The organism is Rhodococcus sp. 06-462-5 (assembly GCF_002258315.1).
In the GTDB taxonomy this organism is placed as follows: Bacteria; Actinomycetota; Actinomycetes; order Mycobacteriales; family Mycobacteriaceae; genus Rhodococcoides.
Window position 1 is genome coordinate 1 of sequence record NZ_NOYD01000061.1, and the last position, 172,765, is coordinate 172,765.

172 protein-coding genes, 1 tRNA gene and 2 pseudogenes are annotated in these 172,765 nt (G+C 64.0%); 83 read left to right on the forward strand and 92 right to left on the reverse strand.

Annotated features, from left to right (window positions below; translation table 11 throughout):
* On the reverse strand, positions 1 to 237 hold a 237-nt coding region (locus tag CH251_RS26265), incomplete at its 3' end, for a carboxyl transferase domain-containing protein (protein WP_306436851.1).
* Between the two features lie 42 nt (positions 238 to 279).
* Complete coding sequence (locus CH251_RS26270) at positions 280 to 1,422, reverse strand: acyl-CoA dehydrogenase family protein (RefSeq protein WP_094615672.1); 1,143 nt, start codon at positions 1,420 to 1,422, stop codon at positions 280 to 282.
* A gap of 95 nt (positions 1,423 to 1,517) precedes the next feature.
* Here CH251_RS26270 and CH251_RS26275 point away from each other — a divergent pair, with 95 nt between their 5' ends.
* From CH251_RS26275 to CH251_RS26300, 6 genes are all read left to right on the forward strand, one after another.
* Complete coding sequence (locus CH251_RS26275; protein WP_230596325.1) at positions 1,518 to 2,099, forward strand: TetR/AcrR family transcriptional regulator; 582 nt, start codon at positions 1,518 to 1,520, stop codon at positions 2,097 to 2,099.
* A gap of 81 nt (positions 2,100 to 2,180) precedes the next feature.
* On the forward strand, positions 2,181 to 3,200 hold the full coding sequence (locus CH251_RS26280; RefSeq protein ID WP_094615673.1) for an LLM class flavin-dependent oxidoreductase: 1,020 nt from the start codon (positions 2,181 to 2,183) through the stop codon (positions 3,198 to 3,200).
* Between the two features lie 85 nt (positions 3,201 to 3,285).
* Positions 3,286 to 4,092, forward strand: coding sequence for a transglutaminase family protein (locus CH251_RS26285; protein ID WP_094615674.1), 807 nt, complete (start codon positions 3,286 to 3,288; stop codon positions 4,090 to 4,092).
* Positions 4,093 to 4,208: 116 nt separating this feature from the next.
* The gene (locus CH251_RS26290; RefSeq protein ID WP_008718579.1) at positions 4,209 to 4,379 is read left to right on the forward strand and encodes a CsbD family protein; all 171 of its coding nucleotides are present in this window, start codon (positions 4,209 to 4,211) and stop codon (positions 4,377 to 4,379) included.
* A 90-nt stretch (positions 4,380 to 4,469) separates the two neighbouring features.
* Positions 4,470 to 4,730 (forward strand): lipopolysaccharide assembly protein LapA domain-containing protein, encoded by a 261-nt coding sequence (locus tag CH251_RS26295; RefSeq protein WP_094615797.1) that lies wholly within the window; start codon positions 4,470 to 4,472, stop codon positions 4,728 to 4,730.
* Positions 4,727 to 4,954, forward strand: a complete 228-nt coding sequence (locus tag CH251_RS26300; RefSeq protein ID WP_094615675.1) for a hypothetical protein — start codon at positions 4,727 to 4,729, stop codon at positions 4,952 to 4,954. The genes CH251_RS26295 and CH251_RS26300 overlap by 4 nt, the downstream gene beginning before the upstream one ends.
* Positions 4,955 to 5,004: 50 nt before the next feature.
* Here CH251_RS26300 and CH251_RS26305 read toward each other — a convergent pair whose 3' ends face one another.
* The 3 genes from CH251_RS26305 to CH251_RS26315 form a co-directional block, all read right to left on the reverse strand.
* Complete coding sequence (locus CH251_RS26305) at positions 5,005 to 5,310, reverse strand: hypothetical protein (RefSeq protein ID WP_094615676.1); 306 nt, start codon at positions 5,308 to 5,310, stop codon at positions 5,005 to 5,007.
* Positions 5,311 to 5,428: 118 nt separating this feature from the next.
* Positions 5,429 to 6,220: a bifunctional hydroxymethylpyrimidine kinase/phosphomethylpyrimidine kinase gene (thiD, locus tag CH251_RS26310; protein ID WP_094615677.1), complete on the reverse strand. Its 792-nt coding sequence runs from the start codon at positions 6,218 to 6,220 to the stop codon at positions 5,429 to 5,431.
* A gap of 65 nt (positions 6,221 to 6,285) precedes the next feature.
* Entirely contained in the window at positions 6,286 to 7,020 is a 735-nt protein-coding gene (locus tag CH251_RS26315; RefSeq protein WP_256979319.1) for a GAF and ANTAR domain-containing protein, read from the reverse strand.
* Between the two features lie 241 nt (positions 7,021 to 7,261).
* Here CH251_RS26315 and CH251_RS26320 point away from each other — a divergent pair, with 241 nt between their 5' ends.
* The 7 genes from CH251_RS26320 (at position 7,262) to CH251_RS26350 (ending at position 13,290) form a co-directional block, all read left to right on the forward strand.
* Positions 7,262 to 7,699, forward strand: coding sequence for an SRPBCC family protein (locus tag CH251_RS26320; RefSeq protein WP_094615678.1), 438 nt, complete (start codon positions 7,262 to 7,264; stop codon positions 7,697 to 7,699).
* Complete coding sequence (locus CH251_RS26325; RefSeq protein ID WP_373454992.1) at positions 7,696 to 9,015, forward strand: APC family permease; 1,320 nt, start codon at positions 7,696 to 7,698, stop codon at positions 9,013 to 9,015. Before CH251_RS26320 ends, CH251_RS26325 begins: the two co-directional genes overlap by 4 nt.
* Positions 9,012 to 10,604, forward strand: coding sequence for an NAD(P)/FAD-dependent oxidoreductase (locus CH251_RS26330; protein WP_094615679.1), 1,593 nt, complete (start codon positions 9,012 to 9,014; stop codon positions 10,602 to 10,604). Before CH251_RS26325 ends, CH251_RS26330 begins: the two co-directional genes overlap by 4 nt.
* Positions 10,605 to 10,759: 155 nt before the next feature.
* A complete protein-coding gene (locus CH251_RS26335; protein ID WP_094615680.1) occupies positions 10,760 to 11,116 on the forward strand; it encodes a hypothetical protein in 357 nt (118 codons plus the stop codon).
* Between the two features lie 31 nt (positions 11,117 to 11,147).
* On the forward strand, positions 11,148 to 11,537 hold the full coding sequence (locus CH251_RS26340) for an STAS domain-containing protein (RefSeq protein ID WP_094615681.1): 390 nt from the start codon (positions 11,148 to 11,150) through the stop codon (positions 11,535 to 11,537).
* 28 nt (positions 11,538 to 11,565) lie between these two features.
* Positions 11,566 to 12,015 (forward strand): ATP-binding protein, encoded by a 450-nt coding sequence (locus CH251_RS26345; RefSeq protein WP_094615682.1) that lies wholly within the window; start codon positions 11,566 to 11,568, stop codon positions 12,013 to 12,015.
* A gap of 15 nt (positions 12,016 to 12,030) precedes the next feature.
* Positions 12,031 to 13,290, forward strand: a complete 1,260-nt coding sequence (locus CH251_RS26350; protein WP_094615683.1) for a PP2C family protein-serine/threonine phosphatase — start codon at positions 12,031 to 12,033, stop codon at positions 13,288 to 13,290.
* 22 nt (positions 13,291 to 13,312) lie between these two features.
* Here CH251_RS26350 and CH251_RS26355 read toward each other — a convergent pair whose 3' ends face one another.
* The gene (locus tag CH251_RS26355; RefSeq protein WP_094615684.1) at positions 13,313 to 14,554 is read right to left on the reverse strand and encodes a TetR family transcriptional regulator; all 1,242 of its coding nucleotides are present in this window, start codon (positions 14,552 to 14,554) and stop codon (positions 13,313 to 13,315) included.
* A 204-nt stretch (positions 14,555 to 14,758) separates the two neighbouring features.
* Here CH251_RS26355 and CH251_RS27295 point away from each other — a divergent pair, with 204 nt between their 5' ends.
* The 3 genes from CH251_RS27295 (at position 14,759) to CH251_RS26370 (ending at position 17,711) form a co-directional block, all read left to right on the forward strand.
* Positions 14,759 to 15,160, forward strand: coding sequence for a LuxR C-terminal-related transcriptional regulator (locus CH251_RS27295; protein WP_143537918.1), 402 nt, complete (start codon positions 14,759 to 14,761; stop codon positions 15,158 to 15,160).
* 77 nt (positions 15,161 to 15,237) lie between these two features.
* A complete protein-coding gene (locus tag CH251_RS26365) occupies positions 15,238 to 16,953 on the forward strand; it encodes a hypothetical protein (RefSeq protein ID WP_094615800.1) in 1,716 nt (571 codons plus the stop codon).
* A complete protein-coding gene (locus CH251_RS26370) occupies positions 16,950 to 17,711 on the forward strand; it encodes an alpha/beta fold hydrolase (protein ID WP_094615685.1) in 762 nt (253 codons plus the stop codon). Before CH251_RS26365 ends, CH251_RS26370 begins: the two co-directional genes overlap by 4 nt.
* 8 nt (positions 17,712 to 17,719) lie before the next feature.
* Here CH251_RS26370 and CH251_RS26375 read toward each other — a convergent pair whose 3' ends face one another.
* Both CH251_RS26375 and CH251_RS26380 read right to left on the reverse strand, forming a co-directional pair.
* On the reverse strand, positions 17,720 to 18,649 hold the full coding sequence (locus CH251_RS26375; protein WP_094615801.1) for an MBL fold metallo-hydrolase: 930 nt from the start codon (positions 18,647 to 18,649) through the stop codon (positions 17,720 to 17,722).
* A gap of 2 nt (positions 18,650 to 18,651) precedes the next feature.
* Entirely contained in the window at positions 18,652 to 20,316 is a 1,665-nt protein-coding gene (locus CH251_RS26380) for an FAD-binding dehydrogenase (protein WP_094615686.1), read from the reverse strand.
* A gap of 130 nt (positions 20,317 to 20,446) precedes the next feature.
* Between CH251_RS26380 and CH251_RS26385 the strand changes: the two genes are divergently transcribed.
* Positions 20,447 to 21,649 (forward strand): helix-turn-helix domain-containing protein, encoded by a 1,203-nt coding sequence (locus tag CH251_RS26385; RefSeq protein WP_094615687.1) that lies wholly within the window; start codon positions 20,447 to 20,449, stop codon positions 21,647 to 21,649.
* A 110-nt stretch (positions 21,650 to 21,759) separates the two neighbouring features.
* Here CH251_RS26385 and CH251_RS26390 read toward each other — a convergent pair whose 3' ends face one another.
* Positions 21,760 to 22,659, reverse strand: a complete 900-nt coding sequence (locus tag CH251_RS26390) for a 3-hydroxyacyl-CoA dehydrogenase (protein ID WP_094615802.1) — start codon at positions 22,657 to 22,659, stop codon at positions 21,760 to 21,762.
* A 238-nt stretch (positions 22,660 to 22,897) separates the two neighbouring features.
* Here CH251_RS26390 and CH251_RS26395 point away from each other — a divergent pair, with 238 nt between their 5' ends.
* On the forward strand, positions 22,898 to 23,263 hold the full coding sequence (locus tag CH251_RS26395; RefSeq protein WP_094615688.1) for a DUF1330 domain-containing protein: 366 nt from the start codon (positions 22,898 to 22,900) through the stop codon (positions 23,261 to 23,263).
* Between the two features lie 58 nt (positions 23,264 to 23,321).
* Here the strand turns inward: CH251_RS26395 and CH251_RS26400 are convergent, their stop codons facing one another.
* Positions 23,322 to 24,146: a dienelactone hydrolase family protein gene (locus CH251_RS26400; RefSeq protein WP_094615689.1), complete on the reverse strand. Its 825-nt coding sequence runs from the start codon at positions 24,144 to 24,146 to the stop codon at positions 23,322 to 23,324.
* A gap of 103 nt (positions 24,147 to 24,249) precedes the next feature.
* The gene (locus CH251_RS26405; RefSeq protein WP_094615690.1) at positions 24,250 to 24,585 is read right to left on the reverse strand and encodes a DUF2834 domain-containing protein; all 336 of its coding nucleotides are present in this window, start codon (positions 24,583 to 24,585) and stop codon (positions 24,250 to 24,252) included.
* Here CH251_RS26405 and CH251_RS26410 point away from each other — a divergent pair.
* Positions 24,584 to 25,510: an SGNH/GDSL hydrolase family protein gene (locus CH251_RS26410; protein WP_256979321.1), complete on the forward strand. Its 927-nt coding sequence runs from the start codon at positions 24,584 to 24,586 to the stop codon at positions 25,508 to 25,510. The genes CH251_RS26405 and CH251_RS26410 overlap by 2 nt on opposite strands.
* Positions 25,511 to 25,512: 2 nt before the next feature.
* Here CH251_RS26410 and CH251_RS26415 read toward each other — a convergent pair whose 3' ends face one another.
* Genes CH251_RS26415 through CH251_RS26430 form a run of 4 tightly spaced genes read right to left on the reverse strand, consistent with a single transcriptional unit; the run spans position 25,513 to position 29,653 of the window.
* The gene (locus CH251_RS26415; RefSeq protein ID WP_094615691.1) at positions 25,513 to 25,902 is read right to left on the reverse strand and encodes a glyoxalase/bleomycin resistance/extradiol dioxygenase family protein; all 390 of its coding nucleotides are present in this window, start codon (positions 25,900 to 25,902) and stop codon (positions 25,513 to 25,515) included.
* A complete protein-coding gene (locus CH251_RS26420) occupies positions 25,899 to 26,693 on the reverse strand; it encodes a MerR family transcriptional regulator (RefSeq protein ID WP_094615692.1) in 795 nt (264 codons plus the stop codon). The genes CH251_RS26415 and CH251_RS26420 overlap by 4 nt, the downstream gene beginning before the upstream one ends.
* A 54-nt stretch (positions 26,694 to 26,747) precedes the next feature.
* Positions 26,748 to 28,040 (reverse strand): MFS transporter, encoded by a 1,293-nt coding sequence (locus CH251_RS26425; protein WP_094615693.1) that lies wholly within the window; start codon positions 28,038 to 28,040, stop codon positions 26,748 to 26,750.
* A complete protein-coding gene (locus tag CH251_RS26430; RefSeq protein WP_094615694.1) occupies positions 28,037 to 29,653 on the reverse strand; it encodes a class I adenylate-forming enzyme family protein in 1,617 nt (538 codons plus the stop codon). The genes CH251_RS26425 and CH251_RS26430 overlap by 4 nt, the downstream gene beginning before the upstream one ends.
* Before the next feature lie 152 nt (positions 29,654 to 29,805).
* Here CH251_RS26430 and CH251_RS26435 point away from each other — a divergent pair, with 152 nt between their 5' ends.
* The 3 genes from CH251_RS26435 (at position 29,806) to CH251_RS26445 (ending at position 32,748) form a co-directional block, all read left to right on the forward strand.
* Positions 29,806 to 30,423 (forward strand): TetR/AcrR family transcriptional regulator, encoded by a 618-nt coding sequence (locus CH251_RS26435; protein ID WP_094615695.1) that lies wholly within the window; start codon positions 29,806 to 29,808, stop codon positions 30,421 to 30,423.
* A 91-nt stretch (positions 30,424 to 30,514) separates the two neighbouring features.
* Entirely contained in the window at positions 30,515 to 31,726 is a 1,212-nt protein-coding gene (locus tag CH251_RS26440; protein ID WP_094615696.1) for an acyl-CoA dehydrogenase family protein, read from the forward strand.
* Positions 31,723 to 32,748: a phosphotransferase family protein gene (locus tag CH251_RS26445; protein WP_094615697.1), complete on the forward strand. Its 1,026-nt coding sequence runs from the start codon at positions 31,723 to 31,725 to the stop codon at positions 32,746 to 32,748. The genes CH251_RS26440 and CH251_RS26445 overlap by 4 nt, the downstream gene beginning before the upstream one ends.
* 14 nt (positions 32,749 to 32,762) lie before the next feature.
* Here the strand turns inward: CH251_RS26445 and CH251_RS26450 are convergent, their stop codons facing one another.
* Positions 32,763 to 33,695 carry an arabinofuranosidase gene (locus CH251_RS26450; protein ID WP_094615698.1) on the reverse strand — a complete coding sequence of 311 codons (933 nt, stop codon included), beginning with the start codon at positions 33,693 to 33,695 and terminating at the stop codon, positions 32,763 to 32,765.
* 112 nt (positions 33,696 to 33,807) lie between these two features.
* Positions 33,808 to 35,415 (reverse strand): bifunctional diguanylate cyclase/phosphodiesterase, encoded by a 1,608-nt coding sequence (locus CH251_RS26455; protein ID WP_094615699.1) that lies wholly within the window; start codon positions 35,413 to 35,415, stop codon positions 33,808 to 33,810.
* Positions 35,416 to 35,606: 191 nt separating this feature from the next.
* On the opposite strand from CH251_RS26455, the gene CH251_RS26460 reads away from it, so the two are divergent.
* On the forward strand, positions 35,607 to 36,764 hold the full coding sequence (locus CH251_RS26460; RefSeq protein ID WP_094615700.1) for a beta-ketoacyl synthase N-terminal-like domain-containing protein: 1,158 nt from the start codon (positions 35,607 to 35,609) through the stop codon (positions 36,762 to 36,764).
* 93 nt (positions 36,765 to 36,857) lie between these two features.
* Here CH251_RS26460 and CH251_RS26465 read toward each other — a convergent pair whose 3' ends face one another.
* The 3 genes from CH251_RS26465 to fdhA form a co-directional block, all read right to left on the reverse strand.
* A complete protein-coding gene (locus CH251_RS26465) occupies positions 36,858 to 37,481 on the reverse strand; it encodes a luciferase family protein (RefSeq protein WP_094615701.1) in 624 nt (207 codons plus the stop codon).
* Positions 37,482 to 37,503: 22 nt separating this feature from the next.
* Complete coding sequence (locus CH251_RS26470) at positions 37,504 to 37,707, reverse strand: zinc-ribbon domain-containing protein (protein WP_094615804.1); 204 nt, start codon at positions 37,705 to 37,707, stop codon at positions 37,504 to 37,506.
* A 96-nt stretch (positions 37,708 to 37,803) separates the two neighbouring features.
* Positions 37,804 to 39,021, reverse strand: a complete 1,218-nt coding sequence (gene fdhA / locus CH251_RS26475) for a formaldehyde dehydrogenase, glutathione-independent (protein ID WP_094615702.1) — start codon at positions 39,019 to 39,021, stop codon at positions 37,804 to 37,806.
* Between the two features lie 274 nt (positions 39,022 to 39,295).
* Between fdhA and araB the strand changes: the two genes are divergently transcribed.
* The 3 genes from araB to araA are packed head-to-tail and all read left to right on the forward strand — an operon-like array spanning position 39,296 to position 43,165.
* On the forward strand, positions 39,296 to 40,969 hold the full coding sequence (gene araB, locus CH251_RS26480) for a ribulokinase (RefSeq protein ID WP_094615703.1): 1,674 nt from the start codon (positions 39,296 to 39,298) through the stop codon (positions 40,967 to 40,969).
* A complete protein-coding gene (locus tag CH251_RS26485) occupies positions 40,966 to 41,643 on the forward strand; it encodes an L-ribulose-5-phosphate 4-epimerase (RefSeq protein WP_094615704.1) in 678 nt (225 codons plus the stop codon). The genes araB and CH251_RS26485 overlap by 4 nt, the downstream gene beginning before the upstream one ends.
* 37 nt (positions 41,644 to 41,680) lie before the next feature.
* A complete protein-coding gene (araA, locus tag CH251_RS26490; protein WP_094615705.1) occupies positions 41,681 to 43,165 on the forward strand; it encodes an L-arabinose isomerase in 1,485 nt (494 codons plus the stop codon).
* A gap of 9 nt (positions 43,166 to 43,174) precedes the next feature.
* On the opposite strand, the gene CH251_RS26495 is transcribed toward araA, so the two are convergent.
* The 5 genes from CH251_RS26495 to CH251_RS26515 all read right to left on the reverse strand — a co-directional run bounded on the left by CH251_RS26495 (position 43,175) and on the right by CH251_RS26515 (position 48,453).
* Positions 43,175 to 44,113, reverse strand: a complete 939-nt coding sequence (locus tag CH251_RS26495; RefSeq protein WP_094615805.1) for a TAXI family TRAP transporter solute-binding subunit — start codon at positions 44,111 to 44,113, stop codon at positions 43,175 to 43,177.
* 25 nt (positions 44,114 to 44,138) lie between these two features.
* A complete protein-coding gene (locus CH251_RS26500) occupies positions 44,139 to 45,503 on the reverse strand; it encodes an MFS transporter (RefSeq protein WP_094615806.1) in 1,365 nt (454 codons plus the stop codon).
* A gap of 125 nt (positions 45,504 to 45,628) precedes the next feature.
* Positions 45,629 to 47,029, reverse strand: a complete 1,401-nt coding sequence (locus tag CH251_RS26505) for a HAMP domain-containing sensor histidine kinase (protein ID WP_256979322.1) — start codon at positions 47,027 to 47,029, stop codon at positions 45,629 to 45,631.
* 1 nt (position 47,030) lies between these two features.
* The gene (locus CH251_RS26510; protein ID WP_094615706.1) at positions 47,031 to 47,690 is read right to left on the reverse strand and encodes a response regulator transcription factor; all 660 of its coding nucleotides are present in this window, start codon (positions 47,688 to 47,690) and stop codon (positions 47,031 to 47,033) included.
* Positions 47,650 to 48,453 (reverse strand): hypothetical protein, encoded by an 804-nt coding sequence (locus CH251_RS26515; RefSeq protein WP_143544995.1) that lies wholly within the window; start codon positions 48,451 to 48,453, stop codon positions 47,650 to 47,652. The genes CH251_RS26510 and CH251_RS26515 overlap by 41 nt, the downstream gene beginning before the upstream one ends.
* Before the next feature lie 117 nt (positions 48,454 to 48,570).
* On the opposite strand from CH251_RS26515, the gene CH251_RS27680 reads away from it, so the two are divergent.
* The gene (locus CH251_RS27680; protein WP_179273635.1) at positions 48,571 to 48,726 is read left to right on the forward strand and encodes a hypothetical protein; all 156 of its coding nucleotides are present in this window, start codon (positions 48,571 to 48,573) and stop codon (positions 48,724 to 48,726) included.
* A gap of 69 nt (positions 48,727 to 48,795) precedes the next feature.
* Here CH251_RS27680 and CH251_RS26520 read toward each other — a convergent pair whose 3' ends face one another.
* Positions 48,796 to 50,010: a hypothetical protein gene (locus CH251_RS26520; protein ID WP_143537920.1), complete on the reverse strand. Its 1,215-nt coding sequence runs from the start codon at positions 50,008 to 50,010 to the stop codon at positions 48,796 to 48,798.
* Between the two features lie 146 nt (positions 50,011 to 50,156).
* Between CH251_RS26520 and CH251_RS26525 the strand changes: the two genes are divergently transcribed.
* Positions 50,157 to 50,834, forward strand: coding sequence for a hypothetical protein (locus tag CH251_RS26525; RefSeq protein ID WP_094615709.1), 678 nt, complete (start codon positions 50,157 to 50,159; stop codon positions 50,832 to 50,834).
* Positions 50,835 to 51,023: 189 nt separating this feature from the next.
* Here CH251_RS26525 and CH251_RS26530 read toward each other — a convergent pair whose 3' ends face one another.
* Positions 51,024 to 51,431 (reverse strand): DoxX family protein, encoded by a 408-nt coding sequence (locus CH251_RS26530; RefSeq protein ID WP_032394829.1) that lies wholly within the window; start codon positions 51,429 to 51,431, stop codon positions 51,024 to 51,026.
* A 91-nt stretch (positions 51,432 to 51,522) separates the two neighbouring features.
* Between CH251_RS26530 and CH251_RS26535 the strand changes: the two genes are divergently transcribed.
* From CH251_RS26535 to CH251_RS26560, 6 genes are all read left to right on the forward strand, one after another.
* On the forward strand, positions 51,523 to 52,815 hold the full coding sequence (locus CH251_RS26535; protein ID WP_094615711.1) for a competence/damage-inducible protein A: 1,293 nt from the start codon (positions 51,523 to 51,525) through the stop codon (positions 52,813 to 52,815).
* 69 nt (positions 52,816 to 52,884) lie between these two features.
* A complete protein-coding gene (locus tag CH251_RS26540) occupies positions 52,885 to 55,461 on the forward strand; it encodes an AMP-binding protein (RefSeq protein ID WP_094615808.1) in 2,577 nt (858 codons plus the stop codon).
* A 72-nt stretch (positions 55,462 to 55,533) separates the two neighbouring features.
* Complete coding sequence (locus tag CH251_RS26545) at positions 55,534 to 56,580, forward strand: NAD(P)-dependent alcohol dehydrogenase (protein ID WP_094615809.1); 1,047 nt, start codon at positions 55,534 to 55,536, stop codon at positions 56,578 to 56,580.
* A 156-nt stretch (positions 56,581 to 56,736) separates the two neighbouring features.
* Positions 56,737 to 57,609 carry a helix-turn-helix transcriptional regulator gene (locus tag CH251_RS26550; RefSeq protein WP_094615712.1) on the forward strand — a complete coding sequence of 291 codons (873 nt, stop codon included), beginning with the start codon at positions 56,737 to 56,739 and terminating at the stop codon, positions 57,607 to 57,609.
* A gap of 52 nt (positions 57,610 to 57,661) precedes the next feature.
* Positions 57,662 to 58,261, forward strand: a complete 600-nt coding sequence (locus tag CH251_RS26555) for a sulfite oxidase-like oxidoreductase (RefSeq protein ID WP_094615713.1) — start codon at positions 57,662 to 57,664, stop codon at positions 58,259 to 58,261.
* Positions 58,262 to 58,268: 7 nt separating this feature from the next.
* A complete protein-coding gene (locus CH251_RS26560; protein ID WP_373454996.1) occupies positions 58,269 to 59,015 on the forward strand; it encodes a ferredoxin reductase in 747 nt (248 codons plus the stop codon).
* An 11-nt stretch (positions 59,016 to 59,026) separates the two neighbouring features.
* Here the strand turns inward: CH251_RS26560 and CH251_RS26565 are convergent, their stop codons facing one another.
* Both CH251_RS26565 and CH251_RS26570 read right to left on the reverse strand, forming a co-directional pair.
* Positions 59,027 to 60,409 (reverse strand): alpha/beta hydrolase, encoded by a 1,383-nt coding sequence (locus tag CH251_RS26565; RefSeq protein WP_094615715.1) that lies wholly within the window; start codon positions 60,407 to 60,409, stop codon positions 59,027 to 59,029.
* Between the two features lie 28 nt (positions 60,410 to 60,437).
* Positions 60,438 to 61,088, reverse strand: a complete 651-nt coding sequence (locus CH251_RS26570; RefSeq protein WP_306436828.1) for a nucleoside deaminase — start codon at positions 61,086 to 61,088, stop codon at positions 60,438 to 60,440.
* Between the two features lie 18 nt (positions 61,089 to 61,106).
* On the opposite strand from CH251_RS26570, the gene CH251_RS26575 reads away from it, so the two are divergent.
* Genes CH251_RS26575 through CH251_RS26585 form a run of 3 tightly spaced genes read left to right on the forward strand, consistent with a single transcriptional unit; the run spans position 61,107 to position 63,328 of the window.
* Positions 61,107 to 61,475, forward strand: coding sequence for a YciI family protein (locus CH251_RS26575; protein ID WP_094615716.1), 369 nt, complete (start codon positions 61,107 to 61,109; stop codon positions 61,473 to 61,475).
* A gap of 7 nt (positions 61,476 to 61,482) precedes the next feature.
* The gene (locus CH251_RS26580; protein ID WP_094615717.1) at positions 61,483 to 62,700 is read left to right on the forward strand and encodes an RNA polymerase sigma factor; all 1,218 of its coding nucleotides are present in this window, start codon (positions 61,483 to 61,485) and stop codon (positions 62,698 to 62,700) included.
* A gap of 52 nt (positions 62,701 to 62,752) precedes the next feature.
* Positions 62,753 to 63,328: a GNAT family N-acetyltransferase gene (locus CH251_RS26585; protein ID WP_094615718.1), complete on the forward strand. Its 576-nt coding sequence runs from the start codon at positions 62,753 to 62,755 to the stop codon at positions 63,326 to 63,328.
* 3 nt (positions 63,329 to 63,331) lie between these two features.
* On the opposite strand, the gene CH251_RS26590 is transcribed toward CH251_RS26585, so the two are convergent.
* From CH251_RS26590 to CH251_RS26610, 5 genes are all read right to left on the reverse strand, one after another.
* A complete protein-coding gene (locus CH251_RS26590; protein WP_256979323.1) occupies positions 63,332 to 64,492 on the reverse strand; it encodes an alpha-hydroxy acid oxidase in 1,161 nt (386 codons plus the stop codon).
* Positions 64,493 to 64,598: 106 nt separating this feature from the next.
* The gene (locus CH251_RS26595; RefSeq protein ID WP_256979324.1) at positions 64,599 to 65,429 is read right to left on the reverse strand and encodes an ABC transporter ATP-binding protein; all 831 of its coding nucleotides are present in this window, start codon (positions 65,427 to 65,429) and stop codon (positions 64,599 to 64,601) included.
* Complete coding sequence (locus tag CH251_RS26600; protein WP_143537921.1) at positions 65,390 to 66,163, reverse strand: ABC transporter permease; 774 nt, start codon at positions 66,161 to 66,163, stop codon at positions 65,390 to 65,392. The genes CH251_RS26595 and CH251_RS26600 overlap by 40 nt, the downstream gene beginning before the upstream one ends.
* Complete coding sequence (locus CH251_RS26605; RefSeq protein ID WP_094615720.1) at positions 66,160 to 66,972, reverse strand: ABC transporter permease; 813 nt, start codon at positions 66,970 to 66,972, stop codon at positions 66,160 to 66,162. The genes CH251_RS26600 and CH251_RS26605 overlap by 4 nt, the downstream gene beginning before the upstream one ends.
* Positions 66,969 to 67,961, reverse strand: a complete 993-nt coding sequence (locus CH251_RS26610) for an ABC transporter substrate-binding protein (RefSeq protein ID WP_094615721.1) — start codon at positions 67,959 to 67,961, stop codon at positions 66,969 to 66,971. Before CH251_RS26610 ends, CH251_RS26605 begins: the two co-directional genes overlap by 4 nt.
* Positions 67,962 to 68,125: 164 nt before the next feature.
* On the opposite strand from CH251_RS26610, the gene CH251_RS26615 reads away from it, so the two are divergent.
* Entirely contained in the window at positions 68,126 to 68,992 is an 867-nt protein-coding gene (locus CH251_RS26615; protein WP_094615722.1) for an alpha/beta fold hydrolase, read from the forward strand.
* Here CH251_RS26615 and CH251_RS26620 read toward each other — a convergent pair.
* Complete coding sequence (locus tag CH251_RS26620; protein ID WP_094615723.1) at positions 68,979 to 69,395, reverse strand: MerR family transcriptional regulator; 417 nt, start codon at positions 69,393 to 69,395, stop codon at positions 68,979 to 68,981. The genes CH251_RS26615 and CH251_RS26620 overlap by 14 nt on opposite strands.
* A gap of 128 nt (positions 69,396 to 69,523) precedes the next feature.
* Here CH251_RS26620 and CH251_RS26625 point away from each other — a divergent pair, with 128 nt between their 5' ends.
* Positions 69,524 to 70,249: an SDR family oxidoreductase gene (locus tag CH251_RS26625; RefSeq protein ID WP_094615724.1), complete on the forward strand. Its 726-nt coding sequence runs from the start codon at positions 69,524 to 69,526 to the stop codon at positions 70,247 to 70,249.
* Between the two features lie 151 nt (positions 70,250 to 70,400).
* Here the strand turns inward: CH251_RS26625 and CH251_RS26630 are convergent, their stop codons facing one another.
* The 5 genes from CH251_RS26630 to CH251_RS26650 are packed head-to-tail and all read right to left on the reverse strand — an operon-like array spanning position 70,401 to position 78,792.
* On the reverse strand, positions 70,401 to 71,120 hold the full coding sequence (locus CH251_RS26630) for a TetR/AcrR family transcriptional regulator (RefSeq protein ID WP_045196172.1): 720 nt from the start codon (positions 71,118 to 71,120) through the stop codon (positions 70,401 to 70,403).
* Between the two features lie 25 nt (positions 71,121 to 71,145).
* Complete coding sequence (locus CH251_RS26635) at positions 71,146 to 72,675, reverse strand: FAD-dependent monooxygenase (protein ID WP_094615725.1); 1,530 nt, start codon at positions 72,673 to 72,675, stop codon at positions 71,146 to 71,148.
* Positions 72,672 to 74,351, reverse strand: coding sequence for a (2,3-dihydroxybenzoyl)adenylate synthase (locus CH251_RS26640; protein WP_094615726.1), 1,680 nt, complete (start codon positions 74,349 to 74,351; stop codon positions 72,672 to 72,674). Before CH251_RS26640 ends, CH251_RS26635 begins: the two co-directional genes overlap by 4 nt.
* Positions 74,348 to 76,669 (reverse strand): hydantoinase B/oxoprolinase family protein, encoded by a 2,322-nt coding sequence (locus tag CH251_RS26645; protein WP_094615727.1) that lies wholly within the window; start codon positions 76,667 to 76,669, stop codon positions 74,348 to 74,350. The genes CH251_RS26640 and CH251_RS26645 overlap by 4 nt, the downstream gene beginning before the upstream one ends.
* A 20-nt stretch (positions 76,670 to 76,689) precedes the next feature.
* Positions 76,690 to 78,792, reverse strand: a complete 2,103-nt coding sequence (locus CH251_RS26650; protein WP_094615728.1) for a hydantoinase/oxoprolinase family protein — start codon at positions 78,790 to 78,792, stop codon at positions 76,690 to 76,692.
* 252 nt (positions 78,793 to 79,044) lie between these two features.
* On the opposite strand from CH251_RS26650, the gene CH251_RS26655 reads away from it, so the two are divergent.
* Genes CH251_RS26655 through CH251_RS26675 form a run of 5 tightly spaced genes read left to right on the forward strand, consistent with a single transcriptional unit; the run spans position 79,045 to position 83,264 of the window.
* Positions 79,045 to 79,797 carry a maleate cis-trans isomerase gene (locus tag CH251_RS26655; protein ID WP_094615729.1) on the forward strand — a complete coding sequence of 251 codons (753 nt, stop codon included), beginning with the start codon at positions 79,045 to 79,047 and terminating at the stop codon, positions 79,795 to 79,797.
* 28 nt (positions 79,798 to 79,825) lie between these two features.
* The gene (locus tag CH251_RS26660; RefSeq protein WP_037192410.1) at positions 79,826 to 80,461 is read left to right on the forward strand and encodes a VOC family protein; all 636 of its coding nucleotides are present in this window, start codon (positions 79,826 to 79,828) and stop codon (positions 80,459 to 80,461) included.
* Positions 80,458 to 80,703, forward strand: a complete 246-nt coding sequence (locus CH251_RS26665) for a hypothetical protein (protein ID WP_094615730.1) — start codon at positions 80,458 to 80,460, stop codon at positions 80,701 to 80,703. Before CH251_RS26660 ends, CH251_RS26665 begins: the two co-directional genes overlap by 4 nt.
* Positions 80,700 to 81,929, forward strand: coding sequence for an alpha/beta hydrolase (locus tag CH251_RS26670; RefSeq protein WP_094615731.1), 1,230 nt, complete (start codon positions 80,700 to 80,702; stop codon positions 81,927 to 81,929). The genes CH251_RS26665 and CH251_RS26670 overlap by 4 nt, the downstream gene beginning before the upstream one ends.
* 45 nt (positions 81,930 to 81,974) lie before the next feature.
* Complete coding sequence (locus tag CH251_RS26675; protein WP_256979325.1) at positions 81,975 to 83,264, forward strand: MFS transporter; 1,290 nt, start codon at positions 81,975 to 81,977, stop codon at positions 83,262 to 83,264.
* An 18-nt stretch (positions 83,265 to 83,282) separates the two neighbouring features.
* Here the strand turns inward: CH251_RS26675 and CH251_RS26680 are convergent, their stop codons facing one another.
* The 3 genes from CH251_RS26680 to CH251_RS26690 all read right to left on the reverse strand — a co-directional run bounded on the left by CH251_RS26680 (position 83,283) and on the right by CH251_RS26690 (position 86,307).
* Complete coding sequence (locus tag CH251_RS26680) at positions 83,283 to 84,074, reverse strand: enoyl-CoA hydratase-related protein (RefSeq protein ID WP_094615733.1); 792 nt, start codon at positions 84,072 to 84,074, stop codon at positions 83,283 to 83,285.
* An 84-nt stretch (positions 84,075 to 84,158) separates the two neighbouring features.
* Positions 84,159 to 84,758 carry a TetR/AcrR family transcriptional regulator gene (locus CH251_RS26685; RefSeq protein ID WP_094615734.1) on the reverse strand — a complete coding sequence of 200 codons (600 nt, stop codon included), beginning with the start codon at positions 84,756 to 84,758 and terminating at the stop codon, positions 84,159 to 84,161.
* Between the two features lie 40 nt (positions 84,759 to 84,798).
* Positions 84,799 to 86,307, reverse strand: coding sequence for an acetyl-CoA acetyltransferase (locus CH251_RS26690; protein ID WP_094615735.1), 1,509 nt, complete (start codon positions 86,305 to 86,307; stop codon positions 84,799 to 84,801).
* 340 nt (positions 86,308 to 86,647) lie between these two features.
* On the opposite strand from CH251_RS26690, the gene CH251_RS26695 reads away from it, so the two are divergent.
* The 4 genes from CH251_RS26695 to CH251_RS26710 all read left to right on the forward strand — a co-directional run bounded on the left by CH251_RS26695 (position 86,648) and on the right by CH251_RS26710 (position 91,419).
* Positions 86,648 to 87,688 carry an ABC transporter substrate-binding protein gene (locus CH251_RS26695; protein WP_373454993.1) on the forward strand — a complete coding sequence of 347 codons (1,041 nt, stop codon included), beginning with the start codon at positions 86,648 to 86,650 and terminating at the stop codon, positions 87,686 to 87,688.
* Between the two features lie 85 nt (positions 87,689 to 87,773).
* Positions 87,774 to 88,934, forward strand: coding sequence for an ABC transporter ATP-binding protein (locus CH251_RS26700; protein WP_094615736.1), 1,161 nt, complete (start codon positions 87,774 to 87,776; stop codon positions 88,932 to 88,934).
* The gene (locus tag CH251_RS26705) at positions 88,934 to 90,658 is read left to right on the forward strand and encodes an iron ABC transporter permease (RefSeq protein ID WP_094615737.1); all 1,725 of its coding nucleotides are present in this window, start codon (positions 88,934 to 88,936) and stop codon (positions 90,656 to 90,658) included. Before CH251_RS26700 ends, CH251_RS26705 begins: the two co-directional genes overlap by 1 nt.
* A complete protein-coding gene (locus tag CH251_RS26710; RefSeq protein ID WP_094615738.1) occupies positions 90,655 to 91,419 on the forward strand; it encodes an SDR family NAD(P)-dependent oxidoreductase in 765 nt (254 codons plus the stop codon). The genes CH251_RS26705 and CH251_RS26710 overlap by 4 nt, the downstream gene beginning before the upstream one ends.
* Before the next feature lie 31 nt (positions 91,420 to 91,450).
* Here the strand turns inward: CH251_RS26710 and CH251_RS26715 are convergent, their stop codons facing one another.
* The 14 genes from CH251_RS26715 to CH251_RS26780 form a co-directional block, all read right to left on the reverse strand.
* Positions 91,451 to 92,467 (reverse strand): MBL fold metallo-hydrolase, encoded by a 1,017-nt coding sequence (locus CH251_RS26715; RefSeq protein ID WP_094615739.1) that lies wholly within the window; start codon positions 92,465 to 92,467, stop codon positions 91,451 to 91,453.
* Complete coding sequence (locus tag CH251_RS26720; protein WP_032386456.1) at positions 92,464 to 92,799, reverse strand: EthD family reductase; 336 nt, start codon at positions 92,797 to 92,799, stop codon at positions 92,464 to 92,466. Before CH251_RS26720 ends, CH251_RS26715 begins: the two co-directional genes overlap by 4 nt.
* Before the next feature lie 69 nt (positions 92,800 to 92,868).
* Positions 92,869 to 93,492 (reverse strand): TetR/AcrR family transcriptional regulator, encoded by a 624-nt coding sequence (locus tag CH251_RS26725; protein WP_094615740.1) that lies wholly within the window; start codon positions 93,490 to 93,492, stop codon positions 92,869 to 92,871.
* A 42-nt stretch (positions 93,493 to 93,534) separates the two neighbouring features.
* Positions 93,535 to 95,052 (reverse strand): class I adenylate-forming enzyme family protein, encoded by a 1,518-nt coding sequence (locus CH251_RS26730; RefSeq protein WP_094615741.1) that lies wholly within the window; start codon positions 95,050 to 95,052, stop codon positions 93,535 to 93,537.
* Entirely contained in the window at positions 95,049 to 96,140 is a 1,092-nt protein-coding gene (locus CH251_RS26735; RefSeq protein WP_256979326.1) for an alcohol dehydrogenase catalytic domain-containing protein, read from the reverse strand. Before CH251_RS26735 ends, CH251_RS26730 begins: the two co-directional genes overlap by 4 nt.
* Complete coding sequence (locus CH251_RS26740) at positions 96,125 to 96,883, reverse strand: SDR family NAD(P)-dependent oxidoreductase (protein ID WP_094615742.1); 759 nt, start codon at positions 96,881 to 96,883, stop codon at positions 96,125 to 96,127. The genes CH251_RS26735 and CH251_RS26740 overlap by 16 nt, the downstream gene beginning before the upstream one ends.
* A 43-nt stretch (positions 96,884 to 96,926) precedes the next feature.
* On the reverse strand, positions 96,927 to 97,685 hold the full coding sequence (locus tag CH251_RS26745; protein ID WP_094615743.1) for an SDR family NAD(P)-dependent oxidoreductase: 759 nt from the start codon (positions 97,683 to 97,685) through the stop codon (positions 96,927 to 96,929).
* Complete coding sequence (locus CH251_RS26750) at positions 97,682 to 98,884, reverse strand: acyl-CoA dehydrogenase family protein (protein WP_094615744.1); 1,203 nt, start codon at positions 98,882 to 98,884, stop codon at positions 97,682 to 97,684. The genes CH251_RS26745 and CH251_RS26750 overlap by 4 nt, the downstream gene beginning before the upstream one ends.
* A 30-nt stretch (positions 98,885 to 98,914) precedes the next feature.
* Positions 98,915 to 99,874, reverse strand: coding sequence for a phosphotransferase family protein (locus CH251_RS26755; RefSeq protein ID WP_094615745.1), 960 nt, complete (start codon positions 99,872 to 99,874; stop codon positions 98,915 to 98,917).
* Positions 99,871 to 101,079 (reverse strand): acyl-CoA dehydrogenase family protein, encoded by a 1,209-nt coding sequence (locus CH251_RS26760; protein WP_256979327.1) that lies wholly within the window; start codon positions 101,077 to 101,079, stop codon positions 99,871 to 99,873. The genes CH251_RS26755 and CH251_RS26760 overlap by 4 nt, the downstream gene beginning before the upstream one ends.
* Positions 101,080 to 101,104: 25 nt before the next feature.
* Complete coding sequence (locus CH251_RS26765; RefSeq protein WP_094615746.1) at positions 101,105 to 102,256, reverse strand: thiolase family protein; 1,152 nt, start codon at positions 102,254 to 102,256, stop codon at positions 101,105 to 101,107.
* On the reverse strand, positions 102,253 to 102,642 hold the full coding sequence (locus CH251_RS26770) for a Zn-ribbon domain-containing OB-fold protein (RefSeq protein ID WP_032394862.1): 390 nt from the start codon (positions 102,640 to 102,642) through the stop codon (positions 102,253 to 102,255). The genes CH251_RS26765 and CH251_RS26770 overlap by 4 nt, the downstream gene beginning before the upstream one ends.
* Positions 102,643 to 102,690: 48 nt before the next feature.
* A complete protein-coding gene (locus CH251_RS26775) occupies positions 102,691 to 103,479 on the reverse strand; it encodes an enoyl-CoA hydratase/isomerase family protein (RefSeq protein ID WP_032394863.1) in 789 nt (262 codons plus the stop codon).
* A gap of 102 nt (positions 103,480 to 103,581) precedes the next feature.
* Complete coding sequence (locus tag CH251_RS26780) at positions 103,582 to 104,715, reverse strand: acyl-CoA dehydrogenase family protein (protein WP_094615747.1); 1,134 nt, start codon at positions 104,713 to 104,715, stop codon at positions 103,582 to 103,584.
* 91 nt (positions 104,716 to 104,806) lie between these two features.
* On the opposite strand from CH251_RS26780, the gene CH251_RS26785 reads away from it, so the two are divergent.
* From CH251_RS26785 to CH251_RS26810, 6 genes are read left to right on the forward strand one after another with little or no spacing between them, the layout of a single operon-like run.
* Positions 104,807 to 105,178, forward strand: coding sequence for a nuclear transport factor 2 family protein (locus tag CH251_RS26785; protein WP_094615748.1), 372 nt, complete (start codon positions 104,807 to 104,809; stop codon positions 105,176 to 105,178).
* Positions 105,175 to 105,552 (forward strand): hypothetical protein, encoded by a 378-nt coding sequence (locus CH251_RS26790; RefSeq protein WP_094615749.1) that lies wholly within the window; start codon positions 105,175 to 105,177, stop codon positions 105,550 to 105,552. The genes CH251_RS26785 and CH251_RS26790 overlap by 4 nt, the downstream gene beginning before the upstream one ends.
* A gap of 39 nt (positions 105,553 to 105,591) precedes the next feature.
* Entirely contained in the window at positions 105,592 to 106,803 is a 1,212-nt protein-coding gene (locus CH251_RS26795; protein WP_094615750.1) for an acetyl-CoA C-acetyltransferase, read from the forward strand.
* 36 nt (positions 106,804 to 106,839) lie between these two features.
* On the forward strand, positions 106,840 to 109,032 hold the full coding sequence (locus tag CH251_RS26800) for a 3-hydroxyacyl-CoA dehydrogenase NAD-binding domain-containing protein (RefSeq protein WP_094615815.1): 2,193 nt from the start codon (positions 106,840 to 106,842) through the stop codon (positions 109,030 to 109,032).
* 16 nt (positions 109,033 to 109,048) lie between these two features.
* A complete protein-coding gene (locus CH251_RS26805; protein WP_256979328.1) occupies positions 109,049 to 110,089 on the forward strand; it encodes an ABC transporter substrate-binding protein in 1,041 nt (346 codons plus the stop codon).
* Between the two features lie 32 nt (positions 110,090 to 110,121).
* Positions 110,122 to 111,141, forward strand: coding sequence for an NADP-dependent oxidoreductase (locus CH251_RS26810; RefSeq protein WP_094615751.1), 1,020 nt, complete (start codon positions 110,122 to 110,124; stop codon positions 111,139 to 111,141).
* A 33-nt stretch (positions 111,142 to 111,174) separates the two neighbouring features.
* Here CH251_RS26810 and CH251_RS26815 read toward each other — a convergent pair whose 3' ends face one another.
* Positions 111,175 to 112,539 (reverse strand): DUF1254 domain-containing protein, encoded by a 1,365-nt coding sequence (locus CH251_RS26815; RefSeq protein WP_094615752.1) that lies wholly within the window; start codon positions 112,537 to 112,539, stop codon positions 111,175 to 111,177.
* 108 nt (positions 112,540 to 112,647) lie between these two features.
* Here CH251_RS26815 and CH251_RS26820 point away from each other — a divergent pair, with 108 nt between their 5' ends.
* Positions 112,648 to 113,694 (forward strand): ABC transporter substrate-binding protein, encoded by a 1,047-nt coding sequence (locus CH251_RS26820; protein WP_256979329.1) that lies wholly within the window; start codon positions 112,648 to 112,650, stop codon positions 113,692 to 113,694.
* Positions 113,695 to 113,761: 67 nt separating this feature from the next.
* Here the strand turns inward: CH251_RS26820 and CH251_RS26825 are convergent, their stop codons facing one another.
* Together CH251_RS26825 and CH251_RS26830 are read right to left on the reverse strand one after the other, a co-directional pair.
* On the reverse strand, positions 113,762 to 114,151 hold the full coding sequence (locus CH251_RS26825) for a DUF202 domain-containing protein (protein ID WP_094615753.1): 390 nt from the start codon (positions 114,149 to 114,151) through the stop codon (positions 113,762 to 113,764).
* On the reverse strand, positions 114,148 to 114,477 hold the full coding sequence (locus tag CH251_RS26830) for a YidH family protein (RefSeq protein WP_256979330.1): 330 nt from the start codon (positions 114,475 to 114,477) through the stop codon (positions 114,148 to 114,150). The genes CH251_RS26825 and CH251_RS26830 overlap by 4 nt, the downstream gene beginning before the upstream one ends.
* A gap of 155 nt (positions 114,478 to 114,632) precedes the next feature.
* Between CH251_RS26830 and CH251_RS26835 the strand changes: the two genes are divergently transcribed.
* Entirely contained in the window at positions 114,633 to 115,943 is a 1,311-nt protein-coding gene (locus CH251_RS26835) for a DUF1214 domain-containing protein (RefSeq protein WP_094615755.1), read from the forward strand.
* 242 nt (positions 115,944 to 116,185) lie between these two features.
* Positions 116,186 to 117,292, forward strand: a complete 1,107-nt coding sequence (locus CH251_RS26840; RefSeq protein WP_373454994.1) for an epoxide hydrolase family protein — start codon at positions 116,186 to 116,188, stop codon at positions 117,290 to 117,292.
* Positions 117,293 to 117,348: 56 nt separating this feature from the next.
* Here the strand turns inward: CH251_RS26840 and CH251_RS26845 are convergent, their stop codons facing one another.
* The 5 genes from CH251_RS26845 to CH251_RS26865 all read right to left on the reverse strand — a co-directional run bounded on the left by CH251_RS26845 (position 117,349) and on the right by CH251_RS26865 (position 121,923).
* Positions 117,349 to 118,200, reverse strand: a complete 852-nt coding sequence (locus tag CH251_RS26845) for a MerR family transcriptional regulator (protein WP_094615756.1) — start codon at positions 118,198 to 118,200, stop codon at positions 117,349 to 117,351.
* A 228-nt stretch (positions 118,201 to 118,428) separates the two neighbouring features.
* Complete coding sequence (locus tag CH251_RS26850) at positions 118,429 to 119,553, reverse strand: GGDEF domain-containing protein (protein ID WP_143544996.1); 1,125 nt, start codon at positions 119,551 to 119,553, stop codon at positions 118,429 to 118,431.
* On the reverse strand, positions 119,546 to 120,091 hold the full coding sequence (locus tag CH251_RS28340; protein WP_094615758.1) for a hypothetical protein: 546 nt from the start codon (positions 120,089 to 120,091) through the stop codon (positions 119,546 to 119,548). Before CH251_RS28340 ends, CH251_RS26850 begins: the two co-directional genes overlap by 8 nt.
* 42 nt (positions 120,092 to 120,133) lie before the next feature.
* Positions 120,134 to 121,084 carry an alpha/beta hydrolase gene (locus CH251_RS26860; protein ID WP_094615759.1) on the reverse strand — a complete coding sequence of 317 codons (951 nt, stop codon included), beginning with the start codon at positions 121,082 to 121,084 and terminating at the stop codon, positions 120,134 to 120,136.
* A 41-nt stretch (positions 121,085 to 121,125) separates the two neighbouring features.
* Positions 121,126 to 121,923: an SDR family oxidoreductase gene (locus CH251_RS26865; protein WP_094615760.1), complete on the reverse strand. Its 798-nt coding sequence runs from the start codon at positions 121,921 to 121,923 to the stop codon at positions 121,126 to 121,128.
* A 77-nt stretch (positions 121,924 to 122,000) separates the two neighbouring features.
* Between CH251_RS26865 and CH251_RS26870 the strand changes: the two genes are divergently transcribed.
* Both CH251_RS26870 and CH251_RS26875 read left to right on the forward strand, forming a co-directional pair.
* Positions 122,001 to 122,564, forward strand: coding sequence for a TetR/AcrR family transcriptional regulator (locus CH251_RS26870; RefSeq protein ID WP_256979331.1), 564 nt, complete (start codon positions 122,001 to 122,003; stop codon positions 122,562 to 122,564).
* Positions 122,561 to 123,874, forward strand: coding sequence for a lipase family protein (locus CH251_RS26875; protein ID WP_094615761.1), 1,314 nt, complete (start codon positions 122,561 to 122,563; stop codon positions 123,872 to 123,874). The genes CH251_RS26870 and CH251_RS26875 overlap by 4 nt, the downstream gene beginning before the upstream one ends.
* Positions 123,875 to 123,909: 35 nt before the next feature.
* Here the strand turns inward: CH251_RS26875 and uvrA are convergent, their stop codons facing one another.
* On the reverse strand, positions 123,910 to 126,363 hold the full coding sequence (uvrA, locus tag CH251_RS26880) for an excinuclease ABC subunit UvrA (protein ID WP_094615762.1): 2,454 nt from the start codon (positions 126,361 to 126,363) through the stop codon (positions 123,910 to 123,912).
* Positions 126,364 to 126,541: 178 nt separating this feature from the next.
* Between uvrA and CH251_RS26885 the strand changes: the two genes are divergently transcribed.
* The 3 genes from CH251_RS26885 to CH251_RS26895 all read left to right on the forward strand — a co-directional run bounded on the left by CH251_RS26885 (position 126,542) and on the right by CH251_RS26895 (position 129,213).
* Positions 126,542 to 126,820 carry a hypothetical protein gene (locus CH251_RS26885; protein WP_094615763.1) on the forward strand — a complete coding sequence of 93 codons (279 nt, stop codon included), beginning with the start codon at positions 126,542 to 126,544 and terminating at the stop codon, positions 126,818 to 126,820.
* A gap of 585 nt (positions 126,821 to 127,405) precedes the next feature.
* A complete protein-coding gene (locus CH251_RS26890) occupies positions 127,406 to 128,032 on the forward strand; it encodes a hypothetical protein (RefSeq protein ID WP_094615764.1) in 627 nt (208 codons plus the stop codon).
* Positions 128,029 to 129,213, forward strand: coding sequence for a PrsW family intramembrane metalloprotease (locus tag CH251_RS26895; RefSeq protein WP_094615765.1), 1,185 nt, complete (start codon positions 128,029 to 128,031; stop codon positions 129,211 to 129,213). Before CH251_RS26890 ends, CH251_RS26895 begins: the two co-directional genes overlap by 4 nt.
* Positions 129,214 to 129,248: 35 nt before the next feature.
* Here the strand turns inward: CH251_RS26895 and CH251_RS26900 are convergent, their stop codons facing one another.
* Entirely contained in the window at positions 129,249 to 130,742 is a 1,494-nt protein-coding gene (locus CH251_RS26900) for an MFS transporter (protein ID WP_094615766.1), read from the reverse strand.
* 296 nt (positions 130,743 to 131,038) lie between these two features.
* Here CH251_RS26900 and CH251_RS26905 point away from each other — a divergent pair, with 296 nt between their 5' ends.
* The 3 genes from CH251_RS26905 to CH251_RS27685 all read left to right on the forward strand — a co-directional run bounded on the left by CH251_RS26905 (position 131,039) and on the right by CH251_RS27685 (position 133,591).
* Positions 131,039 to 131,896, forward strand: a complete 858-nt coding sequence (locus CH251_RS26905; protein ID WP_256979332.1) for an alpha/beta fold hydrolase — start codon at positions 131,039 to 131,041, stop codon at positions 131,894 to 131,896.
* A 248-nt stretch (positions 131,897 to 132,144) separates the two neighbouring features.
* Positions 132,145 to 133,326, forward strand: a complete 1,182-nt coding sequence (locus CH251_RS26910) for a lipase family protein (RefSeq protein ID WP_094615767.1) — start codon at positions 132,145 to 132,147, stop codon at positions 133,324 to 133,326.
* 64 nt (positions 133,327 to 133,390) lie between these two features.
* Positions 133,391 to 133,591: a hypothetical protein gene (locus CH251_RS27685; protein WP_094615768.1), complete on the forward strand. Its 201-nt coding sequence runs from the start codon at positions 133,391 to 133,393 to the stop codon at positions 133,589 to 133,591.
* 138 nt (positions 133,592 to 133,729) lie between these two features.
* Here CH251_RS27685 and CH251_RS26920 read toward each other — a convergent pair whose 3' ends face one another.
* From CH251_RS26920 to CH251_RS26935, 4 genes are all read right to left on the reverse strand, one after another.
* On the reverse strand, positions 133,730 to 135,334 hold the full coding sequence (locus tag CH251_RS26920) for a carboxylesterase/lipase family protein (RefSeq protein ID WP_094615769.1): 1,605 nt from the start codon (positions 135,332 to 135,334) through the stop codon (positions 133,730 to 133,732).
* On the reverse strand, positions 135,331 to 135,921 hold the full coding sequence (locus tag CH251_RS26925) for a TetR/AcrR family transcriptional regulator (RefSeq protein ID WP_094615770.1): 591 nt from the start codon (positions 135,919 to 135,921) through the stop codon (positions 135,331 to 135,333). The genes CH251_RS26920 and CH251_RS26925 overlap by 4 nt, the downstream gene beginning before the upstream one ends.
* 103 nt (positions 135,922 to 136,024) lie before the next feature.
* Entirely contained in the window at positions 136,025 to 136,618 is a 594-nt protein-coding gene (locus tag CH251_RS26930) for a dihydrofolate reductase family protein (protein WP_094615771.1), read from the reverse strand.
* Positions 136,619 to 136,817: 199 nt separating this feature from the next.
* The gene (locus tag CH251_RS26935; RefSeq protein WP_373454995.1) at positions 136,818 to 137,369 is read right to left on the reverse strand and encodes a dihydrofolate reductase family protein; all 552 of its coding nucleotides are present in this window, start codon (positions 137,367 to 137,369) and stop codon (positions 136,818 to 136,820) included.
* A 136-nt stretch (positions 137,370 to 137,505) separates the two neighbouring features.
* On the opposite strand from CH251_RS26935, the gene CH251_RS28195 reads away from it, so the two are divergent.
* Both CH251_RS28195 and CH251_RS26945 read left to right on the forward strand, forming a co-directional pair.
* Positions 137,506 to 138,333: a VOC family protein gene (locus CH251_RS28195; protein ID WP_306436829.1), complete on the forward strand. Its 828-nt coding sequence runs from the start codon at positions 137,506 to 137,508 to the stop codon at positions 138,331 to 138,333.
* A 17-nt stretch (positions 138,334 to 138,350) separates the two neighbouring features.
* Positions 138,351 to 138,761, forward strand: coding sequence for a hypothetical protein (locus tag CH251_RS26945; protein ID WP_143537923.1), 411 nt, complete (start codon positions 138,351 to 138,353; stop codon positions 138,759 to 138,761).
* Positions 138,762 to 139,377: 616 nt separating this feature from the next.
* Here the strand turns inward: CH251_RS26945 and CH251_RS26955 are convergent.
* The 4 genes from CH251_RS26955 to CH251_RS26970 form a co-directional block, all read right to left on the reverse strand.
* On the reverse strand, positions 139,378 to 139,710 hold the full coding sequence (locus CH251_RS26955; RefSeq protein ID WP_179273637.1) for a YciI family protein: 333 nt from the start codon (positions 139,708 to 139,710) through the stop codon (positions 139,378 to 139,380).
* Positions 139,711 to 139,968: 258 nt separating this feature from the next.
* Positions 139,969 to 140,625 carry an SRPBCC family protein gene (locus tag CH251_RS26960; protein WP_094615775.1) on the reverse strand — a complete coding sequence of 219 codons (657 nt, stop codon included), beginning with the start codon at positions 140,623 to 140,625 and terminating at the stop codon, positions 139,969 to 139,971.
* Positions 140,626 to 140,658: 33 nt separating this feature from the next.
* A complete protein-coding gene (locus tag CH251_RS26965) occupies positions 140,659 to 141,024 on the reverse strand; it encodes a helix-turn-helix transcriptional regulator (protein WP_094615776.1) in 366 nt (121 codons plus the stop codon).
* Between the two features lie 946 nt (positions 141,025 to 141,970).
* The gene (locus CH251_RS26970) at positions 141,971 to 142,666 is read right to left on the reverse strand and encodes a GntR family transcriptional regulator (protein ID WP_094615777.1); all 696 of its coding nucleotides are present in this window, start codon (positions 142,664 to 142,666) and stop codon (positions 141,971 to 141,973) included.
* Between the two features lie 203 nt (positions 142,667 to 142,869).
* Between CH251_RS26970 and CH251_RS26975 the strand changes: the two genes are divergently transcribed.
* The 3 genes from CH251_RS26975 to CH251_RS26985 all read left to right on the forward strand — a co-directional run bounded on the left by CH251_RS26975 (position 142,870) and on the right by CH251_RS26985 (position 146,715).
* Positions 142,870 to 144,033 carry a mandelate racemase/muconate lactonizing enzyme family protein gene (locus CH251_RS26975; RefSeq protein WP_094615778.1) on the forward strand — a complete coding sequence of 388 codons (1,164 nt, stop codon included), beginning with the start codon at positions 142,870 to 142,872 and terminating at the stop codon, positions 144,031 to 144,033.
* Positions 144,034 to 144,217: 184 nt separating this feature from the next.
* Positions 144,218 to 145,612 carry a cation:dicarboxylate symporter family transporter gene (locus tag CH251_RS26980; RefSeq protein ID WP_082322424.1) on the forward strand — a complete coding sequence of 465 codons (1,395 nt, stop codon included), beginning with the start codon at positions 144,218 to 144,220 and terminating at the stop codon, positions 145,610 to 145,612.
* A gap of 122 nt (positions 145,613 to 145,734) precedes the next feature.
* On the forward strand, positions 145,735 to 146,715 hold the full coding sequence (locus CH251_RS26985; RefSeq protein WP_094615779.1) for a phosphoglycerate dehydrogenase: 981 nt from the start codon (positions 145,735 to 145,737) through the stop codon (positions 146,713 to 146,715).
* Here the strand turns inward: CH251_RS26985 and CH251_RS26990 are convergent.
* The 7 genes from CH251_RS26990 to CH251_RS27025 all read right to left on the reverse strand — a co-directional run bounded on the left by CH251_RS26990 (position 146,712) and on the right by CH251_RS27025 (position 151,393).
* The gene (locus CH251_RS26990; RefSeq protein ID WP_094615780.1) at positions 146,712 to 146,978 is read right to left on the reverse strand and encodes a fumarylacetoacetate hydrolase family protein; all 267 of its coding nucleotides are present in this window, start codon (positions 146,976 to 146,978) and stop codon (positions 146,712 to 146,714) included. The two genes, CH251_RS26985 and CH251_RS26990, sit on opposite strands and share 4 nt — an antisense overlap.
* Positions 146,975 to 147,268: a fumarylacetoacetate hydrolase family protein gene (locus CH251_RS26995; protein WP_143537924.1), complete on the reverse strand. Its 294-nt coding sequence runs from the start codon at positions 147,266 to 147,268 to the stop codon at positions 146,975 to 146,977. The genes CH251_RS26990 and CH251_RS26995 overlap by 4 nt, the downstream gene beginning before the upstream one ends.
* A gap of 204 nt (positions 147,269 to 147,472) precedes the next feature.
* Entirely contained in the window at positions 147,473 to 148,591 is a 1,119-nt protein-coding gene (locus CH251_RS27000) for a tartrate dehydrogenase (protein WP_094615782.1), read from the reverse strand.
* A 539-nt stretch (positions 148,592 to 149,130) separates the two neighbouring features.
* Entirely contained in the window at positions 149,131 to 149,460 is a 330-nt protein-coding gene (locus CH251_RS27010) for an aldo/keto reductase (RefSeq protein WP_094615783.1), read from the reverse strand.
* Positions 149,457 to 150,050 (reverse strand): helix-turn-helix domain-containing protein, encoded by a 594-nt coding sequence (locus tag CH251_RS27015; RefSeq protein WP_218828330.1) that lies wholly within the window; start codon positions 150,048 to 150,050, stop codon positions 149,457 to 149,459. The genes CH251_RS27010 and CH251_RS27015 overlap by 4 nt, the downstream gene beginning before the upstream one ends.
* 3 nt (positions 150,051 to 150,053) lie before the next feature.
* A complete protein-coding gene (locus CH251_RS27020; protein ID WP_032394893.1) occupies positions 150,054 to 150,557 on the reverse strand; it encodes a PaaI family thioesterase in 504 nt (167 codons plus the stop codon).
* Positions 150,558 to 150,676: 119 nt separating this feature from the next.
* Complete coding sequence (locus CH251_RS27025; protein ID WP_082322425.1) at positions 150,677 to 151,393, reverse strand: TetR/AcrR family transcriptional regulator; 717 nt, start codon at positions 151,391 to 151,393, stop codon at positions 150,677 to 150,679.
* 78 nt (positions 151,394 to 151,471) lie between these two features.
* Here CH251_RS27025 and CH251_RS27030 point away from each other — a divergent pair, with 78 nt between their 5' ends.
* The 3 genes from CH251_RS27030 to CH251_RS27040 all read left to right on the forward strand — a co-directional run bounded on the left by CH251_RS27030 (position 151,472) and on the right by CH251_RS27040 (position 155,389).
* Positions 151,472 to 153,049 (forward strand): MFS transporter, encoded by a 1,578-nt coding sequence (locus CH251_RS27030; RefSeq protein ID WP_032394894.1) that lies wholly within the window; start codon positions 151,472 to 151,474, stop codon positions 153,047 to 153,049.
* Positions 153,050 to 153,446: 397 nt separating this feature from the next.
* Entirely contained in the window at positions 153,447 to 154,316 is an 870-nt protein-coding gene (locus tag CH251_RS27035) for a siderophore-interacting protein (RefSeq protein ID WP_256979333.1), read from the forward strand.
* A 32-nt stretch (positions 154,317 to 154,348) separates the two neighbouring features.
* Positions 154,349 to 155,389 (forward strand): ABC transporter substrate-binding protein, encoded by a 1,041-nt coding sequence (locus tag CH251_RS27040; RefSeq protein ID WP_094615785.1) that lies wholly within the window; start codon positions 154,349 to 154,351, stop codon positions 155,387 to 155,389.
* Positions 155,390 to 155,744: 355 nt separating this feature from the next.
* Here CH251_RS27040 and CH251_RS27045 read toward each other — a convergent pair whose 3' ends face one another.
* Complete coding sequence (locus CH251_RS27045) at positions 155,745 to 156,041, reverse strand: putative quinol monooxygenase (RefSeq protein ID WP_371828363.1); 297 nt, start codon at positions 156,039 to 156,041, stop codon at positions 155,745 to 155,747.
* Positions 156,042 to 156,162: 121 nt separating this feature from the next.
* Positions 156,163 to 156,765: a TetR/AcrR family transcriptional regulator gene (locus CH251_RS27050; protein WP_094615786.1), complete on the reverse strand. Its 603-nt coding sequence runs from the start codon at positions 156,763 to 156,765 to the stop codon at positions 156,163 to 156,165.
* A 153-nt stretch (positions 156,766 to 156,918) separates the two neighbouring features.
* On the opposite strand from CH251_RS27050, the gene CH251_RS27055 reads away from it, so the two are divergent.
* From CH251_RS27055 to CH251_RS27070, 4 genes are all read left to right on the forward strand, one after another.
* Positions 156,919 to 157,938 carry an NADP-dependent oxidoreductase gene (locus CH251_RS27055; protein ID WP_094615787.1) on the forward strand — a complete coding sequence of 340 codons (1,020 nt, stop codon included), beginning with the start codon at positions 156,919 to 156,921 and terminating at the stop codon, positions 157,936 to 157,938.
* Positions 157,935 to 158,792 carry an alpha/beta fold hydrolase gene (locus tag CH251_RS27060; protein WP_094615788.1) on the forward strand — a complete coding sequence of 286 codons (858 nt, stop codon included), beginning with the start codon at positions 157,935 to 157,937 and terminating at the stop codon, positions 158,790 to 158,792. Before CH251_RS27055 ends, CH251_RS27060 begins: the two co-directional genes overlap by 4 nt.
* Before the next feature lie 345 nt (positions 158,793 to 159,137).
* Entirely contained in the window at positions 159,138 to 159,365 is a 228-nt protein-coding gene (locus tag CH251_RS27305) for a hypothetical protein (RefSeq protein ID WP_143537925.1), read from the forward strand.
* Between the two features lie 149 nt (positions 159,366 to 159,514).
* A complete protein-coding gene (locus CH251_RS27070; protein ID WP_094615790.1) occupies positions 159,515 to 160,606 on the forward strand; it encodes a hypothetical protein in 1,092 nt (363 codons plus the stop codon).
* 239 nt (positions 160,607 to 160,845) lie between these two features.
* Here CH251_RS27070 and CH251_RS28115 read toward each other — a convergent pair.
* Positions 160,846 to 161,142: pseudogene (locus tag CH251_RS28115) on the reverse strand (putative quinol monooxygenase).
* 648 nt (positions 161,143 to 161,790) lie between these two features.
* On the opposite strand from CH251_RS28115, the gene CH251_RS27080 reads away from it, so the two are divergent.
* The 3 genes and pseudogenes from CH251_RS27080 (at position 161,791) to CH251_RS27090 (ending at position 162,897) form a co-directional block, all read left to right on the forward strand.
* Entirely contained in the window at positions 161,791 to 162,192 is a 402-nt protein-coding gene (locus tag CH251_RS27080; protein WP_037176253.1) for a heme-binding protein, read from the forward strand.
* A gap of 226 nt (positions 162,193 to 162,418) precedes the next feature.
* A pseudogene (locus tag CH251_RS27085) lies at positions 162,419 to 162,604 on the forward strand (acetyl-CoA C-acyltransferase); the annotation flags it as partial.
* A complete protein-coding gene (locus CH251_RS27090; RefSeq protein WP_094615791.1) occupies positions 162,601 to 162,897 on the forward strand; it encodes a CoA transferase in 297 nt (98 codons plus the stop codon). The pseudogene CH251_RS27085 and the gene CH251_RS27090, both read left to right, overlap by 4 nt.
* Before the next feature lie 208 nt (positions 162,898 to 163,105).
* Here CH251_RS27090 and CH251_RS27095 read toward each other — a convergent pair.
* The 7 genes from CH251_RS27095 to CH251_RS27125 all read right to left on the reverse strand — a co-directional run bounded on the left by CH251_RS27095 (position 163,106) and on the right by CH251_RS27125 (position 169,107).
* Positions 163,106 to 163,182, reverse strand: a tRNA-Leu gene (locus tag CH251_RS27095).
* A gap of 44 nt (positions 163,183 to 163,226) precedes the next feature.
* Positions 163,227 to 164,678 carry a short-chain fatty acid transporter gene (locus CH251_RS27100; RefSeq protein WP_094615792.1) on the reverse strand — a complete coding sequence of 484 codons (1,452 nt, stop codon included), beginning with the start codon at positions 164,676 to 164,678 and terminating at the stop codon, positions 163,227 to 163,229.
* Between the two features lie 116 nt (positions 164,679 to 164,794).
* The gene (locus CH251_RS27105) at positions 164,795 to 165,739 is read right to left on the reverse strand and encodes a Ppx/GppA phosphatase family protein (RefSeq protein WP_094615793.1); all 945 of its coding nucleotides are present in this window, start codon (positions 165,737 to 165,739) and stop codon (positions 164,795 to 164,797) included.
* On the reverse strand, positions 165,736 to 166,266 hold the full coding sequence (locus tag CH251_RS27110) for a DUF501 domain-containing protein (RefSeq protein WP_094615794.1): 531 nt from the start codon (positions 166,264 to 166,266) through the stop codon (positions 165,736 to 165,738). Before CH251_RS27110 ends, CH251_RS27105 begins: the two co-directional genes overlap by 4 nt.
* Positions 166,263 to 166,817 carry a septum formation initiator family protein gene (locus CH251_RS27115; protein WP_256979334.1) on the reverse strand — a complete coding sequence of 185 codons (555 nt, stop codon included), beginning with the start codon at positions 166,815 to 166,817 and terminating at the stop codon, positions 166,263 to 166,265. The genes CH251_RS27110 and CH251_RS27115 overlap by 4 nt, the downstream gene beginning before the upstream one ends.
* A 192-nt stretch (positions 166,818 to 167,009) precedes the next feature.
* Entirely contained in the window at positions 167,010 to 168,296 is a 1,287-nt protein-coding gene (gene eno / locus CH251_RS27120; RefSeq protein ID WP_037192069.1) for a phosphopyruvate hydratase, read from the reverse strand.
* An 88-nt stretch (positions 168,297 to 168,384) separates the two neighbouring features.
* A complete protein-coding gene (locus CH251_RS27125; RefSeq protein ID WP_094615823.1) occupies positions 168,385 to 169,107 on the reverse strand; it encodes a lytic transglycosylase domain-containing protein in 723 nt (240 codons plus the stop codon).
* 228 nt (positions 169,108 to 169,335) lie between these two features.
* On the opposite strand from CH251_RS27125, the gene efeU reads away from it, so the two are divergent.
* The 3 genes from efeU to efeB are packed head-to-tail and all read left to right on the forward strand — an operon-like array spanning position 169,336 to position 172,554.
* Complete coding sequence (efeU, locus tag CH251_RS27130; RefSeq protein WP_094615824.1) at positions 169,336 to 170,169, forward strand: iron uptake transporter permease EfeU; 834 nt, start codon at positions 169,336 to 169,338, stop codon at positions 170,167 to 170,169.
* Between the two features lie 14 nt (positions 170,170 to 170,183).
* Positions 170,184 to 171,323: an iron uptake system protein EfeO gene (gene efeO, locus CH251_RS27135; RefSeq protein ID WP_094615795.1), complete on the forward strand. Its 1,140-nt coding sequence runs from the start codon at positions 170,184 to 170,186 to the stop codon at positions 171,321 to 171,323.
* Positions 171,304 to 172,554: an iron uptake transporter deferrochelatase/peroxidase subunit gene (gene efeB / locus CH251_RS27140; RefSeq protein WP_094615796.1), complete on the forward strand. Its 1,251-nt coding sequence runs from the start codon at positions 171,304 to 171,306 to the stop codon at positions 172,552 to 172,554. The genes efeO and efeB overlap by 20 nt, the downstream gene beginning before the upstream one ends.
* The last annotated feature ends 211 nt before the right edge of the window (positions 172,555 to 172,765 follow it).

Below are 172,765 nucleotides of genomic sequence, written 5' to 3' on the forward strand. Positions count from 1 at the left end.
GGGCCGGTTCTCGCCCAGTCCGAAGTTCTGGGAGCGGTGGCGGGCGAGGGCGTCGAGTTCGACGAACGAGCCCTCGTCGAGCAGGGCGGTGATCCGCTCACGGGCGGTCAGCTTGCCTTTGGCGTGGACCTTGTCCACCGCTGCCTCACCGGACGGAATCTCCGCAACCGCGAGACGTTTACGAAGATCGGCCAATTTACCCGCAGTGGTATGGATATCGGGTTCGGTTGTCGTCATGCAGAGGTCCCCTACGTTGTGTGGAATGGCAAACGGAGATCGTCAGTTCGTGGCAAGCGAGCGCGCGATCACCAGACGCTGAATCTGGTTGGTGCCCTCGAAGATCTGGGTGATCTTGGCGTCGCGCATGTATCGCTCGACGCGGAAGTCGCGGGTGTACCCGTAGCCACCGAACACCTGTACCGCATCGGTGGTCACCTTCATGGCAGCATCGGTGGCGATAAGCTTGGCCACGGAAGCGTTGCGCGAGTACGGAAGTCCGGCGTCACGCCGACGGGCAGCATCGAGGTAGGTGGCGCGGGCAGAGTCCACCGCCGCCGCCATGTCCGCCAGCACGAAACCCAGGCCCTGGTGGTCGATGATCTTCTTGCCGAACGCCGTACGCTCCTGCGCGTACTTCACCGCGTCGTCGAGGGCCGCCTGCGCGATTCCCACTGCTACAGCGGCAATTCCGAGGCGTCCGGCATCGAGTGCACTGAAGGCGATCTGCAGTCCCTGCCCCTCCGCACCGATTCGCCACTCGGTGGGTACGTGGACGTTGTCGTAGTGCGCCGAGGTCGTCGGGATCGCGTGCAGACCCATCTTCTCCTCGGGCCTGCCGAAGCTCAGGCCGTCGGTTCCGTCCGGAACGAGGAAGCACGAGATACCTTTCGACCCTTCGCCTGTCCGGGCGAACAGGTTGTAGAAGTCGGCCACTCCGCCGTGCGTGATCCACGCCTTCGAACCGTTCACCGTGTAGCCACCCTCGGTCGGGGTGGCCTTGCAGCTCAGTGCGGCAGCGTCCGAGCCGGCCTGCGCCTCGGACAGTGAGTAGGCGCCGATCTGCGCCCCACCGAGCATGTCGGGGAGTTTGTCGGCTTTCTGCTGATCGGTACCGAACGCCATCACGGGATAGCAAGCGAGACCGTGCACGCTCACTGCGACTGCAACCGCCGCCCAGCGCGACGCCAGTTCTTCGAGGACCTGGAGGTAGACCTCGTACGGTTGGCCTCCACCTCCCCATTCCTCCGCGTACGGCAGGCTCAGCAGCCCTGCCTCACCCAGGGTGGCGAACACGCTGTCGGGGTACGCCTCACGCCGTTCGTGGTCGTCGACGATCGGGTCGAGCACCTTGTCTGCCACGTCGCGGGTCAGTGCGATGAGGTCGCGCGCTTCGGCAGTGGGCAACAGACGATCGACGGGCACGTGAAAAACCTCCGGGAAGCTCGGACCAGTACTGCCGAATGATCCGCAGTACTGATGCAGAGTACTGCACAAGGCGATGCAGTACCATCCCTGATGTGAACGCACCCGTGACCTCGCATGCCACGGCGCGCCGTTCCGAGCTCTTCGACCAGCTCGTGAGCCTGTTTCTGGCAGAGGGCTTCGCACACCTGACGCTCGACACCATCGCGGCCCGCCTCCGCTGCTCCAAGTCCACGCTGTACACGCTGGCGTCGAGCAAGGATCAGCTGGTCGGTGGTGCCACCGTGCACTACTTCAAGTCCATGACCACGCAGGTCGAAAGCGCGGTCGCCGAGGTCGACGGCACCCGCAATCGCATCACGACGTATCTGACTGCAGTGGGAGCAGCTCTGGAATCGGCGTCCGAGCAGTTCATGACCGACCTGGCATCCCTCGAGGCGGCCCGCTCGGTGTACGAACGCAACACCGCGATCGCTGCGCGCCGCGTCCAGGAGTTGATCAGCGAGGGCGTGGCCAGTGGCGAAGTGCGCGACGTGCACGCGGCCTTCGTCGGCGACGTCGCGTCCTCGGTCATGGTTCGTATTCAGACTCGCGAGGTGTTCCGATTGACCGGACTGAGCGACGGCGACGCCTACCTGGAGCTGGCGAAGCTCTTGACCGCCGGCATCGGCGCATAGCTCCGACGCCGGGAATGGATTCACCCCGACACACGCTGAAGTACAGTGAATGTAGTTGATCCTTCAACGAAAGAGCGCGTGATGAAGAAGATCGGATTCCTGTCCTTCGGACACTGGTCACCGTCCCCACAGTCGCAGACGAGGTCCGCGTCGGACGTGCTGCTGCAGTCCATCGACCTGGCGGTCGCCGCCGAAGAACTGGGTGCCGACGGCGCGTACTACCGCGTCCATCACTTCGCCAACCAACTCGCGTCGCCGTTCCCCCTGCTCGCTGCCGTCGGTGCCAAGACGAGCACCATCGAGATCGGCACCGGCGTCATCGACATGCGCTACGAGAATCCGTTCTACATGGCCGAGGACTCGGGTTCCGCCGATCTCATCTCGGGCGGGCGGCTGCAGCTCGGGGTCAGCCGAGGATCGCCCGAACAGGTCATCGAGGGCTACCGCCACTTCGGCTACACACCGGCCGAGGGCTCCGATCACGCCGACATGGCCCGTGAACACACCCGCATCTACCTCGATCTTCTCGAAGGCAAGGGTTTCGCACAGCCCAATCCGCGGCCGATGTTTCCCAATCCGCCCGGACTCCTGCGTCTAGAACCGCATTCCCCCGGCCTACGGCAGCGCATCTGGTGGGGTGCAGGCACCCGCGAAACCGCCGAGTGGACCGCGCGACAAGGCATGAACCTGATGAGTTCGACGCTGTTGAGCGAAGACACCGGAGTGCCGTTCCATCAACTGCAGGCCGAGCAGATCGAACGGTTCCACAAGACATGGAGCGACGCCGGACACGACTTCGCGCCGCGAACTTCGGTGAGCCGCAGCATCTTTCCGATCGTCAACGATCTCGACCGCGCCTACTTCGGCCGAGAGGGCAGCGGCGACGATCAGGTCGGCTACATCGACGGTGGAAAAGCCCGATTCGGCAAGACGTACGCAGGCGAGCCCGATCGACTGATCGAGGAACTCGCTGCGGACGAAGCTATCGCAGCCGCCGATACGCTGCTGCTCACCGTCCCCAACCAGTTGGGCGTCGACTACTGCGCCCACGTCCTCGACACTGTGTTGCGCGACGTCGCCCCGGCACTGGGGTGGCGCTGAACACTCGCACAGTGAGATTGGATTGATTTCGGCGGATACGGGTACTGGCAGCACGTTCACCCACCACCACCTGCCAGGAGTTTCCGTGCTCAAACGCGACGTATCCGCGCGCCTCGATGTAGACATCACCGCAGCCACCACGCTCGAATTCCAGATCGCGATCGCGCCACACCCGGGCACGACGGTCACCGAATCACTGTCCTTCGTTCTCGACGGCACCCCCATCGAGGCGAAGGAAGTGAGTGGGCCGCACGGCAACCGAATTCACGTCATGCCCGCCGATGTGGGCAATCTGCAGGTCTCGTACGACGCCACCATTCTCGGTAACACCACCCCGGCGCCGGTCACCGACTACGACATGTCGCTCTACCTCCGGCCCAGCCGGTACGCCGAGGCCGACAAGTTCTACGGTTTCGCCGCAACCGAGTTCGGCGACTACGCGGACTCCGAGGAACTGCTGGCCAAGATCTCCGCGTGGGTCGGCGCTCGCCTGAGCTACGTTCCAGGAAGCAGTGATCCGATCGACGGAGCTGTCGACACGCTGCTCGCCGGACAGGGCGTCTGCCGGGACTACTCACATCTCGTGGTGGCCATGTTGCGTGCGGTCAACGTTCCGGCCCGTCTGGTGGCGGTGTACGCACCCGGCTGCGATCCGATGGACTTCCACGCTGTCGCCGAGGCGTTCGTGGGTGGCCAGTGGCGCGTTGTCGATGCCACCTGCCTGGCCCCGCGCTCGACGCTGGTGCGGATCTCGGTCGGTCGCGACGCCGCCGACACCGCATTCCTGGACAACCACAAGGGTGCCATCACGCTGAACAGTTCCGTGGTCACCGCAGTGGTCGACGGCGAGCTCCCGCAGGACGACATCACCGAGCTCGTCTCCCTCACCTGATCCTTCGGCCCGAAGCCATAGTGATGTGAGCTGCATCACAGCGGCGTTTGTTTTCGACGACGAAAACCGACTAAGTATCCGTTACCAACATTCACAGCCACCTGAAAGGGACTCACATGAGCTTCATCGACAAGGCCAAGAACGCAGCAGAAGACGCCATCGGCAAGGCCAAAGAAGTTGTGGGCGACGCGACCGACAACAAGGACCTCGAGGCCGAGGGCAAGAAGGACCAGGGTTCGGCAGGCGTGAAGAAGGTCGGCGAGAACATCAAGGACACCTTCAAGTAACCCCCAACTCATCGAGTGCCGCCGATCTCGATGATCGGCGGCACTCGCCTTTCACCCCACCTATTTCTCACCAGAGAACGGATTCCCATCATGACCGCATCGACCGACACCACCAAAACCACCAAGCGGCGCGGCGGATTCGCCTCCAAGTTCGCCCTCCTCATCACGCTCGTCCTCGTCGCAGCACTGGTGATCTTCGTGCTGCAGAACACGATTCACACCAACATCAACTTCCTCGGCTGGAACTTCGAGCTCGCTCAGGGTGTGTCCCTGCTCGGTGCCGCTGTCGTCGGTGCCGTCATCGCGCTCGCCGCAACGGCCGCACTGAAGGTTCGACGCGCAGTCCGATGATCCCCCTGCTAGCGCGCAAGTACCTGTATCGCTATCTCATCGTCGCGATCGGGCTTCCCATCCTCGCTCGGGTGTTGGCCTCCGCCGGTAGGAGCCTCGAAAAGCGAACAGGGAAAGACAATGTCGTGTCCAAGGGCTTGAAGTCGGCCGGCCGATTCGCGCAACGGCGTGCCGAGAAGTCGCAGGGCAAGAAGGATCGCAGCTCCCAGCAGCCGATCCGCTAGGCCGGTCGACGAATGTGTCGACCGGCTGTGCCCGGCCTACCCGGCGACGATCAATGTCCCGCCGGGTCGGTCAGCGATTTGCCTTCCTGAGCCTTGACGCGTTTGCGTTCCAGTAGAACCAGAGCAATTCCGGCCACGAGTAGAACCGGCGCGGCGATCGCGCCGATCCACACCCAACCGGTGAACCCGTAACCCGCGGCAGTCAGGGTGAGCCCGAGACTCACCAATGCCATTCCGATGCAGATGTATCCGGGCCAGTTTCGCGTGTCGACGATCGCCTCACCCGCGTGGCCGCGGGTCGTCCGATCGTCGTCACGTGCACCGGCGTCGGAATCGCTCGTGTTCTCGTGCGCCATGCGGACCTCTCGAGATGATGTGCGACGGCCACTGACCGCAAGCCGGTCCTGAGGAGCGGTCGCCGCCTGCACTTCGCTCTTCCCGGAACCCGCCGACCACAAACATCCGGCTGTCGGATCAGTCGTGCCAACTCACTGCAGCGAACGGAGCGTGGCTCGTCAATCGGCCGACGATGCCTGCGTGTGCGAAATTCTTGGCGGTGGCGACTGCGTCGAGAACATCCGTGCCTTTCGCGAGCTCAGCGGTGATGGCCGCGGCGAACACGCATCCGGCACCCGATACCCGTTCTTCGCCCACCTTGGGGGCGCGCAGCACGGTCAGTTCGGAACCGTCCCAGACGACGTCGACGGCCTCGTCGCCGGGCAACCCCGCACCACCCTTGACCACCACGTAGCGCGGTCCGAGTTCGGCAATTCGCTTGGCCGCCTCGCCCAGATCGTCGACGGTGGTGATGGCGTCCATTCCGGACAATGTCTGTGCCTCGAACAGATTGGGGGTGACCACGGTGGCCAGCGGAAGAATGTCGCGCCGAAGAGCATTGTCGGTGTCGAGCGCCGCGCCCGGCTCCTGACCCTTGCAGATCAACACAGGATCGACCACCACGTGCCGCCACGGCTGCAGACGCAGTGAGCTCGCCACGGTCTCGACGGTAGCGGGTGTGCCGAGCATGCCGATCTTGACGACGTCGAGATCGTGTGCGGCAGTGGCAACTTCGATCTGATCGGCGATGACCGAGCTGTCGATGGGAACGAAGCGGTGGCCCCAGCCGGACTTCGGATCGAACGAGACGATGCACGTGATGGTGCCGACTCCGTAGACCCCGAGCCGCTCGAATGTCTTGAGGTCTGCCTGCAGACCGGCTCCACCGGTGGCTTCCGAACCTGCGATCACGTACGCGATTGTCGACATGACCTCAGTATGACAAGTACCGTTCGGCCCGAAATCAGGTGGTCGCGCAGCTGGTGGGGCGAACGTCAGCTCGGCAGATCGGGTTTGGTCGGGTGTTCACGGCTGATCAGCTGCGCCGCCAACGTCGATACCGGCACGTTCATTTCCTGCGACAGTGCACCGAGCATGTCGAACGCTCGGATGGCGTCGACGTCGAAGCGCTCCATGATGATCCCCTTGGCCTGACCGATTCGATCTCGCGAGGCCAGAGCGCTGCGAAACTGCTCACCACGCCGAGCGCTCGACAGCGCGATCGCCGCGTGTGTGGCCAGGTTCAGTGCCGAGTCCTCGGTGTCCGGGTCGAACCGGCCGGTGCCCTCGGCGAGCAGATTGAGCGCGCCGAGTTCCTGCCCGTCGGTGTAGAGCTGGATGGACAGAACCGAGCGAACCGGAGTCTGTTCGACGACCGCGCGAGTCAGACGTGGCCACCGATCCTCGGATTCGACGTCCTCGATCCGTACCGTCTGATGAGTCCAGATGGCCTCGAAACACGGGCCCTGTCCATGCTCGTGCTGCAATGCATCGAACGTACGCGGAGCATCGCCGGTGGAGGCCGTCGATTCCAGATACTCCGGTCGTCGACCCTTGCTCGTTCGCCGGACCAGAGTGACCCCCGCGTGGTCCACCCCGTCGAGCAATCGCACGGCGGCCGCCGTGACCTCCTCGAGCACCTGCTGCTGCGTCAGCGAACCGTGGACCACGGTTCCATGTGCAGTGAGAGCCATCTGCGAGATTCGTTCGTAGATGTCGACCTGTTCCACGTCTTCATCCTTTCGACCGCATCCGTCCGGTTCGTACCTTCTCACACCGGTGCGATGGTGCGCAGTCCCTGCGACCGGCCCTGCCATCGGTTGAGGTGGACCGTTTCGGGGCATACGGCAGTGTCGGATCGTTCTACCGTGCGGTCGCAGCACCCAGAGTGCCCCACTTCCAGTCCCGGAGTGTCGGCGAGCGCGGATCACGTGCTCACACAAAACGACAAGAGATTCCGGAGGCCGAATCGTGCCCACGAGTAGAGACACCACAGCCAGCTGTGAGGACGTCTGGAACGTTCTCGCGAACGGATGGACGTACGCCACCTGGGTGGTCGGTGCGTCCCGAATCCGCGCAGTCGACAACACCTGGCCTGCCGCCGGTGCCCAGATCCACCATTCGGTGGGTGCCTGGCCCGCCGTCCTGAGTGACATCACGCGTTCGGTGGGAATTCACGTCGACCGTGAGATTCGACTGGAGGCGCGTGCGTTGCCGTTCGGCAAGGCGTCGATCACGGTGCGACTGCACCCGATTGCCACCGGTTGCCGCATCGAGATCATCGAGCACGCGATCACTGCGCCGTTCGCCCTGGTGCCGAATCGGATACAGCATCTGTTGGCGCATCCACGCAACGCCGAGGCGCTCCGCCGGCTCGCCCTGCTAGCAGAACGGTCCACAGCTCCGTGAGCAAGTCCCCACTGCGACAGGCAGTCTCGGGAAAGATGCTGTTCGTCTTCATTCTCGGCGATGTGCTCGGTGCCGGAATCTACGCTCTCGTCGGCGAGATAGCGGGCGAGGTCGGCGGAGCGATCTGGCTGCCCATGCTCGTCGCCCTGCTGATGGCACTGCTCACCGCTGCGTCGTACGCAGAACTCGTCACCAAGTACCCACGAGCAGGCGGCGCAGCCGTGTTCGCGCAGCGGGCATACGGGCGTCCGCTCGTGTCGTTTCTGGTGGGATTCTCGATGCTCGCCGCAGGTGTCACCAGCGCTGCAGGCCTGGCGCTCGCCTTCTCGGGCGACTACCTGGGCGTGTTCCTCGACGTGCCCGCCGTCCCTGCCGCGGTGGTGTTCCTGCTTCTGGTCGGGCTGCTCAACGCTCGCGGGATCACCGAATCGTTGCGGGCGAACCTCGCCATGACGGTCGTCGAGGTATCGGGTCTGGTGCTGATCGTCGCCCTCGCCGGTCTCGTGCTGAGCCGGGGTGACGGAGAGCCGTCCAGGGTCCTCGAATTCACCGACGCGACGACTCCGACGCTCGCGGTGCTCGGCGCGGCTCTGCTCGCGTTCTATTCGTTCGTTGGATTCGAGACGTCGGCGAACATCGCCGAAGAAGTCGAGGACGTGCGCCGGGTCTACCCGCGCGCTCTTCTCGGTGCCGTCACCGTGGCCGGGGTGGTGTACGTGCTCGTCGGTCTCGCAGTGTCCACCGTCGTGCCCGCCGACACCCTGGCGCAATCGACCGGTCCGCTGCTCGAGGTCGTCGCCGCTGCCGATGCGGGCATTCCGCCCTGGGTCTTCGGCCTCGTCGCACTGGTAGCGGTGGCCAACGGCGCACTGCTGACCATGATCATGGCGTCGCGACTGACCTTCGGCATGGCTCGCGACGGTCTGCTACCCGGCGCATTGGCCAAAGTTCTGCCGGGCCGCAAGACTCCGTGGGCGGCGATCGTCGCCACCACCGTCGTCGCGATGGTGTTGTGCAGCACCGGTTCCGTCGCTGCGCTTGCGGAGACAGTCGTGCTGCTCCTGCTGTTCGTCTTCATCAGCACCAACGTCGCGGTACTGGTGCTTCGCAGCGATCGGGCCGACTCCGGTCATTTCCGGACGCCGACCGCACTCCCCGTGCTGGCACTGATCACGTGCGCGGTTCTACTGACCCAGCAGTCCGCGGCAACGTGGCTGCGCGCCGGGCTGCTCCTCGCCGTGGGAGTAGCGCTGTACTTCGTCGGTAACCTGCTGACCAGCAAGACCGATACCGACCAGAGGAGTGCAGTCTCATGACCACCACCGAGGTCGACGCGATCGTGATCGGCAGTGGCCACAACGGCTTGGTTGCGGCGGCAGCGATGGCCGACGCCGGCTGGGACGTCGTGGTCCTCGAGGCTGCCGAACATCCCGGCGGCGCCGTGCGCAGCGCCGAGCTCGTTCCCGGTTTCACCAGCGACCTCTTCAGCGCCTTCTATCCGCTGGCGCTCGCCTCGCCTGCCATGACGGCACTCGACTTGGAAAGTCACGGGCTGCGGTGGTCGCACTCCCCCGCGGTGTACGGCCATGCGCGGTCACCGCAGGACACCGACGCTCCGGTCGTTCACCACGACGTCGAGACCACCGCTGCGCGGCTGTCGGAACACGACGCGCGAGACGGCCGAACCTGGCTGCGGCTCTTCGAGCAGTGGGAGCGCATTCGCGAGCCCTTCATAAACTCGCTGTTCGGACCGTTTCCACCCGTCGTCCCAGCGGCTCGACTCGCCCACACCTTGGGGGTGCCCGAGACACTGCGCTTCGCGCGATTCGCGGCCCTTCCCGCCCGGGTGATGGCTCACGAGCTCTTCCACAGCGAGGCTGCTCGCTGCCTGCTGCTGGGCAACGCCATGCACGGTGACGTCCCGACCGATGCCCCGGTGAGCGGCATGATGGGCTGGCTGCTCACGATGCTGGCTCAGGACGTCGGGTTTCCGGCCCCCGTGGGCGGATCGTCTGCGCTGACGGCTGCGTTGATTCGTCGTGGTGCTGCGTCGGGTGCGGTGCTCGAGTGCGGTCAGGCGGTCGAGCACATCGAGGTGCGCGGCGGCCGCGCTCGTGCTGTGCACACCGCTGCAGGAGACACGTTTCGAGCGCGACGGGCGATCGTCGCCGACGTGTCCGCACCGGCTCTGTACGGTTCACTGCTTCCGTTCGACGCCGTGCCGCGCCGAGTGCACGACGACTTGCGCACCTTCGAGTGGGACACCCCGGTGGTCAAGGTGAACTACGCACTCGATCGCCGAATGCCCTGGAACTCACCGTCTTTGGCCGATGCCGGCACCGTCCATCTCGGTGCGGACGACAACGGCCTCGTGCACTGGGCGGCAGATCTCACGACCGGAGTTCTTCCCCAGAGCCCGTTCATGCTGTTCGGCCAGATGACCACTGCCGATCGGAGCAGGTCACCGGAGGGCACCGAAAGCGCCTGGGCCTACACGCATCTGCCGAGGGGCGTCGTCGACGACGCGGCCGCCGACACCGTGGCGGATCGGGTCGACGAAGTCCTCGACGCCCACGCACCGGGGTTTGCCGATTCGATCGTCGGGCGGGTCGTCCAGCGACCGAGCGATCTGTACGGTGCCGACGCCAATCTGCACGGAGGAGCGGTGAACGGCGGAACCGCGCAGCTGCAGCAGCAGTTGATATTTCGACCGACGCCGGGGCTGGGGCGGTCGGAAACACCGGTGGAGGGCTTGTTCCTCGGGTCGGCGTCGGCGCACCCGGGTGGTGGAGTACACGGAGCGGCCGGCCTCAATGCTGCCCGGGCAGCGCTGGGCCAGCGAGGTGTACGTGGCTGGATGAAGAAGAAGATCACCGGTTCACTCATCGAGGTGTTGACCCGGTGACGACGTTATCGAAACGAGATCTTTCGTTACCGATTCGAGACCTCCGACGGAGTCTTCCGAAATTGGACACTGACATCGTTGAAAGCACAACAACTCAGCGTCTCGCAACCGGAGGAGCACCCGCCGGGAACGATCGCTTCGGGGAAGAGGTAAGCATGTTGACCAGCACCGCAACCATGGAACGCTCCATTCGCGATGACGAGGGCGTGTTCCGACTCGAGACGGTCATGGGCTCGAACGGCCACAACACACTGTGCGCCTTCGGCGAACTGGACATGTCCACCAGGGCCGAATTCGTCCACAGTCTCGACCGGTTGGCCTCCGCGTCCGATCGGGTCACGGTCGATCTGTCGGAGGTGTCGTTCATGTACTCCGGCGTCGCCAACGCGATCATCGACGCCACCTACGTACACCCGGGCAAGATCGCCGTGCTCGCGCCTGCGCGATCGGTGCGCATGGTCCTCGAAGTACTGGGCGCAGGCGACCTGTTCGTCGACGCGTTTCGGTCGTGAGTACGACTCGATAACAGGTAACGTCGGACATATGCCAGACGAGCCGACCGGAGCAGCCTTCGAGATCGTGGCAGCCGACCACGACGCGACGACCGTGCTCACCGTTCGAGGCGAACTCGATCTCGACACCATCCCTGAGCTGTCGGCTGCTGCGTTCCCTGCGGCCGACACAGCCAGGGGCGGCCTCGTGGTCGACCTGACCGATGTGAGCTTCCTGTCGTCGAGCGCCATCACGGTGCTGGTGCGAGTATGCGATCGACTGCCCGATGCCTCGCGCATGGCGTTGGTGGCGGTCGATGGAGTGGTGGTTCGGCCTGTGCAGCTCAGCGGAATCGATCGCGTGATGGCGACTTTCACGACCGTCCCCGACGCGGTGGCACACGTTCGGTCTGCAGCTCTCGACTCGGAGTTAGACCGATGACGCGCCGGTACCTGTTCGGACTGCGACGATGACCGAGAGCAGTCCCGGGCCCACTCCCCAGCGTTGGAGCCATACCGCTCCAGCCGAATCGGCTGTGGCGACCGTGCTTCGGCGCCGGTTGCATCACTGGGTTCTCGAACTGGGCGTGAGCAACTCCTTGGTGGACGACATCGTCCTCGGGGTCTACGAGGCGCTCGCGAACGTCGTCGAGCATGCCTATCACTCGGTGCCCGAGCCCGGAACGATGACTGTCACCGCTGCCTACGAACACCGAACCCTGACCGTCACGATTTCCGACACCGGAACGTGGCGGCCACCGACACCGACGACCAATCGCAGCCATGGCTTGCAACTCGCTGCCGCGGTGTCCGACGACCTTCTCGTCGATCACCGGCCGGGTTTCGGGACCATCGTGACTGCGATTTGGACCGATCCGGTCTCTGCAAGCCGTTCGAGTTCTGCCACCCGCTCGCCATGAACGAAGGGAGTGCCCATGTCTGCCACCGCTGCTGAATTGCTCGACACGGCACCGTGCGGCGTGTTCTCTGTCGATGTGGCCACTGCACGGATCCTCTACGCCAACGTCGCCGCCGCCCGGATCACCGCACGCAGCCGTGATGCCCTCGTGGGAACTTCGGTCACCGACCTGTTCACGATCGAGTTCGAGCCCGTACTGACGGCGCTGATCGACGTTGCGTCGAGTTCGCGGGCCGACTCTCCGATCGGGGCCTCCGCGAAGTTGTCCGTCGCACCCGACAGAAACGATGCAATCGCCGTGTCGATACTCGCCAACAGTCTGCGCACGCCCACGGGTGCCGTGACGGTGACGATGACACTGCACAACGAGACCGAGCGTCACGTGCGCGAACGGGATCTGATCGACGCCCGCGACAATGCCGAGGCCGCGCAGGACAGCGCCGAAGCCGCTCTGGACAGATCACAGGATGCACTGGGTGCTTCGGAGGAAGCGCGCAAGCAGGCCGAGGCGGAGAAAACGCAGGTGCAGATACTCGCGTCGACTCTGCAACGAACTCTGCTGCCGCCGATCCTGTCCGCTCCGACGGGCATGAACGTAGCAGCCCACTATCACCCCGCATCCATCGACGAGGTCGGTGGCGATTTCTACGACGTGTTTCCGCTCGACAAGCAGACGTGGGGATTCTTCCTCGGTGACGTGAGCGGTAAGGGTGCCGGAGCCGCCGCCGTGACCTCGCTGACCCGGTACACCCTGCGCGCCGCGGCAGTGTTCGACCGCAACCCGATCTCGGTACTCGAGAACCTCAACACCGTTCTGCACCACGAGTTTCACGGCGACGACCCACGTTTCTGCACAGTCGTTTTCGGCACCATCACTCCGGGCCCGGACGGCGCGGTGGTCGACCTCGCCAGCGGCGGGCATCCCCCGGCACTGCGCATCACTCACGACTCCGTCGTGGACTTCGTCGACACCACCGGTGGTCAGTTGGTCGGAGCCTTGGCCGAGCCGCACTTCGCATCGGCATCGGTGACACTGCGACCCGGCGACGTCATGGCCTTCTACACCGATGGGTTGACCGAGGCGATCGTCGGACCGGGGCGAACACGCTTCGACGACGACGGTGGCCTCGAATCCTTTGCGGCCGAAAGAGGTCCGACGACTGCACCGAAGATCGTCGACGATCTCACGTCACTTCTGGCTTCCTTCGGAGACGGCCTGCAGGACGACGTAGCACTGCTCGCCTTCGAGGTACCCCGGGTCGACGCCGGCGCGTAGCTGTTCAGGCGCGCAGGCTCGCTCAACGTGCGCGTATTCCCGACAGGAACACCCGCAGGACGTAGTCGGAGACTTGTTCCGGACCTTCCTCGGACCGTGAGACGGATCTGATCACCACGTTGTTGGCGAGTATCGTCGCAAGTTCGCTCGCCGACGCCTCGGTACCGAAGTCGCCTCGACGCTGGCCACGTTCGAGGATCGGGGTGAGCGCCGAGGGCAGCGGGAGTTGCTCCCGAATGGTGGTGACAGTGCTCGGCTCGTGAAACTGCTCGAAGCTCAGTGCCAGCAGCATCCCCGAGCTCATCGAGCGGTTGCGCGCCACGAACTCCGCAAGCCGACCGACCGAACGCTCCAGAGCAGCAATGGGTTCCACCTCCAGTCGGGCGTCCGCACGACCCAGCCGGAGGACGCGCTCGAACTCGGGCGTCAGTGCGGCAACGATGATATCGACCTTGCTCGGGAACAGGCGCTTGAGATCGGCAACGGTGAGCGAGGAGGCAGTGGCGATGTCGGCGAGGGTGACCGAGAAATATCCGTGTGCCGCGAACAACGTCTCGGTCGCCGCGATGACGTCGGATTCGATGTCGGCCCTCGAATGATCGAGACCGTCGAGAGAAGCGGGCGCGTCCGCGGGTCCCGCTGTGCGTTCACGACGATCCGAGTGAACTGGGTCCACCGCCCACTCCAGCAGCGATTCGACAGCCGCGGACGCGCGTGACGTGGGCACCGTTCCCGGGCTGAGGGTCTCACGGAAAGCAAGACCGTCGAGCAGGGCGACGAGGACATTGGACAGTCCGGTCACCGTCAGCGGCGTTCTCACCGAACCCCCGAGCGCACGGAGCTTGTGTCGGACGGCATCCTCGACGGCGGCGTCCATCGCATCGAATTCGGGTGCCAACGACGATCGCGCTCCGGCGTGGTCGGAGGCGATCATCGCGCCGATCATTCTCCTGCGCAGCAGACCGGAGGTCAGTTGCTCGAAGTAGGACGCGAGATCCGACGAGGCATGCTCTGCATCGCCGGGCTTCGTGTACTGCAGAGTGACGTGCGCGAGCAAGTCCTCGACGAACGCTTCCTTGCCACCACGCTCCCCGGCACGGGAGGACCCGGGGTACGCATTGTGGAAAGTCTGGTGCGACAGCCCGGCTTCTTCCACGACCGAGGCGATAGACAGCGATCTTGCCAGCACCGACATATCGAGATCGGTCAGCAATCGTGAGCCCGCCCGCAGCAGTTGTTCGCGGGGTGTGGATTTCGGGCTCAACGACGACCGCCTACGGTATTCGATCCGGTGGACAGTGAACTATAACAACGGCCCGGTGAAGACCCGACTTTACAAACCGATAAACCTGGATCGACAGAAGCCTCCAATGCCGTGTTCTGCCTCGAACCCGTTGGTGTTGTTTCATATTCTCCGGCGTGGTCGGATGTTCGAAACACCCAAGTCGGACAGCAAGGGTCGGATGCAATGCGAGTGACGAGTACAGGTCTGTCGACCACGACGATTCCGGTCGCTTCCGGTACCGCGATCCATCCGGCGCAGCGATTCGCGCCGCGCCGCAGTGCATCGACCGTGCGGGCCAGGACCGTCGCAAATCCCGGTACCGAGAATCTCAGGTCACAGCAGGAAGCGTCGAGATTCGCCGATCCCGGACTCACCGCGCGCGAGATCGCGGTCCTCGGTGCCTGGTTGCGCTGCGACTCCAAACAAGAAGTGTGTGCGGCTCTGCACATTGCGCTCGGTACGGTCAATACCCATCTGACTCGAATTCGCGCGAAATATGCCACTGTCGGTCGGGCGGCACCGACCAAGGCGTCGCTCGTGGCCCGGGCGCTGCAGGACGGCTTGGTCACCCTCGACGATCTCTGACCCATTGCGGTTCGCCGCGGCCCGCTCCGATGCTAAATTCCCACACGCACGATGTATTCATGCCGATGGTGGGGGCCATGACAATTCTGGGGGAATTCGCGCGGCGCTCGTTCGTGCGTGGTGCCGTGTGCACATCACTGGTGGTGTCGATGTCGGCCGTGGTACCTGCTGCAGTGTCTGCTGAGCCTGTGCCGGGCCGCACCGAACGCGAGATCACGTCGTCCTCACCCGTCACCGAGGTCGTCGCGACGGTGGTCGTTCTCGACGCCCCGCTTCCCGCGGGTTCTGCGCCGCACCCCGCGGAGTGCGATCGGCTCTCCTATCTGCGCTACCGAGCCGCGGACGGTCCCGAGAATTCAGCGGACGCCGACCGAGTGCTCGTGGCACAGCCCGGAGTGTTCGAGGGTGCGGGTGCCTTCGAGTCCGTCGCCCGCAACACCGTCGCCGCAGCGGACGCCGAGGGCAGACACATCGAGTTCTGGGCCCTGGACCGCCGCTCGAACTGCCTCGAGGACCACACCGGAACCCAGGCGGCGCTCGCCGCGAACGACCTCGACATCGCCACGGACTACTACTTCGCCGGGGGAACCGCCGACGGGCGCACTTTTGCCGGATACGCCGACGGCGCAGGCACCGCGTGGCTCGATGACCAGGGCCTGGTGCAGACCATGCGCGACCAGTACGACGTGCTGCGTCTCGAACTCCCGGACCAGAGAATCCGTAAGCAGAAGGTACTGTGCGGTGGCCATTCTCTCGGTGGGTTCCTGACCGGTTACTTCGCGAACTGGGATTTCGACGGCAACCCGGCAACCACCGACGATGCCGGATACAACCAGTGCTCCGGGTACTTCGCACTCGACACCGTGATCAAGGCCGGTCCGCCGAACCCCATCAGAAACCTCGACCTTCCTGAAGTTCCGCCGGCGCTCGCCGGACCCATCGAGGCCGCGTCGGGTGCGTTGACCGACGTGTACCCGGTGACGCGGTTGCCTGCCGTCATCAATCCGGAAACGACGAATCTGCTTGCGATAGCGGGACTTGCCGCTCGACTGGACCCGACTGGAGTCAACGACGTCGTCGACCGACTGCCGCGCAGCCTCAATTTCGATGCGACACTGCGGACCTTGTTGTCCAAGGACCCCCTCATGGCCGCGACCGGACTCCCCGACATCAGGACGCTGTACGCCACCAACGAAGCCGTCGTCGGCGCGTTGCTCGACGACAATTCTCAGCCACTCGGTTTTCTGCAGACCAGCGTCGGCTTCATCGGCAGCGGGCCCGTACAGGACAAGTACTTCCCGATGCCGAACGAGGTGATCGCGACGATTCCGTTCCTGGGTCAGGTCTTCGGCAGCGACCGCAAGGCAGCACCGACGAGCTATGGGGACCCATCCGTCGTCTACACCTGGCAGGACTACGACGAGATGACCCCGAACTCGTACACCGACCCATCGAAGGAAGTCAGCTCCATCTCGCAGATCGTGCGGAGTCTGAGCGAACCGCCCTTGGACTTCACCGAGTGGTACTTCCCGACTGCCATCAACACCGACCTCGGTCAACCGACCGCGCCGTCGATCGCCGCTCACTACCTCTACCGAGACGGCGTCTCCCGCAACCCGGTGCTGACGCTGCAGGGCGACGGCGGGCTCGACCTCGGTGCGTCGGACAGCCCGATCGACGTTCCCGTCGAGCTCCGCGGCTACAACCACCTCGACGTGTTGACGGCGGCTCAGAAGCAGAACGACGGCCTCCCGGAACAGGTTTCGACTCGACTCTCCGAGTTCAGCCGATGACCGACAGGCCTGCGCTGATGTTGCTGCACGGCGTCACCATGTCTGCAGCAGCATGGGAGAACGTCGTACCGCTTCTCGCCGACCGTTTCGACCTCATCGTCCCTACTGCTGCCGGCCATCGCGGAGGTCCGCCGCTGGCCGACGCGACGTTCACCGCCGTCACCGACAACGCGGAACGCGAACTCGACCAGCGCGGCCTCGACGCAGTGCACATCGCCGGAAACTCGATGGGTGGATGGATGGCCGTCGAGCTTGCTCGGCGGGGTCGGGCGCGGTCGGTCTGCGCATTCTCACCGGCCGGGTTGTGGGAGAAGAACGAGAAGCCCGGTGCGAGCCGGGCCACGCTGATCCGCACCAAGAAGTTGGCCGACACGACCCGCCATCTCGCTCCACCGCTGATGAAGTTCGGCTTGGGCCGGCGAATTACCATGCGCGACATCGCGGTCCACGGAGAACGAATGACGAGGCAGCAAGCGGTCCGATCGTTCCAGGACCTCGTAGGGTGCGAGGCGGCGTACGAACTACTCGACACTCGCGAGAACATGGAACCGCTCCTCGAACTTCCGTGTCCGGTGACTGTCGCGTGGGCTGCCCACGATCGCATCTTTCCGCCGGCCGAGTTCGTTCCCGTCGCTCGCCAACGGCTGCCCGGAGCCCGGTTCGTCGCACTACCCGGCGTCGGTCACGTTCCGATGATCGACGACCCCGACCTGTGCGCGCGTACGATCGTCGAGGCGATCGAGGACGGCACCGGCTGATCCGTACGTCAGCCTCGGTCGGCCCATGGGTCGCCACGTCGCCACAGGGTCGGCAATTCGAGGTCGATGTCGTCTCTCCGCGCACAGGCGTTCAGCACACAGACGGAGGCAGACATGTCGTCGAAGGCGTACGCGAGCGCCTGCAGTGGTTCGTCCAGGGACCGAAAGAAGTTGTCCCAGTGCGTCAGTACCACGCGTCGTGCACCGACCGCCACGACCGTCTCCTGCCAGTACTGCTCGATGAACGCGCGCGGTCGGCGGCCGAGTTGTCCTATCGACAGGTAGACCACGTCGGCATGGCGACCGTCGAGCATGCCGGACCGAAAACCGGCGCTGCTGTGCACCAGCGCGGTCCGGCCGCTCGGAACGTGTTCGATGTGCATCGACCATGCCTCACCGCACCGGTACTCACGCACCCGAGCGGGCTGGGTCAGTGGCCGCTCGATCGTTCCGTGCGCTCGGTCCGGATACGAGTGAACCGACTCGACGAACGTGACGGCGAAGTTACCCTGCGCCGTCGTCTCACCGTTCTCGACCACGACGATCCGGTCGTCCGGGAGGTCCGAGCCCTGCCCGATGAAACCGGTCGAGGAACCGCCGACCAGAATTGCGCCGGTACGCAGCGCAACCGCCGCAGAGTCGAGTGCGTGATCGTAGTGGGAGTGGGCACACAGCACCGCGTCGAGCGTGGTGATCCCTGCTCGGCGCAGGGCCGCATCGATGCGCCGCGTATCGGAATGAAGCGGCAGCACAAGGGTTTTCGGAAGCGACGGTCGCGAGAAGAAGCCGTCGGTGAGGATCGCCGATCGGCCGTCGTCGAAGAGCACGGTGCTGACACCGAGAAACGACACTGTCACCGGTGACCCGGGAGACGCCGACGCAGTGGTGGCGATCTCCGCCGGACCCGGCAGCGCGGGACGACCGATTCTGAGGGCCACCGTCACGCCTGCGCGGCAAGCGCGCGCCCGGCCTGCCGGCCACCGAAGATGCACCCGCCCAGGAACGTTCCCTCCAGTGAGCGATATCCGTGTACACCGCCGCCGCCGAAACCGGCGATCTCACCTGCCGCCCACAGGCCGTCGATCGCGTGTCCGTCGCCGTCCAGGACGCGTCCTTGCAGGTCGGTTTGAATGCCGCCCAACGTTTTCCGCGTGATGATGTTCAACCGCACAGCGATCAACGGACCCGACTTGGGATCGAGGATCTTGTGCGGTGAGGCGGTACGCGCGATGCGCTCTCCGCGCGAACGACGCGAATTGTGGATTGCGGAGATCTGCAGGTCCTTGGTGAACGGGTTGTCGACCTCACGATCGCGGGCCTCGATCTGCCGCTTCAGATCGGCGAGCTCGATCAGATTTTCGCCGGAGATCCTGTTCATGCCTTGGACGAGTTCGGCGAGCGTGTCCGCGACGACGAAGTCCTCGCCGTTCTTCTTGAACGCCTCGACCGGTTCGCTGGCACCGGGCAACACTCGGCCGAGGACGAGCTTGAGGTTCTTTCCGGTGATGTCCGGATTCTGCTCCGATCCCGAGAGCGCGAATTCCTTCTCGATGATCTTCTGGGTCAGAACGAACCAGGAGTAGTCGAATCCACTGTCCTGGATGGCTTTCAACGTTCCGAGTGTATCGAATCCGGGGAAATTCGGCACCGGGAACCGTCGTCCACGCGCGTCGAACCACATGGACGACGGACCGGGAATGATTCTGATTCCGTGGTTCTTCCAGATCGGATTCCAGTTCTTGATGCCCTCGGTGTAATGCCACATGCGGTCCTTGTTGACCAGGCGACCACCGACTTTCTCGGTGATGCCGAGCATGCGGCCGTCGACGTGTTCGGGGACTCCCGAGATCAGGGACTTCGGAGCCGTCCCCAACCGCGCCGGCCAGTTCTCCCGCACCATGTCGTGGTTGGCTCCGATGCCGCCCGCGGTGACGAGAACGGCTCCGGCATGCAGCTCGAACTCGCCCACCTCGACGCGGGTACTACCCGAACCTCGTTCCGCGGCACTGGGTTCGAGAACTGCGCCGCGAACTCCCTCGACTGTGCCTGCACTGACGATGAACTCGTCGACACGGTGACGAAAACCGAAGCGCACCAATCCCTTGTCGGCGGCCTCACGCACGCGTCGCTCGAACGGTGCGACGACCCCAGGCCCGGTACCCCAGGTCAGATGGAACCGCGGAACCGAATTACCGTGTCCCTCGGCGAGGTAGCCACCACGTTCGGCCCACCCGACGATGGGTACCCACCGCACGCCCTGCGCGTGCAGCCAGGAGCGCTTCTCCCCCGCCGCGAAATCGAGGTAAGCGCGCGCCCACTGGTGTCCCCAGTAGTCCTCGCCGGCCGGATCGTCGATGCCGCGGTCGAAGGTAGCGGTGCCGAGCCAGTCCTGCCACGCAAGCTCCGCGGAATCCTTGATGCCCATGCGTCGTTGCTCCGGAGTGTCGACCATGAACAGACCGCCCAGGGACCAGAACGCTTGACCACCCAGGTTCTGCTCGGGCTCCTGGTCGAGGAGGAGCACCCGCTTTCCGGCGTCGGCCAGTTCGGCGGTCGCCACCAGTCCGGCCAAGCCTGCACCCACCACGATCACGTCTGCGTCCATTGGCCCCACTCTTCCGCTCGACCCGTCTGTCTCCCTCGACTGTGCTGTCGTGAGCACCGTAACTCAAGCAAAATCTGCATGGATGATGATCAGCTTTATCAGCCAGTGACAAATATGAGACGATGCCGCGATGTACCCAGCCCGAGCCGCGGTGGTCGCCGAGATCGAAGCGGAATTGGTCGCTGTGGTGGCGTCGGCAGTGCAGGCCGTGCGGGATGCAATCCCGGTCTATCGCACCCTGCACGGTCCGCAGTTGGCCGATGTCGAGGCGATCGCCTACTGGTCGCTGCGTCGCTTGATGTCATTGTGGGCGGGCGGCGATGCGGCTCTCGACGGACGTGATCACAGTCGATTTCGCGCGATCGGCGCGGCCCGCGCCGCCGACGGCCGGCCGTTGGCCGACGTGCTGAGAGCGTACCGAGTTGCGTCGAGCGTGTTCGTTCGGCACGTGGCAACCGAGTACCTCGATGCGCTCGACCCATCGGACATCGCCGAGCTCAGCCTGGGCGTGCTCGACGCCATCGACGCGATATCCGAGGAGATCATCGGCGCGTACATCGTTGCGCGCGAACAACTCACATCCAATCGGTCGCAGGCTCACGCCCTCCTGCTCGACGACCTGCTGGCGGGCAGACAAAATTCGCCCGGAGCAGTGGCCGATCGCGCCCGCGAACTCGACCTGGAACTGCCAAGTCACCCGAACCTGCTGGTGGTGGAGTCGGCAAGCGCGGGCAGATCACTGACCGACGACACCGTCGAATCTCTCGTTCTCGCGTTGGGACTCGCGCCGCCCGACCGCACCACGCCGTCGACGACGCGGAGTCATCTGTGCACCCGACGCGAGCAGCGCGCGATCCTTCTGTTGCCCAATGCCATCGAGCGCACCGAGGTCGAGGCCGCCTGCAACGAGATGATGCTGCGCGGGTGCATGGTAAGCCGATCGACCATCGCCGGTGTCGGCAGCGCGTGGCGGCTCGCTTCGGAGGCTCTGGACACAGCACCGGATCACGCGTTCGACGACCGCGCCGTGCTCGACACCGGTGACGGGCAGCTGCTGGCGCTGTTGACCGCTCGCCCCACCGCGGACACGAGCGAGGTGGTGCGCACCGTACTCGGCTCGCTCACCGAAGCCGCGAATGCGCATATCCTCGAGGGCCTTTCGGCCTTCATCGCCACCGGCACCGCCACGGCCGCAGCGACACAGTTACATGTGCATCCGCAAACGCTGCGTTATCGACTGCGCCGAGCCCAGGAACTGACCGGCCGAGATCCGCGATCGGCGTGGCATCGGCTGGCGCTCGACACCGCGATTCAACTGCGGCAACTCGGTTGATTCGGCTCGGCGGTCATCGCTGCGGTGCGCGACGGGCTACGACAGGAAGCTGTCCGGCCATACCTCGACGGCAGTCTCTTCCATCGGAACGAGACAGTGATCGAGCGCTTTCAGTTGATGTTCCACGACTCGACAGCGTCGAGTCGCCGGCCGTCGGAATCGTACGTATAGAAGCCCTCTCCGTCCCCGAGGCCTGTCTTTCCCGCGTCGATGCCCTTTTGCAGCATGTCGGCGAATTTCACTTGATCCTCGCCACCGCTTGCGCGCGCGATGTGTGCTGCGACGTTGAAGCCGACCGTGTCGTATATCTGGAACGGACCGGCGGGAGCCCCAGTGGCAATTCGCCACACGTTGTCGATGTCGGCCGGATTGGCAACCCCGCCGACGTAGAGGTTGGCTCCTGCTTGCAGCAGCGGAATCAACAGACTGTTCAACACGTATCCCGGCACTTCCTTTCGGACCGGAACGGGAACGAGACCGATCTCCGAAGCGAAGTTCAATACGGTATCGAAGTGAACGGGATCTGTTGCAGCAGTACCCATCACCTCACCTGTGTTGTACCGCCACACGAGATTGGCGAAGTGCAATGCAAGAAATTTTTCCGGCCGCCCGGTAGCCTCCGCAAAACTGCTGGGCAGCAGCGACGAGGAGTTGGTCACGAAGATAGTTTTCGGCGGGGCGGACGCGCCGATATCCGACCAGACCTTCTTCTTCAACTCGAGGTCCTCCGGAACCGCTTCGATCACCAGGTCGGCGTCCGAAACGGCTTCCGCGACGCTGGTGGTGGTCGTGATGGATTCGATGGCCTCGTCGAACCGCGCCTCGTCGAAGGTCTTCAGGTCACGCTTGTAGTATCCGCGCATCCATTCCCAGCGATCCGGTAGTTTGGCCAATAAGTCGTCTGAAATGTCGTATCCCACAATGGTTTTTCCGTGGTACGCAGCCTGCATCATGATCTGTGAACCGAGCACGCCGGTTCCGAATACGGTCACTTTCTCAACATCAGTCATGGACGACACACTTCCCATTTATCGAGTCACTGGTTTCCCGCTCTGCAAGTTCTACCGCTGACCATAGAACCACCGTCTGGGGGCCAACACCGGATCGACTCACTGAACGAGCGGTCGAGTCTCCCCGAGGAGCTGTCACGCGGCGAAGGAGATCGAGCGCGGTCTGTCCCCGGACCCCGCGTTGCCGCGTCGCAGCGTTACCGCTCCATCGGATCGTCGGCTGACGCATACTCGATCGATGGCTGTAGATCCCCGCGGAAGAGACCTCGAGCGCTATCTGGAAGAAGACCCCGGTGGGCCTGTGGTGATGCTCAACCTGCTGCGGTTCACCGACGGTGGCCGCGATTCGTACGCAGAGTATGCGAAAGCACTGAACGAGACGTTCCTCCCGCGCTACGGCGGGACAGTGCTGTATGCGGGCGACGGCTCGACGGCATTGGTAGCCGACGACGGTCAGGCCTGGGATGCGGTTCTGCTGGTGCAGTACCCCTCGCGCAAGGCGTTCAGCGACATGGTGGCCGATCCCGATTACCAGGCGGTGACGGCACTGCGGACCGGCGCGTTGAAAGAGGCGGTTCTACAGGCCACCGTTCCGTGGTCGTGAATCCGGTGCTCGCTGACCGAGTTGCTCGGTACTCAGCGGGGGCGAGACAGCGATCTACTCAATCTGTCGGGAGCAACCGACTACGGAACAGGTCGAGCACCTGATCCAACGCCTGCCGGGTCGGCTCCCCCGGCTCGTCGATCAGTCCTTCGGTCACGACCGAATGCGGGGGTCCGAATGCTTCCGGGTTGAAGGCGGAGTCGGGCAGTTCGACCGACACGAATGCGTCGCCGAGCTGCTCGCGCAGCCATTGGAATCGCGCGGGCGGGCACATCTTGTCGCCTTCGAAACGCATCCCCAGTACCGTGAGCTCCCCTGCTGCACAACGACTCTTCACCTTGTCGAGGTCGCCAGGGGTGATGTCGATGGATCTACCGCGAGACTTCGATGCCGCGAACGGAAGTGAGGGCTGCGAGAGCACCGGTGCGATCAGTCGGTCGTCCGCCGCCATGGCGAGGGCGAATCCGCCGGTGAAACACATTCCGATGGCACCGACGCCCGGTCCGCCGCAGCGCTCGTGCTCCTGCGCTGCCAGGGCGCGCAACCACACCACGATGCGCGACGATTTGCCGGTGGCCAGGATGGTGAACTCGCGACTGATACACGCCGGAACCATGGCGCGGGACATGGTGGCAACGGTGCCGAGCGCACCCAGTGGCGCGGCCAGCGGATCCTTGCCGTCGACTCCGAACAGATGCGGAACAACGGCCGTACAACCGATTCCGGCGACGGTTCTCGCGAAGTCCGCGACCCTCGGAGTGATGCCGGGCATTTCCGACATGACGATCACGGCAGGCCCGGTTCCGATGCGATACACCGGCGCTGTCCGCCCGTCGGCGGTGAACTCGGTTCGCTCGAAGTCGGCCAACGTGTCATCGGTCATGAGAGTGCGTCCTTCTGCCAGGGATCCACCGCGCCGAGCCGACGCATGCCGTCAAAGCTAGATCATCGGACCGACTACAGCGAGAACACCGCAGTGCCATCTCCTACCGGGAGTACTCGCGCAGCAGAAGGTACAGCGGCGCCGCGAAGCAGATTCCGACCGAACCGGTACCGACGGGCACCAGCCACCAATGCCTGACGCCGTTGTCCCTCGAATCCCACAGGGACCAGAGTCCGAACGCGACACTGGTGATGCCGAGATCGGCGGTCAGCGCACGATTCGGCGTCGAGGCGACCCACTCGGCAAAGAAGGCGGTTGCGCTCTCGCGACTGACACCGTGCTCCTTGAAGTACGTCACCACGAAGGCGTTGGGGACGACGAAGCCGATGACGGTCAGCAGGAGCAGTAAGCGTCGGCGGGTGGCATCTTCAGTCTTCATGGCACTGAACCTAGAGCAGATCCGTGCGGCGATACCATCTGTTCCGGTATCCGGCGGCAGGGGGTTCGTGGTGCGAAACAAAACGAGACGGTTCGCGCTCGGAGTTGTCGCAGCCGTCGTGGCCGCGTTGGCGACGCCCTCCCCTGCGGCCGCGTCGTCGTTCGAGCACGTCAACCTCGGCGACAGCTTCAGCGCAGGAACCGGAGTACTACCGCTGGCACCGGGGACGCCGCTTCGGTGTCTGCAGTCCGAGCAGAACTTCGCCCACATCGTGGCGCGAACGCAGGATCACGACCTGACCGACGTGAGCTGCGGTGGTGCAGCCACCGATGACTTCTACAGCCCTCAGTTCGAGGGCGCGCGAGCGCAATTCGATGCGTTGTCGCCGTCCACCGACGTGGTGACCGTGATGATCGGGGGAAACGACAACGGCGTCTTCTCGGGTGCGATTGCCGCGTGCGTCAGCGCGCTGGCAAACCATCCCGATGCGACGAACCCGTGCGAGCAGCAGAACGGAAGCACCTTCGAGGACAAGATCGTCGACATCACGTTGCCGTCGATCCGACAGGCGCTGCGCGACATTCACACTCGCGCCCCGGACGCGAAGGTGATCATCGTGGGCTACCCGTGGCTCATTCCGGCCGCAAGCACCTGCGAACCGCTGGTTCCCGTGGCGCTGGGAGATGTGCCCTATCTGCGCAACCTTCAGGCCACTCTGAACGAGGCGGTCCGGCAGGCGGCGGCCGATACCGACACGACATTCGTCGACATGTCCGTGGTGTCGGAGGGGCACGACGCCTGCCAACCCGTCGGGGTGCGATGGGTGGAACCGCTCCTGTTCGCAGACCAGTTCGTGCCGCTGCACCCCAATGCTCTGGGAGAAGCTGCGATTGCAGCAGCAGTGACCGAGGCCCTGACGGCCTGAACTCAGTCGTCGATCGGCTGATTCAGAAACCATCGGTGCCCGAACGGGTCGACGAAAACTGCGACCCGGCCTGCGGGTGGGCTGTCCTCGGGACCACGCGCCATAGCAGTTCCCGCAGCCGACACGCGCTCTGCCAGTCCATCGACGTCGTCGACGACGAGGTGCAGCGACACCGCAGCGCCCCGATTCGCATCCGGTGCCGCAACGCCGGCAGAGTCGAATTCGTCGGAGATCATCCACCGACCGTCACCGATAGCCAACTCGCAGTGACCGATTCGCCCGTCGTCCATGACGATCGGCTCGAACGTGATCTCGGCACCCAACACAGCGACGTACCAATCGATCGCCGCGCGGCAGTCTGCAACGCAGAGGTAGGGAGTCAGCGCGTTCACGGCCCCACCGTTTCGGCGAGTGCAGTCTGGAACGACCACAGATGCCCCTCGGGGTCACGCACGCTGTACTCACGGACGCCGTAGGGCATATCTGTGGGCGTGTAGTCGATCGGTGCCCCGCTTGCCGCCACACGAGCGTGGTGGGCATCGACGTCGTCGACGAGGATCGCAAGCGATGCGGTGACGGCACCGGTTGTCAACGGCGACACCATCCGGTGCTCAGGGGCCTCGCGGTGTAGCCAGACCACGCCGTCCCCCGCATGAACCTCTCCGTGCACCGCCCTCTCTCCGTCGTACTCGATCGGGCCTGGTGCCAGTCCGAAAACGTCGACGAGGAAGGAGTGGGCTGCTGCGATGTCGCGATAGACCAGCAACGTGGTGCGTCTGGTCAACGCGGGCTCGTCGGTCGACAGGCCCGACAGCAGGTCCAGCAGCGCGTCGTCGTTCGGACGAGAACCCTGCAGGAGCCTGTCCTCGACTGCCCGAACCCGTTCTCGCACCCGGGCGAGCTCTGCCATCCGGTGGTCCAGGTCGGCCAGATGCTGCCGAGTCAGGTGCTGGAGATCCATCGCTTCCGGATCGACATCGGCAAGCGGAGTGCCCAATTCGCGGAGCAGCCGAATTCGGTACAACCGATCGAGATCTCCCCCGTCGTACCGACGCCTGCCCCCTCCGTCTCGGTCCGGAGCCAGCAGACCCAACTCCTCGTAGTAGCGCAACGTGCGCTCGGTGAGGCCGGTTCGACGGGCAACGTCACCGATGCCCAACGTGGTGGAATCGCTGCTGTTCATACGGGCAACGGTAGAACCTCACGCCACGTCAGGAGCAAACTCCGCCGATCCGGATCACACGTCCTCGAGTCGAATTCCCTTGGTTTCCTTCATGTAGAAGCACGCGACACCGGTCATCGCGGCCAGGAACATGATGTACACGCCGAAGACCCAGCCCAGATCCAACCCGAGGAACAGCTGGTTGAGATACGGCGCAGTTCCGCCGAACACCGCCACCGAGAACGAGTACGCGAATCCGATTGCCTGCGTGCGGAGTCGCGTGGGGAAGCTCTCCGACAGTGTCGACGACAGAATCGAGGCAGGGACGGCGATGACGAGCAGCGCAACCGTCGACGGGAGCAGTAGTGTCCACCACTGCGTCGAGATCATCATCGTCAGTGGGATCTGCAGAACGAACATCAACACGGCGAAGGCGGCCAGCATCGGCCGACGACCGATCGAATCCGAGAGACGACCGAAGAACGGCAGCGACACCAACGCGATCAACTGAGCGATGACCAGCATCCAGTACGCGGTGTCGGGGTTCATCCCACGCTGTGTGATGGCGAACGTCGACACGTACGAGGTCCAGGTGTAGTGCGCCGCTGTGATTCCCGACGTCATCCCGATCATCAACACGATTGCCTTCACAACCGTCTTGCGTGCGATCGGTGCCTGTTCGACCTTGTTCTGCTCCGAATCGAAGACGTCGCTCTCGTCCATGTTCTTGCGGAGGTACAGAGCGAACAGCGCGAGGAGTGCACCCAGCAGGAACGGTATGCGCCAACCCCATTGGCCGACAGCAGATTCGGACAGCGTCGAGGTGATGACCCCACCGACCGTGTATGCCAGTGCCGAGCCACCGAAGATCGCGACGAACGCGACGCTTCCCCACATGCCTCGACGGTTCGGTGGCGCGATCTCGCCGACGTAGGAGTAGGCCGTCGCCGACTCGCCGCCGTGCGCGAAACCCTGCATGACGCGGGCGAGCAGCAGCAGTACCGATGCCCAGGCCCCGATCGCACCGTAGGTGGGCATGATGCCGATCAGCAGGCTTCCGGCTGCCATCATCAGCATGGTGGTGACGAGAACGAACTTGCGCCCCTTCTTGTCTGCGATCCGGCCGAACACGATGCCGCCGAGCGGCCGCATCAGGAATCCGACGGCGAACACCGCCAACGTGGACAGCAGGGCCGAGACCGGATCGCTCTGGCTGAACATCGCCGCGGCGATGAACGGTGCGAACACCGCGTAGGCGCTCCACTCGTACCATTCGAGTACGTTGCCGATCGTGCTGGCGAACAACGACTTCTTCCGCGAGGAGATGTCCGGTGCCGAGCGGGTGTCGCGGGGTGATCCAACGGTCATGGGGTGCCACTTTCACTCGAGTGAGTCTGTGCTGAAACAGGTTTGAGGGCTGCGCGACGAATCTTCCCGGTCTGCGTCTTGGGCAGCTCGTCGATGACGTGTATTTCTTTCGGACGTTTGTAGGCAGCGAGCCGATCACGCGCGAAAGCCATCAGCTCGTCCGTGGTCACGGCCGAACCACTGCGGACCGACACGTAGGCGACCACCGATTCCCCCTGATAGGTGTCGGGACGACCGACCACGGCTGCCTCGAACACCATCGGGTGTTCGTAGAGGGTGTCCTCGACCTCTCGGGGCCAGACCTTGTATCCGGAGACGTTGATCTGGTCCTTGAGACGGTCGACGAGATAGACCCAGCCCTGTTCGTCGATGATCGCTACGTCCCCGGTGTGCAGGCGGCCTTCGGGCATCGTCGACGCCGACGCCTCCGGGTTCTGCCAGTAGCCCGAGACCACCTGCGGCCCGGACACTTCCAACTCGCCGGCAATCCCCGGTTCGGTGGGTACCCCGGTGGGATCGAGTGTGCGCAACTGCACGCGGGGAAGCGGCAGTCCGACGGAGAGCGATCCACTCGACGCGTCCACCGGTGCCCGGAGTCCGGGCGGTACCGCGATCACGCCTGCGGTGGTCTCGGTCATTCCGTACGCATTGTGGATGTAGCAACCGAACTCGGCCTCGAACGCGGAGACGGTGGCGGGCGGAATGGGTGCGCCGCCGGAGTACAGCGCCTTGACGGAGGCGAAATGTCTGCGGTCCGCGCCCGGGCTCTCGGAGATCGCGTTGAACACGGTGATGGACCCGATGGTGTACGTGACTCGATGCTCGACGAAGGCGTCCAACGTGACGCCGGCGTGGAAGCGGTGAGCGAACACGAGCACGCAATCGCGCACCAGAGCCACAGCAGCGTCGAGCATGGCACCGGTGATGTGAAACAGCGGTGCGACGGCGAAGACGACGTCGCCGTCCTCGGTACCGGCACGCTCACCGAAGTCCGAGGCCGTCGCGAACGCGTTGGCGTGCGATATCCGAGCCCCCTTGGGCGGCCCCGTGGTTCCGGAGGTGTAGGCCAACAGCGCAAGATCGTCCGGCTGCGGTGCAAATTCGTCCAGCACTCGACCGCGGTATGCCTCGACGAGGCCGAGCATGTCGTTCTCGGGTGTGGGCGTGACACGCGTCGTCGCGGCGAACACACGCGGATCGTTGCGAGTCTGCAGATCCAGTCCGCTGGTGCTCACGAAGAACCGAATCGTACTGCCCTGCAACGATATTTCGAGCTCACCGAGATCCGACTCGTCGCACACGAGGGCGACGGGCTCCGCGTCGTCGAGCAGGTGTCGCAGTTCTCGGTTGCGGTACATCGGATTCAGGATCAGAGCTACGGCACCGATCTTCCACAGCGCCAAGAACGTCAGTGCGTAGTGCGGAACGTTCTGCAGGTAGATGCCGACGCGGTCGCCGGGGTTCACACCGCGGTCCGCGAACGCGGCAGCGAGAGCATCGGAGGCCTCGTCGACCTCGCGGGCGGTGAGAACGGCATCGAAGTACGCCAACGCAGGTCGGTCGGGCGACCGAAACACCCGGGCGCGCCAGGCATCGAGGATGGTGAGGGGCATCGAGGACTCTTTCGATCGAACGTTGGCCTGACCGAGATCGACCGACCGAACACTCGCTCGGTCGATAGATGCCAGTGTTACGGATCACAGTAGAAGTGTCAACCGGGTGCTTCCGGGACCACACCCGCCGCCCGGCCATCTACGGTGGGCGCATGACCGCGACCTCCACCTGGCGAACGTACGAGGGCTCGAACCTCTCCCCTGCCTTGTCGTCGGCGTTGAAGACGTTCGTGGAACAGGGCTACCACGGAACATCGGTGCGGCAGATCGCAGCGGAAGCCGGGTTGTCGGTTCCCGGGCTCTACCACCACTTTCCGTCGAAGCAGGCTCTTCTGGTGGGCATCATGGACGCGGCGATGGACGAGCTGTTGGAACGAACTCGATCGGCCGAGGCCGGTGCCGGTGCGTCGCCGAGTGACCGTTTCGACGCCGTCGTCGAATCGCTACTGCTGTTCCACATTCACAGGCGCGACGCCGCATTCGTGTGCTCGACGGAAATCCGCAGCCTGGATCCCGGAAACCGCTCCGCCTACATCGCCAAACGCGACGAGGAACAACGACTGCTCGACGCGATCGTCGCGGCCGGTGTCGATGCAGGCCTGTTCGACACTCCGCACCCGAGGGACGCCAGTCGAGCCGTGACGACGATGTGTGTCGGTGTGGCAACGTGGTATCGACCGAACGGGCCGTTGTCGCCTAGCGAGCTGGTGGCGGTCTATCTCGACATCGCCCGTCGTACGGTCGGTGCGGCGACCGGCGGGCAGGGGTAGCCGCCCGGGAATCCTTGACCCGACCGAATGATTGTGCCAATCTTCCAGTGACCGAGCGAGTGTTCGGTCGGTAACGGAATGGGAGCGCATCGTGGCCATCGATCTGACGTACGAACCCGATATCGAGAAGCTGATCGATCGCACGCGCACGTTCACCCGCCATCATGTGCTTCCCATCGAAGACCGATTCCTGGGCAATGTCGCCGACGCCGGGGGCGACGATCTGCGCATCGAGATGCAGGCGGCCGCGAAGGACGCAGGCGTCTTCGCGCCGCACGCGCCGATCGAATACGGCGGCCACGGGCTGTCGATGAGCGACCGGGCACCGGTGTTCGAAGAAGCCGGCTACTCGCTGTTCGGTCCGATCGCACTCAACCTCGGTGCCCCCGACGAAGGCAACGTCCACATGCTCGCTCACATCGCGTCGGCAGCACAGAAAGAGCAGTTTCTCGCTCCGCTCGCACGCGGTGACGTGCGGTCGGCTTTCGCGATGACCGAACCCGCGCCGGGTGCCGGTTCAGATCCCGCGGCGCTCACCACCGCAGCCGAGCGGGTCGAGGGTGGCTGGAAGATCAACGGGCACAAGTGGTTCATCACCGGTGCCGACGGCGCAGGCTTCTTCATCATCATGGCTCGCACCTCGGGCGCGCCCGGCGATCGCGGCGGGGCCACGATGTTCCTGGCACCCGCCGACACCGCAGGCATCAGGGTCGGCCGACACATCGGCACTCTGGACAAAGCGATGATCGGCGGTCACTGCGAGGTGTTCTTCGAGAACGTGTTCGTGCCCGACGAGAACGTGCTCGGTGCCGTCGACGAGGGTTTCGCCTACGCCCAGGTTCGGTTGGGCCCTGCCCGAATGACGCACGTGATGCGTTGGCTCGGTGCCTCCCGCCGTGCGCACGACATCGCCGTCGCACAGGTCGCCGAGCGTGAAGGCTTCGGCGGAAAACTCGGAGACCTCGGCATGGTGCAGAAGATGGTCGCGGACAACGAGATCGACATCGCGGCCACCAGGGCGCTGCTGACGGTGGCGTGCTTCGAGTTGGACCGAGGTGGGCACGCGGCCAACGAGACGTCGATCGCCAAGACCTTCGCGGCCGAGGCCATCTTCCGTATCGTCGACCGCAGTATCCAGATGTGTGGGGGTCTCGGGGTTTCCGACGATCTTCCGTTGGCCAGGCTTTCCCGCGAAGTGCGCCCGTTCCGCGTGTACGACGGCCCGTCCGAGGTACACCGGTGGGCCATCGCCAAGCGGACTATCGGTGCAGCCAAGCGCGCAGCGCGAGAGGCACAGTCGTGAGCGAACTGCCGGGCATGAATCGCGATGCGCTGGAACGGTTCCTACGAGACCGGGGAATCGACGTCGACGGCGCACTGTCGGTCGAGATGATCAGCGGTGGTAGGTCCAACCTCACCTACCGGGCGTACGACGACACCTCGACCTGGGTCGTCCGTCGACCTCCCACCAGTGGGCTGACGCCCTCCGCGCACGACATGGCCCGGGAGTGGGCCGTCACCGAGGCGCTGGCGGGCACCGATGTACCGGTCGCTCCAACCGTCGCGTTCGACCGAGACGGTTCGACGTTGGGTGCGCCCATGACCGTCGTGGAGTTCGTCCCGGGTCGAGTGGTCCGCACGCGCGAGGATCTCGACGATCTGACGGACGAGCAGGTCAGTGCCAATGCCGCAGAGCTGGTTCGAGTTCTCGCGCGACTGCATGCGGTGGATCCGGGCGCTGTCGGCCTGGACACCTTCGGCCGACCCGACGGGTTCGTCGCGCGGCAGGTTGCGACGTGGGCTCGGCAGTGGGAGCGAGTCAAGACTCGCGACCTCCCCGACGTCGAACGATTGCATCGCGCGCTCGAGGCGGCGATACCGGCAGGATCCGTGTCGTCCATCGTGCACGGTGACTATCGGGTCGACAACACCATTCTCGACGCCGATGACGTCGGTTCCGTTGCCGCGGTGGTGGACTGGGAGATGTCGACACTCGGCGATCCCCTGACCGACGTGGCACTGATGTGCATCTACCGCCAACCGGTCTTCGATGCAGTCCTCGGCGCGGACGCTGCGTGGACGAGCGATCGATATCCCTCGGCGGCGGACCTCGCACAACACTATGCAGTGGAATCCGGTCGAGAACTTCACGATTGGGGCTTCTACCTCGCCCTCGCCAATTTCAAGCTCGGAGTGATCGGCGAGGGAATCACCCACCGCGCGCTGTCGGGCTCCGACACCGGGGCCGGTGCAGGCAACGCCGCAGAGGCCACCGGGGAGTTCATCGCGGCCGGGCTACGAGCACTCGCAGGAACCATCGACTGACGCGAAAACCACTGTCAGGCCGGCTCTCTCATCACACCGATGTGACGGACGGTGTCCGATACACCCGGGAGTTCCCGAGGCTCGGACCAGGTGTTCAACCCGTCGGCGCTGTCGGAGTAGAAGTACTTCCGGTTGGTGTAGTCGTCGTAGTACAACCGCCATGTGCCGTCGGGCAATTCGATGACGGCCGGACCTTCTTTCAGTGGTCCGAAATCGCGGCTGGGGACGAGGGTGTACGGACCGATCAACGACGGCGCCGTCCAGTGTTCGAGTACCTTGTGGGTCTCGTTCTTGGTGAACGCGTGATAGGTCGGCCCCACTTTGGCCACCGTGGTGTCGATGTGGTCCGCACCGATGCCGACGAACGGAACCGGAAAGCTCCACATCCTCAGGCCCGGATCCATGGCCGTCATCAGATACGGGACGAACCCGCCGCCGGTCGACAGCGACACGATGACGCTGACGCGGTCGCCCTCGACGAACCACTCCGGTGCCCATGCCTTCGTGGTGAACGGAGACAATGACGGTCCGTCCGAGAAGCCGGCCGATCCGCTGAATCCGGGAGGGCTGGCAGATCCGGTACCGGCTCCCGTGCCCGGCAGGAAAGCGCAGCAGAACGGGATCGGGAAGTTCTGCAGGAACGTCCAATTCACGCGGTCACTGCTGCGCGCGAAGCCGATGTTCGCCCCGCCGCCGGTCGTGTACGTCACGTAGTACATGCCGTCGGTGTGCCGGAACATGCTCGCGTCGCGCACCACGCCGGACGGAGGTCGGTACGCCGCTGTCTGCAGCGCGGTGAAATCGGTGCCGTCGCCGGATTCGTAGACATCCATGTCTCGATCGCTGTCGTTGCTGAACGCCACCATCGTGTAGCGCCACGCAGAGGGTGTAGCGGCACCGATTCCTGCACCGGAGAAGAGCAGCCCGGCGAGCGCCAGGATCACCATCGGTACGACGAGAAGGAACCTGCGTACGGTCGATATCACCGAAGCAGTATGTCCGACCCGTACGCACCATACGTACCTTTGGTAACAGAACAACAGATTGTTACCGATGTTGTTATGAATGCGAAATGTACTGCGTAACGGGCTTGGCCTGGTACATCTCGTGATCTGCATCGTCGAGTATGTCCAACGCACTTCGGGTGTCGTCGCGGTCGACGGTGACGCCACCGATGCTCGCAGTCACCGTCAACTTCCGCCCCGCGACCGTGATCGGTGTGGCGAGTTCGGCGCGAACATCATCGGCCTCGGTACCCACACACCGCGACACGACCGCCACGAACTCGTCGCCTCCGATACGCCCCACGAATGCCTCGGCCGGGAGGGCTCGCGTCAGACGGTCTGCCACCACACCCAGAACGGCGTCGCCGACGGTATGGCCGTACAGATCGTTGATCGTCTTGAAGTTGTCGAGGTCGATGAACAGCACGGCCATCGAGTCCTCGCGGTCGGACTCGGCCAACTGTTCGTCCAGGCGAGCCAGGATCAACGGCCTGTTCGGCAGACCGGTCAGGTCGTCGTGTGTGGCCGCGTGCTCGAGCTTCATGCTCATCCGGTAGGTGTCGGTGATGTCGACGAACGTCGCGACGACCGAGGGGGTCGCGTCGCCCGCAGTGAGCATCGTCGCGGTCAAGGACAGCCAGAAGTGCCGGCCGTCCCGGCGCCGTTCGATTCCGATGACGGCCTGGCAGGGCTGTCCGGTCTTCCTGGTGATGGCGACTGGATGCTCGTGGGGGTGAATCGGCCCTTCGTCGGTGCCGTACACGCGGAACGGAAGGACCGATGCCTGCCCTGCTGTCGCCACTCCGACCTGGATGTCGAGAATCGTCTTCGCTGCGAGGTTCGCCGATTCGATGCGGCCGGAGTGGTCGAGGACGACCACTCCCGCCTCCAGCGATTCCACGACGGCGGTGAAGTGTTCCTCGACTCTGCGCACCGCACTCTGGTCGGCACAGACCAACACGTAGCCGTCGGGCATCTGGGCTGCGGAGACCATCACGGCCAGCGCCGATCCGTCCGCGTGCCGGTGCGACTCGCACAGCCGACCACCGAGAGCGAGAATGGCCGCCGGATCGCAGGGCACCCCCACTGCATGCGAGACGCTGCGACCGAGTACGTCCGCGGCCGGTCGTCCGTAGACCGACTCGGCAGCGGGATTCCAACTCGACACCAGACCGTCTGCGGACACCCCGATGATGGCGTCGCTGACGTGCTCGACCAGTGCGGCCTGCTTCTGCAGCGCCCTCTGCGCAGCCTTGTGCTCGGTGAGATCCCGAAGTATGACCTGATACGCCGGCTCGCCGTTCCACATCGTGCGAACCGAGACCGCTTCCATCGTCAGGACCGTCCCGTCGAGGGCCAGTACCGTCGCCTCCGACGCTGCGCTGGCGGTGCCGTGCGTGTCGAGGGCAGCGATCCGTTCGAGCATGGGCCCGACGGACTCGGGGGCGATGAATGCGGTGATCGGGCGGCCGATGACGTCGGCGGCACTCTCGGCGCGGAGGTACCTCATCCCAGCCGGGTTGAGGTAGACCAGCATGCCTCGTCGGTGGACTCCGATCGCGTCCGGCGAATGTTCGACGAGAACCCGATATCGATCGGCCAATCCTGGCGATGCGGCACGTGAATCAGGGTCGCCGACGCTTTCGCGCTCCCCTGGGTCCATGCTCGGTCCTCGCGTTCGTAGACGGACGGTCAACACCCGATTGAACCACCTACCCAGGCACCACTGGAGTCTCGCGCCCGATTCGGGCGATATGCCTCTTTCTCGGCTGGACCCGATGCCGGTTTACCGGGCTAAATCGAGGAGCGAGCCGAATCCGGTTCGCGTACCTCGAAAAGAAATGGATTTCGACGATGAGCTCTCATGGCATCGACATCACCGGGATCGGCGCACTGTCCGGCTACGGCTGGGGCGCATCCGCACTGTGGGACGGCCTCTTCACAGGCAAGGCGGCTGCCACCCTGCACCACGACCACACCGGACTGGGACACAATCCGGTCTGGCTGGCGAAGGTCCCCGACGGCGGGGACGAGAACGACGGATCGAGTCGGTTCGGGCGTGCACTTCGCGGGGCCGCCCGCGAAGCCATCGATGACGCGATGGCGCGGGGCTGGCAGCCGGGTCGGCGGGTGGGTCTGATCCACGCCGTCGTCCTGGGTGAAGTGGACGAGTGGCGCAACTTCTATCTGCGCGACGGCGGAGAACGCCGTGTTCGGGACTATCTGACGCTGATGCCGTCGACCCCGGTATCGCTGCTGATGCAGGAATACGGCTTTCACGGCCCGGCCATGAACGTCTCGGCGATGTGCGCGTCGGGCAATGCAGGTCTGCTCACCGCCAAGATGTGGCTCGATACCGGATTCGTCGACGACGTGGTGTTCGTCGCCACCGATCTGTCCCTGACTCCGGAGAACATCGAACACTTCGTCAAGCTCGGCGTCGGTGTGGTCGACGTGGAGCCGCAGGAAGGGTGCCGGCCGTTCCAGGAAGGCAGCCGCGGGTTCGGAATGGGCGAGGCCGCAACGGCATTCGTCCTGTCGTCGCGAAGCTCGGCCTCCTATGCACGGGTGCTGGGCGGTTCGATGACACACGACGCGTTTCATGCCACCTCGATCGACCCGTCGCTCACCCAGGTGCGGGCCTGCTTCGAGCAGGCGTTGGTCGACGCCGACGTCACTGCCCGGCAGGTGCGATATCTCAACGCCCACGGACCCGGCACCGCGCAGTGCGATGCTGCAGAAACCACCATGTTGGAGACGGTGCTGGACTCCCACGCGCAGGTGTATTCGGTGAAGCCGTTGACGGGGCATTGCCAGGGCGCGGCGTCGGCGATCGAGACCATCTCGGCGGTCATGGGATTCGAGCGCGGACTCGTGCCTGCAGCCCCGCAGGTATCCGATGCGCACCCGTTGCTGCTCGACGGTTTCACCGCTGCCGAGCCCGGATTGACCGTCAAATCGTCCCTGGGAATGGGCGGACACAACTCGGTGGTGGTGTTGGCACCGGCATGAGTCGTCATCGGGGGCTCGGCAGCTCGCGTGGGCTGCCGAGCTCCCGAGCGCCGCTCGGCGATCGAGCGATCGAGCGATCGAGCGATCGAGCGATCAGCCTGTGCTGACGGCAGTTTCGACAATGCGATGGAGGATCCGGGTGATCTGCTCGACGTCGTGACGGTCTCGAGGCGAGTACAGCAGGACGTAGGGCTCGGGAAGTCCGATCGGTGGGCGGCCGGCCAGCGGATGCAATTCTCCCCAACCGGCATCGATGATGCGCTTGGCGTCGCCGTGCTGCGCGACGACGTGCAGCGACCCGTCGCTGGGGTGGACGTGAGCGATCTCCCCACCGGCTTGTCTCACCACACCGGGTCGTCGGGCCTCGGCGACCACGTACAGAGCCTGCCCGCGCTTCTCGAAATGACTTGTGCCCAGGTAAAGACGATCGGAATCTGCACGCGCACAGGACTCGAGGACGTCGAACACCGACACCGGGCCGCCCGGCGCGATTCCGTTCAGCTGGCGATGCGGAATCGGATAAGGGGCCACCGACGGACGGGGGCCGGGCCGGGCCGGCAGCTCCCACACCGACGATGCGGCGTCGACGCCACGCACGGTCAACGGATCCCTACCGAGCGGGGTGAGGATCTTGGTGATTGCCCACCCCACCATGTTGGCGGGTAGCCCACCGGGGCCGAGCGCTTTCCACGCCGCGTAGTCCTCGGCGATGTTCACGAGCCGAGGATTCTGGAGGCTTTCACACCGACACTGCCTCGCCGCAGATTCCGCACTGCTCGAACTCGACCCGCTTCCAGCGTGCGACCGGAACGAAGAACAGTGTGAACTGCTGGTACTGCTTCATGCGCGCCCACTGCGTGACGTTGTGGCAACGCGGGCAGGTTCGCGTGGCACCCGAGCCGATGTGTTTGCGCTTGCTGCCGAAGCCGAAGAGAAGGAACATCAGCCCAGCATAGGCGGCACGAACAGCCGCCGAACTCGGCACAGCACGGTCACCGTCGCATTCGTGTCGACTGTGACCGTGCTGGACCGGATGCTGTCAGCTCGCGATCATGCCGTGCGGATCGATGACGAACTTCTGTGCGACTCCACTGTCGAATTCACGGTAGCCCCGCGGTGCGTCGTCGAGGGTGATGACCGTCGCGTTCACCGCCTTCGCGATCGAAACACGTTCCTTCAGAATCGCATTCATCAACTCGCGGTGGTAGCTCATCACCGGGCACTGCCCGGTGGCGAACGACAGCGACTTTGCCCAACCGGTGCCGAGGCTGAGCGACAGAGCTCCACGCTGAGCAGCCTCGTCCACGCCGCCCGGATCGCCGGTCACGTACAACCCCGGGATGCCGATTCCGCCGCCCGCAGTGGTGATGTCCATCAACGAGTTCAGAACCGTGGCCGGGGCCTCCCTCGACGAATCTCCACCGTGACCACGGGCCTCGAAGCCGACTGCATCCACCGCGGCATCGACCTCGGGCACGCCGAGAATCTGTTCGATCTGCTCCTGCGGTGCACCCTTGCCCACGTCGACGGTCTCGCAGCCGAACGTTCGCGCCTGGGCCAACCGGTCGGCGTTCATGTCGCCGACGATCACCACCGAAGCTCCCAGCAATTGCGCACCGACTGCGGCGGCGAGGCCGACCGGTCCCGCGCCCGCTATGTACACCGTCGCACCGGGTTTGACACCTGCGGTGACGGCTCCGTGGAAGCCGGTGGGGAAGATGTCCGAGAGCATCGTCAGGTCCAGAATCTTCTCCAGAGCCTGGTCGCGATCGGGGAACTTCAGCAGGTTGAAGTCTGCGTAGGGTGCCATGACGTATTCGGCCTGGCCGCCGACCCAACCGCCCATGTCGACGTAGCCGAACGCCGAGCCCGGTCGATCGGGATTGACGTTGAGGCAGATTCCTGTCTTGCGCTCCTTGCAGTTTCGACACCGTCCGCAGGCGATGTTGAACGGAACCGAGCAGATGTCTCCCACCTTCAGGAACTCGACGTCGCGTCCGACCTCGACGATTTCACCGGTGATCTCGTGCCCGAGCACCAGCCCCTCGGGCGCGGTCGTGCGCCCACGAACCATGTGCTGGTCACTGCCGCAGATGTTGGTCGAGACGACCTTCAGAATCACTCCGTGCTCGCACTTGCGTCCGATGTTTGCCGGGTTCACTCCGGGGCCGTCGGTCAACTCCAGGCCCGGAAAGGCAATGTCCTGAACCTCCACCTTGCCCGGTCCTGCGTACGTCACTGCTCTGTTGTCTGCCATGAGTTCTCCTCTTCGTTGAGTGAGTTGCGTGACCGGCGGGCGAGATCATCGAACCGATCGCACATGTGGCCCGCATCACACCAGTATGCACAGCAACGAATACGGTCGCTGCCGAGAACTCCGATCGGGACCTACGACCGCGAGGCCGACGTGAGACGAACGCTCGATCTCGCGATCCACTTGCCTTTCCATCCGACGCACTTGACTCGATGCGATGTTAGCGCTCACACTGTGTTGCACACGTCACAGTCGGTGACCCACGAAGGAGATCTGCATGCCGGTAGACCGATACACGGTGGGGGTCGACTACGGCACTCTGTCCGGACGCGCCGTCGTCGTTCGAGTGTCCGACGGCGCCGAAATCGCCTCGGCAGTGCACGATTACCGACACGCAGTGCTCGAGGAGACGCTGCCCGACGGCACGGTCCGATTGCCCGACGCATGGGCTCTGCAGGTCCCCGACGACTATCGCGACGTCCTGCGTCGTGCGGTTCCGGCTGCGCTGGCCGCCGCAGGCATCGCACCCGAGCAGGTGGTCGGCATCGGTACCGACTTCACCGCCTGCACCATGGTGCCCACCTACGCCGACGGCACTCCACTCTGTGAAGACCCGCGCTTCGCCGATCGACCGCACTCGTACGTGAAATTGTGGAAACACCATGCAGCACAGGGGCAGGCGGACCGCATCAACGATCTCGCTGCCCGTCGCGGCGAGAGTTGGCTGCCTCGCTACGGCGGACTGATCTCCTCGGAATGGGAGTTCGCCAAGGCGCTGCAGATTCACGAGGAAGATTCCGAGATCTACGACGCGATGGACCGGTGGGTCGAAGCGGCCGATTGGATCGTCTGGCAGCTCTGCGGGCACTACGTACGCAACGCGTGCACAGCCGGATACAAGGGCATCTATCAGGACGGGCACTACCCGTCCGTGGACTTCCTCACCGAACTGGCACCGGGGTTCGGATCCTTCGTCGCCGACAAGCTCGATCAGCCGATGGGCGAGTTGGGCTCTCGAGCAGGTACGTTGACCGCCGAGGCTGCGCACTGGACCGGGCTGCCCGAGGGCATCGCGGTTGCTGTCGGCAACGTCGATGCGCACGTGACGGCGCCCGCGGCCGGCGCAGTTGAACCGGGCCGGATGGTCGCCATCATGGGAACCTCGACCTGCCATGTGATGAGCTCGACCGTCTTGAAGGAAGTTCCCGGCATGTGCGGGGTGGTGGACGGCGGAATCGTCGCCGGATCCTTCGGCTACGAGGCAGGACAGAGCGGCGTCGGCGACATCTTCGGATGGTTCACGCGCACAGCGGTTCCCGCGTCGTACAGCGAGGCCGCTGCCGCGGCAGGTGAGTCGGTACACGAGTACCTGACTCGGCTCGCGCAGTCGCAGGACGTGGGTGAGCACGGGCTCGTCGCGCTCGACTGGCACAGCGGCAACCGATCGGTCCTGGTCGATCACGAGCTCTCCGGGCTGGTCATCGGGACCACGCTGGCGACGCGTCCCGAGGACACCTACCGTGCGCTGCTCGAAGCAACGGCGTTCGGAACCCGCGTCATCGTGGAGACGTTCCGCGACAGCGGCGTTCCGGTCGAAGAGTTCGTGGTGGCAGGTGGGCTGGCCCGCAACCCGCTGCTGATGCAGATCTACGCCGATGTGTTGCGAATGCCGTTGTCGGTCATCGCCTCTGCCCAGGGCCCGGCCCTGGGTTCCGCCATTCATGCCGCGGTGGCGGCCGGGTGCTACTCCGATGTGCCCGTTGCATCGAAGTCGATGGGCAAGGTACGTCGCGCCGCATTCGTGCCCGACGAATCGCGATCCGAGGCGTACGACTCTCTCTTCGAGATCTATCTGGAATTGCACGACCGGTTCGGCAGGGACGTGCCGACCATGCGCCGTCTGCGAGCGCTCCGACGTGACGCACTGACTGGGAAGGTGGATGCACGATGACCGTTGTCGACGACGTGCGCGACGTCATCGAGGAGATCCGCCGCGACGTGTGCACCCTGCACGCCGAACTGGTGCGGTACGGACTGGTCGTGTGGACGGCAGGCAACGTCTCGGCGCGGGTCCCCGGCCGGGATCTGATGGTCATCAAGCCCAGCGGTGTCTCCTACGACGACCTGACGCCCGGCAACATGGTGGTGTGCGATCTGTACGGCAGGGTGGTCGAGGGTGACCATGCACCGTCCTCGGATACCGAGGCGCAGGCCTATGTCTACCGGCACCTCGAGCACATCGGCGGTGTGGTGCACACACATTCGCCGTACGCGGTGGCGTGGGCGGCCAGAGGAGAACCGATCCCCGTGGTCACCACGATGTGCGCGGACGAGTTCGGCGGCGACATTCCGGTCGGGCCCTTCGCCGCGATAGGCGACGACTCGATCGGGCGCGGCATCGTCGACACCCTCGCGGACAGTCGATCTCCGGCGGTCCTGATGCAGAACCACGGCGTGTTCGCAGTAGGGCCGACGGCCAGGGCTGCCGTCAAAGCAGCGGTCATGTGCGAGGACGTCGCGAGGTCGGTACACCTGTCCTACCAACTGGGACAACCACTTCCCATTCCCAGCTCGAAGGTCGACGCACTCTACGACCGCTACCAGAACGTCTACGGCCAGCGCTGACCGGCGCGCCGCATCTTCTCTCCACGGAGGTACCCCCATGTCCGAAGTATGGTTTCTCACCGGCAGTCAAAGCCTCTACGGCCCCGAGACCCTCGATCAGGTAGCCGTCCAGTCTCGCGAGATCGCGGACAAACTCGATGCGGCACTTCCCGTCTCGGTGGTATGGAAGCCGGTGTTGCTCGACGCGTCGTCCATCCTGCGCTGCATGCGCGAGGCGAACGCCGCCGACGAATGCGTGGGTGTGGTGACCTGGATGCACACCTTCTCCCCCGCCAAGATGTGGATTGCCGGGCTCGACGCGTTGGACGTGCCGCTGCTCCACCTGCACACGCAGGCCGGAATGTCGTTGCCGTGGTCGACGATCGACATGGAGTTCATGAATCTCAACCAGGCCGCGCACGGCGACCGCGAGTTCGGGCACGTCGAATCTCGGGTGGGTGTTCTGCGCACGATCGTGGCAGGTCACGTCGACAATCCCGCGGTGATCGAGCGAGCCGAACAGTGGGTGCGAGCAGCTCTCGGCCGCGCGGAGCTGAGGTCGCTGCGCCTGGCACGTTTCGGCGACAACATGCGCGACGTCGCAGTGACGGAGGGCGACAAGGTCGAAGCGCAGTTGCGATTCGGAGTCTCCGTCAACACCTACGGCGTCAACGATCTGGTCGAGGTCGTGGACGGCGTGAGCGACTCGGCCGTGTCCGGCCTCATCGACGAGTACCGGTCGCTGTACGACATCGCACCGAGCCTCGACAAGGACGGTGACCGCCACGAATCGCTGCGGTACGGCGCCCGCGTCGAAGCGGGCCTACGGCAGTTCCTCACCGAGGGTGGATTCAAGGCCTTCACCACCAACTTCGAGGATCTCGGCGGGCTTCGCCAATTGCCAGGTCTCGCGGTGCAGCGCCTCATGGCCGACGGATACGGGTTCGGCGGTGAGGGCGACTGGAAGACCTCGATGTTGTTGCGCGCCATGAAGGTGATGGCCGAGGGTCTCGACGGTGGAACGTCGTTCATGGAGGACTACACCTACAACCTCGTCCCGGGGGCAGAGAAGATCCTCGGCGCGCACATGCTCGAAGTGTGTCCCTCGATCACCGACTCCCGGCCCACCCTGGAGATCCATCCCCTGTCCATCGGTGGCCGCGAAGACCCGGTGCGTCTGCGCTTCACCGCCGACCCCGGCCACGGCGTGGTCGTCGGACTCTCGGATGTCGGTGAACGATTCCGATTGACGGCCAACGTGATCGACGTCGTCGAGCCCGACGAGGCACTGCCGAAGCTGCCGGTCGCCTGCGCCGTATGGGAACCGCAGCCCTCACTCGCGGTGTCGGCGGAATCCTGGCTGACGGCCGGTGCGCCCCACCACACGGTTCTGAGTACCGCGATCGGTTTGCCGGTGCTGGAGGCATTCTCGGACATGATCGGCGTCGAGTTGCTCACCATCGATTCCGACACCACGACACGAGGATTCCAACAGACACTGCGATGGAACGCGGCGTATCACCGACTCGCAGCGAGGTTGTGAGGTCGGCGATCATCCATGTCGTCTGCGATATTCCTGCTCGGCTCCTGGGTGGAGGGGAATGCCGCCGGTCATGACGAGCGACCGCGCGTCGAGAAATTGGCTGCCGATCGCCTGACCGGGAACGAGGTCGGACGACTGATCGAGAAGCACACCCACCAGTGCGGCGACCACGAGGTCCGGCACATCCGGATGTGCCAGCAGGAGATTCGGAATGCCGACGGTAGTGACCTCCGGATGTTCGCCGTACACGTTCGCCGGCACCCGCACCGCCTCGTACGCGGTACCGAATTCTCGTCTCAGATCAGCGACGACGGTGCCGAGATCGAGTAGCCGAATCGCAGCTCGAGGCCGAGCAAATGCCGGAGTCGGCAACCCGCCCGCCCACATCACGGCGTCGACTTCGTTGCTCGACAGGGCATCTGCCGCTGAGCTCATCGGCAGCTGAACCTGTTCGACAGCACCGCCTTCCGCCAAACCCGCTGCGCGGAGGACTCGCTGAGACACTTCGGTAGCACCGGATCCCGGGGCACCGATGCTCACGTTTCGCCCTCGCAGATCGTCCATGGACTCGATAGCCGAGTCTGCTCGCACGGCCACTTGAAAGTAGTTCTCGTAGACGCACCCGACCGCCGTCAGCTCTGCGCTCGGATGACTGTAGGCGGCGTCCATGAGAGTCAGCGCCAGCTCGGCCTGCCGAGAACCCAACGCCTCGAGGTTGTCGACCGAGCCGGCCGTCGTGAGCGGAACGACTTCGGCGACATCGGTTTCGGCGGCAGCGTCGGACAGAAGTCCGGCGAACTCCCAGAAGAAGCCGCCGACCTCGCCTGCCGCGAGCCGCAGCTGCATCGGCGGGTCCGAGGTGCAGGCACCCACGACCGCAGCACTCAGTGCCAACAGACCGGCCTGCAGCGCCGTTCTACGTGAGAACGACGCTGCGGGCTCGGCCATGTCAGTCACTGTAAGGCGTGGCAGGTCACTGGAACGCTCGACCCTGCTCTCGGTCGAGCACGGTCTCGGACTTGTTGCGCAGTACGAAGATGTACACCAGCAGCGAGACTGCGATCACGACCGTGACGTAGAGGATGAACCAACCCACGTGCCCGCCGTTCTTCGCGGCTTGATAGATCAACGGCGCTGTACCACCGAAGGCCGAGTTGGCGAGTGCGTATCCCAGGCCGACGCCGAGTGCACGGACGTGCGAGGGGAACAGCTCCGCTTTGACGATCGCATTGATCGAGGTGTAGCCGGTGAGGATGACGTAACCGACGCACACCAGTGCGAGCGACTGCACCACCGACGTCGCCGTCGGCAGGTACGTGATCAGTACGTAGGTGTACAGCACGCCTCCGATCCCGAAGAAGACGAGCAGCGGCTTGCGGCCCACCTTGTCGCTGATCATTCCGCCGATGGGCTGCAGCAGCATGAGGAAGACCAGACCGGCGAGGTTGATCCAGGTACCGGTCATCCCCCGGTCCTCGTACGCGGTCTTGACCATCGAGGGTGCGTTGACGCTGTAGGTGTAGAACGCGATGGTGCCACCGGCCGTCACCATGAAGCAGATGACCAGTGCCCGCCAGTGGTTGGCGACCAACTCCTTCAGGGAACCGGAGGCTTTGTCCGCACCGCTGCGAACGGCGTCGAGCTGATCCTCGGTCAAAGATTCGTCCATGCTGCGGCGCAGCCAGAAGACCACCACTGCCGCGACTCCGCCGATGAAGAAGGCTATGCGCCAGCCGAACTCCTCGATCTGTTCGCGCTCGAGGAACACCTGCATGAGCAACAGAGTCACCTGTGCGAGCACATGTCCACCGACGAGGGTGACGTATTGGAACGAGGAGAAGAATCCCCGACGCTCGCGCGTGGCGGCCTCGGACATGTACGTCGCCGACGCACCGTACTCACCACCGGTGGCGAAGCCCTGAACCAGACGGCACAGGATCAGGATCACGGCGGCCCATACGCCGATGCTCTCCCGTCCCGGAGTGAACGCGATGACCAGCGAGCACGCAGCCATCATCGAGACGCTGAACGTCAGCGCAGCCCTTCGCCCGTTGCGATCGGCATACCGGCCGAAGAACCACGACCCCACCGGTCGCATCAAGAACGTGACCGCAAAGATCCCGTACACGTAGATGGTCGAATTCTTGTCGGCGGAGTCGAAGAACTGATTCTCGAAATACGTCGCGAAGACGGTGTAGACGTACACGTCGTACCACTCGACGAGATTTCCGGACGACCCCCGCAACGTGTTGAAGACGGCACGGCGGGTGGCAGCGCGAGAGGAAACGGGTGGACTCGGGAGCGTCGAACCGGTGATCGAGGTGGCCTCGTTGGCCATGGTTTGGTCCTTCCACATTCAGCGGGCAATTGGGCTGCCGGTCGACGATCGGCAAACCGAAGCCTCCCTACTGTGACGGCAAGCACAGCCCGGAACCAAGCCGTTTCGGATTTCCTAACACTCCCTTAGGAAACGACCCTCGGGAGCCGCAGCTCGATCTGCAGTCCCACTGGTCGACGCTTGAGGACTCGAAGGGATCCGCCGGCTCGCTCGGTCAGGGCGTGGACGATCGACAGACCCAGACCGGTGCCGTCGCCGTGCGTACCGGACGCTCGATAGAACCGATCGACGACCTTGCCGAGTTCGTCTGCGGGCACGCCAGGTCCGTTGTCGGACAACCACATCGTGACGTCCACGTCACTGCTTCGGTAGTCGATCTCGATGCCGGAGCCGGAACCGGCGTACTTGGTTGCATTGCTCAGCAGAGCGTCGAGAATTCGAGTCAGGTCGTCCTCGGACATCGCAACTCGACAATCCGCATCGGCATCCGGCTCCGAGACGTGAACCGTCATTCCCGCCACGACGATCGTGCTCGACCAGAATTCGACTCGATCTGCGACAACCGCACCGAGATCACACCCTGAAGATCGAGTCCTCGCCGGGGTTTCGGCAGCTGCGAGAACGAGCAGACCTTCCACCACGGAGCTCAAGCGATCCACCTCGAGCGTGGTCCTCGAGTGCGCATCGGTTGCCGAATCCGGCACCCGCATTCCCAGAATGTCCATCCGGATTCGCAACGCTGCCAGTGGGTTCCGGAGCGCATGGGCGGTGTCGGCCACCAATCGACGTTGCGCAGCGGTCGCGGCCTCGACGTCGTCCGCCATGGCCTCGAAGGCACTGGAGAGCTCACGCACCTCCGGTGGCCCGACGTAGGGCACCGGCTCGAGTCGTTGCGATCCCTCGACCGACACCTGATCGTGAAACTTGTCGCCGAACGAATGAACTCGCGAGGACAATGCGCTCAGCGGACGAACGACCCAGCGTGACAACGCAACAGCGATCACCGCGACCGTCGCGAGAATCAGCAGGGCACCGACAGCGATGACCACCCAGGCAATGGCGACGTCCCTGCGCGCAGAATCGGTGGACGCCTCGAGCACCACTGCGCCGTCCACTTGCGTTCCCCCACCGACCGGGGCGGCGATCAACACCGAGGAAGCCGACCACGGCGTCAGACTCGACGGTAGGTCGCCGCGCTGATTGCGCAACGCTCCTGCCACCGCCTGCTGGACGTCGGCACGCTGCAACTCCAGGCCGGACGTCGCCCGCGCCCCTCCGGTGCGATCGACGACGGCAACGCCCTCGTCGTACAGACTGTTGTAGCGCTGCAACGATTCTCGAATCCGGTCTACGCCGGACTCGTCTTCTCGCGAGCTGAGTTCTGCAAAGAACGATGCTGCCGCGGCCCGATTCTCGCCGAATCGTTGGGCCCGTTCGCGGCCGACCAACAGCGCGAGGGGAACCGACAGAGCAAGCACGACGACGGTGGAGTAGATCATCAACACCAACAGGACACGCCGCCGCACGTCAGGTATCCCAGCGGTAGCCGAAGCCGCGGATGGTGACGATGGCACCCGGGCGAGCGAGCTTGGAACGCAACGCCGTCATGTGGACGTCGAGCGTTCGTGAAATCGCAACATAGGCGTCACCCCAGATGGCATCCATCAACTGTTCCCGGCTCACGGCTTCGCCGCGTCGCGTCACGAGATGGGCCAACAGGTCGAACTCTTTGGTGGTCAGCGCAACAGCGCGTCCGCCCACTTCGACGGCACGGCCGGAGAGATCGACGACGACGTCACCGAGTGTCAGCCTGTCCGCCGAGGGTTCGGTCGCCGCGCTTCGACGATGAGCGGCCACCTCGAGTCTCGCGTGCAATTCACCCAATCGAGCCGGCTTGACGACGTAGTCGTCGGCACCGCCACGCAGAGCCCGCACCACCGAGCGCTCGTCGTCCCGCGCCGTCAACACCACCACCGGAACCGAACTCAGCGTCCTGAGCTTCCGGAGAACTTCCAGGCCATCCATGTCGGGCAGTCCGAGATCGAGCAGCACGACATCCATCTCGTGATAGCCGAGCAGGGCGTCGGCACCGCGGCGCATGCGGACAGGCGTGTGCCCGACCTCGGTCAACGCGTCCACCAACGCGTCACCGAGTCCGTCGTCGTCCTCCACCACAGCTATTCGCATCGAACTCAAGATAGGCCACTGGACGCGCGCGGACGTGACTGTTCACGATCAGGTGTCGTCCGCGGGATGCCGCGGTAGTGAACGCACAGCTGCGGCCCGTGGGAGCACCCAGTTCGTCAGGCAAGTGTACTTGCGCGAGGTCGGGTGCCAGAGCGATATCGATGACTTGCTCGAGCGTCAGTACACCCTTGGCGTTCACATCGATTCGGCTGCCGTCGGTCGCGATCGCGACGACGCGAGTCGTGTCCGTGCGGTCCTGGATGTCGAGCACAGTTCCGTCTGATTGCGTCGAGCGCTCGTCGACCACGCCCGCGAAGCACGGACCGGCCGGCGCGTCGGACATCCCGACGGTGACTGTCAGCGTGCCGGTCCGGTTGCCGACGGTGACGGTTCCGAGCGCGTCGGCCTCGCCGTCGAGCGACTGCCGTACTGCGACCGCGTCGAAGCCGAAGGTCGGTGCGAACGGTTCGGATTCGACGGTCGCGCCGGTGGGTAGTGCGGCGATCAGGGCATCGGTCATAGATTGTGCTTTGGAGTCGAATCTCCACGGCACCTCGGAAATGTCGGCGTCGCCCTCGCTGACGAATGCGTAGTTCACTCGCACCGAGTCCTCGGGCTGAATGACCTCCGCGCAACCTGGGATCGTGATCGGGTCGGGCTGCGGTTCGTGCAGCAGTCCGGCAACAACCGTGCCGACAGCAACGATCCCGACGATCACAGCAACCGTCGACCACACCGAGCCCCGTGCGCCTGTCGATGTCATACGGTCCTTGTCGTTTACTGAACGATGTACGTCGCGGGGTGTAGTTCTGTGCTCAGTGGGGCACACCCATGAGGTCCAGCTGTTGGCGACCCCTCGCCCCGACCCTGTGGAGACTTCATGACAATGCCGACCGACGCAAGCGATGCAGTTCCGTCCGAAGGCAGCAACGACGGCCCCCGCGAGCACACCGCCGAGACCGACGCGATCGAGGGCGCACACGTGGACGAGGAGAACGTGCCACATCCTCCCGAGAATGGGAACATGCACAACTGAACCGCGAGTCGACGACCATCGCCGTCGACGCCGCTACCGAAGCAACTTGTTCACGCCGATCGCCGGGACCTACAGATCCAATCCTGGGGCCGATGCGAGCGCGACCAGTGAGTCGGGGTCGATTCCGTCTCCGAAGCTGAACTGCACGAACGTGTTCGACGGGCGGAGCACGCTCAACCACTCGCTCGGCTGCCCGTCTCGCGGAGTGTCGTCGGAGCGACGAGTCACGACGGTGCCGTCGGGCAGAGTCGACCGACTCACACCGGAGTTGTCCTGCTCGTCGGTGCTTTGCCGCCCAGTGGTGTCCCTTTTCGATATCTCGATACGCAATTCGGTGGAACCGGTCGGTGTCGATACGTCCACGATGGTGCACGCACTTCCGCTTCCGGACATCCCGAGAAGCAGATCGCCGATGGCCCGATCGGATTGCACACCAGGAAAGACGACTGCCCACTGATCGGCCAATGACGCGCCCAAGCGTTCGACCGTATCCTCGGACAGTGGGAGCGTCGGATTCTCTCTGTACGAGCCACAGTCACGAGGCGGTGGCGGCGTTCCCTCGGGAACCTCTGTGGTGACGCGCAATTGGGTGTTCGCGACGATGCCACGAAGCTCGTCCACCGCCAGCGGGAGCATCGCGTCACTACCTTCGTTCGACGTTCTCGCGTGTACGAGTGTGTCCGCGTGATATGCGACGGCAGTGCGGCGATGCGTCGGCGCTCCGTCGGAAGAGGACACCGCATCCAACGTGTCGACGACCGTGCCGTCGGGCAGGGTTGTTCGTTCATCGATCCGCTCCTCGACGCAGGGCGGGATTTCACCGTCCCACTCTTCGACCGATACTCGGAGTGGCGCTCGCGCATCTCCGCGACCGACGACGCCGGAGGCCGTACTGTCACCGCTGATATCTTCGACCGTGACTCCCTCCGCGATCTCGACGCCTTCGGGATAGATGTGCATCGGTTGGAACACCAGAGAATCCGACGGCGGAGCGAACTCCAATTCCACATCGGCGGGAAGAGATTCGATCAGCGCAGTCGACATTGCCGAAGCCTTCGCTGCTGTCAGCCACGGATAGTCGGGGTTGTCGTACTGACCCCCGTAAGAACCGATCGAGAACGAAAAGCCCTCCTCTGCAGGAAGAACGACGTCACAACCGGGAATCGACTCGATGGAGGGCACCGGATCGTGAAGAACTCCGGCAACCACGGTTCCGACGGACACGATCGCGACGACCACCGCGACGTCCATCCACACCCCACCGCGTCGGCTATCGATTCGCACACGTGGAGCCTAGCCTCCGCATCGGGACGTATCGGTCATCTGCGGCACCAGCACTCCAGACACCTCGTGTGACCGACGGACACCGAGAAGCTGCGACCGAATCGCACTGCTTGCGCGCCCACTCGCGTTGATGCAAGGTGGCTGGCGTGAGCAACGAACCCGGCTCGAACCCAGCACCAGTCCGCTTCCAGGGCGTACCGGTCAACGAGATTCCGGCCGTGGTGCCCTTGCGACTCGTACTCGCGCACACCGACACCATCGCGGTATGGCTCACCGGCGCACACGTTTACAGCCGTTGCGTGACGTTGTCGGTCGAAGCAGCGGTCCCGACCACGGATCGCTTCCTCGGCATGTACGGCTTCGGAAAGCCCGAATCCGGCCATACCCCGCCCATGCTGATCGGCTTCGAGGATGCGCAGGGCAATGTCTCCAACAACCTTCCCGGCCGACCCAGAGGCCTACAGGCGAACGGTGGCAACGGAAGCGGCATTCACGGGCGGATCGGACTCGTGCTCACGAGTGTGCCTGCCCCCGGCCCGATGAGCGTCTACTTCGCGTGGCCGTACTTCGGAATAGACGAAACTCAGTACATCATCGATGCCAGCGAATTCGTCGCTGCTGCAGCAGATGTGACGACTTTGTGGGACGATCCCGATCCCGAAACCGCAGCGCAGATCGACATGAACTATCGCGAGATTCCCGAAATCGACATTCCCGAAGGTGGTTGGTTCGCCGCTGCTGCCGAGCGACAGAAGCCACCCCCACGCGACCCCAACGCACCGAGGCGAATCAACTTCGCGCACGTCGACAATCGTTCGCTCTGAAGCAGAGCCATCGACCGAAGCGTTGGAAGATGGCACGACACAATTATCGCAATCCGCTCGGCCTGCTTGCCCGAGTTGCTTTCGCAGACAGAAAATTCGCGGCAAACGCGCGCGCATTCGTCAGACGCGCGCAAGCTCGTCGACGATTCCGCGAGCATTCGGCGAACGCGCGCGCGTTTGCGGCGAACTCTATGTTCGGCGCAACGGAATGATGCTGCGAACCCGCTCGTCCCGTAGGTACAGCGCTCCCCACGCTGCGATACCCACGTAGATCGCAAAGAACACGGTGCTCAGCAGCGGCTTCTCGACGCGCCAATTGGTCAGCACCGCACCGCCGAGATAGCCGGTGAGCACGATGGCCCCCAGGATCGACGTCACGGGAACTGCGTAGAGAACCAAGATGATCAGCATGACGATGCCGGTGATCGGCGCCATCTCGTCGCGCAGGCCCAGGTCGACCGACGCATCCTTCACCACCTGGAGATTCAGAATATGGCTGATCGCGTCGAACAGGAGGAAGACGATCACGAGGATCTGTAGAACGAGGCCGATCCGCGGGGCGATCTTCCCCGGTGCCGGGGTGTGGGTGGTGGTCATGGCTGACTCCTCGGTAGCGGTAGATGTCATGTCTTGGACCCGGGCCAACCGCAAAAGTCATCGCCCGCGCCCCAGTCAGTAAGGTCGAGGGATGACTGTGCGAGCAGGTGTGGTGGTCACGGGAACCGAAGTTCTGGCCGGTCGCGTCACCGACCGGAACGGCCCGTGGGTGGCTCAGCGACTTCTGGAGATGGGGGTCGACGTCGCACACATCACCGTCTGCGGTGATCGGCCGGACGATCTGAAAGCGCAGGTTCGGTTCCTGGCCGATCAACGCGTCGACTTGATCGTCACCACCGGCGGTTTGGGTCCGACCGCCGACGACCTCACCGTCTCGACCGTCGCCGCGCTGTACGGTCGCGAATTGACACTGGACACCGAGCTCGAAGATCGCATCCACGCGATCGTGCAACGGTGGCGAAGCCGAATGAGTTCTGCAGCCGACTCCGAGCCGCTGCGCGCCGGTATCCGAAAGCAGGCGATGGTTCCTCGAGGTGCGCAATCCATTTCACCGACCGGAACCGCACCCGGGGTAGCGATACCCGCCGACGACTCCAGGTCGCTGCCCGCCGTCCTCATCCTGCCCGGCCCACCTCGCGAACTGCAGGCGATGTGGCCGGAGGCCCTCGACAGCGCACCCGTCGCCGAGGTTCTCGCCCGCCGCACGCAGATGCGTCAGGACACCATTCGCGGCTATCGACTGTCCGAGGCCGACCTCGCCGCGACTCTGCGCACGGCCGAAAGCGAGATCACGGGATTCGGCGATCTCGAGGTCACCACCTGCTTGAGTCTGGGCGAGCTCGAAATGGTGACTCGCTACGCCGAATCGGCGAGAAGCGCATACACAGATCTCGAACGTCTCGTCGAGAAAAACCATGGCACACAGGTCTTTTCGACCGACGGTTCCACCATCGACGACATCGTCGCGAACCGTCTGTCCGGGCATCGCATCGCCACGGCGGAATCGTGCACCGGAGGGATGATCGCCGCGCGTCTCACCGATCGCGCAGGATCGTCGGCGTACGTCATCGGCGCGGTGGTGTCCTACGCCAACGAGGCCAAAACCGGCCTGCTCGACGTCCCCGCCGAGGTCATCGAGCAACACGGAGCCGTGAGCGAGCCGGTGGCCGCGCTGATGGCCGAAGGCGCGTTGAACCGACTGAACGTCGACATCGCGGTATCGACCAGCGGCGTCGCGGGCCCGGGTGGCGGAACCGAGGCGAAGCCGGTCGGCACCGTCTGCTTTGCCATCGCCTCCACCGGCCGGCCGACCGTCACGCGCACCCTTCATCTCCCCGGCGACCGGGCAAGTGTGCGTGCACTGTCCACCACCGCGGCAATGCACATGCTCGCCGACGCGTTGGAGCCGGCGACCGGTGCCTGAAGCATGCTGCGCACTGCCGTCTAGTTAGGTTCGGCATTCCTTATATAGACTCCGTCGGTGCTCAGCGAGATGACCTACCTCGGCCGCCCCGGTGTGCGCTTCGCGCGCGACCTCGGCCGCTTCGGTGACGCCCCTGCTCTGATCACGACCGACGAGACGCTCACCTACCGTGACCTCGACGAACGCGTCGAGCGTCGGGCATCGGAACTCGGAGCGACGCGTCGTCTCGTGGTGATCGCCGGTTCCAACGACGTCGACGTTCTCGTCACGTATCTGGCGGCGCTGCGGGCCGGGCATCCGGTGCTGATGGCTCCGGACGAGAATCCCGCCCACTTCGATGGCCTGATCGACGCCTACCGGCCCGATGTGGTGGTGCGCACCGTCGACGGCCGCAGTGTGGTCGTGAAGGACGACCGACGGCCCGGGCATCACCTGCACCCCGACCTCGCGTTGCTTCTGAGCACGTCCGGCTCCACCGGTTCACCCAAACTCGTCCGACTCTCACACCGAAACGTGCAGTCCAACGCCGAGTCGATCGCCGACTATCTCGGCATCCGGGCCACCGACCGAGCAGTGACGACCCTGCCCATGCACTACTGCTACGGATTGTCGGTCGTGCACAGCCACCTCCTGCGCGGAGCCGCACTGATTCTGACCGATTCGTCCGTCACCGATCCCGACTTCTGGACCCTCGTGCGGACCCAGCGCGGAACAACGTTCGCCGGCGTGCCGTACACCTTCGATCTGCTCGACCGGATGGGGTTCGAGGAGCTGGATCTGCCCGATCTGCGCTACATCACGCAGGCCGGTGGCAAGATGCCGCCCGATCGCGTCCGGAAGTACGCCGAGCTGGGTCGACGACGGGGATGGGACCTGTTCGTCATGTACGGGCAGACCGAGGCAACCGCCCGAATGGCCTATCTGCCATCGGATCTGGCCGCCACTCACCCGCACACCATCGGCCGTCCGATCCCCGGGGGAGCCTTCCGACTGGAGACGATCGACGACTGTCCCAGTGACACAGGCGAACTCGTCTACTCGGGGCCGAACGTCATGCTCGGCTACGCCGAGAGTCCCGACGACCTTCGCCTCGGTGACACCCTCGCAGGCGAACTGCACACGGGCGATCTCGCGCGCCTCACGGACGACGGATTCTACGAGGTGGTGGGCCGCCGAAGTCGTTTCGCGAAGGTCTTCGGCCTGCGTATCGACCTGCAGCGCGTCGAGTCCGCGCTCGCGCAGCATGGGTTCACGGCATGCTGCGCAGGCGGTGTCGACGAGTTGGTCGTCGTCCTGGAGGGCGGAGACATCGACGCCGTCCGCCGCACTGCCGCGCAGACCAGTGGCCTTCCCACTGCAGCGGTTCGGGTGTGTCTCGTCGACCGAGTGCCGCGAACGCCCACCGGCAAACCCGATCTGCGAGCGGTGGCAGACATCGCTGCCCGGCAGGATCTCGACACGTCGGACACCGTCCCACCTACCGCCGATGTGAAGGCTCTGTTCGCCGAGATCCTGCACTGCTCACCTGTGGACGATGACAGTACGTTCGTGAGTCTCGGCGGTGACTCGCTGTCGTACGTCCGAATGTCCATGCGGCTGGAGGCCATGCTCGGCCATCTGCCCGAGAACTGGCACACCACACCGGTGCGAGACTTCGATCGAGGTCCGCGCTCACGCCGCGGCTGGCAGCGTGTGGAGACGAACGTTCTACTGCGCGCCCTGGCGATCGTTGCGATCGTCGGCTCGCACATTCACCTGTTCGCGTTGCTCGGCGGGGCTCACGTGCTACTCGGCATAGCCGGCTACAACTTCGCCCGCTTTCACCTCGGGGCCGCAGACCGAAACCAGCGGACGCGACGTGTGCTCCGAAGCGTCGCCCGGATAGCCCTACCCAGCATGGTGTGGATCGGATTCGTCATCGCCCTCACCGGGGACTATCGGATCACCAGTGCATTTCTGCTCAATGGGATCCTCGGCCCCGACGGGTGGTCTGCGGAATGGCGGTACTGGTTCGTCGAGGCGATCGTGTACATCGTTCTCGCCGCTGCTGCGGCACTGTCCGTTCCAATTCTCGACCGCCTCGAGCGCGGTCACGCGTTCTGGTTCCCGATGGGCCTCGTGGGCCTCGGACTCGTCACCCGCTACGGGCTGGTCGACATCGACGACAGCCCAAACCGCATCCTGACCGCGTCGGTGGTCTTCTGGTTGTTCGCATTGGGTTGGGCTGCGGCGCAGGCGAACACGATCCGGCAACGCCTGTGTGTCACGGTGGCCATCGTGGCCACCGTTCCCGGGTTCTTCTTCCGCGACACGCAACGAGAAATCATCGTCACCATCGGCCTGTGCATGTTGGTATGGCTGTCGTCGGTTCCGTTCCCCGCGCTGCTGGGGCGGGTGGCAGGAGTTCTGGCGAGCGCCTCCCTCTTCATCTACCTCACCCATTTCCAGGTCTACCTGCCGCTGCGCGACGACCATCCTCGGCTGGCATTTGCCCTGTCGATCGTCGTCGGGATTCTGTACTGGCAGGCGGTCGAATTCGTATTCTCCCTCCGCCGTCGAATCGCGTCTCGGGTTCGACGATACGATCGGACCCCGCCGGTAGCACGAGGGCGGGCGCGTATTCTGACGTTCCACAACGAGGTCTGACGAGGGGTGCCCTTTCGGTACACCTCTCACCAGAGACTGTTTCGGCCCGGTCTGCCCATGTTGGATCGAGTCATGACAACTTCTGTAAAGGCATACGCCGCAACCGCAGCCGATCAGCCCCTGTCTCCTTCCACCATCGAGCGCCGCGATGTCGGACCGCACGACGTCCGGATCGACATCGAGTTCGCGGGAATCTGTCACTCCGACATACACACCGCACGAGGCGAGTGGGGCCCGGTGCCATACCCGCTGGTCGTCGGCCACGAAATCTCAGGAACAGTGGCCGAGGTCGGATCCGCCGTCACCAAGCACGCCGTCGGCGATCGAGTAGGAGTCGGCTGCATGGTCAACTCGTGTGGCGAATGCGCCCAATGCGTCAAGGGACTCGAACAGTACTGCCTCGTCGGCAACATCCAGACCTACGGCGGCACCGACCGCGACGGCACGACCACCCAGGGCGGCTACTCCCAGCAGGTCGTCGTCACCGAACACTTCGTCGTCAAGATCCCCGACGGCATCGCGCTCGACGCCGCCGCACCCCTGCTGTGCGCCGGCATCACCACCTATTCACCCCTCCGCCACTGGGGAGCCGGACCCGGCAAGAAGGTCGCCATCGTCGGCATGGGCGGACTGGGCCACATGGCCGTCAAGATCGCCCACGCCATGGGAGCCGAGGTGACCGTGCTGTCGCAGTCGCTGAAGAAGCAAGAGGACGGACTCCGACTGGGAGCGGACCACTATTACGCAACCAGCGACCCCGATACGTTCGAGAAACTCGCGTCCACGTTCGATCTGATCATCAACACCGTCAGCGCTTCGATCGACCTGAACGCCCACTTGTCATTGCTCGCCGTCGACGGCGCAATGGTCAACGTCGGTGCTCCTGCGGAACCGCTTCCGGTGCAGATCTTCTCGCTCATCCCCCACCGCAGGACTTTTGCCGGCTCGGCCATCGGTTCGATCGCCGAAACTCAGGAAATGCTCGACTTCTGCGCCGAGCATCACCTCGGTGCCGACATCGAAGTGATCTCCGCCGAAAAGATCAACGACGCGTGGGAGCGGGTGCTCGCCTCCGACGTTCGCTACCGCTTCGTCATCGATACCTCGACCCTGGTCTGATCACCGCAGGACAGGGCAGAAGCAGCCCGCCGTTGCACGCACGCGATGTGCTGGCAACGGCGGTCTTTCTGCATCGGGATTCGGCCGACCTGTCGTCATGAAGGGTGTATCAGCAGGGCGTCGTTCGATCCGGCGAACAGCCTTACCCTTGATTGCATGGACAACAAGGCCGAGGTACGCGAGTTCCTCATGACCCGCCGAGCCAGGCTCACTCCGGATGCCGCCGGCATCACGGGCGGAAGCAACCGCCGCAGAGTCCCCGGACTACGACGAAGTGAAGTGGCAGCACTCGCAGGACTGTCCGTCGAGTACTACGCGCGCATCGAGCGCGGTGCCATCGGCGGTGCATCGGCGTCCGTACTCGACGCACTCTCGCGCGCACTACAACTCGACGACACCGAGCACACACACCTTCTCGACCTCGCCCGAGCCGTGGACGGCGTCCCGACCTCAGGACGTCCGCGACGGAAGGCTGCGCGCCCAGCAACTCAGAGGATCAGCCTCCAGTGGGCCCTCGACTCGATAACGGACGGAATTGCCTTCGTTCGCAATCAACGTCAAGACCTTTTGGCGACCAACGAACTCGCAAAAGCGTTCTACGCTCCGTTGATCGGGGACGGTGGACGAACGCCCAATCTCGCCCGATTCCAGTTTCTGGATCCGTCGTCCAGAGAGTTCTACCCCGACTGGGATACCTTCGCAGAAATGTGCGTGGCCATCATGCGCGCCGAAGCAGGCCGCGACCCCCATGACAAAGGACTCCAAGACCTCGTCGGTGAACTCTCCACGCGCGACGAGACATTCCGAAAGTTGTGGGGTGCCCACAACGTTCGGACCCACGGGGCGGGCATGAAGCGCTTCAACCACCCGGTCGTCGGCGAGGTCCACCTCGCGTACGAGGCGCTTGCGATCACCGCTGATCCCGGATCCTTCCTCATGATCTATACCGCGGAGCCAGGCTCGCCGAGCGCGGAGCGCATTCGCCTCCTTGGATCATGGGCAGCAGAACATACAAACGCACAGACGTAGTTCGGTGCTTCGACTTGTCAGACTCCCGACCACGAGCGCACAATTTCCCACCATGGCATTGATCTCGAAGGGCTTCGTGGGTCGACGACGCGGCGACGACGGGCGCACTCCCCCCGGTCAGTATCTGACCAAGGATTTTCCCGTCCTCGCGATCGGCCCCGCGCCAGTGGTCGCGACCGACACATGGTCGTTCTCGATCACCACCGAACGCGGCGAGACGCGTAGCTGGACCTGGGACGAATTCGCGGCTCTGCCGCATGAAACTCCGACCGTCGACATCCACTGCGTCACCAAATGGTCGAAGCTCGACACCACATGGAAGGGTGTGAGCCTCGACGTTCTGCTGGACGGTCTCGATACCGATGCCGGCTTCGTCGTGGTGCACGGGTTCGACGGCTACACCACCAACCTCCCCCTGGAGGACCTCAGGGACGGGAAGGCCTGGCTCGTCACCGAGTTCGACGGCGCTCCCCTGACTCGCGAACACGGTGGTCCCGCACGGCTTCTCGTTCCACATCTGTACTTCTGGAAATCGGCGAAGTGGATCTCACGCATCGAGCTCACCCCCGAGAACGAGCAAGGCTTCTGGGAGCGCGGTGGGTACCACGACTACGGAGACCCGTGGCGCGAGCAGCGTTATCAGGGCGACTGAGGTGACCGTGACAGCCGGGGCGAAACCCTGGCTCGTTGCCACGGTGCAGACTGTGCGGCGCGAGACACCCACCGCATCCACCCTCGTTCTCGACGTCGACGGATGGCCCGGCCACCTTGCCGGGCAGCACGTGGACGTCAAGCTCACCGCCGAGGACGGCTACAGCGCACAGCGAAGCTACTCCTTGGCCTCGGCACCCGACGGCACGTCGCGCATCGAGATCACGGTGCAGAACGTCGCCGACGGTGAGGTGTCGCCGTACCTGGTCGAGGCCGTCGAGGTCGGTGATCGCATCGAAATCCGCGGTCCGGTGGGTCGATGGTTCGTCTGGCGGCCGTCCCAGCCCTCCGAGACACCGTCTCCGCCGATTCTGTTGGTGGGCGGCGGTTCCGGCATCGTCCCGCTCCGCGCGATGGTTCGCGCGCAGGCCTCCGCGACGGGCGGACGGGTGCCGTTCCGGGTGCTGTACTCGGTGCGCGAACCTGCGGAGGTCTACTTCGCGGACGAGTGGGCTCGCCCTCCGGCAGGCGTGGACGTCACCATGATCCACACGCGGCGAGCACCTGCCGGCACCGCACGGCCCCTCGGCCGCATCACAACGGAGGACCTCGACGCCCACGGATGGCCGGCGGAGTTCGAGCCGCGCTGCTACATCTGCGGTCCCACGAGTTTCGTCGACACCGTGGCCGACATGCTGGTGGACCGGGGTCACTCGGCAGCGAACATCCGAACGGAGCGTTTCGGACCGAGCTGAAGGGCGATGAATCAGACGATGCCGCGGAGGAACTCGATCTTGAGGCGGCTGTAGTCGTCTGTCCACTGTGAATCCACCGACATGAACGAATGGTCGAGTCTCGCCTCGTTCTTGCTGTACAGGTTCAGGCGATTGGCGACGCCCACTCTGTCCAGCTGGGCGCTCAGTTCGGCTGCCTGGTCGGGAAAAGTCCCGGTGTTGCCGTCGGAGATGAAACTCGGCGGAAAGTCGGCGGTGACATTGTCGATGACGTTCGCTTGCGCCAGCAGTGCGGAGTCGGTGGTGTCGAGATAGCTTCGGGCGGCGATGTCGAAGAAGAAACCGTTCGACGGACTCGGTGATTGCGGTGCGCCCGCTCTACCTACATCGAGGGCTGCACTCTCGAGCACGATCGCCTTCAGAGCATTTCGGTCCATGGTGGGTTCGATACCCAGTGCTCGCGCGTAATCGGAGTTGGTCTGCACGGTGGCGTAATTGCCCACGATGTGACCACCCGCGCTGGTTCCGGCGAGCACGACGCGACTCATGTCGAGTCCGTAACGGTCGGCGTTCGTTTCCAGGAACTGCATGGCCTGGCCCAGTTGTATTGTCTGCGTGGGGAATCGATAACTCGGCGCGAACGCGTAGTTCACCGAGACCACGTTGTAGCCGGCGTCGAGCATGGGGCCGGCCCACGACGCACCGCCGGAATCTGCGCTGGGAGCACCATCGGTTTTGTCCCCGACGATCCAGCCACCACCGTGAATCGTGACGTACGTGGGCCGGTTGACCGATGGATCGTCGTCGGCGATGTAGATGTCGAGGAACGAATTCGGAAGCGCCGAACCGTATTCGACGTCGTTGGTGAGCCGCGCACCGTCGACCACCGTCGTCGCAGTTCGGGCGTCGGCCTCGAAGGAATTGCTCTGTCCCAATGCATGCAGGGATCGAACCAGCGGTGCCGGACTGGCCGCCGTGCCGACGACCACCGCCGAGACCAGCAATGCAACAGCTGCAGCGACGCCGACCGGGATTGCGGTGGCCGCCCTCAGTGGGGAGGCCCTCGAACGGCCTGCCCATGCCCACGCGAGCATGAAGAAGCCGAGCACCGTGGCCGCGGTCAAGGTCGTGACCCACAGTGCGTGAAGGCCCGTCACCAACCATGCCGCCTGAGCGACCACGACGACACCGCCGAACGCGTCTCCCAGCCAGGCGGGCTTTCCGGCGCAGGACACGCGCACCAGAACGATCGACACGACAGCCACGGCGATGACCCACAATCCCACCGCGAGCTGCTGCCGGATGAGGACGAACTCGAGCCACGCGAGTACGACGCCGACGCCGCCGGTGGCCGCGAGCGCAGTCGTCATCGCTCTCGAACGACGCGCTGATCCGACCTCGATGCCGTCCGGCACAGTCTTCCCCTCTTCGTTCGCGAGTGCGCTACCGAGCAGACGCGTGACGTTGCCTGTGCAGTTCGCGAACGGTGTCGCCGAACTCGGACACCGGACCGTCCACCACGATGCCCGGCACGATCTGTTCGATGGACGACGCCGTGATTGCCAGTGGTGCAGCACCGAATTCTTCGAGCCACGTGAGCAATTGAGCCGTGGATGTGGCGTAAACGATGCGACCGAGTCCGACGATTCCGTGGCTCGCAGCACACATCACGCAATGCTCACCGGAGGTGTAGACCGTCGAGGATCGACGCTGATCGGCGTCCAGGTTGGTCGCAGCCCACCGCGACAGTGCGATCTCGGGGTGCTGGGTGGGATCGTTCAGGTCGCCGACCCTGTTCCTGTCCTCGGCCAACACTTCACCGCTGTCCGATACCAACAGCGAGCCGAACGGATCGTTGCCCGTTCGCACTGCGTCCGTTGCCAGATCCACGGCGCGGGCCAGGAATGCACGGTCGCTCGCGGAGATGTTCACAAGGCACCGGTGCCGACGATCGAAGTTTTCACGCCTCGACAGTACCGTCGCGACACCTACGCATTCGTCGAGAGCGAGCGCCTCCGCGTTGCCGTGTCGATTTCCGCCACGTTCGATCGTCATGACGTTGTACGAGTCGCACAGCGGCCACAATGAAGACAACCCGATCAGGAGAACACCATGCGATATGCACTACTTCTCAACAGCGCGGAACCAGCCGATGGAGTCGTTCCGCAGGAGGCGATCACACAGATGCAGGAGGCCTTCGGTACGTATGGCGAAGCGCTGGAAGAGGCCGGGGTCCTTGTCGCCGCAGAGGTTCTGACCAGCACGTCGGCCGCCACAACGGTCACGTTGCGCAACGGTTCGCTACAGATTCAGGACGGTCCACTGTCCGACACCAAGGAGGCGCTGGGCGGTGTCTTCGTCATCGACGTCCCTGATCTGGATGCTGCGCTGATGTGGGCGGAACGATGCCCCGGTGCGCAGTACGGGGTGATCGAGGTTCGGGCCGCCGCCACGTCGTTCGTAGCTGGTTCGTGGAATTAGCCGGACGATGACCTCTGCCACGGAGAAGGCCGCTCGTACCTCGTACGGGCGGCTTCTGGCGTTGCTCGCTTCGGCCGATCGGGATATCGCCGGTGCCGAGGATGCCTTGGCCGACGCATTCGAGCGGGCATTGACGACGTGGCCTCGCGACGGTGTCCCGGCGAACCCGGATGGCTGGCTACTCACCGCGGCGCGCAATCGGCAGCGCGACAAGTGGAAGTCGGCCGAGCGTCGTACCAGCGTTCCGCTCGACCCGGTTCAGCATGCCGCACATCATCTCGACACGATCGATCCGGACGCGATCGAGGACAGAAGACTCCAGCTGATGCTCGTATGCGCCCATCCAGCTATCGATTCGGCAATGCACACTCCGCTCATGCTCGACGTGGTTCTGGGATGCACGGCCAAAGAGATCGCGCGTGCGTTCGCACTACCGTCGGCAACACTTGCTGCACGACTCGGCCGAGCGAAGAAACGAATTCGCGATGCAGGTATCGGTTTCGCGTTGCCGGACAAATCGGTTCTACCCAGCCGGGTCGACGCCGTTCTCGCTGCCGTCTACGGGGCCTTTGCCATCGACTGGCACAGCGGCGGAAGCGAACTGCGCGAGCGCCTGACGGGCGAAGCGCTTCATCTCGCCGAGACCCTGTGCCTGCTGCTACCCGGCGACCCGGAAGCCCACGGCCTCGCAGCGCTGATTCTGCTGACCACGGCGCGAGAGCCTGCTCGATACCGCGACGGCGTACTCGTGCCCCTTGCCGCCCAGGACACAGAAAAGTGGGACGCCACCGCCATCTCCCGAGGAGAAGTGCATTTGAGAACGGCCCACGGACTCGGTGCGGTGGGGCGATTCCAACTCGAGGCCGCGATCGAGGCCGTGCACTGCGCTCGGCGCCACCGCCGGATCACGGACTGGGCGACACTGCACCGCCTCCACGACGCACTTCAGAGGCTGGCACCGACCAAGGGCGGAGCCGTCGCTCTGGCAGCAGTCACCGCCGAGACCGACTGCGCGGAAACGGGATTGGATGCGCTCGACTCGATCGAGCAGACCGAGAACTTTCAACCCGCGTGGGCAGTTCGTGCCCACCTTCTCGACAGGCTGGGCAGATTCCCGGACGCCATCACGGCGTACGAGAAGGCCATATCGTTGTCTTTCGACAGCCCGACACGGCGATACCTTCGGCGACGAGCGGACGTTCTGTTACCGAGCCTGCAAGAGTGACTGCCTCGACCGAAGCGGGGCGGTGACGACCGCTGCTGGGTATGGTCGGCGGGTGAGCTTCTCGGTGCGGCCTGCCACGTCGTTCGCGGATCTGCGGACGATTCTCGGCCCGAAGAATCCGACGTCGTCGGTCTGTTGGTGTCTGAGTCACCGGATCGATTCCGCGACCAACAAGGCGCTCGTCGGCCCGGAACGCGCCGCGTACGTCGAGGAGCTGACCCGTCGAAAAGTCGCGCCGGGCGTGCTGGCCTACGACGGGGACGAGGTGGTCGGCTGGGCTGCGGTTGCACCACGCTCGGAGTTGCCGTTCGCGCGGTCGAACAAGATTCCGCACATCGACGATCTACCGGTCTGGACGGCCTGGTGCTTCCGAGTCAAGGCCGGACACCGCCGACGCGGGATTGCGCACGTGTTGTTGGACGGTGCCGTTCGGTTCGCAGCCGATCACGGAGCTCCCGCGATCGAGGGCTATCCGGTGGACAACAAGGGCGCGAAGGTCGACCTCACGATGGCCTACGTCGGCACCCGCGGGTTGTTCGAGTCGGCGGGCTTCGAATTCGCGGCCGAGACGACGTCGGTATCCGGCGGTATCCCACGGGTGATCATGCGAAAAGATCTGCGCCGCTGAGGCCTAACTCCGAAGTGTCACCCGCCCCCGAACGTCCGCCAGCGTCTGTGCACCCATCAACTGCATCGTCCGGGTTGCCTCCGATCGGAAGATGTCGAGGGCGGATGTCACACCTCTCTGTCCGCCGGCCATGAGCCCGTACAGATACGCGCGCCCCACCATCCCAGCCGTGGCTCCCAACCCCACCGCGGCTATCAGATCGGATCCGGTCGTTATTCCGGTGTCGACGTACACCTCGACGCCGGACCCGACTGCATCGACGACCTCGGGGAGAAGTTCGAGAGGCGTCGGTGCACGGTCCAGCTGGCGGCCACCGTGATTGGACACCACCAGCGCATCGGCGCCGGCGTCGACGACGTCGCGCGCGTCGGCGACGTCCTGAATTCCCTTCACCACAAGCTTTCCCGGCCATTCGGAGCGCAACCATTCGAGATCGGCCAGCGTGAGTGCGGGGTCGAACATACTCTTGACCAGCTCACCGACGGTGCCCTCGAAGGACGTCAGGTTTGCGAACTCGAGCGGTTGGGTGGTCAGCAGATTCAGCCACCAGCTGGGGTGCCGTGTCATGTCGGCCAGGGTTCGCATGTTCAGAGTCGGCGGGATCGTCATACCGTTGCGCACGTCGCGCAGTCGGTTGCCGGGAACGGGTGTGTCCACGGTGAGAACGAGTACGTCGACCCCCGCCTGGGCCGCCCGTTCGACGAGGTCCCGGCTGGCCACCCTGTCCTTCCACAGGTACAGCTGAAACCAATTGGCACCGGTCGGTGCCGTACTCGTCACGTCCTCGATGGTTGCGGTGCCCATCGTCGAGAGCGCGTACGGCACACCTGCCGCCGCTGCCGCGCGTGCCACCGCAGTTTCGCCCTCGTGCTGCATCATTCTGGTGAAACCAGTGGGGGCCAGGATCAACGGAAGCGTCGCTGTCCGACCCAGAATCGACGTCGAGGTATCGACTGCGCTCACGTCTCGAAACACGTGTGGTCTGAACTCGATTCGTTCGTACGCCGCCCGAGCGCGTTCGATGCCGACCTCACCCTCGGCACCGCCGGAGACGTACTCGAAGACCGAACGCGGGGTGCGCCGACGAGCGATCTCGGCGAGGTCACCGATGGTGTGCGCTCGGGAGAGACGCCTGTCGACGGGATCGCCTCTCGTCGCACGCATTTCGAGAAACGGTGCCACCTCTCGCCAACGAGGAAGCCTCCGATGTGTTCGCGGTCCGTTCGTGTGGGCAGAGTCCGTCATCGATTCGCCTTTCGTTCGGTTCTCGTCAGGCCACCGAGACGGCTGGACCGGCGAGGTCCGGGCGAATGCGCCGAAGTACGTCCATGCGCAGAGAACCGAAGAGTTCCGAACTCTTGGTGCTGAGTTGGTCTCGTGAATCCGGCAGTGCCACTGCGACTGTGGCCGTCACCGATGCCGGGGCTCCACCGAGAACGATCACCTTGTTGGACATGTAGACCGCTTCGTCGACGTCATGGGTCACGATGATGACCGTCATCCCGAACTCGCGTTGCACCTTCATCGTCAGGTCTTCGAGATCGGCACGGGTCTGAGCGTCGACAGACGCGAACGGCTCGTCCATCAGCAGGACCCGAGGCTCGAATGCGAGCGCCCTCGCGATGGCCGCGCGCTGCTGCATTCCGCCCGACATCTCCCACGGGTACAGGTCACCGCGGCCTTCGAGTCCGACCGATTCGAGAGCGGATTCGGCGCGTCGACGCCGCTCCGATTTTCCCGTGGTCCGACGCAACGGGAGTTCCACGTTCTCTCCGACACGCATCCACGGCAACAACGAGCGACCGTAGTCCTGGAAGACGACCGCCAGATCAGTCGGTGGGCCGTCGACCTTCGTGCCGTTGATCGACACCTCACCCATCGCGGATGTCAGTCCCGCCACGGCGCGAAGCAACGTCGACTTGCCCGTGCCCGAATGGCCGACGATGCAGACCAATTCACGTTCGTCGACCGTGAAGTCGACGTCTTCCAGCACGGGCCTGGTTGCACCGGCGTAGGTCTTGCACAGCTTCCGGACGGCCACTGCGGGCGCGGGTCGGTCGTTCACTGCGCCGCGGTCGTTTCGAGTCGTAGACGATGCCACCGAAGGGTCCTTCTCTCCAATAGAGCGAACAGTAGATTGAGTCCGTAGCCCAGCAGTCCGAGCATGATGAGTCCTGCCCACATGTCCGTCATGGCGTAGGTGCGCTGAGATTGCAGTACGAAGTAGCCGATTCCCTCGGACGAGGCGAACAGCTCGCTGCCCACCATGGCCACGACTGCAACGGCAACGCTGGTTCGCATTCCCGCGATGATCTGAGGTGTGGCGGAACGCAGGAACACGCGCATGCTCGAATCCCACCGGCCGAGGCGGTAACTCCTCGCGACGTCGCGTACCAGTGGATCGACGGCGCGAACTCCGTCGACGGTGTTGAGCAACGTCGGCCACATGCAGGCGAAAGCGATGATGGCCACCTTCTGCACGACGTCCGTTCCCAGCAACACGATCGTCAACGGAACCAGGGCGATAACCGGTGTGGCTCGGATGAATTCGAGTGTCGGGGACAGCGCACGATGCGTCTGCGGCATCGAACCCAGCGCGAGGCCGCACAGAATTCCGATTGTGACGCCGAGGAGGAACCCGATGCCGAAGTTTCGGAGGCTCGGCACCACGTGGACGGCGAACTGATCGGAGAACCACAGGTCTGCGAACCGCGTCATGATCTCGCGCAGCGGTGGAAAGTAGAACGAGGAACTACTGCTCGACACGAACCACCACAGTCCGACGAGAAGAACCGGAAGCCAGGCCTCGACGGCGATCGAACGAATACGGGTCACGACGGAATCCTCTGCGATGGGTGCCAGCGGCACAGCCGGCGCTCGGCCGCGGCGAACAGATACAGCACGGCGACACCCATGAGGGCGGTCACCAGAGTCAGGGCAAAGACGTCGACCATCTGCGCGTTCATCTGAGCCTGCGCGAGCGTCTTTCCGATTCCCGGTACTGCAGCCAGCAGCTCGATTCCTATCGCGAGGAGCATCGCCATCACTGCGGCGATACGAAAGCCGGTGGCCACGAACGGAGTAGCGGACGGCACGATGACGAAGCGGATGACCTGGAATCTGCTCAGGCGATAGGACCGAGCCGCTTCGAGTGCGGCACCGTCGACGTCCCGGACCCCGTACATCGTCTGTAGCAGGATCGGCCACACGCAGGCTGCCACCACCACCGTCAGCTCGGTCTGACGGGTGGTTCCGTAGATGAGCGCGACGAGGGGGATGATCCCCAACGTCGGAATCGATCGAAGGAACTCGATGACGAATCGGCAACTGCGGTAGGCGAAGTCACTCGTCCCGAGCAGAATTCCCAACGGCACCGCGATGATGGTCGAGTACAGCAGGCCCAAGGCCCAGCCGGTCATGGTCGACGCGATATCGGTCCAGAACGTCGCCGTCGTCGCCATGTCCAGCACTCTCGCGGCCACCGGAACGGGCCCGGGAATCGTGTCCGCGGCGAACAGGCCGGACGACGACAGGGCGGCCCAACCGAGTATCAGCAGCATCGGAGCGATGGCCTTCTGCGCCGCGGAGGGCATCACCGGTCGCACTCGGAGCACCGGCGCGGTGCGCAGCGCCGCACTGGTCATCGGGTGAGCCCACTGATGTCGGCCGAGGAATCGAGCGCCCCGTTCTCCCGGAGAATCGTGGCGATGTCGTCCAGTCCCGCTGCGTCGACGCGACTTTCGAGTGCCGGGTACCCCGTGTCCCCGACGGTGTCGGCTGGGGTGCCGAAATGTTCGACCATGGCGGCGCGCATGTCGTCGGGGTGCGAGTCGGCGTACTCCACGGACTCGTCGAGTGCGGTCTGGAATTTGTCGACCACCTCGGGGTTGGTCTCGACGTAGTCGCGGGTACCGGTGACGACGACCCGGGGCGCGGGGCCGAAGACCTGCTCGATCGGGTCGCCCATCGGTGCCTCGAACTGTCCGGTCTTCAACAGCAGACTGGCGTAGGGATCACCGACCAGCGCCGCGTCGATCCGATTGGCGGTGAGTGACTCGCCCATGGCGGAGAACGGAACCTCGATGACCGACACGTCGCTGCCGTCGCCCCCCGCTTGGTCGACGACACCTCGGACCCCGTACTCGGATGCCGATGCCAGGAGGTTCACTCCGACCGTCTTGCCTTCGAGGTCGGCAGCGGTGCGAATCGGACTCCCCGCCTCGACCAGCAGGGTCGATCCGGTGCGTCCGTCCGGGCCTGCCTCGAAGGTGGAGACGCCGCCGACGACAGCCAGGGGTATCCCCTTTCCGGCCGCCATCACGGTGCCGGGACCGGTATTGGGATTCATGTCGACCTGACCGCTGAGGAGACCACCGACCAGGTCCGCAGGCGTGATGTCGACGAGTTCGATGTTCAATCCGTTGCGCTCGAAGATGCCCTGGTCCACGCCCAGCAACACCGCGGCGTAGTCGGACAACTGCACGTTGCCGAGACGGACGGTGGTCAGTCCGTTCTCCGACGCCGCAGGCGCGGCTTGTGTTCCACCGCATGCGGTCGCGGTCAGCGCCAGGAGGACCCCCGCGGTCGCGGCAATCGATCGCGTTCGGACATGTCGGCGCAGTGGAGTCATCATCGATCACCTTCGGTTGGCTCGGTCCCGCTGCCTACTGCAGCGTCGAAAGGTGACGATAGTGACGGAGACCACACTGCGATACAGATGATCCATCCACATTTCGACGTGCACAGTGGGGATCCAATCCATCCCGTCCGAAGCCGGCTTCCCATACTGTCGGCACCATGACCATCGATCGAGTACCGGTATCCGGCGGGCACCTCGCCGTCGAAACACACACCGGCACCAGTGAGCCCATCCTCGTGGTTCACGGTGTTTCCAGTCAGCGCATGCTGTGGAGCTGGCTGCGGGCGGAGTCACCGCACCTGACACTCGTCGCACCGGACCTTCGCGGCAGAGGTGACAGCGTCGACGTCACGGGACCGTCCTCGTTGGCCCAGCACGCAGACGACCTCGACGCCGTCCTGGACGCATTGGGGCACGACGCCGTGCACGTGTGTGGAATGTCGATGGGTGGATTCGTGGCGGTCGAGTTCGCGGCCCGGTACCCGTCCAGGGTGAAGAGTCTCGTCCTCGTCGACGGGGGCGTGCCGGTGGCTCCGCCCGCCGGCCTCACGCAGGGGAACGTTGCCGCGGTCTTCGCGGACAGGATCGCTCGAACTCAGCAGCACTGGAACGACATCGGCGATTACATCGAATTCCTGGTCTCGACGTCGTTGCCGCTACTCGACCCCGCCGATCCGCTCTTGCGGACGTACGCCGAACACGATCTGGTCGACGGATCGGTCCGGCTGTCGTCCGATGCGGTCGTCGCGGACGCCACGGACGTCTTCTTCGGTGCCTCGCGGTTCCGGGAACTGACGATGCCGATTCGATTCCTGCACGCGCAGTGGAGCGTTGGCGCCGATTCCGCGCCGATGTACTCGAGCCAGATCGTCGAAGCGCTCGACCTGACGTCCATCACCGCGATGCCGGGACTCGATCACGCCGGGACGATCATGACCTCGGTCGGTGCGGCCGCAGTGGGAGAAACGATCGACGAAGCAATCGACGCGGGTGCGGGTGGAGTCGGGCAGTTCACCGATGCATAGCAGATACGTCGGCCTCGAACGGTGCCCATGGGGTGTCTCGAAGCGCAGGACAGTGTTCGGGTGTCGGATTGTGTGCAATGTCGATCATCCGATCGAGGACGTCACGCGTGGCGGCCAGATCGGCCATCGCCGCGGTGATTCGGTCTCGTTCGATTCTCATGATCTCGAAGGCCTCGGGCGAGCTCTGGCCGCTGTCTATACACGGCAGTAGTTTCAGAATCTTCCGACTCGAAAGACCAGCGGAGAAGAGTTGCTGGAGTAACTTCACCCGCTCGACGGCAGACTCAGCGTAGACACGTTGTTCGCTGGAGGTGCGTTCGGACGCCAGCAAGCCCTGCTCTTCGTAGTAGCGAAGAGCTCGCGTGCTCACTCCTGCCAGGTGTGCCACCTCGCCTATACGCATCCAGTATCTCCCTCGGAGCAACGTTCGATTCTCGGACTTGCCCTTGACGTTAACGTGAAGTTTTAGCCTTGTCGATATCGGACCGATCAGGACCGAGCAAACGAAACTCGCGAAGAAAGCAAGGTCCCATGGACTTCTCCGACCAGATCGCCCTCGTCACCGGAGCCAACCGCGGCATCGGCCGTCACTTCGTCCTCGAACTTCTCGATCGAGGCGCGAAAAAAATCTACGCGACGGCTCGCAGACCCGAAACGCTCGACTTCGACGACAACCGGGTGGTGCCGTTGACGCTCGACTTGCTCGACAGCGAATCGGTAAGAGCAGCGGCGTCGGCGGCGTCCGATGTCACACTGCTCGTCAACAATGCGGGCATCTCCACCGGCGCCGCGCTCGTCACCGGTGACCTCACCGAGGTTCGGCGCGAGATGGACACACATTTCTGGGGCACACTGAACGTCGTTCGGGCATTCGCCCCGGTACTCGCAGCACAGGGTGGCGGTTCGATCGTCAATATCTTGTCGGCTCTATCATGGTTCGCCACAACGGGATCCGGTGCCTACGCTGCCGCGAAGGCCGCCGAATGGAACATGACGAACGGAGTACGCCTGGAACTTGCACCGCAGGGAACATTCGTACAGGGCGTACTCCTCGGCGCTGCAGATACCGACATCGCCGCCGGATACGACGGACCGAAGATCAATCCCCGTACTGTGCCGCGTGCCGCCCTGGACGGTCTGGCGGCCGGCTCCATCGAAATCATCGTCGACGAATGGACCGCTATGGTGAAGTCCTCTCTCTCCGGCGATCCCGCAGCTTTCTATGCACAGATGGCCGAACTACTCGGAGCGAACTGACTTTCTATTCCAACTCCCGCCCCCCAACCGAAAGGCGCTGGACGGGGCCATACGGGTCCAATCCGAGATCTGTGGGGTGCACCGAACCGTTCGGTCGTGCAGAGGAATGTGAGCGGCGAGGTGTCGCACTGCGGAGCCACTCTTTCACGCTCTACTGGGTTCGATCCCGAGCCAGGATGCGTTCGAGGTAGTCGAGATCCTCGCGGAGCATCGAGATGGCCCGCTCGGGCCCCTCGGGTACGACGGGCTTGCCGCTGTCCTGAGCAACGGTGCGCAGTGCCATGTCGGCGAGTTGAGTGGCCACGCTCCGATCGGCGTCGGGGTCACCGCTCTGGTGCCACCACGCGACCCAGTTGAGCATGCCGATGATGCCGAGTGCCGCAGTGCGCGGATCGACCGGCCGGAATTCCCCTGCCTTGACACCACTTTCGACGACCGTCACGAACTCCTTGAGCACGTGTCGGCGACTCTGCTGGTATGTGTGCGACATCTCCTCGGGGAGATCGGCTTCCGATCTGATGATGAGCTTGAAGCGGTCGGCGCTCTGGGCCTGATTCAGTGCGATCGCGGTCGCCATCTTCCGCAGCTTCTCCGTGGGCCCGAGGTCGGATCGCTCGTTGATCTCGTGCAGAACTGCCGCAGGCGTCTCGGTGCTCTCACTGATGAGTCGCGAGAGCAACTCGTCCTTGTTCGCGACGTAGTGGTACAGCGCCGGCCGAGTGAGGCCGGTGGCGTCGGCGATGTCCTGCAGGGTTGTGCTGGCGAAACCCTTCTCCGCGAACAACCGCGTGGCCTGGTCGAGAATCTGCTTCTCGACCAGCTCCCGACGCGGGTTGCGCGCCGATCCCCGTGGTGAGTCCTCGCGTGTCATGACCGAAGAATAACCGTCGCTCTCGTCAAGGACCGACAGACACGAGGTGGGTGCGCGCACCGACGAGACCTGCCACCGCGTCGGGCAAGCACTCCTTCGGCACGTCGACGACGACGAGTGCGCCGGTGTTGCGCATCATTCGCTCCGCGACATCGAGACGAGTGAGGACGTGATCACGCTCCTCGGACCCGGTCAACCACACCGTTGAGCTCGCCTTGGCCTCGTCGACGACGGCCGTCGCCTTCTCGTTCCATGCAGACTCGACGTCCACGGAGACCACCGTCGTCGTCGGATCGTTGCGAAGATCGGACGGGGCGAATCGGTCGGGGAACGACCGCCCACCGTGGTCGATGGGCCGCGAGAGGATCCACCGAGATACGTCGACGGGAACCTCCGAGTCTGCCGGGACCTGTGCGTAGCTGGCAATTCCCTTCCACGCCACCTCGGGGGCGGAGTCGAGAAACCGCTCGAGACCGACCTTCCCGGCGCGCGTCATGTACGCAACCATGAGCTGGTCCACGGGTAGATCCATCCGCTGAGGGAAGGACTCCCACCACTGTTCACTTCGCACCGCGATCTGTTGGAGGTGGTCCACCGCGGGGCGACGCACCCGTTCGTACTCGGCGAGGGCTTCGTCGACCGTCGCAGCCGACGCCAGTGCGGCATCGAGGGCGATGGCGTCCTCCATGGCGAGCTTCGTTCCCGATCCGATCGAGTAGTGGGCTGTGTGGGCGGCGTCTCCGAGAAGAACTGTGTTGTCCACCGCCCACTTTCGGCACTTGACGGTTCGAAACTGCATCCATCGAGTCCTGTTTCCGATGAGGCTGTGATCCTGGAGTGTCTCGGAGAATGCCTTCTCGAGGTAGCGCAACGACGCCTCGTCGCTGTCGGCCGGATCCGTGGCAGCTGTCGTGACGTCGAAGCCCGCCCGGTGCCACGTGTCGAGATCGGTCTCGATCAGAAACGTACTGCGATCTGCCGCATAGGGATACGCGTGAGCGACGAACGTGCCGTGCTCGGTGGTGACGGGCACGAAGATGGCACTCGGCAGTGCGAAATCCGTTCCGCACCAGAGGTAGAGGCCGGTTCCGGTGGAGATGTCGGCACCGAATCGGTCGTCGGACGTGCGTGTTGCGCTGTTGATTCCGTCCGATGCGATCACGAGGTCGGCATCGAATTCCTTCGGCTCGTGGCGTTCGCCGAACACGAGCCGAACTCCGGCGTCGCGTGCTTGCTCCTGCAGCACGGACAGCAATCGGGCACGGCCGATCGCGAGGAGATCGCCGTGGGCCAAGCGTGCCGTCCTGTCGCCGACCTGCATGGACATCTCGTGCGAATAGGATTCGGCCACAATCGCATCGAGAGATCTGGCGTCGGCCTGCCGAAGGTTGCGTTGCGTCCGTGACGCCAGCCCCACTCCGAACCCGAACGTGGTATCCGGTGAACTCTGCTCGTATACCGTGATCTCCGCGTCGGGATTGGACAGTTTCAACAGCCGTGCGGCGTAGAGCCCGCCCGGGCCTCCGCCGATCACTACGACGCGGTCGAGTTTCATCGTTGCCTCTCGAGCTTCGCGGCGATGTCGAGCCGCAGACGCTTCTTGTCGATCTTGTTGACGTTGGTTCGGGGAAGCTCGTCCACCCATTCGAGACGTTCGGGCCACTTGAACTTGGCTACGCCGAGCCCCATGAGGTGTTCCTGTACGTCGGCCATCGTCAATGGCACCCCGTCGGTGACGAGATATGCGCACGTCTTCTCGCCGAGTCGAGGGTCGGGCATCGCGACCACGGCCGCGGAACGAACGGCTGGGTGATCGAGCAGCAGCAGCTCCACCTCCTCGGCGTTGATCTTCTCGCCGCCTCGGTTGATGAGGTCCTTGATCCGCCCCTCGATCGTGACGTACCGCTCGCCTGCGACGACGGAGATCGACGCCAGATCGCCGGTCCGGTAGAAACCGTCGGAGGTGAAGGCAGTTCGATTGTGTTCGGGGGCACCGAAATACCCGGTGATCGTGTACGGACCACGGCAGCACAATTCCCCGACTTCCCCGTCGGGCAGCTCGATCTCCGTACCGGGATCGAGGATGCGCACCTCGTCCTCCGCGCAGACCGGGGTGCCGACGGTGGCTATCCGGGCGTGGCGGGGAGCGGCGACCGGGGTGACGGTGAGCAACCCCTCGGACATTCCGAACAACTGACCCGCCCAATGATCTCGACCGTCGTCGACGCGGTCCATCAGTGCCGGTGACACTTTGGCACCGGACAGGATCACGTGCCGCAGACGCTCACGCACGCGATCGAATTCGGGACTCGACACGGCCTGGTAGTGACCGTGGCCGATCAACACCTCGGTGGCTTCCGCGCGTTCCATGAGGTCGAACGCCGATCGGACGTCGGCGGTCGCGAGTACGAGACACGCGCCGACCGAGTGCGAGGCGTGCAGACCGCAGGCAATCCCTGCGTTGTGGACGATGGGAATCAGATGGGCGACGCGGCTGTCCGATGTCCACTCGAGCCGTTGGGCGTACATGAGTGCGTTGTTCCAGTACTCGGCATGGATCCGCGGAATGACCTTCGGTACTCCCGTTGTCCCGCCGGACAATTGGAAGGCAACGACGTCCTCGGGATCGGTCTCGGCCTCGATGGCGTCGACGACTGCTCGGGCCTCGGTGGGGTCGATGCCCTGCCCGAGGTCCTCGAGGCGCAGCTCGCCACCCTCCGCTGCCCCGACTGTCACAACATGGCGAACGGTCTGGCTGCCCGCGGCATGCTCGTGGGCGAACGAGACCAGATCGAACGACCCCCCACCGGCCTCGACCACATGTGCGACCGCGCCCACCGCGGCACCTATGTGCGCGATCTCGTGCATTCGGTGCGCGGCAAGTGTGGCGACCGGAACGAGCCCGGCCTTGATGCAGCCGTACCAGGCCAGCACCGTCTCCAGCCGGTTCGTCAGCTGGAACAGCACAGGGTCCAGGCGCGCCAGACCCAGTCCAACCAATCCGGCGGCGATGGCATCGGTACGACGGTCGAGTTCGGCGAAGGTCATCGATCCCTCGGCGCTGATGATCGCAGGCCTGTCGGGATACCGAAGTGCGACGTCTCGAAACCGTCGGCTCGTGGGCAGTGAACTCCACGAACCGCTCTGCCGGTAGTGCTGCGCGCGGTCCTTCGGGTATCCCACCAACCTGCCGTCCCAGTCCGAGTGGGCCGTCTCGGTGGTCACCGTCATCGCTGGGCCACCGCAGGAAGCAATCGAGAGATCTCCAACGAATGATCAGGGTGGTCGGCCGGGACGATTCCCGAGTACACGGCCGTCCAGCATCCCGGGCAGCACAGTTGGCGGAACACGATTGGCGTGTCGACGTACTCGGCCGGGTCCGAGGTGACCTGCGGCCCCGCGGCCGAGGACGGACCCTCGTAGCGAGCCAGATCCAATACGCCGCTGGTCTTCTCGTCACCGAGCAATCGACCGCACTGTGCGCAGGCGATGACCCGAACGTCCCCGACGGTCACCTCGGACAGGTTGTCGTCGAGCCGCCTGGCCAGCGAGAGATCCATGATGGGAGCGTCGGAGTGCTGGGTGGAACGCGTGCGCCGTTCGTCGATCATGTCCCGACGTCGTCGTGCAGTTGCTGCCTCGTCCACCTTTCCCCCGTCGATCACCACGCCGTAGACGATGTTCGCGCCCTCCGCGGTGACCTTGCCCTCGCGTAGGTCCACCACGACGGCCTCCGGATCGCGATGCAACGGATCTCCGTAACCGCCGCCTCCCTGCCAGTGCATGTACAGCACCTCACCGGGAGCGACGTAGCTTTCGGCGTAGCACGCGCCGAATTCCTTTCCGCCGCCCAGCTCTTCGAGGGCCCCGGGGATCTTTCCCGCTGCGAACTGCTCGATGACGTCGGTACTGCGTGCCAGGATTTCGAGTCCGGTGTTACCCGGGTATCCGCCGGCGAGACCGTTGTTCTGCGCCACGGCCTTACCCGCCGAGGCGAGGACGAGGCCCATCGGGAGCGAGGTGCCGTACGGCGTGACAGCGAGCGATGCACTGACGCCACCGCGTTGACGACCGGGTCCACCGGAGTCGGGCTCTTCACGACGCCACAGCGTGAGCAGCGGGTAGAGGAACTCGGTCATTTCCGTATCGGGGATGCGCCCCATCGGAATACAGAAGAGTCCGCCGGTGTCCATGCCGTCTGCGGTCGGGCGCGCACCGTAACCGCCTGCCATCGGTTCCATCATGATGTTGAGGAACGGAACGGGTTGTTCTCCGCGTTCGTCGAGGCCTGCGATCACGGCGGTGTCCCAGGTGCCGCAACATGCAGCCTGCACGCTCTTGCCGAGGTCCACCGATCGGTCGAGCATCTGCGACAGGCATTCGGCGATGAGGGTTCCGGTCAACCACGCCGGTCCGATCGGACCACGACTGACGGCCGCCGGGAAGCTCGCGTTGTTGATGGTGCCCTCTTCGGAGACCAGGTCGAAGCATCGCATCAATCCACCTGCGGACCAGGGGATGTCACCCGCGAGGATCGGAAGCAACGCGAGCATGACGCCGCCGCGCATGCCTGCGTAGGTGCAGTTGATGACGCCCGTCTGCTTGTCGGTGCCGGTGAAGTCGAACGTGAGATGGTCGGCGGTCTTGCTCATCGCGACGGTGATCTTGTGCACGTCACGGTCGCCGGTGTGCGACTGGTCCTGGTAGCCGGTGGCCTTCCAGGTCCCGTCGGGCAGCGACGAGAGTTTGCTGCGCAGTCGGCCTTCGGCGTCGGTCATCATGCGCTTCATGACGGCCTTGACCGTGTCGGCACCGTACTGCTCGATGACGGCGAGCATGCGATTGCGTCCGACGGTGTTCGCACCGATCTTCGCCCGCAGGTCGAGCCCGACCAACATCGGAACTCGGGAGCGTCGCACCCAGAGATCGGCGATGTCGCGCTGGAGCTCGTAGTCGCGGACGACCTTGACCGGTGGAGTCGGAAGCGATTCGGAGAAAACATCTTTCGCGGACGGGTCGAACGACCCGAGTCCGGAACCACCGAGGTCGGGTTCGTGGCAGATCGCGCTGGTCCAGGCGAACAGCTTGCCCTCGTGGAAGATGGGTTGGTAGACGATGACGTCGCTCTGGTGCAGTCCCCCGCCGACCCATGGGTCGTTGCAGAGGAACATGTCACCCGGCGCGATTCCTGGGTTGGCGGCGCGATGTTGCAGGGTCCAGTAGATCGCCAGGTCCACGGCTCCGACGAGCATGGTGTTGTAGAGGCCGACCTGAACCTCCTGTCCCAGTTCGTCACTGATCGCGAAGTCGAAATCGTTCGCATCGGTGACGATGGGTGAGCCCGACATTCGTTTGAGTGCCTCGCCCATCTCGTCGGTGACCGACCAGAGTCGGTGGCGGATGACCTCGTAGGTCAACGGATCGAGGTCGTCGATCTGCTGCTGCGTGACGGTGTGCACCGGCAGGGTCGGTGGGAGGGTGCGCGCGAGAGCGTCGGGATCGACGGGGCGGGACGAGAAGATCTCGGACCCGGGGATTGCTGATGTCATGGTGAGGTTCTCCTGTGGTCTCAGCCGGCGACGATGTTGAGGTTGCCGAGGCGGTCGACAGTTCCGGTGGTGCCGTGCGGGACGACGACGGTCGTCGTGGGGACTTCGACGATGGCGGGACCGGCGAGGACGTGCCCGGCAGCGAGCTTGCTGTAGTCGTAGATGTCGGTGTCGACATAGCCGATTCGACCGTCCAGGTTGACTTTTCGGGAGCCGATGCGGGCCGCCGATGCGTCGGCGGAGTCGGCCGACTTCAATTCGGGCAGAGTCGGCGAGAACGGCAGCACGCCCGTCGCGCGAACGCGATAGGTGATCGCCTGAATGCCGGCTTCGCGGAATCCACTGTCCTTGCCGTACAGATCTGCGTACCGCTGCTCGAAGAGGTCCGAGGCATGGGCGACACTCGCCGAGTCCAGCGAGCCTCCTGGAACGGTCGTGGCCACCTCGGCCAGCTGCATCGTGTACCGCATGTCGATTTCACGTTCGACCTCGACGGATGTGAAATTCAGACCCTGCCGACCGAGGGCGTCGCGCACCCGCTTCTCGAGGCTCTCGAAATTGGCCTCGGCGCGGGCCGGATCGAGGGGCATCGCGGCCGGGTCGGACAGCTCGGCCGCGAGCACGATGTTCGACGACGCCAGGCCGTAGGCCGAGAACGCCGACGCCACCTGCCCGAGCGGAACGATGACCTCCTTGACGCCGACCTCGGCGGCATACGCGGCGCAGTGCGACGGTCCGGCTCCGCCGAATGCGTAGAGGACGAAGTTGCGCGGATCGTGTCCGGCTTCCACCACAGTCTTGCGCAGGAGATCGCCGGTCTGCGCGTTCTGCACGGCGTAGATCGCAGCCGCCGCATCCTCGATCGACAGACCGAGCGGTTCCGCGATTCGGCGTCGAATGGCCTCGCGCGCAAGCTCTTTGTCGAGTGGTTTGCGACCGCCGAGCAATCCGCGTTCGGGGAGGATGCCGAGGACGAGGTTGGCATCGGCATTGGTGGGTTCGGTGCCGCCCTGCCCGTAGCAGGCAGGGCCGGGAACCGCCTGGGCGCTGTGCGGTCCGATCTGGAGGTTGCCGCCTGCATCGACCCAGGCGATTGCGCCGCCGCCGGAGCCGATTGCGTGTACCTGGAGGGTGGGCACGTTGATCGGGTGGTGATTGATGATGGTGCTCGACGCGCGCACCGGCTCACCGTCGACGACGAGTCCGACGAGGAAGGTGGTTCCGCCGACGTCGGTGGCGATGATGTTCTCGTGTCCGAGCTGCTTTCCGAGCGACACGGCTCCGACCACGCCGCCGGTCAACACGGATCCGACTGTGCTGATGGCGTTCTTCGGGGCCTCTCCTGCGGCAACGGCACCGCCGTTGCTCTGCATCACCAGCAGTGGGCCGGCGAGGTCGAGGGCACGCAGCTTCTTCTCCAACGAACCGAGGTAGTCGCGCAGTCCCGGACCGATCTGAGTGCTCATGATCGTGGTCGCGTTGCGGGCGAACTCACGGATGCGCGGGCTCACCTCGGAGGACAGCGAGACGAACATCTCGGGCGCGATCTCGTGCACCAGTTCACGAATACGCTGCTCGTGCACCGGGTTACGGAACGACCAGAGCAGCGAGACCGCAATGCCGGAGACGCCGTCGTCGACGAGGCTTCGGATGGCGACGCGCGCGGACTCCTCGTCGAGGGCAACGACGACATTGCCGTCTCGATCGAGCCGTTCGGTGACCTCGAGCGCATGCCGCTTGGGAACCAGACCGTGGGACTTGCTCTGCCCCAACACGTTCTGCAGTTGCTCGGGCGATCCACCGAGGTAACGACCCTCGACGTTCATGATGTAGATCGAATCCCGATGCCCCTTGGTGGTCAGGAACCCGACCGGCGGGACGTTGCCCATCACCAGTGCATTGAGCGAGGACGTGGTGCCGTGGGCGATGTGGTGGGTGTTCGCGAGCATTTCCTGCACCGGGCATCCGAGCTGCTCGGCCAACGTTTCGAGAACGTCGATGACGCCCTGGGAATAGTCGGGTGGAGTCGAGGGCGCCTTGGCCGCGACCACGGTGCCGGAACTGTCGTCGAGTACTGCATCCGTGAACGTTCCGCCGACGTCCACTCCGATCACATAGGTCATGCCGGTGTGCTCCTTAGGTCCGAGTCGAAGACGTTCTGGCATGTGAGAGCGAGGCACCCTCGAACACTGCTTACGTCTGCGTCGAGTATTCGACGTTACCGACGACATGTCAAGCATGAATGTGAGTGCTGTCACCTCCCTCGGCTCTGTCCGACTCGATACTGCCGTTCACTTCCGCTGGTGAACGCCACTTGACGAATCATCGCAAACGTCGAATACTCGTCATCAACGTCAAATACCGAAAGGCAGTGCATGAGTACTCACCGTGTGGGCTTGGTCGTTCCGAGCTCCAACGTCACCGTGGAAACGGAGATGCCGGCCGTGTTGGCGCGACATCGCGAGGCACAGTTCTCGTTCCACTCCTCGCGCATGCGTATGCAGGCCGTGTCACCGGAGCAACTGCGAGCGATGAACGCCCAGCGCGAGCGGTGCATCCTCGAATTGGGTGATGCCGGAATCGACGCCGTTCTCTATGCGTGTCTCGTTGCCCTGATGGTCGCCGGGCCAGGGGAACACCAACGCGTCGAGGGGCTCATCGCAGAACAACTCGCCACGGGCGGATCCGATGCCGCTGTCCGGTCGAGCGCAGGCGCTCTCGTGGAAGGCCTGCGCGCTCTGGACGCGAAGAGCATCGTTCTGGTGACGCCTTACATGCGACCGCTCGCGGAGAAGGTCGTGGAGTACATCGAGGCCGAGGGAATTCGCGTACTCGATTGGCGTGCGCTCGAGGTGTCCGACAACGCCGAAGTCGGCTGCATCCCAGGCGAACGAGTGATGGACGCGGCGCGGTCGTTGGATCTCACCGGCGCCGATGCGCTGGTGATCTCCGCGTGCGTACAGATGCCGTCGCTACCGCTCGTTCAGGCCGCCGAGGACGAATTCGGCATCCCCGTTCTGTCGGCCGCAACGGCAGGTGCCTACAGCCTGCTCCGTGCGCTCGACCTACCCGTCGATCTACCGGACGCCGGCTCACTGCTCCGAGCCGACGCAGTCGTCACTTCGTAGATCGTCACTTCGTAGAGAGGAAATCTCCATGTCCGACTTGCCACACAAGGTTCGGGGCGTCGACCACGTCGCCTACCCCACATTCGATCCGGCGGCGACGGTCGAGTTCTATCGTGACGTTCTCGGCTTCCCCGTCGTCCATTCCATCTGCGCAGCAGGGTGGGGCCCGGAGAAGCACCCCGATTTCATCCACTTCTTCTTCGACATCGGCAACGACGACCGTCTCGCGTTCTTCTACTACTTCGGTCTCGAACCGTTCGACGGTGGACCACAGGGTGATTCGTATTCACGTTTCGCCGAGGACGTACCGATCTTCTTCATTCGCTCGCGTCACCTGGCGATTCACGTCGACAGCGAAGAAGACCTGATGGAGTATCGACGACGGCTCGACGGCAGCGACTGGCCCGTGGAGATGCAGATTCAGCACGAGACGATCGAGTCCATCTACACCCACGATCCCAACGGCTACATGATCGAGCTCACCCGCGCGATGCGTCCGGTCACGCCGCAGGAAGATCTCGACGCGAATCTGACGATCGACGCCCTGATCGACGTCGTTCGCGGACCCGACCCGAGTATGGCGAACCTGTTGACCCGCAAGGCCGAGTTGATCGTCGAACGTGCGGCCGACTGGTCGGCCGAGAACGAGGTGGGGGTGTCGTGACCACGTTGTATGTCCTCGACATTCCGGAGAACACGACGATCGCGTCGGTTGCGGACGTCGATCCGGCCGTGCGCGTCGACCACGTCGGCCCGTACTTCCGCATAGTCTCGGACGGGGAGATCGTGATCGATCGTCGGGCCACCGGATGCAGGCACGCAGTCTGGTACAGCAGTGTCTCGGGCCTGTCCGACTCTCGAATCACGCAGTGGGACAAAGACGCTCTGCGCGTCGAGGCATCATGACTCTGGCCCGACTCGGGGCCGGTCGCTACATCGACGCCGCCGAGGCACCGAGCAGCACCGTCACCTCGGCGCACGAGCTCACCACCGCGGACGGTGCCAAGGTCAGCGGTGTGTTGCGCACGGTCCCTGGTGCCGAGACAGTCGTTGCCTTGATGCACCCGAGACAGGACCTGACGCATCACGTTCTCGTGCCCGAGCTGCTCGCCCGCGGATATGCGGTGTGGACTCAGGGAACACGTTCGGTGAACAACGACATCTCCCTGGTACACGAGCAGGCATTGCTCGACGCAGCCGCCGGGCAGGTGTTCCTCCGCTCACGCTCGTTCGATCACGTTGTGACACTGGGACACTCCGGTGGAGGCACACTGTTCGCGTTCTATCACGAGCAGGCCGGTCTCGCGCCGGAGCATCGACTGACGGCCACCCCGTCCGGTCGGCCGATCGACCTCGCATCCGCGGACATGCCGGTGCCGGATGGAGCGATCTTCATGGCCCCGCACCCCGGACAGGGCGCGCTGCTGCTGCGACTGATCGATCCGTCCGTCGTCGACGAATCCGACCCCATGTCCATCGACCCGTCGCTCGACCCCTTCGCTGCAGCCAACGGATTCGTCGACGCACCCGAAAGCTCTTCGTATTCGGAGGCTTTTGTCGGCCGATATCGCACCGCGCAACGCGAGCGCGTCGCTCGGCTGGACGGACTCGCGCGATCACGGGTCACCGAAGCATCCGACGCCCGACGGCGTTTCAAGACAAGCGGTGATCCTGCCGACCGTCGAGATGCGTTGGCACCGCGCATATTGACCGTCTATCGCACCGACGCCGACCTCCGGTTCACCGACCTGTCACTGAGCCCCAACGCCCGACCCTACGGTTCACTGTTCGGCCGACGGCCGGATCTGACGAATTACGGGCTCGTCGGATTCGCGCGCCTGTCCACGCCCGATGCCTGGTTGTCGACGTGGTCCGGTCTGAGCTCCAACGCCGACTTCGTTCGGTGCGCACCGTCGGTGACGGTCCCGTCGTTGTTCGTCGAACTGACCGGCGATCAGGCGTGTTTCCCGGAGGACGCGTCGAGGATGGTCGAGGCTCTCGGCTCGGTCGACAAGACCCGCGTGGCGATCGAGGGCACCCACTTCGGCGGCCCCATTCGCGACGGCGCGCCCACCGGCGCTTCTCTGGCCGCCGCCGACATCGGTACCTGGTTGTCCGAACACTTCATCTGACCCTCCTGCGAGCGGAAATCCATGTCACGTAACACTTTTTCTCCCGTGGTCGCACTCTGTCTGGCGGCGCTGACGCTGGAGGGGTACGACCTTCTGATGTACGGAACGGTGGTTCCGTCGCTCCTGGCGTACGAGCCGTGGGATCTGGATCCGGCGACCGTCGGGGTACTCGGATCGGTGGTGGGTGTCGGCATGCTGATCGGAGCCCTCGCCGCGGGCAGCGTCGCGGATCGCTGGGGTAGGCGACGGGCCTTGATCGCCGCGGTCGCGTTGTTCTCGGCCGCAATGGGATGCTGTGCGATTGCACCCTCACCCGAGATCTTCGGAGCAGCACGATTCGTGGTCGGCGTAGGAGCAGGAGTGTTGATGCCGACCGCTGCATCGATGCTGATCGAATTCTCCCGCCTGGAGACGAGGGCACGAACGGTCGCACTGGGCTTCGTGGGCACCAGTGTCGGCGGTATCGCGGCGGGGATCTTGTCGCTGTGGCTCGTCCCGGCGTTCGGCTTCCGAGCAATGTTCGCAGCAGGAATGATCCCGGCGTTGTTGATTCTGCCGATGATGGTCGGATATCTCCCCGAATCTCCGGCCTTCCTGACCTCACGAGGCAGGAGCGCTGTCGCACAGTCGATCTCGATGCGCTACGGACTCGAGGAAACAGTGGAGAATTCCGATGGTGACCCGACATCGACGGATCGCGGAATCGGTGCACTGTTCACCGCGAGCCGAGCGCGAGTGACATTGTCCTTCTGGGTGATGACCCTGCTGTGCCTGCTCGTGTTGTTCGGTGTCGCGACCTGGTTGCCCGCTGTGATGCGATCGGCCGGGTACCCGCTCGGAGCAGCGCTGTCCTTCCTGCTGGTACTCAATGTGGGCGGTGCAGTAGGTGCGCTCGGCGGTGCTTACCTGGCCGATCGGTTCGGTATCAAACCGGTGACCACCCTCGGATTCCTGTGTGCAGCGGTGTCGTTGGCATTGATCGCGACCACTCCCCCGATCGGGATCGTGTACGTTCTGGTGCTGATCGCAGGAATGGGTACGACCGGGACGCAGATCCTGCTGAACACCTTCATCGGTGGTTACTACCCCGTGTCGTGTCGGACCACAGGGCTGGGCGTCGCACTGGCGGTGGGGCGATTGGGCGCAATTGTGGGTCCCACTTACGGCGGACTGTTCGTCGCCGCCGGTGCCGGAACCAGCACTCAGCTTCTGGCTTTCGCCTTGCCTGCAATCATCGGAGCCGGGGTGACGATCCTGATTCCGACGGGACGAAAGCTGCGTAGCGGCCAGGCGTCGACGTCGGAAGGTCGACTGCATGCACCTGACGCAAGATGATTCCGCTGATGATGGGATTCACTTGCCGGTCCATATCGGATCGCGCTTCTGCATGAAGGCCATGATTCCCTCTATGGTGTCCGCCGAACGGCTCAGTGAGTCCAGGGCCTGTTCGCTGAGCTCCCAGCTGCGCGCTTCCGTCTCGATCGCGCCGTCACTGATTCCGCGAGCGACGCGCTTGCTCGCCTGAACCGCGAGCGGTGCGTTCGCGGCGATGACGTCGGCGAGGGCAAGAGCAGCGCTCAGCACATCGGGCTGAGGAACGACCCGGTTGACCAATCCCCACCGAAGCGCATCCTGTGCGCTCATGGCGGTCCCCGTCAGCAGTAGCTCCAGCGCGACAGCACGCGGCAGTGCCGTGGTCAATCTGAATACTCCGCCTGCTCCGGCGATGAGACCTCGTTTGACCTCGGGCAGGCCGAAGCTCGAAGTATCCGCAGCGACAACGAGATCGCCGGCCAATGCAAGTTCGGTCCCACCACCGAGTGCACTGCCGTTCACCGCGCAGATCACCGGCTTCGTGATGTGGTGCTTGACGATTCCGGCGAAGCCCCAGTGCGCGGTGTCCGGTGGAGTCACACCGGCGGGTCCGGCCGTTCCGAGCGCCTTCAGATCCGCTCCGGCACAGAAGACTTTGTCGCCCGCTCCCGTCAACACCACCACTCGAATATCGTCGGTGTTCTGGGCGAGCTCCCAGGCCTCACCCAAACCGCGATGTACATCGGCGTTGATGCTGTTGGCTGCCTCCGGGCGATCGATGGTGACGACGAGGGTGTGTCCCCGCACTTCGGTGAGTACCACTTCGGACACGTCGATCCTCGTTTCTTCGGGCCGTGAGACCCGATAACACTAATTCAGACATTCACTGTCTGCAATGGTTCGGTCGTCTATTCGCTAGCTCAACGCTCGCAGGACGGTGTCGACGATCAATTTCGAGTGGTTCACGGCGGCGCGACCTCTCGCGCCTGCGTGCGCTTGCGCGAACAGTGCGCGCGCCAACACCGCTCCCGTCACGAGTTCGAGCAGCAAAGTCGTCGACGTGCCCTCCGGTAGTTCTCCTCTCAGAATCGCGCGGCGGACGATGCGTCGGGTAGTGACCAGGCGGCTCTGATTGAGAGTGTCGGTGAGATGCGACAACAGGTCCGGATTCACCATCGCGTCGAGAGTCACCCGCAATGAGACCAAGCCGGAGAGCTCTCCGTAGCCCACGGCCAATTGCTCCGCGAGTTCGATCAGGTCCCCGCGGACCGATCCGGTGTCGATCGGCGTGGACAGCGGCGACCGGGCTTCGAGCGCTTGAACCAGTAGCTCTTCCTTGTCGGCCCAGCGGCGATAGAGCGCGGCCCTGCCGACCTTGGCCCGCCGCGCAACTGCATCGAAGGTGAAGCCTCGCCAACTGGTTTCCCAATACACCTCGAGCACAGCGGCATACACGCGATCCTCCATGTCCACGTCACGGGGCCGTCCTGGTCCGCGCGAAGACTCCTGAGACATGACTGCATCCTCTCACTCGTCTGCCGACCGAACGCGACGCTCAGCTGCAGAAGTCCACGGCAAGGTTCCCCTCGTTGTCCACCAAGTCGATTCGGCGTCCGATTGTCGATTCGTTCCGCCCGGACACGAGGTCGTGGAGCCTCGCTGCGAATTCGCGTCCGGCTCGGCCCGCCACCCGCGCCCCGTCTTCTGTTGATGCAACGACGAACGCTTGCTCCGGCAGACCGCTACGGTCGCACGTGACCGTAGCGGTCTCGATCGTCGCCTTGCCCGAGTAGCCGTGCGCAACATGTGCCGGCGTGCCCGAGGAATCCACCGGCTCCGGGTCGCCGATGTACCCATCGCGGTGAGCCGTCGTGGACAGCAGCACCGCATGCTGATACGTCAGGTAGCCGCCGTTGGCATGAACCAACGCGACTCCGGAGTTCTTTCGCAGAAGCCGCGTCGACTCCGCAACGGCGTGGAGCGAGTAGCTGCTCAGCGGCCCACCGAAGAACGAATGTCCGCCCAGGACGGTGGGAGTCGACCCCTCGGCCAGACCGAGCTCGTCGGCCAGAAGCTCCGGCACGATCGGGAAGCAGCTGTACGCGTCGACGAATGCGAGGTTCGCGCTGGTGAGATCGGCCCTCGACAGAGCGCGTTGCACGGCCGCGCGGAGAGCCGGGGCGTCGTCGAACACCGGGCGCGCCAACACATCCGGATTGTCGACCGCACCCGCACCACCCCACAGGTACACCATCCGATCCTCTGCAACACCGGCCTCGCGAGCGGCCGCCAGCGAACAGACCATGACCGCAGCTGCTTGGTCGACGAACGGCATGGCGTTCATCGATAGTGGATAGCAATCGGACACAGACCGGTTCGACGCAGAAACAGTGCCGATGTCCTCCGGCGTGCGAAAGACCGGGCTCCAGGCAACGGGATGTTCGGCCGCGATTGCCGAGAAACGAGAGTACATGTCGGCCGATTCGCGCAGAGCCTGTTCGGGGGTCAATCCACGGCTGTGGGCGCGGGCGTTGGCAAAGAGCGGGTAGATCTGTACCGGTGCCAAGATTCCTGCTCGCTGCATTTCGGCGCTGCCGAGGTCCTCGGGCGAGAACGACGGAGGGCCTCCCGGTGCGGTGGTCCAACCCGATTCGCCGGGGTCCACACCCGCCTTCGTCAGAGCACGGACGGAGGCCTGCGCCTCGCCGCCCACCACCAGTGCTGCAGTGCTACGCCCCTCGGCGATATCTCGGCCTAGCTGGTCGAGTAGGCGCGCCGGGTGGTGCCCACCGATCGTGCTGGTCGAACTGGATGTGAGGGTGACGCCCAGCCGCTCGGCAACCAGGGACGGAAGGTCGTCGTAATTCCAGCTCGTGGTGCGAACAGCGTGCACAGCGTCGAGCTTCTCTTTCAGGCCGTGTCCGCCGGCGTCGTCGATCGCTGCGTCCACAGCGCGCAGAACGAGCTCGAGAGGTTCGATGGCGCTCTGTGAAGGCCCGGCACCTGTGAATTTCAGGTCACCCACGCCCACGATGACCGGGACGCGCTCCGCAGTGATGGACATTCTCACAGCATATACAGACAGAAGCTGTCTGCAATCCGCCCGCCGATCGCCAACGCCACACCCGTAACCGGAGGATTCGATCGGCCCGACGGTTCGTTTTCGGCGGCTCGGACCGAGTTCGGACGCTCTGCGTATCAACTCCCCATGCGCCTTACCTGGTGATTGACATCACAGGCACCGGCGGCTATCTTTCAAACTGACATCAGTTCAGTTTGACAGAGTTGCGGTTGGTTCGAACTCGCACATCGAGTCGGCGATCGGATGTCGACCGACTCAACGTCATACGACGACTCGCCGAGTCCGCGGGAAGTCATCGACGTGCCCCGAAAGGAACCCAGGCATGAACAAGTTCAGGACGACGATGGTTGCCGTGGCGGCGACGGCTGCGTTGGTGGGCCTCACCGCATGCGGGGGGTCGTCTTCCTCCGCATCCGCTCCGGTCGAGGGCGATTGGGACGCAGTGATCGCTGCCGCGAACGAGGAGGGCAGCGTCATGCTCTACTCGAGCCAGAAGCCGGCCAATCTCGATGCTCTGACAGCAGCTTTCGAGGCGAAATACCCGGAGATCGACATGGAATACGTGCGTGGCACCGACTCGGAGATCAACCCCAGGGTCGAGACGGAGAACCGAACCGGGACCGGTATCGCCGACGTCCACATGACGACCGACGCGTCGTGGATTCAGAACGCCGCCGAGTCCGGAAAGTTCTCGACCGAACTCGTGGGCCCCGATCTCGATGCGGCAGCGTTCGATCCGGCCAAGAGCGTGATGAACGATCGATTTTTCTTGACCAGTGCTGCGGTATTCGGGCTGGGTTGGAACACTGCGGCCGTCCCGGACGGAGTCAGCGCACCCGAAGACCTGATCGACCCGAAGTTCCAGGGCAAGATCGGCATCGTGAACCCCACCGGATTCGCGTCGTACGTGGATCTGTACAAGTACTACGCCAAGAACTTCGGGGCGGACTACTGGAACCAGATCGCCGAACTCTCGCCGCGGGTGTACCCCAGCGCACTCGCAGTGGCGCAGGCCCTCACCTCCGGTGAGGTGACGGTCAGTCCCATGGTGCAGCCGCTCGTCACCGAGGTTGCCGCAGGCGCACCGGTCGATTGGGCTCTGCCCGACAAGCCGTGGGGAACACCCTGGTACTCGGAGGTTCTCAGCGCCTCGCAACACCCCAATGCAGCACAGGTGCTTGCCGACTTCATGGTGACCGCCGAGGGGCAGCAGGCGTTGAACGGCGGATATGCAGCGGTCCTTCCCGACATCGAGGGTGCGGTCGCGCGAGCTCAGGACATCGCATCTCCCGACATCGACGAACTGACTCCCGAGAAGGTCGACCAATACTCCCAGGAATGGCAGACCCTGTTCCAGGGCTGAACCTCTACTGCTCCCGACGTCGCCTCGGCGCACGAAATGCACTGTGGCAGCCACGAAACACCAATACTCCGAAAGTGAGTACGCAATGACCTCTCGATTCGCGGTCTCCGGACTGACGAAGACCTATGGTGCCAACGTCGTCGTCGACAGTCTCGACCTCGAGATCGAGCAGGGCGAATTTCTGGTCCTGCTCGGTCCGAGCGGTTGCGGCAAGACCACGACCTTGCGGTGCCTCGCCGGGCTGGAGACCCCGCAGGGTGGTTCGATCTCGTTCGCGGGTCGGACGGTGTTCGACGCGGCGTCGAAAGTTCATGTCCCCGCGCACAAGCGAAACATCGGCATGGTGTTCCAGTCGTATGCACTGTGGCCACATATGACGGTCGCCGAGAACATCCGATACCCGTTGACGGTGCGCAAACTGAAGAAGGCAATAGCCGACGGTGCGGTCGAGACGGCCGCGAACATGGTCGATTGCGGTGCTTTGCTCGACCGGTACCCCTCGCAGCTCAGCGGCGGCCAGCAGCAACGTGTCGCGGTCGCTCGCGGGCTCGTGGCGCAACCGGATCTGGTGTTGTTCGACGAGCCCCTGAGCAATCTCGATGCGCGCCTGCGAGATCAGGTTCGATCGCAGATTCACCAATTGCACCAACAGCTCGGTTTCACCGCTGTGTTCGTCACTCACGACCAGTCCGAGGCGTTCGCTCTCGGCGACCGACTCGCAATCATGAAGGCCGGGAAGATCGAGCAGTACGACGAGCCCGAGCACGTCTTCGAGAACCCGGCATCGGAATACGTCGCCGCGTTCATCGGAATGGGCAATCGACTCGAACTCCACCGCGGCCACGGCGGCTGGGTCACCAGCGGATCCGACGTCATCGACCTACGGACTGCAACGATCCGAGAGCGTGCCGACGAGGGCACTCGCGCGGTGGCCAGGTTCCGGCCGGACGACGTGCTGTTGCACGACACTGCCGAGCAGGTGCCGACCGGAAACATTGCCCTGCACGCAGAACTCGTGACGTACGAATACGGCGGTCGGTACTTCGACGTGGCGGTCAAGACCGGCGACGAGCAGCTGACACTGCGCGCTGTGGCCGCCGAACACAGTGCGGCCCTGCGGCGCAGCAAGCCCGGACAGCCGGTACTCGTCAGCTTCGCGCCGTCGTGTCTGCGGGTGTTCGCGCTGCCCGACGCGTCGTCGGCCGCGAGCTCCGAGCTCGTCGGTTCCGCGGGAAAGACCGCGTGATGGCAACGCTCGTCGACGTCGAACGTCCCGAGTCAACCGAGACGGCCGGCAAGCGCTCACTGACGATTTCGCCGAATTGGCGGGCGCGAATCGGGTACGCCGCCGTTCTCGCCGTGTTGGCCTACCTGGTCGTACTCCCGATGGTGCGTCTGCAGATGCTCGCGTTCGAAGACGGAGCTGCCGGATACCGAAGTCAGTACGGCCGCTTCGACATCGGCGTCACCCTTCGAACCACGGTGGCGTTGGCGCTGGGTTCGTTGGTCATCGCGATGGTCCTGGGAACGCTGCTCGCCTTCGCTGCGAGCAGGCTTCCTGCCAAGCTCGGTTGGCTTCGCGTCATCCCCATCCTGCCGATCGTGATGCCGGCGGTAGCGAGCGTGGTGGGGTGGGCATTCCTGCTCTCCCCCGGGCCCGGTTACCTCAATGTTCTCCTTCGACTGTTGCCGTGGTGGAGCGGATCGGACAGTGGCCCGATCGACGTGTACACCGTCCCGTGGATCATCGTCCTCACCGGCTTCGGTCTGACGTCGTTCGTATACCTGTTCGTCAGTTCCGGCATGCAGAACATCAGCTCCGAGCACCTCGAAGCGGCCCAGGTCAGCGGATCGTCCACGGTGGGAATCTTTTTCAAGATCGTCCTCCCGTTGCTTCGACCGTCCCTCATCTACGGCGGCGGCATCGCGCTGCTCCTCGGACTCGGCCAGTTCACCGGCCCTCTCCTGTTGGGTGCGAACACCGGCGTCAAGGTGCTGACCACCGAGATGTACCGCCGGGTGTCGGAGTCCCCGTCGGACTTCGCGGCGGCAGCGGCCGCGGGTTCTCCGCTGGTGATCTTCGGACTGGTACTGGTGCTGGCGCAGAAGGCGTTGCTGGGCAACCAGACTCGCTTCGTCACGCACGGCGGCAAGGCATTCGCTCCCTCCACCGGTAAAGCCACGTGGGCCACGGTCACCATCGTCGTGTTCGCGCTCTTCGCCTTGGTCATTCCGCTGGTGGGTCTGATCATCGTCTCGTTGACGCCGTACTGGTCGGGATCGTTGTCGCTGAGTCTGTTGACGCTGGACAACTTTCGGGCATTGATGGATACGACGGCGGTGGTGGAGTCGGTCCTGACCAGTGTACTGACCTCGCTGGGGGCAGTCGCGATCTGCATTCCGCTCGGATACCTGATGGCAAACCTTCTCGTCCGCGGTCGTCGGTTCAGGATTCTCGCGCTGATCGCAGACCTCATGACCGCACTGCCTCTCGGCATCCCGGCCGTGATCTTCGGCGTCGGATTCCTGCTCACGTACACCGAGCCGCCGTTGATCCTCTACGGAACCAGAACGGTGATCATCCTCGTGTACATCGTGCTGATGCTTCCCTTCTCGACGAGGATGCAGATGACGGCCATGCTGTCACTCGGCAACACGTACACCGAGGCGTCGGCCACCAGTGGTGCGTCCCCGTTCGTGACGAATCTCCGAATCATGTTGCCGCTGATGCGTCCGACGATCCTCAGTGCGGTCGCGCTGATGTTCATTCTGCTGACCCATGAGTTCGCTGCATCGCTTCTCGTGCGAGCGTCGACGACCCAGGTGATGGGCACGTTGCTGTTCGACATGTGGCAGAACGGCTCCTATCCGCTCGTCGCCGCGATGGCCTTGCTCATGACTGCCGTCACCACGATCGGTGTCGCCGCGGCGATGCTCGTCGGCGGCCGCAACGTGCTCAGCAAGCTGTGACGGGCGGGCAGTCCCGGCTCCAGGACAAGGTCGTTCTGGTCACCGGCGCAACCGGAGGGATCGGTACCGCGATCGCCGAGCGGCTGGCCTCGGAAGGCGCGGTGCTCGTGGTGACCGACGTCGACGGGGCCGCATGTTCCGCACTCGTGGCCGACCGGGCCGACAGCGAACGCCATCTCCCGATCGCCCTCGACATCACCCGAGAAGATCAGTGGCACACCGCTGTCGAGGCCGTGGCCGCGCAGTACGGCCGGCTCGACGCCGTGGTGAACAACGGTGCCATCGGTAGCCTGGGAACCGTCGTCGACGAGGATCTCGACCGATACAACCGAGTCGTCGAAGTCAGTCAGACGGGGACGTGGCTCGGAATGAAGCACGCGGGTGCATATGTCGAACGGTCGGGCGGAGGCTCCATCGTCAACATCTGTTCCATCCTCGGCAGCGTCGGCGGCCTCGGCAACAGCTTCGCCTACGCCGCGGCCAAAGGCGCTGTGCGCACCATGACCAAGAATGCAGCCCTGCACTGGGCCACCAAAGGTGTCCGCGTCAACTCCATCCACCCCGGCTTCATCGGCACGGCGCAGCTGCTCGAACGCTACGAGGGGTCCGAACGGCACGCCGCCATGATCGCGCACACCCCGATGGGTCGATTGGGAACCGGGGCCGAAGTGGCTGCTGCCGTTGCCTTTCTGGCCGGGGACGACTCCACGTTCGTCACCGGGACCGAGCTGTACGTCGACGGCGGCTGGACCTGCGACTGATCGATCCGGCAGGGCTGTCGGCGACGATACTTCAGTAGGTGGTGAAGAAGTCCACCCCGTTGGAGGTCTGCGCCGACAGCCTGCCGCGCTGAACCAGAACGTCCAGGTGCGCAAGCGTCTCGCAGGTCGCCACCATCTGGTTGAAGCTGTCCAGGGTGGCGAAGGATCGATCGTGTCGGGTCCACATCAGAGCGGATGCCACGTCCAACCCGGTTGCGCGACCGGCAGATTCGACGGCGCTCTCGGTAGCGGCGAGGCGTCGATCGTGGTGCGCGAGCAACTGTCGGCAACGCTCGTGCACGCCCCCACCCGGATGGCCGTGCGACGGCAGCATCGTCCGGTCCGGTTCGTCGAGCATCACGGTCAGGGAGGTCAGGTACTTGGCCAGCGGGAGGTCCCACTCCCCCAGCTCGAACCCGATCGAGGGTGTGATGGTGGGCAGCACGTGGTCTCCGGTGTAGCACAGGTTCCGGTCTGCGTCGTGAAACACCATGTGACCCTTGGTATGTCCGGGAGTGTGTGCAGCGACTACCGCATGGCCGGGAATGTCGAGGGAACCGGGCTGCAACCATGCGTCCGGTAGCTCCCAGTCCGAGGCGTCGAAGGGTTCGGCCGTCCCGTTTTCCAACGCGGTGCGAGCGATCTCGACCGCGCCGGCTCGCTCGAGCTCGCGGATCGAGCTGACCGGAACGTTGCTGCGCAATCGACCCATCGCTTCTATGCCCGGCGCCTCGGCGGCACCGAGATGCACTCGGGTCCCGTATCGACGACGCAACTCCACGGCGAACGTGTAGTGATCACGATGCACGTGGGTGACGTACACGTCGCGAATCTCGGACGGCCGACGTCCGATGCGAGACAAGGCGTCGACGAGCTCGTCGTGGGTGGAGGCACGGTGCCACCCGCCGTCGATCAGGACCAGACCGGAATGACTCTCCAGCACATACACATTGATCGCACGCAGGCCGTCCTGGGGCATCTGCAGAGGAACTCGATGAACGCCGTCTGCCACCTCGAAGCAGCCTGGGTCGGCCCACGACGACGTCATCCCGCGTCGCTCGCGAGGGGCACCATCGTCTTCTCGTCGCCGTACCACATCATCCGTCGGCCACCCATGGTCCCGACGTGATCGACGGCGGCTTTCCACTCGTCACTGGCCAGGGCGGCCTCGAGCGCGTCGCGCGACTCGAAGCTGAGCACCGACAAGCCGTCCCACCCTTGTGATTTGCTCCCGAATGCTTCGAGTAGTTCGGTGTGCTGCCAGCGGAGCAAGCCGGGCAGGGGATACGTGACGTCGGCGTGCTCGCCGCGCCACCACGTGATGAACTGCTCGTGAGTCCACTCTTCCGGACGGGCGGCAACGAGTACCAGGTTGTACATTCTTCTCCTAAGTGAATTCTGTTCAGTTTCAGTGACAACGAGAGCCGGTGCAGACGCCGCTCGCGGGCGCTACTTACGTACGACGCGGATGGCCGCGTCCGTGACCAGCGCGGTGATCTCGTCGATCGTCAGGCGCCCGTCGGGGCGATACCACCGCCACACACTGACCACCAGGGCCAGCACCAGCCGGGCGGACATGGTCGGATTCGACTCCGCGAACTGCCCCGCCTCGATTCCCCGGCCGACCAACGCGGTCCAATCCCGCTCGATCCGTTGAACGAGTGCGCGGCATTCGACTCGCTCGGCCTCTTCCTTCGCGGACTGGCGTTCGGTCGCCAGGAGGTCCATGTGATTGTGCAGAATACGACGCGCCAAGGCGTCCTGAGGAGATGCCGCCAATGACGCGGCAATCGCCCCGCGCAGTGCATCCTCGGCGTGCGTGACGCCGTCGGTGGCCGCCACGAAGCGGGCGGCGGAGTCGGCGAGTTCGATGCGCATGATCGTCAGCAGGCAGTGCGCCTTGGACTCGAAGTAGTGATAGAGCGCAGTCTGACCGATACCGACCTCGTCGGCGATGGACGCCCACTTGGTGTGCTCGTATCCCACTTTGCCGAACTGGTCTATTGCTGCCGTCAGAATTCGCGTTCGCTTGGACCGCGGGCTTTCGCGCCGGACGTCGGTGCCTACGGTCATGGTTGCCCCTACTGATAGAACGAGTTCTGGCCTCGATCGAGTTTACATTTTTCGATGTGAATTCGAGTCAGTTGCGGCCGCGAGCTGCCTGGCCAGTGCCGTCGCATCGGGCCGGGACAATTTTCCGACTCGATTCTGCGGTAAGTCGGCGACGGTGAACACGTATTCCGGCCACTTCGACTTGGGAAAGTCGTCCTTGGCCAACTGCGCGGTGACGTCCTCGAGTTCGAGCTCCTCACCACCGGTGACCACGAGCGCTGCTGCGCGCTCCCCCAGCAGGTCGTCCGGTACCGGTACGACACAGACCTGCACGACGGACTGCAGCGAGGCGATCGCCGACTCGACCTCGTTGATGTCGATGTTGCGGCCACCGCGAATGATGATCTGTTTCTGCCGACCCATGACGCGAATCGAGCCGTCCGAAGCGACCTCCACCAGGTCACCGGTCGGTAGAAATCCGTCGGGCGTCAGCTCGGGCGGGACCGGAGTCCCGGCCCGGGCGTACCCGACGAACAGCGACGGGCCCTTGACCTGGGCGGCACCGATATCGTCCGCACGGAGCGGATTGCCGTCCGAGTCGACGGCTCGCACGGTGGTGCCGGGAAACGGCCGACCGTCGCGTCCGAGGCGGACCGACACCACGTCGTCGAGAGCAGGTGTCGTGTGGCCCAAGCACTCGGACATTCCGAACACGCGGAGGAACGTGGTGTGCAACCACTGTTCGGCCTTGGCGAGCGCGCGCTCGTTCATCGGACCCCCGCCGACCGTCATGGCGCGCATCGTGTCCAGTGCGCCTTCGGAGTTCGGTGCGACCGAGAGCTGTAGCGCCATGGTCGGTACCAGCATCGTCCAGGCAATCCGGTGCTCCTTCGCTGCCCGCAGAGCCGCCTCCGGGGACCACTTCCCGATGGCGACCATCGGACCTCCCAGTAGCGCAGGCAGATACATTCCGAAGCAGAATGCGGCAACCGACGACAGCGGAACGAAGGCACCGATCGCCTCTCCCGGGCGGAGGCCGACGGCATCGATGGTGGATCGAGACGCATATCTGATCGCGTCCTCCGATTGCACCACGCACTTGGGCCGGCCGGTCGAACCCGAGGTCATCGCGATCGCATCACCTCCGTTCCATCGCGCGACAGAGGCGAACGCACCACTCTTCGCTCGTACGCGGTACGAGCCGAAGGCGGGCTTGTCCACGGGAAATTGCTCGTCGGGCACACCCCAATGACGAAGGGCCTCGGGCGTTCCCACGACGACGTCCGGTCTGATGTCCTCGAGTGCCAGCGCGAACTCCGACTCCGTTGCGTGCGGGCTGACCACCGCGACCACACCGCCGGCGAGACCGACACCGAGGGCAGCCGCCACGGTGCCCCAGGTGTTGTCGGCCTGAATCACCACGGTCGGTGGGCTGGGGTCGATCCCGCCGAACACGTCGGCGAGGGATGTCGCCGCCTCGACCACGGTCCGAATCGTGTGGCTGCCGTCCTCGTCGACGACTGCGATGGCATCGGGGGTCTGTTCGGCGCGGGTGACCATCTCGCGGGCAAGCCGTTTCACTGGTGTGACTCTTTCCTGGTACGTGATGCGCTCATGTCGAGAACTGCTCGGCCGGTAACGGATCCGTCCCGCAACCGGTCGTAGGCAGAGATCGCCTCGGTGAAGGGGAAGGTGGTGATTTCGGCGCGCAGCAGACCGTCCTGCGCCAGTGCGACAACGGCTTCGAGATCGGCACGCGTACCCCAGAACGGTGCATCCACCGTCCATCCTGCGGCCAGACCGACATCCTTCCCGACTGTCAGTCGGCCGCCGGCGCTGCCTACCACCACGACAGAACCCCCGGAGCGCAGCAGGGCGGCCGCCGGGGCGGTCGTGGTGGGCGCGCCGACGAAGTCGAGGACGAGATCTGCCCCGTCCAGTGCCCTGAGCCGTTGCGTCGCAGCGGAAACGGACTCGTAGAACTCGTGCGCTCCCGAGGACTCGGCCAGGGCAGCGGCGTCGGCCTTGGAGTCGATTGCGATGATGTGCGGCACGCCCATGGTGCGCAGGATCTGCAAGGCAAGGTGGCCGAGACCACCGACTCCGATCACGACCACGTTGCTTCGGTCGTCGATCACGGCAGAGTTGGTGCGAATGGCGTGATACGCGGTCAGCGCCGCGTCCGCCAGAGGCGCGGCACCGAGAGGATCGAGATCACCGATCGGAACCAGTACGCGCTCGGACGGCACCAGCATCAGCTCTGCGATGCCGCCCGGGTACCCCAGACCGTTTCCGATGGGGGCCAGCCGGCCGTCCCCACGCCGAGCGAGGCTGCGACAGTAGTTCTCTCTGCCCCGCAGACAGTTCGGGCACGTTCCGCAGCTCCAGATTCCGTGTACGACCACGGCGCGACCGATCCAGGAAGGGTCTGCCGACGGTCCCGCCGAGACGGCCGTTCCGGCCACTTCGTGCCCCAGCGTCAGCGGCAGGTCGTAGTCGAAAGTCTCTGCGCTCGAGTTCATCACGTGCAGATCGGATCCGCACAGTCCGGCTGCGTCCACCTGGATCAGAAGTTCGTGCCCGGTCGGCACCGGGTCCGGCACCTCCTGGAACGCCGGTGTGCTCCCCCACTGAAGGACCTGCACGGCCAACATCAGCGAGCAGTCCATCCGCCGTCGACCACCAGGGTCTGACCGGTCATGTAGGAGCTGGCGTCCGAGGCCAGAAACAGCACGGCACCGTCGATCTCGCCGTCGACGCCGCCGCGTCCGAGCATGGTGTTCCGCCGCACCCACCCTGCGGACTTGTCGTTGGTGAACAGGCCATCGGTCATCTCGGTATCGAACCACCCCGGCACCACGGCGTTGACGCGAATGCCTCGTCGACCCCACTGACCGGCCAGTTCACGAGTGAGGCCGAGCGTGCCTGCCTTCGACGCCGCGTAACTGGCACCGCCGATCGGCGCAGTGGACACCAGCCCGATCACCGACGAGATATTGATGATCGAGGCCGCGGTACCGCTCGGGATCTTGCTCACCGCATAGGTGGCCAGATGGAACCCGGCGATCAGGTTGACGTCGAGGATGGACTGGAAACCGTCCAGTGTCTCGTCCTCGGCGTTGGGAGGACCGGGCTTGCCCGCGTTGTTGATCACGACGTCGAGCCGGCCGGTTTCGTCGAAGCAACGATCGACCAGAGTTCGCCGGTCGTCGTCGTCGGTGACGTCGCACCGAACGGGCACGATGGCCGGAATTTCGGCCGACAACGCTTCCAGCCGGTCGAGCCGCCGCGCGGCGGCGTACACCGTGGCACCGGCCGCGGCGAGGGCCCGGGCGAAACCGAGGCCGAGCCCCGACGAGGCACCGGTGACCACCGCGACGCGACCGGTCAGCGAGAACATGTCCTGAGTCATGTGTCCACTTCCAAACTGATTGTCGGACAATAGGAGTGATCGGTCAGTACACGGAGGTACGACCGCCGTCGACCGGAATGATCGCACCCGTCGTGTACCCGGCGTCGTCGGAGGCCAAGTGGGTGATCAAGCCGGCGATCTCCTCGGGCCGCCCCAGCCTTCCGGCCGGAAGCCGGTCGACGATCTTGCCGATGAACTCCTCGTCCCAGTTCTCGGACATGTCGGTGGCGAAACCGCCCGGCATCACACAATTGACGCGCACGGTGGGCGCGTATTCCTGGGCAAACGCTCGGGTCAGGGCATTGAGCCCGTTCTTGGCCGCCGCATACATCGCCTCGGGCGGGCTGGGCCGCTCGGCACCGATACTGGAGATGTTGACGATGGACCCACCTCCCGCAGCAACCATCCGGTCCCCGGCCACTGCCATCAACCGGAACGGACCCTTGAGATTGACCTCTATCGTCTTGTCCCACAATCCCTCGGTGACCGATACCAGGTTCTCGGCCAGCGGCGCGATCCCGGCATTGTTGACGACGATGTCCAAGCTCCCGAATCGCGAAATGATGTCGTCGACGGCCGGTTCGATGCTGTCCCAGTGCCCGACGTGAAGCGCGTACGGGTGGGCGCTGCCCGGGCCCGAATCACCCAAGCTCGCCACTGCGCTCTCGCAAGCGTCGAGCTTGCGGCTGGACACGATGACCGTCGCGCCTGCGTCCTTCAGGCCGCGTGCGATCGCCAGACCGAGCCCTCGGCTCGCTCCTGTCACCAGTGCGACCTTGCCGGTCAAATTCGATGTACTCATGTGTACCTCTTCACCTCGAGTCGAGCGATGGTCCGCAGGTGGACCTCGTTGGGGCCGTCGGCAATCTGCAGAGCTCGGGTGATGGCGTAGAGCCGAGCGAGAATGGTGTCGTTGCTGACTCCGGCCGCGCCGTAGGTCTGCACCGCTCGGTCGACGACCTTGTGGGCAACTTCCATCGCTGCCACCTTGATGGCGGCCACTTCCGAACGGGCCGACGCATTTCCGCGAGTGTCCATCAACCATGCCGACTTCAACACCAGCAACCGGATCTGGTCGATCTCCAGACGGCTGCGTGCAATCCACTCACGCACCACACCTTGATCGGACAACGGTCCTCCGAACGCCTGCCGAGCGAGCGAGCGCCGACACATCATTTCGAGAGCACGCTCGGCCATGCCGATCGCCCGCATGGCGTAGTGCATGCGTCCGGGGCCGAGTCGGCCCTGCGCGATGGCGAATCCGTCGCCCTCCTCCCCCAGCATGTTGGCGGCGGGCACTCGCACGTCGGTGAACTGAACTTCGCCGTGCCCCAGACGATCCTGGAACCCGAACATGGGCAGGTCGCGCACCACCTCTACGCCGGGAGCGTCGGCGGGAACCAGAATCATGCTCTGCCGGCGGTAGGTGGAACTGTCCGGGTCCGACTTCCCCATGAAGATCATGAGCTTGCAGTCCGGATCGAGAACGCCGGAGGTGTACCACTTTCGGCCGTTGACGACGTACTCGTCCCCGTCACGGGTGATGGTCGAGGTGATGTTGGTGGCGTCGGAGCTGGCCACATCGGGTTCGGTCATGGCGAAGGCAGATCGAATGGTGCAGTCCAACAGCGGCTTCAGCCATTGTTCCTTCTGCTCCTCCGTGCCGTACATGGCCAGAATTTCCATGTTGCCGGTATCGGGTGCAGAGCAGTTGATCGCCTCGTTCCCGATGATGGAACGGCCGACGATCTCGGCGAGCGGCGCATATTCGAGATTGGTCAGTCCCGCACCGAGGTCGTCGTGGGTCATGAACAGGTTCCACAGCCCGAGTTCACGTGCGCGTGCCTGCAGATCCCGCATGATCTGCGGTTGCTCGTGCGGATTGTCGTTCGCGGCGATCTGAGCGTCGTAGACACTCTCGGCCGGGTAGACGTGGTCGTTCATGAATGTCTCGAGCGTGGCCGACAATTCGGCCGTTCGTTGTGAGTAGGAAAAGTCCACTTCCGTGTGCTCCTGTCGAGTGATGGGGCGTCAGCGCGCGAGCAGTGCCGTGCCGGTGTCGATCAACCTGCGAATGGTTGCGGGCAGCTTTTCCTGATCCGGGTCGATGTGGCGACCTTCGCGATGCCGACGCAGGTTGTGGCCCATGATCGCTGCCATCTTCAACCGTCCCAGGGCGTCGAACCACGTCATGTCCGGCAGCGCCTGGCCGCTCCCGGTGTAGCAGGAGATGAGTTCGTCGGTACTGGGCAGACCGGGCACGTCGCGGCCGACCCCGGGAAAGTTGGTGCCGTCGGCGAATACCAGAAACCATCCCAATTCGACGCGTGGATCACCTGCGCTCCAGATCTCCCAGTCGATCAGAGCTGCCGGTTCGAGACCGTCGGAAATGATGTTTCCCAACCGGTAGTCCCCGTGGACGAGTGTCGGTGTGATCGCCGCCGGAATGTCTCGGCGGAGCAGTCGAACCAACTCGTCGGCACCCTCCACGAGTTCCACTGGAACCGCAGCAAGCGTTTTGGACCACCGATCCAATTCGTCTGCCGGCGAGAGGATGTCGCCCGCATCGGGGATGTCCGCGAGCGGCACGGAATGCAACGCCGGCAGCACCTCCGCGGCTCGACGCATTCGCGCGGCCGCGATACTCGGTTCCACCTCGGGGTCGTCGAGTACCGGTTCGAGCGACTCACCGACGACGAGCTCCATAGCGAACCACGCCGGTTGCTGCTCGTCGACCGCAACGATCGCCGGTACCGGCACCTCGGTGTCGGCCAGGGCACGCAGAATCGAGGCCTGCCGGAGCATGTCGTGCCGTCCGACCGAGCGCTGCCCTTCCGGGACTGCTTTGACGACGAAGTCGCCGCCGGACGTCCCCACTCGATACGTCAGTCCCGAGTGTCCGCCGAGGAGCGGCTCGAACGTGCTGACGGTGACGCCGAGCTCGGCGTCGAGCGCCGCGGTCACCCGTGTGCGCAGGGAGGATTCGGTCATGGTCGCGGCTCTCTCGGCAGACCGAGCACACGCTCGGCGATGATGTTGTGCTGAATCTCGTCGGTACCGCCTGCAATTCGATAGCCCGGGGCCCCGAGTAGATGCTCGGACCACGCGAACGTGCCCCACCTTCCCGAGTCGGACGTCATTTCACGACCGAGCAGCAGGCGTGCGACCTCGGAGGTCCTCGCCATGGTGTCGGTGGCCAAAAGCTTTCCCAGTGACGCTTCCGGACCTGGATCGTTGCCGGCGATGACAGCACCGGCCACTCTCATGTTGCCGATTCGCTGCACGAAACTACGCGTCACCAGATCGGCCACGGCGTCACGCTCGATCTCGGTCAGCTCGCGGCCGAGGTTCTGAGCAAGCGCCACAGCACGATCCGCGTTCGCCAGACCGAGGTTACCGCCGTCCAAGCGTTCGGCCGCAAGCACCGTCAGGGCAACCTGCCAGCCCTTCCCGACCGGGCCAAGCCGAAGGTCGTCGCGCAGGTGCACCCCGTCGAGGTACACCTCGTTGAAGGAGCTGCCCCCGGTCATCTGCCGAATGGGACGTACGTCGACCCCCGAGGCGTCCATCGGGATCAGGAACATGGTCAGACCGGCGTGCTTGGCGACGGTGGAATCGGTTCGGCACAAGGCCACTCCGTAGTCGGCTACCCGCGCACCCGACGTCCACACCTTGTGCCCGTCGATCGTCCACGAGCCGTCCACTGCCTGGGTTGCTCGTGTCCGAACCGCAGCCAGGTCCGACCCGGCCTCGGTCTCGGAGAACAACTGACATGCGATGACGTCGGCCCGAAGCATGGCACGAACGAACCTGTCCCGTTGCTCCTCGGTTCCCCACTGCGCGACGGTGGGTGCGACCAACTGTTGCGTGACAGAGAACATCTCGGTCCTCTTGGGCACGTCGAACATGTCCTCGACGCGACGGAAGGCAAGTACGTACGACAGTGGCAGATCGCGGCCACCGTACTCGACCGGTGAGTTCAACGCGCCCCACCCCGCGTCGAATTTCGCCTGCTCGTACGCGGCAATCTCGTCCGTGTGCGCCTGCTCTTCCTCTGCGGTCCAATTCTCGAAGACCGCGACCGTATCCGGCCCGTCTCCCCACGCGGAGTCGGTGCGCGGCGCGGCAACGGATTTCAGCCACGCTGTTGCCTGCTCGCCGAATTCGAGGATGTCCGGAATCGTTTGTTGTGTCACTGCATTACCTCTGGTTCGTCTCGGGTCAGACCGTCAGTACGGTGCAGGCACTGATGCCCGGCGCGCCGTACACATGGGTGAAGCCGACACGCGGATCGCCCGGCACTTGACGCTCGCCGGCTTCGTTACGGAGCTGAGTCACGATCTCGTGCACCTGGCGAAGACCGGAGGCTCCGATGGGTTCACCGTTCGCGATGCAGCCACCGTCGGTGTTGATCGGCAGGCGCCCGCCGATGTCGGTTTCCCCAGCCGCGATCAGGGCTTCCTGCTCGCCGGGCTCACAGAACCCGCATTCGGCCATGTGCATGATTTCGGCACCGCTCTCGGTGTCCTGCAGCTGCGCGACGTCGACGTCGCCCGGACCGATGCCGGCCTGCTCGAAGGCCGCACGTGCTGCGTCGGCACTCACACTGGTGGGTTCGCCGTCGCCCTGAACGGAGGGGCTGAAGACCTCGAAGGACCCGAACCGGCGGGTCCGGTGGGTGATAGCGGCGATCTCGATCGGCCGACCGGCGGCTCGCGCGACGTAGTCCTCGCCGGCCACGACGATCGCGGCTGCTCCCTCACCCGGTGAGCAGAACATGTACCGCGTGAGTGGATCGTTGACCATGTCGGCTTCGGCGATCGTCGTGGCATCCATGGCCTCGCGACGCCAGGCGTTGGGGTTGAGAACGCCATTGCGGTAGGCCTTTTCGGCGACCAGGGCCAGCGTCCGACTCGAGATGTCGTGCTGACGCATGTAGCGGGAGATCTTGGCACCGAAGAACTGGGTGGTGACCATCAGACCGGCCTCGCCGTAGCCGTTGGGTAGTCCCCACTCCGCCGGTCGTGGGTCGAACGCACCACGCGGGTGTTTGTCGAAACCGACTGCGAGCGCTACATCCGCAGAGCCCGAGCGCACGGCGTTGACGGCCGAGAACAATGCGCTTCCGCCTGTTGCGCAACCGTTCTTGACGTTGGTGAACGGTATTCCGGTGAAGCCCAGTTCGGCGACGAGAGTATCGGCGAGACCCGAGCCGTCACTGCCACCGAACGCGACCTGGACGTCCGGCCAGGTCAGACCTGCATCGTGTAACGCGTTGCCGATCGCCGTCACAGCCATCTGACGACCGGACACTCCTGGCTGACGTCCGAATTTGGACAGACCGGCACCGATGATCGAAACTTTCTGTGTCACTGCGTCATTCCTGTCGATTCCGGTTGCGTGCCGAGCGCGTCGACAGCGAATCGGGGCACCGGCGCGGTGGACGTCAGACGCACCGGTGCCCCATCCAGTTCGTCGAAGCTCTCACAGTCGATGATCGCTTCGATCTTGATGCCCTCTGGCAGTTCCACGTAGCCGACTGCGAAGGGAACGAACCCGCCGACCGGCGGCACGTAGGGAGGAGACTTGGGCGCAAACCGCTGAATCGTGAAGGCCCACAGTGTTCCTCGCGTACTCAACGTGATGTTCTCCGCAGTGGGTGTGGCACACCTGCTGCACATCGCACTCGCGGGGAAAGCCACGGTACTGCACACAGTGCACCTGCTGCCCTCGAGTGCGACGGCCGTTGCCTGCTCCATTGATGCTGCCTTTCGGGCTGTTCGGTCAGAACGCGGACGTGGTGCGGATCAGCGCCCGACCCACTTGGGCTCACGCTTCTCGAGGAATGCGGTGACGCCCTCCTTGCCGTCCTCGGACTGGAGCGCATTGCCGACTGCGAGATGCTCCATGACCATCAGCGACTGGATGTCCGCATCCAGACCGCGGTCGATGCACATCTTGGTCAGCTTCATCATGAATGGGCTCTTGTCGACGAGCGGGGCCACGAAGTCTGCGACCAGCTGGTCGAGCTCGGCTTCCGGTGCGCAGGCATTGATCAGGTCGAAGTCGACGGCTTCCTGGCCACTGAGGAGCTTGCCGGTGAGCATCAGCTCCTTCGTCTTGCGGATGCCGATCATGCGCGGGAGGCGGTAGATGGGGCCCGCGCCGCCGAAGAGTGCACGGCGAATGTGGAAGTCGCCGATCTTGGCGGACTCCGCAGCGACGGCGAAGTCACACGAGATCATCAACTCGAACCCGCCGGCGGTGACGTAGCCCTCGAGCACCGCAACGGAGGGGGTGTTCATGGAGTACAGGCGATCGCACACCTTTGCCGACAGCACAGCGACATCCATGGCGTTGGTGGTGCCGACGAAGTCCGACAGCAACTCGTCGAGGTCGAAGCCGGAGCAGAACTGGTTCTGCACACCGCGCAGGACGAGAACCTTCAGATTGGGGTCGTTGTCCACCTCGACGATGATCTCGTCCAGACGATGCAGCAGCTCCACCGTGACAGCGTTCTTCTTGTGCGGGCGGTTGAGCCAGACGCGAGCGACGTCGCCGTCCTTCTCCAACAGAATGTGGTCGGTGTCGATCATGTGACAGCCTTTCGAGAGTGCAAGTTGAACTGGATTCACTTCAGTATTGATCATCGAGGCGATGGCGTCAATAGCCGATCCGCCGCGACGGCAGCAATCGGTCTACACAGCCAGAAAATCGGCGATCCGCGCCCGGTGCGCACGCGAATCCCCCTGCAGCGCTTCGTTTCCGAGAACTCGGCGGAAGTAACTGTGCGCAGCGTGCTCCCACGTGAAGCCCACTCCCCCGTGCAATTGCACGGCCTCGTGGGCCACTTGTACCGCAGCGTCGCCACACACCGCACCCGCGACGGCAATCGCCAGACGAGCGTCATCGGGATCCTCGTCGTGCACCGCTGCGGCATACCGGGCGGCCGATCGGGCACGCTCGAGTTCGATCAACAGGTCGGCGAGGCGGTGTTTGATCGCCTGGAACGAGCCGATCGGGCGGCCGAACTGATGACGCGTCTTGACGTGATCGAGCGTCATCTGCAGCAGGGCGTCTGCGATACCGGTGTTCTCGCACGCGAGCGCCAGAGTCGCCACATCCTGTATCCGTGCGATCGCGTCGCCGGCTCCGTCCACCGACACCAACAGCGTCGCGGGGGCACGATCGAACGAGATATCCGCTTGTCGCCTGGTGGAGTCGACGACACGTCGATCACGCACAGCAGATGCACTTTTCGTCGGCACCGCGAAGAGGGCTGCCCCTTCGGGAGCGCGGGCGCTGACGACGACGAGATCGGCACCGCCACCTCCGACGACAAAGCGCGCCTGTCCGCTCACAGCCCAACCGTCGCCGGTTCGCAGCGCCTCGAGGTCGTCGGACTCGACGGTAAGTGCGCTCACCGCCACAACCGTCCTGCCGTCGAGGATTTCGTCGAGCAGGTTCGAGTTGCCCGCCTCCATCATCGCGCGAACCCCTACGGCTGCATGCTGATAGACAGGTTCGACAGCCAGAGCGCGACCGCATTCCTCCAGGATGATGCCCAGCTCGACCATTCCGTAACCGAGCCCCCCGGCCTCCTCCGGAACAGCAAGGGTTGTCACCGACATGTCGGTGACCAGTCGTTTCCACAGGTCGACCGAGTAGCCGGGGGCAGCGTCCGCAGCGGCCCGCACCTGTTCGATCGTGGAGTACTTGGCGAGGACTCCGCGGATGGCCTCGCGTATTTCGGCTTGTTCGCTGCCGGGCGTCAACGCCGACGGCTCCGAGCGAGGCCAGGGGGCTTGTGCGTCGCGGTGAGATGAGGTCATGTCGCTCCACTCGAGTTGAATTCAGTTCTTTCTCGAACCATAACCGCTCGAACCCTCGACAAACAGGGTTTGCCTGAACTAAGTTCAATTCATGTCACTGGAGATTGTGGAGTATTACGCCACCCTGGACGCCGGGCACCTGAACGAGGCGGTTGCGATGCTTGCCGAGGACGTCGCCTTCTCGATGATCCTGCCGGGCGGGGCGAATCGAAAGACCGGACGGGCCGCCATGCTCGAGTACCTGTCCGGAAGACCCCCCGTCGACCGCAAGCACCGGGTTCTCCGATCTGCCGTCGACCAGGACCTACAGTTCGCACACGGTGCAGTGACCGAAGGCGACCGGACCACGGGCTACTTCGTCGGAACCATGCACGTGCGCTCGGACGGTCTGATCGACCGCTACCAGGTCTCGTTCGACACCGAATTCGACCTACTGGTCACCGATGCAGGAGAAGGCCGATGAGCTCCGACACGCACCCGACGCCGACTCTGCAGCGCTGGTTCGAGTACATGGATTCCGACGACCCGGATCGGGTCCTGACCATGATCTCGGCGGACTTCCGGATGTCCGTGCAGTTTTCCAAGGGACACGGCGAGGCAGCCGAGTTCGTGGGCGACCGCAACGGACTCGTCGCCTACCTCCAGCAACGCGAGAAGAGCACCCTGATTCATCATCTCGATCGCGGCGCATCCGTCGACGGCACCGAGATGGTGCTGGGACGGACCACCCGCGACGGAGCCTTCGAGGCGTCGTTCAACGCCTCGGCCCAACTCGACGACAACGGGCACGTCCGACGGTTGCTCATCGCCCGCACGCCGGAATTGGCGTTCGACTAGGAGCCGATCGGCTCGCGAAACAGAGAAGAAAAGAGCGAGATGCCTGAGCAAGCACTGATTTTCGAGGCTATTCGTACCCCGAGAGGCAAGGGACGCAACGGATCGCTGCACGGCACCAAGCCGGTGGACCTCGTTGCGGGGTTGATCACCGAACTGCGTGCTCGATTCCCCGATATGGATCCGTCCGACATAAACGACGTCATCCTCGGCGTCGTCTCGCCGGTCGGAGAACAAGGCGCGGTCATCTCCCGCGCAGCCGCTTTGGTGGCGGGTCTGCCGGAATCGGTCCCCGGCACCCAGATCAATCGTTTCTGCGCGTCCGGGCTCGAAGCGACCAACCTGGCTGCACAGAAGATCGCTTCCGGTTGGGACGATCTGGTGATCGCAGGCGGCGTGGAGTCCATGTCCCGGGTGCCGATGGGCAGCGATGGTGGTGCCTTGTTCACCGACCCGGCCACCGCTTACGACCTCTACATCGTTCCACAGGGCATCGGTGCCGACCTGATCGCGACAGTCGAGGGCTTCTCCCGGCACGACGTCGACACCTACGCGGCGGAGTCTCAGCGACGCGCCGAGGCAGCGTGGAGTGCGGGCTACTTCAAGAAGTCCGTCGTTCCGGTCGAGGACTTCAACGGCGTCACCATCCTCGACCACGACGAGCACCGACGCCCTGGAACCACCACGGACAGCCTGGGCAAGTTGAAGCCGGCCTTCGCCGCGCTCGGCAAGGCCGCGGGTTTCGACGACGTAGCGCTGCAGAAGTACGTCGACGTCGAACGCATCGATCATGTCCACACCGGTGGCAATTCCTCGGGGATCGTCGACGGTGCCGCCCTGGTTCTCATCGGTAGCGCCGCGGCCGGAGCACGCGCAGGCCTGGTTCCCCGTGGCCGCATCGTGGCCACGGCTCAGGTCGGCAGCGAACCGACGATCATGCTCACCGGTCCGACCCCTGCCACCGTGGCAGTGTTGAAGCGAGCGGGCCTGACCGTGGACGACATCGACGTGTTCGAGCTGAACGAGGCATTCGCCTCCGTCGTGCTCAAGTGGATGAAGGACCTCGACATCCCGCACGAGAAGACCAACGTCAACGGCGGAGCAATCGCGATGGGCCACCCGCTCGGGGCCACCGGAGCGATGTTGGTGGGCACCGTACTGGACGAGCTGGAACGAACCGGTGGCCGCTACGGCCTGATCACCCTCTGCATCGGCGGCGGAATGGGCGTCGCCACCGTCATCGAACGCCTCTGAACCGCCCACCGTCGACACATGGAAATACGAGAAAACATGAGCGAGAACATGATCGGATGGGAACGCGGTGCCGACGGCATCGTCGTACTCACGATGGACGACGCAGGCAAGAGCGCGAAAACGATGAACGATACGTACATCGCGTCGATGGCCGCCACGGTCGAGCGGCTCGAAGCCGAGAAGGACGACATCACCGGTGTCGTGATCACCTCGGCCAAGAAGTCGTTCTTCGCCGGCGGCGACCTCGACGACATGACGAAGGACCCGGGCGCTGTCGACGAGCGGGACGTTGCGCGCGCCTTGACCGAGCGGATCGACGGAATCAAGAGTGTTCTTCGACGGCTCGAAACCCTCGGCCGCCCAGTGGTGGCCGCGATCAACGGCGCGGCCCTCGGCGGCGGCTTCGAGATTGCGTTGCACACCCACCACCGCATCGCAGCAGATGTGCCGGGCACCCGAATCGGCCTCCCCGAGGCCACGCTCGGATTGTTGCCCGGTGGCGGCGGGATCGTCAGAACGGTCCGATTGATGGGACTCGATGCCGCCCTGTCGAAGGTGTTGACGAAGGGCCAGCAGCACTCGGTGGCCGATGCGAAAAAGCTCGGGCTGATCGACGACACCGTTGCCGGTGTGGACGAGCTGATTCCGGCTGCGAAGGCGTGGATCGCCGAGAACCCGTCTGCTGTGCAGCCGTGGGACGTCAGGGGTTTCGAGATACCCGGTGGCGGACCGACCGATCCTGCCGTCGCTCAGAATCTATTGGCCGCAACGGCGCTACTGCGTAAGCAGCTCAAGGGCGCACCCGCCCCGGCACCGCGGGCGATCCTCGCCGCAGCGGCGGAATGCGCGTCGGTCGACGTCGACACTGCGGATCGCATCGAAACCCGCTACTTCGTCTCGCTTATGACCGACCGAGTGGCGCAGAACATGATTCGTGCGTTCTTCTTCGACATGCAGACCATTCGGCGCGGCACGTCCCGCCCGGCCGGCCATGACACGTTCACCGCCCGTACCGTCGCGGTCATCGGGGCCGGAATGATGGGTGCCGCGATCGCGTACGTGTGCGCCAAGGCCGGTATCGAGGTCGTATTGAAAGACCTCGACCGGGACGCTGCCGACCGCGGAAAACTCTACGCCGAGAAGCTGGAAGCGAAGGCTCTCGAGCGGGGCTCGACGACGGCCGAGAGGTCGGCGGCACTGCTCGACCGGATCCGGCCGACCGCGGACGCGACCGATTGCGCCGCAGTCGATCTCGTGATCGAAGCAGCATTCGAGTCCGTGGAGGTCAAGACTGCGGTGTTCGGGGAACTGGACGGGATCGTTCCCGCCGATATCGTTCTCGGCTCCAACACCTCTCAGCTTCCCATCTCGATCCTGGCCGACGGCGTGAGCCGACCCGAGAAGTTCATCGGGATCCACTTCTTCTCCCCCGCCGACAAGATGCCCCTGGTCGAAATCGTCCGTGGCAGGGAGACTTCCGACTCGACAGTGGCGAAGGTTATCGACTTCGTTTTCCAGATCGGTAAGACTCCCATCGTCGTCAACGACAGTCGGGGCTTCTTCACCTCGCGAGTGATCGGCGCGTTCCTGGACGAAGCGATGGCCGCGGTCGGCGAGGGCGTCAACCCGGTCTTCATCGAACAGGCAGGCGCGCAGGCAGGCTACCCCGTCCCGCCGCTGCAATTGATGGACCAGGTGACCTTGTCCCTGTCGCAGAAGATCCGTAAGGAGAACGAACGCGCGCTGGCGAGCGAAGGCAAGCCGACGCGCCGACACGGCTCGGATGCGGTGATGGACAAGATGGTCGGTGAACTCGACCGCTCCGGGCGTGCCGCCGGCGGCGGCTTCTACGACTACGACGAATCGGGCACGAGAACCGGGATCTGGCCGGGCGTGCGTACGTCTTTCGACTCGGGTTCGACTCGAATTCCTTTCCGCGACATGCAGGAAAGGATGCTGTTCGCCGAGGCGATCGAGGCGGTCAAGTGCCTCGACGAAGGTGTGTTGACGAGCGTGGCCGACGCGAACATCGGGTCCCTGCTGGGCATCGGCTTCCCACCGTGGACCGGGGGCGTGATCCAGTACATCGACCAATACGACGGCGGGCTGTCCGGTTTCGTCGACCGAGCACGAGAATTGGCATCGAAGTACGGGGCTCATTTCGAGCCGCCACAGTCGTTGGTGAACAGAGCAATGCGCGGAGAGCGCGTCCATGCACTCGTGTCCTGAACGAAGAGAGAATGCTGTGAACGCACTACGTCGATCGGTGATGTCCGTCGGGATCGCAACGGTGACTCTCGTTGCTGTGGCATGTGGGCAGTCCCAGGATGCCGGGTCCGCACCGGTGGAGGGAACGTGGGACGACGTCGTGGCCGCGGCCAACGGCGAAGGGAGCGTGCACCTGTACTCCAGTCAGCATCCCGAGAACCTCGCGACACTCGAGACCGCTTTCGAGTCGAAGTATCCCGACATCGATCTGGAGTTCACGCGCGGCAGCGACGTCGAACTCAACCCGCGCGTGGAGACCGAAGCCCGCACCGGCCGTGGAACAGCCGACGTGCACATGTCGACCGATCCCGCGTGGATCACGAATGCGTCCGAATCGGGCACCTACTCGACACCGATGGTCGGTCCGGCCTTCGACGACCCGGCGTACGCACGGTCTACAAGCGTGCTGAACGACACGTTCTTCCTCACCAGCGCAGCGATATTCGCGCTCGGGTGGAACACCGATGCTGTTCCTGCCGGGCTGTCGTCCCCGCAGGATCTGTTGGATCCAGCCTTGAGAGGGCGGATCGGCGTCGTGAATCCTGCGGGGTTCGCCGCCGTCGTCGACGAGTATCGCTTCTTCGACGAGAACTGGACCGGTGGCGGATTCCTGGACAAGCTCGCCGCGCAGGAACCTCGGGTGTACCCGGGTGCGCTTGCCGTGGCACAGGCATTGAGCTCCGGTGAGATCGCTGCATCGCCGATGGTTCCCCCACTGGTTCGGGAAAAGGATGCCGGCGCACCCGTCGAGTGGACACTTCCCGATCCGGCGTGGGGTGCGCCGTACTACTCCCACGTGTTGTCCTCGGCTCCGCATCCCAACGCCGCGCAGGTGCTGGCCGATTTCATGGTGTCGGCCGACGGGCAGCGCGCCCTGTCGAAGGGATACGGTAGCGCTCTGCCCGACGTCGAGAACTCGGTCGCGTCGGCTCAGGACATTCCGCTGCCCGATACGGATTCACTGACGCCGGAGAAGGTCTCGCAGTTCCAGCAGGAGTGGGAAAGCAAGTTCAACTGAAATCTCGGACTCGAAGGAAGCCCAGCGCGACCATGAACAGCCGAACCCTCTGCCTCAGCTCATATCCGAGCGGAAAACTCACGACCGAGCATCTGAAGCTGGTGGACATCCCGCTCGCCCCGCTGCTCGATGGCGAAGTGCTGGTACGAAATACGTGGCTCTCGATCGACCCGTCGATTCGACTGCGCCTCGGTGATTCGGCACCGTCCGGGTACCTACCACCGCTCCGGATCGGAGATGCGTTGGTGGGGTTGACTCTCGGCATCGTCGTCGAGTCACGGCACGAGAACTTTCGGCCCGGAGATCTGGTGTCACACATGTACGGCTACCGCGACTTCGCAGTGGTCTCCGCCGCGGCCGGCGGATTGGGCGGCGCGGGCACCCTCACCAGAATCGACGCCCACGACTGGCCACAGCAGTGGTTTCTCGGTCCACTGGGAAGTTCCGGCCTCACGGCCTACGTCGGTCTCTTCGAGGTCCTGGACATTCGACCGTCCGATACCGTCTGGATCTCGGCTGCCGCAGGAGCGGTCGGCAGTATCGCTACCCAACTCGCAGCCCACCACGGATGCACGGTGATCGCGTCCGCAGGCAGCCGACGCAAGGCCGATCACCTGGTCGATGCCCTCGGAGCCGCCCGCTCGTTCGACTATCACGTCGGCGACACGGCCAGCCTTCTCGCACAAGCAGCCCCGGACGGGATCGAAGCATACTTCGACAACGTCGGCGGTTCTCACTTCACCGCCGCCCTCGACGCACTTCGACCCGAAGGACGCGTCGCGATGTGCGGGGCAATTTCCACCTACGAAACATCGAACACGCTGCCGTCGAACCTGTTTCAGATCACCGCCAAGAGCTTGTCGGTACGAGGATTTCGAGCCGGCTCGTTCGGCCATCTCTACGACACGATGCGATCCGCCGTCGGAAGTCGACTGGCCGACGGGACCATGACCTACGAGGAGTCCGTCTACGACGGCCTCGAGCAGGCCTCCACCGCACTGGTCGATCTACTCAACGGTCGAACGAGCGGAAAGACGCTCTGCCGACTGTAAAGCCCTGCCAACTGTGAAATCTGACGCACCGGTTCAGAGCGGTCCGGCGTTCCACCGCACGACGCGCGGCGGCGTCCATTGCTCGCTCAGGGCTTCTACGGTCGGTTGATAGATCCTCAGGACCAGAAAGAACGGATGCTGGGGTGCCGGAAGCCAGGCGTGGTCGGGACTGTCGGTCTTGGGCGGCGATGCGCTCACTGTGATCGTCGACGGTCCTGCGGCTCCGTCGCCTTCGTTGATCGCTGATCCCACCGAGTGATTCTTCCCGGGCGCGTCGTACAACCAGCCGGTCTCTGCGTCGTACAGCGTGACGCTCCAAAAAGCCTGCGCTGGTGGTGAAGTGACGAAATCGATGTGGTATTCGTCGCCGCCTTCGCACGACAGGCGTTGTCCATCTTTGTCGACATAGGTGTTGTACGAGCAGTTCTCCTCGACAACGTTCGCGCCGAGACCGACATAGTTCATGATCGCGCGTGCAAGAAAGTTGTGTCCGTGGGCCCCCTTGCCGAGCACTCGAGTCCAGCCGGATTCGGTGCGACGCCCGAGCAGGGATCGGGATCGGGACAACATCGTCATCGCGGTTTCGAAGCCCTGTTCCAAGCCTTTCCGTGTGGCCTCATCGAGGTCGTGCGCAGAGAAGGTGCCAGTACCCACACCGAGCTGTCGGAATTGGTGCACGTGGGCTACGTCGGTGAACGGCACTCCGTTCACCGCCAGCGACGCATCGAGGGCCGTGAAGAACGCTGCCGACGAGACTTCGACCGCACGAGGATCGACCACCGGCCACGCCGGCACCGACGCGATCGGTGCATCGATCGTGACCGCGTCCTGCAGCCTGTGCACGGCCGGCAGGTCCGAGTCTCCGAACGCCTGTATCCGCATCAACAGCCACATGATCGGTGTGGCGACTCTGAACACCTCGATACCTTCGGGAATCGAACCGGTCCAGTCCGAACACGCCAGGAACAACGCGCGCGGCTGTTCGGGGTGCGTACGCCGACTGACATTGCTGGCGTTGCTGTAGGCGTCCAGGAAATTCAGCGTGTAGTACCGGCTACCGAAATCGGGAAGAACGACGACGATCGGTCCATCCGAAAGGTCGAGCCAGGCATTGGAATACAGCGTGTCGACATTGGGGACCCGGAAGGCCTGGAACTCCGCACCGGCAATCGTCCGTTCGTGGACGAGCGAATTGGTCGCCCACCGTTCGCCGTCTGCAGCCGGGGCACACGCGTCACACATGCCGGCGTATTGGTACACCGACGGCAGGCCGTAGACCACAGCGTGCATCGCCAGTGATTGTGCCCAGTGCTGCCGGTCCAGTGCGTCCGACGGGTGTACATCCGCCGCATCGGTTGCAGCGATCTGATCGGCCGACTTCGCGTCATACGTGCGCATCGGTGGATAGTCCTTTCTCGTCGAACGATCATTCCGCCCTCAGGAAGTGATTGACATCACGCAGCCTACCTGGTGAACTGAGATCAGTTCAACTAGGAGGACGACGTCATGCGACATTCGGTTCGGACAAAACACATCATCACCGCGATGCTCGTCGCAGTGTCGACTGCCGCGCTCAGCGCGTGCGGCTCGTCTGGCGGAGACACTGCATCGGTGGAGGGAAACTGGGAAGACGTGGTGTCGGCGGCCGAAGAAGAAGGCTCGGTGACGCTCTATTCGAGCCAGAACACCACCATTCTCGACAGTGTCGAAGCTGCGTGGAATGCGAAGTATCCCAACATCGCTCTCGAGTACGTGCGAGGTACGGATGCGGACCTCAATCCACGTGTCGAGGTCGAGAACAAGACGGGGAAGGGGATCGCCGACGTCCACGTCGTCACCGATACCGCGTGGATCGCCTCCGCTGCAGATTCCGGGAGTTACTCCCAAGAGCTACGCGGCCCGAGCTTCGACAACCCCGACTACCACCGGGACTCCAGCGTCAAGAACAACCGCTTGTTCCTGAACGTCGCGGCCACGTTCGGAATGGGCTGGAACACCGATGCGGTTGCAGACGGCCTGGCCGATCCTCGAGATGTTCTCGACCCCGAATACAAAGGGCGAGTGGGCGTTGTCAGCCCGGTTGGCATCGCGTCGTACGTCGATCTCTACAGCTTCTATCGTAAGAATTTCGGCGAAGATTTCCAGGAACGGCTCGCCCGACAAGAACCGCGTATCTATCCCAGCGCCCTGGGAATCGCGCAGGCATTGACGTCGGGCGAGGTTGTCGTGGCACCGATGGTGCAGCCACTGGTTCAAGAGGTCGCCACCGGTGCGCCGGTGAACTGGGCTCTTCCGACGCCGTCGTGGGGAACCCCCTTCTACGGTCACGTCACCTCGGTCGCACCACATCCGAATGCGGCTCAGGTCTTGGCCGATTTCCTGGTCAGCGCGGAAGGACAAACCGCGCAGGCCATCGGAGTAGCGACAGCACTTCCCGGCATCGCCGGGGCAACCGCTGATGCACAGGACGTGCAGGCCCCCGACCCCGAACAATTGACCAAACAGTACGTCGACCAGCAGTCTGCGGAGTGGGAACAACAGTTCGTGAGGTAGCGCTCAGCAGCGGAGCAGAAGCGAGCACAGGCCGTGACGGGTCGCACCGTCATGGCCTGCCCATTTTTCACCTCACCGTGATGTGCGCGGACCAGAGGACAAAGGTCAAGGCGATCACCCCGAGGGCCGGAATCATCACTGCGAAGACATGAGCACGGAACGGAAATGACAGCGGCACAGTACTTTTACTCCCCGAAGCACGAGCCGCCCTCATCCGCTCGATCCAACCCGAGAGCAGTAGAGCCGCTGCGCCGAAGCTGACCAGGACAGCGAGCATCACCAACGCGGGTTGGCGAGTGTGCGCGCTCAGGCGGATGCCGATCACTGCACAGACTGCGACCGCCGACTCGGTCCGTGCCCAGGCCAGCTCGGTGCGCTCGACTTGCAGACCTCCATCCCCCAGCTCGCCGCCCGGCCGCCTGTCCGGGCGCTCCCGACCGCCTCGCCAGATCGTCACAGGACGGACCACAGCACCAGAGCGCCGACCGTTGCGAGAACCGCCGCCAGGGGCAGGGCGATACGCGGAGACGGAAGGGCCTCTGACTTGCGCATGGACTTCTCGGTCCTCGCCCAGCCCCACCATGCATGCAGAGGAACACCGATCGACGACACGATCAGCAACACCGAAGCCACCGCACTCGGCGCGGACCCGCCACCGATGCCGAAGACCTGTAGAGCCACCCCGGCTGCCATCAACGCCAGCGACGTTCTGATCCACGCGAGATAGGTCCGCTCGTTCGCAAGACTGAAGCGTGGATCGGGCTCGCCGCCGACGGAATACACCGATCGGGGAAACCTACGACGACCGCCGTCTTTCACATCGACCTCTCGAACTCCGCTGCATTCACAGCATCGCCGTGTCCAAGCACTCCGTATCGCAGACTTCGATACCTGTTCCAGACTATAGTGGAGGTGAATTCAGTTCACCTGGAGGCCCTATGTCGATCGAAACCGAGTCGGAAAGTACCGATCTGCGTGCCGATGCCAGCGCACTCCAGGTCTGGGGATTCCCCGTGATCTTTGCCCAACGCCTCCGGCTGCGGTTCACCGATCCATCGAGACCACACGCGCAGCGACCTTCCACGTCCGCCGGTGCCCCACTCAATTGTCTGGGCCACCAACGTGAACTCTCGAATCCCACGCTGACGGCCGGTGTCGCCCCGAATGTCGACACGCTGTACACGTTGGCGTTCGTAGACCTGGACTCCGGCACCTTCGAGCTACAGTTACCGGAATTCGGAAACCGTTACTACAGCGTGCAGATCGGTGAAGCGGACTCGTCCACGAATACGGTTGTCGGACAGAGGACTCACGGGTCTCGCATCACTCCGATCACCCTGTTCCGACAGACAGCCGCGCCGGCCGAGGTTGCGGACGGATGGATCGCGTGTCGGTCGAGATTCGCGATGATTGCCATCCGGATTCTCGTCGATCCATCCCGGGTCGGAGACATGAACACGGTCAACGAGTTACAGAACCACATCGTTCTGTCCGGCCCGCCCACACCGCCGATTGCGCGGGCCGATCTCGCCCTGAGCACCGTCGACCGTTCCGACGAACTGCGGCGGCCCGTCGAATTTCTCGCCGCCCTCGATCACGCCACGGTCAACCTCGCCGATTCGGACGTACCGGGTTGGGTCAGTCGCACGCACCGCCGTCTCGTCGATGCACTCGAGAACACCGTCGAGCGTCGTACCGCCGAGCGGGACATCGCGGACGGACTACGGAAAGGCCTCGAAGACATTGCTGCGCAGGTGAAATCGATGGGCCGTCTCGTCAACGGCTGGGCTGTGAACGACGCAGGTGCAGACTTCGGAGCAGATCATCTTCTACGAGCCGCCGTTGCCTACTCCCAGATCTACATCAACCCTGCCGCCGAGGCGTCCTACCCCGTGTGCGAACAAGACGAGGAAGGCCGTCAGCTCAACGGCTCGAACGACTACGCCATCACCTTTCGGGTCGGCCATTTTCCGCCCGCAGACTATTTCTGGTCGATGACCGTCTATCACGCGCAGGGACTTCTCTACGCGAACGAACTCGACAGGTACGCCATCACTGACCGCACACAGGACTTGAAACACGACGAGGACGGGTCCCTCACCGTGCTGGTCCGAACCAGCTGCCCGACAATCGGAACCGCGACCAACTGGCTGCCGTGCCCACCCGGCGACTTCCGTCTGATGCTCAGGCTGTACGGACCGACACCGAATTCCCGCTGGTCTCCCCCGCCCGTGGTACGACTGCTGTGATCGACCCGTATTTCGAACGCAACCCTGGCGATGCGCTCTGCGGATCGGGTCATTCTGCGGCCCTTGTTGCCGACAGAAACCCAGCCGTAAGCCTAGTTTCCCCATCATCATCGACATCCCGGTGAGGACACCGGCGCAATCATGTCCGTAGGTGGAGCCACGCGTAAACTCCGTTTCATGTCGCGTCCTGCACCTCGACCCGAACCATTGTTTCGTCGACTTCTGCTGCGGCGCTTGACGACTTGAGAGCGCGACTTCGAGCGACATGGTGGCCGGACGATACCCCAGATGCCGGGTGGTCGCTCGGCGTCGACGTCGGCTATCTGCGTGAACTCGTCGAGTACTGGGCCGACGAATTCGACTGGACGGCACAGGAGTCGGCCCTGTCGAGACATCCTCGATTCCGGGTCGACGTCGGTGATCTGGGCATTCACTTCGTGCACGCACGGGCAGTGTCGCCCGTGGGCCCGGTTCTTCCTCTGGTCCTCAGCCATGGGTGGCCGGACTCGTTCTGGCGTTACTCGAAAGTTGTATCGCTGCTGACCGATCCGGGTGCACACGGCGCTGACCCCGCCGATGCCTTCGATGTCATCGTGCCCGACATGCCCGGTTACGGATACTCGGATCCGCCGACAGGACCCCCTTTGAATTCGATTGCAGTGGCAGGACTTTGGGCCGAGCTGATGCACATTCTCGGGTATTCCCGTTACGGGGCCGCCGGAGGTGACATCGGCAGCGGCGTCAGTCGCTACCTGGCTTTGGACCACCCTGGCTCCGTGGTGGCCGTCCACCGCATGGATGCTGGACTGCCCGTTTTCACCGGCGACCCCGCAGACCTCTCACAGCAGGAGCGGGACTTTCTCGACAGGGCCGCCGCGTGGGGTACTGCGGAGGGCGCTTACGCTGCGATGCACCGCACGAAACCGCAGACCGCGGCCGTCGGGTTGACCGATTCGCCGGCCGGACTGGCCGCATGGATCGTGGAGAAGCTCCGAGGGTGGACCGACTGCGACGGGGACATCGAGCGCAGCTTCAGCAAGGACGAAATCCTCACCAATGTCACCCTCTACTGGCTCACCGGAACCATCGGGTCGTCGATGCGTATGTACAACGCCAACGGTTCCATTCCGTTGGAGCAGCACGCCCGTCGGGTCGAGGTGCCGTCAGGGTTCTCGCTCTTCGCGGGTGATCTGACCAGTCCGCCCCGCTCGTGGCTCGACCGCGTCGCGAACGTCGTTCATGTGTCCGAGCTTCCGCGCGGTGGGCACTTCGCGCCGTTCGTGGAACCCGATCTGTACGCGCAGGAACTGCGCGACTTCTTCCGGCCGTATCGTGCGGCCCTCACGTAGAGCGATCGAAATACACGGGCATTTCTCTGCGTCTCAGCACCCCATCTCCCGAAGCACTACCGAGGCTCGTCGAGTTCCAGGGCCAGTTCCATGCACCGCAGGCGTGCAGGGGAGAAGTCGTAGGGCAACATTCGGACGGCCTCGGTAAGGCTCTTCGACCCGCATGCCGTACCGGTGTCGGCGGTAGCGGGGTGCAACTCGTCCCAGGCGTCGAACCGGGCGTCGTCGGCCTGCGCCAGACCGGAGCTCTCGATGACCGCGTGGAGGGCGGTCTCGAAGGCGTGCCGTTCGGCCGCCACCTCCGCCACGCGAGGGTCGTCGACGGCAACCGTGTCGTCGAGCGCCTCCTCGGCGGCGGCGACCCGGTCGGAACACGCCCGCAGGTCCGGGTGGGTGGCCAGGGCGATGAAACGCGACGCCTGGACGGACGCGCCGAGCGCGCCGAAGATCCGTTCGGTCACGAGCAGGGTGTCGAGGTCGTCCTGCCGCAGGGCTCCCTCGGGCAGTTCTGCGAGGCGATCGCTCACGACGTCGGAGAGCAGGCCCAAACTGCTCCCCTGCGCCCGCATACGCTGCACGGCGATCCGCTGCTGCTCGAGTTCGGCCTGCCGGGCGACAAGGGATCCCTCCAGCCGGTCCAGAATGCGCGCGACGTCGCTGTCGGCGGTACCGGACGCGAAGGCGTCGCGGATGTCGTCGAGAGCAATGCCGGCGTCGGCCAGCCGGCGGATCCGCAGCAGCTGGATCATCTCGTCGTAGCCGTAGCGGCGGCGGTCGTCGCTGCCCCGCTCGGGCTCCGGGAGCAGACCGATCTGGTGGTAATGACGGATCGCTCGCGGCGTGGTGCCGACGAAGGCGGCAGCTCCCCCGATCGTGACTCGGCGCGGTGGGATGAATGACGAGAACATGGGCTGGCCTTCCTCGGTGGGCGGGACACGTCCACTGCACCACATGACGCTACGGAAGGTGCAACTCCGCTACTGATATGACGTCTCATAGGGCAACAGGTTCAGAGACATTCGAGGGAACGCACCCTTTCGGGTGACGAACCTGGCCGTCGAATCCCCAGCAGCGCTGCATATTCCATTCGGTCTGGTCACCTCCCCGTGCAGGCCGTGACTCGTGCGCTCGACCTACTACTCTCGGTTCGGACTCTCCGCGGTGTGTGGGCGAGCCAAAGCAATGCGGTTGCGGCCGTTGCGTTTTGTAGTGAAGAGCGCAGCGTCGGCTGCGGCCAGTGTCCCGTCGAATATCTCCCGGGGAGTGCTGCGGTCCATGTGCGGCAACGAACCGCCGATGCTGACCGTGATCGCGATGTCGTCGTCGACGTTGTGTACGGCACGACGCAACCTGTCTGCGAACTCGCCGAGGGTCGGCGTCGGATCAGGAACGAGGACGACGAATTCGTCGCCGCCCAGTCTCGCGACGACTGCGTGCCGGCCGGCAGACATGGTCAGGCGCATCGCGGTCAGTCTCAATGCCACATCACCGGCTGAATGGCCGTGGTGGTCGTTGACTGCTTTGAAATGGTCGATGTCGATCAGCAGGATCGCGGGGTATCCGGCGCCGTCGCTGGTGTCGAGTGCTCTGGCCTCGAGGCCCCGCCGGTTCAGCACTCCGGTCAACGGATCCGTCATCGCATCGGACAGGTGTACCCGAGAGGACTTCAACAACGCCCGCGAGTACGCCCACAGCAGTGTGACGGCGCCGTTGATCACAATGACGGCCACAAACACTCGCAGGGCGATCGATACGGTATCGGTCGAGGCCCTGGCAAGCGCCATGGCTCCGAGTACGAGCACGAAGACGGTGCTCCACACGACGTGAAACCAGATCACGTTCGGTCGGGCGAAATGGGCAGCGTACGCGCCGACCAGCGCGAGCAGCATCGCGCCGTGAAGCGCCGCCAGCGGGTCGGAGTACGTTGCGGTCACGACGGTGACACCGACTTCGCAGTACACGACGAACCAGTTGTTGACCGGTGCCCGGCGGGACCACAAGTCCATCCGGTAGTCGGCTTTGCTCATGATCCATGCGACGGGAAGCGTACTGATGCACACGGCGTAGGTGAGCACGGTGCCGAAACCGTCGGTGGGGCCGTCCTGCGTGAAGGTGGTGCCGATGCCGACGAGCCCGAACAGCAGTGTTTGAACGACGACGCCCATTCGCAGCAGCGGGTCGGGAGATTCCTGGTACGTCCGAGCGCCCGCCGGAATGTCGGTTGGCGTCGTTCTACCCGGCGATTCCCGGTGTCTACCCACGGGAACCGTCTCGCGTCATCTCCGTTCGCCACCGCAGACTGGCTCGGATCGCGTCGCCGACGCTTGCCGTGAGTTCGGCGACCGTTCGCTCGGAATCGAACTGTGCAGGTTCGGCTTCCGTTGTCGGTCGGCGAACCGGCTCGATCGAGCGCCCGGTACTCGGGGTCCGGCCATCTATCCCCAACCGAAATGCACTGGGCGGGGCCATACGGATGGTGGGAAGACGTTCGGTGTTTCGTGTCACTGCAGAACAATCGATGGTGAGCAGCATTCGATCGTGGCGCACGAACGTCTGCTTGTCTGCAATGACAACGTACAAGCCGTCGTTCGCCTCGGCACGCGTGGCCAGTCTCGTGAGGACCCGACGAATACGTTGCTGACACTGCGTTCGGTCCGAGGAAACGACCAGCGCGGCACCTGACACCGAAGATCGCGTGTGGCGGGCCTGCTCCGTCAGGCTCGTCCACGCGGGATTGTCGCCATCGCCGAAATATGTTCGCAACAGCCAAAGTTCAGAGTTGTTCGTACCGTCGGGCATGGTGATCCAATCCGAGAACGACGGGTGCAGCGAACCGCACGATCAGATGGAGGGAACCGTACGCAATTTCAAGGGCACGTTGTCGGCGAGGAATGCGAGTTGATCACCGATGACCGATGAAAACAGGGGTTCGACGTACGGATCGAAGTGACCGCCCGAATAGGTGCGTACCGTGGCTTTGCGAACTTTCGCCGCGGCGCGTTGCGCGACGGACGCCGGGGTGACGGAATCCTCGGACGCGATCTGCACCAGCGTTGGGCAGTCGATCGCCGACATCGTGCGGCCCGGGGAGTACCGCCAGATTTTCAGCAGTATCCGCGCCGCCACGGTCTCGGGGTAGTCGCCGTCGGTCAGGCCCGACTCGAGGACCAAGCGGTCACGCCCTTTCATCGCGTCGGGTGAGACCATCACAGCGCGTGTGCCAGGTAGCCCGACACTGTCGACGTAGTGCGGTGACCGTCCGAGGGCGGCGCGGACGCTGTCGGTGATGGCGGCCGGTGCCAGCCGCAGTGCCTGCCTGAACCCGGTGGCGCGAACGGCGGCGATGCCGTCGATGTGGGGCACCTGTGCGATGACCGCTGTGAACCGAACGCCGTTGCCCGCCAACGTGAGTACGTGGCCGCCGGCGAAGGACGTGCCCCACCCGACGATTCGGTTCTCGTCGACGCCGTCGAGAGAGCGAGCGAAGTCGACTGCGTGTCGCCAATCGGCAAGCTGAGCATCCACGTCCAACAACTGGCGCGGTTCGCCTTCACTGTCCCCGAAGTACCGATAGTCGAAGACGCAGACCACGTAGCCGGCCTCGACGAAACGCTCGGCGTAGGCGTACAGGCGCATCGCCCGAGGTGAGCCGAATCCGTGCGCCATCACGATTGCAGGTAGTGGCATGGCGGCGGACACCGCGGGACGAAAGACCGTTGCCGCGCAACGAACTCCGTCCGACACGAAGGACGTTTCGGTACGGGTGAAGCCGGAGTGTTCGTCGGTGGTCATTCGTTCGTCTCTCTGTTCTACAGCAGGGTGGTGATCGGATCTCACAGCTTGAAAGGGTTGAGGGTCTTGCCGAGGTAGTAGCCGATGCGAGTCGGAATCGGCTTCGCGGCAGCAGCAGTCACCTTGTTGACCATCCCGGGCACGCACACCGGCGTGCCGTTGTTCACGGCACGCCAACCTTCTCGGACGACGTCCTCGGGGCTCTGCCACAGAAGAGCGGGCAGCTTGGAGGTCGCTGCATCTCGGGTTCCCATCACGTCGTGGAACTCACTGTGGGTGAAGCCGGGGCAGAGCGCAGTCACGTGGATGCCATGCGGCCGCAACTCCATGTCGAGTGCTTGCGAGATGTCGAGCACATAGGACTTGATTCCGGTGTACAGCAGACTTGCACCAGGGGGAAGCAATGCCGCCAACGACGACAGATTCACGATTCGGCCGTATCCGCGTTCTTTCATGCCGGGCACCGTGAGATGAGCGAGTTCGGTGACGGCAGTGATCATCACCTGTATCTCCGCGGCGAGTGCGTCGAACGGCGCATCTGCGAACGTGGAGTTCCCCGACATGCCCGCGTTGTTGACGAGGATGTCGACGTCGACGCCGAGGGATCTCGTTTCTTCGACGATGGCCCGGGGCGCAGCGCGATCGGCGAGATCCGCGGGCACGACGTCGCATCGCACATCGTGCCGAGACGACAGCTCGTCCGCCAGGGCGGTGAGCCGGTCCTCGCGTCGCGCGACGAGCACGAGGTTGTGCCCTTCGGCGGCGAGGTGTCGAGCAAATGCCGCGCCTATGCCCGCTGATGCTCCGGTTATCAGCGCGGTTCTTCCGGTCTTCGCCATCGACGGGCCTCCACTCTTGAATGGTATTCAAGGACGGTAGCAGGGTCTTGAAGACCATTCAAGATATGGTTGGTCGTATGCCCAGGAATCGCGGACTTCACGACCGGGAGAGCAAGCGCGAGGACATCGTGGTCGCCGCCCGCGAAATGTTCGTATCCGACGGCTTCGATCGCACCTCGATCAGCCGTCTGGCAAAAGCAGCAGGCGTCACTGCGAACACGCTGTATTGGTACTTCGGAGACAAGGACGACATCCTGGTCGCTGTTCTGACGGCAATCGCCGCCGAGGACGCCACGGACTATCTCCAGATCGTCGATCTACCACTTGCCGACCGGCTGTTCTGGCTGGTGGAGCGGCTCCGCAGAGTCGGCCCACTGGTCTCCACCGTGCACGATCGGGTGACCGAGTCCGAGGCCATCGATCAGTGGCACAACGGGTTTCATGCCTTCGCGGAATCGCTGTTCGCCGCCGATATCGCGGCTGCAGGACTGTCCGGAGAGGCGGCCGATGCCATGCTCCGTATCGGTACGTTCGTCGTCGAGGGATTGCTGACTCACGCGGCGTCGCCAGAAGTCTCCCGAGCAGTCATCGAGCAACTAGTCGACACCATCGCACCCTCATCAGGAAGTAATCCACTATGAGTACCGAACCCGATACCGCGTCGACCGGTCGTCCGCGAGTCGCAGCCGACCACGCCGACTCGGAATCGATCATCGCGATTCCCAGCATGGACCCGTTCTATCGGGCCCCTGCCGGTTTCGAGCACACGGAGCCGGGAACCGTGTTGCGGTCCCGCGCGGTGACCCTCGCGTTGTTCGGTGTCATTCGGCAGAAAGTGTCGGCGTGGCAACTTCTGTACCGGACCACCAGCCTCGACGGGGCAGCGCGTGTCGCGGTCACGACGGTGGTTCTTCCGGTCGGGGGGCGAGCGCAATCGGAGCGAGCACTGCTGTCCTATCAGTGCGCGATCGACGCCGTGTCGGATCGGTGTTTCCCGTCCTATGTTCTGCGGGCGGGCGCTCGAGCCGTCGGCTCCGTACCGCAGTTCGAGTTCATGATCATCCTGTACGCACTGCGCCGCGGATGGGTTCTGTCCCTCCCCGATCACGAGGGCATGGACGGGCTGTGGGGAGCCCCGATCGAGCCCGGTTACTGCACGCTCGACGGCGTCCGCGCGGCACTGTCTTTCGAGCCGCTCGACCTCACAGCCACCACCCCTGTCGCGCTGTGGGGGTACTCGGGCGGCGGGTTGGCGACGTCATGGGCCGCGGAGGTTGCAGCCGACTACGCCCCTGAACTCGACGTCGTCGGCGCTGCACTCGGATCGCCCGTCGGCGACCCCGGATCTGCATTCTCCCGCCTCAACGGCACCATCTTCGCGGCGCTGCCCGCGATGGTGGTGGAGGGCCTCCGTCGCACCTACCCCGTACTCGACCGCCTCGTTCGCGAACACGTTGCCGCGGCGGGGCTCGAAACCCTCTCATCTCTGCACCGCAAGACGACAGTGCACGCCGTCGCGTCCATGGTGATGCACGATCTGGAGCGGCACCTCGATATGCCGATGGCAGACCTCCTGGCGGCACCCGAGATGGTGCAGATTTTTCAGGATATCCAGCCCGGCAAGTCGGCACCCGAGTTTCCGCTGCTCGTGGTGCAGGCGGTGCATGATCCGATGATCGACGTCGACGACGTGGACGGGCAAGTACGCCGGTATCGCGCTGCGGGAGCGAACGTCACCTACATCCGCGATCGTCTCAGCGAACACCTGTCGCTGCACCCGATCGCGGCCCCCATCACTCTGGATTGGCTCTCGGATCGCTTCGCGGGCAAGCCGACCGACGAATCGTCGACGATCACCGTGTGGTCACTGGCCGGATCTGTGCCGGGGCTGCGCGGATTGCTCGGACTCGCGGTATCCACCGGACGCGCATTCGCCGGCCGAATCGGTTGATACACAACCACATCGAGACCCGGAGATGCTGAAGCTCAATTGGACGAAGCGGCAGTCGAGGATCGGAGCCGTCGAGCAAGATACGGTCCCGTGATGCTGTCCGGGGACACCGCGACTTCGGCAGGCGTCCCGGTTGCGACCACGGTGCCCCCGTTGTCGCCGCCGCCGGGACCGAGATCGATGACCCAGTCTGCGGAGGCTATGGCATCCAGGTCGTGTTCCACCATCACCACGGTGTTGCCCGCGTCGACAAGTAGGTGCAGTTGGCGCATGAGCAGTGCGACGTCGGCGGGATGCAGCCCTGCGGTCGGTTCGTCCAGAAGATACAGGGCAGTGCCGCGACGGGTGCGCTGCAATTCGGTGGCAATCTTGATGCGCTGCGCTTCACCGCCGCTCAGCTCGGTGGCGGGTTGACCGAGTCGAAGGTAACCGAGCCCGATGTCGCGCAACGTCTCCAGACTGCGGGATGCTCCCGTGATGTCGGCGAAGAACATCGCAGCCTCGTCCACCGACATGTGCAGCACCTCGGCAATTGTCCTGTCGCGCCACGTTATTTCGAGAGTCTCCGGTTTGTACCGGTCACCGTGACAGGTGGGGCAGGGGCCATAGGTGCCGGGGAGGAACAGCAGCTCCACCTCGACGAAACCGTCGCCCTGGCAGGTGGGGCATCGTCCGTCCGCGACGTTGAAGGAGAACCGTCCGGGTGCCCATCCGCGGGCCTTGGCCTCCTCGGTGCCGGCGAACAGTTTGCGGACGATGTCGAACATTCCGACGTAGGTGGCCAGTGTCGATCGGGGGGTTCGGCCGATGGGCCGTTGATCCACCCGGACCAGGCGGGTGAACGTCTCGATTCCGGAGACCTCGGCCACGTCGACCTCGATCTGCATGCCGTCGTCCTCGTCTGCCGCGGTCTCGAGTCGGTGGCGCGCCACCTCGAACAAGACCTGGCTGACGAGTGTCGACTTGCCGGAGCCCGACACACCCGTTACTGCCGTCAGGACCGCGTGTGGGAACTCCGCCGTCAACTCCCGCAGATTGTGCCGGGTGACCCCGGCCAGAGTGAGCCAGCCCTGGGTGGGGCGCGCCTCCCGCTGCACGGATTCCGCTCGACCGAAGAGGTGCCTACTGGTGACCGACTCCTCGATCTCCTCCAAACCCGCGACGGGACCGCTGTACAGCACCCGTCCGCCGCCCTCACCCGCTGCGGGTCCGATGTCGACCACCCAGTCGGCGCGGCGCACCACGTCCATGTCGTGTTCGACGACGAACAAGGAGTTTCCCGACGCCTTCAGCTGGTCCAGGACGTCGAGCAGTGGCTCGGCATCGGCGGGATGCAGTCCTGCGGAGGGTTCGTCCAACACGTACACCACCCCGAACAGACCCGAACGGAGCTGAGTGGCGATCCGCAACCGCTGCGTCTCGCCGGGCGACAGCGTCGTCGAGCTACGGCCGAGCGCCAGATATCCCAGGCCCAACTCGAGCAACACGTCGATCCTGGCCAGCAGGTCGGCGGTGATGCGTACCGCCACCTCCGTGGTCTCACCCGACTGTTCGGCTATCGGGCGCAGTACGGCGGCAAGTTCTGTCAGTGAGAGCGCATTGATCTCGGCGATCGAGCGGCCCGCGATGGTGACGGCCAGCGCGTCGGCGCGCAGTCCACTGCCGGAGCACATCGGGCAGCGGACGGTCTCGGTGAATTGCAGGGCGCGTTCTCGCATGCGCTCGCTGTTCGAGTCGGACAGAACATGCATGACATGGCTGCGGGCGCTCCAGAACTTGCCTTCGTAACTGTGGTCGACTCGGCCCTCTTCCGGTTCGATCCACACCTTGGGGTGCTCGTCGGTGAAGAGAAGCCACTCTCGGTCCTTCTTCTTCAGCGTGCGCCACGGTACGTCGATGTCGATACCCATGCCGCTGACGATGCTGCGCAGGTTCGCGCCCTGCCAGGCACCCGGCCACGCCGCGATCGCGCCCTCACGAATGCTCAGCGACGTATCGGGAACGAGCAATTCCGTTGTCACATCATGGAACTCGCCCAACCCGCCGCATCGCGGGCAGGCCCCGGCGACAGTGTTGGGTGAAAACGCTTCCGCCGACAGCAGCGGCGCACCGTCGGGATAGGTACCGGCCCGGGAGTAGAGCATGCGCAGGAGGTTCGACATGGTGGTGATGGTGCCGACGCTGGAGCGGGAGCTGGGCGAACCCCGGCGTTGCTGCAGGGCAACGGCAGGGGGAAGGCCGGTGATGGAGGCGACGTGGGGTGCCCCCACTTGCTGAAGCAGTCGACGCGCGTAGGGGGCGACCGACTCGAAGTAGCGTCGCTGCGCTTCGGCGTACAACGTGCTGAAAGCCAGTGACGACTTTCCTGACCCCGACACTCCGGTGAACGCGACGAATGCATTGCGGGGTATGTCGACATCGACAGCTGCCAGGTTGTGCTCGGTAGCGCCGCGCACACGGACGTACCCGTCCCACGTTGAGTCCGTCACCGAACGAGCCTAGCTGGCATCCTCGAGCCGAGGGCCCAGAAGTGCGAGATGCGATGCATCGGTGCCATCGCGCCCACGAGGAGATCGAGGGTATGTTTTCGGGTGGGTCTGCTCGTCGTGCCGCGAGCGACGAACGGGCATCCAACCACTGCATCAGGACCGTGAAGAAGGAGACGGCATGGCCGAGGAGTACAGCACACGGCCGCTGTTTCGCAACGGTGCCGGCAGTGCCGCGGTGATCCTGGGCATCATCGCTCTGATCTGCGCGTTCGTACCCTTCATCGGAGATTTCGTAGCTGTCCCGACCGGTGTCGCCGCTGTGGTGTGCGGGTGGGTCGGGGTGAGCCGGGACGAGAAGGGCCTCGCGACAAATGGCCGCGAGGCCATGATCGGCGCAGCCCTCGGCGGCGCGGCCATGTTCGTGGTGTTCGTGGCGTACGCGGCCACCATCGTGTGAACGATGACAGAGTGAGCAGTGCCACGAAAACCTTTGTTATCGGTTGCTATGCAATACCTCTCGCCAACCGACGTCGTCCATCCACCTGCCGGCCATCGAACGACGCACGGTCGCAGGCACCCGAGTAGTCAGCCTTCGCAAGGGCCACATCGAGGATCGGATCATCACCGACGGCCGCCTACGCTCCCGCCCTGGCTGCATCCCGTGAACAATGCTGGATCGAATATCCGCCGACCCTTTCGTACGGTTCACCTACAAAGAATTATGGTGGCTCCCGAATCCTTCGCGGAAATCGAAGGCAGAACACGGCATGCTATTGCCGTATTTCGACGCGTCGAACTTCCGATTTTCTCGAAGTAAATGTACTTTCGGTTTTTTTCGAGCAGAGCCACAACGGATTTTCACTTGCCTTGATATCAATGAATCTGGCAATGAGGGACCGCAGCTTCGTTGCTGCACACCGATCGAATTTTCTTGTTCACACCGAACAGCAAGTACCACCCTGCTCATTCCACCTCTGCTGGACTGCACCGATCATGAGGTCCGTGGGCGGGTACGAACGACACTCAGCACCGAGGAGTACCCGTGACACAGATACATGCTGCGACACACAAACATCGGGTGCCGGCGGAGCATCGTGTGCTCGGTCTCGACCGACGCACGTTTCCACCGGCACTCTTCGTCGTCGCGATCTTTGTCGTCTGGACCGTGATCCTCCCACGTGTCGACGCGGCCATCGGCTGGGATGACCCCGTTCTCGCCGGTGAGCAACTCGCGCTCACGGACTCCGTCGTCTTCACGCCGACCACCGGCTGGGATGTCGAGGCCGGCTTTCGTGTCGACGACGAAAGCCGTCGTTCCGGTGACGCCACCGTCGCTGGGAAGGGCGTCACCTTCCAGATCTCGTCGGACACGTTCGAGGGCACTCCGGACGAATTGTTGGACCAAGTGGAGAAGGTCACATCCCGCACCGACGACCCGACCTTCAGGGTCGACGGCGACAGGACCACTCTCACCACGACGTCAGGCGAGAGCGGTGTCGCGCAGCCCTACAGCAGCGTGACCGGGGACGGTGTGGTCGCAGCATTCGTCATCGCCGGCAGGGGGCTGAAGATCACCGCCTACGGTCCTCCCGCTCAGATGACCGCGGCCGTCGACAACATCCAGACCATGATCGCCAGTATCCGCACCGTCGACGGGAACAACTCATGACCGAGACCGGCACCGACACCCCACGCAGCTCCGAGGCCCGGCAACGGCAGGCTCGAGCAATGGAGGTCTCCGGGTGGGGTGAGCGCTTCCACTTCGTGCAACCCCACAATCTCTGCTTCTGGGTGTTCGTCGTGCTGACCGGAATCGGCGCGTTCCAGGTGTGGGCGTACTTCGCACCCAAGGCCGGGTTGTACGCCGACGCCTTCGCGATTTCGGCAGTGCTGTGCGGATTGTGCGGGCTGGCGTGGTTCGCCTGGTTCCGTCATATCGACCGATGGGAACGCCAACCGGGCCGACTCATCCTCGCCGCGCTCGTGTGGGGCGCAATTCCGGCCACCTTCGCATTCGCCCTCACCGCGAACAACGCAATGATCAGCATTTACAACAAGCTTTTCGGTCAAGTGTGGAGTGCCAACTGGGCAGCCGGAGCCACCGCACCGATCACCGAAGAGGCCGCGAAGCTCTGCGGATTCATACTCCTCATGAGCCTTGCCCCGCGATTGATTCGGACCGCGAACGACGGTCTGATCGTCGGCGCGTTCATCGGGCTCGGATTCGCGATCTTCGAGGACTTCCTCTATGCCGCCAACTCCACAGCTCAGGCGTTCGGTACCGATCCGGTCGACCACGCCGTGCAGATGTCGTTCACGCGCATAGCGGTCAGCTTCGTCTCTCACCCGCTGTTCAGTGCCCTCGTCTGCACCGGTGTCATCTACATCCTCGGCACGGCGGCCCAGCCACGCCGGATCGGCCGCGGTGTGGCGTTCGTGTTGGTCGGAATGTTTCTGCACTTCACCTGGGACGACGCCGGCGGTCTCGGCCGAGGTGGCATCCTGACCTTCCCCGTCATGCTCGGCTCCATCGTGCTCGGGTTCACGGTGCTGACGATCGCGTTCCGGCGAGCAGCGCCGCGCGAGTACCAGTTCGTCCGCGACATCCTCGCCCCCGAGGTCGAAGCAGGAACCGTGACCGACGCCGAGGTCGACGGCATCCTGGACAAGAAAGCGCGCAAGGCGTTCATCAAGTCCGCGCCCCACCACAAGTCGCGCCGAGCACGCAAGCACCTACGTCGGGCAATTCTCGACCTCGCCCATGACCTTGCAAACGACAACGGAGCCGACACCGAGGCCGTGCGCCACTCTCGCTCCGAGATCGAGCGTCTGCGCGTCAAGGCCGGCTGACCGACAACCGGACCGGAACCAGGGCATGCAGGTCGTCACCGTGCCCCAGGGCCAACTGGTGCGCCACGACTTGCCCGCGCCCGGCTCATCCCAAGCAACACCAGTGCTGCCGCCGCCGTGGTGATGGCGAACCCCGCCACTGTGACTCCGGTTTGGAACGAGGCCGCTTGCTCGACGCTCCACGTGGTACTCGAGATGTTGCCCGTGAAGAGCGCCGCGATGATGGTGCCGGTGACGGTGATCCCGACGCCGGTGGCGACCTGACTCGACGTGTCGACCATGGCGGCCCTGATGGTGGTGCGGCTCTCGGGGAGACCGGTCATGACGTTGGTACCTGCGACGACACCGACTATGCGCATACCTACCGCGACGAGGACGAGGGCAAGAGCGACCCAGACATAGCCGAATCGGCTACCTACGGCGAAGACCGCCAACCCGAGCACTACCGCCGCCCCACTCATCCAGGCGGCGTGGTTCATCCCCACTCGTCGCAGGAACGGCGCGACGAGGCGGCCGCTGAAGAGCAGCACGACGACCTGAGGGAGCATCCCTATCGATGCGAGGGCAGGCGACCATCTCCATACGAACTGCAGCTGCAGTGTGACCATGTAGCCGAGGCCGGCAACGGCGAGCCCGGACGCGGCTTTGTAGGCAAGACCGCTGGACACGAGGGGCAGCGCAACGAGTTCGAGGTCCAGGAGCGGGTACCTCGCTATGCGAGCGCGGACGACGAAGACTGCTGCTGCGGAAAGGGTTCCGGCAGTTGCTGCCCACGGCATCCACGAATCGGGACCCACCTCGACGAACAGCGTCGGCGCGAGGAGTGCCAGGACGATGGTGGCTGTGCCGAGCACCGCCCCAGCGACATCGAGGGGGTCGCGGTGCAACTCCTCTGGGAGGTCTTTCGCGACGCCCATGCGGATTCCGACGAACGCGAGAATCGCGATGGGTACGTTGATCAGGAGCAGGACCTGCCAGGGCGCGAAGGCGAGAACGAAGCCTCCTGCGGTCGGTCCGATCGCCAACCCGACCAGGCCGACTGTCGAAATCAGGGTGAGGGCTCGAACGCGTAAGGACTCCTGATCGAAGAGCCGAAACGCGAGCGCCATGGAGCCGGGGGTGGTCATGGCTGCGGCGACGCCCATCACGGCGCGGACTGCGATGAGCTGCTCAGGAGTCTCGACGAGGGCGGTAGCCGCGCTGGCGAGCGCCAGCAATGTCAGGCCGACCAGCATTACTCGGCGTCGGCCGAATCGGTCTGCGATGGCGCTGAACAGCAGCATCAGTCCCCCGAAAACGACCGCGTACACACCGGAGACCCACTGCAACGCGGTGGTCGATGCACCGAGTTCACGCCCGATGGTGGGTAGGGCAACGTTGACGATCGAGTTGTCGAGCATCTCGAAAAGAAACACTGCAGAAAGGCCGGCCAGTGCCACCGCGGCGGCTTTCAGCGTCTGCGGACGGTGCCGCGTCGAAGAGGTCTGCGCCTCGTCTGTGTTGGCTGGTCGCTCATTTTTCAGGCGCATACACGTCTCCATCCAAAGGAGAAGTGGCAGCTCGGTGAGCGGCGTATGAACGGGGCTGAAGCCCTCGCTTTTACTTCCGGTGATCCGACTCTAACAGCCAGCAACAGGCAAGGGGAACCCGACTTCGTTGCTGGACTGCTGATCGGCGGCTAGTGCCGCGCCTACTCGCCATTGCGGTTCGAACAGCGAAATCATCTACACCGCAAACTCTTCCGGATCACAGACCCCCGGAGGAGTGTTGTCCAATTTATTACGATGATCTAATATCTCGATTGTCGAGGCATTTGGGAGGTCCAGTGAGTCGGTTCAGTGATAGCCCCGCAGCCGAGGGATTTTTTTCGGCTTACGACCGTGTTCTGGCGAAATGGCCGCTGCCCATCGACGCCATCGACGTCGAATCCGACTACGGCACAACCCGAGTCAACGCCTCCGGACCCGTCGACGGACCTCCGGTGGTGCTGCTGCCCGGTGGCGGAGCAACCTCGACCGTCTGGTTCGCCAACATCGCGGCCCTAGCCCGAGAGAACCGGGTCTTCGCAATCGACCCGATGGGTGATCCCGGACGAAGCGTGGTCGGTGAGACACCGATCCGCACGGTCGATGACCTGATGTCCTGGCTCGATCACGTTCTCGAAACCCTCGATGCCCCGAGAACTTCGGTGGTCGGACATGGGTACGGGGCAACGGTGGCGCTCGCGTACGCGCTGCACCGACCGGAGCGCGTCGGCGCACTCGTCCTGCTGGATCCCCCTTCGTGTTTCGCCGGCATGCGCCTGGCGTACCTTCTGCACGCCGTGCCACTTCTGGTGCGACCGACTCGCGAACGTATGCGTTCTCTGATCCGGTGGGAAACGCGGAACGCGCCGGTCGACACCGACTGGCTCGATCTCACCGAGCGAGGCACCGACTTCCCGTCGGCGAAACCAGTGGTCCCACGGCACCCCAAGGGAGATCGATGGACGACGCTCTCCGCGTACGTCACCGTCGTCTTTGCCGGCGAGAGCAAGGTGCACAACAGTTCTCGTGCTGCCGACGCAGTGGGGAAGGTTCTCCCGAACGCAAGTACCGTCGTCCTGCCCGGTTGCAGCCACCACATGTTGCCGATGCTGCCCGCCGGGGAACTCGATGCCGTGCTACTGAGCGCCCTGCACTGACACCTGTTGTCTGGTCACCGCCAGCTGTATCCGAAGCAGCGATAGAGAGGGCGGGAAGCCGCCGTTCTCGTTTCACAACGCTGGATTCGTACGAACTCCCGTGCTCCCAGTCGGTCTCGAAACGACACTGTGCAGATTTCGAGGGAGCCAAGGGCCGCGGGGACTTCTCTATTTTGCGTTCACCGACCGCCTCGCACTGTACGGTGACCGCGGGGATCGGTACGGCTAAAGAAGAATGTCGGGGGATCATGACTCTGTTCGGTGTGCTCGATCGCGTATTGACCAAACGACTGCCCCTGGAGCCTCCGGACGATCCCCACGCCGCGATCCTTCCAACCCCGATCGGCAACGACGCCTTCTTCCTCACCCCTCCCGGCATCGAGGACCTCGCACCCGGTGCGGTGATTCGGCAGCGCACGACCCGCGGTCTGGTGCCCCGGCCGCGAACCGCCCTGCATCAGTTCATGGTGCGATCTACCGACGCGCGAGGTCTGCCCGCCGGCGTCACCGCCTCGCTGCTGATTCCGAAGCGGCCGTGGACCGGGCGCGGACCGCGGCCCGTCGTTGCCCACAACGTGGCCATCGATTCCCTCGGAGCCAAGAGCACGCCGTCGTACCGGCTCGTGCACGGCGTCGGTGCCGACCTCCCGCCGGTGATGCCGCTCTGGCTCGCCCGCGGATACGCCGTCCTCGTCGCCGATCACCAAGGCCCGCGGATGTCGTACTCCGAAGGCACGATGGCCGGGCATGCCGTCCTGGACTCGCTACGCGGGATGACGGTCGTCGCCCCGGAGCTCGCCGACAGCCCAGTTGTGGCCTACGGCTACAGCGGCGGCGCGATCGCCACCACGTGGACGGCGCAACTGCACCCGAGGTACGCGCCCGACGTGAGGTTGGCGGGTGCCGTCGCCGGTGGAACGCCCACCGACTTCTCGATGCTCCTCGACACCATGAACGGCACCGTCGCGGCCGGCCTGCTGGGCGCGGCGAGTATGGGTCTCGCGCGTGAGCACCCCGAGATGGTCGAGTTGTTCGGCCCGAAGGCGCTGCTGTTGGCGTCCTGGGTGAAGGACATGTCCGTCCTCCCCCTGGCCTTGGGCGGGTTGGCACGCATGCGAATCGAAGACTTGGCGTCCGAGCCCGACCCGTTCGACTCCGACATCGCGCGGCGAGTGATCGCCGCGAACCGTCCGGGCGCGGACGCGCCGTCGGCGCCGGTCGCGTTCTTCCACGGTTCCGCGAGCAAGTGGATCGGCGATCGCTTCATCCCCGAGGCCGGGGTGACTGCCCTGATCGAGCAGTGGCGCAGCAAGGGTGCCAACGTGCACTACGAGCCCGTGGCAGGCGACCACTTCATCGGCGCCATGACCGGTCTGCCGTTCGTGTTGCGTTGGACCGCAGAACAATTCGCGGTCCACGGTTCGAGTTAACTCGCCGCCCGCCGAGTTCGGCGTGGTGGGTCCGCATCGCGTCGATCATGGCGGTGAACACCCGATGCGCCGCGGCGAGGTCGCCTCCGGGAGGTCGGCCATCGTGTCGCGGTTGGGCGCGCCCCCGGACGCGGGCCCATTGAATGCTGCAATTCTGGCGTGCGTGGTTTTGCTCGCGATGGGCATGCTCGACGGTGGGGTGTTCCGGAGCGTGGTGTTCGTGGCCGGGTTCCCGATCACGCTCGGTGCGTTGTCCAGCTCCTGATGAAACACGGCGCCTGGGAGCTGCGTCCCACCCGCGCTTACGCATTTCCGACCCGAGACCAGGTCGAGCCGAGCAGGTTCGTGTTTCGGGCGAGCTGACCCTCCAGTCGAGGACGTTGAACGATGCACGGCTCGACCCTCACTCTGGGGTGATCGCGTCCCAGAGCTCGCAGTGATGCTCCGCGCGATGATCGACGAGGTGCACGCCCGACCCGGTGACCGGATTGTCGAATTGCATGACCGGGGTTTCGGTACCGGTGGTGACGGGCCACTCGGCATCGTCGGCCCCACCGGGAGTACCGGTGTGGGCAAACGCGGCCCAGGCGGCCACCATGTCGTCACCGAGCTCGCGTTGTCCGGGTTCGGTGAGCAGATCTTCGCTGCCGAGATCGAACAGGTACGGCAGGTCGGTGGCGTGCGCCGCCCCCTGGGGCACACCCGATGACGCCACGCCGCTCACATCGGGTGCACTCCGGTCAGCGAATTCATAGCTGTACACCGGTGTTTCATCGGCGGCCAATTCGCGGGCACCGCGCGATGTCGTGCATGCCCACGCCACATCGGTGACCACGGTGGCCCACGCAACGGGAGCCGACTCGTAGTCACCGAGCGGATACGTAGCGCTCACCGCTCCCACGTCGGCTGGGAAAGAGCTCTGAATCAAGGACTCGTAATTCTCCGCGGTCACTGCGGTCGGGTCGGTGAGCAGGAGTCCGCCGATGAACGAGCGGTGTTCGTCGCGATTGCCGCCGGACAGGACGGGAACCTTCAGCCAATTCCCTTGCTGGACTGCTGTCGACGGTTGCTGCGGAAGCAGTTCGGTCCCGTACGCGATCGGGTTTCCGAACAACGCGGCTTGCCCCAGTAGGGCATCGACGGGTTGTGCGCGTAGGCACCCCAGCGGGTCGGGGTCGGTACACCCGAGCGCAGCAGCAGCCGCAGAACCCTGAGCTTCGCTGTCGGACAACGAAATCAGAGATGATGACGCGGGTAGGCCGGGGAACAGCGTTCCAGCGGGCCACGCAAGGCTGCACGAGCCGGAGGAGAAGATGGCCCTGTCGACGAGGCCTACCGCAGCGGGCGATGTCAGCGCGGCGCAGACGGACGTTCCGCCGGCCGATTCACCGAACACAGTGATCGAGTCGGGGTCGCCGCCGAACGCCTCGGCGTTGTCGTTGGCCCAACGCAGAGCAGCCAATTGGTCTGCGAGACCGAAGTTTCCGGACTGGTCGAGTCCGGGCAATCCGAGATAGCCGAGCATTCCGAGCCGATAGTTCGCAGTCACCACGACGACGTCACCCTGATCGGCGAGCCGCTGAGCGTCGTACGGCGCGCCGGCTCCACTGGTGAAACCGCCACCGTGCCACCACACCATGACCGGGCGCGGTGTCTCGCTCGCTCGGGCCGGCACGGTGACATTCAGGAACAGGCAATCCTCGTCGGTCGACGAGACTGCCTGCGCAGTCTCTCCCGTTTGTGGACACGGTGACCCCGCCCGGGTGGCATCGAGGACGTCATCGGTATCGGTAACCGGTTCGGGCAGGGTCCACCGGCGGTCACCGGTCGGCGGCTGCGCGTACCGAACACCGAGGAACTGGCGCGTCTCTCCCACGGCCACCCCCTGCAGGGTCCCCGTCGTGGTGTCCACCACCAGATCCGACCCGGTCGCCGCGTTGTTGCCCACCGACGAACAGCCAGTGGCGACCAGCACCGTCGCGGCGACGACTGCCAGTGTGCGCCTCACGAGATCACCCGCGTGGCCGCGTCGATGGTGCTGACCAGTTCGTCGGCAAGCACAACCGGGTCGGCTCCCGCTGCGGTCAATCCGACCGCGGTGTCCAGGATCGCGCGGATGGTCAGGGCCATGAGTGTCACGTCGAACTCGCGCATCTGACCGGCCACCTGACCGTCCCGGAGCAGGCCGGCGGTCGTCATCATCTCGGCCGCATGCTCAGGTCGCTCCTCCCGCCGCAGGCTGTCCCCGGTGCGGCTGGTGTAGATGGCGGTGAGAGCCCGAAGGTGACGCGGGTTGTGGGCGTAGAACGCGATGCTCCCTCGAACGAACGACGCAACGCTGTCGCGGGGCGACTGCGCCGACAGGGTATCCGGCTGCACTTCCCGGCGGCCCAGGTCGTAAATGGCGTCCACAGCTGCCTCGAACAACTCGCGACGTCCCCCGGGAAAGTGGTAGTTCACGACCCCGCGGCTGACACCCGCGCATTCGGCTATCCGCACCAGCGATGCCTGTTCGGCACCCACGTCGGCCAGAACGTCGATCGCAGCATCGACGAGTTGAGCGCGTCGTGCCGATTGAAGGAACGTATGGTCCATGACGTCAATTTAGCACTCCCGATCAAATTCTGACACCCATGTCAGAAAGGCCGAAACTCCGTTCCACGTCTTCAGTCCGCTCGAGTCCCGCTGCTCGCCTGGTTTATTCGTTTGTTCCGCTCGTGTTGTAGCGCAGCCGGACGATTTCGGAGCCCGGAAGGACCTCCGCGTCGATCAGTCGTAAGCCGGGCCTGGCCGGGCCGGTATAGAGGGACGTCCCTCCCCCAGTGAGACCGGCACCGACGAGGATGATCAGTTCGTCGACGAGGCCCAGTTCGAGCAGCGGGTTCCACGTCGTAGCGCTGCCGAACATCAGCAGATCACCGCTGTCGGCGCGTTTGAGGCGCTCGATCTCGGCGGGGCCCTCCGCGCGCGGAACGACACGAGTGGTCGACGCCCATGGAGCATCGGGTGCGACCGTGAGGGAGTCACTGATGACGAGCGAATCGGTCGAGGTGACGATTCGGGCGATCTCGTGGTCGCGAACGTTCGCCGTGCCGTCAGCGGCCACAGCACTCCAACTGTGCCAGTTCTCGCTGAACCATCGACTGCCATAGACGAGGGTGCCGGCCCGGCGCAACAGCTCGAGATTGTGATTGTTGAACGCGTCCTCGAACGGCATGCTGGACAAATCGTGATCGACGCCTTCGTATTTGCCATCGAGAGACGTCAGGACGGACACGACGAGTGTGCTCATGTTCGGATGCTACCGACGCGATGTCTTCGGTGAAATCACTCTGTGTGATTGCATTCTTCTGCCGATGTGGTCGGTACATCGAAGGACGGTTTGATAAAACGAACAGATGCGAATGGTCGGTTACACGGCACATATCTTTTCCGCGCCTAGCACGAGCCAGAGCAACAGAGTCGTCAATGGAGTCGCGTTCGACCACGTGTCAGCGGTCGACCTCGTAACGCACCAAAGAGGATCCAGACCGAAACGCTCGGCACTCCAGCAGGCGCAGTTTATGCGACGGGGTGCCGTCGAAGAGTCGTTCGCCGCGTCCACGCGCGTACGGGTACTGGAAGAACCTGTATTCGTCGACAAGGTCGGCTGCGATCAGAGCCCGACACAATCCGATACTCCCCGTGCAGACGATGTCGGCACCGTCCAACGCCTTGATCCGCGTGACCTCCTCGATCAGATCTCCCGACAGCACAGTCGAATTCGTCCACCCGGGGTCCTTCATAGTCGAGGACACGACGTACTTTGCGACGCGATTCAGATGTTGAGTCACCCCCGTCGTGTCGTCGGTTTTCGGCCCCCAGAAGTCACGCATACCCTCGAATGTCACCCGCCCCACCAAGAAGCCGTCCGACGCATCGCGTTGCGCGGCCGGCGTCGCGTCGAGTTCGGGGTCGTGCCCAGCTGAGGTGAACCAGTCGTCGGTCGCCTCGATCACGCCGTCGACCGTGATGTTCTGCGTGACAACCAGCGTGCGCATCATCGGAAAGTACCACTGCATCCAACCGCTTCTCGCCCGTTTCAGGCACCTCACGTTCCACCTGCGCGGTGAGTTCTCGGACTTCGTTCGGTCAGAACCCTCAGCAAGGTTCTATCTCCACCGATGCGAAGGATTCGAGATGCAGATAATTGACACTCTGCCAGTGTTGTTCGTCGACGATCACGACACCGCTGTCGACTGGTACACGAAGCTGTTCGGCCGCACCTTCGACCGACGGCCGATGGACCCCGACGCCGAATGGGACCTCGGTGACGGGCGCGGAGTACAGATCTACCACGACCCCGCACGGGCCGGCGGGCACGATGTCGTCCTGGGAGTACCCGATCTGGACGCCGCACTGCTCGACATCGGCTCTCCCGGCATCGACGCCGAGGCATTCACAGTGCCCTCGGGGCAGTTCAAGCTCGCCGTGATCACCGACCCTGCCGGCAACAACGTGATCCTGTCCCAATCACTGACCGACACAAAGTCCCCGATGGAGCGATTCACCAGCAACCGCACTGTCGACGCGGCAGCGTCGGACATCTTCGCGTTCTTGACCAACCCCGACAATCACCAACACACCGAACCGACCGACTGGGTCCGCGACGCTGTCGACACATCCCCGATCACCGGTCCGGGCCACACGTTCGCGGTCAACATGTTTCTGGACGCGGCGGGCGGACACTACGTGATGCACAACCTCGTCACAGCGTTCGAGCAAGACCGCATCATCGCGTGGCTGCCGTGTTCGAAGAGGAGCGATGGCGAACTCGACGCAGGCGGATGGTGGTGGCGTTACGACCTGGCATCTCACGACGACGGAACCCGGGTGACCCTTACCTACGATTGGAGCGACACCTCCGCAGCAATGCGAGAGGAGATCGGCGGGATGCCGGCGGTTCCGATGAGCTTCCTCGACGATTCGCTGGCGTCATTGGACGCAGCGATCCGCAACGGCAAGTGAGGGTTTCACTGGCCACTTTGGATCCCATTCTGGGCCGGTGGCGGACATCGGGCACCGTCGTGGATAGACACGGGAATCTCGAAAGTGAGATAGCGGGTACGGATTCCTACACCTCGCTGGCGGGCGGACAGTGGATTGCGCACGACGTCGACGTCACGATCGGTGGCCACCGAACCCTCGCCCACGAACTGATCGGCGGGGCACACCCCGACGGGGGCTGGCGCATGTATGCATTCGACGAAGCCTCCGAGCCCGGGCTCATGCGGCTGTCGTCGCACGACGATGACCTACTCCTTCTGGAAGGCAACGGTATTCGCAGTTGGTTCCACTTCCGAGCCGGGACCCGCCACATGACAACTCGATGGGAACGATTCGACGGCGACACCTGGAGAACATGGATGTCGATGCGATTCGACAGAATCGGTTGAAACCGCGCCGAGTCTGTGACCGGCCCGCACCACCCGGTCTATGATCCCGAACCGCAACTATGACAAGTCGGCCCGCCCGACGCGTCGATCGCGTTCTCCGTCTCGAGGCAATAGATCCGACCCCAGGTAATCCGAGCACCGCCGGTCGCAATGACTTGACCCGCCGGGGGGTCATGTTGTCGTAGGAGGTGCTTGCTCGCTGTCGAGACGGTCGAGTAAGTCCACGGCAGCTTTCGCGTACTCCCCGATCCATCGAACGGAGATTCGCTTGATCGGCATCGGCGTCAGCGCGAGGCGGCGCTCGCGACCGATTTTTCTCCCGGTGACCAAGTCGGCCCCTTCGAGGATTCTCGAGTGTTGCAGCGCCGTAGTTCGATCGATGTATGGAAGTTCAGCGTACAGCTCCCCGATGGTCCGCGGCCTCTCCTTCCGTAGGTCTGCATTGTGTTGCAGTGGTCAAACTTTCGTCAACGTCCCCTGGTTCTGTCGTGACAGCTTCGGTGACGTATCGGGAACTTACCGGCGGATACTCGGCAACTGACGTCCAATCCCAGAAGGCCTCGGGCCGTTGAGTTTCGTCGAGTCGGTCGACAGTACGATGGGCGTCAATAAACTCTCACATCTCGAACTCGACGACCTGACGAACGTGAACAGACCCATATGCGGCGGTCGGAATCTTGGCCGCACACGCAACAGCGGCGTCGAGATCGGCCGCTTCGATCGTGTAATAGCCGGCAACTACCGATCCAGCGGCATCCGCCTTGCTCGTTACGACAGTGCCATTGTCGAGGGTAACCACCACAGCGTCCTCGATCGGATGAAAGCCCGCCTCGTGCAGGGTGATACCCGCTTCGGTGAACTCGGCGTCCAAAGTCATCCACTGCTCGACCTCGGCTTCGGTCGGACCGGCTACCGCCGGGTCATACGAGTAGAGGAGGGTGAACTTCATAACTGCTCCTTCGCGAATCGTGACAGCACCCGAATGGTCTCGAGCACTCATACAAGCAGACAAAGCGGACGGAGAAAACTCACCGCACGACACCGTGGGACGTCCGCCGAGCATCCTGCAACAACATCAGGGGTGTAGTCCGGCCGGTGCCACAACCAAGGACGGCAGACCATTGCATCACCGTTGAACTCGAAGGCATTTCAGCGCAGCAAGTTTCGACGAAACGTCGAAATCCCACTCACTGAGCGCACACCGGGGTTACGTCATTTCCGTGTCACCGGTATGCAAGTAGAACGCGGTGGTGGCCTCGACCGCGGCCGCGACGTGGCCCGGTTCCCCGCCGCCGGCCAGGTGCGCCTCACCCCACGCGGCAGCGCTGCGTCGACTGAACTCGCGACCGGCGGCCGACGCACCGAACTGCTCGTGCTCGAGTATCTCCCCGCCAGAGAGGAAACTCGCGAGCGTCAGCAGATGCAGGTCCCAGCCGACCCCACCCGCACCGGGACCGTAGGTGGGGAACATGGGCTCTCCGACGGCCGCAGCATGGACCAGCTCGAACTCGGTACCTCCGCTCGAGCCAGGAGACAGGCGCACCTCGACCTCGCTCGTTCCCGGCCACTCGTCCGCGCCGGGCCCGAACATCCAGGACACCCGCAGCACGCGCGGCGGCTCGCACTCGAGGATCTCGCCGTGCTCGCCGCCGTCGAGCTCGAATGCCCCGCCGAGGCGCAGGTCGCCAGTAACCGTCTTCATCCAGCGACCGATCCGCTCCGGGTTGGTGATGGCGTCCCACACGTCATCGAGGGGCGCGTCGTAGCGACGCGTGAGCTCCATCGTGTAGGCCTCCCCGGCAGGAAGAGTTGCTGTGCCCATCTTCCGGCGGGCCGCGGACAGTTCGTCGAGTACATCTTTCATCGTCGTGCTCCGTCCAGTAGGGAACGCTTGTGTCTAGGCTTCTTCGGCTGCGCCGACGTCGTCGCCGGCAGATCTCCGGGTAATGCGCTTCCCCCGGGCGAGCTCGGTCTCGAGTGCGTCGAGCCTCTGGGCCCAGAATCTGCGGAACCGGTCCAGCCACGCATCGACTTCGCTCAACGGCCCGGCCTCCACGGCGTAGAACCGTCGAGCCCCCTCTGCCCGTACCGATGCGAACCCGTGCTCACGCAGAACACGCAAATGCTGAGACACAGCAGGCTGCGACAACGCGAACTCGGCCCGAATCACGTCCGTGATCGCGCCCGAAGTTTGCTCACCATCGGCAAGTAACTCCAGAATGCGCCGACGCACCGGATCGCCGAGCACATCGAACGCGTTCATGAAGACATCATACCAGGTTCAGCTTATATAAGTGAGAATAGGTATGCAGTGCTTCAGCGGTTGGAATCTCCAGTGTCGCGCCCATCGGGTTGCACAACGAGACGCGCTCGTCGGACTCGCCGTGGATATCGTCGGTGTGGACCAGCCGCAGCGACCACATCGGCGATATGACGGCGGTTGCATGCGAGACGTGGGGACTGGTGTTCTGGGAGCAGGGCGGCAGTCGGTCCGCGGCCGTCGTGGGCCCTGAGACCTGAACTACTTGCGACAGCCTCGTGACAGCCTCGTGGCACCGAGCCAAGCGAACACGGCCGTCGAACACGAAAATCGGCGCCGAGCTGCGCAAATGCCAAGATGCGACGAAGAACCTACACACCGCGCAGATTTGAAATCCGCTGTCTCGGTTGTTCACTCAAATCCGTAGTAGGCCACGTCCACGCTACCACCCGAAAAGCACTGTCCTGGTCCAAAATTCTGGATCCATATGGACCTACGTGCCCCCAGTCGGACTCGAACCGACACTGTGCGAATTTCAAGTCCCTGGAAGCGGATCCACCCAGCCTTCAGTGGACTCGATATTTGTTTATTCACAACGTTTTTCGTGCATGACCGTCCAGCCCAGTGCGGGTCCGAACGTACCGACTTGTGACACCCTCGTGACACTGAGGTTCCCGCCCATCGGCGGATCGGACCGGCCTGGACGACAAGGGACTTCGGTATCGCGAATCGGGTGTGGAACTTCCCGCGACCGCGCGTATCACGGTGGCGGCTCGAGATCCAGCCGATCAGCAGCGGCGCTTGGCCACGGGGATCGATCGGGCCGAAAAGGACGATTACCGCACTGTCAGCAGATTTTGGCGGTGCGCCACGTCAATGAATCGCTTTATGCCCGGCACGCTCCACGTGCTTGAATGCGATGCCGGGACAACCCATCAGTCGGTAATGATCACGCCGAGGTCTCACGTAGCTCGTGCTCTCGGTCCTCCAGTGCATCGATGGCGGCCGCCGTCAGGCTCTTCACGATGTGCTGACGCATGAGATCTGCAGCCCCCTGCGAGTCCTGTGCGACAACGAGTTCGAGTATTCGGAAGTGTTCCTGGTGGTCGACGGTGCGCGGTTCTGCACCGGGTGGCAGCTCGAGACCGATCCGTCGATAGCGGTCGGATTTGTCCCACAGGTCATCGAGCAGACGGATCAGGACGTCATTGTGCGACGCCAGGTACAGCGCGCGGTGAAAATCTCGGTGCGCACGCAACGCGTCCTCGCCCCACTTCTGCGTGACCGGCAGTAGCCGTCCCGCGGCCGCACGCATGTCGGCGATGTCTTGGTCTGTTCGCCGATCGGCAGCCAACTCGACCGCTGTTGGATCCAGCGACAGACGAACCTCGAACAGCTGACGCGCTTCCGCTGCGCTCATGGGCGCGATTCGCACGTTCTTGTGATTGTCGAGCTCGATGAGCCCCTCACTGCTGAGCCTTCGTACTGCTTCGCGGATCGGGGTGATGCTCATGTGCAGCCGGTCGGCGAGCTCGTACTGCGCCAGTTTCGATCCTGCGTCGAGCGTGCCCATGAGGATCATGGCGCGCAGCTCGGCGTAGGCGACTTCACCTTTGCTGGAGAAGACATTGGTAGGTGAGGTCACTGCTGGACCTGCCTCTCCGCTGTGAGTACAGCCCGTCTCGGCCGCTCTTCGATCAGGATCTCGATCACTCGATGCTACACCCGCGGTCCGAGCTCTTATAAGATGCCCAACGCAATTTCTGGAATCTTATAAGAAGTTGTTGTGTTCGCCATCACTCTGCGCTACCGTCACTTACACCTTATAAGATATGAGAAAGGCGCAGAATGAAGATCATCTCCGTACACGAAGGCATCGTCCCGATCAGCTCCTCGATCCGAAACGCGTGGATCGACTTCTCCAAGATGGACTGCTCGATCGTGGCAGTCGTCAGCGACGTGATGCGCGACGGCGAACCGGTAGTTGGCTACGGCTTCAACTCGAACGGGCGCTACAGCGCCGGCGAGATCCTCCGCCGCCGTGTCATCCCCCGCCTGCTCGACGCGGCACCCGATGCCCTGCTCGACGCCGAAGGCGAGCTGGACCCCACCCTCGCGTGGGACTTCATGATGAGCAACGAGAAGCCCGGCGGACACGGAGAGCGTTCCGTCGCAGTGGGTGTCGTCGACATGGCATTGTTCGACCTGGCTTCCAAGATCGCCGAAAAGCCGCTCTACCGGTGGCTCTCGGACAAGCACGGTGACGGACAGCCCGATGACTCGGTGTTCGTCTACGCCGCCGGTGGCTACTACGCGCCCGGCAAGACCCTCGCCGATTTGCAGGACGAGATGCGCGGTTTCCTCGATCAGGGCTACGACGTGGTGAAGATGAAGATCGGCGGTGCCGATCTCGCCGAAGACCTCGAGCGCATCGAAGCCGTACTCGAAGTCCTCGGTGGCGACGGGCAGCGCCTCGCGGTCGATGTGAACGGAAAGTTCGATCTGGCCACCGCCCTCGAATACGGCGCAGCCATCGAGCAGTACAACCTCTTCTGGTACGAGGAGGTCGGTGATCCCCTCGACTACCGTCTCAATGCCGTTCTGGCTGAAAACTATTCGGGACGCATCGCAACCGGTGAGAACCTGTTCTCGCTGCAGGATGCACGTAACCTCGTCCGCTACGCCGGAATGCGACCCGATCGCGACATCATCCAGGTCGACCCCGCACTGAGCTACGGACTCACCGAATACCTGCGAATCCAGAAGATGCTCAAAGACCACGGCTGGTCTTCACGCCAGTGCATTCCTCATGGCGGACACCAGTTCTCGCTGCACATCGCAGCAGCGCTCAAGCTCGGCGGCAACGAGTCCTACCCCGGCGAATTCCAGCCCACCGGCGGATTCGCCGACGGGGCGGTGGTCGAGAACAGCCGCGTCGGACTCACCGAGACCCCCGGCATCGGCTTCGAGGGCAAAGCCGCCTTCTACAAGGTGCTGCGCGAATTGCACTGACCACTGCCAGACCGCTTCGACCAAAGCTCCACGTGACGACAGAGCTACGCCGATACACCAGCCGCTGCGCGGCGTAGCTCTGTCAGTGCTGCACGAAAAACATTCGTAGACAGCAGTTCCGAAACGGTCTTGCACGAGCGGGACCACACTCCCCCACCCTTGCTGCTGTGCAAAGGAGCACCCCATGGCGACCACCCACCTCGACACTCCGAACCACCCGCCCCACAAAACCCCCGAACGCTCGCGTCTCGCTCGGTTGATACGAGAACTGTGGTTCCAGGTCATCATCGGAGCGGTCGCCGGTATCGCCGTCGGCATCTTCCTGCCCGACGTCGGATCGGCACTGAGCCCGCTCAACGATTGGTTCATCGCACTGGTGAAGATGATCGTCGTCCCGGTCGTCTTCTGCGTGGTCTCGCTCAGCATCGCCTCGATGGACAACCTCCGCAAAGCCGGCCGGATCGGTGTCAAGGCAATCGGCTACTTTCTGTTCCTGTCGCTGATCTCCATGCTGTTCGGGCTCCTCGTTGCCAATATCTTTCGCCCCGGCGACGGAATGAACATCGACCCCTCAGCACTCGATTCCTCCTCCCTGCCGGTCGACGAGAACTCTTCGGTCTCCGGTATCGAATTCGTCGACAATCTCATCCCCGAATCACTCTTCGGCGCACTCACGGGCCACACGATCCTCGCGGCCTTGCTCGTGTCCATCATCTTCGGTGCAGCACTCAATGTTTCGGGTGAAGCCGGGGCACCCATCACCAAAGGAATCAACGCACTCTCCACCGTCGTGTTCAAGATTGTCTCCTGGGTCATGCGACTGGCCCCGATCGGAACCTTCGGCGCACTTGCTGCAGTCGTCGCCAACTACGGCGCGTCGACGTTGCAGCAGCTCGGCTACCTGATCTTGTTGTTCACCGCGACGTGTGTGGTGTACGTCATCGTCATCCTCGGCGGCATCGCCCGCGCCTGCGGACTGCGGCTCTGGCCGCTGATGAAATTCCTCAAAGCCGAACTGCTCGTAGCGCTTTCCACCTGTTCGAGCGAAGCAATCCTCCCTCAATTGATCAAGAAGCTCGAGCACCTCGGAGTCGGAAAGCCGGTCGTCGGCATAGTGATCCCTTCCGGGTTCTCCTTCAACCTCGACGGCTCCGCCGTCTACCTCACCATGGCGTCGCTGTTCCTCGCCCAAGCATGCGGAATCGACCTCAGTTGGCAGCAACAGCTGATCATGGTCGGAATCATGATGCTCACCAGCAAGGGCACAGCCGGCATCGCAGGCGGGGCATTCATCGTCCTCGCCAGCACCATCACCGCCGTCGGACACATCCCCCTCGCAGCACTGGCGCTGATCGTCGGTATCGATCGAATCCTCAACGAGGGCCGCGTCTTCATCAACGTTCTCGGAAATGCCATGGCCACCATCGTGATCGGAAAATGGGAGAACGACTTCGACACCACCCGGGCACGCTCGGTTCTCAATGGCGAAATCGACTATGACCCCAATTACGACCCTGACCGGATTGGCGACTCCACGGTCGCCGAGACGTCGACCGATAAGACCGACGCCCGAGTCTGACACCGGTCGGTCCACCCGCCGGCATTCGACGCTTGACGTCGAATGCCGGCGGCATTCGGCTGTATGTCCCATATCGTTGCACCACAACCGATCTCCACACATGCCACGGAAGGACCGCGCCAGTGGGAACGATCCTCATCACCACCGACTACCTCGTGCCCGGCGACGAGGTAGACCAGCTTTTCCATGCAGCCGGCCATCGAACAGTGCACAGCCCTGCAACCGGTCGACGCGCAGACGGTGAAATGGCCGACCACCTGCTCAGGTGCGACGCAGCGCTGATCGCCAGCGAACCCGTCACCGCAGAAATGATGCGGCCGGCCCGATCCCTGCGCGTCATCGCACGCAGCGGTGTCGGATACGACTCCATCGATGTGAACGCAGCGACTGCGCTCGGCGTCGTCGTGTGCAACACCCCCGGTGCCAACAAGAACGCCGTGGCCGAGATGACGGTCACCCTTTTACTGATGTGCGCCCGAAGGATCGTCGAAACCGTCGACGGCGTCAAGACAGGTCACTGGCCCCGACACGATACCGGCGAACTGCATGGTGCCACCTTGGGAATCATCGGCCTCGGGCCCAGCGGGCGGGCGGTAGCCGAGTTGGGCCGCGCCTTCGGTATGACCGTTCTGGTCTCGACCGGCCATCCCGCTTCCGAACTCGACGTGAGCTATGTCGATACCGAAGAGTTGTTCTCTCGATCCGACTTCGTCACCCTGCACGCGCGTGCGCAGCCCAACGGCACTCCGATAGTCGACCGGGCGGCGCTCGCCGCCATGAAGCCCTCCGCCTACTTGGTGAATACGGCACGTGGTTCTCTCGTGGACGAACCCGCACTTGTCGACGCGCTAAGGCGCGGTGAGATAGCCGGTGCCGGACTCGATGTGTTCGCCCGCGAGCCAGTCGATACGGACAACCCGCTCCTGAGCATGCCCAACGTCGTGTCGCTGTCCCACATGGCCGGGCAGACCCGTCAAGCACGTACCGAAGCGAGCCTGGCTGCCGCCCGCGACATCGTTGCAGTTCTGGACGGCCGGCACCCACGCGGCGCGGTGAACGATCCCCAGAACACCCGTCTCGCCGAGCCTGACAGCCGCCACTAGGCCTCGGGATCGTGCAGGCAGTGGGTCCACCCGGATGTCACGACGTTTCGAATGAACCCGACGCCGATACTGACTTCGATTGTCTGGCCCTCGGTCAGGTACTCGCGAGGTGTTCTGTTGTGGCCGTTGCCGGCTGGCGTTCCGGTGAGAATCACATCACCGACCTCGAGAGTCATGAACGTCGAGATGAGTGCTATCAATTTCGGCACCGAGAAAATCATCTGGTCGATGCATCCGTCCTGCACCAGACCGCCGTCGATCATCGTACGGATCCGTGCATCGGGCGAAACGTCCTCGTATGGAACGATCTACGGCCCCAACGGAGTGGTGGATCCCAGGCCTTGCCCTGCAACCACTGTGCGCTCGAGCTTTGGAAGTCACGCACGGTCACGTCGTCGGTGATCGTGCAACCGAGAACATGATCGATAGCGCTCGATTCCGAGGGCATCTCGATCGGATCGTATGCGCCGACCAGACAGGACACGAATTTCGTGAAGAAGACCGGGTAGGCGGGGGCTGCAACGGCGATGGGGAGGGCATCGTAATAGTTCATGCCCACGCCGATCACCCTCGACCGTTCCGTCACCGGGGGGCAGAAGCCGGACGTCGGCTGTGGGCACAGATCGGCTGTATTCGGGGCGTGACGAGCCGCGACGCAGATTGCCTACCGAACCTGCATCGAGGGGGAAGATCGTCGTGTCTCGACGCCACCCGACCGATACCCGCCGCTGTATTCGTAACGAACGTAAGCCATTTCTCAGGTGCTCATCGGATGCATCGGGGTCACCGAGCCGGTCGTCAGCCGGATCAACTCTTGGGTGATGTTGTCGCCGAGGGTGTTCGTGGTGGCAGATCCGCCCATATCGGGAGTAAGTGAGTCTCCTCCGTGGGCGAGCACGCTTTCGATTGCGCTCATCACCGCTGCCGCCGCCTCGGTCTCTCCCAGATGATCGAGCATCATCGACGCACTCCAGATCTGCCCGATGGGATTTGCGATTCCCTGTCCTGCGATGTCCGGTGCCGACCCGTGAACTGGCTCGAACAGACTCGGGAACGTCCGCTCGGGGTTGATGTTGCCGCTCGGGGCGATCCCGATGGTGCCGGTGCATGCGGGACCCAGATCGGAAAGAATGTCACCGAACAAGTTGCTTCCGACGACCACGTCGAACCAATCCGGGTGCATGACGAAGTTAGCCGCCAGGATATCGATGTGATATTTGTCGACGCGGACGTCCTGGTATCCGGTGGCCATAGCTTCGACCCGCTCGTCCCAGTACGGCATGGAGATGGAAATTCCGTTGCTCTTCGTCGCCGACGTCAGGTGCTTCTTGGGGCGAGTCTGTGCAAGATCGAAGGCATACTTGAGAATTCGGTCGACTCCTGTGCGGGTCATCACCGTTTCCTGGGTGACGATCTCGCGATCGGTCCCGTCGAAAATCTTGCCGCCGATAGACGAGTACTCGCCCTCGGTGTTTTCACGTACGACGTAGAAGTCGATGTCACCGGGCTCACGGCCGGCGAGCGGGCTCGGAACTCCGGGTAGAAGTTTGACCGGCCGCAAACTCACGTACTGGTCGAAGTGACGGCGGAATTGGAGCAAGCTCCCCCACAGCGACACATGGTCGGGAACCACTTCTGGCCACCCGACAGCACCGAAGAAGATCGAGTCGAAAGACACGAGCGTGTCGAACCAGTTATCCGGGAGCATCTGGCCGGTCCGCAGAAAGTAATCGGCGCTGGCGAAGTCGAAATGCTCGAAGTCGAGCGAGAACTGGAACGCCGACGCAGCAGCTCGAAGGACCTTCAAACCTTCCGGAACCACTTCTTTTCCGATGCCGTCACCGGGAATGACAGCAATGCGATGTGTTGCGCCCATTAGGGGATCTCCGTTCGTGAGAAAGCTCGATCAGACTGATTGAATGCCCAGTGCACGTGCATGTTCGATCAGGGCCCGTGCTCGCCCGAGACGGGGCGGATCGCTTCCGTCGCGTATCACCGACCCGCGGGACTCGAATTCGGCGAGGAACTCCGAAGCCCAGATCAGATCCGCGCAGGCGGGGCTCATGGACGTGTTCGACCGCGAGCGCTCCGAGCTCACCCGTGACTGCACACCGCTGTGCTGCCGCATCGTCGTGACCTTCTTCCTGTCGCGGTCGGATCGACGAGGTCCGGCCTCACCCGGTCCTGCGCTCCGCTCATCTGAGTCACCGTGTCGAACGCAGTCTTGCATCTTATAAGAATGTAGGCAAGGCGTAGTGCGGTCGAAGCTCGACTCCACTATTCGTTGTTACCCTCGGGCCCCTCCAGGAGCGCGGCGGTCGCCGAGGCCTGGTGACCACTCAGGGCTACCGCGCCCCATCCCGCGGCCGCTTGCTGGATTGCACTACCTGAATAGCCGTTGGTCGGGCCACTCGATCATGCCGAGCCGAGCGTGCCGAAGGTGCCTCGTGCTCTCAGTCGATGGAAGCGTGATGTCGTGGACGATCCGGCCTGCGTCTGGATCAGTACATCCGCGTCCGCGTGCGCACTCCGCCACTCAGCGACAATTCGTTCGGTTGCACCTTGGGCGTAAATGTCCACTGTGTCGAACACCATGACGCCGACCTCGACCGCATGGTCCAAGATCGCGGTCGTGCCTGCGGCGTCCAGGCCGATATCGGAAGCAACCGTTCCGGCATCGCCGCCGAAGTTGCCCGTTCCCAACAACACTGGGAGAAATCGCCGTTTGAGCGCGGACGTGGTCATGGCTGTGTCTCTTTCGGGCCGAAAGTCGGCGGTGTCATCGGTGTTGATTCGTTCCGGTCGGCAGGTTCGAAGGCGGCGGCCGTGGCGCGGCTGCGGGACCGACGTCGTGCACGGTTCGCGGGGTCGAGTCGTTCCCGCATGAAATCGGAAGCTTTCGGTCCGGATACGAACTGCGCCTTGCTCTCTGCCAGGGTGCGCCCTGTCCGACGGTCCACGAATACCGGGTCGATGGTCTCCCCCGCCTCGTCCACTAACACCACCGCACGGTCGTCGTGGTCGACGTGCTTGTTGCCCCAGGCGTAGAGCGCGACGATGACCGAGGTGAGCTCTCGGGCTCTGGCGGTCGGTACATACTCGAAGCGAGGCGGACGATTGCTGTATGACCGACGTTCCAACAATCCGGCGTCGACCAAGGATTTGAGCCTGCGTGTCAACATGTTCGGTGCGATACCGAGATTGCGCTCGAATTCGTCGAAGCGGCTGAACCCATCGAGTGCATCACGCAGGATCAGCAGTGTCCACCATTCACCGACCTGTTCGAGCGCGCCGGCAATTGGGCAACCCATGCTGTCGAAACTGCTGCTCGGCACGTATCACCTCGGGGGTATGACGAGCAGAGAACTCGTTCCGGTAGCCACGACGTCACCGTTCTTGTCGACTATGGATCCTTCCGCGAAGATGACCCGGGAACCTCGTTTGACCACGGTTCCAGTGGCGATCAACGGCCCACTCGAATCGAAGATTCCTCGAAGGTAGCTGACGTTCAGATCTATCGATGTGTACCCGGTTCCGGCAGGCAGCGTGGTATGCGCCGCGCATGCGATCACCGTATCGAGCAGAGTGCACGCGAGACCACCGTGCACAGTGCCGATCGGGTTGTAGTGCGCCTCGGACGGAGTGCACTCGAATACCACCTTGCCGTCCTCGACCTCGATGGGATCGAACTGCATCAGCACCGCGATCGGTGGTGGCGGCAACTCGCCCGCCGCCAGAGCCCTCATCACCTCGAGGCCACTCATCTGCGATGCCTCTCGCAACACCGATTTCGGAGTAACCCAGGTGAAAGTCTGTGAACGCTGGTCCTGTCCGATTGTCATATCCGTCCTTCAGCAGTGGCGACGCGCAGTTGAGTAACTATCAAGATGATAGTCAGTATGGCACCGCGTCCCCCCAAGTGCACAGCGACGTTCAGGACTTCGATACCAAATTTCGACAGTCAGATTTCTTCGGATCCATTGCGATCGAATTTTCGATCACGATGCTTCCACCACTCCAAGGCGGTACTCGCGGAGTGCGCGGCATACGTGCGATCTTCCCCGAAACCGACCATGTGGGTAACAGCCATCGGAGCCAGTACAGCGAGTACAGCATCGCCGTGATCATCGAAATGTCCGGCCGCTTCCAGGGATACGAACCCGTGAACCAGGCTCCACAACTGGGCCGCTATCAGCTCGCCGTCCTCCACATCGATTCGACCGGAGGACGCAAGATCCTGGCATGCACGAGCCAGCACCTCGTATGCATCCGAGAACGGCTTTCGCGTCACGGTCGCAGGCGCCGCCGCCCGGTACGTCCCTCGGGTCGAGAGACCGAACATCATGTCGTACAGATGAGGGTTGCCACGAGCCATTCCCCGGACACACAGGGCCATCGAAAACAGCTGAACCTCGGGTTCGACATTCGAGGCGGCAGCGTCGAGAAGTTCCGCACGAAGCATCGAAAATCCGCGATTGACCACCTCGATCAGCAAATGTTGCAGATCACCGAAGTGGTGGTAGACAGCGATCGTCGAAGCACCGGCCTCCTCGCTGATTCGGCGCACCTTCATCTCACCCGGACCATGAACGCGCAGCACCTCGACAGCTGCTTCGACCAGTCGCTCACGCACGGAACCTCGCTGCAGAGCCGACTTCTCGTCTGGGGACCCGACCATCAAACGATGGTGTCACAGACCGAGGTTCACACAGGCAAGACCATTGCAGTCGCTCGCCGTCGCTGCTATAACTTCGTTATGCACCTGGCATCCGCGGTACCTGCACTTCGCTCCGGAAAGACCCTTGCGTTGGTGACGCTGTGTTTCGCGGTCTTCGTCGTCAACGTCTCCACCACGATCGTCAACATCGCATTGCCCACCCTCGTAGGCGATCTCGGCGCAACAACCCGAGATCTCCTGTGGATCGTCGACGCCTTCAATCTCGCGTTCGCAGCACTGGTGCTCGCTGCCGGATCGCTCAGCGACCGATTCGGACGGCGCCTGTTCCTTCTGGGCGGACTGACTTTGTTCGCGATCGCATCGCTGGGCGGGGCATGGAGCAGCGATCCGGGACAACTCATCGCGTGGCGCGCACTGGCCGGCGTCGCGGCAGCGATCGTGTACCCGGTGACGTTGTCGATCCTGACGAACGTGTTCACCGAACGATCCGAGCGGGTTGCAGCCATCGGAATATGGGGCGCAGCGACCGGAGTGTCCGTCGCCGTCGGCCCCGTCGTCGGGGGCGCTCTGATCGAGCACTTCTGGTGGGGATCGATCCTCGTATTCAACGGTGCCGCAGCACTGTTCACACTGCTGATGGCCATCCGAACCACACCTGACTCACGCGATCCGTCCACGCCTCCGCTCGACAAATCGGGACTGATCCTGTCCACGATGGCACTCGGATCACTGGTCCACGCGATCATCGAAGCGCCCGACCGCGGGTGGGGTTCACGAGCGACCACGCTCGCTTTCGCCTTGGCAGCAGTTCTGTTGACCGTCTTCGTCTACCGGGAGTCACGTGCCCGCCACCCCATGCTCGACGTACGACTGTTCAAGAACATGCGATTCACCGCGGCAAGCGGAGCGGTCACCAGCGCCTTCTTCGCTATGTTCGGTTTCATCTTCCTGGTCACCCAGTACTTCCAATCCGTCCGCAGTTTCGGAGCCCTGGAAACAGGCGTGCGCATGCTCCCGGTCGCGGGAGCACTTGCTGCGTTCTCACTCGTCAGCCCTCGCCTGGCCGTATCCATAGGCAGCAAACTCGTCGTAGCAAGTGGACTCGCGTCGTTGACCGCCGCGTTCGTCTGGATCTCGACCATCGACGCAAGCACCGGATACGGGCAGATAGCCGGGCAGATGGTCCTCCTCGGTGCAGGCCTCGGCCTGATCAGTGCGCCCGCAACCGAGGCCATCATGGGAGTGGTGCCAACCGACAAGGCAGGAATGGGATCTGCCGTCAACGACGCCACGCGAGAGCTCGGCGGGACCCTCGGCGTCGCCGTTATCGGCTCGGTTGCGCTGTCGGTGTACCGCGACAGCCTCGAAGGCACGCAACTACCGCCGGTACTGATGGAGCCCGCCCGGGAATCGGTCGGCGCGGCACTCGCCGCGTCGCAGCAAGCCGCCACCGCCTTCGGAGATGCAGGAACGCGCGCCGCACTCGAACTCTCGGACCTGGCCCGAACCGCATTCGTCGACGGATTCACCACCGGAAGCCTCGTAGCAGGCGTGATCACCGCAGTCGCCGCAGTACTGATCCTGATATTCCTGCCGGCGCACCCCAACCAGCAGCCATCCGACAACGAAAACAGCGAGTCCTCGTTGCTGCAGTGACATCTCCTGCCCCCTGAGGGGGCACGAACGTTCCCCGTCGGCTACTCGTCAGGATGCCTGCGCATCCGATCGCCGCCCGTCCCGTGTCGACTACAGAATCTGGGGAGCCGCGAGAGCCAACGCTTCGAAGTAGCTGTTGATGGCATCGCGATTGTGAGGCAGTGCGCCGATGCTGTAGTGAACCAGGTCGAGTCTCGCTTGACACCTGCCCCTGCGGTGCTCTGAACAACGGAATGGCAGCTCGAGGGGGTCGTAAACAGGAATCGATCGTGATGTTCCTCGGAACCACGTCGATACCGGTCGGTGTCCCGCCGGTCGTTCCGGGTCTTCGCGCGAACCCGAGGAGAGGGTTCAAGGGTAGGCTAAGCTAACATAGTTGGAGGTCGAAACGGAGGAAGTGGCTGAATTCATGTCGATGACCGAGTCCGCATTGCCCCGAGTATTCGATGCCGTAACGGTCTCCGCGCGGTTCGTGACTCCGTCGATGATCAGGGTTCGTCTCGGCGGCGATGGACTCGCAGGGTTCGAGAGCACGGGGGTACCGGACGAGAGGTTGCGGCTGCTCTTCGGTGACGGTGCGGAACAGGTCGCGCGCAGTTACACCGTCCGTGCTTTCCAGTCCGCCACGAGGCTTCTCGATGTCGACTTCGTAGTACACGCCGGCGGAATCGCAGCCGACTGGGCCCTGAACACCAGGCCCGGAGATCAGCTCCGAATATCCGAGGCCCGCGGCTGGTACCAACCTCCGTCCGACACTGAATGGCAACTCCTCGTCGCCGACATGACCGGCCTTCCTGCATTGACCCGAGCCGTCGAGCAACTTCCCACCGGGTCGCGCGCCTTCGTCATAGCGTCGGTACCCAATCACGCAGACGAGCAGACCGTCGAGACGCAAGGCGACGTCTCCTACCAGTGGCTCCACACGGACCGGACAGGGCATGAGCGCGGACATCACGCCTCTGCGTTGTCGCTACCCGAAGCGGTGCGATCGTTCGACCTCTTCCCCGAAGCTGGATATGTCTGGGCGGCCACCGAAGCATCCGACGCCCGATCCATCCGCAAGTACTTTCACCGCGAACTGTGCTGGCATCCAACTAGATTCGAGATCAAGGGGTACTGGCGACGCGACAAAGAACGATGGCAGCAGCGTTACATGCAGGTTCAGGATCGCATCGACACCATTCGCGAGCAGGCCGTCGCCGAGGGTAAATCCGGCCACGAACTCACACAGATCGTCGACAACGCCCTCGAACGAGCCGGCCTGTGAACCCGACCTCATTCTCCAAGTAAGGAACCCGCATGACCTCTTCGAGCATCCTCGACCGCCCCGCCGCCGGCGACGGTGTCCTCACCGATGATCTCTCACGCCGCCACTTCGGTGCCGCCGCTGGTTTGTCCATCGCCGCACTCTTCGGTGCCGGATGCTCCTCCCCGAACGACGACTCCGGCGACAACACACAAAACTTCACTCGCACAATCGAAACGCCAATGGGTCCAGTGGAAATCCCGGCTACCCCGAAGCGAGTGGTAAGCCTGGACGCATACGTCGGATTGCAGACACTCGACGAACTCGGAGCCCCGGTCGTCGCGACAGGAACACTGGGCGGTGGCCTGCGCACACTCGTCAGCATCGCATCGCAGGAGCTACCGTCCATCGGCGTCACCGCACTCGGCGACATGCAATTGGAAGCGATCGCACTGGCTGCACCGGACCTGATCGTCGGCCGCCAGCCGATCGGCGAGGAATACTACAGCGAACTGACCAGCATCGCCCCCACCGTGCTCATCCCTTTCGGCTATTGGCGAGACCAATACATCGATGTCGCCGACTCCGTCGGTCTCGGTCTGCAGGCCACGCAGAACTTCACCGGCCTCGACGACCGCATCGCCGCCCTCCGATCCGACATCGAGCAGACCTGGCCAAACGGACTCCGCCTATCGGTAGTGCGGGTGTCGGACACATCGGGCGACGTCCGCTCGTACAACACCCTCACCGCGTCGACGACATTCCTGTACGCCGACATTCTCTCCGGGGCAGGGATCACCCCGACAGCCAACACCGTGCCCGGAGCCGACCCCAGCAAAGTCAACACCGCAGTCAGTGCAGAGAATCTTCCGCTCATCGACGGTGACGTCATCATCTACTACGTCGGTGCCGGTGGCCAAGCAGATGCAGGCACCGCAGTCGAACAGGCGCTCGTCTCGAGCCCATTATGGTCAAGCTTGTCTGCCGTACAAGCCAACCAGGCATACAAAGTCGACTCAGCACCCTGGTTCGACGGCTACAACCTGACCGGTGCCAACGCCGTCATCGACGACCTCCGACGAATCCTCCTCTGACAAGCCCCAACTCAGCAGACACTGCCTGACTGGCCTCGCGGTTCGGAAGGCCCAGCCATCCAGGAGTCGGTCATCCGACTCCACGTGCTCGATCGGTCCGCATGATCGATAACCACACGGTAGATCCGGGCAATTCGAGCCTCAGTTTCCGCACCGTCGTCAAATCCTGCAGGCGAGTACCGCACCACCGACTAAAGGAGACTGCCGATACGACGGATAGTGTCACGTAGACGTCTGCATTTTATGTGCTGCAGCAGTTTTCGTTGTTTGGTTGCGTTGGCGTTGTTACATATTCTTCGACGTCGGAAGCATGGATCGTCCGGTAGCCGAGTGACTCGAAGCCGGCTGGAGCGAGCTATGCGTCGAGCACCGTGAACTCGCGAACGTCGGCGGCGATGATCGCGGCGGTCTGCTCGGGGTCCGGACCGGATCCGCGAAAGTCGTGCATCTGCTGCTCGGTCGTCCAGCGTTCGTACACGTTGATTCGAGCTGGTTCGACGAGGTCCGCCCCGAGTGCGAAGTCGATGCACCCGGGGGCGGCGCGAGCGAGGCGGACCACCTCGGCGCAGTCGTCGAGAAAGTGCTGGCGGTCGGTCGGGTTCACGGTGAGGTATCCGGCAACGATGATCATGTGGATACGGACAATGTCCACGCCGATAAGTCACCGCCGGATCGCGGCCTGCACAGCCGTGTCCGCAGGGCTGTGCGACTGGTCTCGGTAAGTACAGGTCAAATGTTCACCGATACAGACGAAATCGCCGCGGACGGGTTGCTCAGGTCAGGAGCACAGCGACCTGGGCCTCGATCTCGGCTACCACGTCCTCGATCGACTTGTCGACGTTGATCGTCGCGGCCATGGCGACGAACATGATGGCGGACACGACGTGGGCTGTCAGAGCCGCCCGTTGCGGGTCGACGGTGCCGTCGCGCGTCAGGATCGAGGCTATCTCGCCCTCCGTCTCCGCGATCAGCCCCAGAGCGACAGCGTGATGCGGCTCCTCCGGATCACCGAACACGATCTCGCGCAAATATGTTCGCCCGTTGTCGACCTGCTTCCGATTGCACTCGACGACGGGCCGCACGATAGCCATCACAGCATCGAGCGTGTCCTCGATGGCTGGCACCGCCGCCCGGCCTCGCTCGAGAGCTTCACCGTAGGTCGAGTTCTGCACGAGCAGCAGTAGTTCGCCCTTCGTCTTCGCATACAGGAACAACGTCCCGGTTCCGATGTCCGCCTTCTCGGCGATCTGCTGCGTGGTCACCTCGTCGACCCCGCGCTCGAGAAACAGTTCGCTCGCCGCCGCCGTGATGCGGGCGAGCTTGTCCTGCTTGTTTCGCTCTCGTCGGCTCACGGGCTCGCGGTGGGGACTGGACATCGTCGACCTTTCGGGAATATTTCTGATTACACTCAGTTCTGAGTATAGTCAGTATTGTTGCGCACTCACTCACGCACACAGCATGCCAACACTCTCCAACTCAGTCGTATTCGTGACCGGCGCGAACGGCGGAATCGGACCAGGAAGTCGATCATGAAAGCGTTCGTTCTCACCAAGTACAAGCAACCCCTCGAATTGCGCGACGTCGCAGAACCGAGCCTCGGCGATCACGAGGTCCTTGTCCGCGTCGAGGCCGTCGGACTCAACCAACTCGACGAGAAGATCCGTCTGGGCGAGTTCAAACAGATCCTGCCGTATTCGCTTCCGCGCACACTCGGATACGACGTCGCCGGCACCGTCCTGAAGGTCGGAGCGAAAGTGCGCAGCATCGCCGCGGGCGACGAGATCTATTCGCGGGTCGGCACCGACCACGTCGGCACGCTGGCCGAACGAGTCGCCATCGCGGAAACGGACATCTCGCTGCGCCCCACGACGGTGACCACCGCCGAAGCCGGCTCACTCCCACTCGTCGCTCTCACCGCCTGGCAGGCTCTCGTCGAGAACGGCAACGTTCAACCAGGCCAGAAAGTCCTCATCCACGCCGGCTCCGGCGGAGTCGGCACCATCGCGGTTCAGCTGGCCAAGCACCTCGGGGCGACCGTTGCCACGACCGCCAGCGCGTCGAACGCCGACTTTCTGCGCGACCTCGGCGCAGACCTCGTGATCGACTACCGCACCCAGGATTTCGAAACCCAGATCTCCGGATACGACCTCGTCATCGACAGTCTCAGCGGTGACAACCTCGAGAAGTCCCTACGCGTCCTGAAGCCCGGCGGCAAGGCCATCGGCATCACCGGCCCTCCCGATCCCGATTTCGCCCGCAACGCCGGCCTCAATCCCGTTCTACGACTGGCCATCACAGCGTTGAGCCGAAAGATCCGCAGACAGGCCCGGAAGCTGGGCGTGGACTACCAATTCATGTTCATGCACTCCGACGGCGGACAGCTCCGCCGTATCGCAGCACTGGTCGACGACGGCACCATCCGCCCCGTCGTCGGAGCCACCTACCCCTTCGAGGAGACGCAGGAGGCCCTGCAGTCACTCGGCCGGGGCGGCGTCCGCGGCAAAACCGTCGTCACCCTCCCCCACAACCAGAAAGCCAACGACCAATGAGCAACGACAACACCTCGATCATCAGGTCCTACGCGAACGCTCCTGTCCGTTCGGTCACCGCCGGCGGCACCACCTACTCGTACCGAGAACTCGGACCGACGGGCGGCATCCCCGTCGTGTTCTTCGTCCATCTCGCCGCGAACCTCGACAACTGGGATCCGCGCATCGTCGATCCCATCGCTCAGGATCGACACGTCATAGCCTTCGACAACACCGGCGTCGGTGCATCCTCCGGCAGGGTCCCCAGCACCATCGAGGAGGCCGCCGACGACGCCTACACCTTCATACGTGCACTCGGATTCGACACCGTCGACATCTTCTCCTTCTCACTCGGCGGAATGATCGCCCAGGACCTCACCGTCAAGCACCCCGAACTCGTCCGCAAACTCGTCCTCACCGGAACCGGACCCCGTGGTGGACAGCACATCGACAAGGTCGCCGGCGTCACCTACTGGGACATCCTGCGCGCAACACTCACCCGATCGGACCCGAAAGAGTTCTTGTTCTTCAACCGCAACGCAACCGGCAAGCGCGCGGGCAAGGCTTTCGTCGAACGCTTGAAAGAGCGCACCCACAACCGCGACAAGGACGTCAGCATCTCGGCGTTTCGCACGCAACTGTCCGCGATCAAGAAATACGGTCGGTCGGCACCGTCCGATCTGTCCAAGATCACCCAACCGACGTTGATTGCCAACGGAGACAACGACCGTATGGTGCCCAGCGTCCTGTCCGAAGACATGCACCGACGCATCGCCGGCAGCGAACTCGTCATCTACCCCGACTCCGGACACGGCGGCATCTTTCAGTTCCACGAGCAGTTCGCACCCCGTGTTGTCGAATTCCTCAATCGCTGACCGTTTCTCACGCACCGAAGTCTTGCCGCGTCACCATCCCGTCCCTACGCAAAGCAAAGAAAGTCCTGCCTGAATCCAGTACCGAATGTGCGAGAAGGCTTGGTTCGAGGTTGCGGTCTGCGTTGCACACAGTGAAGTGGAAGGTGTCTGCGTTCGACTCTCTCGCAGAGCCCAACGCGGCATGCCCTGACTCGCCTGTGCACTTGCGCGCCGTGCAGACCGGTCGCACCTCTCACGCGCCTTGTTGACCCTGTCGCCGTCGGTCCATGTCCTCCACGATGAACACGACATCGAAAGTCTGGGTGAGCGAAGACGACGGGAGATCGAGGTGCTGATGGCGCTGCGATGGGTGCGGGCGATGATCCCGGTGTCGCGCTCCCGCGAGCCGGCGCTCGTCTTGGATTCGATCGACGCGACATTTCGGGTTCTGCCGGGTGCCTCGACATGCTGATGCACACGACGAATGGGCGGTACCTGTCGATTCTCGACGCCGCCCGCATCTCGTACCTGACGCGGACGGGTCTGTGGCGGTGGTGTGGCATCAAGATGACCTGCAAGCCGCGCTGCGCGTAGATATCCAGTCGATACCGGATGCTCCGATACCGTCTCCAATCCCTCAAGGCAACAATCGAATTCATGGATACGATAGTGTCCCGCGGGCTCTGCATGCCGCCTGCTGCAGTTCCGCACCCTCAGCCGGTAGACGCGCGTACGCTCACACGATGTCGGCGAACGAACACGATCAAGGGCCACGAGCAGGACCACCTGAAGTTGCCGAGGTGGTCTCGGTCCTGCTGATCGCCGACCCCGGCAAACCCACAGCTCTCGCTCACAAGCTCGCAAAAAAGCTGCCGGAACGCCTGCGACACCGAGACCGCAACGAGCGCCGATGGACTGTGTCCGTGCGCAGCGAGCCGTACCTCTCCGATGAGCAGGCCAACTTCGCCGACGCCATCGACGCAGTCGAACCGTCTTCGGAGAACGACGATGTCGTCGTCTACCTCACTGATCTACCGCGGCGCGACGACACCGTGCCGGTGGTCGCCGACGTCAGCGCCGCACATCTGTTCGCGCTCGTCTCCATCGCCGCCGTCGGCGGGATTCGCATCGAGGACCGGGTGCGTGCCGTCGCCGAACTCGCGATCGCGTTCGTCCTCGGTGAACCGACACTCGCGCCGGCCGGTGCGCAGCGGCGATTTCCCTCCCAGCAGATCGACAGCGGTACGCGATACTTCGCTCCCCGGGGTCTGCGACGGCTGCGGTTGCTGTCGGGGATGGTGCGTGCGAACCGGCCGTGGCGACTGGTCACCGGGCTGTCGAAAGTTCTCGTCGGCGCATTCGCCACCGGTGCGTTCGCCTTGGCGACGAACACGATCTGGCTGTTCGCCGACACGATGGGCCCGTGGCGCATGAGCGCAGCAACGTTGCTGTCGATCACGGCAATGGTTCTGTGGCTGGTCCTCGATCACCAGTTGTGGGAGCGGCCCACGTCGCCGGACGCGCGCGAGCGGTCCGTGCTGTACAACACCGCCACCGTCGTCACCCTGGTCATCGGTGTCCTCGTTCTGCACGTCGCCTTGTTCGGGTTGCTTCTGCTCACCGCATCGATCGCGTTACCCCCTCCGCTGCTGTCCAGCACGCTCGGACATGCGGTCAGCTTCTCCGACTACCTCACGCTCGCCTGGCTACTGGCATCGATCGCCACCATCGGCGGTGCACTCGGTTCAGGACTCGAGGACGACACCGCCGTCACCGACGCCGCCTACGGGATCCGGCAACGACAGCGAATCGAGCAGACACAGAATCGCTCTTGAAAGGCGTAAGGACAGTCCAATCGGCGACTACAGCTGACGACCACGACGATCCGCACACACGATTCACGGTCCGCCCGACCCACCAGCGCTCGCGAGCGCGACACCGGTAGAGCCCCGGTGGACGGATGAACCGTTGCGCGCCACGTCCGCCAGATTCACGGTACTCGAGTGTCCGGCTATGCGAATGCACGAACTCGGCAATTGTCGAATGTGCGCGTGCGTTGTTATAGGTCGCTGCCTCAGAGCTTCTCGGCCAAGACGTCGAGGTAGCTGATTTCTGCCGGCACAGCGAGAAGTTCGTCGGTGCGTTCGCCGAGCGCCGTGCCGACTGGCCCACCGAGGTGCGTCTCACGGGTGCCCTGATCGGAGAACGCGTCGATGATGCCGAACGTCTAAGGACCGAACCGTACCGCCAACCACGGCCTCGTGCCAGGCTCCCGTTCGACGAGGGGCAGCGCTGATCGGAGAAAATCCTCGACTGCGTCTTCCTTGCCGGGCTTGGCTTCGAGTTGTACCAGCGGCGCTTTGGTAACCATGTCGGATCTCCCGTTGAAGGGGTGGACGTGATCGAGCATCTAACCGATCACCGGCAAAGGAATGGCCGCCCGGCGAGTACGGACATGCAATCTCGTTTTGCCCCTGGTAATTTCGGAGCCGGGAGCGCACACTTCATGGTGTAGGTAATGGACACACCTGGAATGCGTATCCGCTGTCGCCAGACTGTGACGCGAAAAATGGTGTTGTGCCAACGATTTGGGTTCTCAACATTTGTACGCTGTCGCGTCAGGCGCAGCCGTACGATTCATTCGATCGATCACATGCACGCGCCTGTGTTCGCCGGGCCGGAACCGACCGGGCATGCGGTGTCAGGCCGGTATCGACGAAAGCGAGTGCGCAACGCTGCGGTATTGGCATGAGCGCAACGTGGTATTCGCATGAGACCGGTGCGCAGACGAGGGGTAGGCACACTCGCCCGAATGTCGCACCGGTGTCGTTGGCTCAGGGGTCGACGATCTACTCGTGCTGCAGGCCGAATTCCTTCGATACCTGTTGCTGTGCAACATTATCCAGAAATTTCGGTCGGCCCCCGAAAGAGTGACCGATCGGCCGGACGCAGATCGGCACACCCAACGCGACGCACGAGCCGCGAGACGTCAAACTCAAACCAAGAGAAGGAGATCGAAATGTCTGCCCTCACCCTCGCAGCTGCCCGCACGATCATCGCCGCAGCTGAGAAGAAGGCCGACGAGATCGGCCAGCCCATGAACATCGCGGTCGTCGATGCCGGCGGCAACCTCATCTGCCACGTCCGCCAAGACGGTGCCTGGATTGGAAGCATCGATATTTCGATCAGTAAAGCCTGGACATCGAGGGCATTCGACATCCAGACCAAGGAGCTCGGAGACAATTCGCAGCCGACGCAACAGTTCTTCGGCATCTACACCACCAACGGAGGCAAAGTCGCCATCTTCGCTGGCGGCGTCCCGCTCGAACACGACGGCGTCGTCATCGGAGGCCTCGGAGTCAGCGGCGGATCCGGCGAGCAGGACCAGGCTGTCGCCGAAGCAGGTCTCGTCGCGATCTAGACCCACCACTACGCGCCCGGTGCGTATGACGGTACGACTAGACCCACAGCACAGTTCACGAACGTTCGCGCGTCGGCGCGGACGCGTCGAAGTTCGGTGTAGAGCCCTTCGCAACAGTGCGAACCTGGACGTCTCGGTTGTGGGTTCAGTTGGCGGACGGGTGAGCACTTCTCCCATTGCACAGGGGTGCCCTTGCCTCCATCATCATCCTCCGCCTAGCACCACGAAGGTCAACATCCACGGCGGAGCTATTGCCTTGGGCCACCCGGTCGGAATGTCCGGTGCCCGGCTCGCGCTCTCGCTTGCGCATTCGATGAAGCGGCGTGGTGGAGGTGTGGGCGCAGCGGCTCTTTGCGGCGGCGGCCAGGGGAACGCGTTGATTCTGCGCAGCGGCAACGCCGCTCGTGATTGACCGGGGCAGACCAGCTCACACCACCCTCGACACCGAGCGATCCACCGTCACGGATATCGACGAACAAGGCCCCGCTGCACGGTGTCCGCGTCATCGGGCTCGAAAGCTTCATCGCCGCCCCGTTCGCGAGCAGGTTGGTCGTCGACGTCGGTGCCGAGGTCATCAGAATCGCCGAGTCGCGGCGTTCGAGGGCATCGTCGGCATGTAGCGATCCGAATGTGAACGAATTGAAGGGCTGGCAAGTCCACGCACGTCGACTCACAACCATCTGGATGCTCACGCGGCAATTGTGACAACGTTGTGACACCGAGAACGAACGCCACAGAGCTCTAAGCCCCTGAACTGCGGAAACGAAATTGTTGGCCTACGGGAATGTCGATTACCGCGGATCTCAAATCCGCTGTCTCGGTTGTCCAATCAAATACGTGGTAGACCGCCGAAGACCACGCTACCACCCGAAAAGCGCTGTCCTGGTCCAGAAATCTGGATCCATATGGACTCTGGTGCCCCCAGTCGGACTCGAACCGACACTGTGCGGATTTTAAGTCCGCTGCCTCTGCCAATTGGGCTATAGGGGCCACCGCCGGAGACTGCCTCCAGCGGTGACGATCATATCGGGCGGCTACTGCGCCGGGATGACCGGCGGCACGAAGTCGAAGGTCATACCGAGGAGCCACACCAGCAGCAGGACCACCGGGAAGTGAAAGATGAACTGCAGGAACGTGAATCCGATCAGATCGCGCGCTCGCAGACCCAGAACCGCCAGCAAGGGCAGCATGAAGAACGGGTTGATCAGGTTCGGCAGCGCCTCGGCCACGTTGTAGACTTGGACGGTCCAGCCCAGGTTCATCTGCACGTCCGTCGCTGACTGCATCACGTACGGCGCTTCGACGAGCCACTTGCCGCCGCCGGAGGGAACGAAGAGTCCGAGTACGACGGTATAGATCGCGATGACCACCGCGAAGCCTCCACCGGACCCGATCTCGGTGAAGAAGGTCGCCAGATGCTCGGAGATCGTGACGCCTCCCCTACCCTCCGCTTTGGTCAACATGGCGGCCATCGCTGCGTAGAGCGGAAACTGCACCAGGATCCCGGCCGTCGCGGGGACGGCCTTGCTGACGGAATCGAGGAAGCGCCGCGGGGTGCCGTGCAGCACGAGCCCGAGCATCAGGAACACCAGCAAGTACCCGTTGAGGCTGCTGACCACCGACAGCACCGGCAGCGTCCACAGCTGGGAGACAAGCCATCCCAGCGTCATTGCGCCTACGAAGAGCGGAAGAATTCTGCTGTACTCGAGCCACTCCCCTGGTCGACTGCGCGGAGCGGGCTCGGATACAGTGTCGTCCAAATTGACGTTCATGTTCTCGGCGGTTTTGATCGCCGCGCCCTTGGGTGCCGAGAAGTGCGCGATGGCCACGGTGAGAACGATGATGATCACGCACATCAGCAGCGACTGCCACGTGAAGATGGTGGTTCCGAAATCGAGCACTCCGGTGACCGAAAGCAGTGTCGCCGGAAGCGAACTGGCCGTCGCCTGCAACTGCGCAGCCGAGGACGACATTCCGAGTGCCCACACGGCTCCGAGTCCCATGAATGCCGCAGCACCGAGTGCTCGGTAGTCCGTCCGCAGATCGTCACGTCGCGCGATGGCACGGGCCAGCAGACCGGCGAACACCAAGCTCAGACCCCAATTCAGGAAGGACACCGAGCAGGACAGCAGCGCCACGAAACTGACTGCGCTACTGGAACTCTTGGGCACCTGAGCCAATCGGGTGATCAATCTGGCGACCGGTGGAGATGTGGCAACGACGTAGCCGGTGAGAACGACCATCGCCATCTGCAGCGTGAACGCGGTCAGATCCCAGAAGCCGTTCCCGAATGCGTCGACCACATTCTGTGGAGACGACCCGTTGGCGAAGGCAGCGACCGCCACCACGACCACGCCGACGAGGGCGAAGATGTACGCATCGGGGAACCACTTCTCGGTCCCCTTGGCGAGCGCTTGCGCTACGCGGGCCAGCCCTTTCTCGGCCGGTGCCTGGTCGGCCGGAGCCTGTTCGGCGGGTGACGTCATCGGTGGTCCTCACCTCGAAGGGAGCCGTGACGTGAGCCACAGCGCCTGTAAGATTTCACCGAAAGGCCCAGCGATGCAACCTACATCGCCGCAGACCGTATCTGCAGAATTGCAGATCAGATCTTGATCGACATCGCGATTCCGTCGAGGATGTCGTGCTCACTGACCGTCAACGAGCTCACGGCACCACGTCGCTCGAATTCCTCGGCCAACACACTGCACACAATCGCTCCGCCGCCGATGACGTCGACCCGTCCGGGGTGCATGGGGCCCAACGCACTTCGCTGCGTGTGGGTCATGCCGATCAGTCGCTCGCACACTTCGAAGAGCTGGTCGAAGGGCACCCGCGAGAGGTGCACTTCGTCGGCGTCGTACTCGGGTAGTTCCTTGGCGATGGCGGCAATGGTGGTCATCGTGCCGGCCACCCCCACCCAGCTCGACGCGTCGCCGATCGATACTTCCTCGAATGCCTCGGCCAACTTCTCGCGGGCGTACTCACGTGCACCGTTGATTTCGTCGGCGGTGGGCGGGTCGCTGTGCAAGAAGCGCTCGGTCAGGCGCACACAGCCGATGTTCGCCGAGAACGCAGACTTCACGCCCTTGGCATCGCCCAACACCAATTCGGTGGAGCCGCCGCCCAGATCGACGACGACGAAAGGTCCTGCGGCAGCGTCGAGTTCACCGACAGCACCGGCGAAGGACAACCGCGCCTCTTCGTCGCCGGTGATCACTTCGGCCTCGGCACCGGGGATGACTTTGCCGAGTACCTCGCGCACCATCGAGAAGAAGTCCTCCCGATTGGACGCATCTCGGGTGGCCGAGGTGGCGACCATCCGCACCGCGGTGGCCCCGGTCTTGCGAATGATCTCGGCGTACTCCACCAATGCCACCCGGGTGCGCTCGATTGCCTCGGGCACGAAGGCTCCGGTCGCGTCGACGCCCTGCCCGAGCCGCACCACTCGCATCTCGCGCGAGACGTCGGCGAGCGACTTACCGTTGTTGTCGGCGACGAGCAGGCGGATCGAGTTGGTGCCGCAATCTATTGCTGCAACCCTGGTCATTGTTTCTCCGCACGTAGTTCTTCGATGGTCGGCCAATCGGCCGGAATAGCCTTGCCGCGCAACGAGTTCTCGGCCGCCAACGCAACCGACTCGTCACCCAGCGGGTTGACGCCCGGTCCCTTGGCCAACGAATGCGCGATCAACACGTGTAAGCACTTGACACGATCGGGCATGCCGCCGCCGGTGAAATCCGTTCCGAGAGATTCGATCTCGTCACGCTCGGCCAGATAGGACTGATGGGCGCGCAGGTATGCCGAAGCCAATTCGGGATCGGTACCCAGCCGCTCGGTCATCTCCCGCATTACTCCGGCCGATTCCTGCCGACTGGCCTCGGCCGTCAACCGTGGATCCGTCAAATAGAACAAGGTGGGAAATGGCGTGCCGTCGGGCAGCTTCGGGGCGGTTTTCACCACACCCGGCCTGCCGTCCGGAGATCGATACGCGATCTCGAGTACGCCACGCGGTTCACGTCCGAGCTGCGATGCGACCGCATCGAGATCTTCCTGCGAGACTGCCGAGGAATTCACCCGACGGGTCCTCCTTCTGGTTCTGGCACCGGCGGCGGGGCCGGTGCGGGTTCTGGCTGTACGAGAGGCATCGGTGCGGACGTCGGCTCCTGCGGCTCGTCCGATCCCTGGGGCTCGACCGCGGTGTTCCACAGTTCGGTGAACCACGGACCCGTCGGAGTGTTGTCGACCGCAAGGTCCTCGGAGCTTGGCGAGTAGTCGCCGGGCAACTGCACCTGATACGGCGTCTCCCCCGGCATGACGAAACGCAGTCGTTCGCGAGCGTCGGCCGCAATGCGGGACGGCTCGTCGAGCTGAGACTTCTGGGTCTGGAGCGCGTCCACCTCATCTTGCAGGGTCTGACGCTCGGCCAACACGGACTCGAGCTCACTGCGTTGCGAGAAGTACGTGCGCAGCGGCACGGCCAGCGTCAACGCCAGCGCGCACACCACGACTCCGAGGATGACGGCTCGTCCGGTGGACAGTCCGAAAAACGTCCGCTCGGGCATCTTGGGCCGACGAACACCGACGCGCCGGGGCGCAGCCTTGCCGCCGACCACCGCGTCGCGCACCTGCTCGGAAGGTTCGGGAGGGGTGGCCTGCCGGCCGGAGGCGTTCTCGTCGCGAGAGACGCCCCCGGCCTTGGACCGACTCGAAGAGGAGGAACGGCCACGGGGTCGGGGATCACGTCCACCTGGACTGGTCCCGGACCTGCCGCGACGTGCCATCATCACTCTCCACTTCGTGTCATACGAGCCTGTTCGCTATCCCTCGTAATTGAACCGGGGGAAAGACAACTCGCCGGCGTAACGCGCCGCGTCGCCGAGAGCTTCTTCGATACGTAGCAACTGGTTGTACTTGGCCACGCGCTCGCTTCGAGCCGGAGCACCGGTCTTGATCTGGCCGCTGCCGACAGCAACTGCCAGGTCAGCGATGGTGGTGTCCTCGGTCTCGCCGGACCGGTGGCTCATCATCGTCTTGTAGCCGTTGCGGTGCGCCAGATCCACGGCGTCGAGGGTCTCGGTGAGCGTGCCGATCTGGTTGACCTTGACCAGCAGCGCGTTGGCCGCACCCTTGACGATGCCGTCTTCGAGACGCTCGGGGTTGGTGACGAACAGGTCGTCGCCGACGATCTGCACCTTGTCTCCGATGGCCTCGGTGAGCGCAACCCAGCCGTCCCAGTCGTTCTCGTCGAGCGGATCCTCGATGGAGACCAGCGGGTAGGCGTCGACGAGCTCGCCGTAGAACGCCGACATCTGCTCGGCGGACTTGGTCTCACGCTCGAAGGCGTAGCCCGTGCCCGCGGTGTAGAACTCGGTGGCCGCCACGTCGAGAGCGAGCGCAACGTCCTGACCCGGCTTGAGGCCGGTCTTGCCGATGGCCTCGAGGATGAGATCGAGGGCAGCCTTGGTGCCGGCGAGGTCGGGAGCGAAGCCGCCCTCGTCGCCGAGGCCGGTGCCCAGGCCCTTGGCCTTGAGTACGGACTTGAGTGCGTGGTAGACCTCCGCACCCCAGCGCAGCGATTCCTTGAAGGTGGGTGCGCCGATGGGGGCGATCATGAATTCCTGCACGTCGACGCCACTGTCGGCGTGCGCGCCACCGTTGATGATGTTCATCATCGGAACGGGGAGGATGTGGGCGTTGGGGCCACCGAGGTAGCGGAAGAGTTCGAGCCCGGTGGACTCGGCAGCGGACTTGGCGACGGCAAGCGAGACACCGAGCAGGGCGTTCGCGCCGAGACGAGACTTGTCGGGAGTGCCGTCCAGATCCAGCAGAGCCTGATCGACGGTGCGCTGCTCGATGGCGTCCAGACCGATGACGGCAGGCGCGATCTCGTCCAGCACAGCATTGACGGCCTTCTCGACACCCTTGCCGCCGTAGCGGTCTCCGCCGTCACGAAGCTCGACGGCCTCGTGCTCACCGGTGGATGCACCGGAGGGAACGGCGGCGCGACTCAGCGTCCCGTCGTCCAATGCGACCTCGACCTCGATCGTGGGGTTGCCACGAGAATCGAGGATTTCGCGCGCTCCGACCTGCTCAATGATGGCCACGAATGCTTCTCCTATAAACGGGTACCGACGGACTGTGCCGGGTGCAAGACTAGCCGCTCCCCTGTCCTGCCCGCGATGCATGGAGGTCCTACGGCCTGGTGCCCACCGAGTACGCGGCCGCTCGATCGCGCACGTCCCGCAGATACTGACCGGACAGGTTGTACGCCATCAGCGCGCTCTCCCAGCCCTGCGCCGTCCGCAGATCTCCGCCGCGCGCACACAGGTATCGCGCCGCGGTCAGCGCTGCGTCGTCGATGTTGTCGGGATCTGCGACGCCATCGCCGTTGGCGTCGACGCCCCATTTCTTCCACGTCTCGGGAATGAACTGCATCGGGCCCATCGCCCGATCGAACTCGGTATCACCGTCCATCACGCCGCCGTCGGTGTCCGGAATCTCGGCGACGCCCGGTCCGCCGTCGAGTGGGATTCCGCGGATCGGCGGCGCAACGAGGCCGTCGGGGGCCACCGACGAACCCTGGTAGGTGCCGTGCCGACTCTCGATGTATCCGATGCCGGCGAGCGTCGTCCACGCGATTCCGCAGTCGGCATCCGTCTCGGTCATGATCGCCGCAGCGTGCCCGTACGACGCCAGGGCGGTCACCGAGATGCCCAGCGCGTCGGTCTGGGGTTCGGCCCAGGCGAGCAACAGATCGGCCGTGCGTCCCGGTGCGTTGAAGTCGATGGCCGGCACTTCGGTGCCGGGTCCGGGCGGGATGCCCTCGGGAATCTCGCGCTTCGGTTCGCCGGTGCCGCACGCCGTCAACGCGAGCAGGACCGACGCTGTGGCGAGCACGCAGATACGGGAGATCACCACTCCATCCTGCACACGCAAGGTAATAGAAAGCTAAAGGCCGAGATAACCCCTGGTCAACGCGTATTCGGGCAGGGTTGCAGGGTGTATGTTTTGGTCAGCCTTCACACATGAGGGTCGCCTACCCTTGGAGAGGGCAGGCGTACCAATGTTCGACGCACCACAGGAGCACCATCCGTGTCCACAGTCGTTCTCGCCGCCGGTTCTGCGCCGTCGATCGCCACCCAGATGTTCGGCAGTGGCTTGATCGGCCTGCGCGAAGGGCTCGAGACCGGCATCGTCGTGATGATCCTCGTCGCGTTCCTCGTCAAAGCCGAACGACGCGACGCGCTCAAGTGGGTCTGGCTCGGAGTCGGCCTGGCCGTCGCCATGGTCGCCGCCATCTTCTTCGTGATCCATTACGGCACCTCCACCGTCACCGGACTGACCGCCGAGATCATCGCCGGAGCAGCATCGCTCGTGGCCGTCGTCATCGTGACCGCGATGGTGCTGTGGATGCGCACCGCCGCGAAGAACATCTCCGGCGAACTACGGGCGAACATGGAGAAGGCGCTCACCGTCGGGCCCGCCGCGGTATTGGCTCTGGCGTTCTTCGCCGTCGGCCGCGAAGGCGTCGAAACGGCACTGCTCATGGTCGGCTACGCCGAGAACACCAACGGCAGCCTGTGGCCACTGCTCGGACTGCTGCTCGGCATCGTCGTCGCCGCCGTGCTGACGGTGTTCCTGTACTTCGGTGCCGTCCGCATCAACTTCGCCGTGTTCTTCAAGTACACCGGCATATTCCTGATCGTGGTCGCCGCCGGAATTCTCGCCTACGGCATCCGCGCACTGCAGATCGGCGGCATTCTGCCCGGCGGCAGCGCAGTCGCCTTCGACATCACCGCACACTTCGACGCCTCGAGCTGGTACGGCACCGTGCTCGCCGGCATCTTCAATTTCCGGCCCGAACCCACCGTGTTCCAAGCGATCGCGTGGGTGCTCTACATCGTGATCGTCCTCTACCTCTTCCTCCGCCCGGTCCGCGTTCCCGCGACTCCCGAGCCTGCTCTGCAATCCTCCTGAAAGGCACCACCACAATGCGTCGTACCACCTACGCTCTGGCCGCCGTCGCGGTTCTGCCGATGGCTCTGGCCGGATGCACCGAGAAGTCCTCCACCGAGGCCGCGTCGGGCGACATCACCGTCACCGCAACCGATTCCTCCTGCGACGTCGGCGCATCCGAGGGCACCACCGGCAACTCGACGTTCCAGATCACCAACAACGGCAGCAAGGTCACCGAGTTCTACGTCTACGGCGAAGGCGACCGCGTCATGGGTGAGGTGGAGAACATCGGACCCGGCCTGACGCGTCAGCTCATCGTCGCCCTGCCCGACCCCGGCACGTACCAAACCGCCTGCAAGGCAGGCATGGTGGGCGACGGTATCCGCGCCGACTACGTCGTCACCGGCGACTCGGTCCGCACCGCGGACGAGGACGGACTCCTCGCCGAGGCCGCATCCGGTTACAAGCGCTACGTCGTCAGCCAGATCGACGCACTGCAGGACACTACGGCCTCGTTCGTCACCGCCGTCAAGAGCGGGGACATCGACGCAGCCAAGGCTCAATTCCCCATTGCGCGTAGCTATTACGAGCGCATCGAGCCCGTAGCCGAGAGCTTCCCGGACGACCTCGACCCGCGCATCGACCTGCGCGAACCCGACGTGGAGCCCGGTGCGGAGTGGACCGGCTTCCACCGCATCGAGAAGGACCTGTGGACGCAGGGCCTGCAGCCCGACACGAACGCGATGGCCGATCAGCTCGAGGCCGACATCACCGAACTCGCCGACAAGATCAAGGCCGACGACTTCACCATCGACCCGATCCAGGTGGCAGGCGGCGCACAGGGATTGCTCGACGAGGTCGCCAAGACCAAGATCAGCGGTGAAGAGGACTTCTTCTCGCACACCGACCTGTGGGACTTCCAGGCCAACGTCGACGGCTCGCAGGCCGCCATCGCCGCCGTCCGTCCGATCCTCGACGAGCGCAACGCCGAACTGGGCACCGCCATCGATGCCCGCTTCGAAGAACTCGATGCCGAACTCGCCAAGTACCGCAGCGGCGACGGCTTCGTCTTCTACGACACCGTGACCGAACCGCAGCGCCAGGAACTGTCCAACAAGATCGACGCATTGTCCGCCGAAGTGAGCCAGGTGCAGGGTGTCGTTGCCGGACAGTAAGACTGGACAATTCTCCCGACGGCGTCTCTTCGGCGCCGTCGGGACCGGGGCTGCGCTCGTCGGAGTCGGGGCCATCGCAGGACATGCAACGGCGTCGGGTGCCGAGGTGCCCACCTCGGATGTCGTCGAATTTCGTGGAGACCACCAGGCCGGAATCGTCACCCCGGCACAGGATCGTATGCACTTCGTCGCCTTCGACATCACCACCGATTCTCGCGACGAATTCGTTGCGCTGCTGAAGAAGTGGACCCTGATGGCCGAACGCCTCACCAAGGGTGAGGAGACGTTCGACGGCGGCGCTGTCGACGGCGGCCAGTACAACCCGCCCACCGATACCGGCGAAGCTCTCGGTCTCACGGCATCGTCGTTGACGTTGACGATCGGTTTCGGACCGAGCATGTTCGATCGCTTCGACCTGGCATCGAAAAGGCCTGCGTCACTTGCCGATCTGCAGCACTTCCCTGCTGACAATCTCGATCCCGCGCGCTCCGGCGGCGACCTGTGCATCCAGGCCTGCGCCGACGACCCGCAGGTTGCCGTCCACGCCATCCGCAACCTCGCCCGTGTCGGCTTCGGGACCGTGTCGGTCAAGTGGTCGCAACTCGGGTTCGGTCGCACCTCGTCCACCTCGACCACCCAGTCCACCCCGCGAAACCTGTTCGGCTTCAAGGACGGAACGGCCAACCTCAAAGCCGAGGACCCGACGCTGCTGAACGACAACGTGTGGGTTGCATCCGAGGACGATCAGGAATGGATGGCAGGCGGCTCGTACCTCGTGGCGCGTCGAATCCGCATGCTGATCGAATCCTGGGACCGCACCACGCTCAAGGAACAAGAGCGAGTGATCGGGCGCAGTAAAGGAACCGGTGCGCCGCTCGGCCAGAAAGACGAATTCGACGCACTCGACTTCGAGTCCCAGGGCCCCGAGGGCACCTTCATCGACAAGACCGCCCACGTGCGCCTGGCGTCGAAGGAAAACCTCGGCGGCGTCCAACTCCTGCGTCGTGGATACAACTTCACCGACGGATCCGACGGCTTCGGCCACCTCGACGCCGGACTGTTCTTCATCGCCTACTGCCGCGACCCACTGACCCAATTCGTCCCGATGCAACTGGCACTGTCCCGCAAGGACGCATTGAACGAATACATCCAACACGTGGGATCCGCGGTATTCGCCTGCCCACCCGGCGTCGAAGAATCCGAGTACTGGGGCTCGACGCTGTTCGAGTAGGCCGGTCCCCCCGTCCGCGTCAATGGACCCTTGCAGCGGTCAGACGTATGCAATGCGCCATCGACGCAGACCGGGGTCGTGCGTGAATGAACCATTGCCGCGGTCAGACGCATGCAAGGGTCCATTGACGCGGACGGGGGGACCGGCCTACTCGAACAGCGTCGAGCCCCAGTACTCGGATTCTTCGACGCCGGGTGGGCAGGCGAATACT

Excerpts from the sequence above, each read along its gene's own strand:
- CH251_RS26280 (WP_094615673.1), top strand. The coding sequence starts at position 2,181 with ATGAAGAAGATCGGATTCCTGTCCTTCGGACACTGGTCACCGTCCCCA.
- CH251_RS26290 (WP_008718579.1), top strand. The coding sequence starts at position 4,209 with ATGAGCTTCATCGACAAGGCCAAGAACGCAGCAGAAGACGCCATCGGC.
- CH251_RS26295 (WP_094615797.1), top strand. The coding sequence starts at position 4,470 with ATGACCGCATCGACCGACACCACCAAAACCACCAAGCGGCGCGGCGGA.
- CH251_RS26300 (WP_094615675.1), top strand. The coding sequence starts at position 4,727 with ATGATCCCCCTGCTAGCGCGCAAGTACCTGTATCGCTATCTCATCGTC.
- CH251_RS26305 (WP_094615676.1), bottom strand. The coding sequence starts at position 5,310 with ATGGCGCACGAGAACACGAGCGATTCCGACGCCGGTGCACGTGACGAC.
- thiD (WP_094615677.1), bottom strand. The coding sequence starts at position 6,220 with ATGTCGACAATCGCGTACGTGATCGCAGGTTCGGAAGCCACCGGTGGA.
- CH251_RS26330 (WP_094615679.1), top strand. The coding sequence starts at position 9,012 with ATGACCACCACCGAGGTCGACGCGATCGTGATCGGCAGTGGCCACAAC.
- CH251_RS26335 (WP_094615680.1), top strand. The coding sequence starts at position 10,760 with ATGTTGACCAGCACCGCAACCATGGAACGCTCCATTCGCGATGACGAG.
- CH251_RS26340 (WP_094615681.1), top strand. The coding sequence starts at position 11,148 with ATGCCAGACGAGCCGACCGGAGCAGCCTTCGAGATCGTGGCAGCCGAC.
- CH251_RS26345 (WP_094615682.1), top strand. The coding sequence starts at position 11,566 with ATGACCGAGAGCAGTCCCGGGCCCACTCCCCAGCGTTGGAGCCATACC.
- CH251_RS26350 (WP_094615683.1), top strand. The coding sequence starts at position 12,031 with ATGTCTGCCACCGCTGCTGAATTGCTCGACACGGCACCGTGCGGCGTG.
- CH251_RS27295 (WP_143537918.1), top strand. The coding sequence starts at position 14,759 with ATGCGAGTGACGAGTACAGGTCTGTCGACCACGACGATTCCGGTCGCT.
- CH251_RS26365 (WP_094615800.1), top strand. The coding sequence starts at position 15,238 with ATGACAATTCTGGGGGAATTCGCGCGGCGCTCGTTCGTGCGTGGTGCC.
- CH251_RS26370 (WP_094615685.1), top strand. The coding sequence starts at position 16,950 with ATGACCGACAGGCCTGCGCTGATGTTGCTGCACGGCGTCACCATGTCT.
- CH251_RS26380 (WP_094615686.1), bottom strand. The coding sequence starts at position 20,316 with ATGGACGCAGACGTGATCGTGGTGGGTGCAGGCTTGGCCGGACTGGTG.
- CH251_RS26385 (WP_094615687.1), top strand. The coding sequence starts at position 20,447 with ATGTACCCAGCCCGAGCCGCGGTGGTCGCCGAGATCGAAGCGGAATTG.
- CH251_RS26390 (WP_094615802.1), bottom strand. The coding sequence starts at position 22,659 with ATGACTGATGTTGAGAAAGTGACCGTATTCGGAACCGGCGTGCTCGGT.
- CH251_RS26395 (WP_094615688.1), top strand. The coding sequence starts at position 22,898 with ATGGCTGTAGATCCCCGCGGAAGAGACCTCGAGCGCTATCTGGAAGAA.
- CH251_RS26400 (WP_094615689.1), bottom strand. The coding sequence starts at position 24,146 with ATGACCGATGACACGTTGGCCGACTTCGAGCGAACCGAGTTCACCGCC.
- CH251_RS26410 (WP_256979321.1), top strand. The coding sequence starts at position 24,584 with ATGGCACTGAACCTAGAGCAGATCCGTGCGGCGATACCATCTGTTCCG.
- CH251_RS26405 (WP_094615690.1), bottom strand. The coding sequence starts at position 24,585 with ATGAAGACTGAAGATGCCACCCGCCGACGCTTACTGCTCCTGCTGACC.
- CH251_RS26420 (WP_094615692.1), bottom strand. The coding sequence starts at position 26,693 with ATGAACAGCAGCGATTCCACCACGTTGGGCATCGGTGACGTTGCCCGT.
- CH251_RS26425 (WP_094615693.1), bottom strand. The coding sequence starts at position 28,040 with ATGACCGTTGGATCACCCCGCGACACCCGCTCGGCACCGGACATCTCC.
- CH251_RS26430 (WP_094615694.1), bottom strand. The coding sequence starts at position 29,653 with ATGCCCCTCACCATCCTCGATGCCTGGCGCGCCCGGGTGTTTCGGTCG.
- CH251_RS26435 (WP_094615695.1), top strand. The coding sequence starts at position 29,806 with ATGACCGCGACCTCCACCTGGCGAACGTACGAGGGCTCGAACCTCTCC.
- CH251_RS26450 (WP_094615698.1), bottom strand. The coding sequence starts at position 33,695 with ATGGTGATCCTGGCGCTCGCCGGGCTGCTCTTCTCCGGTGCAGGAATC.
- CH251_RS26455 (WP_094615699.1), bottom strand. The coding sequence starts at position 35,415 with ATGGACCCAGGGGAGCGCGAAAGCGTCGGCGACCCTGATTCACGTGCC.
- CH251_RS26460 (WP_094615700.1), top strand. The coding sequence starts at position 35,607 with ATGAGCTCTCATGGCATCGACATCACCGGGATCGGCGCACTGTCCGGC.
- CH251_RS26470 (WP_094615804.1), bottom strand. The coding sequence starts at position 37,707 with ATGTTCCTTCTCTTCGGCTTCGGCAGCAAGCGCAAACACATCGGCTCG.
- fdhA (WP_094615702.1), bottom strand. The coding sequence starts at position 39,021 with ATGGCAGACAACAGAGCAGTGACGTACGCAGGACCGGGCAAGGTGGAG.
- araB (WP_094615703.1), top strand. The coding sequence starts at position 39,296 with ATGCCGGTAGACCGATACACGGTGGGGGTCGACTACGGCACTCTGTCC.
- CH251_RS26485 (WP_094615704.1), top strand. The coding sequence starts at position 40,966 with ATGACCGTTGTCGACGACGTGCGCGACGTCATCGAGGAGATCCGCCGC.
- araA (WP_094615705.1), top strand. The coding sequence starts at position 41,681 with ATGTCCGAAGTATGGTTTCTCACCGGCAGTCAAAGCCTCTACGGCCCC.
- CH251_RS26495 (WP_094615805.1), bottom strand. The coding sequence starts at position 44,113 with ATGGCCGAGCCCGCAGCGTCGTTCTCACGTAGAACGGCGCTGCAGGCC.
- CH251_RS26500 (WP_094615806.1), bottom strand. The coding sequence starts at position 45,503 with ATGGCCAACGAGGCCACCTCGATCACCGGTTCGACGCTCCCGAGTCCA.
- CH251_RS26510 (WP_094615706.1), bottom strand. The coding sequence starts at position 47,690 with ATGCGAATAGCTGTGGTGGAGGACGACGACGGACTCGGTGACGCGTTG.
- CH251_RS26515 (WP_143544995.1), bottom strand. The coding sequence starts at position 48,453 with ATGACATCGACAGGCGCACGGGGCTCGGTGTGGTCGACGGTTGCTGTG.
- CH251_RS27680 (WP_179273635.1), top strand. The coding sequence starts at position 48,571 with ATGACAATGCCGACCGACGCAAGCGATGCAGTTCCGTCCGAAGGCAGC.
- CH251_RS26530 (WP_032394829.1), bottom strand. The coding sequence starts at position 51,431 with ATGACCACCACCCACACCCCGGCACCGGGGAAGATCGCCCCGCGGATC.
- CH251_RS26535 (WP_094615711.1), top strand. The coding sequence starts at position 51,523 with ATGACTGTGCGAGCAGGTGTGGTGGTCACGGGAACCGAAGTTCTGGCC.
- CH251_RS26540 (WP_094615808.1), top strand. The coding sequence starts at position 52,885 with ATGACCTACCTCGGCCGCCCCGGTGTGCGCTTCGCGCGCGACCTCGGC.
- CH251_RS26545 (WP_094615809.1), top strand. The coding sequence starts at position 55,534 with ATGACAACTTCTGTAAAGGCATACGCCGCAACCGCAGCCGATCAGCCC.
- CH251_RS26550 (WP_094615712.1), top strand. The coding sequence starts at position 56,737 with ATGGACAACAAGGCCGAGGTACGCGAGTTCCTCATGACCCGCCGAGCC.
- CH251_RS26555 (WP_094615713.1), top strand. The coding sequence starts at position 57,662 with ATGGCATTGATCTCGAAGGGCTTCGTGGGTCGACGACGCGGCGACGAC.
- CH251_RS26575 (WP_094615716.1), top strand. The coding sequence starts at position 61,107 with ATGCGATATGCACTACTTCTCAACAGCGCGGAACCAGCCGATGGAGTC.
- CH251_RS26580 (WP_094615717.1), top strand. The coding sequence starts at position 61,483 with ATGACCTCTGCCACGGAGAAGGCCGCTCGTACCTCGTACGGGCGGCTT.
- CH251_RS26590 (WP_256979323.1), bottom strand. The coding sequence starts at position 64,492 with ATGCGTGCGACGAGAGGCGATCCCGTCGACAGGCGTCTCTCCCGAGCG.
- CH251_RS26605 (WP_094615720.1), bottom strand. The coding sequence starts at position 66,972 with ATGACCAGTGCGGCGCTGCGCACCGCGCCGGTGCTCCGAGTGCGACCG.
- CH251_RS26610 (WP_094615721.1), bottom strand. The coding sequence starts at position 67,961 with ATGATGACTCCACTGCGCCGACATGTCCGAACGCGATCGATTGCCGCG.
- CH251_RS26615 (WP_094615722.1), top strand. The coding sequence starts at position 68,126 with ATGACCATCGATCGAGTACCGGTATCCGGCGGGCACCTCGCCGTCGAA.
- CH251_RS26620 (WP_094615723.1), bottom strand. The coding sequence starts at position 69,395 with ATGCGTATAGGCGAGGTGGCACACCTGGCAGGAGTGAGCACGCGAGCT.
- CH251_RS26625 (WP_094615724.1), top strand. The coding sequence starts at position 69,524 with ATGGACTTCTCCGACCAGATCGCCCTCGTCACCGGAGCCAACCGCGGC.
- CH251_RS26630 (WP_045196172.1), bottom strand. The coding sequence starts at position 71,120 with ATGACACGCGAGGACTCACCACGGGGATCGGCGCGCAACCCGCGTCGG.
- CH251_RS26635 (WP_094615725.1), bottom strand. The coding sequence starts at position 72,675 with ATGAAACTCGACCGCGTCGTAGTGATCGGCGGAGGCCCGGGCGGGCTC.
- CH251_RS26640 (WP_094615726.1), bottom strand. The coding sequence starts at position 74,351 with ATGACGGTGACCACCGAGACGGCCCACTCGGACTGGGACGGCAGGTTG.
- CH251_RS26645 (WP_094615727.1), bottom strand. The coding sequence starts at position 76,669 with ATGACATCAGCAATCCCCGGGTCCGAGATCTTCTCGTCCCGCCCCGTC.
- CH251_RS26650 (WP_094615728.1), bottom strand. The coding sequence starts at position 78,792 with ATGACCTATGTGATCGGAGTGGACGTCGGCGGAACGTTCACGGATGCA.
- CH251_RS26655 (WP_094615729.1), top strand. The coding sequence starts at position 79,045 with ATGAGTACTCACCGTGTGGGCTTGGTCGTTCCGAGCTCCAACGTCACC.
- CH251_RS26660 (WP_037192410.1), top strand. The coding sequence starts at position 79,826 with ATGTCCGACTTGCCACACAAGGTTCGGGGCGTCGACCACGTCGCCTAC.
- CH251_RS26670 (WP_094615731.1), top strand. The coding sequence starts at position 80,700 with ATGACTCTGGCCCGACTCGGGGCCGGTCGCTACATCGACGCCGCCGAG.
- CH251_RS26685 (WP_094615734.1), bottom strand. The coding sequence starts at position 84,758 with ATGTCTCAGGAGTCTTCGCGCGGACCAGGACGGCCCCGTGACGTGGAC.
- CH251_RS26690 (WP_094615735.1), bottom strand. The coding sequence starts at position 86,307 with ATGTCCATCACTGCGGAGCGCGTCCCGGTCATCGTGGGCGTGGGTGAC.
- CH251_RS26695 (WP_373454993.1), top strand. The coding sequence starts at position 86,648 with ATGAACAAGTTCAGGACGACGATGGTTGCCGTGGCGGCGACGGCTGCG.
- CH251_RS26700 (WP_094615736.1), top strand. The coding sequence starts at position 87,774 with ATGACCTCTCGATTCGCGGTCTCCGGACTGACGAAGACCTATGGTGCC.
- CH251_RS26705 (WP_094615737.1), top strand. The coding sequence starts at position 88,934 with ATGGCAACGCTCGTCGACGTCGAACGTCCCGAGTCAACCGAGACGGCC.
- CH251_RS26715 (WP_094615739.1), bottom strand. The coding sequence starts at position 92,467 with ATGACGTCGTCGTGGGCCGACCCAGGCTGCTTCGAGGTGGCAGACGGC.
- CH251_RS26720 (WP_032386456.1), bottom strand. The coding sequence starts at position 92,799 with ATGTACAACCTGGTACTCGTTGCCGCCCGTCCGGAAGAGTGGACTCAC.
- CH251_RS26725 (WP_094615740.1), bottom strand. The coding sequence starts at position 93,492 with ATGACCGTAGGCACCGACGTCCGGCGCGAAAGCCCGCGGTCCAAGCGA.
- CH251_RS26735 (WP_256979326.1), bottom strand. The coding sequence starts at position 96,140 with ATGGACTGCTCGCTGATGTTGGCCGTGCAGGTCCTTCAGTGGGGGAGC.
- CH251_RS26740 (WP_094615742.1), bottom strand. The coding sequence starts at position 96,883 with ATGACTCAGGACATGTTCTCGCTGACCGGTCGCGTCGCGGTGGTCACC.
- CH251_RS26745 (WP_094615743.1), bottom strand. The coding sequence starts at position 97,685 with ATGAGTACATCGAATTTGACCGGCAAGGTCGCACTGGTGACAGGAGCG.
- CH251_RS26755 (WP_094615745.1), bottom strand. The coding sequence starts at position 99,874 with ATGACCGAATCCTCCCTGCGCACACGGGTGACCGCGGCGCTCGACGCC.
- CH251_RS26770 (WP_032394862.1), bottom strand. The coding sequence starts at position 102,642 with ATGGAGCAGGCAACGGCCGTCGCACTCGAGGGCAGCAGGTGCACTGTG.
- CH251_RS26775 (WP_032394863.1), bottom strand. The coding sequence starts at position 103,479 with ATGATCGACACCGACCACATTCTGTTGGAGAAGGACGGCGACGTCGCT.
- CH251_RS26780 (WP_094615747.1), bottom strand. The coding sequence starts at position 104,715 with ATGACCTCATCTCACCGCGACGCACAAGCCCCCTGGCCTCGCTCGGAG.
- CH251_RS26785 (WP_094615748.1), top strand. The coding sequence starts at position 104,807 with ATGTCACTGGAGATTGTGGAGTATTACGCCACCCTGGACGCCGGGCAC.
- CH251_RS26790 (WP_094615749.1), top strand. The coding sequence starts at position 105,175 with ATGAGCTCCGACACGCACCCGACGCCGACTCTGCAGCGCTGGTTCGAG.
- CH251_RS26795 (WP_094615750.1), top strand. The coding sequence starts at position 105,592 with ATGCCTGAGCAAGCACTGATTTTCGAGGCTATTCGTACCCCGAGAGGC.
- CH251_RS26800 (WP_094615815.1), top strand. The coding sequence starts at position 106,840 with ATGAGCGAGAACATGATCGGATGGGAACGCGGTGCCGACGGCATCGTC.
- CH251_RS26810 (WP_094615751.1), top strand. The coding sequence starts at position 110,122 with ATGAACAGCCGAACCCTCTGCCTCAGCTCATATCCGAGCGGAAAACTC.
- CH251_RS26815 (WP_094615752.1), bottom strand. The coding sequence starts at position 112,539 with ATGCGCACGTATGACGCGAAGTCGGCCGATCAGATCGCTGCAACCGAT.
- CH251_RS26820 (WP_256979329.1), top strand. The coding sequence starts at position 112,648 with ATGCGACATTCGGTTCGGACAAAACACATCATCACCGCGATGCTCGTC.
- CH251_RS26835 (WP_094615755.1), top strand. The coding sequence starts at position 114,633 with ATGTCGATCGAAACCGAGTCGGAAAGTACCGATCTGCGTGCCGATGCC.
- CH251_RS26845 (WP_094615756.1), bottom strand. The coding sequence starts at position 118,200 with ATGTTCTCGTCATTCATCCCACCGCGCCGAGTCACGATCGGGGGAGCT.
- CH251_RS28340 (WP_094615758.1), bottom strand. The coding sequence starts at position 120,091 with ATGCCCGACGGTACGAACAACTCTGAACTTTGGCTGTTGCGAACATAT.
- CH251_RS26860 (WP_094615759.1), bottom strand. The coding sequence starts at position 121,084 with ATGACCACCGACGAACACTCCGGCTTCACCCGTACCGAAACGTCCTTC.
- CH251_RS26865 (WP_094615760.1), bottom strand. The coding sequence starts at position 121,923 with ATGGCGAAGACCGGAAGAACCGCGCTGATAACCGGAGCATCAGCGGGC.
- CH251_RS26870 (WP_256979331.1), top strand. The coding sequence starts at position 122,001 with ATGCCCAGGAATCGCGGACTTCACGACCGGGAGAGCAAGCGCGAGGAC.
- CH251_RS26875 (WP_094615761.1), top strand. The coding sequence starts at position 122,561 with ATGAGTACCGAACCCGATACCGCGTCGACCGGTCGTCCGCGAGTCGCA.
- CH251_RS26885 (WP_094615763.1), top strand. The coding sequence starts at position 126,542 with ATGGCCGAGGAGTACAGCACACGGCCGCTGTTTCGCAACGGTGCCGGC.
- CH251_RS26895 (WP_094615765.1), top strand. The coding sequence starts at position 128,029 with ATGACCGAGACCGGCACCGACACCCCACGCAGCTCCGAGGCCCGGCAA.
- CH251_RS26900 (WP_094615766.1), bottom strand. The coding sequence starts at position 130,742 with ATGCGCCTGAAAAATGAGCGACCAGCCAACACAGACGAGGCGCAGACC.
- CH251_RS26910 (WP_094615767.1), top strand. The coding sequence starts at position 132,145 with ATGACTCTGTTCGGTGTGCTCGATCGCGTATTGACCAAACGACTGCCC.
- CH251_RS27685 (WP_094615768.1), top strand. The coding sequence starts at position 133,391 with ATGCGCCGCGGCGAGGTCGCCTCCGGGAGGTCGGCCATCGTGTCGCGG.
- CH251_RS26925 (WP_094615770.1), bottom strand. The coding sequence starts at position 135,921 with ATGGACCATACGTTCCTTCAATCGGCACGACGCGCTCAACTCGTCGAT.
- CH251_RS26930 (WP_094615771.1), bottom strand. The coding sequence starts at position 136,618 with ATGAGCACACTCGTCGTGTCCGTCCTGACGTCTCTCGATGGCAAATAC.
- CH251_RS26935 (WP_373454995.1), bottom strand. The coding sequence starts at position 137,369 with ATGATGCGCACGCTGGTTGTCACGCAGAACATCACGGTCGACGGCGTG.
- CH251_RS28195 (WP_306436829.1), top strand. The coding sequence starts at position 137,506 with ATGCAGATAATTGACACTCTGCCAGTGTTGTTCGTCGACGATCACGAC.
- CH251_RS26955 (WP_179273637.1), bottom strand. The coding sequence starts at position 139,710 with ATGAAGTTCACCCTCCTCTACTCGTATGACCCGGCGGTAGCCGGTCCG.
- CH251_RS26960 (WP_094615775.1), bottom strand. The coding sequence starts at position 140,625 with ATGAAAGATGTACTCGACGAACTGTCCGCGGCCCGCCGGAAGATGGGC.
- CH251_RS26965 (WP_094615776.1), bottom strand. The coding sequence starts at position 141,024 with ATGAACGCGTTCGATGTGCTCGGCGATCCGGTGCGTCGGCGCATTCTG.
- CH251_RS26975 (WP_094615778.1), top strand. The coding sequence starts at position 142,870 with ATGAAGATCATCTCCGTACACGAAGGCATCGTCCCGATCAGCTCCTCG.
- CH251_RS26980 (WP_082322424.1), top strand. The coding sequence starts at position 144,218 with ATGGCGACCACCCACCTCGACACTCCGAACCACCCGCCCCACAAAACC.
- CH251_RS26990 (WP_094615780.1), bottom strand. The coding sequence starts at position 146,978 with ATGATCGACGGCGGTCTGGTGCAGGACGGATGCATCGACCAGATGATT.
- CH251_RS26995 (WP_143537924.1), bottom strand. The coding sequence starts at position 147,268 with ATGAACTATTACGATGCCCTCCCCATCGCCGTTGCAGCCCCCGCCTAC.
- CH251_RS27000 (WP_094615782.1), bottom strand. The coding sequence starts at position 148,591 with ATGGGCGCAACACATCGCATTGCTGTCATTCCCGGTGACGGCATCGGA.
- CH251_RS27010 (WP_094615783.1), bottom strand. The coding sequence starts at position 149,460 with ATGACCACGTCCGCGCTCAAACGGCGATTTCTCCCAGTGTTGTTGGGA.
- CH251_RS27020 (WP_032394893.1), bottom strand. The coding sequence starts at position 150,557 with ATGACAATCGGACAGGACCAGCGTTCACAGACTTTCACCTGGGTTACT.
- CH251_RS27025 (WP_082322425.1), bottom strand. The coding sequence starts at position 151,393 with ATGGTCGGGTCCCCAGACGAGAAGTCGGCTCTGCAGCGAGGTTCCGTG.
- CH251_RS27030 (WP_032394894.1), top strand. The coding sequence starts at position 151,472 with ATGCACCTGGCATCCGCGGTACCTGCACTTCGCTCCGGAAAGACCCTT.
- CH251_RS27040 (WP_094615785.1), top strand. The coding sequence starts at position 154,349 with ATGACCTCTTCGAGCATCCTCGACCGCCCCGCCGCCGGCGACGGTGTC.
- CH251_RS27050 (WP_094615786.1), bottom strand. The coding sequence starts at position 156,765 with ATGTCCAGTCCCCACCGCGAGCCCGTGAGCCGACGAGAGCGAAACAAG.
- CH251_RS27055 (WP_094615787.1), top strand. The coding sequence starts at position 156,919 with ATGAAAGCGTTCGTTCTCACCAAGTACAAGCAACCCCTCGAATTGCGC.
- CH251_RS27060 (WP_094615788.1), top strand. The coding sequence starts at position 157,935 with ATGAGCAACGACAACACCTCGATCATCAGGTCCTACGCGAACGCTCCT.
- CH251_RS27305 (WP_143537925.1), top strand. The coding sequence starts at position 159,138 with ATGGGTGCGGGCGATGATCCCGGTGTCGCGCTCCCGCGAGCCGGCGCT.
- CH251_RS27070 (WP_094615790.1), top strand. The coding sequence starts at position 159,515 with ATGTCGGCGAACGAACACGATCAAGGGCCACGAGCAGGACCACCTGAA.
- CH251_RS27080 (WP_037176253.1), top strand. The coding sequence starts at position 161,791 with ATGTCTGCCCTCACCCTCGCAGCTGCCCGCACGATCATCGCCGCAGCT.
- CH251_RS27100 (WP_094615792.1), bottom strand. The coding sequence starts at position 164,678 with ATGACGTCACCCGCCGAACAGGCTCCGGCCGACCAGGCACCGGCCGAG.
- CH251_RS27105 (WP_094615793.1), bottom strand. The coding sequence starts at position 165,739 with ATGACCAGGGTTGCAGCAATAGATTGCGGCACCAACTCGATCCGCCTG.
- efeU (WP_094615824.1), top strand. The coding sequence starts at position 169,336 with ATGTTCGGCAGTGGCTTGATCGGCCTGCGCGAAGGGCTCGAGACCGGC.
- efeO (WP_094615795.1), top strand. The coding sequence starts at position 170,184 with ATGCGTCGTACCACCTACGCTCTGGCCGCCGTCGCGGTTCTGCCGATG.